The 175725-nt window shown below is 71.0% G+C and carries 156 protein-coding genes, 1 tRNA gene and 1 pseudogene; 115 read left to right on the forward strand and 43 right to left on the reverse strand.

The genetic code is table 11. The features are described 5' to 3' along the window. Nucleotides 1–631 (reverse strand): cytochrome c biogenesis protein CcsA (ccsA, locus tag APR04_RS19540; RefSeq protein WP_253873333.1); only part of this gene is annotated, 631 nt, incomplete at its 3' end. Nucleotides 632–907: 276 nt separating this feature from the next. After that, nucleotides 908–1324: a hypothetical protein gene (locus tag APR04_RS19545; protein WP_253873335.1), complete on the reverse strand. Its 417-nt coding sequence runs from the start codon at nucleotides 1322–1324 to the stop codon at nucleotides 908–910. 171 nt (nucleotides 1325–1495) lie between these two features. On the opposite strand from APR04_RS19545, the gene APR04_RS19550 reads away from it, so the two are divergent. From APR04_RS19550 to APR04_RS19570, 5 genes are all read left to right on the forward strand, one after another. After that, nucleotides 1496–1942 (forward strand): hypothetical protein, encoded by a 447-nt coding sequence (locus APR04_RS19550; RefSeq protein ID WP_253873337.1) that lies wholly within the window; start codon nucleotides 1496–1498, stop codon nucleotides 1940–1942. A 215-nt stretch (nucleotides 1943–2157) separates the two neighbouring features. After that, complete coding sequence (locus APR04_RS19555) at nucleotides 2158–2814, forward strand: C40 family peptidase (protein ID WP_372496141.1); 657 nt, start codon at nucleotides 2158–2160, stop codon at nucleotides 2812–2814. A gap of 128 nt (nucleotides 2815–2942) precedes the next feature. Continuing rightward, complete coding sequence (locus APR04_RS19560) at nucleotides 2943–3644, forward strand: copper resistance CopC family protein (RefSeq protein WP_253873341.1); 702 nt, start codon at nucleotides 2943–2945, stop codon at nucleotides 3642–3644. Nucleotides 3645–3682: 38 nt separating this feature from the next. Continuing rightward, nucleotides 3683–4663, forward strand: a complete 981-nt coding sequence (locus tag APR04_RS19565) for a cytochrome c oxidase assembly protein (RefSeq protein WP_253873343.1) — start codon at nucleotides 3683–3685, stop codon at nucleotides 4661–4663. 47 nt (nucleotides 4664–4710) lie between these two features. Then, nucleotides 4711–5361 carry a TlpA family protein disulfide reductase gene (locus tag APR04_RS19570; RefSeq protein ID WP_253873345.1) on the forward strand — a complete coding sequence of 217 codons (651 nt, stop codon included), beginning with the start codon at nucleotides 4711–4713 and terminating at the stop codon, nucleotides 5359–5361. A gap of 19 nt (nucleotides 5362–5380) precedes the next feature. Here the strand turns inward: APR04_RS19570 and APR04_RS19575 are convergent, their stop codons facing one another. After that, complete coding sequence (locus tag APR04_RS19575) at nucleotides 5381–6073, reverse strand: cation diffusion facilitator family transporter (RefSeq protein WP_308292373.1); 693 nt, start codon at nucleotides 6071–6073, stop codon at nucleotides 5381–5383. A 61-nt stretch (nucleotides 6074–6134) separates the two neighbouring features. Then, on the reverse strand, nucleotides 6135–6503 hold the full coding sequence (locus APR04_RS19580; protein ID WP_253873349.1) for an ArsR/SmtB family transcription factor: 369 nt from the start codon (nucleotides 6501–6503) through the stop codon (nucleotides 6135–6137). Between the two features lie 415 nt (nucleotides 6504–6918). Between APR04_RS19580 and APR04_RS19585 the strand changes: the two genes are divergently transcribed. The 4 genes from APR04_RS19585 to APR04_RS19600 all read left to right on the forward strand — a co-directional run bounded on the left by APR04_RS19585 (nucleotide 6919) and on the right by APR04_RS19600 (nucleotide 12305). Beyond that, a protein-coding gene (locus APR04_RS19585; RefSeq protein ID WP_253873351.1) for an IS5 family transposase occupies nucleotides 6919–7867 on the forward strand; the annotation gives its coding sequence in 2 pieces (ribosomal slippage) (nucleotides 6919–7287 and nucleotides 7289–7867; 948 coding nt in all). Nucleotides 7868–8282: 415 nt separating this feature from the next. Then, the gene (locus tag APR04_RS19590) at nucleotides 8283–9197 is read left to right on the forward strand and encodes a hypothetical protein (RefSeq protein ID WP_253873353.1); all 915 of its coding nucleotides are present in this window, start codon (nucleotides 8283–8285) and stop codon (nucleotides 9195–9197) included. Nucleotides 9198–9449: 252 nt separating this feature from the next. After that, nucleotides 9450–10877 (forward strand): recombinase family protein, encoded by a 1428-nt coding sequence (locus tag APR04_RS19595; RefSeq protein ID WP_301312737.1) that lies wholly within the window; start codon nucleotides 9450–9452, stop codon nucleotides 10875–10877. Nucleotides 10878–10970: 93 nt separating this feature from the next. Continuing rightward, nucleotides 10971–12305 (forward strand): recombinase family protein, encoded by a 1335-nt coding sequence (locus tag APR04_RS19600; protein WP_253873357.1) that lies wholly within the window; start codon nucleotides 10971–10973, stop codon nucleotides 12303–12305. A gap of 512 nt (nucleotides 12306–12817) precedes the next feature. On the opposite strand, the gene APR04_RS19605 is transcribed toward APR04_RS19600, so the two are convergent. From APR04_RS19605 to APR04_RS19620, 4 genes are all read right to left on the reverse strand, one after another. Continuing rightward, nucleotides 12818–13099, reverse strand: a complete 282-nt coding sequence (locus APR04_RS19605) for a hypothetical protein (RefSeq protein WP_253873359.1) — start codon at nucleotides 13097–13099, stop codon at nucleotides 12818–12820. Nucleotides 13100–13308: 209 nt separating this feature from the next. Further along, complete coding sequence (locus APR04_RS19610) at nucleotides 13309–13692, reverse strand: DUF6221 family protein (RefSeq protein WP_253873361.1); 384 nt, start codon at nucleotides 13690–13692, stop codon at nucleotides 13309–13311. A 169-nt stretch (nucleotides 13693–13861) separates the two neighbouring features. Then, the gene (locus APR04_RS19615) at nucleotides 13862–14158 is read right to left on the reverse strand and encodes a hypothetical protein (RefSeq protein WP_253873363.1); all 297 of its coding nucleotides are present in this window, start codon (nucleotides 14156–14158) and stop codon (nucleotides 13862–13864) included. A 160-nt stretch (nucleotides 14159–14318) separates the two neighbouring features. Then, a complete protein-coding gene (locus APR04_RS19620) occupies nucleotides 14319–14669 on the reverse strand; it encodes a hypothetical protein (RefSeq protein WP_253873365.1) in 351 nt (116 codons plus the stop codon). 323 nt (nucleotides 14670–14992) lie between these two features. Between APR04_RS19620 and APR04_RS19625 the strand changes: the two are divergent. From APR04_RS19625 to APR04_RS19660, 8 genes and pseudogenes are all read left to right on the forward strand, one after another. Continuing rightward, a pseudogene (locus APR04_RS19625) lies at nucleotides 14993–15562 on the forward strand (ATPase, T2SS/T4P/T4SS family); the annotation flags it as partial. A gap of 20 nt (nucleotides 15563–15582) precedes the next feature. Next, on the forward strand, nucleotides 15583–16692 hold the full coding sequence (locus APR04_RS19630) for a type II secretion system F family protein (protein ID WP_253873367.1): 1110 nt from the start codon (nucleotides 15583–15585) through the stop codon (nucleotides 16690–16692). 158 nt (nucleotides 16693–16850) lie between these two features. Then, the gene (locus APR04_RS19635) at nucleotides 16851–17069 is read left to right on the forward strand and encodes a DUF4244 domain-containing protein (protein WP_253873369.1); all 219 of its coding nucleotides are present in this window, start codon (nucleotides 16851–16853) and stop codon (nucleotides 17067–17069) included. Nucleotides 17070–17072: 3 nt separating this feature from the next. Beyond that, on the forward strand, nucleotides 17073–17417 hold the full coding sequence (locus APR04_RS19640) for a TadE family type IV pilus minor pilin (RefSeq protein ID WP_253873371.1): 345 nt from the start codon (nucleotides 17073–17075) through the stop codon (nucleotides 17415–17417). Further along, nucleotides 17414–17842 (forward strand): Rv3654c family TadE-like protein, encoded by a 429-nt coding sequence (locus tag APR04_RS19645; protein ID WP_253873373.1) that lies wholly within the window; start codon nucleotides 17414–17416, stop codon nucleotides 17840–17842. Before APR04_RS19640 ends, APR04_RS19645 begins: the two co-directional genes overlap by 4 nt. 54 nt (nucleotides 17843–17896) lie before the next feature. Next, complete coding sequence (locus tag APR04_RS19650) at nucleotides 17897–18871, forward strand: ABC transporter ATP-binding protein (protein WP_253873375.1); 975 nt, start codon at nucleotides 17897–17899, stop codon at nucleotides 18869–18871. Next, entirely contained in the window at nucleotides 18868–19740 is an 873-nt protein-coding gene (locus tag APR04_RS19655; protein WP_253873377.1) for an ABC transporter permease, read from the forward strand. Before APR04_RS19650 ends, APR04_RS19655 begins: the two co-directional genes overlap by 4 nt. Nucleotides 19741–19743: 3 nt before the next feature. Then, the gene (locus tag APR04_RS19660; protein WP_253873379.1) at nucleotides 19744–19977 is read left to right on the forward strand and encodes a helix-turn-helix transcriptional regulator; all 234 of its coding nucleotides are present in this window, start codon (nucleotides 19744–19746) and stop codon (nucleotides 19975–19977) included. 72 nt (nucleotides 19978–20049) lie between these two features. On the opposite strand, the gene APR04_RS19665 is transcribed toward APR04_RS19660, so the two are convergent. From APR04_RS19665 to APR04_RS19700, 8 genes are all read right to left on the reverse strand, one after another. Next, nucleotides 20050–22089, reverse strand: coding sequence for a CocE/NonD family hydrolase (locus APR04_RS19665; protein WP_253873381.1), 2040 nt, complete (start codon nucleotides 22087–22089; stop codon nucleotides 20050–20052). Nucleotides 22090–22212: 123 nt separating this feature from the next. Beyond that, nucleotides 22213–24723 (reverse strand): DEAD/DEAH box helicase, encoded by a 2511-nt coding sequence (locus APR04_RS19670; RefSeq protein ID WP_253873383.1) that lies wholly within the window; start codon nucleotides 24721–24723, stop codon nucleotides 22213–22215. Between the two features lie 78 nt (nucleotides 24724–24801). Continuing rightward, nucleotides 24802–26364 (reverse strand): UDP-N-acetylglucosamine 1-carboxyvinyltransferase, encoded by a 1563-nt coding sequence (locus APR04_RS19675; RefSeq protein WP_253873385.1) that lies wholly within the window; start codon nucleotides 26362–26364, stop codon nucleotides 24802–24804. Nucleotides 26365–26415: 51 nt separating this feature from the next. Continuing rightward, on the reverse strand, nucleotides 26416–26964 hold the full coding sequence (locus APR04_RS19680; protein WP_253873387.1) for a methylated-DNA--[protein]-cysteine S-methyltransferase: 549 nt from the start codon (nucleotides 26962–26964) through the stop codon (nucleotides 26416–26418). Between the two features lie 49 nt (nucleotides 26965–27013). Beyond that, nucleotides 27014–28249, reverse strand: coding sequence for an ATP-binding protein (locus APR04_RS19685; protein WP_253873389.1), 1236 nt, complete (start codon nucleotides 28247–28249; stop codon nucleotides 27014–27016). Nucleotides 28250–28356: 107 nt separating this feature from the next. Next, complete coding sequence (locus tag APR04_RS19690) at nucleotides 28357–28617, reverse strand: DUF6457 domain-containing protein (RefSeq protein WP_253873391.1); 261 nt, start codon at nucleotides 28615–28617, stop codon at nucleotides 28357–28359. Then, entirely contained in the window at nucleotides 28614–29258 is a 645-nt protein-coding gene (gene mobA / locus APR04_RS19695; RefSeq protein WP_253873393.1) for a molybdenum cofactor guanylyltransferase, read from the reverse strand. Before mobA ends, APR04_RS19690 begins: the two co-directional genes overlap by 4 nt. Continuing rightward, on the reverse strand, nucleotides 29255–30565 hold the full coding sequence (locus APR04_RS19700) for a molybdopterin molybdotransferase MoeA (RefSeq protein WP_253873395.1): 1311 nt from the start codon (nucleotides 30563–30565) through the stop codon (nucleotides 29255–29257). The genes mobA and APR04_RS19700 overlap by 4 nt, the downstream gene beginning before the upstream one ends. Before the next feature lie 90 nt (nucleotides 30566–30655). Here APR04_RS19700 and APR04_RS19705 point away from each other — a divergent pair, with 90 nt between their 5' ends. Next, nucleotides 30656–31045: a VOC family protein gene (locus APR04_RS19705; RefSeq protein WP_253873397.1), complete on the forward strand. Its 390-nt coding sequence runs from the start codon at nucleotides 30656–30658 to the stop codon at nucleotides 31043–31045. 122 nt (nucleotides 31046–31167) lie between these two features. Here APR04_RS19705 and APR04_RS19710 read toward each other — a convergent pair whose 3' ends face one another. Further along, nucleotides 31168–31698 (reverse strand): antitoxin VbhA family protein, encoded by a 531-nt coding sequence (locus tag APR04_RS19710; RefSeq protein ID WP_253873399.1) that lies wholly within the window; start codon nucleotides 31696–31698, stop codon nucleotides 31168–31170. A gap of 344 nt (nucleotides 31699–32042) precedes the next feature. On the opposite strand from APR04_RS19710, the gene APR04_RS19715 reads away from it, so the two are divergent. The 4 genes from APR04_RS19715 to APR04_RS19730 all read left to right on the forward strand — a co-directional run bounded on the left by APR04_RS19715 (nucleotide 32043) and on the right by APR04_RS19730 (nucleotide 38693). Then, nucleotides 32043–33347 (forward strand): MFS transporter, encoded by a 1305-nt coding sequence (locus APR04_RS19715; RefSeq protein WP_253873648.1) that lies wholly within the window; start codon nucleotides 32043–32045, stop codon nucleotides 33345–33347. Nucleotides 33348–33349: 2 nt separating this feature from the next. Then, nucleotides 33350–35611 (forward strand): molybdopterin oxidoreductase family protein, encoded by a 2262-nt coding sequence (locus tag APR04_RS19720; RefSeq protein WP_253873401.1) that lies wholly within the window; start codon nucleotides 33350–33352, stop codon nucleotides 35609–35611. After that, a complete protein-coding gene (locus tag APR04_RS19725) occupies nucleotides 35608–37233 on the forward strand; it encodes an FAD-dependent oxidoreductase (RefSeq protein ID WP_253873403.1) in 1626 nt (541 codons plus the stop codon). Before APR04_RS19720 ends, APR04_RS19725 begins: the two co-directional genes overlap by 4 nt. A 200-nt stretch (nucleotides 37234–37433) precedes the next feature. Further along, on the forward strand, nucleotides 37434–38693 hold the full coding sequence (locus APR04_RS19730; protein WP_253873405.1) for an ATP-binding protein: 1260 nt from the start codon (nucleotides 37434–37436) through the stop codon (nucleotides 38691–38693). Nucleotides 38694–38802: 109 nt separating this feature from the next. On the opposite strand, the gene APR04_RS19735 is transcribed toward APR04_RS19730, so the two are convergent. Further along, nucleotides 38803–39480, reverse strand: a complete 678-nt coding sequence (locus APR04_RS19735) for a class I SAM-dependent methyltransferase (RefSeq protein WP_253873407.1) — start codon at nucleotides 39478–39480, stop codon at nucleotides 38803–38805. An 84-nt stretch (nucleotides 39481–39564) separates the two neighbouring features. Between APR04_RS19735 and APR04_RS19740 the strand changes: the two genes are divergently transcribed. The 11 genes from APR04_RS19740 (at nucleotide 39565) to APR04_RS19790 (ending at nucleotide 53884) form a co-directional block, all read left to right on the forward strand. Then, a complete protein-coding gene (locus APR04_RS19740) occupies nucleotides 39565–40770 on the forward strand; it encodes a Fic family protein (protein ID WP_253873409.1) in 1206 nt (401 codons plus the stop codon). Nucleotides 40771–40874: 104 nt separating this feature from the next. Then, nucleotides 40875–43469 (forward strand): nitrite reductase large subunit NirB, encoded by a 2595-nt coding sequence (gene nirB, locus APR04_RS19745; protein ID WP_301312739.1) that lies wholly within the window; start codon nucleotides 40875–40877, stop codon nucleotides 43467–43469. Beyond that, complete coding sequence (locus APR04_RS19750) at nucleotides 43466–43906, forward strand: nitrite reductase small subunit NirD (RefSeq protein WP_253873411.1); 441 nt, start codon at nucleotides 43466–43468, stop codon at nucleotides 43904–43906. Before nirB ends, APR04_RS19750 begins: the two co-directional genes overlap by 4 nt. After that, nucleotides 43903–44742: a uroporphyrinogen-III C-methyltransferase gene (gene cobA / locus APR04_RS19755; protein WP_308292374.1), complete on the forward strand. Its 840-nt coding sequence runs from the start codon at nucleotides 43903–43905 to the stop codon at nucleotides 44740–44742. The genes APR04_RS19750 and cobA overlap by 4 nt, the downstream gene beginning before the upstream one ends. Then, nucleotides 44711–45886, forward strand: a complete 1176-nt coding sequence (locus APR04_RS19760) for a uroporphyrinogen-III synthase (protein ID WP_253873413.1) — start codon at nucleotides 44711–44713, stop codon at nucleotides 45884–45886. Before cobA ends, APR04_RS19760 begins: the two co-directional genes overlap by 32 nt. A gap of 100 nt (nucleotides 45887–45986) precedes the next feature. Then, nucleotides 45987–47813 (forward strand): RNA polymerase sigma factor, encoded by a 1827-nt coding sequence (locus APR04_RS19765; protein WP_253873415.1) that lies wholly within the window; start codon nucleotides 45987–45989, stop codon nucleotides 47811–47813. Nucleotides 47814–47925: 112 nt separating this feature from the next. Beyond that, complete coding sequence (locus APR04_RS19770) at nucleotides 47926–49734, forward strand: RNA polymerase sigma factor (protein ID WP_253873417.1); 1809 nt, start codon at nucleotides 47926–47928, stop codon at nucleotides 49732–49734. A 99-nt stretch (nucleotides 49735–49833) separates the two neighbouring features. Then, nucleotides 49834–50412, forward strand: a complete 579-nt coding sequence (locus APR04_RS19775; RefSeq protein WP_253873419.1) for a sigma-70 family RNA polymerase sigma factor — start codon at nucleotides 49834–49836, stop codon at nucleotides 50410–50412. After that, a complete protein-coding gene (locus APR04_RS19780; RefSeq protein ID WP_253873421.1) occupies nucleotides 50409–52160 on the forward strand; it encodes a hypothetical protein in 1752 nt (583 codons plus the stop codon). The genes APR04_RS19775 and APR04_RS19780 overlap by 4 nt, the downstream gene beginning before the upstream one ends. A gap of 147 nt (nucleotides 52161–52307) precedes the next feature. Then, nucleotides 52308–52859: a sigma-70 family RNA polymerase sigma factor gene (locus APR04_RS19785; RefSeq protein WP_253873423.1), complete on the forward strand. Its 552-nt coding sequence runs from the start codon at nucleotides 52308–52310 to the stop codon at nucleotides 52857–52859. Further along, nucleotides 52856–53884, forward strand: coding sequence for a hypothetical protein (locus tag APR04_RS19790; RefSeq protein WP_253873425.1), 1029 nt, complete (start codon nucleotides 52856–52858; stop codon nucleotides 53882–53884). Before APR04_RS19785 ends, APR04_RS19790 begins: the two co-directional genes overlap by 4 nt. Before the next feature lie 4 nt (nucleotides 53885–53888). Here the strand turns inward: APR04_RS19790 and APR04_RS19795 are convergent, their stop codons facing one another. Continuing rightward, nucleotides 53889–55184, reverse strand: a complete 1296-nt coding sequence (locus APR04_RS19795) for an oxygenase MpaB family protein (RefSeq protein WP_253873427.1) — start codon at nucleotides 55182–55184, stop codon at nucleotides 53889–53891. A gap of 294 nt (nucleotides 55185–55478) precedes the next feature. On the opposite strand from APR04_RS19795, the gene APR04_RS19800 reads away from it, so the two are divergent. The 6 genes from APR04_RS19800 (at nucleotide 55479) to APR04_RS19825 (ending at nucleotide 64370) form a co-directional block, all read left to right on the forward strand. Then, nucleotides 55479–55901 carry a sigma-70 family RNA polymerase sigma factor gene (locus APR04_RS19800; RefSeq protein ID WP_253873429.1) on the forward strand — a complete coding sequence of 141 codons (423 nt, stop codon included), beginning with the start codon at nucleotides 55479–55481 and terminating at the stop codon, nucleotides 55899–55901. Next, the gene (locus APR04_RS19805; protein WP_253873431.1) at nucleotides 55898–57691 is read left to right on the forward strand and encodes a hypothetical protein; all 1794 of its coding nucleotides are present in this window, start codon (nucleotides 55898–55900) and stop codon (nucleotides 57689–57691) included. The genes APR04_RS19800 and APR04_RS19805 overlap by 4 nt, the downstream gene beginning before the upstream one ends. Before the next feature lie 101 nt (nucleotides 57692–57792). After that, the gene (locus APR04_RS19810) at nucleotides 57793–59217 is read left to right on the forward strand and encodes a M18 family aminopeptidase (protein ID WP_372496142.1); all 1425 of its coding nucleotides are present in this window, start codon (nucleotides 57793–57795) and stop codon (nucleotides 59215–59217) included. A 418-nt stretch (nucleotides 59218–59635) separates the two neighbouring features. After that, nucleotides 59636–61129, forward strand: coding sequence for an NsdA family TPR-like regulatory protein (locus tag APR04_RS19815; protein WP_253873433.1), 1494 nt, complete (start codon nucleotides 59636–59638; stop codon nucleotides 61127–61129). Continuing rightward, on the forward strand, nucleotides 61126–61878 hold the full coding sequence (locus tag APR04_RS19820) for an HAD family hydrolase (protein ID WP_253873434.1): 753 nt from the start codon (nucleotides 61126–61128) through the stop codon (nucleotides 61876–61878). Before APR04_RS19815 ends, APR04_RS19820 begins: the two co-directional genes overlap by 4 nt. A gap of 188 nt (nucleotides 61879–62066) precedes the next feature. Next, nucleotides 62067–64370: a sodium-translocating pyrophosphatase gene (locus APR04_RS19825; protein WP_253873436.1), complete on the forward strand. Its 2304-nt coding sequence runs from the start codon at nucleotides 62067–62069 to the stop codon at nucleotides 64368–64370. 52 nt (nucleotides 64371–64422) lie between these two features. Here APR04_RS19825 and APR04_RS19830 read toward each other — a convergent pair whose 3' ends face one another. Next, a complete protein-coding gene (locus APR04_RS19830) occupies nucleotides 64423–65001 on the reverse strand; it encodes a DinB family protein (RefSeq protein WP_253873438.1) in 579 nt (192 codons plus the stop codon). 159 nt (nucleotides 65002–65160) lie between these two features. On the opposite strand from APR04_RS19830, the gene APR04_RS19835 reads away from it, so the two are divergent. The 8 genes from APR04_RS19835 to APR04_RS19870 all read left to right on the forward strand — a co-directional run bounded on the left by APR04_RS19835 (nucleotide 65161) and on the right by APR04_RS19870 (nucleotide 77090). After that, nucleotides 65161–67824 carry a M14 family zinc carboxypeptidase gene (locus tag APR04_RS19835; RefSeq protein ID WP_253873440.1) on the forward strand — a complete coding sequence of 888 codons (2664 nt, stop codon included), beginning with the start codon at nucleotides 65161–65163 and terminating at the stop codon, nucleotides 67822–67824. A gap of 178 nt (nucleotides 67825–68002) precedes the next feature. Next, on the forward strand, nucleotides 68003–69739 hold the full coding sequence (locus APR04_RS31085) for a M20/M25/M40 family metallo-hydrolase (RefSeq protein WP_253873443.1): 1737 nt from the start codon (nucleotides 68003–68005) through the stop codon (nucleotides 69737–69739). Nucleotides 69740–69806: 67 nt separating this feature from the next. Continuing rightward, entirely contained in the window at nucleotides 69807–70151 is a 345-nt protein-coding gene (locus tag APR04_RS19845) for a CD225/dispanin family protein (RefSeq protein WP_253873445.1), read from the forward strand. 79 nt (nucleotides 70152–70230) lie between these two features. Further along, a complete protein-coding gene (locus tag APR04_RS19850; protein WP_253873447.1) occupies nucleotides 70231–71427 on the forward strand; it encodes a hypothetical protein in 1197 nt (398 codons plus the stop codon). Between the two features lie 43 nt (nucleotides 71428–71470). Then, entirely contained in the window at nucleotides 71471–73063 is a 1593-nt protein-coding gene (locus tag APR04_RS19855; protein WP_372496143.1) for a DUF7059 domain-containing protein, read from the forward strand. Between the two features lie 136 nt (nucleotides 73064–73199). Next, on the forward strand, nucleotides 73200–74141 hold the full coding sequence (locus APR04_RS19860) for a LysR family transcriptional regulator (protein ID WP_253873451.1): 942 nt from the start codon (nucleotides 73200–73202) through the stop codon (nucleotides 74139–74141). 158 nt (nucleotides 74142–74299) lie between these two features. Next, nucleotides 74300–75424: a S1 family peptidase gene (locus APR04_RS19865; RefSeq protein ID WP_253873453.1), complete on the forward strand. Its 1125-nt coding sequence runs from the start codon at nucleotides 74300–74302 to the stop codon at nucleotides 75422–75424. Between the two features lie 208 nt (nucleotides 75425–75632). Beyond that, a complete protein-coding gene (locus APR04_RS19870; RefSeq protein ID WP_253873455.1) occupies nucleotides 75633–77090 on the forward strand; it encodes a S1 family peptidase in 1458 nt (485 codons plus the stop codon). Nucleotides 77091–77178: 88 nt separating this feature from the next. On the opposite strand, the gene APR04_RS19875 is transcribed toward APR04_RS19870, so the two are convergent. After that, nucleotides 77179–78099 carry a phosphatase PAP2 family protein gene (locus APR04_RS19875; protein WP_253873457.1) on the reverse strand — a complete coding sequence of 307 codons (921 nt, stop codon included), beginning with the start codon at nucleotides 78097–78099 and terminating at the stop codon, nucleotides 77179–77181. Nucleotides 78100–78319: 220 nt separating this feature from the next. On the opposite strand from APR04_RS19875, the gene topA reads away from it, so the two are divergent. The 9 genes from topA to APR04_RS19920 all read left to right on the forward strand — a co-directional run bounded on the left by topA (nucleotide 78320) and on the right by APR04_RS19920 (nucleotide 88660). Then, nucleotides 78320–81139: a type I DNA topoisomerase gene (topA, locus tag APR04_RS19880; RefSeq protein WP_253873459.1), complete on the forward strand. Its 2820-nt coding sequence runs from the start codon at nucleotides 78320–78322 to the stop codon at nucleotides 81137–81139. 241 nt (nucleotides 81140–81380) lie between these two features. Continuing rightward, entirely contained in the window at nucleotides 81381–82091 is a 711-nt protein-coding gene (tmk, locus tag APR04_RS19885; protein ID WP_253873461.1) for a dTMP kinase, read from the forward strand. Continuing rightward, entirely contained in the window at nucleotides 82088–83224 is a 1137-nt protein-coding gene (locus APR04_RS19890) for a DNA polymerase III subunit delta' (RefSeq protein ID WP_253873463.1), read from the forward strand. The genes tmk and APR04_RS19890 overlap by 4 nt, the downstream gene beginning before the upstream one ends. A 153-nt stretch (nucleotides 83225–83377) precedes the next feature. Continuing rightward, nucleotides 83378–85048, forward strand: coding sequence for an enoyl-CoA hydratase-related protein (locus APR04_RS19895; protein WP_253873465.1), 1671 nt, complete (start codon nucleotides 83378–83380; stop codon nucleotides 85046–85048). Nucleotides 85049–85296: 248 nt separating this feature from the next. Further along, on the forward strand, nucleotides 85297–85971 hold the full coding sequence (locus APR04_RS19900) for a hypothetical protein (RefSeq protein WP_253873467.1): 675 nt from the start codon (nucleotides 85297–85299) through the stop codon (nucleotides 85969–85971). 63 nt (nucleotides 85972–86034) lie between these two features. Next, nucleotides 86035–87576: an alpha/beta hydrolase gene (locus APR04_RS19905; protein ID WP_253873470.1), complete on the forward strand. Its 1542-nt coding sequence runs from the start codon at nucleotides 86035–86037 to the stop codon at nucleotides 87574–87576. A gap of 125 nt (nucleotides 87577–87701) precedes the next feature. Next, nucleotides 87702–87777, forward strand: a tRNA-Thr gene (locus tag APR04_RS19910). A 350-nt stretch (nucleotides 87778–88127) separates the two neighbouring features. Beyond that, nucleotides 88128–88379, forward strand: a complete 252-nt coding sequence (locus APR04_RS19915; protein ID WP_253873472.1) for a hypothetical protein — start codon at nucleotides 88128–88130, stop codon at nucleotides 88377–88379. A 5-nt stretch (nucleotides 88380–88384) separates the two neighbouring features. Then, nucleotides 88385–88660 carry a ribbon-helix-helix protein, CopG family gene (locus tag APR04_RS19920; RefSeq protein ID WP_253873474.1) on the forward strand — a complete coding sequence of 92 codons (276 nt, stop codon included), beginning with the start codon at nucleotides 88385–88387 and terminating at the stop codon, nucleotides 88658–88660. Nucleotides 88661–88821: 161 nt separating this feature from the next. Here the strand turns inward: APR04_RS19920 and APR04_RS19925 are convergent, their stop codons facing one another. Both APR04_RS19925 and APR04_RS19930 read right to left on the reverse strand, forming a co-directional pair. After that, on the reverse strand, nucleotides 88822–89169 hold the full coding sequence (locus APR04_RS19925) for a hypothetical protein (RefSeq protein WP_253873476.1): 348 nt from the start codon (nucleotides 89167–89169) through the stop codon (nucleotides 88822–88824). 305 nt (nucleotides 89170–89474) lie between these two features. After that, the gene (locus APR04_RS19930) at nucleotides 89475–89663 is read right to left on the reverse strand and encodes a hypothetical protein (RefSeq protein ID WP_253873478.1); all 189 of its coding nucleotides are present in this window, start codon (nucleotides 89661–89663) and stop codon (nucleotides 89475–89477) included. A 299-nt stretch (nucleotides 89664–89962) separates the two neighbouring features. Between APR04_RS19930 and APR04_RS19935 the strand changes: the two genes are divergently transcribed. Together APR04_RS19935 and APR04_RS19940 are read left to right on the forward strand one after the other, a co-directional pair. Then, nucleotides 89963–90538, forward strand: a complete 576-nt coding sequence (locus APR04_RS19935; RefSeq protein WP_253873480.1) for a type IV toxin-antitoxin system AbiEi family antitoxin domain-containing protein — start codon at nucleotides 89963–89965, stop codon at nucleotides 90536–90538. Then, nucleotides 90535–91395 carry a nucleotidyl transferase AbiEii/AbiGii toxin family protein gene (locus tag APR04_RS19940; RefSeq protein ID WP_253873482.1) on the forward strand — a complete coding sequence of 287 codons (861 nt, stop codon included), beginning with the start codon at nucleotides 90535–90537 and terminating at the stop codon, nucleotides 91393–91395. The genes APR04_RS19935 and APR04_RS19940 overlap by 4 nt, the downstream gene beginning before the upstream one ends. Nucleotides 91396–91437: 42 nt before the next feature. Here the strand turns inward: APR04_RS19940 and APR04_RS19945 are convergent, their stop codons facing one another. Continuing rightward, nucleotides 91438–91824 carry a DoxX family protein gene (locus tag APR04_RS19945; protein ID WP_253873484.1) on the reverse strand — a complete coding sequence of 129 codons (387 nt, stop codon included), beginning with the start codon at nucleotides 91822–91824 and terminating at the stop codon, nucleotides 91438–91440. A gap of 150 nt (nucleotides 91825–91974) precedes the next feature. Beyond that, nucleotides 91975–92817: an SDR family NAD(P)-dependent oxidoreductase gene (locus APR04_RS19950; protein ID WP_253873486.1), complete on the reverse strand. Its 843-nt coding sequence runs from the start codon at nucleotides 92815–92817 to the stop codon at nucleotides 91975–91977. Between the two features lie 113 nt (nucleotides 92818–92930). On the opposite strand from APR04_RS19950, the gene APR04_RS19955 reads away from it, so the two are divergent. Further along, complete coding sequence (locus APR04_RS19955; protein WP_253873489.1) at nucleotides 92931–93533, forward strand: TetR/AcrR family transcriptional regulator; 603 nt, start codon at nucleotides 92931–92933, stop codon at nucleotides 93531–93533. Here APR04_RS19955 and APR04_RS19960 read toward each other — a convergent pair. Beyond that, on the reverse strand, nucleotides 93530–93967 hold the full coding sequence (locus APR04_RS19960; protein WP_253873491.1) for a ribosomal maturation YjgA family protein: 438 nt from the start codon (nucleotides 93965–93967) through the stop codon (nucleotides 93530–93532). The two genes, APR04_RS19955 and APR04_RS19960, sit on opposite strands and share 4 nt — an antisense overlap. Further along, complete coding sequence (gene zapE / locus APR04_RS19965) at nucleotides 93957–94805, reverse strand: cell division protein ZapE (protein ID WP_253873493.1); 849 nt, start codon at nucleotides 94803–94805, stop codon at nucleotides 93957–93959. The genes APR04_RS19960 and zapE overlap by 11 nt, the downstream gene beginning before the upstream one ends. 23 nt (nucleotides 94806–94828) lie before the next feature. On the opposite strand from zapE, the gene def reads away from it, so the two are divergent. Further along, the gene (def, locus tag APR04_RS19970; RefSeq protein WP_253873495.1) at nucleotides 94829–95518 is read left to right on the forward strand and encodes a peptide deformylase; all 690 of its coding nucleotides are present in this window, start codon (nucleotides 94829–94831) and stop codon (nucleotides 95516–95518) included. Nucleotides 95519–95580: 62 nt separating this feature from the next. Here def and APR04_RS19975 read toward each other — a convergent pair whose 3' ends face one another. Genes APR04_RS19975 through APR04_RS19985 form a run of 3 tightly spaced genes read right to left on the reverse strand, consistent with a single transcriptional unit; the run spans nucleotide 95581 to nucleotide 97744 of the window. Then, on the reverse strand, nucleotides 95581–96159 hold the full coding sequence (locus APR04_RS19975; RefSeq protein ID WP_253873498.1) for an alpha/beta hydrolase family protein: 579 nt from the start codon (nucleotides 96157–96159) through the stop codon (nucleotides 95581–95583). A 58-nt stretch (nucleotides 96160–96217) separates the two neighbouring features. Beyond that, nucleotides 96218–97090, reverse strand: a complete 873-nt coding sequence (locus APR04_RS19980; protein WP_253873500.1) for a hypothetical protein — start codon at nucleotides 97088–97090, stop codon at nucleotides 96218–96220. A 33-nt stretch (nucleotides 97091–97123) separates the two neighbouring features. Then, entirely contained in the window at nucleotides 97124–97744 is a 621-nt protein-coding gene (locus tag APR04_RS19985) for a hypothetical protein (RefSeq protein ID WP_253873502.1), read from the reverse strand. Between the two features lie 299 nt (nucleotides 97745–98043). Here APR04_RS19985 and APR04_RS19990 point away from each other — a divergent pair, with 299 nt between their 5' ends. From APR04_RS19990 to APR04_RS20035, 10 genes are all read left to right on the forward strand, one after another. Then, nucleotides 98044–100605, forward strand: a complete 2562-nt coding sequence (locus APR04_RS19990; protein WP_253873504.1) for an ATP-dependent Clp protease ATP-binding subunit — start codon at nucleotides 98044–98046, stop codon at nucleotides 100603–100605. A 303-nt stretch (nucleotides 100606–100908) separates the two neighbouring features. After that, nucleotides 100909–101955, forward strand: a complete 1047-nt coding sequence (locus APR04_RS19995) for a TRAP transporter substrate-binding protein (RefSeq protein ID WP_253873506.1) — start codon at nucleotides 100909–100911, stop codon at nucleotides 101953–101955. Between the two features lie 23 nt (nucleotides 101956–101978). Beyond that, nucleotides 101979–102482, forward strand: a complete 504-nt coding sequence (locus APR04_RS20000) for a TRAP transporter small permease (RefSeq protein WP_253873508.1) — start codon at nucleotides 101979–101981, stop codon at nucleotides 102480–102482. 13 nt (nucleotides 102483–102495) lie between these two features. After that, a complete protein-coding gene (locus tag APR04_RS20005) occupies nucleotides 102496–103800 on the forward strand; it encodes a TRAP transporter large permease (RefSeq protein ID WP_253873509.1) in 1305 nt (434 codons plus the stop codon). A gap of 28 nt (nucleotides 103801–103828) precedes the next feature. Continuing rightward, on the forward strand, nucleotides 103829–104668 hold the full coding sequence (gene kduI / locus APR04_RS20010) for a 5-dehydro-4-deoxy-D-glucuronate isomerase (RefSeq protein ID WP_253873511.1): 840 nt from the start codon (nucleotides 103829–103831) through the stop codon (nucleotides 104666–104668). A gap of 39 nt (nucleotides 104669–104707) precedes the next feature. Beyond that, a complete protein-coding gene (locus tag APR04_RS20015) occupies nucleotides 104708–105457 on the forward strand; it encodes an IclR family transcriptional regulator (RefSeq protein WP_253873513.1) in 750 nt (249 codons plus the stop codon). A 103-nt stretch (nucleotides 105458–105560) separates the two neighbouring features. Beyond that, on the forward strand, nucleotides 105561–106310 hold the full coding sequence (locus APR04_RS20020; protein WP_301312757.1) for an SDR family oxidoreductase: 750 nt from the start codon (nucleotides 105561–105563) through the stop codon (nucleotides 106308–106310). Continuing rightward, complete coding sequence (locus APR04_RS20025) at nucleotides 106307–107341, forward strand: C-terminal binding protein (protein ID WP_253873515.1); 1035 nt, start codon at nucleotides 106307–106309, stop codon at nucleotides 107339–107341. The genes APR04_RS20020 and APR04_RS20025 overlap by 4 nt, the downstream gene beginning before the upstream one ends. A 1-nt stretch (nucleotide 107342) precedes the next feature. Next, the gene (locus APR04_RS20030) at nucleotides 107343–108380 is read left to right on the forward strand and encodes a zinc-dependent alcohol dehydrogenase (protein WP_253873517.1); all 1038 of its coding nucleotides are present in this window, start codon (nucleotides 107343–107345) and stop codon (nucleotides 108378–108380) included. Next, on the forward strand, nucleotides 108377–109135 hold the full coding sequence (locus tag APR04_RS20035) for an SDR family oxidoreductase (protein ID WP_253873520.1): 759 nt from the start codon (nucleotides 108377–108379) through the stop codon (nucleotides 109133–109135). Before APR04_RS20030 ends, APR04_RS20035 begins: the two co-directional genes overlap by 4 nt. Before the next feature lie 39 nt (nucleotides 109136–109174). On the opposite strand, the gene APR04_RS20040 is transcribed toward APR04_RS20035, so the two are convergent. Then, nucleotides 109175–109921, reverse strand: a complete 747-nt coding sequence (locus APR04_RS20040) for an IclR family transcriptional regulator (protein ID WP_253873522.1) — start codon at nucleotides 109919–109921, stop codon at nucleotides 109175–109177. A gap of 81 nt (nucleotides 109922–110002) precedes the next feature. Between APR04_RS20040 and eda the strand changes: the two genes are divergently transcribed. From eda to APR04_RS20055, 3 genes are read left to right on the forward strand one after another with little or no spacing between them, the layout of a single operon-like run. After that, nucleotides 110003–110668 carry a bifunctional 4-hydroxy-2-oxoglutarate aldolase/2-dehydro-3-deoxy-phosphogluconate aldolase gene (eda, locus tag APR04_RS20045; RefSeq protein ID WP_253873524.1) on the forward strand — a complete coding sequence of 222 codons (666 nt, stop codon included), beginning with the start codon at nucleotides 110003–110005 and terminating at the stop codon, nucleotides 110666–110668. Next, nucleotides 110665–111765: a sugar kinase gene (locus APR04_RS20050; RefSeq protein WP_253873526.1), complete on the forward strand. Its 1101-nt coding sequence runs from the start codon at nucleotides 110665–110667 to the stop codon at nucleotides 111763–111765. The genes eda and APR04_RS20050 overlap by 4 nt, the downstream gene beginning before the upstream one ends. A gap of 50 nt (nucleotides 111766–111815) precedes the next feature. After that, nucleotides 111816–112805, forward strand: a complete 990-nt coding sequence (locus APR04_RS20055) for an NAD-dependent epimerase/dehydratase family protein (protein ID WP_253873528.1) — start codon at nucleotides 111816–111818, stop codon at nucleotides 112803–112805. Between the two features lie 24 nt (nucleotides 112806–112829). On the opposite strand, the gene APR04_RS20060 is transcribed toward APR04_RS20055, so the two are convergent. Further along, entirely contained in the window at nucleotides 112830–113846 is a 1017-nt protein-coding gene (locus APR04_RS20060; RefSeq protein WP_253873530.1) for a LacI family DNA-binding transcriptional regulator, read from the reverse strand. A gap of 184 nt (nucleotides 113847–114030) precedes the next feature. Here APR04_RS20060 and APR04_RS20065 point away from each other — a divergent pair, with 184 nt between their 5' ends. The 10 genes from APR04_RS20065 to APR04_RS20110 all read left to right on the forward strand — a co-directional run bounded on the left by APR04_RS20065 (nucleotide 114031) and on the right by APR04_RS20110 (nucleotide 125766). Further along, complete coding sequence (locus APR04_RS20065; RefSeq protein WP_253873532.1) at nucleotides 114031–114954, forward strand: ABC transporter permease; 924 nt, start codon at nucleotides 114031–114033, stop codon at nucleotides 114952–114954. Then, a complete protein-coding gene (locus APR04_RS20070) occupies nucleotides 114948–115910 on the forward strand; it encodes a carbohydrate ABC transporter permease (RefSeq protein WP_372496144.1) in 963 nt (320 codons plus the stop codon). Before APR04_RS20065 ends, APR04_RS20070 begins: the two co-directional genes overlap by 7 nt. Before the next feature lie 70 nt (nucleotides 115911–115980). After that, nucleotides 115981–117630, forward strand: a complete 1650-nt coding sequence (locus tag APR04_RS20075; protein ID WP_253873534.1) for an ABC transporter substrate-binding protein — start codon at nucleotides 115981–115983, stop codon at nucleotides 117628–117630. A gap of 89 nt (nucleotides 117631–117719) precedes the next feature. Continuing rightward, a complete protein-coding gene (locus APR04_RS20080) occupies nucleotides 117720–119390 on the forward strand; it encodes a GH39 family glycosyl hydrolase (RefSeq protein ID WP_253873536.1) in 1671 nt (556 codons plus the stop codon). Next, the gene (locus APR04_RS20085; protein ID WP_253873538.1) at nucleotides 119387–121462 is read left to right on the forward strand and encodes a beta-galactosidase; all 2076 of its coding nucleotides are present in this window, start codon (nucleotides 119387–119389) and stop codon (nucleotides 121460–121462) included. Before APR04_RS20080 ends, APR04_RS20085 begins: the two co-directional genes overlap by 4 nt. Next, nucleotides 121459–122163 (forward strand): DUF624 domain-containing protein, encoded by a 705-nt coding sequence (locus APR04_RS20090; RefSeq protein ID WP_253873541.1) that lies wholly within the window; start codon nucleotides 121459–121461, stop codon nucleotides 122161–122163. The genes APR04_RS20085 and APR04_RS20090 overlap by 4 nt, the downstream gene beginning before the upstream one ends. Before the next feature lie 105 nt (nucleotides 122164–122268). Then, a complete protein-coding gene (locus APR04_RS20095; protein WP_253873543.1) occupies nucleotides 122269–123945 on the forward strand; it encodes a metallophosphoesterase family protein in 1677 nt (558 codons plus the stop codon). A gap of 57 nt (nucleotides 123946–124002) precedes the next feature. Then, nucleotides 124003–124923: a hypothetical protein gene (locus tag APR04_RS20100; RefSeq protein ID WP_253873545.1), complete on the forward strand. Its 921-nt coding sequence runs from the start codon at nucleotides 124003–124005 to the stop codon at nucleotides 124921–124923. Between the two features lie 149 nt (nucleotides 124924–125072). Beyond that, a complete protein-coding gene (locus tag APR04_RS20105; RefSeq protein ID WP_253873547.1) occupies nucleotides 125073–125306 on the forward strand; it encodes a hypothetical protein in 234 nt (77 codons plus the stop codon). A 118-nt stretch (nucleotides 125307–125424) separates the two neighbouring features. Then, nucleotides 125425–125766: a YnfA family protein gene (locus APR04_RS20110; protein ID WP_253873549.1), complete on the forward strand. Its 342-nt coding sequence runs from the start codon at nucleotides 125425–125427 to the stop codon at nucleotides 125764–125766. A gap of 119 nt (nucleotides 125767–125885) precedes the next feature. Here APR04_RS20110 and APR04_RS20115 read toward each other — a convergent pair whose 3' ends face one another. After that, the gene (locus APR04_RS20115; protein WP_253873563.1) at nucleotides 125886–126293 is read right to left on the reverse strand and encodes a type II toxin-antitoxin system death-on-curing family toxin; all 408 of its coding nucleotides are present in this window, start codon (nucleotides 126291–126293) and stop codon (nucleotides 125886–125888) included. 8 nt (nucleotides 126294–126301) lie between these two features. Continuing rightward, complete coding sequence (locus APR04_RS20120) at nucleotides 126302–126487, reverse strand: YlcI/YnfO family protein (protein WP_253873565.1); 186 nt, start codon at nucleotides 126485–126487, stop codon at nucleotides 126302–126304. 281 nt (nucleotides 126488–126768) lie between these two features. Here APR04_RS20120 and APR04_RS20125 point away from each other — a divergent pair, with 281 nt between their 5' ends. Beyond that, on the forward strand, nucleotides 126769–127281 hold the full coding sequence (locus tag APR04_RS20125) for a pyridoxamine 5'-phosphate oxidase family protein (protein WP_253873567.1): 513 nt from the start codon (nucleotides 126769–126771) through the stop codon (nucleotides 127279–127281). Nucleotides 127282–127365: 84 nt separating this feature from the next. Here the strand turns inward: APR04_RS20125 and APR04_RS20130 are convergent, their stop codons facing one another. Together APR04_RS20130 and APR04_RS20135 are read right to left on the reverse strand one after the other, a co-directional pair. Then, the gene (locus APR04_RS20130; RefSeq protein WP_253873569.1) at nucleotides 127366–129486 is read right to left on the reverse strand and encodes an alpha-glucuronidase; all 2121 of its coding nucleotides are present in this window, start codon (nucleotides 129484–129486) and stop codon (nucleotides 127366–127368) included. Then, complete coding sequence (locus APR04_RS20135) at nucleotides 129476–129658, reverse strand: hypothetical protein (protein ID WP_253873571.1); 183 nt, start codon at nucleotides 129656–129658, stop codon at nucleotides 129476–129478. The genes APR04_RS20130 and APR04_RS20135 overlap by 11 nt, the downstream gene beginning before the upstream one ends. On the opposite strand from APR04_RS20135, the gene APR04_RS20140 reads away from it, so the two are divergent. Further along, nucleotides 129657–130838 (forward strand): SGNH/GDSL hydrolase family protein, encoded by a 1182-nt coding sequence (locus APR04_RS20140; RefSeq protein ID WP_253873573.1) that lies wholly within the window; start codon nucleotides 129657–129659, stop codon nucleotides 130836–130838. The genes APR04_RS20135 and APR04_RS20140 overlap by 2 nt on opposite strands. A gap of 82 nt (nucleotides 130839–130920) precedes the next feature. Here the strand turns inward: APR04_RS20140 and uxaC are convergent, their stop codons facing one another. Continuing rightward, the gene (uxaC, locus tag APR04_RS20145) at nucleotides 130921–132348 is read right to left on the reverse strand and encodes a glucuronate isomerase (RefSeq protein ID WP_253873575.1); all 1428 of its coding nucleotides are present in this window, start codon (nucleotides 132346–132348) and stop codon (nucleotides 130921–130923) included. A gap of 139 nt (nucleotides 132349–132487) precedes the next feature. On the opposite strand from uxaC, the gene APR04_RS20150 reads away from it, so the two are divergent. The 13 genes from APR04_RS20150 to APR04_RS20210 all read left to right on the forward strand — a co-directional run bounded on the left by APR04_RS20150 (nucleotide 132488) and on the right by APR04_RS20210 (nucleotide 147456). Further along, nucleotides 132488–133501: a LacI family DNA-binding transcriptional regulator gene (locus APR04_RS20150; protein ID WP_253873577.1), complete on the forward strand. Its 1014-nt coding sequence runs from the start codon at nucleotides 132488–132490 to the stop codon at nucleotides 133499–133501. Between the two features lie 55 nt (nucleotides 133502–133556). Further along, the gene (locus tag APR04_RS20155; RefSeq protein WP_253873579.1) at nucleotides 133557–134795 is read left to right on the forward strand and encodes an extracellular solute-binding protein; all 1239 of its coding nucleotides are present in this window, start codon (nucleotides 133557–133559) and stop codon (nucleotides 134793–134795) included. After that, on the forward strand, nucleotides 134792–135910 hold the full coding sequence (locus APR04_RS20160; protein ID WP_253873581.1) for an ABC transporter ATP-binding protein: 1119 nt from the start codon (nucleotides 134792–134794) through the stop codon (nucleotides 135908–135910). Before APR04_RS20155 ends, APR04_RS20160 begins: the two co-directional genes overlap by 4 nt. A gap of 37 nt (nucleotides 135911–135947) precedes the next feature. Further along, nucleotides 135948–136871: an ABC transporter permease gene (locus tag APR04_RS20165; RefSeq protein WP_253873583.1), complete on the forward strand. Its 924-nt coding sequence runs from the start codon at nucleotides 135948–135950 to the stop codon at nucleotides 136869–136871. Then, nucleotides 136871–137725, forward strand: coding sequence for an ABC transporter permease (locus APR04_RS20170; protein ID WP_253873585.1), 855 nt, complete (start codon nucleotides 136871–136873; stop codon nucleotides 137723–137725). Before APR04_RS20165 ends, APR04_RS20170 begins: the two co-directional genes overlap by 1 nt. Further along, nucleotides 137718–139211, forward strand: a complete 1494-nt coding sequence (locus APR04_RS20175) for a mannitol dehydrogenase family protein (RefSeq protein ID WP_253873587.1) — start codon at nucleotides 137718–137720, stop codon at nucleotides 139209–139211. Before APR04_RS20170 ends, APR04_RS20175 begins: the two co-directional genes overlap by 8 nt. Before the next feature lie 154 nt (nucleotides 139212–139365). Further along, on the forward strand, nucleotides 139366–140469 hold the full coding sequence (locus tag APR04_RS20180) for a Gfo/Idh/MocA family protein (RefSeq protein ID WP_253873589.1): 1104 nt from the start codon (nucleotides 139366–139368) through the stop codon (nucleotides 140467–140469). 190 nt (nucleotides 140470–140659) lie between these two features. After that, nucleotides 140660–141991 (forward strand): ABC transporter substrate-binding protein, encoded by a 1332-nt coding sequence (locus APR04_RS20185; RefSeq protein WP_253873591.1) that lies wholly within the window; start codon nucleotides 140660–140662, stop codon nucleotides 141989–141991. Between the two features lie 2 nt (nucleotides 141992–141993). Next, nucleotides 141994–142983 (forward strand): carbohydrate ABC transporter permease, encoded by a 990-nt coding sequence (locus APR04_RS20190; protein ID WP_301312743.1) that lies wholly within the window; start codon nucleotides 141994–141996, stop codon nucleotides 142981–142983. Next, a complete protein-coding gene (locus APR04_RS20195; RefSeq protein ID WP_253873595.1) occupies nucleotides 142980–143909 on the forward strand; it encodes a carbohydrate ABC transporter permease in 930 nt (309 codons plus the stop codon). Before APR04_RS20190 ends, APR04_RS20195 begins: the two co-directional genes overlap by 4 nt. Nucleotides 143910–143914: 5 nt before the next feature. Then, nucleotides 143915–144847: a hypothetical protein gene (locus APR04_RS20200; protein ID WP_253873597.1), complete on the forward strand. Its 933-nt coding sequence runs from the start codon at nucleotides 143915–143917 to the stop codon at nucleotides 144845–144847. Then, a complete protein-coding gene (locus APR04_RS20205; RefSeq protein ID WP_253873599.1) occupies nucleotides 144729–147074 on the forward strand; it encodes a rhamnogalacturonan lyase in 2346 nt (781 codons plus the stop codon). The genes APR04_RS20200 and APR04_RS20205 overlap by 119 nt, the downstream gene beginning before the upstream one ends. Nucleotides 147075–147204: 130 nt before the next feature. Further along, nucleotides 147205–147456, forward strand: a complete 252-nt coding sequence (locus tag APR04_RS20210) for a hypothetical protein (protein ID WP_253873601.1) — start codon at nucleotides 147205–147207, stop codon at nucleotides 147454–147456. 86 nt (nucleotides 147457–147542) lie between these two features. On the opposite strand, the gene APR04_RS20215 is transcribed toward APR04_RS20210, so the two are convergent. After that, the gene (locus APR04_RS20215) at nucleotides 147543–148568 is read right to left on the reverse strand and encodes a LacI family DNA-binding transcriptional regulator (protein ID WP_253873603.1); all 1026 of its coding nucleotides are present in this window, start codon (nucleotides 148566–148568) and stop codon (nucleotides 147543–147545) included. A 62-nt stretch (nucleotides 148569–148630) separates the two neighbouring features. On the opposite strand from APR04_RS20215, the gene APR04_RS20220 reads away from it, so the two are divergent. Then, nucleotides 148631–148993, forward strand: coding sequence for an L-rhamnose mutarotase (locus APR04_RS20220; protein WP_253873605.1), 363 nt, complete (start codon nucleotides 148631–148633; stop codon nucleotides 148991–148993). A gap of 166 nt (nucleotides 148994–149159) precedes the next feature. Here the strand turns inward: APR04_RS20220 and APR04_RS20225 are convergent, their stop codons facing one another. Then, nucleotides 149160–150599 (reverse strand): APC family permease, encoded by a 1440-nt coding sequence (locus APR04_RS20225; protein WP_253873607.1) that lies wholly within the window; start codon nucleotides 150597–150599, stop codon nucleotides 149160–149162. Between the two features lie 241 nt (nucleotides 150600–150840). On the opposite strand from APR04_RS20225, the gene APR04_RS20230 reads away from it, so the two are divergent. The 8 genes from APR04_RS20230 (at nucleotide 150841) to APR04_RS31090 (ending at nucleotide 161273) form a co-directional block, all read left to right on the forward strand. Beyond that, on the forward strand, nucleotides 150841–152370 hold the full coding sequence (locus APR04_RS20230) for a sugar ABC transporter ATP-binding protein (RefSeq protein WP_253873609.1): 1530 nt from the start codon (nucleotides 150841–150843) through the stop codon (nucleotides 152368–152370). Further along, the gene (locus APR04_RS20235; protein WP_253873611.1) at nucleotides 152367–153440 is read left to right on the forward strand and encodes an ABC transporter permease; all 1074 of its coding nucleotides are present in this window, start codon (nucleotides 152367–152369) and stop codon (nucleotides 153438–153440) included. Before APR04_RS20230 ends, APR04_RS20235 begins: the two co-directional genes overlap by 4 nt. Continuing rightward, a complete protein-coding gene (locus APR04_RS20240; RefSeq protein WP_253873613.1) occupies nucleotides 153437–154432 on the forward strand; it encodes an ABC transporter permease in 996 nt (331 codons plus the stop codon). The genes APR04_RS20235 and APR04_RS20240 overlap by 4 nt, the downstream gene beginning before the upstream one ends. Nucleotides 154433–154443: 11 nt before the next feature. Further along, nucleotides 154444–155460 carry a rhamnose ABC transporter substrate-binding protein gene (gene rhaS, locus APR04_RS20245; protein ID WP_253873616.1) on the forward strand — a complete coding sequence of 339 codons (1017 nt, stop codon included), beginning with the start codon at nucleotides 154444–154446 and terminating at the stop codon, nucleotides 155458–155460. 167 nt (nucleotides 155461–155627) lie between these two features. Beyond that, complete coding sequence (gene rhaI, locus APR04_RS20250) at nucleotides 155628–156803, forward strand: L-rhamnose isomerase (RefSeq protein WP_253873618.1); 1176 nt, start codon at nucleotides 155628–155630, stop codon at nucleotides 156801–156803. After that, entirely contained in the window at nucleotides 156800–157699 is a 900-nt protein-coding gene (locus APR04_RS20255; RefSeq protein ID WP_253873620.1) for an alpha/beta hydrolase, read from the forward strand. Before rhaI ends, APR04_RS20255 begins: the two co-directional genes overlap by 4 nt. Next, nucleotides 157696–159792, forward strand: a complete 2097-nt coding sequence (locus tag APR04_RS20260; protein WP_253873622.1) for a bifunctional aldolase/short-chain dehydrogenase — start codon at nucleotides 157696–157698, stop codon at nucleotides 159790–159792. Before APR04_RS20255 ends, APR04_RS20260 begins: the two co-directional genes overlap by 4 nt. Then, nucleotides 159789–161273, forward strand: coding sequence for a rhamnulokinase (locus APR04_RS31090; RefSeq protein WP_253873624.1), 1485 nt, complete (start codon nucleotides 159789–159791; stop codon nucleotides 161271–161273). The genes APR04_RS20260 and APR04_RS31090 overlap by 4 nt, the downstream gene beginning before the upstream one ends. A gap of 57 nt (nucleotides 161274–161330) precedes the next feature. Here APR04_RS31090 and APR04_RS20270 read toward each other — a convergent pair whose 3' ends face one another. Next, nucleotides 161331–162491: a substrate-binding domain-containing protein gene (locus tag APR04_RS20270; protein ID WP_253873626.1), complete on the reverse strand. Its 1161-nt coding sequence runs from the start codon at nucleotides 162489–162491 to the stop codon at nucleotides 161331–161333. Continuing rightward, nucleotides 162488–164530: a heparinase II/III family protein gene (locus APR04_RS20275; RefSeq protein WP_253873628.1), complete on the reverse strand. Its 2043-nt coding sequence runs from the start codon at nucleotides 164528–164530 to the stop codon at nucleotides 162488–162490. The genes APR04_RS20270 and APR04_RS20275 overlap by 4 nt, the downstream gene beginning before the upstream one ends. Nucleotides 164531–164703: 173 nt before the next feature. Between APR04_RS20275 and APR04_RS20280 the strand changes: the two genes are divergently transcribed. From APR04_RS20280 to APR04_RS20315, 8 genes are all read left to right on the forward strand, one after another. Then, entirely contained in the window at nucleotides 164704–165726 is a 1023-nt protein-coding gene (locus APR04_RS20280) for a hydroxyacid dehydrogenase (RefSeq protein ID WP_253873630.1), read from the forward strand. After that, the gene (locus APR04_RS20285; RefSeq protein WP_253873632.1) at nucleotides 165723–167600 is read left to right on the forward strand and encodes a DUF2264 domain-containing protein; all 1878 of its coding nucleotides are present in this window, start codon (nucleotides 165723–165725) and stop codon (nucleotides 167598–167600) included. The genes APR04_RS20280 and APR04_RS20285 overlap by 4 nt, the downstream gene beginning before the upstream one ends. A 68-nt stretch (nucleotides 167601–167668) precedes the next feature. After that, nucleotides 167669–168964 carry an ABC transporter substrate-binding protein gene (locus tag APR04_RS20290; protein WP_253873634.1) on the forward strand — a complete coding sequence of 432 codons (1296 nt, stop codon included), beginning with the start codon at nucleotides 167669–167671 and terminating at the stop codon, nucleotides 168962–168964. Nucleotides 168965–169094: 130 nt separating this feature from the next. Next, nucleotides 169095–170048, forward strand: coding sequence for a carbohydrate ABC transporter permease (locus APR04_RS20295; RefSeq protein ID WP_253873636.1), 954 nt, complete (start codon nucleotides 169095–169097; stop codon nucleotides 170046–170048). After that, the gene (locus tag APR04_RS20300) at nucleotides 170048–170887 is read left to right on the forward strand and encodes a carbohydrate ABC transporter permease (RefSeq protein WP_253873638.1); all 840 of its coding nucleotides are present in this window, start codon (nucleotides 170048–170050) and stop codon (nucleotides 170885–170887) included. Before APR04_RS20295 ends, APR04_RS20300 begins: the two co-directional genes overlap by 1 nt. Beyond that, on the forward strand, nucleotides 170884–171573 hold the full coding sequence (locus APR04_RS20305; RefSeq protein WP_253873640.1) for a DUF624 domain-containing protein: 690 nt from the start codon (nucleotides 170884–170886) through the stop codon (nucleotides 171571–171573). The genes APR04_RS20300 and APR04_RS20305 overlap by 4 nt, the downstream gene beginning before the upstream one ends. Before the next feature lie 109 nt (nucleotides 171574–171682). Further along, nucleotides 171683–172315 (forward strand): RNA polymerase sigma factor, encoded by a 633-nt coding sequence (locus tag APR04_RS20310; protein WP_253873642.1) that lies wholly within the window; start codon nucleotides 171683–171685, stop codon nucleotides 172313–172315. After that, entirely contained in the window at nucleotides 172312–173427 is a 1116-nt protein-coding gene (locus APR04_RS20315; RefSeq protein WP_253873644.1) for a CU044_5270 family protein, read from the forward strand. Before APR04_RS20310 ends, APR04_RS20315 begins: the two co-directional genes overlap by 4 nt. Nucleotides 173428–173528: 101 nt before the next feature. Here APR04_RS20315 and APR04_RS20320 read toward each other — a convergent pair whose 3' ends face one another. Continuing rightward, nucleotides 173529–174389, reverse strand: a complete 861-nt coding sequence (locus APR04_RS20320) for a sugar phosphate isomerase/epimerase family protein (RefSeq protein WP_253873646.1) — start codon at nucleotides 174387–174389, stop codon at nucleotides 173529–173531. Next, nucleotides 174386–175615 carry a dihydrodipicolinate synthase family protein gene (locus APR04_RS20325; protein WP_372496145.1) on the reverse strand — a complete coding sequence of 410 codons (1230 nt, stop codon included), beginning with the start codon at nucleotides 175613–175615 and terminating at the stop codon, nucleotides 174386–174388. Before APR04_RS20325 ends, APR04_RS20320 begins: the two co-directional genes overlap by 4 nt. Nucleotides 175616–175725 lie beyond the last annotated feature (110 nt).

A 175725-nucleotide genomic window follows, 5' to 3' on the forward strand; every position in this document is an offset into this window, starting at 1 on the left:
TGAGCCGGAAAGACAGCGCCTCCAGCGCGCCGGCGGTGGGGAGGTTGTCCAGCCAGCGCCACCCGGGGCGTCCCACGATCGCCCCACCGCTGTCACGCGAGTCGCGCAGGAGCTGCAGCGAGGAGGTCAGGAAGCTGACGGTGAAGATCCCGGCGGCGCCGACGGCGACGCCGACATGGATGACCAGCCAGTAGGACTGCAGGGCGGGGAACAGGCCGGTGGCCGGGGTGTAGAACGCGTTGACGGCCAGCACCAGGAACAGCGTCGCGATGCCGGTGACGAAGGTTCCCAGGAAGCGCGCGTCTCGGCGCAGGTTGAGCAGGACGAACGCGAGCAGTGACGCACAGGTACCCACGAGCGTGAACTCGTACATGTTCGACCATGGTGTGCGGCCGGCCGCGACGCCGCGTAGCACGATGGCCGCGATGAGCAGGCTCGTGGCCAGCCACGTCGTGGACACGCCAACGGCCGCGGCGCGCCGGGGCGCGACCACCGCTGACGCGCCGGTGAAGGCGGGTGCTGCGCGGTGCTCGGCTTGCCGCGAAAGGTCGATCGCGAACGCGATCAGCGCCACCACCAGAACGGTGGCCGCCGACCAGACAAGGAGCACGCTCAGAGCAGAGATCTCCATCGAGGGGGTCCCTTCCAAAGATCAGCCATGTCCGACGCCGGAGGTGGGACAGGCGATGTAGTCATCAACGGCGCGCCGACCGGCAGGGGTGAGTTGTCGCAGGGGCGCGCAGAGGGCTTGCGACGGCATGCCGACGTTCGGGGAATCAGGCAGAGATGAGCCACGATTCCGGCCTCACGCCGACGATGCGGTCGCGGCCAAGCCGCCACGGGGTGCGGGAGCGGCTACGGGGTCAGCGATGTGGGAGAGCGTTCACCATCGAACGGCTCGCCGTGTCTACCGTCGACACACACCCCACGACAACGGGTTCGTCGACGTGAACGGAGCGACATCACGCATCACCCAGGTCGGCCACGCGGACGCAGGGACGCGTCGGTGCAGCCGGTGCAGCGGCGCACCCCGCCCGGCAGCGAGGAGGACTCCGGCAACCACAAGCGCGCACAGGCACAGCAGGCTGATCGTGTCGTGGGCATGCGTCCCGGCGCCCGGAGCCGGATCATGGGCCGAGACGGCGCTGTCGCCGCCGAGCCACGCCACCGGTTCCGCGCCCAGCTCAGCCGTCATCGTTGCTGCCGTTGGGGCGGAAGACTCTCCCGCCGTCGCACCGAGCACACCGGTCAGCGCCAGCAGCACGATCACGAGCACGCGCTGCACGGCGCTCGAGCCTGCTCGACGTCGGACCGGGACACTCATAGTGGGAGCATCCTAAAGGCACAGCCTTGACGCTCCGACCGAGGCGCGAGATCCCAGCACCTATGGGGTTGCGCGCTGTCATACGCCCCGGCCAGGTCGTCATGGGCGGAAGGTCGCATCACCGCGCCGTGTTGCCAGGCACCGTGTCCGCTCCGTTACTGTTGGCTCGCCATGAGCCTGACACGTCACCTCCGTTCGCTGCTCGCCGATCCCCGGCGAGAGACTGCGAGCGTCCTGACCGTCATGTTCCTGGTGCTCGCGGTCGTCAGCGTGCATGTCCTGTGCAACGTGCACCTGGACGAACCAGCTCAGAGCACGGGGCACTCGCACCAGGCCCCCGTGCCGGACGCAGAGCAGGAGTCGGCGTCCGCGCCGACGTCCCTCATCGAGGCAGCTCCCGCACCGCTGGGTGGCGGATCGCACGGCTGCTCCGATCACCACTCGGCGATCGCACAGTGCGACCCGGTCACCCCGACCTCGCCGGGGCCCGCCGTGGCGCCGGCTTCCAGCGTGCAATGGCTGGTCTCGGATCTGGCGCACTCGGAGCGCGCGGCCCGGCACATCGGCACGCTCGCGGCTGCGCCGTCGTTGACTGCGCTGGGGATCTCCCGGACGTAGACCACCACACCCCGTCGGCATCACCCCCTTTGGGTGTCGACCGGATTCGCACGCCCTGATCCGGGGCTGCACGTGTGGTTCTACTCCGATCCGAAAGGTCCCCCGCTTTCATGGAGCCCAGCTTCAACCTCACCTCGCCCACTTCCGGTCGTGGTCGTCATCGGGCGGTCCGCCGTCCCGTCCTGGCCACGGTGGCCCAAGCAGCATCCGAGCACGTGAGCGCGTTCGCCGGTCGCACCGCCGTGGTTGCCGCGGCCGGTTCCGGCGTGCTGCTGTCCCTGGTGGCCGCGCCCTCCGCGCAGGCCGCACCGGCCACGGAGCTGAGCACCTCGCTGGCCGGCAAGCCCGTCCAGGGCACACTCGACTCGGCAAGCCTCGACGCCCTGACCTCGCAGGCCCGCCAAGCGGTCGCCGCGGCCCCTGTCGTGACCGTCGCTCCCGATGCGGACCTTAAGGTCGAGAAGACTGCCGTCTCGGTAACTTCCGCTGCGGAGAACGAGGAGTACCGGGCACAGGTCGCTGCCGAGGAGAGCGCCGAACGGGGTTCGGCGGTGGTGTCGATCGGGATGCGGTATCTCGGGGTGCCGTACCTGTGGGGTGGTTCAACCCCGGCGGGGATGGACTGCTCCGGGTTCACCTCGTACGTGTACGCACAGGTCGGGATCAACCTGCCACGGACCTCGTCCGAGCAGCGCTACGCCGGACCCGAGGTGCCCGCCTCCCAGGCACGGCCCGGTGACCTGATCTGGTCGCCCGGACACATCGCGATCTACGCCGGAGACGGCATGCAGATCGAGGCCCCGGTCCCGGGCCAGACCGTGCGATACACCAGCATCTGGCAGTCCAACCCGACGTTCATCCGCGTCGGCTGACCTGGCCACCGGTGAGGGGCCCCAAGGCCCCTCACCGGTCGCACGGCCTTGCTTCCTGGACGCGATCCAGACGGTTGGCGCCCCGTCGGGCGCGGACCCGTCATGCCCACATCCTTGTGAAAGACACCATGCACATCCACCACACGGCACTGATCCCATCTCACCGGCCACGAACCGGGCTCCGGCAGTACACCCGGCGTGCCGGGGCAGCCGCGCTCTTCGTGATCGGTCTGCTCCTGCTCACCGCGCCACCTGCGACAGCCCACGACCGACTGCTCTCCTCGGCCCCGGCGGACGGCACCACGGTCACCGCCCTGCCGCCCGAGATCGTCCTGACGTTGTCCGAGGCCCCGTTGGCTACCGGCGCGCAGGTCGCGGTCACCGCGACGGACGGATCCATGCTCTCCACCGGCCCGGTCAGCGTCGAAGAGGCAACCGTGACCGTCCCGGTGACCGGGCAAGGACCAGCGGGCACGTACACCGTTGCCTGGCACGTCGTCTCCTCCGACGGGCACCCGATCGAGGGCGCGGTGGAGTTCGCCCTCGAACCCGCCACGCAGGCGTCACCGTCGCCAACCGCCGACCAAACCGAGCAGAGCGAGTCCGCCGCCGCCGGCCCGGAAACGGCCAGCGACGAGTCAGCGCCTTCAGCCACGCAAGGGCTCGCGGCCCCGGTCGACTCGCACGACAACGGCAGGACGACCGACCCGCTCGTCGTGGTGGCGGTCGGCATCGCCCTCGCTGTGGTGATCCTGATCGTGATCACCTTCGTCACCCGACGACGCGACGACGCACCCGAGTCCGGCCGCAGCACCGACACGCTGGAATGATCCCAGCCAGTGCCCCAGCCGGGACGATGGCTCAGGCGATGACCGGACAAGTCGCCGCTGTCGCGGCCCACATTGACGGTCCGGTCTGGATTCCCACTGATCCGCCCTCGTGGGAGACGTATCTGGCGCCCACCATCCAGCCGATCCCGGTGATCCCGATCATCGGGCTCGCCCTGGCTGCTCTCTATCTGGCCGGAGCCGTCCGGGTCTGGACCACCGGTAGGCGCTGGTCGCCGTGGGCGACGCTGTCGTTCCTGACCGGGTGCGCGGTGCTGGTGGTCGTCATGGGCGCCGGGGTGGAGGGCTACGGGCTCGAGATGTTCTCCGTGTTCATGTTCCAGCAGCTGACCCTGATGATGGCCATCCCGCCCCTGCTCGTGCTCGGCCGGCCCGGCACGCTCCTGCTGCGCGCCGTGCCCCACCACGGCTTCGGCAGGACGGTGCTAGTCGCAGCGCGGTGGGGGCTGCGTTCCGGAGTCGGGCGGGTGCTCCTGCACCCGGCACTGATGATCCCGGTGTTCCTGCTGTGCTTCTACGCGCTCTACTTCAGCTCGCTGGCCGGGCGCCTGCTCAGCACCTGGACCGGCCACCTCAGCCTGGAGCTGCTGTTCCTGATCGCGGGAATCCTGTTCACCGTTCCGGTCCTGTCCAGGGACCCTCTGCCCAACCCGCAGGGGCACCTCGGTCGAGCGGCCGACATGTTCATCGAGATGCCGACCCACGCCTTCTTCGGCGTCATCGTGATGATGTCCACCACCCCGATGGTCAGCGCCTTCACTCACCCGCCGCAGTCCTGGGGAATCGACGTCCTGGCCGACCAGGTCACCGCCGGGGGCCTGGCCTGGTCCTACGGCGAACTGCCCGCCCTGATCGTGCTGCTGATCATCTTCGTGCGCTGGCGCAAGGACGAGTCCCGGCAGACCGCCGCCGCCGACCAGCACACCCTGCACGGAGACCCGGAGCTGGACGCCTACAACGCGTATCTCCAGCAGCTGGCGGAACGTGACCGGCGATCATGACCACCGGCGATATGCGAACCAGTCGAACCTCCAGGAGGGGCACACCTATGAGCATCGTGGATAACCCGCCGCGTGGGGCGAAGACACCGGGGAACCTTCGACATGGTCCTGCGGTGGTCGCGTTCTGCGCGGGCCTGATCCTGCTGCTTGCCGGGTGTGCGACGGCGGCGCAGTCGGGTGCGGGCCAGGTCGCCGACCAGGGCTTCGTGTCCGGCGACGGTTCGGTGCGAACCTGGGACCTCGGTGACCGCGACGGTCCCGTCCGCGTGACCGGGACCGCGTTCGACGGTCAGGAGATCGACACGGACGACTGGGATACCGACGTTCTCATACTGAACACCTGGTACGCCGCGTGCCCGCCGTGTCGCGCGGAGGCACCGGACCTGGTGGCTGTTGCCGAGCAGTTCGAGCCGGACGGCGTGCGGTTCCTAGGGATCAACACCGAGGACGAGGTGCCGACCGCCGAGGCCTTCGAGCGGACCTTCGCCGTCCCCTACCCGAGCATCGGGGACCGCAGCGGCCGGGTCGTCGCCGAGCTCAACGGCGTCGTCCCGCTGCAGGCGGTCCCGACCACGGTCGTGGTCGACAAGGACGGGATGGTGGCCGCACGCGTCATCGGCCAGATCGAGCGGTCCACCCTGGAGAGTCTGGTCGAGGATGTGCTGGCCGAGGACGAGCCCACCGGCGCTGGTTCGTGAGAACCCGTCGATGACGTCGCTAGTCCCGGTTCGTCGGCGTGCAGCATCCATCGGCGCAACCCTCGGACGCACCGGCTCCCGAGGTTACGGCCCCGGGCGTAATGGCCTCGGTCGTGCTGGTACCGGTGGTGACCAGGGCGCTGACGGGGCTGCAGCAGGCATCGCCTCGCCAGGCCTCGATGCCTTCCTTGACGGCGACTCCCGCGATGACCAGCGCTGCCAGGGGATCGGCCCAGGTCCACCCGAGGGTGGAGTTGAGCAGCAGACCGACCAGGAGCACCGCGGACAGGTAGGTGCACAGCATCGTCTGCTTCGAGTCCGCGACCGCGGACGCCGAGCCGAGCTCGCGCCCGGTGCTGCGCTCGAACCAGGACAGGAACGGCATGACCACCAGGCTCACCGCCGCCAGCACGATCCCAACCGTGGAGTGATCGGGCTCGGCCCCACCCAGGAGGGTGCGTGCGGCGTCAACCGTGACGAAGAGTGCCAGGCCGAAGAACGACAGCGCGATGACCCGCATGGCAACGCGCTCACGACGGTGCGGATCGGGGGCGGCGAACTGCCACGCGACTGCGGCGGCCGACAGTACCTCGACGATGGAGTCCAGGCCGAAGCCGACCAGCGCGGCCGATGATGCCATCCGTCCGGCCGTGATGGCGACGACTGCTTCGATGACGTTGTAGGTGATCGTCGCGGCGACGATCCACCGCACCCGGCGCTCCAGCACCGATCGGCGGGCGGCTCTCAATGGGCGGGGCCAATACTGATGGTGGTCATGAGCAGGTGCATCCCTCGGGTGAGCAGCAGGTCGGGTCGACGGTCACGACCAGCTTGAGCAGGCCGTCCAGCGCCGGGGCCAGGTGCGGATCGGCGAGGCGGTACCAGGTGCGCCGCCCTTCCGGAATGGCCTCCACCAGCCCGCAACCGCGCAGGCATGCGAGCTGGTTGGACATCACCTGCCGCGAGACCCCCAACGCAGTGGCCAGATCCGACGGGAACGCCGGCGCCTCACGCAAGGTCAGCATGATTCGCGCTCGCGTCTCGTCCGACAGCGCGTGTCCCAGCCTCGCCAACGCCGCGGTGTGCGTCAGCGTCACCGTCTCGCCGGTCGCCAGCCCCATCGGGGCACCGCTCTTCTCCATGCCGCCAGACAGTACACGATCTCGTGTACTGTCTGGCGGCATAGGTAACCACGAGCAGAGCTCCCGGGCCGTCGGGAGAACGCCAGCCGGGCGGTTGCCGGCTGATCCGGACCGAGACGATTCCTGACACGGTTCGTGACACGGTTGCCGTCGTGACACGCGAGCTGACACGGGTGTTGCGCCTATGAACGCCCGCGCTTGCCGATGATTGCCCACCCATGTGAGGCTGGGCCTACGTCGCTCAGAAACGGCGAGATTCCGCCGTCTATGACGCCCATCAGGGCGAACGCGACCGCCACATCAGTCGGCTCTGCGGACGTCGAAGAGTTTCGCTTCACCGAGAAGAGGTCGGGGGTCGAATCCCCCTAGGGCGTGTCTCCCATATGTATGGTGAGGTGCGCGGCAGACTCGGGACGTGACGTCTTCGCGGTACCAGTTGCTGACCGATGAGCAGTGGGAACTGATCGAGCCCCTGCTCCCGTCGAACACGGGCCGGCGCGGACACCCGTTCTGGAACAACCGGCGCGTGGTCGAAGGGATCGTCTACCGGTACCGGACCGGGATCCCGTGGCGGGACCTGCCGGTCGAGCACTTCGGATCCTGGCGCACGGTCTGGAAACGACACCGCCGGTATGCCGGAGACGGCACCTGGGACAACGTGCTGTCCCGGCTGCTTGCTCAGGCCGACACGGACGGGAAGATCGACTGGACCGTGTCGGTGGACGCCACGGTCAACCGGGCCCACCAGCACGGCACGAACACCACGCGCCCCGAGCAGGACACAGGGGGCGGTCTCGAACTACACGAACCTCCCCACTGACTTCGTCCACAGCCCGCTGGGCGGAGACCGCGAACCGGCAGGTCACGGCATCGGTCGCTCCCGTGGCGGGCTGAGCACCAAGATCCACCACGCGGTCGACGGACGTGGCAGGCCGCTGGCCGCGGTGGTCACCGGCGGGCAACGTAACGACGGCGCGATGATGCTCGAGGTCCTGGCCGACATCCGCGTCCCACGCACCGGGCCAGGACGACCACGCACCCGCCCCGAAGCGGTACTCGCGGACCGGGCCTACGCCACCGGCCCGATCCGCAAGCACCTACGCGGGCGGGGCATCAAGACCGTGATCCCCGAGAAGAAGGACACGACCGCCGCCCGCAAACGCCGCGGCTCGGCCGGCGGGCGGCCACCGGCCCTGGACACCGAGCTCTACAAACAGCGCAACGTCGTGGAACGCTCCTTCGCCCTGACCAAGCAATGGCGCGGCCTGGCCACCCGCTACGACAAGCTCGCCACCACCTACCGCGCCGCGACCATCCTGTCCGCCTGCCTCATCTGGTCACGCCATATAGGAGACACGCCCTAGCTCCACCCGGTGAAGGCCGCTTAACTGCTCGAAAGAGCAGGTTAGCGGCCTTCGGCTTTCCTCGCGGGAGTGTCCTCGTGGTCGCGTTCGGTTCGACGACCCCTGACACTGGCTCTGTTTTGCGGGACACACCTGGGCTGACATGGGCAATGTCGGAGGGTCCTGCTAATTTTAGAGAGAGGTAAGGAGCTCGGGATCGGACCTGAGCCACCACCGGTTTCTTCTCTTCGCGGCATGGAGTGCGGGCCTGTACCTGCGCCACCGCCGAGCCTCCGATCTTGTCTGCTTGCGGGCGTACGCGTGCGCCCGCCGGAAGGATGTCTTTGCGATGACGATCTATTCTCAGCATGCCCATCGTGGGAAGGCCCAGGTCCTGGCCACCTATCGCGGTCCCGACGGTGTGGTGTCAGCGACGGTGACCAGCATCGAGTCGACCGAGCTGGCAGCGCCAGTCGTGGACGCGCTCAACCGGGTCTCGGCGGCCGCGACGGTGCCGGTGAGCGTGTACGACGAACGTGGTGAGACCAACGAGATGTACCCGATCGGGCATCTGGCCGCTCTGACCGATGTGGCAGCACGTGCGGACCTGCTCACCACGACTCACAGCACCTGGTACGCCATGGCGACGTGGTTGCTGCACAAGGCGCTGACTGACCTTGACCATGCCCTGCTGACCGTGCCGGCGCCTGTGCGTACGGCGCTGCAGGCCGAGCTGGAGACCGATGCCAAATGGCTGCGGTTGGCTTTGGCTGAGTACACGGAGGGCGACGATCTTCCGCAGGATGACGATCGTCGGGTGTGGGACTTTGGCGAGCAGTTCGTCGCACTGGTCGAGGACGGCCTGGCGGACCGTGATCGGGAGATGCTGGACCGAAATGAAGCGTCTGCCACGCCCCAGGAAGTGACGGAGGCTGCCCACGATTTGCGAGTGCTGCTGCAGGCGCGTGCCCGGTCGTCTGAGCCCGATGTGGAACTGGACCTGTTCGGACCGGTCGTCAGTGTCGACCCCACGTTCGCGATCGACGTGCCGGACGACGAGGAGCGGCTCGAGGTCTCGGTACACGTGCCGGTGCTCGACCCTCGGTGGCGGCGAGGGTGGGAGATATCGCTGCAGCGGTGGGTCGACGACGAGTTCGACGAGGACGGGTTCGCGACCGCGTCCCACACCGAAGAGGTGCTGTGCTGTGAACTCGAAGAGCGCCCTGAGCTTGCTGACGTCCTCCAGTTGCTCAACCAGGCTCGTACCTCGCTCACGGACTGGGCGGGCACCGCGATCGGCGAGGTTCTCCAAGGCACGCGCTTCGTCGTGACGCGGCGAGCGGAGAGCTAGCCGACCACGCCACAGCAGACACTGCCTGCTGGCCAGAAAAAACGAAGACCCCGGGCCTGGAATCGTCAGGGCCTGGGGTCCTCGTGTCCTGCCGTCGGGCGGCGACCGAGCTCAGGCCAGCGGCTTGGCGGACTGGCTGTCGGCGCGCGGTGTCGAGTCGGGTGTCCTGCGCGGCGCGATAGTCGGCCCCTCGCCGGTTGCGTGTTCGCACCGACCGCATAGCGTGGCCGCACCTTGGAGGACGGGATTCATATGGTGTCGGCGGCGGCGGTGTATGTGCGGATCTCGCAGGACCGCTCAGGTTTGCAGGCGGGTGTGCTGCGGCAGCAGGAGGACTGCCTGGACCTGGCGGCGCGGCTGGGTTTCGAGGACCCCGTCGTGCTCGCCGACAACGACATCTCGGCCTATGACGGCGGCAGGCGTCCCGGGTATGAGCTGTTGGTGGAGCAGATCCGTGCTGGGGTCACGACCGTGGTCGTGTGGCACGTTGATCGCCTGTACCGGCAACCGCGCGAGCTGGAGGACCTGATCGGGCTGGTCGAGCGGCATCCGGTCCGGATCGAGGCGGTCCGGGGTGGGGGCCTGGACCTGAACACGGCTGAGGGGCGGTTGATGGTGCGGCAGCTGGTCGCTGCGGCGGCGTACGAGTCGGGTCACAAGTCCGACCGGATCAAGCGCACAGCCCGCCGCGAGGCCGAGCAGGGTGCCTGGCACGGCTCAGCCCGGTACGGGTACGGTCCCGGCGGCGTGCTGATCCCCGAGGAAGCGGCCGTGGTCCGGCAAATGGCTGACCGGTTCCTGGCCGGCGAGTCGCTGCGTTCAATCGCCCGCTGGCTGAACACTTCCGGGATCGCACCCGGTCGGGCGGGGACCGGTACAGCTGGGATCTGGTACCCGTACACGGTCCGCAGCGTCCTGGCCTCGGCACGGATCTCCGGGCAGCGCGCCTACGCCCCCGGCCGACGCGCGGACCCTGTCGATGGTAGGGAGATCCTGGGGCCGGGTGACTGGGAGGCGATCATCACCCCGGAACAGACCGCCCGGATCCGAGCGATCGTGGCCGACCCGTCCCGCCGCCCAGCACGCCCCGCGGTGTTGTCACTCTTGGGCGGGATCGCCAGGTGCGGCAAGTGCGGCGCGGGGCTGACCATCGTGAAGCACACCCCGGCAGCGGGTGGGACCGCGACTCTGCGGTACGCCTGCCGATCAGATCTCTCCAGGCCCGAGCGTGGAGGAGTGACCATCGGCGCGGCCCACCTGGACGAGCACGTCACGGCCCGGGTGCTGCACCGGCTTGCGGCCCCGCGTACCTCGGCGCGTGCCGGCTCGACCACGGCAGTACTCGCACAGATCAGCACTCTGAACGCTCGCCTGGCGGAGATCGACCAGGACCGCCAGGACCGGCTGATTTCGGTCCGGGAGCACACCGCGGCTCGTACGGCCGCGCGAGAAGCCCTGGCTGCGGCCGGAAGGGCTCTGGCGGCCGTGACCGGCGGAGCGGTCGCGTTGCACGGTGCACCCATCGGCGACCGATCCGGACTGGAGGTGTGGTGGGAGTCGCTGGACGTGCCCGGTCGTCGTGCGGTGATCAAAGCCTTGACGAATCGAGTGATCGTGGGACCAGGCCAGCGCGGACGCGGGTTCGACTCCCGCCGGGTGCGAATTACCTACTCCCGCTGAGTCTCCGGGCGCCGGCGCCTGCCCGTCCATGCGCGGCAACTATGGCGTTCGGTCGGAACGACGTTCTGACCGGTGCGGCCTCTGATCTGGCATGTGACCCATTCAGAACCAGCCCTTCTCTATCTACGGATCTCGGTTAACCGGACTGCGGAGCACGCGTCTATCGACCAGCAGCGCGACGACTGCCTCAGGCTCGCAAAACGGCTGGGCCATACCCGCACGATCACGTTCATCGACGAGGCGGTCTCCGCATACCAGGAACGCGCCCGGCCCGCTTACCGCCGGCTCCTGGACCACCTGGCACGACGCGTGGGTACTGCGACTGTGATCGTGTGGCATCTGGATCGCCTGTACCGGAGACCGGCCGACCTAGAAGAGCTGCTGGACCTGCTTGACACACGAGCAGCGCGAGTGGAGACCGTTCAGGGTGGTGGCTTCGACCTCAACACCCACGAGGGCCGCCTGTTCGCCCGGCAGCTGGTCGCGTTCGCGAACTACGAATCCGCACACAAAGGAGCTCGTGTCGCCCGAGCCCAGCAGCAGCGCGCCGCCCAGGGGTTGCTGCACGGCGGGAGCCACTACGGCTACCGCGACGACGGCACCCTGCATCCCGTGCACCGCCCGGTCTTGCGACGGATCATCGAGGACTACCTGATCGGGGTCGGTGTCTCATCGATCGCCAGGGAGCTCACCCAAGCCGAGGTCCCAACCCCGACCGGAAACACCGTCTGGGGGTACACGACGGTGCGAGCGATCCTGGCCAGCGACCGGCTTCACCAACGATCCCGGTCCCATCCCGGGCGGTGGAGAAGCGTCGTTACCCCTATCGAGTCGGCGTTGATCCGGGCACAGCTGATCGCACCCCGCAGCGACGCGGCACGGTCCTCGAGCAGTCTCCTGGGTGGGATCGCCCGCTGCGCAGCATGCCGTACCCGAATGGTGACCGGTGTGAACAGGCACGCTCGGCGTCGGTACTTCTGTCCAAACGTGCGCACGTGTTCGGCTCGCGCCCGGATCGACGGCGACCAGCTCGATGCCATCGTTCACGAAGGCCTCCATGCTGAGCTCAGCAGCGGTCAGCAAGCGGTCGGTCTGCTCTGTGACACCGACGAACTGTTGAGCACCCTGGAGAACGCAACGGCAGACCTGAACGGCCTGGCTGAGCAGTACGGGACCGCGCGGTTGACCCGCGAGGAACTGCTTCAAGCGCGGACTGTGCCGTTGAACAGGATCGAAAGTTGCGTCGAGGAGCTGTTGCGTCATCGCCGAGCTCGGATACTCCAGTCCGATCCCGAGGTCCTGCTCGTGACTGGGCAGATACAGCTGTACCGGCAGCGAGCGCTCGTCGATGCGATCTTTGCTGAGCTGCTCGTGCATGCGCACAGTACCGGGGCCCGGACACGGCTCGATGTTGTATTGAGGATCTGACCTGCGGACTTGTCTGGCAAGCGAGCCGGGGTAGTGCTGTCAGATCCGACACGTGGTAACCCCGCAATTCCGGCACACTGACGTGTGCGCGGCAGCAAGCCAGGGGATATGGCTGGTGTCACCTGTCCGTGCAGCAGTCCCGACCAGCACGAGACGATGGTGCGTTGCGGAACATACCGCAGCTGCAGCTCGACGCCACAGAATCTCAATCGCCCTCGGTTCTGTTCCGTCTTCTAAGCGGGTTCCGGTGAAGGCTCGGGACTGAGCGTAGGCCGTCTCGACTTCGATCGGGACGGAGTGGTGGAGGGCTTGGTCCAAGCGCTGGTGATTCTTTCAGCGGACCCTGTCCATGGTCGCGTATTCGACCTCGGCTACCGAGGGCCAGGCGGGTCGGGCGTGGACCAGCTCGGTCTTGTAGGGGCCGTTGACGGTCTCCGGCCAGAGCGTTGTCGTAGCTCGTGCCACGATGCGGACCGAAGACCTGCCGCTGGAAGCACCCAAGCCGGTCCTGCTCACCACCGCTCGTTATCCGTCTGGCGGCCCTCGTGCCGGTCCAGGTTGTGGTCAGTCATCTCGGTGGTCGCTTCCCACTCGCTGGTGTGGTCGGGGCCGGTGAACCCGCATGCAGCACAGCGGACATGGTGCACGGTCGTGCCGTCTTCTAGATTGGTCGGAATGACACGTGCGGTCTCCAGGCGTTGACGCTCTGGCGGCCCGTGACGTGTGCCAGCCGCATTATGCTTGGCGCAGATGGGGCAGGCATCAGGATCTTCCCCGTCGAAGACTGCGGGCATGACGACGCGCACCTGCCTGCCGCATAGCGCGATGGCCGACGTCGCGGTTCCCTCGAGGTACACGGGCGCGGTAGGCCGCCTGAACCGAGGACTCGGCACGGCGTGGACAGGGCCCGGTTCGTCGGGAACTACCGGTTCTGGGGGCGCGCCCAACGCCAGTCGCTTCATGCCGTACCGGGCGTAGGCGGCGCGAACGAGCAGTTGCCTGTTCACGGCCGCCATTCCTCGTCGTAGTCCGGGTGGTTCGCGTACGTGAGAGCGAGGGCGCGTACGGCAATGCGCAGCCCGTCTTCGAGACCAGCACGTCGCTGCTCCGGAAGGTCGAGCTCCGCATCGTGCATGCCGATGATCGCCCGCTTCGCTTCGCACTCGGCGAGAGCTCGTCGCGGCGAGACGCCTACCATCCAGGTGCCCGTCGGGTGTAGAGCTGTTTCTCGTCGTTTCCACCACGCCGTGAGTTCAGCGTCACTGTGCCCCAGCTGGTCCTGGTGTGCAGCACGCAGCTCAGGGTCGCTCGGAGCCGACTGCTCAACCGCTTGTGCCGCTGCCTCATCCTCGGCGATGCGCGCCTCCAAGAACTCGATAAGAGTCATACGGCGCATCATGCCGCTTCTGTTCTGATCTCGCCGTAGGCGCACCGCGATCGCCGACGGCGGAGAATGTGGGACACAAGATGTTCGTCCGCTCACTCTTCAAGAGCGAGAACGCGAAAGGTACGAGCAGACGCAGAGTCGCGTGAACCCGCGCTAGCTAGGCGAACACTCATGGCTTGCGCTCGCCGAAGCGGGTGAGGGTGCCGTCGTCGATGCCTGCGCCAGTGTCGGGTTTGGGGCCTTGGAAATGGGGGCGGAGTGGTTCTATGCGGTGGTCGATCTGGTCGGCCGCCGCCCGCCGCACTACCCGAAGAAATTTCAGTGGTAAACCCTGCGCTTGCGGCACATTGGCTCCGGGGACAGGTGTGCAGGCCTGACGCTCAGAGAGTCCGAGCAGAAAATCGTCCTGTTCGGGTGGCACCGCGACGTCTGCGACGTCTGGCTGCAGCGCCTGGCTGGGCGTCACCCAGCGGCGCGCGGCCCGCGAGCACTACGCCGAGCGGTTGGAGGAGTTCCGGGAGCTCGCTCCGGACGTCGAGGCGCCGGACGTGCCGGAAGCGGGGGCGCAGCAGGGGAGCAGTGTGCGCCCGGTTCACCCGCTATGGGACATAGCGGCAGTATCGGCCTTACGCGTCGGAGTCCTTCTCTACGACGGCAAGCCGCCCGCCGGTATCCCCCTCGCTGTACCGCCACAGGGGCATCGGCAGGTTCGGGTCGCTGTGCGGGCCGCGCAGCATCCGGTAGCCGCCCTCGGCCCGCTTCCAGAGCCCCGCCTCGACGAGCCGGTCGATGTCTGCGGCCATCGCCTCCACGTTGACGCGCAGCTCGGCCAGCCCTTCGTCGGTCACGAAGCCTGTCTGGCCCGCCTTGGACGTCCACGAGCCTGCCCGGACGAACAGCCCGAACGCTGCCAGCCCGTCAGGACCGCGCAGCGGCTCAAGCTCGTTGATTTCGTGATGCCAGTCGAACGTACCCATGCACGTGATCCTGGCACACGCGGGCCCTCGAAGGTGCGCCCACAAGCTAGACGCCCGCTTGATCCAGGGGGGATGGAGACTGCTGCACGGATAGGTAACAACTGACTGGTGGTGCCGACCGGCATCGCTGGAAGGATGTTCAACCTGCCCGTACCCCACCCCACCCCAAAGAGTTCCGTGACGACGTCGTGGCGCGTGGCCATACTCCGACCAGCCAGATCGCGCAGGACTTCGGGATCAGCGAGTCCTGCTTTCTGCAGCAGCTGAAGACTGATCTCCCGCCTCACCAGCCCGGATACTGCTGTCACATCTGACACGTGGTAAAGACCACGCTGCTCGCCGCACTGCTCTCCCTGGTTCCCCACGACGAGCGTGTGGTGACCGTGGAAGAGGCGCGCGAGCTGCGGCCCGCGCACCCGCACGCTGTGCACCTCGCTGCCCGACGTGCCAACGTCGAGGGCGCCGGGGCGGTCGACCTCGCGGACCTCGTGCGGAACGCGCTGCGCATGCGGCCCGACCGGATAGTGCTCGGCGAGTGCCGGGGTGCCGAGGTGCGCGAGGTCCTCATGGCGATGAACACCGGGCACGACGGCGGGTTCGCGACCCTGCACGCCAACGCCGTCGCCGTCGTGCCGGCCCGGCTGGAGGCGCTCGCAGGGCTCGCCGGGATGACTCGTGAGGCGGTGGCCGCCCAGGCTGCCGGGGCGCTGGACGTCGTGCTGCACCTCCGGCGGTCGCACGGTGCTCGCTACCTGGCGGAGATCGGGCTGGTGGGGCGTACACCGGGCGGGGAGCTCGCGGTCCGGACAGTTGCACGGTGGGACGGCAGCGGCGGCTGCGAGGTCGAGCCGAACGGGTGGGCCGAGCTGGCGGGCAGGTACGGGCCGTGGTGAGGGCGACGGAGTCACTCGGGGTGGGGCTTCTGGTCGCGATCGGTGCCTGGCTGGTGCTGGCGCGCGGTGGGCGCCGCCTGCGGGACGTGCTCGATGCTCAAGGCCAGGGGCTCGGGGCAGACCGCGGAGCGCCGGCCGGTGCGGATCTGCGGTCTTACGGCTCGTCGACGGCACGGCAAGGTCGCAGGCTCCGCGCCGGACGCGGTCCTGGCAGCGACGTCCGGGTGGTCGTGATGCAGGTGGTCGCCCTGCTCAAGGCCGGCTCGTCGCCCGGACTCTCCTGGTCCCGCGCAGCAGGTGTCGGCGCTGATCTCATGGGCGTCCCGGACGTCGAGGGGCTCACCAGGGTGCTCGGGGCCCGGCACGCGGAGGCTGTGGTCGCGGCGACCCGGCTCGCGCTCGATGTCGGCGCCCCGCTCGGGCGGGTCCTGGAACAGGTCGCCGGAACGCTCGTCGCGGAGGCCGAGTCGAGGGCGGAGCGGGACGCGGCGCTCGCTGGTCCGCGGACGACCGGACGGCTGCTCATGTGGTTGCCGATCGCAGGCGGGTTCCTCGGGTGGGGGCTCGGCGCCGACCCGGTGGCCACGGCGACGGACGGCGGCGTCGGCACCGTGGCGGTGAGCCTGGGGCTGGTGCTGCTCGTGACCGGTCGGGTCTGGTCGGACCGGCTGGTGGTTGCTGCCCGAGGTGCCGATCAGCCCGGCGTGGACATCCAGGTCGTGCTGGAGCTCGTGGCTGCCGCCGTGCGCTCCGGAGCCGGCGTGCCGAGGGCGCTGGAGGCGACAGCTGCGGCGGTCGGCGGACCTGACGGTGCGGTGCTGACCCGGGTCGCCCACGCCCTCGTGCTCGGAGCGGCCTGGGAGCGTGCGTGGGCCGACACCCCGGCGGCGCTGGAGCCGATGGTCCGGGCGCTGCGCGGCGCCTGGCTGGACGGCGCAGCGCCGGGCGAGGCGCTCAGGGCTGCCGGCGAGGAGGTGCGGCATGAGCGGAGGGGCGCGGCCAGAACGGCTGCCGCTCGGCTCGGCGTGCGGCTCGTGCTCCCGCTGGGCATGTGCTACCTGCCCGCGTTCGTGCTGGTGGGCCTGGTCCCCGTGCTGCTGGCGCTGGGGATCGACCTGCTCGCCGGCTGAGTCCGCTGCGCTTGCCGCACCGCGCAGCACAGAGAACTTCGGCGTGCTGACGTACGCCGACGCCGTCCGCCGCCTGGCGGTCGGGGCCCGCTGGAGCGGGCCGTACACGGGCCCGCGTGCGGGCTGGGATGCCCGGAAACGGGCGGAGACGAGGAGACATGACGATGACGACGGCGGTGGCCTGCCCCGACCCGGAGGACCGGTCACAGGTGGAGGTCGACGAGCGCGAGTCGGAGAGAGGGCTGGCGACCGCCGAGTATGCGATCGCGACGCTCGCTGCCGCAGGGTTCGCCGGTGTGCTGCTGGCCATCCTGAAGGGCGGCGACGTGAAGGCGATGCTGACGTCGCTGGTTCAGTCGGCGCTCTCGATCGGCTGACTCATGGCGGAGCGTGAGTCGGAGCGGGGGACGGTCACGGCAGAGCTGGCCATCGGGCTGCCCGTCGTGATCCTCGTGCTCGCCGCCGTGCTCACCCTCGCGGCCGCGTCCACGGCACAGATGCGTGCCATGGACGCGGCCCGTGCGGGGGCACGGGCGGTAGCGATCGGAGAACAGGAGGCGGCGGTGAGCGCGGCAGTGCTGAGAGTCGGCGGCCCGGAGGCCGAGCTGGCGCTCACGCACGACGGTGAGTGGGTCCGGGTGACCGTCACGCGGCCGGTGGCGGGTGGCTGGCTGGCCGGGCCGCTGCGGGCTACGGGGACGGCGGCGGCATGGGTCGAGCCGTGAGCACCGGACGGCGTGCTTCCGAGGCTGTTTCCGAGCGTGCTTCTGAGCGTGCTTCCGAGCGTGGCGCCGGCACGGTCCTGGTCCTCGGGGTCGTCGCAGCGGTCCTGCTGCTCGCGGTCGGGATCGCGGCGCTCGGCGCCGCCCAGAACGCTCGCGGGACGGCGCAGGCCGCAGCCGACCTCGGCGCCCTGGCCGGCGCCACCGCACTGCGCGACGGGTTCGATCCGTGCGGCACGGCCGGTGGCACCGTGAGGCGCAACGGGGCCGAGATCGCGTCGTGCGAGGTGTTCGGCGGAGGCGTGGTGCGCGTCGTGGCGACGAGGGAGGTGAGCGGTCCAGGAGGGGCGCTGGGTGAGGCCAGGGCGTCCGCGCGGGCGGGGCCGCGGGACGGCGGACCACCGACACCGAGAGCAGAAAGGGGATGACATGCGTCCAGTATGGCTCGTAGTATTCCTGCTATGAAAAGTACGGAGGATGCAATGGGTGCACAGAAGGCGCCTCCGCCGTCGGGCGACGTAGCGCTCGACGTGCGTGACCTACGGATGCGATACGGGACGAAGGACGTGCTTACCGGGGTGTCGTTCACGGCGCACCGGGGCGAGGTGCTCGCCCTGCTCGGGCCCAACGGCGCGGGCAAGACCACGACCATCGAGATCCTCGAGGGCTTTCGCATGCGGTCGGCCGGCGAGATCTCGGTGCTCGGTGAAGACCCCGCGCATGCCGGCGAGGCCTGGCGGGCGCGGCTGGGCGTGGTGCTCCAGTCGTGGCGGGACCACAGCAGGTGGCGGGTGCGAGAGCTGCTCGGATACCTCGCCCGGTTCTACGCGCCCTACGCGACCGCCGACGTCGTGCGGCCGTGGGACGTCGACGAGCTGATGGACGTGGTGGGGCTCACGGAGCACGCGAGAGCCAAGGTGCAGACGCTGTCGGGCGGACAGCGCCGGCGTCTGGACGTGGCGATCGGGATCGTCGGGCGGCCGGAGCTCGTGTTCCTCGACGAGCCGACGGCGGGGTTCGACCCGCACGCCCGGCGGGAGTTCCACGACCTGGTGCACCGCCTGGCCGACTTCGAGAACACGACGGTCCTGCTCACCACGCACGACCTCGACGAGGCCGAGAAGCTGGCCGACCGGATCCTCGTGCTCGACGGGGGCACGATCGTCGCCAACGGGTCGGCCGACCAGCTCGCCCGCGAGCTGACCACCCAGGCGGAGGTGCGCTGGACGTCGGACGGACGCCGGCACGTCCACGCCGTGACGGAGGGCGACCCCACCCGGTTCGTCCGCGAGCTGGTGACGAACGACTTGGGCGTCACGGAGCTCGAGGTGAGGCGCGCAAGCCTCGAGGACACCTACATGTCGCTCGTCCACAGGGCCGAGGCGGATCAGCCGGATCGGAGCGCCGGCCCCGCGCTGACGGGCCCGTCCGAGCAGACCGAGGAGGTGCAGTCATGACCGCGACCACAACCACACGGACCGACGCACGATGGGCGGCCGTACGGGCGGGCCTCTCCCGCGGCTGGCTCGAGACCAAGTACTCGATCCAGGAGCCGGGCGACGTCGTCTGGATCGTGGCGTTCCCTGTCATCTACATGGTGGTCCTGCTGTTCATGCGGGGCAGCACAGTGCCCGGAACCGACTTCGCACTGGGTGCCATGGTGCTGCCTAGCCTGGTCGGCATGTCGATCGGGTTCGGCGGGCTGACCGGGCCCGCCAGCACCATCGCCGTCGACCGCGAGGACGGGACGCTGTTGCGTGCCAAGGCCACGCCCAACGGGATGGTCGGCTACCTCGTCGGCAAGATCCTCTTGTTCGCGCTGACCACCCTCGTGAGCCTCGTCGCGCTGGTGATCCCGGCCTTCACCGTAGCGGGAGACCTGCGGCTGGACGCCCGCACAGCGCTTCTGCTGGTGCTGATCTTCGTGGTCGGGATGGTCGCCACGGTACCGATCAGTGTCGCCCTCGGGTCGCTTTTCAAGACGGCATCCCAGACCGGGATGCTGTTTCTCGGGTCGATGCTCCTGATCGTCCCCTCGGGGATCTTCTATCCGATCACGGCACTTCCCGAGTGGCTGCAGTGGGTCGGGCAGGCGTTCCCGTACTACTGGCTCGGGCTCGGTGCCCGGTCGGCGATGCTCCCGGAGAACATGGTCACGGCCGAGATCGGCGAGTCGTGGCGCACGGCCGAGATGTTCGCGGTGCTCGGTGCCTGGGCGGTCGTAGGTATGGTGCTCGCGCCGATCGTGCTCCGCAGGATGGCCCGGCGGGAGTCGGGCTCCACGGTGGCAGCGGCGCGGGAGCGCTACATGAGCAAGGGGTACTGAGTGGTGGCAGAGCAGTCCGACGTCGTCCACAACCGCATAGCGATGCTGCGTGCCGAACGCGGCATCTCGCGGCGTGAGCTGGCGGAGGCGCTCGGGGTGCACTACCAGACCGTCGGGTACCTCGAACGAGGCGAGTACAGCCCGTCGCTGTACCTCGCGCTGCGGATCGCCGAGTACTTCGACGTCGCCGTCGAGGTGGTGTTCTCGACGAGCCCGTTCAAGCGGCTGGGCGAATAGTGGTTGTGGGCGCGATGGTTGCGCGTCTGTGTCCCTGACAGGCGCAATGATCGCGCCCACAACCAAGGTGGGTCAGCGCGGGACGATCACCGACCGTTCCGGGAGCAGCGACTCCCGGCTCACCTCGTTCACGGACGGCACCAGGCTGCGGGCCGGCGCGAAGCTCGCCATCGGCCCGGACACCGGCAGGCGCAGGCTGGTCCTGCGGAGGTCGATCGAGTACTGCGTCGCGGCGCGGTCCACGGTCACTGTGGCGCCCCGGTCAGTACCCATGATCACGAGCCCCAGCTGGTGCCCCGCAGGCACCACGACGTCGTTGGTCTGCATCTCGACGGTCAGGGTCTGGGTCCCCGCGCCGTCGAGCCGGGCCCAGCCGCGCCCGAGCACCTGCAGCTCGGTGGACCCGATGTTCCGGATGACGTCGCGGTAGCAGGCGTCGTCTATCCCGGCTGACTCCCCGTAGCACGACTCGGTATCGAGCGTGGTGGCCCCGTCGCCCGCTGCGAGCACCCGGTCCAGCACGCCGTAGTCGACGAGCCCCACGGTGATCTGCCCGGTCGGCGCCCCGTGGGTCACGGTGGTCGTCACCGCCGCAGCCCCCGACAGACGCAGGTCCGACGTCAAAGTCCCGGTGCGGAACAGCAGGCGGTTCGGGTTGGCCCCCGCGGTCAGGGCGGCATTGAAGTTCTGGCCAGGAGCGTTCACCCAGCCGACGTCGGCTGCCCGGCCGCGGGCGCCGAGCGCGAGGCTGCCGTCGGCGCCGGGCCGCAGCCGCGCCGTGCGGTCGGTGACCGGCCAGGTGTCCGAGGTGACCACCTCGTTCGGCGCCACCTCGACCCGTACGGCGGGCTCGTCGGTGATCCCGTTGTCCACGCCGAGCAGCTCGTGGTCGAACCAGCGGTGCAGCGTCTCCACCCACTCGGCGCGATCCGAGTCGAACGGGTCGACGTGCCCGAGCCGTGTGAGCCAGAGCTTGCGCTCCACGCCCTGCTCACCGAGCGCCGTCCACCAGCGGGAGAAGTTCGGTGTGTCCACGTTGGTGTCCTGTGCGCCGTGCACGACGAACACGCTGGCCGTCACCTGCGACGCGTCGAAGACCGGGCCGGAGCGGTAGTCGCGTTCGTCCCAGAAGGAGTTGTGCGCGCCGGACGCGTCGTCGGCCGCTGCGTTCAGCGCCTCCGTGATCGACGCGCAGTCCGTCGGGACGTGCCGGTTCCTGGCCACGTAGCTCATCAGGAAGCGCGGGTAGTTCGCCGAGAACGGCAGGCCCTGGGCGCGGTCGTAGTCGTACCAGGAGCTGATCGCACCGATCGGCACGATCGTCTCCAGCCCCTCTGCCCCGGTCGCGGCCACGCCGTTGGCGAGCGTCCCGTCGTAGGACTTGCCGAGCATTCCTGTCTTTCCGGTGGTCCAGTCAGCGACCACCGGCTCTCCGGTGGCCGGGTCGACGGCGCTCGCGTTCCCGTTCAGCCAGTCCACGACTGCCTTGACGGACAGCACGTCGGAGCGTCCGCCGTGGTCGGTGCAGCCCGTGGACCACCCGGTCCCGGCCATGTCGACCGCCACGTACGCGTACCCGCGGGGCACGAAGTAGTTGTCGTAGAAGAGCGGGAACAGCGTGGGGTCGCCCGTCTCGTCGTACTGCTTGAGCTCGCTCTCGTTGCCCCGGCCGCAGCAGGCGTAGTACGGGCTGGCGTCCATCACGACGGGCACCTCGGCGACGCCGTCGAGCTCGGCCGGGCGGATGATGTCGGCTCGGATCTCCTCGAGGTCGCCGTCGCCGTCGAGGTCCGGTGCGATCACGCTCACCGACTCGCGGATCGCCCCGGCGTAGTCGTAGACGGCCTCCGTAGCGCCGTCGTCGCCAAGGACATAGGCGTTCTCGCCGGCCTCGCCCTCCGACCCGGCCTCGCCCTCCGACCCGGCCTCGACAGCCGGGCCAGGCTCGACCGCCGCGACGCGCTCCGCCACGGCGGGCGGTACCGCGCCCGCAGTGGCATCAGTGGAGGGGGCAGCGCCGGCGGGGAGCGTCCCCGCCGTCAGTGCGAGCCCGGTGAGTGCGGAGACGACGAGTGCGGCGACCCGCTTCGCCCGGACGTGGTGGACTCGCATGGCGTGCTCCTTCGCGACGGACGGCCTGGCCACAGGCACCGTATCGACTGGATGCCGCCTGGGGAATACCGTCGCGTTACCTCCCGGTAAGAATTTCTTGCCCGATCGCCCGCCTCGCTGCGGTCAGCGGGCGTCGGTGAGTGCGACGGCCTGCGGGTCGTGGGACAGCACGGCGTCCAGGAGCCGCACCGCCGCCGCCTTGTCGAGCGGCGCGTTGTACGAGCCGCACTTCGGCGACTGCACGCACGCAGGGCACCCGTCGGCGCAGGGGCAGGCTGCAATCGCGTCGCGGGTGGCGCGGAGCCAGGTCGCGCCCAGGTCGTAGGCACGTTCCGCGAAGCCCGCACCGCCCGGATAGGCGTCGTAGACGAACACCGTGGCCTCGCCGGTGTCCGGGTGCAGCTCGGTCGACACCCCACCGAGGTCCCAGCGGTCGCACGTCGCGAGCAGCGGCAGCAGACCGATCGACGCGTGCTCGGCGGCGTGCAGCGCGCCGGGCGTCTGCTCGGGGGAGATGTCGGCGGCGCGTAGCACGAACTCGGGTACCGACCACCACACCGCGACGGTGCCGAGGGTGTGCTCTGGCAGCTCGAGCTGCTCCGTCCCCAGCACCTGCATGTCCGGGACGCGGCGCCGCTGAAAGCTCACCACCTGCGACGTCACCTCGACCGGGCCGAGACCCCACGTGACGGGCCCCCACTCCTGAGTGACCAGGTCGTGGCCGGGGCCGTCCCCGCCCTGCGCGTCGACGACGGCGCCGGACTCCTCGGCGTCCTCGCCCCACCCTTCGATGGCCACCGACATGACCGAACGTGACCAGGTGCCGTAGTCGAGCCTGCGCCGCTGCACGACGGCGGTGTGGTCGGTGAGATCGAGGTGTGCCACCACGTAGGTGGTGCCCTGGTGCACGTAGACGGCGCCGTCGTGGACCTGGCCGTCCGCCGACGCCGCGTCGACGGTGCCCAGCATGCGACCGGTGCCCTGCTCCACCACACGCACGGGGGAGCCGCCGGCTCCGCGCAGGTCGGTGAGGCCCGCGGCGGACTGGTGATGTGTCCAGTACCACCCGGACGTCCGACGCCGGAGCGCACCCCGGGCGACCAGCACCTGCAGGATCCCGCGCACGTGGGCGGGATCGCCGAACGCCGCGAGGTCCTCCGCGCGCAGCGGCGCCTCCTGGGCCGCCGCGCACAGGTGCGGTGCGAGCACGTGCGGGTTCGCGGGGTCGAACACCGTCGCTTCGAGCGGGGCGTCGAACACCGCCTCGGGGTGGGTCACGAGGTAGGTGTCCAGCGGGTCCTCGCGCGCGACGAACGCGACAAGGCCGTCCGCGCCCGCGCGCCCCGCCCGGCCTGCCTGCTGCCAGAGCGACATGCGCGTGCCCGGCCACCCGGCGATGAGCACCGCGTCCAGACCGGAGATGTCCACGCCGAGCTCGAGCGCGTTGGTCGTCGCCAGGCCGAGCAGGTCACCGCTGCGGAGCGCCTGCTCCAGCTCGCGGCGTTCCTCCGGGAGGTAGCCGCCCCGGTACGCGGCGATCCGGCGGGCGGCGTCGGGGGCGGCGTGCCGCAGGTGGTCGCGGGCCTGCTGTGCCACCGATTCCGCTCCGCGGCGGGACCGGGTGAACGCGAGGCTGCGGGCGCCGGCCGCGGACAGGTCGGCGAGCAGGTCGGCGACCTCCGCGGTGGCGGACCGGCGGGGATGCTCCGGCGGGGCCTCGGTGGCGACGGCCTCGGCCTCGGGGTCGGCGTCGGCCGGTGGGCGCCAGCTCGTGATCTCCGGGGGTTGCCACAGCACCACGGTGCGGCGTCCGGCAGGGGAGGCGTCCTCGGTGACCGCGGTGACGTCGTCGGGCGCTACGCCGATGAGGCGGGCCGCGCTGACCGCGGGCTCCGCCGTCGTCGCCGAGGCGACGACGAACGTGGGCGAGCCCTCCCCGTACCGCGCGGCGAGGCGCGCGAGCCGGCGCAGCACCAGGGAGACGTGCGCGCCGAAGACGCCGCGGTAGGCGTGCCCCTCGTCGACGACGACGTAACGCAGCCCCTTCAGGAGCCGCGACCAGCGGCGGTGGCTCGGCAGCAGCGAGTAGTGCAGAAAGTCCGGGTTGGTGAGGACGACGTCGGCGTGGTCCTGCACCCAGGAGCGCTCCTCGCGCGAGGTGTCGCCGTCGCACGTCGCGACGCGGACGTCCCGGGTTCCGGCAGCGTCGAGGACGCGTTCGAGCGCACCCAGCTGGTCGGCGGCCAGCGCCTTGGTGGGGCTGAGATAGATCGTCGTGGGGCGGACGTGCGCCGACTCGATGTTGCCTGGGTCGAGCGTGGCGGCCGCCGCTGCGGTCCGGACGGCGGACAGCGCCGGCAGCCAGAACGCCAGCGACTTGCCCGATCCCGTGGACGTCGCGAGCGCGGTGTGCCGGCCCTGGTGGACGAGGTCGGCGGCCACCGCCTGGTGCGTCCACGGCCGGTCGACGCCGAGCCGCCGGTACCCCTGCACCACCGTCGCGTCTGCCCAGCGCGGCCAGTCCACGTGCTGCGCCGTGCGCTCCGGGAACGTGCGGGACGCCGTCAGCCGCTCGGCGCGCGCGCCGCCCGCGAGGAGCACGTCGAGAAGCGGGTGGAGGGGGGCGTCGGACACGCTGGACAGTCTCGCACCCGGAGCCCCGGGACCGGAGCGACCGCACGGGTCGCTCCTGTCCCGGGAGTCCCTCCGAGGTCAGTCGCGGAAGGTCTCGATCCGCGCGCCGAGCTCGATGAGGCGCTCGGCCAGCTGCTCGTAGCCCCGGGCGATGATGTCGACGTCGCGCAGCACCGACGTCCCCGTGGAGGCGAGCATCCCGAGGAGGATGACGACGGCCGGGCGCAGGGCCGGGGGGCAGCTCACCTCGGCGCCGCGCCAGCGCGTCGGGCCGGTGACCTGGAGCCGGTGGGCGTCCATGAGCTGCACGTCCGCGCCGAGACGGGTGAGGTCGGTGAGGTGGATGGCGCGGTTCTCGTAGACCCAGTCGTGGATGAGCGTGCTGCCGGTGGCCCGCGCCGCGATAACGGCGAAGAACGGCAGGTTGTCGATGTTCAGACCGGGGAACGGCATGGAGTGGATCTTGTCGATCGGGGCGCGCAGCTCGCTCGGGTGCACCGTGACGTCGACCAGCCGGGTGCGGCCGTTGTGCGCCAGGTATTCCGGGGTGATCGTGTGCTTCTGGCCCATCTCGGCGAGAGTGGCGAGCTCGATCTCCATGAACTCGATCGGCACCCGCGACACGGTGATCTCGGACCCGGTCACGATCCCGGCGGTCAGCAGGCTCATCGCCTCGACCGGGTCCTCGGAGACCGTGTACTCGACGTCGGTCTCGAACCGGGTCCTCCCGTGCACGCGCAGCGTGGTGGTGCCGATGCCCTCGATGCGTACGCCCAGCAGCTCCAGGTAGAAGCACAGGTCCTGGACCATGTAGTTGGGGCTCGCGTTGCGGATGGTGGTCACGGCGTCGCGGCCGGCGGCAGCCATCAGCGCGTTCTCGGTGACGGTGTCGCCGCGTTCCGTGAGGACGATCGACAGGTCGCCGGTGCCGGGCGTGGCCGTCGCCTGGTAGTGCCCAGCGGTCGCGACGACGTCGAGCCCGAACGGGCGCAGCGCGATCATGTGCGGCTCGACGGTGCGCGTCCCGAGGTCGCAGCCCCCGGCGTACGGGAGCTCGAAATGCGGCTCGAGCCCGAGCAGCGGGCCGAAGAACATGATGATCGAACGGGTCCGGACCGCGGCGTCGACGTCGATGGCCGCCAGATCGAGCGACTCGGGGCGGACGATCTCGAGGTCGCGACCGTTCGGGGCCCACGTGGCGCGCACGCCGATGGAGCGCAGGACGTCGAGGATGCGGTCCACCTCGACGATCCGGGCGACGTTGCGCAGCACCGTGCGACCGTGGTTGAGGAGCGACGCGCACAGCAGCGCCACGGCGCCGTTCTTGGACGAGTTCACCTCGATCGTGCCCGAGAGCTGGTGCCCGCCCTCGATGCGAAGGTGGGTTCGCCTGGCGGCGCCGGCGGTGATGAGCTCTGAGTCGAGAGCGGCACTGATCCGGCCGATCATCTCAAGGCTGAGATTCTGTGCACCCTGCTCGATCCGGTGCACGGCGCTCTGGCTCGTGCTCAGCCTCTCGGCAAGCTGCGCCTGGGTGAGGCCACGGTGCTGACGCGCACCGCGAACCAAGGAACCTACCTGTGCGGCGTCCACCACGGGAATCGATCCGGTGAGTGGGCGGTCGGGGCTAGCGATAGTCACAAGGACGACTGTAACTCATATGTGAGATACGGCTATCCATGGTTGCCGACGTCACAGGTCGAAGAGCGTGGGCTGCTCCAGGTAGACGCCCTCCGTCGCCAGCATGCGCAGCTTGGTGCGCGGGCCACCGCGGGCCGAGAACCCGCCGACTCGGCGGCCGGCCGCCAGCACGCGGTGGCACGGCACGATCGGCGGGAACGGGTTGCGGCCCATCGCCTGCCCGACCGCCTGGGCTGCTCCGGGTGCACCGAGCTCGGTCGCCACCTCGCCGTACGTGCGGGTCTCGCCCGGCGGGATGGCGCGCACCACCTCGTACACGCGGCGGTCGAAGTCCGGGACGGCGCTCATGTCCAGGTGGATCTCGGCGAGGTCCCCGACGCCGTCGTCGAGCAGGCGGGTCAGGGCCGTGACCGCCGCGGCAACAGGTGCCGGCGACGCCTCGACGGAGCCCGGGTACCAGCCGCGCACGGCGCCACGGACCTGCTCGGCGCCGCCGTGGGGCAGTGCAGAGCCGACGATCTCCGCGTTCTCGTTCCAGACGAGCGCGCACTCACCGATCGCCGTCGGGATCACCGCGAACTCGAGCGTGTTGCGATCCATGCGCCACACCATAGGCCGCACCACTGACGTTGGTCCGGACGGTCGTCGCTCAGTGCCAGATCGAGGCGATCGGCATGGCCCAGATGCGGTCCCCCATGGGGTATGTCGTGTCGCCGGTGTGGAAGACGACTCCCCGCTTGAACGAGCTGCCGAGGGAATCTCGTAGCCATTCGAGATGGCGCGCGGCCTGGGGCTTCACCGCGTTCGCGGCCTTGATCTCGATACCGACGACAGTTCCCCCTCGGCCTTCGAGGAGGAGGTCGATCTCGTGACGCCCGTCTGAGTCCCTGAGATGGAAAGCGTCGACGCGGGGGTGGCTCAGGGCCACTAGCGGGAGAATCTGTGCTGCGACAAATGTGTCGATGGCTCGCCCAAGAAGGTCTCCGCTCGACAAGATGGTGCTCTTGTCGGCCCTGATCAGGCTTGTCGCGAGACCGGTGTCGGCGACGTAGAGCTTTGGAGTTCTGACGAGCCGCTTGAGACGGTTCGAACTCCATGCCGGGACTCGCTCGATGATGCGAAGGTCGTCGAGCAGGTCGAGATAGACGTTGACGGTCCGACCATCTATCCCGGCTGCTTCCGTCAAGGTCCTGTTCTGTGGGACACCGGCGGTTGACAGTGCGACGGCATGGAGCAACGCGGAGAGGCGATCTGGCGAACGCACGTCAGCGAGGGCCGCTACGTCTCGGTGCACCAGCTGGTCGACATATCCGGGGTACCAGGCGTCACGAGCGCGTTCGGTGAGACGGAACGCCTCGGGAAACCCGCCCTGGATCGCGTACGTGATGTAGTCGACGATCGTCGGCGCGGATCGAAGCGTGGCTGGTGACGGGTCCTCGTCGCCAAAGAGTCGCTGGAGAAAGTTCGCGGCGTTCGGCGAAGCTTCGATCTCGCCGCGGGCGAGACTGTGCATTCGAAATGGGATCACGCGCCCGGTCCCCGGCCAGACGGCTCCGGTCCGGCGAGCGCGCACGCTGCCGGTTATCAGGAACCGTCCGCCTCCAGAACCTGAGTCGACGGCCCGCTTGATTGCGGCGAGCGACTCCGGGACCTCCTGCCACTCGTCGATCAGGGTAGGTAGGTCCTGAGCAGCGAGCAGGGCATCCGGGGCTGCTGCGAACGCCCGAGCACGCTGCTCGTCGTCCAGGCGCAGGATCGATGACGCGCGGCGGGCGGCCGTCGTGGTCTTGCCGCACGCTCGGGGGCCGGTGAGCATCACTGCTGCCAGTTCGGGGAACACGTCATCGAGCAGCGAGTCGACATATCGTTCCACGTAGGCTGCCACAGGGCCCCTTGATGTAGTTCCTGCACGGGTACTAATGCAGTTCTAGCACGCCCCCTGATGTAGTTCTAGCGCAGCCTCCAATGCCGATCCGGCACAGCGTCCCCCGGTCAGCCGGCGGCCCAGCGGGCCGCGAGGCCGCTCGCCTTCTCCGTCGCGTCGGGACCGCTGCTCGCGGACGCCGCGAGGTCGCCGGCCGCGGCCAGGCCTGCCGCGAAACCCACGGCGTACGTGGTGACCGGCGCGGCGGGCCGGGCGACGGCGTGCGCGGCGTCGCGGGCCAGGTCGAGCACCGCCGGGACGTCGATGGTGCCAGGGGGAAGGTCCAGCTCGGCCTCCAGGGCTTCTACCCAGCTGTCGAGGTCTGTCATCTCGGGTCCTTTCGGTGGTCGTCGTCGGTCGTGGCGCCCAGCCGGGCCGCGTCGGCCGGGGTGTCGATGTCGTCGCTCCAGCCTGTCTGGTCCGGCACCTGCGTGCAGCGCAGTCCGGCGACCAGCCGCTTCATCGGGGCGCCGTCCGCCTCGATCCCACTGAGGGCGACGTCGAGTGTCGCGCGCCGGTACAGCCCGACCAGCCACTGGGGCCGGCCGTCGCGCACCAGGTAGGCGCCGTCGACGGGTTCACGTGAAACCGCCTGCTCCAGGAGCGCGACCGCCCCGGCGGCGTGCGGCACGTCCACCGCCAGGAGCAGCACCCAGGGCGTGCTCCGGGTAGGCAGGGCGCGCAGCCCTGCGGCCAGGCCCGCGACGGGCCCGCCGAACGGCGGATCCTCCTGCGTGAGCACGATCCGCGATCCGGCACCGCCCGTAGTGGCCCCCGGCAGCACCCCCGCGAGCTCGGGCGGGCCCACGGCCACGACCGTCCGGGCGCGCTCGCTCGCGGCGAGCGCCCGGTCGAGGAGCCGCGCGCCGTCGACGACGAGGCTCGCCTTGGACGCGCCGCCGAGGCGGGTGGCTCGGCCACCGGCCAGCACCACGGCGTCGTACTCGACCCGGGGTGGCGGTCCCGTCATCGCAGCATCAGCACCTGGACGGGGTCGCCGATGCGCACCTTCTCCACGTCGGGCGGGACGAGAGCAAGGCCGTCGGCGGCGGCGAGCGCGGACAGCGCGTGGCCGGAACCGGCGGGCACGACGCCGGCTGCGCTCGCCGTGGTGCTGTCGGCCGCACCGTCGTCGGGGAACGGGACGAGCCGGACCGGGACGACGCGTAACCGCCCGGGCGAGCCGGACCAGCTGGCGGCGGCGGTAAGGGTCGGGCGGCGGCGCCCCGAGCCCTGCTCGCCCCGGAGCCGGTCGATCGCCGGGTGCGCGAACAGCTCGAACGACGCGTACGCCCCCACCGGGTTGCCCGGCAGCGCCAGCCACGGCACACCGCGCCAGCGGGCCAGGGCCTGGGGCTTGCCGGGGGACATCGCGACGGTGGCGACGTCGACGTCGGACACGCCTGGGCCGCCCGCCGAACCCAAACCCGGCGCCGCCAGGGCCTCCCGCACCACGTCCGCCGCACCCGCGGAGACGCCGCCGGCCGTCACGATCAGGTCGGCTCCCGACCGCCCGGTACCGCCGGCCGAGCGCACGGCTTCGTCGAGCGCGGCCCGGAGCGCCGCCAGATCGTCGGGCACCGGCCCGAGCCGGACGACGTCGGCGCCGGACGCACGGGCCGCCGCCGCGAGCATCGGCCCGTTGGAGTCGGTGATCTGCCCCGGCCCGAGCGCTTGACCGGCCGGCACCAGCTCGGACCCGGTGGAAAGAACGACGACCAGCGGCCGGCGTCGGACCGGAACGCGCACCGCACCCGACGCCGCCAGGGCGCTCACGAGCGCTGCCGTCACCTCCGTCCCGGCGTGCGCGAGAAGGTCCCCCTCGCGTACGTCCTCACCCCTGCACCGGATGTGCGCCCGGGGCCGCCGGGCGAGCGTCACCGACGACTCCGCCCGGGGCACGCCCGCGACGAACCGGCCGGTCGAGGTGTGCTCAACGGGCACCACAGCGTCCGCACCGGACGGGAGCGGGGCACCGGTCATGATCCGCACGGCCTGCCCCGGCCCGACCGCGGCCAGGCCGCTCCCGCCTGCCGTCACGTCGCCCGTCACCTCGAGGGTGACCGGGCTGCCGTCGTGCGGCAGGTCCGCCAGCCGCACGGCATACCCGTCCATCGCCGCGCCGTCGAAGGGCGGGACGGAGGTCGCGGCGTACTGGTCCTCGGCAAGGACCGAGCCGAGTGCGCTCTCGAGGTCCGTCTCCACCGCCGGCAGCGGCGTGACCAGGGCGAGCGCGTGCTCGACATGCTCGGTGACGCTGCGCGCCTGCGGCTCCATGGGTCCGACCATAGGACAGTGGGAGGCGGCAGTCGTCCCCGAGCCCGCACAGCCTGCCGTCGCGCACGGTGAGCAGCGATAATCTCGCGCATGCGCCTCCACCACGTCCAGGTCGCCTGCCCGCGCGACGGCGAGGACCTCGCCCGCCGCTTCTACGGGGACGGCCTCGGCCTGACCGAGGTCCCCAAGCCCGAGGCGCTCGCCGGTCGCGGCGGCTGCTGGTTCCGGGACTTCGACGAGGACGGCCGCACGATCGCCGAGATTCACGTCGGCGTGGAGGAGCCGTTCGCACCCGCCCGCAAGGCACACCCGGCCCTCGTGGCCGACGACGTAGCGCACCTCGAGTCCGTCGGCGCCCGCCTCGTGGGCCTCGGGTTCGAGGTCACGTGGAAGGACCGCCACACCTTCGACGGCTACGAGCGCTTCCACGCGTTCGACGGTGCGGGCAACCGCGTGGAGGTCCTCACGCCGGTCGGGTGACGCTCAAGGCAGCGCGTGCGAAGGTGAGGTCCGACTCGGCGGCGTTCAGGCCACTCGGAGACGTGGCGCCGACGAGGTTGCGTAGGATCCCGGTGGGCTGGTCGACGTAGGGATCGTGGAACTCACTCAATGCCGTAGCGCGCCCGTGTGATGCGGACGAGCTCGTCCTCGTCGATCTTGCCGCTCACGAAGGCGACGGCGTCCGAGCGCGCAGCGTCTGTGACCGGGAGACCCTCCATTTTGTTGCTGTGCATCGCCTCTTCGACGATCCGCAACCGTTCAGCTCGTTGCATGGTTCGAAAAGCGATGACGTCGATCATCGCCACGCGTCGGTACGAGTTGACCTTCGTGAACGGGATCTGACCGGACTCAAGCAATTTGACGAGTGTCGGGCGGGAAACCCCAAGTATGTCCGCGGCTTCCTGGGTGGAGAGCATGCGTGCGTGATCCATGAGCGTGACCGAACTGCCAGTCCGCAGGGACCTGGTCGCGGAGTCGAGCAGCCTGCGCAGCTGTTCCGGAAGATCGACGGCCTCGCCGCTCTCCGTGTGGAGCGATAGGTGGCCAGGCTCGGAGAGGAGCTCGCCGATCTGGGTCAGTGCCTCCAGATCATCCACGGACGGCGTGATCGTGTTCTCATCGATCGTCGACATGACACCACCGTAAGTCGAAAAAGTCGAAACTGCTAGACGTGGCAAGTCCTCGGCTGGGTGGCGGGGCAACCTCTCACACCGCGAAGTGGCGCCCTGTGCGTTCTTCCTTACGGTCGATTAACTGCTCTTTGTCAGGCGATGAAACACCGCCTCCCTAGGTTCATGGCGTCGGTCCGACGTCGGGCCGGTCCCGGACACGGCACCTGTCGTTCCGGGCGCGCCCGGCGTCGTCGGGCATACGCCCATGCAGGGAGGACGACGTGTCCACTCCGACAGCACGCGACGACCAGGCCAAGGCCGCGAGCGAGCCCGCCGGCTCGACCGCCACCGGCACCACGGCCGGCATCCCGGAGACGGCATCAAGATCGGCCGTCCAGCGGTACACCGGACGCTGGATCGATCACTGGGATCCCGAGGACAAGACCCTGTGGGAGGACGGCGGACGCCGGACCGCCCGCCGTAACCTCGTGCTCTCGATCTTCGCGGAGTTCCTCGGGTTCGGCACCTGGGCCCTGTGGTCGATCGTCGTGCCGCAGCTGCCCGCTGCGGGCTTCGACCTCACCGTCGACCAGATGTTCTGGCTCATCTCGGTGCCCGCCCTCGTCGGCGCCACGCTGCGCATCCCCTACACGTTCGCGGTCCCCGTGTTCGGCGGCCGTAACTGGACGATCGTCTCGGCGCTGCTCCTGCTGCTGCCGATCGGCGCGCTGATCTTCACGGTCAGCGATCCGACCACCCCGTTCCCCGTGCTGCTCGGTGCGGCGGCGCTCGCGGGCCTGGGCGGCGGCAACTTCGCGTCCTCGATGGCGAACATCTCGTTCTTCTTCCCCGAGAAGGAGAAGGGCGCTGCCCTCGGCTGGAACGCCGCCGGCGGCAACATCGGCACGGCGGCCGTCCAGCTCGCGGTCCCGCTCGTCATCGTGACCGGCGCGGGCGTCGCGCTCGATCGGGCCGGGCTCATCTTCATCCCGTTCATCCTGCTCGCCGCGTTCCTCGCCTGGCGCTGGATGGACAACCTCAGCACCGCCAAGGCGGACCCACGCTCGTTCGGCGTGGCGGTCCACGACAAGCACACGTGGATCATCAGCTTCATCTACATCGGCACGTTCGGTTCGTTCATCGGGTACGCGGGAGCCTTCCCGACACTGCTCAAGGGCGAGTTCCCCGACGTCGCGCTGCCGCTCGCCTTCATGGGCGCGCTCGTCGGGTCGATCGCCCGCCCGCTCGGCGGCATCCTCGCCGACCGGGTCGGCGGCATGATCATGACCATCGCCTCGTTCGGCGTGATGGTGCTCGGCGCCGTGGGCGCCATCTGGGCGCTGGGGTCCGGCAGCTTTCCCGTGTTCTTCGGGTCCTTCCTCATCCTGTTCATCGCAACGGGCGTCGGCAACGGCTCGGTCTACCGGATGATCCCCGCGGTCTTCCGGGTGAGCGGCGGGACGGCGAAGGCCGCCGCCGGGTGCATCGGCATCGCCGGCGCGATCGGCGCGTTCGGCGGGTTCCTCATCCCCCGCGGGTTCGCGCTGTCCACCTCGGTGGCCGGGTCGCTCGTGCCGGCGCTGTGGCTGTTCATCGGGGTGTACGCCGTGATGGCCTTCGTGTGCTGGTTCGTCTACGGACGCGGCGCCATGGCAGAGGCTCGGGTCTGACCATGCTCGCTTCCCCCGGAACCACCGTCGACTCGCACTGCCCCTACTGCGCCCTGCAGTGCGGGATGTCGCTGACGCGGCTCCGAGCGGACGTAGCGGGCGCACCCGAGGTGCAGCCCCGCGACTTCCCCACCAACCGGGGCGGGCTGTGCCAGAAGGGGTGGACGTCGTCGGCGGTGCTCGGGGCGTCCGACCGGCTCACCACCCCGCTGGTCCGGGCCGAGTCCGGCGAGCTGGAGCCGGCGAGCTGGGACGTGGCGCTCGACCTGGTCGCGTCCCGGCTTGCCGCCCTGGCCGCCGAGCACGGACCAGAGTCGGTGGCGGTGTTCGGCGGGGGCGGGCTGACCAACGAGAAGGCCTACGCACTCGGCAAGTTCGCGCGCACCGTGCTGCGCACCCCGAACATCGACTACAACGGCCGGTTCTGCATGGCCTCCGCTGCGGCCGGGATGAACAGGTCCTTCGGCGTCGACCGCGGGCTGCCGTTCCCGCTGGCCGACGTCGGGGGCGCGCAGGCGGTGCTGCTCCTCGGCTCGAACCTCGCCGAGACCATGCCACCGGCCGTGCAGCACCTCGCGGGGGCGCGGGCGGCGGGCGGGCTCGTCGTCGTCGACCCGCGGCGGTCCGCGACGGCGCGGCTTGCGAGCGATCCTTCGTCGGAACAGCCGGCAGAGGGCGTGCACCTCGCGCCCGTGCCCGGCACGGACCTCGCGGTGCTGCTCGGGCTCCTGCACGTGGTGCTCGCGGAAGGTCTCGCCGACCGGGAGTACCTCGCGGAGCGCACCACCGGGTTCGACGACGTCGCCCGGTCCGTCGCGGGCTGGTGGCCCGAGCGCGTCGAGACCGTGTCGGGCGTCCCCGCCGACGACCTCCGGCGCGTGGCTCGGCTGCTGGCCGCCGCCGCCCTGGTGCACAGCGGCACCGGCGCCTACGTGCTGACCGGCCGCGGCGTCGAGCAGTCCACGCAGGGCACCGCGACCGTCACGGCGTCGATCAATCTCGCGCTCGCCCTGGGCCTGCCTGGCCGCGTCGGGTCCGGGTACGGCGCGATCACGGGGCAGGGCAACGGGCAGGGCGGCCGGGAGCACGGCCAGAAAGCCGACCAGCTTCCCGGCTACCGCAAGATCGACGACCCGGCGGCGCGCGAGCACGTCGCCGCCGTCTGGGGCGTCGACCCGGAGACTCTGCCAGGGCCCGGCCTCCCGGCGGTGCAGCTGCTCAGGTCCCTCGGAACGCCGACGGGTCCGCGCGCGCTGCTCGTGCACGGCTCCAACCTCGTCGTCAGTGCCCCCAACGCGAACCGCGTCGTCGACCGCCTCAAGAGCCTCGACCTCCTGGTGGTGTGCGACTTCGTCCCCAGTGAGACGGCGCTGCTCGCCGACGTGGTGCTCCCCGTGACCCAGTGGGCCGAGGAGGAGGGCACCATGACGTCGCTCGAGGGGCGGGTCATCCGCCGCCGGGCCGTCGTGGCGCCGCCGGGCGAGGCACGGTCTGAGCTGTGGATCCTCGCCGGTCTGGCGCGCCGCCTCGGCGCGCCCGAGGCCCTGGCCTTCCCGACCGACCCCGCGGCGGTGTTCGACGAGCTGGCCCGCGCCTCCGCCGGCGGCGTGGCCGACTACTCCGGGCTCTCCCACGCCCGGCTCGACGCCGACGAGGCGTCCGGCGGCCCTGGCCTGTTCTGGCCGGTCCCGGCCCGCCCTGCCGACATGTCGGACCCGCAGGTCACCGGAGTGAAGCGTACGTCCGACACGAACGGGCATCCCGGGACACCTCGGATGTTCCTCGAACGGTTCGGCACGCCGGACGGACGGGCGCGCATGGTCGCCGTCGACCACGTGGGGCCGAGCGACGACGTACGGCCCGGCGCCCCGTTCTACCTTGTCACCGGCCGGGTGCTGCAGCACTACCAGTCCGGCGCGCAGACGCACCGCGTCGCGGAGCTGGAGCGCCTCGTGCCCGAGCCGTACGTCGAGCTGCACCCGGTGCTGGGTTCCCGGATCGGTGTGCCCGACGGCGCCCGCGTGCGCCTGACCAGCTCGCGGGGCAGGGTCGAGGCGACGGCCCGCTGGACCGACGCCGTCCGCCCCGACACCGTCTTCATGCCGTTCCACTGGAGCGGTACCGGATCCGTCAACCAGGTCACGACCGACGCCACCGACCCGATCTCCGGGATGCCGGAGTTCAAGGTCTGCGCCGTGGACGTCTCGGTGGTCGAGCCCGCCGAGAGCCCGGCGTCCGCACTACAGAAGGAGCTCTCGACATGAACCTGCGTGTCCCCGTGAAGGTCGTCGTGGTGGGCTTCGGGATGGTCGGCTCGCGGCTGGTGGACGAGCTGCTGCGTCGTGAGCCGGAGGCGTTCGACATCACGGTGCTCGGCGCCGAGCCCTACGAGCCGTACAACCGGGTGCTGCTGAGCGACGTCGTGGCCGGGCGCACCGACATCGCCACCATCACGATGCCGCTGCCCGACGGCGCCCGGGTCACCGTGCACCGCGGCGTCACCGCGACGTCGATCGACCGTGGATCGCGCGTGGTGACCGCCGACGACGGCACGACGCACCCGTACGACCACGTGGTGCTCGCGACCGGCGCGGCGGCCCGCATCCCGCCGATCCCGGGCCTGCGCACGGCCGACGGCGGCCTGCCCGCCGGCGTCCACGCGCTACGGAACCTCGACGACGCCCGCGAGATCGTGGCCGCTACCGTGAACTCGCCGCGTGCCGTGGTCGTGGGAGGCGGAGTGCTGGGACTGGAGGCCGCCGTCGGCCTCGCCGGCCGCGGCCTGAGCGTGACGCTGGTCCACAGCACGCGGTCCCTCATGGAGCGCCAGCTGGCTCCGGAGGCGGCCGACGTGGTCCGGGCCGGCCTCGAGGAGCAGGGCGTCACCGTGCTGCAGCGCTGTCGGTCCAGGGAGGTGCTCGTGGCGGGCGGGCGCGCCGTGGGCGTCCGGGTCGAGCGCGGCTCGGGACAGCGCGACGAGGTGGTCGACGAGGTGGTCGCCGCCCGACTGATCGTCCTCTCCATCGGCACGGTCCCGGAGACCGGCCTCGCCGCGGCGGCGGGGCTGACGACCGAGCGCGGCATCGTCGTCGGTCACGACCTCGCCAGCCCCGACGACCCGCGCGTCCACGCGATCGGCGACTGCGCGCAGCCGCCGAGCGGATCGCGCGGGCTGGTCGCCGAGGGCTGGGACCAGGCGCGCCGCCTGGCTGAGCTGCTGGTCTCGCAGGTCGAGCCGGTCACCCCGCCTACCGCGTCCCACCACCTCCGCCTGCCGCGCACCGGCGCCCGGCCCAGCATGGCCGTGCGCCTTGGCGCCCTGCTGGCGGGAGGTGCCACCACCCGCGCGCAGTCGGACCGGGGGATCGAGACGCGGGGCACCGACGTCGTGAAGGTCAAGGGCGGTGCGCTCAGCGTCACCACGATGGGGGTCTGCGGGCCGTCGCGCCCGGACGGTGCCACCCAGCGCGCGGTGCGCCTGGCCGACCCTGCGGCCGGCCGGTACGTGGAGGTGGTGGTGGCGGACGGCATGCTCGTTGGCGCGACCTGCGTGGGCGATCCGCGGGTAGCCGCCGACCTCACGGCCGCCTACACCCGCCGTACGCCTGTCCCGCTCGACCCCGCGTTCCTGCTGCTGACAGCGGTGATGTCGGCGGCGGCTCCGGCGTCGTCCCCCGAGCACATGCCGGAGGACGCGGTGGTGTGCCGCTGCAACGGCGTGACCAAGGGCGACATCGCCGAGTCGTGCGGGGCGGGCGCGCACACGGTCGAGGAGGTCGCGCGCGACACCCGGGCGACGACGGGCTGCGGGTCCTGCACGGACGCGGTGTGCGGGCTGGTCGACTGGCTGGGCGAGAGCAAGGAGGCGATCCCGGAGCCGGCGTGACCAAGCGTCGCCTACCCAGCGATCGGGTCCATAAGCTGCAACAGAAGTGGGCCGGATCGCTGGGTAGGCGAGCAGGCGCCACCTGCCGCGTCCCCTCGTGCATGTCTCGCCGGAGACGGTAACATCGATGTTAGTAACTTCAATGTTACTAACATCGATGTTAGTGAGATGGCGGATGTCGGGGTACCGGGGCGCCCAGCGTGTTCTTCACGGCGTCCGGCCGGTCGATCAGGGACGACCTCGCGGCGTTTGCTGAGGACGTCGCGACATCCACGCTGCCCGGCGCGGAACTGTTTGCCGGGGATCCGCCGTCGAGCTGGGACAATGCCTTCCGTCTGCTCGCAGCAGCGCTACCGGCGGACGGGCCATCGATCGTGGTTCTGGACGAGCTGCCCTACGTGACGTCCGCAGACCGGGGCTTCGAAGGAGTGCTGCAACGGCACTTTGACCGTGAGTTCAGCAGGCGGCCTGTGCTCCTGATCGGGATCGGCTCCGACCTGGCAATGATGGAGGCGCTCAACGACTACGACCGGCCCTTCCACCAGAGGGCGACCGAGATGGTGGTGCCGCCGCTGTCGCCTTCCGAGGTTGGACGGATGCTCTCCCTCGAAGCCGGTGACGCTCTGGACGCCTATCTCGTGACTGGTGGCTTCCCGTTGATCTGTCGTGACTGGGGGCAGGGCAACGACCTGTGGTCATTTCTCGAGTCAGCCCTCACACACGCGACGTCGTCGCTCCTGGTCAGTGCTGAGCGTTCGCTGGCTGCCGAGTTTCCGGGTGATGTTCAGGCCCGTCGTGTGCTGGAAGCGATCGGACAGGGCCAGAGACGCTTCAGCGATATCGGCTCGAAGGCCGGGGAGATCAAGGGCACGCCTCTCACCAGATCATTGGAGCTGTTGAGGGCAAAACGTGTAGTCACGGCAGAACGCCCGCTCTCGCTCAAGACTTCGGCCGATACGAGATATCGGATCGATGATCCGTATCTCCTGTTCTGGCTTCGATTCCTGGGGCCGCACCTCGCCGAGATCGAACGAGGCCGCGGTGACAGGGTGCTCCAGCGGATCCGTGACGAATGGACACGATGGCGTGGGCGTGCGATCGAGCAGGTCGTCCGGGAGTCGATCGCACGAATGTCCCACGAGGGCTTGCAGGTACCCGCTGACGCTGCGATGGCGGTCGGAGGTTTCTGGAATCGCACCAACACCGTCGAGGTCGACCTCGTTCTGGCCGACAAGGAACCGGTCGCGAAGAGCATCTTCGGCGTCGGCTCGGTCAAGTGGACTACCAAGCCCTTCGGTGTCAAGGAACTAGAAGATCTGCTCGCGCATCGCACCCAGGTGCCTGGCGCAACCGGCAGCACTGGCCTCGTCGTTGTCAGCCGTACCGGCGTCGACGACCGGGTCCGTGCGTCCGGGGCTGTGGTGCTCGGCCCTGACGATCTGCTTGCCCAATGGGCATAGCCGCTGCGGGTGCACCATTCTTCCGACCGACAGGTTGAACCATGTCTGACCGACAGAATGTTCCCGCTTTGATCGCCATGTTGCCGGGCCGGGCCTGCCGCTGCAACGGTCACACCGGCCGGGTCCACTCCAGCGTGTAGCGGAAGAACAGCCGGCGCCGGAGCCGCGCTCCCGGCGGCACCCGGCGCACCGCCCGAGAGATGTCCGCGAACGTCTCAGCGGGGTCGCGCATCGGCAGCGGCGGGCCGCCGTCGTCCACAGGTGCCGTGACCGGCCGCGGATGCCTGACCATCCCGACCAGCGGGTTGAGCAGCGAGGACGGCAGGTCCCAGGCGAGGTCGGTCAGCGTTTCCGCCCGCGCCAGGCCGACGACGAGCAGCCGGCCGCCGGGCTCCAGCAGCTCGGCCGCGTGCCGCAGCGAGGCCTCCAGCGGCAGGTGATGCAGGACCGCGACCATGGTGATCGTGTCGAACGTGCCGTCGACCTTCTCGAACCGCGCGTGGCGCACGCTCACCACCGGGTCGCCGGCGAACCGCTCGGTCGCGACGCCGGCCATGGCGGCGTCGGCCTCCACGCCCAGGGCCTCGTCGAAGCGTCCTCGTAGCCGGCTCAGCAGCAGGCCGGCGCCGCAGCCGACGTCGAGCGCCCGCCGCCGTCGGGTTGGGAGCCGCCGCAGGATCCAGCCGTGGAAGTGGTCGTTGTGGCTCCACGGGTGCCTGTCGTTGACCCGGCGAAGCCACCGACCGCCGGCTCGGACGATCGGGTTGGGCACGGTCCGGATGTCCATGTGGTCACCGTAGCGGCGCGAAACTTGGAGTAAGGCGGCCTCGTTAATCCAAGTTTCGCCGAAACTTGGATTAGCGTGGGGTGCATGCTCCAAGTTCCTGTGTTGCAGCACGAGGACGAGTACTGGGTGGCCGAGTCCGACGGCATGACGAGTCGTGCGCGGATGGCGCAGGCTTCCGGACCGTCTCGCTCGACGGTCCCGCCTCAGATCGCGGACTGGGCGCCCGATGTCGCAGCCGACCTCGCCGCCGACACTGAGGAAGCGGCTGCCGCACTGAGCAGGTTCGACGACTACGCCCGCGCGGTGCTCGGGGAGTCGAGCCCGTCGCTCGGGCCGATGAGCTCCATCCTGCTCCGGACCGAGTCCACGTCGTCCTCGCAGATCGAGGATCTGACGGTGGGCGCAAGGCAGCTCGCACTGGCGGAGATCGACCAGTCGACGTCGGACAACGCACGGACCGTGGTCGCGAACGTCCGCGCCATGGAGGCGGCGCTCGATCTGGCAGACAGCCTCGACACCGCCGCCGTGCTGGAGATGCACCGCGCACTGTTGTCGGGCCAGCGAGGTTGGGAGGAGCACGCCGGCCAGTGGCGCGACCAGCTCGTCTGGATCGGGACGAGTCCCGTGAGTTCTCGCGGCGCGTCCCATGTCGCGCCCCAGGCAGAGCTTGTGCCCGGGGCCATGAACGAGCTGATGAGGTTCGTCCGCCGGGACGACCTTCCCGTCGTCGTGCAGGCCGCCGTGGCACACGCGCAGTTCGAGAACATCCACCCCTTCACGGACGGGAACGGCAGGACAGGCCGCGCGCTCGTGCACGCGATGTTGCGCGCCAGGCGGTTGGTGACGAGCACGACGGCACCTGTCTCGGCGGGCCTGTTGAAGGACACCGACAGGTATTTTCAGGCGCTCTCGGCCTACCGCGACGGGGATGCGCGACCGATCGTCGAGCAGTTCTCCGCCGCTTCGCGGTTCGCCGCGACGGCAGGCGCCCGACTGATCGACGACCTCGCGGCACAGCTCGAGCAGTCTCGTGACCAGATGTCCGGACTCCGTCCGCAGGCCTCGGCGTGGAAGGTCCTTCCACACCTGCTCTCCCACCCTGTGCTCAATGCGAGCTACCTGTCCGCCCAGGTCGGCATGGGGGCCCAGAGCGCGCAGAACGCGCTCGGCCAGCTGGTCGATGCCGGCGTGCTGGAGGAACAGACGGGTTTGCGCCGCAATCGGGTCTGGCAGCACCCGGGCATCCTTGGAGTGCTCGACCACTTCGCGCAGAGCCTGATCCGCGCCTGACCCGAGCACGCTCACCAGCCCACGCTCGGCCCTGTGAGGAAGATGTTCGGCCCGGGTAACGACCGGCGCACCAGCGCGAAAAACCCGCGCCCTACGGTCAAGACATGGTCAATTCCGGCATATCTCAGCACCTTGTCGTGATCGGCGGTGGCATGGTCGCGCAGCGGCTCGTCGAGGCGCTGCGCGCCCGGGACGACGCCGGTCGCTACCACGTCACGGTCTTCGCGGAAGAGCCCCGCGCGCCCTACGACCGGGTCGGCCTGACCCGCTGGTTCGAGGAGGGGCCAGAGGGCATCGCCCTGGGCGACCAGGCGCTCTGGGCCGACCCGCACGTCACCCTGCACACCGACCGGAAGATCGACTCGATCGACCGCGAGGCGAAGACCGTAACGGACCGCCTGGGCCACGTGCACGCCTACGACGAGCTGGTGCTCGCCACCGGTTCCAGCGCCGCGATGCCGCCCATCCCGGGCAACGACCTGCCGGGCGTCTTCGTGTACCGCACCATCGACGACGTCGCGGCCCTGCGCGGCTGGGTGGAGGAGAAGCGCAGGAGCTACCCGGAGGGCAAGCCGGTGCGCGGGGCCGTGATCGGCGGCGGCCTGCTCGGCCTGGAGGCCGCCGGGGCGCTGACCGCACTGGACGCGCAGGCCACCGTCATCGAGTTCGGCACCCACCTCATGGGCGTGCAGGTCGACCTCGGCGGCGGCCAGGCGCTCAAGCGCCTGATCAACGGCAAGGGCATCGGCGTCCGCGCCGAGACCGCGACCAGCCAGCTGAAGCCGCACCGTCGCACCGGGCACGTGGGCCGGCTGGACTTCGCCGACGGCGGCCGGCTCGACGTCGACGTCGTCGTGGTGGCCACCGGCGTCCGGCCTCGCGACGAGCTGGCCCGCGCGGCCGGCCTGCCGGTCGGCGAGCGCGGCGGCGCCGTCGTCGACCTGTCGTGCCGGACCGAGGACCCGCACGTCTGGGCCGTTGGCGAGGTGGCCTGCATCGAGGGCCGCTGCATCGGCCTGGTCGCGCCCGGCAACACGATGGCCGAGGTGGTCGTGGACCGGCTGCTCGGCGGCCTCGCCGAGTTCCCCGGTGCCGACACCGCCACCAAGCTCAAGCTCTCCGGCGTCGACGTCGCCTCGTTCGGCGACGCGCACGCCCGCACCGAGGACGCCGTCGAGGTGGTCTGGGCCGACCCGGTGGCCGGCGTCTACAAGAAGCTCGTCCTGTCCGACGACGCCCGCACCCTCCTGGGCGGCGTCTTCGTTGGCGACGCCGGACCGTACGCGAGCCTGCGCCCGATGCTCGGCGCCGAGCTGCCCGGCGACGACCCGAGCGCGTTCCTCCTCCCCGAGGGTGGCGGCGCTCCGAACCTGGAGCTGCCGGACGAGGCGAACGTCTGCTCGTGCAACAACGTCTCCGCAGGGGCGATCCGCGGCGCCGTAACCCAGCACCAGTGCACCGACGTCCCGGGCGTGAAGGCCTGCACCCGGGCCGGCACCACCTGCGGCGCGTGCCTGCCGCTGGTGAAGAAGCTCGTCGACACCGAGCTGGAGCGCGCGGGCATCGAGGTCAGCACCGCGCTGTGCGAGCACTTCGACCTGTCCCGCGCCCAGCTGTTCGACGCCGTCCGGGTCGCCGACCTGCACTCGTTCAGCGACATCGTGGCCCGGTTCGGGACCGGCACGGGCAGCCGCGGCTGCGACATCTGCAAGCCGGTGGCCGCTTCCATCCTCGCCTCGCTGGGCAACGGCCACATCCTGTCCGGCGAGCAGTCCACGCTGCAGGACACCAACGACCACATGCTCGCCAACCTGCAGAAGGACGGCACGTACTCGGTGGTCCCGCGGATGCCCGGTGGCGAGGTGACCCCCGAGGGCCTCATCACGGTGGGCCAGGTCGCCAAGGACTTCGGGCTGTACACGAAGATCACGGGCGGCCAGCGCATCGACATGTTCGGCGCACGCGTGGAGCAGCTGCCGGACATCTGGCGGCGGCTGGTCGACGCAGGCTTCGAGTCCGGGCACGCGTACGGGAAGTCGCTGCGCACCGTGAAGTCGTGCGTCGGGTCCACGTGGTGCCGCTACGGCGTCCAGGACTCCGTTGGCATGGCCGTCGAGCTGGAGCTGCGCTACCGCGGCCTGCGCTCGCCGCACAAGCTCAAGATGGGCGTGTCCGGCTGCGCCAGGGAGTGCGCGGAGGCGCGCGGCAAGGACGTGGGCGTGATCGCCACGGACAAGGGCTGGAACGTCTACGTGGGCGGCAACGGCGGGCAGACGCCGCGGCACGCGAAGCTCCTCGCCGAGGACCTGACGTCCGAGGAGCTCCTGCGCACCATCGACCGGTTCCTCATGTACTACGTCCGCACCGCCGACCGGCTGCAGCGCACGGCGCCGTGGATCGAGGAGGTCGACGGTGGCCTGGACGGCGTGCGCGAGGTCGTCATGGAGGACTCGCTCGGCATCTGCGCCGACCTGGACGCCGCCATGGCCCGTCACGTCGAGAACTACGAGGACGAGTGGAAGGCAGTGCTGGAGGACCCGGAGAAGCTGCGCCGGTTCTCGTCGTTCGTCAACGCCCCGAAGGGCGCCGACCCGTCCCTCGCCTACGTCGAGGAGCGCGGCCAGCGCCGCCCCGCGACGTCGGAGGAGCGCGCGACCGGCGTCGTCATCGCGGGCCCCAGGCTGGAGGTACGAGCATGACCGCCAACGACGTGTCAGAGGTACAGGCCACCGGAGTGACCTGGGGTTCTGACGGCTCGGCGGTGGCCAGGTGGGAGCGCGCGTGCTTCCTCACGGACCTGTTCCCCGAGCGGGGTGCGGCGGCGCTGTTCGGCAACGTACAGGTGGCGCTCTTCCGGCTGCCGGAGGACCCGCTGGACCCCGCCGACGGCGGACCGGTCTACGCGGTCCAGAACCTCGACCCGTTCTCCGGGGCGTACGTGATGTCCCGCGGGATCGTCGGTACGCGCGCCGGTGTGCCCACGGTGGCCGCTCCTGTCTACAAGCAGGTGTTCTCCCTCGTCACCGGCGAGTGCCTGGTGGCAGCGGACAAGGCCCCCCAGGGCGACCTTCCGCCGGACCTCAGGACCTACGAGGTGGAGATCCGGGACGGCGTGATCCACGTAGGCCTGCCGTGACGCCCTCGACGACGGGGCGGGTGACGCTCGTCGGGGGTGGGCCCGGGGCATCCGACCTGCTGACCCTGCGGGGGTGGCGGGCGCTGCAGGCGGCCGACGTCGTCGTCGCCGACCGGCTGGGGCCCGTCGAGGTCCTCGCCGAGCTGCCGCCGCACGTCCGCGTGGTCGACGTCGGCAAGGAGCCCGGCCGGCACCCCGTGCCCCAGGAGCGCATCAACGAGCTGCTCGTCGAGCACGCTCTGGCGGGTGCCCACGTGGTCCGGCTCAAGGGTGGCGACCCGTTCGTGCTCGGCCGCGGCGGCGAGGAGGTCATCGCGTGCGCGGCCGCCGGCGTGCCCGTCGAGGTGGTGCCGGGCGTGACCTCCGCCGTCGCCGTGCCGGGCCTGGCCGGGATCCCGCTCACCCACCGCGGTGTCACCACGGGCTTCCACGTGGTCTCGGGCCACTGCGCACCCGACGTGTCAGACCCCCAGGCCACCGGAGCGACCCGCACGTCGGACACGTCGGGGCCGCTCGACGACGCCGCCGTCACCTGTGTGCGGGACGCCACGGCTACTCTTGTCGTATTGATGGGGGTGCGGTCCCTCGGCGCGATCGTGGCGCAGTCCCTGGCCGCCGGCGCCGATCCCGGAACCCCTGTGGCGATCGTGGAGAACGGTTCCACGTCGGAGCAGCGCGTCACACGGGCGCGTCTCGAAGAGGCGGCCGATGTGGCAGCGGCCCGTGGTGTGCGGTCACCCGCGGTCGTCGTCATCGGCCGCGTGGCAGCGGCGGGACTCCTGGTCGAAACGGTGGAGGGTACGAGTGAGCGACGTCTGGCAGGTGCCGGTGTCTGAGGTCGCAGCGCCCGCGCACGCCCGGGCGACGCACCCGACGCTGGGTCAGGTCATGGCCGGCGCGACAGTTCTCGTCACGGCGGAGCGCCGGGCCGCCGAGCTCGCGGCGGCCCTGGAGCGGCGCGGTGCCACGATCCGGCACGCGCCGGCGCTGAGCATGATCCCGCACGTCGACGACGAGACCCTGATCGCGGCGACGCGGGCGATCGTCTCGGCCCCGCCCGACGTCGTCGTGGTCACCACCGGGATCGGCTTCCGCGCCTGGATCGAGGCCGCCGACGCGCACGGCATCGCGGAGCCGCTCCTCGGCCTGCTCGCCGGGACCCGGATCGTCGCGCGCGGCCCGAAGGCCCGCGGCGCGATCCAGGCCGCCGGGCTGCACGCGGACTGGGTCGCCGAGTCCGAGACCTCCGCGGAGGTGGCGGAGGTGCTGCTGAGCGAGGGTGTACAAGGACTCCGCATCGCCATCCAGCACCACGGAGCGGGCGCCGACGGCCTGGACGAGGTGTTCGAGAAGGCCGGCGCGCAGGTCGCGAGCCTCGTCGTCTACCGGTGGGGTCCGGCGCCCAACCCGGCGGCGGTCCGCGACTCGGTGCACGCGGTGGCCGACGGCGAGATCGACGCCGTGGTCTTCACCTCCGCCCCTGGTGCCGAGGCGTGGCTGCGGGTCGTCGAGGGGGAGCGGCTGCTCGACCGGGTCCGCGCGCGGTTCGTCGACGGCGGGATGGTCGCGGCCGCCGTCGGGCCCATGACGGCGAAGCCCTTGGAGCAGCGGGGGATCGTGCCGCTGCAGCCCGAGCGCGGGCGCCTCGGGGCGCTGGTCCGCGCGCTGGTCGGGCACTACGAGCACATCGACTCGGTGGCGCTGGGCACGGTCGCCGGGTCACTGGTGATCCGCGCACGCGTCGCGGTGCTGGACGGACAGGTGCTGCCCCTGTCGCCGACCGGGGTCGCGGTGCTGCGGCTGCTCGCCGCCGCCGAGGGCGACGTCGTGTCGCGCGAAGAGGTGCTGGCCGCGCTGCCGGGCGACTCACAGGACACGCACGCCGCCGAGGTCGCCGTCGCGCGGCTGCGCGAGGCTGCCGGACGCCGCGACCTCATCCGCACGGTGGTGAAGCGGGGCTACCGCATCGAGCTGGCGTGACGCTCCGCTCGCGACCTTCGCGAGCTTTCTCGCTGCCGACAGCATCGTTCTCTCGTTCCCGCTCGTCAGGGAGCATGAACAGGGAGAGGGGACGTCCTCGATGACGCAGTGGGAGGTCGAGCTCACCGAGCTCGCGACGAGACGTGGCGGGGCGCTCGTCGGGTACGCGTACTCGTTGTGCCAGGACCGGGCACAGGCCGAGGACCTGGTGCAGGACGCGCTGGTGAAGGTGTTCTCGCGCCTGCGCCGCCCGACCGGGTCGGGCGACGGCGGGCAGGACGTCGTGCACCTGGATCAGCCGCAGCGCACGAACACGGAGGGGTATGTTCGCCGGGCGATCCTGACGATCTATCTCGACGGTTACCGGCGGCAGAAGAACTGGTCCGGCTTCAAGCACCTCCTGGCCGACGACGACCGGTCGCCGGCCGCGGACCGGGTCGCCACCGCGCGGGTCGACGTCGGCGTGGCCCTGGCCCAGCTCTCCCCACGGCAGCGTGAGGCCGTGGTGCTGCGCTTCTTCGAGGACCTGACCGTGCCCCAGATCGCGGCGGCCCTCGGGACGAGGCCGGGCACCATCAAGCGGTATCTGTCGGACGCGATGGAGCTGTTGCGCGCCTCGCTCGCAGAGGTCGTGGCGCCCGAGACGGACAGCTCGCTGGACGAGCGGCTCGACGTGGTGGCCGGCGCGGTGCGGCGCCGTCGGGCAACGAAGGTGGGCGCTGTGGCGGGCGTGTCGATGGTCCTGGCCGTGGCGCTCGTCTGGGGTGCGTGGGCGGTCGAGCCGTGGATCCGGTCGGAGCCGCTGCCGGCGGACGACAAGGTCGAGTACACGCCGGGTTACGTGCCGGGCAACTGGTCCGACGATGCCGGCGTGTACTGCGGGATGCCGGTCGAGGAGCTCGAGGCGTTGGACGCTGGCACCTTCGAGGTGGAGGTCACCGGGGGTCTTGCTCCGCGAGCGGATGGCACCTCCACCTCCTGGGAGGTTCCGGTGACGGTCACCGGGACCGTTCCCGACGACATGGCCGACGACGAGCGCGGGTACTTCATGACCTCACCGCTGATCGTGTGGGCCCAGGACGGCCGGGTCGTCGACCTCGGCACCGGGTGGCGCGAGATGGACTCGGAGGTCTCGTCGGCACTGTCGGAGGAGGGCGCCTGGAGCGGGCCGGCGACGGCGGGCAACTCGACGACGTGCCTGGAAGACACCCTCGTGGAAGGCGGCGTCGGTGACGAGTACGACAACGAGCGCCCCGGGGCGAGCTACGAGCTACGCGTGGTCATGACCGACAGCTCCGCCTCCGGACAGGCTGATGGGCAGCCCGATCTCCTGGTCAGCGATCCGGCCACCGTGGACCTGGACAGCGGTGTCGCGTCGGCGCCGACCTTCGGGGCGCCGTCGGGCGACTGCAGCGGGGCCGCCTACGCGGGCCGGGGCCTGAGGGCGCAGGATCTCCCGGAGCGGACGAGAGCCGCCACCGCCGAGCTCCTCGCAGCGGTCATCACCTGCGACGAGAGAAAGGTCGCCGAGCTCGGCGGTGCGCTGGACACGGCGCCCCTCTCGCAGTCGGTGTCGCCGTCGGTCAACGAAGTGTTCGCGCTGCCCGAGGCCGACGGCCAGGTCCCGTACGCGACCGTCGCGCGACTCCTGACCGAGACCCGCCCAGCCGTCGACGCGTCGGGACTGGCCTGGCCCTGGCCCCGGGTGTCCAGGTCGGTCGACGACGACGCGGCGTGGCAGGAGGCGATCGACGCCGGCGCCATCACCGAGGAGCAGGCCGCGACCGACCGCGCGAAGGGCGTCTACACGGGATGGCGGCTGGAGGTCGACGACAACGGCGAGCCGAGCCCGGTGACCTGGCGGGGCTTCTACGAGGGCGACGACAGCTGGTGCTCCAGGCCGGACGCCGAACCGGGGTGCAGCTAGCCTCCGGCGTCCCCGCAGTCGGTACGGGCTCGACGGTTTTTCTCGTCACCCGCATCATCGTTCTCCTCTCCCCACCCGTCAGGGAGCATGAGAGGGAGAGGGGGCGTCCGACATGGCGCAGTGGGAGACGGAGCTCGAGGAGCTCATGGCGCGGCGCAGCCGCGCGCTGGTCGGCTATGCGTTCACGCTGACGCGCGACGTGCCGCGGGCCGAGGACCTGGTGCAGGACGCGCTGGTCAAGGTGTTCTCGCGCCTGCGCCGTCCGGCCGAGACCGGCGGCGGCGGCGGAAAGAGCATGCACCTGGACCAGGACGAGCCCCGGCTGACCAACGTGGAGGGCTACGTGCGCCGGGCGATCCTGACCATCTACCTGGACGGCTACCGGCGGCAGAGCAGCTGGACGGGCATCAAGCACCTGCTCGCCGACGACGCCTTCGCGCCCGCGGCGGAGCGCGCCGCGACGGCAAGGGTCGACGTCGGTGTGGCGCTCGCGCGCCTGTCCCCGCGGCAGCGCGAGTCGGTGGTGCTGCGGTTCTTCGAGGACATGACGGTGCCCCAGATCGCGCAGACGCTCGGGACGAGCCCGGGCACCATCAAGCGGCACCTGTCCAACGCGATGGAGCTGCTGCGCACGTCGCTCGCCGAGATGAACGTGCCGGAGATGGAGACCTCCTTCGAGGACCGGCTCGGCGCCGTATCGGGTTCGGTCCGTCGCCGTCGGGCCGTGAAGGTCGGTGCCCTCGGCGGGGCCACGCTGGTGGTGGCGGGTCTGCTGGCCGTCGCCGCGCTGTGGGGGCCAGACCGCCTCCTGTCGGAGCCGGTGCCGCCGGCCACCCCGAGCCCCGGGGTGTCGAACGGGGCGGTCGGCGCCGGCTGGGCGCCCAGCGGCTGGCGCGCGAAGGGCCCGCAGTTCTACTGCGGCATGGAGGTGACGGAGCTGGTGTCGTCGTCCGACACGGTGCGATTGGAGCTCACTGGTGACGCCGAGCTCGTGGAAGGTGTGGAAGATGGCACGGGGCCCCCGGACGACCATCTGGCCGCGCCCATCCGGATCACCCGGACCGGGGCCGATGGCCTGTCCCTCGACGGCCAGTTCCCCCAGCTGGTCTTCGCGCAGGACGGTCTGGTGGTCGACATCAGCGGGGGCTGGAACGAGGGCGGCGGGTACGTCCTGCCCGACGCCGGTGAGTCCGCGGAGGCCGTCGCCGAGGCGAGCGCTACCACCGCATGCGGACAATGGACGACGAACAGCGCGCTGCCCTTCGAGACGTACCTGGACGCGCGCCCGGCGGGCACCTACGACGTCTACGCGGTGCTGCCGTGGAGCGAGTACTCGGGCCCGAGCGACTTGACCGGTACAAGCCGCTTTGCCGTCAGCGGGCCGGTCACCATGGCGGTTCCGGCACTCGAGGTGCCGGAAGAGGAGCCGCTGACCGTGGACATCCGCGACGGCTACCAGCCGCCGTGGCTCGAGGGGACGAACCTGGCCTGTGGGGCCTATGCGTCCGGAATCCCGGGAGACTGGCAGGTGCCCTGGGCGGGATCGATCCTGGAGCTGAGGGCCGAGGACCAGCTGGAGGGCGCCCCCCAGGACAGGGTGACGGTCACGTTCACCGAGACGGAGGGAGAGGCCGTCGACACGACTCGTACGCCGTTCACGACGGTCTGGCTCAGTGACGGGCGTGTGGTGGGTGTCGGCCGCGACGTCTGGTCCGATCCGGTGGAGCCCCTTGGCGTCGACGCGAAGGGCGAGACGTCCGTCGTCGTGTCGATCGAGCCCGACCGGACGTGTCTCAAGAACCCGGACGCCGAGCTGCCCGCCGGGGGCTACGACGTGTACGCCCTCGCGGAGCTCGATCCGGGCGCGGGGGGCGAGCGGGAGCTCATGCTGACGAACGCCGTCTACTACGCCGTGGACTGATCGGGCAGGCAGCGAAGCCGCAGACCAACGAAACCTCCCGGCGGCGCGTCATGGTGCATGTGGAGACGATGACAGCACACACGCACCCGGGAGGTGGCCATGGCGGGATGGGAGAGCGAGCTCGATGAGCTCATGCGAGTGCGCGGCAGCGCGCTCGTCCGCTACGCCTACATGCTCTCGGGCGACCGCGCGCTCGCCGAGGACCTGGTCCAGGACGCGCTGGTCAAGGTCTACTCGCGGCTGCGCGGCCGGCCCGCCGTCTCCGGGGCGGTGGGCGTGCCCGAGGGCAGCCGGGCGCACGACCTCGACTCCCCGTTCACGAACGCCGAGGGCTACGTGCGACGGGCGGTGCTCACCATCTACCTGGACGGCTACCGCAAGCGGCAGCGCTGGACCGGGATCAAGCATCTCCTGGCAGACGACCTCAGCAGCCGTGGTGCTGACCATGCCGCCTCGGCGCGGATCGACGTGATGGCGGCGCTCGCGCGGCTCGGCGCTCGCGAGCGGGCCTGCGTCGTGCTCCGCTACTTCGAGGACATGACGGTGCCGCAGATCGCGGAGGTCCTGGGTACCGCCCAGGGAACTGTCAAGCGGTACCTGTCTGATGCCACCAAGAACATGCAGGAGTTCCTGCGCCCCGACGACTTCCGACCTGCCGAAGGGAGGGCTGCCCGATGAACATCGACCGTAACGACAGCTGGAACGACGACGACTTCCTGAGCGGCGCGCTCCGTGGCGCCGCCGACAACATTCCCGGTGGGGAGGTGGACGACCTGCACATCTCGTTCGGAGTGGTGCGTGACCGCGTGCGGCGCCGTCGCGCCGCCAAGATCGGCAGCCTCGCGGGCGTCAGCCTCGTGCTGGTGGGCGGGATCGCCTTCGGCGCTACCAAGACGCCGCTGCTGGACAGCGATGCGCCGGTGCTTCCCGGCGAGTCCCAGAGCGCGTTCATGACACCGGGACCGGACGACTCCGCGAGCGATACCGCGACCCAGGCGCCGGAGCCGGTCCCGAGTGGGCCGCCCGCCCGGGACATCATCCAGTTCGACTACACGCCCCCGTGGCTCACGGAGATCGACAGTGGGCGCCTGACGTGCGGCATGCCCGTGGACGAGCTCGAGTCGACGGCGGCCGGTTGGTCGGTCACAGCGGCCGGTGACATCTACTCCAAGGTCGAGAACTACTCGGGCGTCTCGTCACCAGCCTTGGGCATGGCGGCGACGTTCCAAGGAGGGGATGGCTCGCTCGACGTGGCTCCGACTCTCGTGTGGAGCCAGGACGGCGTGGTGGTGGACCTGGGCTTGAACGTCTTCGAAGGGGCCGGCCCGCAGACCGAGCCGCTGCTCGGATCCGGGGGCGGAGCCGTCGAGGCCCAAGGCCGTTCGGCGTCATCGTGCATACCGACCGGGACGAGCGACGTCTTCGAGACATCGCTCCCGGACGGCGACTACGAGGTGCGCGTGGTCGCCTTCCCGGAGGTCGTCTCAGGCCAGTGGGGGACGGCGGTGAGCGAGCCGGTAGAGGTCCGCTTCGACGGCACCGGCGTGCACAGCCCGACCGGGACACGCGGCGGCACGGCGACCATCGAGCCCCTGGCGCCCAACGAGGACGAGCTGACCCGGTTCGTGCTCGACCGCAGCACCGACTGGGTCCTGGCGCAGCAGGAGCAGAGCAACTACAGCTCGACCGATCCCACGCGGGTCACCGCTCAGTGCGAGAGCGTGAGCACCGGAGACTCGGTGCCGTTCGAGATAGTGGTGCCGTCGACCCAGGATGTGGTCGGCTCCGGCTCCATCGATTGCGACGCCACCGAGCAGGTCACCGACGTCGAGGTGCCGGACGTCGGCGGGGAGGTCCTCGACATCCGGCTGGGTGATGTACCCGACGGCGTCGTGCGGCTCGAGGCCGTCCTCGCCCCGAGCGGCGGTGACGGGGGTGACGCCGCAGCTGACTGCTCGGCCAGCGGCCTGACCATGGAGTACGACCCGAGCCGTTCGCCGAGCGAGGGCGCGAGCACGACCGCGCGGGCCATCGTGACGGCGGCCCAGGACTGCGACGTCGACCGGATGGTCGAGCTGGCCACGCAGCACCCCACGGAGCTGATGGTCACCGCCGAACCCGCTGAGGAGGTCTTCGCCCTGCCGGAGGGCGACGAGCAGCACTACCGCACCCTGGTCGCCCTGCTGGCCGGCACCGGTGGCGCGTTCGACGGCGCGGACACCGCCAACCGGAACGTGGTGTGGCCGCGGGTCGCCACCGAAGAGTTCCGCGACTCCGACGAGGCGTGGCGGGAGGTTGTGACCGCGGGCCTGCTCACCGAGGAGCAGGCTGACGCCCAGCGGGCCGACGAGCTGTTCGGCTACACAGGGATGGAGGTCGCCATCGATGAGGCGGGGGCCTGGAGGATCTACGCCGCCACCCCTTGATGTGATCGCTTGAACCGGACGGCTGGATCGTGTCCCAACGCTTTCTGTGCCCCGCTCGTATCAGTGTGTGAGCGGGGCACAGGGGCCCGCCGCGGCGAATGGGACGAACATGACCGGTGAGGCCTTCAGACAGCGGGCGGGGGCATCATGAGCACCCGCTGGGACGAGGAGCTCACGGACCTCGTCACGAGCAGAGGGCGCGCCCTCGTCGGGTACGGGTACGCGCTGACGGGTGACGTCCGGCGGGCAGAGGACCTGGTCCAGGATGCTCTGGTGCGCGTCTTCCGGCGGTTCCGCCGTCCCGAGGCCGCGGGCACGTCCGGTCGCACCGAGTTTCCCCTGAACGACGACGGAAACCACGCGGGCATCGAGGCCTACGTGCGCCGGACGATGCTCAACCTCTACATCGACGAGAGCCGCCGGTTCGCGCTGTGGCGCAAGGCCGAGCCCAAGCTGGCGGGGCCGGACCGGATCAAGGCGCCGGCGTCGGACATCACTGCCCGCGCGGACGTGACGGCAGCGTTGCGGGGGCTGAGCCCGCGCCAGCGTGCGTGCGTGGTGCTCCGGTTCTACGACGACCTGACCGTGCCCCAGATCGCCACGACCCTCGGCATCTCGCAGGGCACCATCAAGCGATACCTGGCCGACGGGATCCACGCGCTGCGTGGGGTGCTGGTGCCGGAAGGAGAGCTCACATGAGCGGGCACGACGATCTTGGGTTCGACGCCGACCTCGGCCACGGCCGCGACGTCCTGAAGCAGACCATCGGTGCGCTGGTCGACGGGGCCGCACCCTCCGGCGTGCCCAGTACCCCGGAGGAGAACCTCGGCCTCCTGCGTCGCCGGGTGCGTACCTGGCGTATCGCCAAGGCGGGGGCGGTAGGGCTGACCAGCGCCGTCGTGGTGGGTGTGCTCGCCTTCAGCACCGCACAGGCCTCGACCTGGACCCGGTCGGAACCGCTGCCCGGCCGGCCCACCGTGCAGAGCACCGAACGGGGGCCGGCGCCGTCGGAGATCCCGACGACGCGCATGTCGCCCAGCCCGACGGCGTCCGCGAGCCCGTCGCCATCGCCGTCGCCGTCCAGCACGCCCGAGGCGACGCCGTCGGGAGCCGCTTCCGTCGATCCGACACCGGAGGTGAGTGCGTCGCCTGCGGAGACCGAGGAGCCTGTGGACCTGATCACCGCGCCGTTCGACGACGGGTACCAGCCATGGGGGGACGCGTATCCCGTGTGGTGCGGCATGCAGGACGAGGATCTGGTGTCGACGAGCCCGTCGGTGTCGATCGAGATCGTCGGCGACCTGACCTACGAGGGTGGGGAAGACGGACCCAGAAGCGTCCCGGTCCGGCTCACGGGGGAGATGCCGGGGTACGTCGAACCCGGAAGCGAAGGCGCCACCGAGACCATCGGGAACGAGGCGCTGCTGATCTGGTCGCAGGGCGGTCGGGTGGTTGACCTCGGCCAGTCGTGGAGGGAGGGCAACTACGAGATCCCGCCCGCGCTCAACGACACGGGGGAGTGGACCGGTGAGGCCTACGCGTCGTCCTACAGCACCTGCGTCGAAGCGGACAGCTCGGGGGACGGCATGTTCTACGACAACGTGCGCGCGGCTGGGACCTACCAGGTCCGCGCCGTTCAGGTGCACAACATCGGCGACCCCGGCGCCAGTACCAACGAGGAGTACCTGGTGATCAGTGACCCCGTCACGGTCACCGTCCCCTGACGTGTCAGACGCCCGGGTCACCAGCGTGACCTGGGCGCCCGACATGTCGGGGAGGTTCTGACAGGTAGCTCGCCAGGATCGCGTCGCTGCGGCGTCGGCCCCACCGGTCGAGGCGCTCGCGGCCCCACCGAGAGCGTCCGAGCAGGTGGTAGCGCCACACGTTGAGCGGCAGCAGGTAGGCGTGCGCCCATGGTGGGCGCAGCGGCAGGCCGAGCTCGCGCATGCTGCGCACCCCGAGGAACGCCGTGAGCATCGACAGCAGGCGCTCGCGCTCGAACCGGGCGCGCCACGGCTGCCACCAGGACGGGCCGGGGTAGGTCCGGTCGGCCTGCGCTGCGACCACCGCCCGGGCCAGCCGCGGCCCGGCGTCCGAGATCCCCGCCTGCGCGAGCAGCACGTGATAGTTCATGCGGTGTCGCGCCCACTCGTCGTCGACCAGGAAGTCGGCGTGCACGCCCAGCAGGTGCCCCACCCACTTCCACAGGTGCATCAGCGCCCGGCTGTCCGACGGCGGGATGCGCACCCCGAGCGCCCGGCACCCGACTATCAGGGCACCGTCGAACAGTCCGAGGGTCGCCGCCTGGTCGGCCTGGTTGATCGGCAGGCCCCAGCGCGCGGTGTCCCAGCGGTCCGGCCCGGTGCGGTCAGCGAAGGAGGCGCCGACCAGCGCGTGCATCGCCCGGACCTGCACGGTGGCTCGCCAGGCGGGGCCGTAGGGCCGGAGCGCTCCGGGCTCGGACAGCCCGACCGTCCACTCCTGCGTCTCCGCGAGCCGACGCAGTGTGCCGCCGGTCAGCGCGCCCGTCGCCACGAGCAGGTCAGTGGGACCGCCGAACCGGTACCCGCCCACGAGCGAGAGCTGGAGCAGCACGTCGCCCGCGTTCTGCCCGAGCCGTCGCTGCACGGCGGCGCCGGCCTCGACGAGATCCCAGTCCACCCAGTCCGGCACGGTGGTGGCCTCGTCGAGAAAGTGGCGCAGCGCCTCTGGTACGTCCACGCTGAGACCGATCTCATCGTCGGCGCTGTGCGAACGGCCGGTCAGCGCCGCCCGGAGTCGCGCGTGGGTCACCCGGCCCGGTGCTCCGGCCGGCAGGCGCATGGCGGTGGCGAGGGCCGCCCCGACGTCGTCCTCCTCGAAGAACGCGCGGCCGATCCGGTCCAGCAGAGCCTCGTCCACGCTGCGTACGTGCCCGAGCACGCGCAGCGGGTGGCCGATCCGTGTCCCGCGCGCCTCTGCGGAGCGGAACCGGAGCGGGTACGCCGCGGTGGGCCGCCCGGCGTCGTCCGTGCTGCTGACCATCTCCCTATCCTGGCCTGCCTGCTCGCGTACCCACAGGAATCCGATGCCGAGCTGCCCCAACCTCGGGGCGAGCTGGTTCGTCGATACGGTCAGGACAGCAGGAAGGAGCCGGCAATGGGCTGGCACGAAGACCTGGAGACGCTTGCAGCGCAGCGCGGCAGCGTGCTCGTCGGGTACGCGTACACGTTGTGCGGCGACGTCCGGCAGGCCGAGGACCTGGTGTAGGAGGCGTTGGTCAAGTACTGCTCCCGCCTCGTGCGGCCGGATGGTCGGCGAGACGCCACCGCGTCGGGCATGCGGACGGTTCCGCTGGACGGGCCGGAGCGCCGGCCCGAGAGGCAGGCCGTGGAGTTCGCCGAGGCGTACGTGCGTCGCATGGTGCTGAACCTCTACCTGGACGGCTGGCGCCGCCGGAAGAGGTGGGCAGTCATCGAGCCGCGGATCGCCACCGACGACCGGGTGCGGTTTCCCGACTCGGGCATCACCGCCCGGGCCGACGTGGTGCAGGCGCTCTCGCGGCTCTCGCCCCGGCAGCGGGCGTGCGTGGTGCTGCGCTACTTCGAGGACATGACGATCGAGCAGGTGGCGCAGACGCTCGGGAACGCCCCGGGCACCGTCAAGCGCCACCTCCATGACGCGCTGCACGTCCTGCGGGACGTGCTGGAACCGGCTGGATCGGCCGCTGGATCGGCCACGGCAGAGGGAGCATTGCGATGAACCAGCACGACGACGGCCGGGGCCAGGACCACGGCTGGGTGGATCCGGCGGAGGCCGGTCTCCTGAAGCAGACGTTCGGCGCGATGGCGGGCGGGGTGGACCCGGCTTCCCCCACGGGCCCCGCCGCGACGATGTCGGTGATGAGCAAGCGGGTGCGACGGCGTCGGACGGTGAAGCTGGGCGGGCTCGGCGGTGGCGCTCTCGCGCTGGTGGGCGCGCTGGTGCTCGGGGCGGGGCAGCTGGCGCCCGCCTCACCGGACCGGTCCGAGCTGCTGCCGGGGTCGCCCTCGTCCTCCTCCACGCCGACGTCCTCGCCTGTGCAGGCGGACACGCCGGACTTCAAGGTCAAGGACGGCTACCAGCCGCCCTGGCTGGAATGGAGCGACCTGACGTGCGGCATGCCGGTGGCCGACTTGAAGTCCACGGCCTCGGGCTGGTCGGTGGCGCCGGCCGGTGACATCTACGCCCGGACGACGGATCTCGGGGACGCCCCTTCGACGTCGTGGCGAATGGCGGCGGCGATCGAGGAGGGACCGGGCGTGCTGGACTCCTCCCTCGCCCTGGTGTGGAGCCAGGACGGCAAGGTGGTGGACCTCGGGCCCGATGTGTTCGGCGCTGCTGGCCGACCGGACCCCGTGCCACTGATCAGTTCCGACCCGGCGGCCTACCTCGAGGCTCACGGCGCTGGGGCTTCGACCTGCGCTCCGACTGGGACCGGCGTCGATCCGGTCTACGAGGCGCGTCTGCCCGAGGGCGACTACGACGTGCGGGTGGTCGCCTTCCCGCACGACGGCTCCGGGCAGGACGGCTCCGGCACGTTGGGTGCCACGGTGGTGAGCGAGCCGGTCGCGGTCCACATCGACGCCGTCGGAGCGCACAGCCGCACCGGGACCAGGGGCGGCGAGTCGACCATCGAGCCTCCGGAGCCGGTACCCGGTGAGATCTCGCGGTTCGAGCTGGACCGTTCCACCGACTGGGTCACGGCGAGCATGACGTACCGGCGCCATCTGCCGGCGCCCGCGGTGTCCGTCACCGCTCGGTGCGAGAGCACCAACCCGGCAGACACCGTGCCGTTCGAGGTGGTGCTGGAGTCGACCGGCCAGGCGTACAGGTCCGGTGAGGTCGTCTGCGACGGTACGGAGACCGTGCTGCCCTTCGGCGCTCTCGGCATCAGCGGCGGCGCGATCGACCTCCGGGTGCCGCACGGGCAGACCGTGCCCGACGGGGTGGCCCGGTTCTCGGCGGTGCTCGCGCCCTCGGCCAGTGCCGATGGCACGGATCCGGCCGGAGACTGTTCGGCGAGCGGGCTCGACGTTGCCGACGACCCGCTGAGCTCGCCGAGCGACGCGGCGACGGACACTGCCGATGCCATCCTGGACGCCGCTCTCGCCTGCGACTCCGGGGAGCTGATCGAGCTGGCGGCGGCATCCGGCGCCGAGCTGATGGTCCCACGGGAGGCACCGGAGGACACCTTCGCGCTTCCCGAGACCGCTGCGCTGCCGTACCGCACGTTGGCCGCCTTGCTGGGCGGCACCAGCGGTGCGCTCCGCACTGGTCAGAGGGACGACGGAGAGCCGGAGCCCGTCGTGTGGCCGCGGGTCGCGGTGGAGGAGTTCGCAGACTCCGACGAAGCCTGGCAGGAGGTCGTGGACGCCGGTCTGCTCACGGCCGAGGACGCGGCCGCCCAGCGCGCCAACACGACGCACGGGTACCAGGGAATGGTCGTGAGCATCAACGAGGACGGCACCTGGCGGAGCTACTACGCCGTCGGGGCATTCCCCCGCCAGTAGCTCGTGATCGCATCGCACCGCCGGTCGAGCTCGTCGAGACCTGTCTCTCGACAAGCTCGACCTGCGGCGGGGCCTGATCAGCAGGGCGACATAATGGCTCGGTGACTGCCCAGACATCTCCCGCCCGGTCCGTCGACCCCATCCAGCCCTCCGTGGTCCCGGACGCAGCCCGCGAGCACGCAGCCGACCTCGGCGCCTTCGTGGCCGCGTCGCCGTCGTCCTACCACGCGGCCGAGGAGGTGGCCCGGCGCGCGGAGGCGGCGGGCTTCACCCGCCTCGCGGAGGACGCCGCCTGGCCCGTGGCTCAGGGCGGGCGCTACGTGGTGGTCCGCGACGGCTTGGTCATCGCCTTCACCGTGCCCGACGCCGCAGGCCCCACCACGGCGTTCACCATCGTGGGCGCCCACACCGACTCCCCGAGCTTCAAGCTGAAGCCCAAGCCGACCACCCACGGCGCCGGCGGCTGGTGGCAGGTAGGCGTCGAGGTGTACGGCGGCCCGCTGCTCAGCTCCTGGCTCGACCGCGAGCTGGAGCTGGCCGGGCGGATCGTCACCCACGACGGCACCGAGCACCTCGTGCGCACCGGCCCGATGCTGCGCATCCCGCAGCTCGCGGTCCACCTGGACCGGGGCGTCAACGACAACGGGCTCACCCTGGACAAGCAGCGCCACACCCAGCCCGTCTGGGGTCTGGGGGACGCGGAGAGCGCCGACGTCCTCGGGGCGCTCGCGGCGGACGCCGGCGTCGACCCCGCGACGATCGGCGGGTACGACGTGGTGCTGGCCGACACACAGCCGCCGCGCGCGTTCGGCGCCGGGCAGGCCCTGTTCGCGTCGGGGCGGCTGGACAACCTGCTCTCGACCCACGCGGGGCTGACGGCGCTCCTGCGGGCCTCGGCACAGGAGCCTGGCGGGGTCTCGGCGGGCTCGACCGGCGGGGCGGGCTCGGCCGGCGGGGCGGGCTCGATCGGCGGGGCGGGCTCGACCGGCGGGGAAGGCTCGATCCAGATGTTCGCCGCGTTCGACCACGAGGAGATCGGCAGCGCGTCCCGCTCTGGCGCGGCGGGTCCGTTCCTCGAGGAGGTGCTGGTGCGCATCTCGACCGCTCTTGGCGCGACGGCGGAGGAGCGGGCGCGGGCGTTCGCCGCGTCGCTGCACGTGTCGTCCGACGTCGGCCACGCCGTGCACCCGAACTACGCCGAGCGGCACGACCCGGCCAACCATCCGGTGGCCGGCGGCGGCCCGATCCTCAAGATCAACGCGAACCAGCGCTACGCAACGGACGCGCACGGTGCGGCCGCGTGGAGCGTGGCCTGCGCGGCGGCGGGGGTGCCCACCCAGGAGTTCGTCTCCAACAACACGCTGCCGTGCGGTTCGACGATCGGACCGATCTCCGCGACCCGTCTGGGTATCCGCACTGTGGACGTCGGCGTGCCAATCTTGTCGATGCACTCGGCCCGCGAGCTCACCGCCGTCGTCGACCCGTGGTACCTGGCGCGCGCCATGGAGGCCGTTCTCGTCCGCTGAACCGTCGAATCCCCCTGTAACCGGGGGGAACACCTCTAATCGGAGTGACCTGCGGTTATGCATGTTCCGTTGGTTCTGTCCCGGTCTACAATTGGCGTAATTCGGGCGCTAGTTGGACGTTTGTCCAAAAAAGATCAGGGCTGACCTGCGAAAACGTACGCTCTAGGTTGACCATTGGTCTGGAAGAAAATACCTAGTACCGTCCGGATGCAGGGACCCCAGGGGGGTGATACCACTGTGGTCATCCGAGCCGTGAACTCGGCAAAAGAGAAATGCCGGACCCCAGGAGCCCCCGTTGCCTCGTGCCACCGTTCGCACTTGCGCCCGATGCGGTTGTGTACTCAGCCGTTACAACTCCGAAGCGCGTTGCGCCGCATGCCGGCGCACCGAGTCGGTTCCCGTAGTCTCCCTCCCCAGCGTGCCGACGCGGGTCTGGCAGGACGAAGCAGTCCGGTCCGCACTCGCCGACTGGGACTTCGGTCAGGTCAGCCGCATGGTGCGGCAGCTCGTCCCTCTGCGTCAGGAGGACGTCGCGGCCCTGACCGGGCTGAGCCAGTCCTACCTGTCGATGCTGGAGTGCGGCGACCGCCGTCTCACCGACGTCTCGCGCGTGGTCCAGTTCCTCACCGGCCTTGGCACGCCACCGGACCTCGTCCGGCTCCCGCTCCCGGGCATCAGCCCTCTGCCCGACGCCGCTCCCGCGTGCACCGCCGCGTCAGGCCAGCCGTCGGCGCCGGAGCCGGTCACGCCGACGGCGCCCGATCCGACGCTGCCGTGGACCGCGGACCGGATGCTCACCGCGCTCCGTCTGGCGCACGTCGCCGACAACACGGCCGACTGGCTGCCCACGGACGCCAACGGCCCCGTGTCGGCGACGGCGATGAGCGACGCGGCGGGTACGGACACCCCGCGTCCGGCGTCGGGCATCGCGCTGAACTCGATGATCCAGCGCTGGGACGCCGAGCAGGCCGAGCCGCTGCGCCGAGCCACGGCTGGCACCCGCGTCTCGCACGAGCTGTGCGGGCACCTCCAGGGCACGCTGGACGAGCTGCGGGTCATGGACAAGGGCTCGGGCAGCGGGGCGGTGGCCGACCTGGCCCGCGCCCACCTCGCCCTGGTGGTCCGCGTCCTGGAGCGCAGCACGTACGACGAGGTGACGGGCCGCCGGCTCACCGCCGTCGCCGCCGACACCGCCACGCAGGCAGGCTGGTTCGCGTTCGACGCGGGGCGTCCGGACGCGGCGCGCGCCTACATGCTCGCCGGTCTGCGGGCCGCGCACGCGGCGGCCGACGACCGGCTCGGCGCCGGTGCTCTCTCCTACCTGGCGATCCACGGCTACTCCAGCGGTGACCCGCGTGACGCGGTCCGCGCCGCCGAGGCGGGCCGACGCCGGATCGCCCGGCTCGACGCCCCGCACCTCTCGGCGACGCTGCTCACCCGGCAGGCGCGCGGCCACGCCGCCGCTGGCGAGGGCGAGGCCGCGCGGCGGGCGCTCGGCGAGGCCTCCGAGCTGTGCGCCCGTGGCCGCGGCGAGGACGACCCGCACTGGCTGTACTGGATGAACGAGGGAGAGATCCACGGGCAGTCCGGGTCGGCGCACCTCGCGCTCGGCAACACGGCGCGTGCCGTGGAGAGCTTCGGCCACGCCATCCAGGCGGAGCGTGCGGGTGAGCGCCGGACGCACGGGCTGTTCCTGAGCCGGGCGGCGCAGGCGCACGCCAGGGCGGGCGACCTCGACGCCGCGTGCGCGGCCGGCGACGAAGCGGTGAGCATCGCGGAGACCGTGCAGTCCGCACGGCTGCGCGAGCACCTGCGGGATCTCTCGGCCGACCTCCGGCGCGGCGGGCCGTCGAGGCGGTCCGGGATGGGTGCCCGGGTGCTGGCCGAGCGGATCGCGGCACTCGCGTCGTGATCGCACCGGTCACCTCCCGCGACGTGGCCAGGGCCCTCGTGCTCTGGGACATCGATCGGACGCTCGTCTACGTCGGGGAGGTGGACCGGACGGCATACCGGGAGGCGTTCGCAGAGGTCGTGGGTCGACCCGCCGAACGCCTCCCGGCGAAGGGCACCGGCGTGACCATGCCGCTGGCGATCCGCGGGCTGCTGGAGGACAACGGCGTCAGTGCGCGCGAGGCGGAAGAGCTGCTGCCGCACATGCTCGAGGTGGTACCGCTGCGCTTCGCCGCGCATACCGAGGACGTGCGACGCCTCGGCTTCGTGCTCCCTGGTGCCATGCAGGCGCTCAAGGCCGTCGCGGCCGAGCCAGGCCTGGTGCCGACGGTCGTGACGGGAAACCTCGAGGCGAACGCCCTGATCAAGCTCCGCGCCTTCGGCATGGACCGCTACGTGCACGCCGCGCTGGGCGGCTACTCGTCCGACGACGCGCACCGGCCGGCTCTCGTGGCGGTCGCCCAGCGCCGTGCGGGGGACCGGTACGGCAGCACCTTCTCCGCCGGCAACACCGTCATCGTCGGGGACTCCCTCGAGGACGTGCGCACGGGGCTCGAGGGGGGCGCGCACGTGATCGCCGTGGCATCGGGTACGACGTCGGCGGACCGGCTCGCGGAGGCGGGCGCCGACGTGGTGCTGCACGACCTCACCGACGCCGCCCGGCTACTCCAGGAGATCCGGGAGCTCACAACGGACGCGGGACCCCGCTGAGCGCAGGCAGGAACCGGGTGCGGGCACCCACGGCCCTGACATAGTGACTGCCGTCACATGTGGGTAGACTCTGGTCTCTTCCCGCCATCGACGTTGCCGGCGGGGGTGCATAGGCCTTGCACGGGTCAACCCCGTGCAGGGCAACACACTTTCTGGGGGAACTCCCCGGAGCTCGTCGAGGAGGACGAATGCTCGAAGACGGCATTGTTTTCGGCGCAGGCAGCTACACCACCGTGGCGGTGATCGCCGTCATCGCGGTTGCCGCACTCGGGTGTGCGTTCGTGCTGCGTCGCCAGGTGCTCGCCGCACCCGATGGAACCGCCAAGATGCAGGACATCGGCCGGGCCGTGCAGGAGGGGGCCTCTGCCTATCTGAAGCGACAGTTCCGCACGCTCATACTGTTCGCGGCTGTCGTGTTCGGGCTGCTCTTCCTGTTGCCGGGCGACAGCGGCGTACGGATCGGCCGCTCCATCGCGTTCGTGTTCGGCGCCGGCTTCTCCGCGGCGATCGGCTACCTCGGCATGTGGCTCGCGGTGCGCGCGAACGTCCGCGTCGCCGCGGCCGCCACGCGTCCCGGCGGCCGGGCCGAGGGCGCCCGGATCGCGTTCCGCACCGGCGGCGTCGTCGGCATGTCCGTGGTGGGCCTCGGTCTGCTCGGCGCCGCGCTCGTCGTGCTCGTGTACGACGTCGACGCGCCCGCCGTGCTCGAGGGCTTCGGCTTCGGCGCCGCACTGCTCGCCATGTTCATGCGGGTCGGCGGTGGCATCTTCACCAAGGCCGCCGACGTCGGCGCCGACCTGGTCGGCAAGGTCGAGCAGGGCATCCCTGAGGACGACCCCCGCAACGCAGCGACCATCGCCGACAACGTGGGCGACAACGTCGGCGACTGCGCAGGCATGGCCGCCGACCTCTTCGAGTCCTACGCGGTGACCCTCGTGGCCGCCCTCATCCTGGGCAAGGCCGCCATGGGCGAGCAGGGCCTCGTGTTCCCCCTGATCGTCACCGCGATCGGGGCGTTCGTCGCGCTGCTCGGCGTGTTCATCACCCGGATCCGCGGGAACGAGAGCGGCCTCGCCGCGATCAACCGCGGGTTCTACGTCTCCGCGGTCGTCGGTGCAGTGCTGGCCGGTATCGCTGCCTTCGCGTACCTGCCGTCCTCGTTCGACCAGGTGCCCGGTACCGCAGACCTCTCCGGAGTGACCGCCGACCCGCGCGTCGTGTCGGCGCTCGCCGTCCTCATCGGTGTGGTGCTCGCGGGCGTGATCCTCTGGGTGACCGGCTACTTCACCGGCACGGACAAGAAGCCGACGCTGCACGTGGCCGCGACCTCCCGGACGGGTGCGGCGACCGTCGTCCTCTCCGGTATCGGCGTGGGCTTCGAGTCCGCCGTGTACACGGCGGGCATCATCGCCGCCGCGATCTGCGGCGTCTTCCTGCTGGCCGGCGGGTCCGTCCCGCTCGCGCTGTTCCTCGTCGCCCTCGCGGGCTGCGGCCTGCTCACCACGGTCGGCGTCATCGTCGCCATGGACACGTTCGGCCCGGTCAGCGACAACGCCCAGGGCATCGCCGAGATGTCCGGCGACGTCGACGAGGAGGGCGCACAGATCCTCACCGACCTGGACGCCGTCGGCAACACCACCAAGGCCATCACCAAGGGCATCGCGATCGCCACGGCGGTGCTCGCGGCGACCGCGCTGTTCGGCTCGTACGCCGACGCGGTCTCCCACGCGCTCGCGCAGGTGAGCAACGTGGGCACCGGTCTGGTGACCTCGATGCTCAGCTACGAGATCATCTCGCCGGTCACGCTCGTGGGCGTGATCCTCGGTGGCGCAACGGTGTTCCTGTTCTCCGGGCTCGCCGTCGACGCCGTGACGCGTGCCGCCGGCGCCATCGTGTTCGAGGTGCGCCGCCAGTTCCGCGAGCACCCGGGCATCATGACGTACCAGGAGCGCCCCGACTACGCCAGGGTCGTCGACATCTGCACCCGGGACTCGCTCCGCGAGCTCATCACGCCGGGGCTGCTCGCGGCGTTCGCCCCCATCGCGGTGGGCTTCGGGCTCGGGGTCGGGCCGCTGGCAGGGTTCCTGGCCGGTGCCATCGGGACGGGCGTGCTCATGGCGATCTTCCTGGCCAACTCGGGCGGAGCCTGGGACAACGCGAAGAAGATCGTCGAGGACGGCAAGTACGGCGGCAAGGGCTCCGACGCGCACGCGGCGACGGTCATCGGCGACACCGTGGGTGACCCGTTCAAGGACACCGCAGGCCCGGCGATCAACCCGCTGATCAAGGTGATGAACCTGGTGGCGCTGCTCATCGCCCCGGCGGTGGTGGCGATGAGCGTCCCTGCGGACGCCAACCACACGCTCCGGATCGGCATCGCCCTCGTGGCGGCGGCCGTTGCGTTCGGCGCTGTCGTCTGGTCCCGCATGCGGGCGTCCCGCGTCGACGCGGAGCAGCAGGCGGAGCAGGACCGCGCGGAAGCGGTCGTGTGAGGTAGTCCCGCGCAGAGTCCGCCTCGCATGCTCGAGGCGGACTCTGCGCGGTTCACTGGCCCACTCGGCCGTCGATGCACTCCCGCAGCAGGTCGGCGTGGCCCACGTGGCGGGCGTACTCCTCGACCATGTGGACCAGGACGTCGCGGACCGGGATCTCGTCGCTGCCGCGCAGGACCGTTCGGCCCAGCTCCTCCTCGGGCAGCTCCGCCAGCCACTGGTCGGCCGCCGTGACCTCACGCCGCCAGGTCGCCCAGGCCGCCTCGACGACGGCGGGGTCGGCCACCGCGCCGTCGAAGTCCGCGTCGGGGTTCTCCTCCGACTTGCCGAACAGCTTGGGCGTGTCGGCCTGACCTCGCAGCACGCGCCGGAACCAGCTCTGCTCGACATGCGCGAGATGCCGCACCAGCCCGAGCAGCGACATGGTCGACGGCGGCACCGACCGCCGCGCGAGCTGCTCGGCGTCGAGCCCGTCGCACTTCATCTCCAGCGTGATCCGGTAGTGCCTGAGGTAGTTCCAGAGGGTTTCCTTCTCTCCGACGGGCTTCGCCAGCGCTTCGCGCGGGTCGTGGTCAGGGTCCGTCCACATGTCGGGGTAGACGGTGGCCGAGGTCCAGCGTTCGGTGGTCATACGCACAGTGCAACGCCTGGGAATCAGCCTGGTCAACGGCATTGCCCGCGGGTGTCGTCCGGCGGATCACCGGGGACCGGCCGTACAGTTTTCGGTTGGCCGTTCCCGTCTGCTCGGGCCTGGGCCAGAATTGGCCGACTTGCCCCCGTGGAGGCACCCTTGCTCGTCCGTACTCGTTCGCTCGCTGCCCTGACCGGCGCTGCGCTGACCGGCGTCGCGCTCGCCGCGGGCTCGCTGGCTGCGCCTGCCGTCGCGCAGCCCTCCGGTGCGCCCGTGGACGGGCGCACCGTCGCCGGGGTGGCGGCCGCCGACCTGGGACGGGGCGTCGAGGCCGACGTCCTGGCCGATCCGACGACAGGTGAACCGGACCACCCCGCCGACCCACCAGGGCCCCTGGCGCCGGGCGGGGGCACCGACCTGCACCTGCCGGCGTCGTATCCCCACCAGCCGGAGCTCCGTGTCTTCCCGCCGAACGACGCGGACGCCACCGAGCGGAACGGGACCATCAGCCATGCGGACCTGGCGCCGCGCCTGACGGAGCTGATGGAGCGGAGCGACCGGGTATCGACACAGGTGGTGGGGAAGTCGACAGAGGGGCGCGACCTGTACCTGGTCACCGTGACCGCGCCAGAGCGACGCTCGGAGACCGCCCGGCAGGCTGCGTGGCGCGAGGAGATCAAGGGCCACCCGGGCCGCGCCGCGCGCGACGACGACCTGCGGGCGGGTTACAAGGCGCCGATCTGGTTCAGCGCGAACATCCACGGCGACGAGTGGGAGGGCACCGACGCCGCCCTGCGGATCATCACGCACCTGGCGAGCGCGGACGACGACGCCACGAGGCACCTGCTGGAGCAGCACCGGATCGTGTTCAGCCTCACGCTCAACCCCGACGGCCGGACCCACGCGACCCGCTCGACGTCCCTCGGTCTGGACGCGAACCGCGACATGATCACGCTCGCCACGCCGGAGGCGCGCTCGTACGTGCGCACGGCGCGCGCGGTACAGCCGCTGTTCACGGCGGACTTCCACGGTTACACGGACGTGCTGCAGGTCGAGCCGGCCGGTCCGCCCCACGGCGAGAACTACGAGTACGACCTGTTCCTCCCGCACAGCTACGCGATCGCGCGGCAGGTGGAGGACGACGTCGTAGCGGCCGAGATCGACGGCAACACGTACTACGACCCGGACGGCGGTGGCGTGGTCGGGGAGAACACGGGGTTCATCAAGATCCCGTACCGGGACACACCGTCGGGCTGGGACGACTACCCGCCCGTCTTCACCGCCCAGTACGCGTCGCTCCACGGTGCGGTGACCAGCACGGTCGAGCTCCCGCTCGGCCCGACGGGCCGGACCACCACGCGGGCGGACGCCGCGGTCAACACCGAGGTCGCGGTCACGACGATGACGTCGATGATCGACTACGTCCACACCAGGTCGGACGCGATGCTCGCCGACCAGATCGAGCTGTTCCGCCGAGGTGCCGCCGGCGCGCCCAAGGTGGCGCTGACCACTGAGAACGTCGACCAGGTGCCCGGTCCTGACGAGTGGAAGCAGCTCTGGGACGCCGCCGACGACCAGGAAGCGGTGCGTCTTCCTCGTGCGTACGTGCTCCCGGTCGGCCCCGGTCAGCGGTCGGCGAGCGATGCCGAGGACCTGGTGGACGCGCTGCTGTTCCACGGCATCGAGGTGGAGCGGCTGGCGGCGCCCGCGCAGGCCGGTGGCACCAGCTACCCGGCAGGTTCCTACGTGGTCGACCTGCACCAGCCCCTGCGTGGGCTGGCGAGCTCGCTGCTCGCCCTCGGCTCGGACATCTCGGGGAAGGTCCCCGTCATGTACGACATCGCGGCGTGGTCGCCCGCCTACCTCTGGGGCGCGACGGTGGACCGGGTGGGCAGCACCACGGACGGCCCGATCGGCCGGACGTCCCCGGTGCGCGGTGCCGGTCCGCGCGGGAGCGTCCCGCCCGGGGCTCGGTACGCCGCCTTCGACGTGGCCGGCGTCAGGGACCACCGGGCTCTGAACGACCTCCTTGGGCAGGGCGTGGCGGTGCGGTTGACGGCGGACGGGCGTGCCGTCGTCGGGCCGCGCGGGCTGCGGGCGGCCCGCGAAGCGGCCGACAGGTACCGCCTCGTCTTCGCGACCGCCTCGCGCGCCGAGTACGTAGCTGCAGAGCGGGCCGAGGACCTGACCGTCGCGTACGCAGGCAACCAGGACGACCGGCTGTCGCTCCTGGAGCTCGGGTTCGACGACCTGCTACCTGTCTCCGCGGCGGGGATCGAAGAGGCCGCCGCCACCGGTGGCGCTACCGGACTGGACGACGCCGACGTGCTGTGGGTCGGCTCCTCCCTGGACCTGCCACCGGGCTCTGCGGGCCACGACCGCGTCCGGTCCTGGCTGCGCGACGGCGGCGCCATCGTCGGGAGCGGCGCCGGTGCGTTCGCGGCAGCTGCGGCGTACGGGCTGGTCAGCGGCAGTGCGGTGACGGGCGACCCGGCCGCCAACGGCATCATCGCCACCGGCACCCCGGGTGAGGTGCTGGACGACCACGCGCAGGACCACGGCTTCGTCTACCCGGCCGTCTGGTTCGCGGACCTGGGCGCTGGCACGGCCACCGAGCTGACCTACGGCAGCTTCCTGGCCGGTCACTGGCCCCGGCCGGGCGTCGCGGACGGGCAGCGCGCCGCCGTCGGGCAGGCTGCCGCCGTATCCGGCAGAAGAGGACAGGCGCGGGCGTTCGTGTTCGGCACCTCGGTGTTCTTCCGTACCCATCCTCGGGGTGGCCTGAGCCAGGCGGCGACGGCCATCCACTGGGCGGCACCCTGACCTTGGCGGAGGTCGCGAGGCTGCGTCGTCCAGCATCACCAGGGGTCTGTGGAAAACCGGGTGCGAGCGCTATCGTCTGCGGTGTTGTGCTCCCGAACACCCCGCGGTCCGCGGGCGCCGACGAGAGCCCCGACGCAGGAGCCCCCCTCGTGGGAGACCCGGAGCAGGAGAAGGTCCCGTGAGTGCCGACATCGACCCGACCGAGGCCATCCCTCAGGTCACGGCCGAGATGATCGCGAAGGCGCCGGCCCAGCCGGCGGCGCCGCGTGCCGCCGAACCAGCATCTGTGCCGACATCTGGGGTGCGCCGGCGGGAGGCCGGGTCCGCGGCGCCACCAGCCCCGCTTTCGGCGACGCGTCCGGACACGTCGGCCGCCGGGTCCGCGCAGTCCTTGTCCACACCGCCGACCGGGCGCGGGACGTCCGCCGGTCCGGAGGCGCAAGCCCCGGAGAAGGCAGGCCGCCAGGTCGCCGAGCAGCCTGCCGCGCCGGACGCCGTGCTCCGAGAACGGTCGGGTGCGTCGGCCTTTGCCCCGTCGGAGCCGTACGGTGAGCGGCATGCCGCTGCCGGGCGCATCGCTGCCGGGCACCTCTCCTCGCTCGTGCAGATCCCGACGGTGTCGTCGTGGGACCCGCAGCATCTCGACCACGAGGCGTTCGGAAGGCACCGGGCCGCGCTGGCGACGTTCTACCCCCGGGTGCACGCCCTGCAGAGCGAGCAGGCGGGCGATCACGGGCTGCTCTACCGGTGGCCGGGCCGGGGGCGGCAGGACGTGCTGCATCCCTTCCCTGTGGTCCTCATGGCGCACCAGGACGTGGCGCCGGTCCAGACAGCCGACTGGCCCGCCAACCCGTTCTCGGGTGAGATCCGGGACGGGGCGGTGCACGGTCGCGGCACGCTCGACGACAAGGGCGGGCTCGTCGCGGTGCTCGACGCCGTGGAGACGCTGCTCGGCGACGGCTTCGTGCCGGAGCGTGACATCTGGCTGTTCTTCGGCGCGGACGAGGAGGCGGCGGGCCAGTCCGCCACGATCGCCGTCCGGCGGCTGTACCAGCTGGGCGTGCGGCCCTGGCTCGTGATCGACGACGGCGGCGGCGTCGTGACCGACGCCTTTCCCGGCGTGGACCGCCAGACCGCCATGGTCGGCGTGGCAGAGAAGGGCCTGGTCGGGATCAACTTGCGCACCTCGGACGTCGGCGGCCATGCCGCGACGCCCGGCAGGCAGCCCGCCACCGTACGGCTCGCCCGCGCGGTGACGCGCGTGAGCCGACGTCGGTACGCGCCGCAGGTCAACGCGCCGACGGTCGACATGCTGCAGCGGGTCGCTCCGAGCGCGGTCGGCGCCAAGGGGCTGGGCCTCAGGGTGGCCGCACGGCTTGCCTCCGGCCCGTTGCGCAAGGTCGCCTTCTGGCTGGTGGCCACGGGCGGTCCGGAGGCCTCGGCACTGGTCCGTACCACCGTGGCGGTCACCGAGCTCGAGGGCAGTGCGGGGCCGAACGTCGCGGCGTCGTCGGCCCGTGCTCGCCTGGACGCCCGGGTGGCGCTCGGGGAGACGGTGGACCGGACCGTGGCGCGGCTGCGCCGCGTCATCCGGGACAAGCAGGTCGAGATCGAGGTGGTGGAGCGGAGCGAGCCCAGCGAGGTCTCACCGACGGACAGCCAGCAGTTCGCGCTGCTCAGCGAGGCGATCGGTGCGTCATACCCGGACGCGGTGGTGGTTCCGTACGTGCTCCTCGCGGCCACCGACGCGCGTACCTTCACCCCCATCAGCGACCACGTCTACCGGTTCAGCCCGTTTGCATTGTCGCGTGCGCAGCGGCAGTCGATTCACGGGGCCGGCGAGCAGCTGAGCGTCGATTCTCTGGGCCGCGGAGTGCATTTCTACCGTGAGGTGCTCCGCAAGATACCGGGCTGACCTGCGCATTCAACAAATTGCCGAAATTGGACTAAGTTCTCCCTTTACATAGGTGAGGGAGACGTCCATGAGCAGCTCCGCCGTGCCGCCGGCTGTGCCGCCGGCTGTCCCGGGTGGCTCGCGCGCGCCCGTGAGCGTCAACGTCCACACCTACCCGGCGCAGCTGCAGTATCCGCCGCGGTCGTATCTCCTCTTCGCCGTTCTGGTGACCATCTTCTGCTTCTGGCCCACCGGAATCGTCGCCCTCGTGAACGCGCTGCGTGTCAATCATCTGTGGAAGTCACAGGAGCACGACAAGGCCCGGAAAGCATCACGCCGCGCGCGCGACTGGGGACTGGTGTCGCTGGTCATCGGAATCGTCGTGGTCGTGATCGTGGTGTTCTGGGCGAGCATCACCTACCTGAACGGGTAGCAACTTCACCCCCTGTTCCCCACGTATCACACGACTGCCCCTCCTGCCCCGGTGGGACTTGCGGGTAAAGTTCGCGGCTATGAGTGCGACACGGCGCAAGGGCTCGCGGGACGGTCGCGCTGCGTCTCGCGCCGGAGGTCCCCCCGCAACCAATGCGCTCACTTGGGCGGAGAGCCTCGCGGCAGGGGAAGCCGCGCCGGGTGCCAGCGCTCTCGAGTGGGCCGAGGGCCTCACGGAGAACGAGCCGGCACCCAGTCCCTGGGGCAGCGGCGCGGCCGCAGCCCCCGCGGATCCCGCCCCGGCCGACGGGACGGGCGGCTCTCCCTGGGGAGCCGTGCCGGCGCCCGCCGTGCCGGACGGCGAGAGCGACGGCGACGCCAACCCGTGGGGCTCCGTGGCGGCCGCCGAGCCCGCCGTGACCCGTGGCCGCGGCAAGAACGCGGGCGGCAAGAGTGGCAAGGGCAGCAAGTCGAGGTCCAAGGGCAAGGGCGCCAAGGCCGCCGCGTCGGGCGTGCCGAAGAGCGAGCCCGCGCCGACACCGGCGGGCGGCTTTCCGCTCAACGCGGGTCCGGTGGCCGACGACGTCGACGTCCCACCCGCGCAGCTGCCCGCAGCCGTCCCGTCCGAGCCCGTGCCCGTGCCCATGCCGGACGACGCCTCGCTCGCCGTACCCGACGGGCCGGGCGGGCCGGACGGGTCCGCCCTGCCGAGCAAGTCCGAGTCCAGGAAGACTGGCAAGAAGCGCGGGAAGGGCCGTATCCCCGGTCCCAGCACCGCGCAGCAGAAGCGGATCAGGAAGACGCTCCGCCGGGGCCTGCCCAAGGTGCTCGACCAGCCGCTGGTACTCGTGCTGGCCGGCGTGACCGCTGCGGCGCTGGGCCTCGGTACGGGCTGGGGGACGACCTTCTTTCAGGGCGAGGACGTCATCTCGGACGCGGACGCCGCATCGTGCGCACAGACGCAGATGGCGTGGACGCAGGCCGCCAACGCGCAGTCGGCGATGGTCGAGGACCAGCCAGAGACGCTGCGCAAGGGGTTCATCAATGCCCGCAACGCGCTGGAGGGCGTGACGCCGCCCGAGGCCATCGCGAAGGACTGGGCAGTCGCCTTCACCTATTACTCGACGGTCGCCAACAACATCGAGAAGGTGAAGGCGAACGACGGCCCGGCGGTGAGCTCCGCCGTCGGCGGCGCACAGGAGGAGCTCGACACCGAGGCGATGGTCGAGTCCTCCCAGCGCGTGCAGGAGTACGTGGCGTCCAACTGCCGCAGCTAGCGCGCTCTGCTCGCGTGGTGGGGGCACGGGGTCTGCGTGCAGGATGGGGCCCGTGCAGCCTCTTGTGACCGATCCCGCCCTCGTCGCCTCGCTCCGAGCCGACCTGGTCTCCGCCGCCTACGACGTCGACGGCGTCGAGGACCTCCTGGGACCGCTCGCCGCGGCCGCGCTGCACAGGGAGCAGTCGCTGCCGGCCCGCCGGGCGGTCGCCGCGGCGGTGGGTGGCAAGCCGCCGTCGGACCAGGACCCGCTGGCCACCCTCGCCGGCCTCTTCCTGGTGGGCGCCGCGGTGCCGCGCGCCGCGCTGGACCGGGCGCTGCCCGCGGCGGGGACGGCGGGCGCCGAGCGGCTCGGTCTGGTCGCGGCCCAGGGCGCCGGGGACGACGACGAGGTGCGTGCCGTCGTGGACCTGCGCCCCTACTCCTCCGTCGACGCGGGCGGCGACGCCCGCTGGTGGCTCGCCTCCGACCTGGGCGAGCTCGCGACCGGCGGCCGCCTGGCCACCGACCACGTCCTCGGTGCTGGCGGTGCGTCTCTCACGCTGGCGCAGGTCACGGTGCGCAACCCGACCGGCCGGGTGCTCGACCTGGGCACCGGCTGCGGGATCCAGGCCCTGCACGCGGCGCGGCACGCGCAGCACGTGGTGGCGACGGACATCTCGCGGCGGGCGCTGTCCTTCGCGGGGTTCAACGTCGCGCTCAACACCGATGCCGGGACGTCGCTGGACCTCCGGTACGGGTCGATGCTGGAGCCGGTCGCGGGCGAGCGGTTCGACCTCGTGGTCTCCAACCCGCCGTTCGTCATCACACCGCACGCCGGGGCGGCGGGCCGGGCGGTCGCCGACGCGCTCGGCGCCTACGAGTACCGCGACGGCGGCCGAGCGGGCGACGACCTGGTGCGGGACCTGATCCTCGGCGTCGGCGACGTGCTGGCACCTGGCGGGACCGCCCAGCTCCTCGGCAACTGGGAGCACCGCAAGGGCGAGCCGTGGACCGAGCGGGTGGGTGCGTGGCTCGACGAGGCCGGCCTGGACGGCTGGATCATCCAGCGCGAGGTCCTCGACCCCGCCGAGTACGCGGAGACGTGGATCCGGGACGGCGGCACCACCATCGACCGCGAGCCGGACGCCTGGGCGGCGGCCTACGGCGCCTGGCTCGACGACTTCGAGTCCCGGGACGTCGAGGCGGTCGGCTTCGGCCTGGTGACCCTCCGACGCCCGGCATCCGGGCAGGCCACGCTGCGACGCCTCGAGGAGCACACCGGCTCGGTCCGGCAGCCGCTCGGCGCGCACATCGCCCGCAGCCTCGCCGGGCACGACTGGCTCGCGGCGCGGGACGACGCGGCACTCGCCGCGGCGCACCTCGTCACCGCCGCTGACGTCACGGAGGAGCGCTACCTGACACCGGGTGCGGCCGACCCGAACGTCGTGATCCTGCGGCAGGGGGACGGGCTGGGGCGCGGCGTGCAGGCGTCGAGCCCGCTCGCGGCCCTGGTCGGCGCGTGCGACGGGGAGCTGACGGTGGGGCAGATCGTCGGGGCGCTCGCCGCGCTGTTCGACGTCGCGGCGGCCGACCTGGCGGCCGAGCTGCTGCCGGCGGTCCGTGGCCTCGTCCGGGACGGTTTTCTGGCGGAGTGACCCGCGACCAGCAGCCCTCCTGGCGGCGCCCGTCCGTTTCGTGGGCGTAACGGTCGTTCGCGCGAACCGATAAATCTTGTTCAGAACAGAGACATCTGCGGCTATGACAGATATTTTCCACCGTGTGGAACTCGACATGCGGCACTTGAGGATGGTTGTCGCCGTTGCCGAGTCGGGCAGCGTCACGAAGGCGGCGGCTGCCCTCGGCATCGCGCAGCCGGCCCTGACCGCGCAGCTCAACCGCATCGACCGGTCGCTGGGCGGGAACGTGTTCGTCCGCGATCGCTTCGGTGCGCGCCCGACCGAGCTCGGTGACCTCATACTCCGGCACGCCCGCGTGCTGCTGCCGGCCATGGCGGCCCTTGCCGACGATGCCGAGCGGTTGGTGAACGGTGACGTCTCCCTTGGCGAGACGGTCCGGGTCGGCATCACCGGGACCGCGCTGGGCGGCCTGTTCGTCAACCAGCTGCACATCGCCATCCCCGGCGTACAGGTCACCACGACGATGCCCCACCTGGCGGACGACGTCGCGGCCCGGCTCGCCAGGGGGACCATCGACCTTGGCCTGGTCGGGATGTGCTCGGAGGCGTCGCCACCGGCCGCGGTGGAGGTCGCGTGGACCCGGGTCTGCGCCGACCCGATGTTCGTCCTCCTCGACGAGCACCACCCCTACGCGGGCAAGCCGGAGGTGTCGCTCGCCGAGCTGGCCGAGGAGCAGTGGCTCTGCGTCCCGTCGTACGGCTGCCTCGAGGAGTGCTTCGTGTCGGCGTGCGTACGTGCGGGGTTCACGCCCCGCGGCATGGGCGAGGCCGAGTGGACCACCGCCGTCGACCAGGTGCGGGCGGGGCGCGCCGTCGCGCTCGTGGAGCCAGGGCAGCTGGACCCGCCGGGGGTCGTGACGGTCCCTCTGGCGGGAGCACCCCTGCGACGCACCCACTACCTGGGCTGGCGGCACGACGCCGACCTGCGGGTGGACCTGGAGGCAGTCGAGGGCGCCGCCCACCGCGCCCACCGCGACGCCGTCCGGCGCAGCCCGCAGTACGAACACTGGCTGGCGATGTACGGCATGCTCGGCTGACTGACCACCGCTCCGTGTGGTTTGCCCTCCATAGGAAATATGTATGACCTGAGTGCGATGTGGGCGAGACGTCCAATTTCTCCTACTGTGGCGGCGCGGGTGAAAAATCGCCCGTGGGTGGAACTTCACCCGCTCTACGACACAAGGAGTCGCTGGAGATGAGACGCACTTCCCTCCGGGGCGTCGCCGTGGCAACCGCCACCGTGGGCCTCTTTGCCGGCACCATCAACGCCGTCGCCGCTGTTGGACAGTCCGACGTCGAGAACGCAGCAGCGGGCTATGCGCCGGGACTGGTCGCCGCGATGGAGCGCGACCTGAACCTGAGTGCGACCGAGGCCGTGGCCCAGATCGAGGCTCAGGAGGTCTTGGCCGGTACGCAGCGCAGTCTGGAGAAGTCGCTCGGCGCCTCCTACGCCGGCGCCTGGGTCGAGGGCGCGGACGCGCTGCACGTCGCCGTGACCGACGCCGCAGAGGCCGACGACGTCCGTGCGGCCGGGGCGACCCCCGTCACCGTCGACAACTCGCTCGCGACGCTCGACGCCTGGACCGCCGACCTGAACGGTGCGCTGTCCGGGTCCTCCGTCAACTCGTACCACGTGGACGTGGAGACCAACGAGATCGTCGTCTCCGTCGTCGACGGTGCCACGGCCGACGTCGAGGCCGCCGTGGCCGAGGCCGGGGTGCCTGCCTCCGTGGTGTCGCTGAACGAGGCCACCGAGCGCCCCCGGACCTTCGCCGACGTGATCGGCGGTGAGGCCTACTTCATCAACGGCAGCTCGCGCTGCTCGGTCGGCTTCGCCGTCACCGGCGGGTTCGTCTCGGCCGGCCACTGCGGTTCGGTGGGCTCCTCGGCGAGCGAGCCGTCCGGCACGTTCGAGGTCTCGGAGTTCCCGGGCAGCGACTACAGCTACGTCTCGGTCGACTCGGACACGCCGGTCGGTGTGGTGGACGACTACGCGGGCGGCACCGTGGCGGTCGAGGGCTCCTCGCCGGCCGCCGTCGGCGCTTCGGTCTGCCGCTCCGGCTCGACGACCGGCTGGCACTGCGGCACCATCGAGGCGCTCAATGCCACCGTGAACTACGCGGAGGGCAGCGTCTCCGGCCTCATCCAGACCGACGTCTGCGCCGAGCCGGGCGACTCGGGCGGCTCGCTGCTCGCCGGCTCGCAGGCTCAGGGCATGACCTCCGGTGGCTCGGGCAACTGCTCGTCCGGCGGTCAGACCTTCTTCCAGCCCGTCGGTGAGGCGCTGAGCGCCGCCGGGGTATCCCTCGTGACGAACTGACCGGTCCGTCCGGCCGGCACTGGCGTCGACCGGACGGCACATCGGCCGCATCGGCCGAGGGTGGGTAGGGGCGGCCCCTACCCACCCTCGGTATGCCCGCATATTGATGCGATATGTCCTAATCGGTATCTGGGAGTTACCTGAAAGCGACCCTACGCTTTGCCGCACTGGGTGAATCCATTGCCCCGACGACAAGGAGTCGCTGGACATGAGACGCACATCCTTCAGGGCGATCACGGTGGCCACAGCCGCTGCGACGCTCTTCGCCGCCAGCATCACCGCCGCTACCGCAGGCATTGCCGCCGGTTCCGACAGGCCCGAGGTGGCCGGCTACGCGCCGGGCATGGTCGCAGCACTGGAGCGCGACCTGGGCCTGACCACCTCCGAGGCAGTGGACCGCCTCAAGACCGACGAAGCACTGTCGGAGAAGCAGCTCACGATCGCCAAGACCCTGGACAAGGGCTACGCGGGCGCCTGGGTGGACGGCTCCGAGCTGTTCGTCGCGGTGACCGACAGGTCAGCGGCCGCCGAGGTCCGTGCCGCCGGTGCCAACGCCGTCACCGTCGACAGGTCCCTGAGCCAGCTCGACCGGCTGGCCACCAAGGCCTACCAGGCAGCTCCCGAGGCCAAGATCGCTGCCACCTACGTGGACGTCGAGTTCAACTCGGTGGTCATGGAGGTGGCCGAGGGCGCGAAGGGCGCTGTCGCGGCTGCCGTCAAGCAGGCCGGGATCTCGGCGGGCTCCGTCTCCGTCGTCGAGGTCGCCGAGCTGCCCCGCACCCTCATCAACGTGATCGGCGGCAACGCCTACTACATCGGTGGGTCTCGCTGCTCGGTCGGCTTCTCGGCCACCGGCGGCTTCGTCACCGCCGGACACTGCGGTTCGCGCGGCGCCACCACCAGCCAGCCGAGCGGCACCTTCCAGGTGTCCTCGTTCCCGGGCAACGACTACGGCTACGTGAGTGTCGGCTCGGACGACAACCCGGTCGGCGCGGTGAACAACTACAACGGCGGCACGGTCAACGTCGCGGGCTCGTCCCAGGCCGCCGTCGGCGCCACGGTCTGCCGGTCCGGGTCCACCACGGGCTGGCACTGCGGCACCATCCAGGCGTTCAACGCCACGGTGAACTACGCGCAGGGCAGCGTCCACGGCCTCATCCGTACCAACGTGTGCGCCGAGCCGGGCGACTCCGGCGGCTCGCTGCTCGCCGGTGCGCAGGCCCAGGGCCTGACCTCCGGTGGCAGCGGCAACTGCTCCTCCGGCGGCACCACCTACTTCCAGCCGGTGAACGAGGCTCTCAGCGCGGCGAACGTCTCGCTGATCACCGGTGGTGGCGGCAGCACGCCGCCGCCCACGGCCTGCGAGGACGAGCGGACGGCGTTCAGCGGCTCGCTGGGCTCCGGCGGTCAGGCCGCAGAGCCCGGCACGACCGGGTTCTCGGTGCTGTCCGGCACCATCACGGGCTGCCTCGACGGGCCCACCGGGACCGACTTCGACCTCTACCTGCAGAAGGTGAGCGGCGGTTCCTGGACCACGGTGGCCCAGGGGATCACCGCGGCTGCCGACGAGAGCGTCAGCTACAGGGGTACGTCCGGCACCTACCGCTGGGTCGTGGACGCGTACTCCGGCTCGGGTTCCTACACGGGCGGATACACGACCCCGTGACCGCCTGACGTGTCAGACGCCCAGGTCACTCGAGGTGACCTGGGCGTCTGTCGCGTGGGAGGGCTCGACCGCGTGGGGGACTACCGCGTCAGGGCCGCGCAGTGGACTGGCGCACGAGGAGCAGCAGCGCGAACGAGCCGAGGCTCACCGCGACCACCCCGAGCATCCCGCCCATGTAGGCGGTGAGGTCGCCACCCAGCGGCAGGCCCCAGCCGTCACCACGCACGCTGCCGAGCGCGCCGAGGGCGAGGACGCCCGCGCCGACCGTGCCGAGCAGGAGCAGTCCCGCCGCACCGGACGACCCGGGCTCCGGGCCGCCCCGCGGCGCGTCCAGGGACGAGGGCGAGCTCAGCGCGCAGACGCCCGCGCTCCAGGCGAGCACCACGAGGACGGCGGCGACGACGTCGGCTGGCCGGTGCCACTGCCCGATCAGGGTCGATACGCCGGTGGCCGCCGTATAGGCGGCGCCGGCCACCGCGACCACCGGTCGCCAGCGCCGCGGCACCGCGATGAGGAGGCCCGCCGCGACCGACGCCGCCACCGTCGTGTGACCGCTGGGCAGGGTGTTGATGTCGGCGCGTGCGACGTCCAGCAGCGCGGGCCGGTCGAGGACCACGTGCTTGAGCACCTGCGTGGTGAGGTTCGAGCCAACCACCAGGATCGCGACCTGTGCCACGAGCCACCAGCGGCCCCGGGTCAGCGCGAGCACGACGGCGACAGCCAGCCCCAGGCCGACGAATGAGTTGGACACCACACCGAGCACCGGCTCGGCGAGCTCCCAGAGCACGCCCTGCCCACGTGCGGCGCCCTCGAGCGCGAGCTGGTCGGCACGCTGGCCGCCGGCCGACCGGATGAAGGTGTCCCAGGTGGCCCACACGCCCAGCAGCGCGAGCACAGCGACGACACCTGCGGCGATGCGAGGCCGCAGGCGGGGCCGGTGCGCCGGCGTTCGTGCCGGGGGCGGGGTGCCCATCGCGTTCCCGGGTCGCGGGAGGGTGCGGTCGGTCATGGGCCCAACGGTAGGCGACCCGCCTGAAGAGACCGTGTGGCTGGTGTGATGCTGCGCTGTCCATCACCTCATGGGTGAAAATCACCACGGTCATGTGAGACCGCCGGGCAACCGGCTGTCGGCCCGGATAGGGTGCGATCCGTTGCGGCTGGCGTACCGTGAACTCTCCAACGCCGCTCGGCGCCCCACCCCAGACCCCGCAGGAAGCAGGCAGGACCGGATGTCCCAGGCACGCAAGCTCGTGATCGTGGAGTCGCCCACGAAGGCTCGCAAGATCCAGAGCTACCTCGGTGATGACTACGAGGTCGAAGCCAGCGTCGGGCATATCCGCGACCTCCCGCAGCCCAAGGACCTGCCGGTGGAGATGAAGAAGGGCCCCTACGGCAAGTTCTCGGTCGACGTCGACAACGGGTTCGACCCGTACTACGTCGTCCACGCGGACAAGAAGAAGAAGGTCAGCGAGCTCAAGAAGGCGCTGAAGGATGCCGACGAGCTCTTCCTCGCGACCGATGAGGACCGCGAGGGCGAGGCCATCGCCTGGCACCTGATCCAGGAGCTCAAGCCCAAGGTCCCGGTCAAGCGCATGGTGTTCCACGAGATCACCCGCGACGCGATCCTCCGTGCTCTCGAGAACACGCGGGAGCTGGACCAGGACCTCGTGGACGCCCAGGAGACCCGGCGCATCCTCGACCGCCTGTACGGCTACGAGGTCTCGCCGGTGCTGTGGCGCAAGGTGCGCCAGGGCCTGTCCGCGGGCCGCGTGCAGTCCGTGGCGACCCGCCTCGTGGTCGAGCGCGAGCGGGAGCGGATGGCGTTCGTCTCAGCGGACTACTGGGACGTGGCGGGCACCTTCGCGGTCACGGACGACGGCGCGGCCGCCTCCGGCCAGCCCTCCTTCCGCGCCCGGCTCACCCAGCTCGCGGGCGACAAGGTTGCCTCGGGCCGCGACTTCGACGACCGGGGGCGGCTCAAGGTCCGCACCGGCGTGGTGCAGCTCGACGAGGCCACGGCGAACGCCGTCGTCTCCGGGCTCGCGGCCGCCGACTTCTCCGTCCGCAGCCTGGAGACCAAGCCGTACACGCGCCGCCCTGCCGCGCCCTTCACCACCTCGACGATGCAGCAGGAGGCCGGCCGCAAGCTGCGGATGTCCGCGCGCCAGGCGATGCGGACCGCGCAGGGCCTGTACGAGAACGGCTACATCACCTACATGCGTACCGACAGCCCGTCGCTGTCGGCCGAGGCCACCAACGCCGCGCGCAACCAGGCCGCCGAGCTGTACGGCCCCGAGTACGTGCCGGGCGCGCCCCGGCTGTACCAGTCCAAGTCGAAGGGCGCCCAGGAGGCGCACGAGGCGATCCGCCCGGCGGGTGACTCGTTCCGCACCCCCGCGCAGGTCGCCGGCGAGCTGAGCGGCGACCAGTTCCGCCTGTACGAGCTGATCTGGAAGCGCACGGTGGCCTCGCAGATGGCCGACGCGAAGGGCTCGACGGCCTCCGTCCGGCTCGGTGCGGTCGTCGTGGGCGGCGACCAGGACGGCAACGAGGCGGTGTTCTCGGCGTCGGGCACGGTCATCTCGTTCCGCGGCTTCCTCGCGGCCTACGAGGAGAGCGCCGACGCCGACGCCGAGGCGGCCGAGAGTGCCGCGGCGGCGAAGGAGACGCGCCTGCCGACGATGGCGGAGGGCGACGCGCTGACCGGCAGCGACCTCGCCGCCGACGGTCACTCCACCTCCCCGCCCCCGCGCTACACGGAGGCGTCCCTGGTCAAGGCGCTGGAGGAGCGCGGCATCGGCCGGCCGTCCACGTACGCCGCGACGATCTCCACTGTCCAGGACCGCGGCTACGTGATCACGCGCGGCCAGGCGCTGGTGCCGACGTGGCTCGCGTTCGCGGTGATCCGCCTGCTGGAGGAACACTTCGACCGGCTGGTCGACTACGACTTCACGGCCACGATGGAGGCCGACCTCGACCAGATCGCCGCCGGGTCGCGGGAGCGGGTGGCGTGGCTCAAGGAGTTCTACTTCGGCGAGATCCCCGGCAACATCGGCACGTCCGACCCGCTCGGCGTGGACAGCGACGGCGGCGGCCTCCGTGCGCTCGTCGAGAACCTCGGGGAGATCGACGCCGCGGCCATCAACTCCGTGGAGATCGGCGAGGGCATCCGCGTGCGGGTGGGCCGGTACGGCCCGTACCTCGAGGACCTCGCCGCCGAGGTCGAGGAGGGCAAGACCCCGCCCCGCGCCTCGGTGCCCGACGACGTCGCGCCCGACGAGCTGACGGTCGCCAAGGCGCGCGAGCTGCTGGCGGCAGGGGCCGACGACGGCCGCGTGCTGGGTGTGCACCCCGAGACGGGCAACCCGATCGTGGCGAAGAACGGCCGCTACGGCCCGTACGTCACGGAGCAGCTGCCCGAGCCGGACCTGGACCCGGGCCTGTCGGCAGCGGCCAAGAAGCGCGCGCTGGCCGCCCTGCCCAAGCCCAAGACGGCGTCGCTGCTCAAGACGCAGGCGCTCGACTCGGTGACGCTGGAGGACGCGCTGCAGCTCATGTCGCTGCCGCGCGTCGTGGGCGCCGACCCGGAGTCGGGCGACGAGATCACCGCGCAGAACGGCCGGTACGGGCCCTACCTCAAGAAGGGCACGGACTCGCGCACCCTGCCGTCCGAGGAGGCCATGTTCACGGTCACCCTCGACGAGGCGATCGAGATCTACAAGCAGCCCAAGCGTGGGCGCGGGCGGACGGCGGCACCGCCGCTGCGCGAGCTCGGCGACGACCCCAACAGCGGCAAGCCGATCCACGTCAAGGACGGCCGCTTCGGCCCGTACGTGACCGACGGCGAGACCAACCGCACCCTGCCGCGCGACGTCACCCCGGAGTCGGTCACCGCGGAGCAGGCGATCGAGCTGCTCGCCGAGAAGCGCGCCCAGGCTCCGGCGAAGAAGCGCACGCCGGCGAAGAAGGCTCCGGCCAAGAAGGCTCCGGCCAAGAAGGCGCCCGCGAAGAAGGCTCCGGCGAAGAAGAGCACGACCACCAAGAAGTAGGGCAGGTCGCGCGGAGGCGCCCGTTACCTGGTTGCGCGGCATGCCATCTTCTGCGGGCCATGCCATGTTCTGCAGGTGAAGCGATTCACACCGAGAAGATGGCATGCCAAGCAGAGGATCACATGGCCGATACGTGGCGCGCTGTCCGGCTCCTCCTGATTGCGAGGCGTAGACCGCACGTCCGGCTGCGGGCGGCGGCGCCCGGCCGGTCGATGTGGGTGGGCGCGGATAGGGTTGCCGCGTGAACGCACCGGGCTTCTTCATCTCTTTCGAGGGCGGCGAGGGCGTCGGCAAGTCGACGCAGTCGCGTCTCCTCGGCGACTGGCTGGCCGACCTGACCGGCCGCGAGGTCGTGCTCACTTTCGAGCCCGGCGGCACGGCGCTCGGCAAGGAGCTGCGGGCAGCGGTCATGCACGGCCAGGACATGGGCCCACGGGCCGAGGCGCTGATCTATGCGGCTGACCGTGCCCACCACGTCGAGACCGTGGTGCGGCCCGCGCTGGAGCGCGGTGCCGTGGTGATCACCGACCGCTACCTCGACTCGTCCGTCGCCTACCAGTCGGGCGGTCGGGACCTGCCCGGCCACGAGGTGGAGCATCTCTCCCTGTGGGCGGCCAAGGGTCTGCGGCCGGACATCACCGTGCTGCTCGACCTCGAGCCAGGGGTCGCCGCGGCACGCCGCGCCACGGCCGACGGAAAGGGCGCGCTGGACCGCGTGGAGCGGGCCGGCCTCGAGTTCCACACCCGTGTCAGGGACACGTTCCTCCGGCGGGCTGCCGCCGATCCCGAACGCTGGGTAGTCATCGACGCGACCGCGCCGATCGGTGACATCCAGGCGCAGATCCGGGTGGACGTCTCGGCCCGGCTCGGCCTCACGCCGGTCGTCGCGGAGGCCAGCAGCCTGGCCGAGCCCGGCGGCGGTGCCGAGGCGGCGGGCGAGGGCCCGGCATGACGGTGTGGGACGACGTCGTCGGGCAGGAGTCCGCCGTCGCCGCGCTCCAAGGGGCCGTGGCGAACCCGGCGGCGATGACGCACGCGTGGCTGGTGACCGGTCCGCCAGGGTCCGGCCGGTCGGTGGCGGCCCGAGCCTTCGCGGCGGCGCTGCAGTGCCCGCAGGGCGGCTGTGGCGTGTGCCGGGCGTGCACCACCACCATGGCCGGCACTCATCCGGACGTGACGCTGCTGGCCACCGAGAAGGTGGTCATCGCCATCGACGAGGTGCGGGACCTGATCATGACGGCATCCCGGTCGCCGTCGGGCGGGCGGTGGCGCGTGATCGTGATCGAGGACGCGGACCGCATGGCGGAGCGCACCACGAACGTGCTGCTCAAGACCATCGAGGAGCCGCCGCCGCACACGGTGTGGGTGCTCTGCGCGCCGTCGGTCCAGGACGTGCTGCCGACCATCCGGTCACGCTGCCGCGTCGTGGTGCTGCGCGTGCCGCCACCGCAGGCGGTCGCCGACCTGCTGGTGCGGCGCGACGGCGTCGACCCGGCGGTGGCGCTGAGCGCGGCCCGCGCGGCGCAGAGCCATGTCGGCCTGGCGAAGCGGCTGGCGCGCGACGCCGGGGCGCGTGAGCGGCGTACCGCGGTGCTGAGCATCGCGCGCCGCATCCGCGGCGTCGGGGACGCGGTGCTGGCAGCGGGCGAGCTCGTGGACGTGGCGAAGGCGGAGGCGGTGTCGGCCACCCAGGAGCGGGATGCCGGCGAGAAGGCCGAGCTGATGCGTGCTCTGGGTGTGGCCGACGGCGAGACCTTGCCTCCGCGCCTGCGCTCCCAGCTCAGGCAGCTGGAGGACGACCAGAAGAGGCGTGCGACACGGCATCAGCGCGACGTGCTCGACCGCGCCATGGTGGACCTGCTCTCCCTGTACCGGGACGTGCTCGTGGTGCAGCTCGGGGCAGAGGTGGACCTGGTCAACGCGGAGCTCACCGAGACGGTGCGCTCGCTGGCCGCCGACTCCACCCCGGAGCAGACGGTGCGGCGGATGGACTCGATCGGGGTGGCTCGCACCCGCCTGGGCGGTAACGTGGCGCCGTTGCTGGCGCTCGAAGCGATGGCCATAGCCCTGCGTCCGCAAGGCTGACCGCCGCCGGGTGACAGCCCTGTCCGGTCGGCCCCTGTGAAGATTTCGCACGGGTGAAGCCGAACCATCAAGGCAGATTGTCCCGATTGGCGTCCGTGGTTAGGCTGCGGACGCCCCCAGAGCTTTTCCGTGCGACAAGGAGTCCACCGCCCGATGAGGATTCTCCTGCTGGTCTCAGCCTTCAACGGTCTCACCCAGCGGGTCTGGTGTTCCTTGAGGGAACAGGGGCACGACGTAGGAATCGAGCTTGCCCCGACGTTCGAGTCGGGCGCCGCGATGACGCGGGCCGTCGAGCGTGCGGACCCCGACCTGATCCTGTGCCCGTTCCTCAAGCACCGCGTACCGGACACGATCTACGAACGCTGGCCGACCGTCATCGTCCACCCCGGGCCGGTGGGCGACCGCGGCCCGTCCTCGCTCGACCACGCGATCCGCGACGGCCGGGAGCGCTGGGGCGTCACGGCGCTGTCCGCCGTCGAGGAGCTGGACGCCGGCCCCGTCTGGGCCACCGCGGTGTTCGACATGCCGGACCAGCCGATCGCCAAGAGCGCGCTGTACAACAGCCGCGTCGCGGACGCCGCGATGGCCTGTATCGGCGAGGTGGTCCGCAAGGTGGCCGACGGCGAACGGCCGATCCCGGCGGAGGCCTGCCTGCGGATCGTGCCCGTCGACGGCGAGCTGCCGCTGCTGCGCCGCGAGGACTTCCGCATCGACTGGAGCCGTCCCGCGAACGAGCTGGAGCGGCTCGTCGCGGCGGCCGACGGCGCCCCCGGCGCCCCCGCAGGCGTGAACGGCCGGTCGGTCTGCGTGTTCGACGCGGTCGCCTCGCCGGAACACACGGGTGCGGCACCCGGCACCGTGGTGGGCCGCAACGTCGACGCGGTGGCGATCGCCTGTGGCGTCGGCACGCTCTGGGTCGGCTACGCCGCGGAGCTCAGCGGCCGACGCGGCGCCAAGCTCCCGGCCGCCCAGGTGATCGACGCGAGCGGCGCCCCGTTCCGCCGGGTCCCGGACGCCCTGGCGGAGACCACCTACGTGCGCGACGGCGCCGTCGGGTACCTGACGATCCGCTCGTACAGCGGTGCGATGTACACCGAGCAGTGCCGCCGCCTGACCAGCGCCGTCGAGAAGGCTCTCACCGAGGACACCCGGGTGCTCGTCATCAAGGGCACGGAGCACGCGTTCTCCAACGGGATCCACCTGGGCACCATCGACGCGTCACCGGACCCGGCGGCCGAGGCCTGGGACAACATCTGCGCCATCGACGAGCTGTGCCTCGCCATAGCGACCGCCGAGCAGCTCACCGTCGTCGCGTTCACCGCGAGTGCCGGCGCGGGCGGCGTGATGGCCGGGCTCTGTGCTGACGTGACCCTCGCCCGTGAGGGCGTGGTCCTCAACCCGTACTACGACATGGGGATCTACGGTTCCGAGCTGCACTCCTGGAGCGTCCCGGCACGCGTCGGAGAGCACCGCGCGTCGCTGCTCCTGAACCGCAAGCTGCCGATCTCGGTGGCTGAGGCGGCACGCATCGGGCTGATCAGCGCCGTCGGGCCGCGGGAGTGGGGCGAGTTCACCACCTGGCTGTCCTCGGCCGCTCAGGGGTACGAGGAGCCCGCCACGCTTGGCTGGATGCTCGCAGCACGCGCGGAGCGCCGCGCGACGGACCGGCCGCTGTCGTACTACCAGACCATCGAGCTGGCCGAGATGGCGCGCGACTTCTTCGACGACCGCAACGCCTTCTCGGTGCACCGCAGGGCCTTCCTGCGCAAGACCGCAGCGGACGCCACCCCGGAGAAGCTGCGCTTCTCCACGGCGCGCGTCTGACCCACGTGATCCGCCGACGCGCGTGATCCGCCGTCGACGCGCGTGATCCGCCGCGAGCACGGATGATCGGCACATGGTCAGGTGACCGATAGCTCGGACTATCGGTCACCTCGCCGTCTATCGATGTGCCGGGGGCGTGCAAGACCAGTGGCGCCCGCCACATGACAAGGGTGAAGGCGTCGCAAACCTGCGACAACCACCCGGTGGTGTCAGGCGAGTGGAAGGAGCTGGGCATGAAGGAGCTGGGCATGAGGATCAGGCGGACGGGCCGATCGGGTGCGACGGCACGGTCCCTCGACCGTGCAGGTGCGGCAGTGCTGGGCCTCGGCGTCACGGCGGCGCTCGCGCTGTCCGGGTGCGCGCAGTCCGACGTCGGCGGGTCCGAGGCGGGGGAGTCGACCGCCGCCACGTCAACGGTGCCGGAGGAGAGCGAGACGGCCAGCCCCAGCCCTTCCGACAGCGTCAGCCCTTCCGACGGCAAGGACAAGGACGAGAGGCTGCCGCAGGCCGCCGACATGGAGCTCGAGGCCGGCAGCTCCGGGCGCGGCCTGCCGCAGGGCATCGAGGGCAGCACGGAATCGACGGTCGGGGTCGCGTGGGCGCCCGCGGAGGGTCTGCTGTACGTGGTGACCAACGGGTCCAGCTCATGTCCCACGTTCGCGGAGCCGGAGGCGACCATCGGCTCGGGCAGCAAGTCGCGCGGCGTCTCCGCAGCCGACGGCGTGCTCGCGGTGCAGCTCATACCACCGAGCGACGGCATCTGCACCATGGACTTCGTGCCCACCACCACGGTGGTCAAGGTGCCGGCGGAGTCGGACACCGGCCAGCCGGTCCCGGTCATGCTGGGTGACAAGGGCAAGGTCGAGCTCCAGGCCCGCACCGTGGAGGGCGAGCCAGGGCCGGTGACCTGGCTCGACTCGTGAGGGTCGCGTGTCGGTTCGCCTGTGGGTAAGAAATCTACCCAGCACAACCGATAGGTTGTGCGGGTGATTCGCCCCGCCCGCCGTCGTCAGCCTGCGGCCGTCGTCGCCACGCTGCTCACCACTGTTCTCCTCCTCGCCGCCTGCGGTGCACCGCCCAAGGTGCAGACCGCGCTGGAGGACGTGGGTAAGTCGGACGGCTCGGCGACGGAGGGCGCCCCCAAGGGGTTCGAGGACTTCTACGGCCAGTCCCTGGAGTGGACCGACTGCGGCGAGGGCTTCCAGTGCGCCACGGCCGCCGCGCCACTCTCCTGGCACGACGCGGGGTCCGGCAGCATCGAGATCGCGCTCAAGCGGATCCCCGCCTCGGGGCAGAAGGTGGGATCGCTGCTGGTCAACCCGGGCGGCCCGGGCGGGTCCGGGGTGGACTTCGTCGGCGACCCGGCGCGGTTCGGGCAGTCGCTGCGCTCGTCGTTCGACATCGTGGGCTTCGACCCGCGCGGCGTGGGGCAGTCGACGCCGGTGAAGTGCTTCGACGACGCGGGCAAGGACGAGTTCCTCAGCACCGACTACCCGTACACGCCGGGCGGCCTGGCGGACCGGCAGGACGCGGTTCGGGAGTGGGGGCAGGCGTGCGCCGAGAACACGGGGCCGCTGCTCGGGAACGTGGACACGCAGTCCGCCGCCCGGGACATGGACATGCTCCGGGGCGCGCTCGGCGACGACAAGCTCAACTTCCTCGGCTTCTCCTACGGCACCCAGCTCGGCGCCACCTACGCGGGCCTGTTCCCGAAGCGGACGGGGCGTCTGGTGCTCGACGGAGCGCTCGACACCACGCTGGCTTCGGACGAGGTGGCGCTGCAGCAGGCAGAGGGCTTCGAGAGCGCCCTGCGCGCCTACGTGACGGACTGCCAGACGAGCAGCGACTGCCCGCTCACCGGTGACGTCACCAGCGGCCTCCAGCAGATCCAGGCCATGGTCGAGGACGCGGAACCCAACCCGATCCAGACGTCGTCCGAGCGGGCAGTGACGAAGAAGCTCGCGTTCTACGGCGTGGCCGTGACGATGTACGACGAGGGGTCCTGGTCGTTCCTCACGCAGGCCCTGCAGGAGGTCTTCTGGGAGGGCACGGGCGACGACCTGCTCTACCTGGCCGACGTCTACAACGACCGCAACGAGGACGGCACCTTCAAGTCCAACAGCGAGGAGGCGTTCCGCGCGATCAACTGCGCCGACGGCCGCGCCGAGGAGGACATGACGAAGATGCGGACGCTGGCCACAGAGATCCAGGAAGCGGCACCCACCCTGGGCGAGTCGTTCGGGTACTCCGGCATCGAGTGCACGGACTGGCCCTACCCGCCGGCGGAGCAGGAGTTCGACCAGGCTGCCAAGGGTGCGCCGCCGATCGTCGTCGTCGGTACCACCAACGACCCTGCCACCCCGTACCGCTGGGCCGAGTCGCTCGCGGAGACGCTCTCGTCGGGCACCCTGGTCACGTACGAGGGCGAGGGGCACACGGCGTACGGCAGGTCGAACACCTGCGTCAGCACGGCCGTGGAGGACTATCTGGTGGAGGGAACCGTCCCGGAGGACGGCCTCACCTGCTGACGCAGGTGAGCCCGATTTCGCGAGGTTGAGGACGTCACACGGTTTCGCTTTGAAACCTGGGCCTCTCATTGGGTACAGTGAGGGCCGCTCACCGATCCGGGTTCGTACCGGCTCGTGGTGTGCACGCCGCCTTAGCTCAGTCGGTAGAGCGTCTCACTCGTAATGAGAAGGTCATCAGTTCGATTCTGATAGGCGGCTCCACCAAGAAGACCCCGTTCGACCAGGCCATACGCGCCAGGATCGGTCGGGGTTTCTTGCGTCCCACGCCCCGCTGAGAGCACCCCCCGCGCTCCCCGGGCCGCGTGCATCGGCTACGCCAAGACGTCGCGCCGGGGAAGCGAACCACAAGTCGCCGGTGCAGACGCTGTTGCCGCCGACATCGGAGACCTCGCCGTCCCACAAGGGCCTGATGCGCGAAGATGTCGGCACGGCCAGGGCTCCGGGAGGGCTTTCTCGGAGCCTTACTTCATGCCCGCAGCCCGCCGCGCACGCCGTCGAGTATCGCTCCCATACCCGCTTGACTCCTCGGGTATCGCCGCCATACTGAGGAAGTGGAATACGTGGTGGGGCGGACGGCGCGGAAACGGTCCAAGGGCTTCGACTGGTCACTCGTGGAGGCGGTCATGAGCCAGCACGACCCGATCCGGTTCGAGGAAGACGGCCGGACCTGGCTCGGTTGGCTCGGTGACGACGGAGAAGGCGGCCAATGGGAAGTCATCGGGCACCTCGCCGACGACGAGCCAGACCTACTTGTCATCACCCGCGCCCAGCGCTTCCAGCAGACGTTCACCGAGGAAGGATGAACACGATGACCAAGTACACGCGCAGGCCCGAGGAGCCCGGCAAGGACTACTCCGCCGGGATGAGCGACGAGCAGATCGAAGCCACCACCGAGCGCGTCTCACAGCGGCTCCGGAACCTCCACAGAGGCGGCTACTCCCTCAGCGGCGAAGAAGAGCACTCACCGAAGGTATCGGTCACCCTGCCCCGCGACGTCCGCGACAAGGTCGCCGCACGAGCCGCAGCCGAAGGTGTGTCCGTCTCGAAGTACCTCCGGCGCATCATTACCGAACACGCCGCCTGACACGCGCGGCGCGGGGCTCGTGAGGACTTTCTTTACTGTCTCAAGGCGCCGCTCCGCGGCGTAGGGCCCCGCCGTCGGCGGGGCCCCGAACATGACGAAGACGGTCCCGACTCAGTGGTCGAGACCGTCTCTCGTTGTGCAGCTCGCGCCCGACTGCCTGACTACTGGGCGTCCACCGGCTCCATCGGGTCGTGCCAACGCCTGAAATAGCGCTCGATCGCCTCCGGGCGAGCGAGGTCCAGTTCCAGCCACTCGGCAGAAGCCATCCTCAACCGGTCCTCGCAGAGCGCACGGTCGCCGCCGATCCGTGGATCGTCCTTGATATCGGTCAGGTTCGCCCACAGGAGGTACGCCGCCCCGCCGTGCTCGGCATCGAACATGACTTCGTCAGCGGCAATCTCGTCCATGCCGTCGATGCCGACCCAGTACGGATCGCTCGAAGCCAGGACCTGATGTGCCGTGCTGGTCATGATGGCGTAGAGCTGGGAGTCAGCGTCATTGGATGCCATGGCCGAACTGTAGACACGGTGCCAGCACGACTCACCGCCGCGCCCAGGGCCCGTCCGCGACGCACCCACCAAGTGCCTCCGGCGGGCACCTGTCGGAATCAAGAGGATCGAGGGAACCGCGGTGCTCCTGCCCCTCCGTCATCCATTGGCTTGACCGGACCTTGACACCGAACCTGTTGCACTACCGGCAGGACCGATGTCCGAGACGTGCCCCGCGCCAACGGATGACGGAGGATCAGGGGTTCCGAGCCGGGAGTACGACGGGGTCACAAGCCCGCAGGGGCAGACGGGCCCGATCGCTGTGCCTATTCGTAGGGCCCCTCGACCGCCAGCGGGAAGCGCGGCTGTAGCGCTGCAACCAGGCAGGCGTGGTGAGCCCCGATGGTCTGGGAGGTCACAATGTGGTCCCACGACACGTTAAGGCGGACGTACCTCGGATCGTCGTCGGTCGGTTCGCCGCAGAAGCCGCAGAGGAATCGGTCGTGGTTGCTCACTGGTTGATGATCCCGCCCGTAGAGCGCCTGGTTTCGCGCACCCCCGACTCGCGACCGCGTGGTTCGAGCGCACCAGATGCCTGCGAAATCCGGCGGAGGATCCGGCCCGTAGGCATCCGGGACGTTCTCGTAATGAGAAGGTCATCAGTTCGATTCTGATAGGCGGCTCAGTACGCCAAAGGCCCGGAACCTCCACGGTTCCGGGCCTCTGTCTTAGTCCGGCATGGGGCTGCGGATCAAACTCTCTACACCTAGGATTATCTGTAGAGAGTTTGATCCGACCGTTCCCGGAGGTGCCAGTGCACGATCTCCTTGCTCGACGTGCCCCGTTCCGCACCGCCGAAGCGCGCGCCCAAGGCGTCAACGCGCGGATGCTCCGTGCCTGGGTCGACTCCGGCCTTGTTACTCAGCTCGCGCGGGGAATCTACGAGCCGGCGGATGCCGACGCGGGGGATCCGGACTTGATCGAGATCGTTATCAGGTCCCCGCGGGCGACGATCTGTCTCACGACCGCACTCGCTCAGTACGACCTCGTTGATGACATTCCTGTGGCGTACGACCTCGCACTGCCACGTGGAGCGCACAGGCCTCTGCTGGCGGCGCGGGTAGCTTGGCGATGGTTTGATGCCGAGACGTTCTGCATCGAGCGCAGGACGGAGCAGATCAGTGGCGTCGTCGTCCCGATCTATTCGCCCGCCCGGAGCGTCGTCGACGCCTTCCGCATGCGGGGTTATGAGGGGTACGAGACGGCGACCACCGCATTGCGCCGTTGGCTTGTCAGGCGCGGAAACCACCCCTCAGAACTGCTACGCATTGCTCGCCTGCTGCCTCGTGCCGAGAGGCCGCTCCGTACCGCTCTGGAGATCCTGACATGACCGAGATCGCGACGGCGACCACTGCGGGACAGGCCAGGGAGGCGTATCTCGCGCTGCGCAACGTCGCCAGGCGGGACGGCGTCAACTTCGCTGAGACGCTCGTCCTCTACAAGCTTGAGCGCACGCTTCACAGGCTTACGCGGACCGACTACCGACACAAGTCCGTCCTCAAGGGCGGCTTCCTCTTGGCGGCGTATGCCGACCGTCGGCCAACCAAGGACATCGACGCGATGTTGAGCGATCTGAGCCTGGACGAGGCCACCGTTCGTCAAGTCTGTCGCGCTGTCATCGCAGTGGACGAGCCGGACCGCCTGACGTACGACGTCGAGACCTTGAACGTTACCGAGATACGCGAGAACGACGACTACGCCGGCTTCCGCGCCGCCATGACCTGCAACCTGCACACGGACAGGCAAAAGATTGCCTTCGACTTCTCGACCGGGGACCCTGTCGCGCCGCCCGCGATCGACGTCGTGTTGCCGGGGTTGCTCGGTCAGGACGTGACCGTGCGTGGCTATGTGCCCGCGATGATCGTGGCCGAGAAGTACGTCACCGCGCTGGCACGTGGCGAGACGAACACCCGCTGGCGCGACTTCGTGGACCTGTACACGATTGGCCGAACCGTTCCTGTCGACCCAAGCGAACTCCTGACGTCGTTGCGCGCGGTCGCCAACCATCGCGGCGTACCACTGGTTCCGCTTGCCGAGGCGGTCGACCTGACGAAGTTCGCTGAGGTTGCGCAGACTCGATATGTCGCTTGGCGACGCAAGCATGGGCTATCCAGACTCGCACCCGAACGGTTCGCGGACCTCCTCGCGGCCGTCGGGGCGTTGATCGACCCGGTACTGGCCAGGTGAGCGAGGGGATGCGATAGATCGCGGTCGACATTCATGATCGTGTCAGCCCACGAACGCCTCCGGTCCGAAGCGGCCCCAGACCACGAAGCCGATCAGGGCCAGGTAGGTCAGATCCACCAGCGCGAGCTTGTACTCGCCTCGGCTGATGCGGGTGACCGCGGCGCCGACCATGATCATCGCCAGGCCCAGGGCCGACAGCGGCACCAGGTCCGGCGCGATGCCGAGCGCGGCGGGCAGGACCAGGCCGAGGCCACCCAGCACCTCGAGGACTCCGATGGCCTTGATGCTGCGAGGCTTGAAGTCTTCGACCCAGCCCGCAGCGGCCCCTGTCGCAGCGATCCTCTCCTTGCTCGCGATGACCTTGAGCCCACCGCTGCCCACGTAGACGATCGAGAGCAGCCCGGCAGCTATCCACAGGGCGATGTTCATAAGGTTCTCCTCGAAGCCGGGGGCACTCTCTGTACCGCCGACGACAGACGGGGCCGATGTGTGACGGCGAGGCCGATCGTGAGGTCGAGGCGCGCGAGCTGTGATGTCCAGGGAGGCCGTTCCTGTTCGCTGCAGCCGGGGCGGGTCGGGCTATCCCTGCGGCGAGGGAACGGCCTCCTCCGCGGAGCGGCTCACGGCTTCCCACTCCTTCCAGGTGCGGCGCCGCTCGTCGGTGACCTCGAACGCGATGTCGTACGCGGTGCCGCCGAGAAGGAGTCGACGCGGAGGACGGGCGCTGGCGGTCAGCTCCAGGATCGCCTCGGCGGCTCGCTCCGGGTCGCTGTCGACGCTGTTCTCCGCGAACTGGGCCGCCAGCCGGTCCCGCAGGCCGTCGTAGTCCGGAAGGGGTGCTGCGGTGTCCATGGCGGTGTACAGGTCGGTCCAGTAACCGCCCGGCTGCACGATGGTGACGTCGACGCCGAAGTCGGCGAGCTCGTGCGCCACCGCCTCGCTCAGGCCCTCCAGCGCGAACTTGCTCGCGCTGTACAGACCGGTGCCTGCGAAGCCGGCCAGACCGCCGATGCTGGAGATCTGGATGAGGTGGCCGGAGCGTTGCCGACGGAGTACCGGCGCGACGGCCTGGGTCACCCACACGGCGCCGAAGAAGTTGGTCTCCAGCTGAGCACGCACCTGCGCCTCGGTGAACTCCTCGACGAACCCGTACGACATCGTCCCGGCGTTGTTGATCACGATGTCGAGCCGGCCGAAGGCCTCGACGGCCTGCTCGACGGCGGACCGCACGGAAGCCGGGTCGCGCACGTCCGCGACGATCTGGAGCAGGCCGGCTCGTGTCTCGTCCGCCCTTGTCGTGCGGGACACCGCGGCGACCTGATCGCCCGCGTCGAGGGCGGCGTCGGCGAAGGCGCGGCCCAGGCCACGGCTCGCGCCGGTGATGAACCAGGTTCGGGGCTGATTGGTGGGCCGTTCGGTCATGGTGCTTCCCCGTTCTACGATTTGTCGAGACGAAACGTCTCGACAACAACTGTGACGGGACTATGTGGCTTTGTCAATACGCAACGTCTCGTCTTTGCGGCTAGGCTCCTCGTATGCCGACCGTTCCCCAGCCCTCCACCGGGCGTCGCCGCAACCCCGCCACCCGCGTGGCGATCCTCGCCACCACCTTCGACGTCGTCGCCGAGCTCGGCTACGCGCGGCTGACCATCGAGAAGGTGGCCGCCCGAGCCGGCGTCGGCAAGCAGACGATCTACCGGTGGTGGCCGAACAAGGGCGCCCTGGTGCTCGACGCCGTCCTCGAGCGCTCGCTGGGACCGGGGGAGCCGGTCGAGCTGCCTGACACCGGTGACCTCGAGGAAGACCTGACCGCCGTGCTGGTCGCCACGGTCGAGGAGTTCGCCGACCCAGCGTTCGACCGCGCTCTGCGCGGGCTCACCGCGGCGATCATCGAGGACGCGGAGCTCAGCCAGGCCTACCGCGAGCGGCTGGACGAGCCGATGCGTGAGCTCAAGAAGCGGCGACTCCGCCGGGCGCAGGAGGCCGGCCTGCTCGACCCGGACGTCGACCTCGACCTGGCCGTCGACCTGATCTTCGCACCGGTCACCCGGCGCTGGACGGAGCGGTCCGGTGATCTGACCCCGGACGGCGTGCGCGCGATCGTCCGGTACGCCCTGCGTGGACTGGCGAGCGCCTAGCGGGGATGACGCGCGGGCGGGCGCCGTCGTCGGCCTTCCCGTACCGCCCGCACGATCCGGTGCAGAGCCCAGCCCGATGCCGCGCCCACAGCGTAGAACGGCAGGTCGGGCGCGTTGAAGGTGGTGCCGAGCACGAGCCGCGCGAGCGCGCTGTGGGCACCCAGCTCGGCGGGGACGCCGGTGAGCTGGAAGAGCTCGACCGCCGCGCTCACCCCGAACGCCACGATCGTGGCTATCCACGCGCGAGTGCGTGGCGCCACCACGAGCACGAGCCAGAAGATCAGCAGCGCGTAGAGCGCGTCGCCCGCGTACTTCGCGAGGTCGCCGCCCAGCACCGACCGCACGGACAGTCCGGCCGCCACGGTCACCACGGCCGCGGCGGCAGGGGCCGCCCGGCTCCGGAGCCGAGCCCGGACCGTCGTCTCACCGCTCATGCGCGTCACTCATGTGCGCAGTCTGCCGGAGCTGCCGCAGGCGGCTCGTCGCACGGGCCAGATCGGGCGGCGCCGGGCGGCCGGCGGGCACCGAGAACAGCTCGTCGAGCGGTCGTGGCGCGGTCAGCACCAGCGAGAGATCCCGGTCGTAGAGCACGTCGACAAGGCTCACGAACCGCTGCTGCGTGTTCACATGGCAGTCGGCGAACGGCACGACGTCGGACACCACCCAGCGGCCGTAGCGGTCCGCGAGGGACAGCAGGTCCAGCGCGGACACGGGTGCGGTGCAGAGACCGGCGAAGTCGAACCACACGGCGCCGTCCGACGCCCGGAGGGCCCGCACGCTCCGGCCCCCGCTGAGGGTGACGTCCGCCGCTTCGTGCGGGGCGGGCGGAACGAGGCCTACGGCCGCCTGCTGGTGCGGGGTGCCGGGCACCAGGGCCGATCCCGCCCGCCAGCCCCGGGCGGCAGGGGCCGACGGCGCGGCGTCGGACCGGTCGAGCTCCCGGTAGTCCACGGGACCGTCGACCCGCAGCACGTCGAGCCTCGACTCCAGGAGGTCGATGAGGGGTTCGGCGAGCTCGTGGAACAGCGGGTCGGGCAGGAGCCCCTTCGGCGGGTAGTTCGAGGTGGCGACGAGCATCACTCCGCGGCCCAGCAGGGCGCCCAGGGCCCTGGAGAGCAGTGTGGCGTCGCCGGCGTCGTCGGGGCCGCCACGTCGTCGGCGGACGGCCACCCTGCCCAGCAGGTCCTCGAGGTGCTCCGCCGCGGCCAGCTGTGCGTCGTCGAGCAGGTATCCCGCCGTGCTCGCGGCGTCGCGGATCGGCGTGGACGGCATCCGTCGAAGGTACTCTCTGTCCCATGGCATGGACCCGCCCCCGACGGCGCAAGCCCGTCACCTACGTGCTCGGAGAGCCGGTCGAGGAGTACCCCGCGACGGCCCCTGAGGTGGACCGCGGCCGAGTGCTGCGCATCACCGAGATCGGCGAGCCGGTGCTGCACACCCCGGCCCGGGCCGTCGAGGAGTTCTCGACCCCGGAGCTCGCCCGGCTGATCGACGACCTGTTCGCCACCATGGAGTCCGCGCAGGGCGTCGGCCTCGCGGCTCCGCAGGTGGGCGTCGACCTCCGGGTGTTCGTGTACGACCTCACGGACTCGGCGGGCGACCGGCACGTCGGGCACGTGGTCAACCCGATCCTCGAGATGGACCTCGACGCGGAGCCGGAGACCGAGGAGGAGGGCTGCCTCTCCGTGGTCGGCGCGTACGAGCCGCTGGAACGCCCCGGCGCGGCCACGGTGCGCGGCGTCGACCAGCACGGCGGGCCGATGCAGCTGTCGGGCACCGGCTACCTGGCGCGCTGCCTCGTCCACGAGTCGCAGCACCTCGACGGCGTCCTGTACTGGGACCACCTGAGCGCCGACCTGCAGGCGGACGCGCTGGAGCAGCGCGACGAGGAGCGCGACGACATCATCGCGGAACGTCGCGAGATCGCCATCGAGCTGGACAAGACCCCGCCGACCTATCCGGCGAAGCCGGCAGGCGGCCGCTGACCCCCTTCGTCGTGAGCGCGGTCGTTGAGCCTGGGACGGTCACGTAGCCGCAACCGTCGCGCTCACAACGAAGCGGTCCAGGACGCTACCGCCTGGGCCACGGCCTTCTCCCGGGCTGCGCCGCGCATGTCGTGCGCTCCGGGCAGCGTCACGGTCGTGACAGGGCCGGGGACCGCCGCGACGTGCTCCGCGAGCTCGTCGGGGGTGCCGAACTGGTCCTTGTCCCCGGACACGAACAGCGTGGGCACCTCGATCTGCCCGAAATGCTCCACCCGGAGCTTCTCCGGTCGCCCCGGCGGGTGCAGCGGGTAGCTGAGCAGCACCAGGCCGGCGGCGGGCAGACCCTCCGCGACGGCCATCGAGCACATCCGCCCGCCGTACGACCGTCCGCCGAGGAGCAGCCGGTCCGTCGGCACTCCGAGCTCGGCCGCCCACGCGGCGGCCTCGCTCCGCAGGTGCGCGACGGCGACCGGCGCCCGGTCCGGCATCCGCCGCCCCGCGAGGCGGTACGGGAAGTCGGCGCGGCGCACGGGTACCGGCGGTGCGACGTCGGCCAGGGCGTGCTCCACGGCGACGAGCGCCGGGCTGTCGCGGTTCGCGCCCGCGCCGGGCGTCAGCAGGAGGCCTGCGGGTCTGGTCACCCACCAAGTCTGCCCCGGGCGCCTAGTTCGGGCCCGGGCGGCGCACCGCCGTCCCTGGTCAGGTGAGACGACGCCAGAGCAGCAGCAGACCGCCGGTGGCGAGCAGGGCGCCGCTGCCGAGCACGGTCACCCACCCGAGCGGGGAGATGACCTCGCCGTCCCCGGCCGGGACCGCCTGGGCCTCGTTGCCCTGCTGCTCGACCATGCCCTGCATGAGCGCCACGTCGGGCGACGTGCGGGAGGGCGACGGGCTGGGTGTGCTCGAGCCGGACGGCGACGGGGTCGCGCTGGGCGTCGGGGTCGGCGTTGGGGTCGGTGTCGGGGACGGAGTGGGTGCCGGTGCGGCGGAGGGTGTCGACGCGGGGGCCGCGGCCTGCGGCTGTTCGGCCTCCGGGGTCGGCCGCGGTCTCGGCCGCGGCGTCGCGACCGGGACCGGCGCGGGCTTGTCGGCCTTCGTGGCGGCCGGTGTCGGCGTGGGGGTCGACGGCGGGGTCCGCCGGCTGGCCGTGCACGCGGTGCTGCCTTCCGACGCGTGCCAGCTGCTCGCGTCCTCGACCTCCACCCACACCACGCAGTAGCCGTCCGGGTAGGCCCGCTTGGCCTCCCAGAACGTGGTCCAGCCGTGGTTCTGCTCGTCCCGCGTGAGGTCGCGGGAGTAAGCCTGCCCGCCGCGGCGCGCTCCGGCGGGCCGGACCACGTAGACGACCTCGTCGCTCGCGCTGCCCCGCTGGAAGGCGACACCGTCGGCGTTGACCCAGATGTCGTCGTACGAGCGCTCGGCGGCGGCAGCGCGCTGCCCGACGGCGGTGGTACCCGTCAGGGCGAGCACCGTCAGCAGGGCCAGGAGCAGGACCCGCTGGAACGGGCGTCGTGCTGGGGCGTTGCGTACCGTCGGCCGCGGCGTCGCGGCGGAGGCAGTGGCGCTTGTCACGGCCGCGATCCTACCGCCGAGCGTGCGGAACCGTCAGAACCGCGGGCCCTCCTCGCCGTGGAGGAGGTTACGGATGGGTCGGGTGATGACGTCCACCCGGTCCACCAGGTCGGCCGGTCCGGTCACGACCACGGCCCGGTCGGCGGCCGGGGAGTACACGGCGGTCACCTCGCGCACCGTGACCCGCATGCAGCGTCTGCTCGTGCCGTCGACCCGGAACTGACGGGTCTCGCACGGCACGTCGTCGACCTCTGCGACGATCGCCCGCATCGCGCTGCGGTAGTCCTGGTAGGACTCGGCCAGCTCGGTGACGGAGGCGCTCCCCGGCGGCTCGGCCGGGTCGACGTCGGCGTGCAGAGGTGCGACGAGCGCGCCGCTGCAGGCGGCGCGGACGATGTCCTCGACCTGCGCCGGCGTCGCGGGCACGCGGAGGGTCTCGACCTCGACTGTCTCGCCGGAGAACGTGCGATAGGACCGCAGGAAGCGTTCCTCGGTGGGGTCCGTGCTGTCGGAGACGCCGGTGACCTCTTCCTCGATCAGGTCGAGTCCCCAGGTCAGCGGGTCGTGCACCTCGCCGACGACGCCCGAGAACCGCGCGAACCGCGCGACGATCTGTTCCCAGGACTCGGGGGTCGGGCTCGGGTCGTCCGCCATGTGGCCTCCCGGCGCGGGTGCGGGTCTGACAACGAGACTGCCGGGTGCGGGGGGAGGCGTCAACGACCTACGCCCGAATCGGCCTCCAAACAGCCGGGACTCGCCGCCGAGAGCCCGTGCCCGGGCGTGTCGTCCCGGGCGAGGACGCCCCCCACCCCTCTGGACCCCCGACATCGTCACGCCCCTGGCGAACATGGGCATCAACCGGCCCATGGGCGCGTTGTGAGCGCATAGAGTCGTTGCGGTCAGGCCTGGTACCGCCGGTGGCAGGTGCCCGCCGCCCGCGTGAGGAGCAGCACATGTTCGAGAGATTTACGGATCGCGCCCGTCGGGTCGTCGTCCTCGCCCAAGAAGAGGCGCGGATGCTCAACCACAACTACATCGGCACGGAGCACATCCTGCTCGGCCTCATCCACGAGGGTGAAGGCGTTGCCGCCAAGGCGCTCGAGTCGCTGGGGATCTCGCTCGACGGCGTCCGCACCCAGGTCACCGAGATCATCGGTGAGGGGCAGCAGGCGCCGAGCGGGCACATCCCGTTCACGCCGCGCGCCAAGAAGGTGCTTGAGCTGTCGCTCCGCGAGGCGCTGCAGCTCGGCCACAACTACATCGGCACGGAGCACATCCTGCTCGGCCTCATCCGCGAGGGCGAGGGCGTCGCAGCACAGGTGCTCACCAAGATGGGTGCCGACCTGAACAAGGTGCGCCAGCAGGTCATCCAGCTGCTGAGCGGCTACCAGGGTAAGGAGCCGGTCTCGGCGGGCGGCCCCCAGGAGGGGCAGCCAGCCGGCTCGGCCGTGCTCGACCAGTTCGGCCGCAACCTCACCCAGGCCGCGCGCGAGGGCAAGCTGGACCCGGTCATCGGTCGTACGCAGGAGATCGAGCGGGTCATGCAGGTCCTGTCCCGCCGCACCAAGAACAACCCGGTGCTGATCGGCGAGCCGGGCGTCGGCAAGACGGCCGTCGTCGAGGGCCTGGCGCAGGACATCGTCAAGGGCGATGTCCCGGAGACGCTCAAGGACAAGCAGCTGTACACGCTGGACCTCGGCGCGCTGGTCGCCGGGTCGCGCTACCGCGGTGACTTCGAGGAGCGCCTCAAGAAGGTGCTCAAGGAGATCCGTACGCGCGGCGACATCATCCTGTTCATCGACGAGATCCACACCCTGGTGGGTGCGGGTGCCGCCGAGGGTGCTATCGACGCCGCCTCGATCCTGAAGCCCATGCTGGCCCGCGGTGAGCTCCAGACCATCGGTGCCACCACGCTCGACGAGTACCGCAAGTACGTCGAGAAGGACCCGGCCCTGGAGCGTCGCTTCCAGCCGATCCAGGTGTCCGAGCCGTCGCTCGAGCACGCCATCGAGATCCTCAAGGGCCTGCGCGACCGCTACGAGGCGCACCACCGCGTGTCCATCACGGACTCCGCGCTGGTCTCGGCCGCCACGCTCGCCGACCGGTACATCAACGACCGGTTCCTTCCGGACAAGGCGATCGACCTGATCGACGAGGCCGGCGCACGGCTCCGCATCCGTCGTATGACGGCTCCGCCGGAGCTCAAGGAGCTCGACGAGAACATCGCCGAGGCGCGCCGCGAGAAGGAGTCGGCGATCGACGAGCAGGACTTCGAGAAGGCCGCCGGGCTGCGGGACAAGGAGAAGCAGCTCACGCAGGTCCGCGCGGACAAGGAGAAGGCCTGGAAGTCGGGTGACTTGGACACGGTCGCAGAGGTCGACGACGAGCTGATCGCCGAGGTGCTGGCGATGTCCACGGGCATCCCGGTCGTCAAGCTCACCGAGGAGGAGTCCAGCCGCCTGCTCAACATGGAGGCGGAGATCCACAAGCGGGTCGTCGGCCAGGAGGCGGCCATCAAGGCGCTGTCGCAGGCCATCCGCCGTACGCGTGCAGGGCTCAAGGACCCGAAGCGCCCCGGTGGCTCGTTCATCTTCGCCGGCCCCACCGGTGTCGGTAAGACCGAGCTCGCCAAGGCGCTCGCCGAGTTCCTGTTCGGTGACGACGACGCCCTCATCCAGCTCGACATGTCCGAGTTCTCGGAGAAGCACACGGTCTCGCGACTGTTCGGCTCCCCGCCCGGATACGTCGGTTACGACGAGGGTGGCCAGCTCACCGAGAAGGTGCGGCGCAAGCCGTTCTCCGTGGTCCTGTTCGACGAGGTGGAGAAGGCGCACGCCGACATCTTCAACTCGCTGCTGCAGGTGCTCGAGGACGGTCGGCTCACCGACTCGCAGGGTCGAGTGGTCGACTTCAAGAACACCGTCATCATCATGACCACGAACCTCGGCACGCGGGACATCGCCAAGGGCGTCCAGACCGGCTTCAACGCCGGCGGCGACCTGGTGACCTCCTACGAGCGCATGAAGGCGAAGGTCAACGAGGAGCTCAAGCAGCACTTCCGGCCGGAGTTCCTCAACCGCGTCGACGACACGATCGTGTTCCCGCAGCTCTCCCAGGACGAGATCATCGAGATCGTCGACCTGGAGATCGCGAAGCTCGACCGTCGTATGCGCGACCGGGACATGGGCCTCGAGCTCACCCCCGCCGCCAAGCACCTGCTGGCGGAGAAGGGCTACGACCCGGTGCTCGGCGCCCGTCCGCTCAAGCGGGCGATCCAGCGGGAGATCGAGGACACCCTGTCCGAGAAGATCCTGTTCGGCGAGCTCACGGCCGGTCAGCTGGTGATCATCGACGGCGAGGGCGAGGGCATCCTCGGCGAGTTCACGTTCCGCGGTGTGGAGCGCGACGAGCGTCGTCGTCCGACCCCGGCCGAGCCGCAGTCGGTGCCCGCGGGCGCCGGGCTGGTGCCGCGCGACCTGCCGCCGTCGGGCCAGATGGCTGCCGGCGGGGCGTAACCGCCCGGTAAGGCTCCCGGACCGTAACGAAGGCCCGGTCACCCCGAACAGGGGTGGCCGGGCCTTCGTGCGTGGTCGGCAGGACGTCAAGCGTTCGGCAAAACGTCAGGTGGTCGGCAGCCCGAGCTGCCGACCACCTGACGTATTGCCGACCGCACGTGCCACAGGCCGCACGTGCCACGTACCGCGCGGAGTTTGACATGTTCCCCGTCAAGATGGTTCCGTACGACAGAACTCAGTTCCGCTAGGCGGATCAAAGCACCGGATGAACGTCCCGCTCGATGTTGAGCAGAAGGAGAAGCGATGAGGCTCAAGAAGATGGCCGCCGTAGGCACGGCGGCGCTCGTGGCCGTGGCACTCACGGCCTGTGGCGGTGGGTTCGAGGCTCCCGCCGAGGGGAGCGCCGAGACCACCGGCGGTGCCGGGGCCCCCGAGGCGGAGACGGTCTTCAAGGTCGCCTTCAACCAGAACGCGGACCAGCCCGAGGCGGTCGCCATGACCCACCTCGGTGAGCGCCTCGCGGAGCGGACCGACGGGCGGTACTCGCTCGAGGTCTTCCCGAACGAGACGCTGGGCGCCCAGAAGGACACGGTGGAGCTGGTCCAGGCCGGGACCGTGGACTTCGCGCTCGTGGCCGGGTCGCTGCTGGAGAACTTCAACCCCGACTTCGTCGCGCTGAACCTGCCGTACGTGTACGACTCGCAGGAGCACCAGGAAGCGGTGCTCAACGACCCGGAGATCACCGGTGACCTGTACACCTCGATCGAGGACCAGAACATCCGGGTGCTCGGCGGCTTCTCCGCCGGAACCCGCAGCGTGTACAACTCGTCGCACCCGATCGAGACGCCCGAGGACCTCGCCGGTCTCAAGATCCGGGTCATGGAGTCGGACACCAACACGCGGATGCTCGAGCTCATGGGCGGCACCGGTACGCCGATGGGGCAGGGCGAGGTCTACACCGCGATCCAGTCGGGTGTGCTCGACGGCGCCGAGAACAACGAGTCGATCTACGCGAACCTCAAGCACGACGAGGTGGCGCCGTACTACTCGTACACCAAGCACCTCATGATCCCGGACCTCCTCATCACGAGCCCCGAGGCCTTCGACTCGATGTCCGAGGAGGACCGCGCGGTGTTCCTCGAGGAGCTCCAGGTGGCGTTCGAGGAGTCCAGCGAGCTCACGGCGAAGGTCATGACCGAGAGCCAGGCCGCTGCCGAGGAGGCCGGCGCCGAGTTCAACGAGCCGGACGTCGCGCCCTTCCGGGACGCCGTCAAGCCCCTCCTGGACGAGAAGCTGACCACCGACACCGCCAAGGACCTGCACGACAGCGTCCGCGCGGCCGCCGAGTGACCCGGTACTGAGGATCTCGAGCGATGACATACGCCAAACGAGGTCTTGATGTCGCACTGCGCTGGTTGTGCATCGGGCTGTTCGCGGCCCTGGTGCTGATCGTCGTGTGGCAGGTCTTCTCCCGACAGGTGCTGAACGCACCGAGCACCTGGTCAGAGGAGCTCGCCAAGTACGTCTTCATCTGGCTCGGGCTCTTCGGCGCCGCGCTCGTCTTCGGCGAGCGGGGACACATCGCCGTCGACGCGCTGGTCCGCAAGCTGCCCGGGCGCGTGCAGCGCTGGAACGCCGTGCTGGGCCAGATAGTGATCGCGGCCTTCGCCGTCCTGGTGCTCGTCTACGGCGGCTGGCAGGTCTCGGAGCTCGCCTGGAACCAGAGCATGCCCGGGCTGCCGCTGAAGGTCGGCTGGCTGTACCTTGCGCTCCCGCTGTCGGGGGTCCTGGTGCTCTTCTACACCGTCTACCACCTGGTGGCCGTCGTGCGTGGCGTGGAGAACGCCACCGCCGACGGCGAGCCGGACGCCATCTGAGGAGGCTGTACACATGGAGGTGGCTGCACTCGCCGGGCTCGTCCTGGTGGTAGGTATCGTCGTTCTTCTCGTCCTGGGGATCCCGGTCTCCGTGGCGGTGGGCATGTCCGCCGCCGCCGCGGCGATCACGGCCCTGGGCTTCGAGGACGGGCTGCTGACGTCTGCACAGCAGATGTTCCGCGGCATCAACAACTTCTCGCTGCTGGCGATCCCGTTCTTCGTGCTCGCGGGCGTGATCATGAACAACGGCGGGATAGCGCTGCGGCTCGTCAACTTCGCCAAGATGCTGGTCGGACGCGCCCCCGGCTCGCTCGCCCAGACCAACGTCGCGGCGAACGCGATGTTCGGCGCGGTCTCCGGCTCGGCGGTGGCGTCCGTCGCCGCCGTGGGTTCCACGATGGGTCCCCTGCAGGCCAAGGAGGGCTACCCGAAGGACTTCGCGGCCGCGACCAACATTGCGTCGGCCCCGGCGGGGATGATCATCCCGCCGAGCAACCTGATGATCGTCTACTCGCTGGTGTCGAGCACGTCGATCGCCGCGCTCTTCATGGCCGGCTACATCCCCGGCCTGCTCTGGGCAGCCGTCTGCATGGTGATCGTGCACCTGTACGCCCGCAAGCGGCCCGAGCTGCGGATCTCGGTGCGACTGTCGTTCCCGGCCGCTATGCGGGTGGCCGTCGAGGCGATCCCGGCCCTGCTGCTCATCGTCGTCGTGATCGGCGGCATCCTGGCGGGCTTCTTCACCCCGACGGAGGCGTCCTGCATCGCGGTGGTCTACTCCCTGGTGCTCGCGTTCGTCTACCGGGCGATCAAGGTCCGCGACCTCGGGGAGATCCTGCTCGAGTCGGCTCGCACCACCTCGATCGTGATGTTCCTGGTCGGCGTCTCCGCCGCGATGTCCTGGGTGATGTCGTTCGCGCAGATCCCTCAGCTCGTCACCGACGGGCTGCTGTCCGTGACCAGCAACCCGTACCTGCTGATCATCCTGATCGTGGTGCTGCTGCTGGCCATCGGATGCTTCATGGACCCGACGCCGGCCGTCCTGATCTTCGCGCCCATCTTCCTGCCCGTGGTCACGGCGTTCGGGATGGACCCCGTGCACTTCGGCATCTTCATGGTGATGGCGCTGTCGATCGGCACCATCACGCCGCCCGTCGGACCGGTCCTGTTCGTCGGCGCCCGGGTCTCCGGCATGTCGATCGAGAGCGTCATGCGTCGCATGGTCCCGTTCTTCGTCGCGCTGGTGCTGCTGCTCGTCGTCGTCGCGATGACCCCCGCGCTGTCGATGTGGCTGCCCACTCTTCTCGGGCTCGTCTAGCCCGTCACTCTGCCAAGGAGGCATTCAGTTGGAACAGCGTTACGCCACCGCACCCGACCAGGTACCCGGGATGACCACGGAGGACCTCCGCGGTCGCTACCTCGTCCCCGAGCTCTTCGTCGACGACGAGATCCGCACCGTCTACACCCATCACGACCGGGTGGTCCTCGGCGGGATCAGCCCCGTCTCCGCTCCGCTGACCCTGCCGGGCTACCCGGAGATCCGCTCGGAGCAGTTCTTCGAGCACCGTGAGGCGGGCATCGTCAACGTGGGTGGCACCGGCACCATCACGGTGGACGGGACGGAGCACCGGCTGGAGCACGGCGCCTGCCTCTACGTGGGACGGGGAGCCGTCGACGTCGTGCTCGCCTCGGAGGAGCCGACGGCGGAGGCGGGGCCCGCGCGGTTCTACCTGTTCTCCGCGCCTGCGCACACCGCGTACCCGACCACGCTCGTGCCGCCCGGGCAGGGCACGGTGCGCGAGCTGGGCGACCCGCTCACCTCGAACCGCCGCACGCTCAACCAGTACATCCACGAGAACGGCGTGCGGTCGTGCCAGGTGGTCATGGGGGTCACCACCCTGTACCCCGGTTCCATGTGGAACACGATGCCGGCGCACACCCACGACCGGCGTACCGAGTGCTACCTCTACTTCGACCTGCCGGCCGAGGCGCGCGTCATCCACATCCTGGGGGAGCCCACCGAGACCCGGCACCTCGTCATCGGCAACCGGGAGGCCGTGATCTCACCCAGCTGGTCCGTGCACTCGGGGGTCGGTACCGCCTCATACTCCTTCGTGTGGGCCATGGCCGGTGAGAACCAGGCGTTCGACGACATGGACGGTTTCTCCGTCTCCACGATGCGGTGACGATCACGATCACGATGCGGTGACGACCAGGAGGCAGTGATGAGCGAGGCGACGACGGCCAGCGAGAAGACGCTGATGGTGCTCGAGGCGGCGATGACGCACGAGCGGTTCAGCGAGATCGTGACCGCGGTACACCTGCCCAAGGCGACGGTGCACCGGATCCTCACCACGCTCGTCGAGCGGGACTTCATCCAGGTGGCCGACGGCGGTGCGCACGTGCCGGGTCCCAAGATCCTGTCGCTCGCCGGCATCGCCTACGACCGGGTGGACATCTCGACGATCGTCCAGCCGTACATCGACGACCTCGTGCGCCGCGTGCAGTGCACCGTGCACGTCGGGGTGCGCAGCGGCGACGAGATCATCTACCTGGTCCGCACCGACTCCGACAAGCCGTACCGGATGCCGTCCCGGGTCGGCGCCGCGATCCCGATGCACACCTCGGCGATCGGCAAGGCGATCCTGGCCCGGCTCGACGACGACGCGATCGAAAGCTTCGTCAACCGGGCCGGGCTCCCGCGCCGGACCGCCCGGAGCCTCACGACCATCGAGGACCTCCGCGCCGAGCTCGCCGACATCCGCAACGACGGCTACGGGTTCGACCGCGAGGAGAACGTGCCGGGCGTCGTGTGCATCGGCATGGCCGTCCGCGACCACACGGGGCACTCCAACTACGGGCTGTCGATCTCCTCGCTCGCGCTCGAGCACACGGAGGGACAGCTCGCCGCGATGTCCGGCGACCTGCGCAAGACAGCCGCCGACATCACCCACGCACTCGGGGGCGACCGGTAGGGCACCACGTGCCCGGCCGGGACACCCCGGACCCTGACGAAAGAAACCAAACGTGAGCACTACGAGCACCATCGGACCCGATACCGACCCGGTACTGGCCCGGATGTTCAGCCTGGCCGGCCGCACCGCCGTCGTGACGGGAGCGAGCAAGGGCATCGGCCTGGGCATCGCGACCCTCCTCGCGCAGGCGGGGGCCGACGTCGTCGGCGTCAGCACGACCATGTCGGACGGCGACACCGACGCCCGCAGGGCCGTCGAAGCGGCAGGCCGCCGCTTCACGCCGATCGCCACCGACCTCTCGGACCGGGCGGCCGTCGCCGAGCTGGGCGGGCGCCTGGCAGGGCTCGAGGTGGACGTGCTCGTCAACAACGGCGGGACGATCCGCCGGGCTCCGGCCGCCGAGCACCCGGACGCCGACTTCGACCACGTGATCGAGGTGAACCTGCGGTCCGCCTGGACGCTGTCCCGCGAGGTCGGCCGGTCCATGCTCGCGAGGGGCCACGGCAAGATCGTCAACACCGCCTCGATGCTGAGCTTCCAGGGCGGCGTCAACGTGCCCGGGTACACCTCGTCGAAGTCGGCGCTCGCCGGCCTGACCAAGGCTCTCGCGAACGAGTGGGCCGGCCGCGGCGTGAACGTCAACGCGGTGGCCCCCGGTTACGTGGCCACGGACAACACGGAGGCGCTGCGCGGCGACGCCGGGCGCAACGCCGAGATCCTCGGACGGATCCCGGCCGGTCGCTGGGCCACGCCGGAGGACATCGCCGGCGCTGTGCTCTACCTCGCCGCGCCCGCCTCGAACTACGTCCACGGCGCCATCCTCCCCGTCGACGGCGGATGGCTCGCCCGATGACGGCCTCGACGACGACCCAGGGGCCCGCCCCGACGATGGTCGTCACGGAGTGCGACCACGATGCGTTCCTCCAGGAGGAGGACGTCGCCCGCACGGCCGGGGTGACGTTCCGCGTCGAGCAGGCGGGCGACCGCGCCGCGCTGGAGCACGCCTGCGCCGACGCCGACGGGATCCTCGTGCAGTACGCGACGATCGACGGCCCGCTCATGGATGCTCTCCCGCGCCTTCGCGTCATCGGCCGCTACGGCGTCGGCGTGGACTCGGTGGACGTCCAGGCGGCGACCGAGCGCGGCATCGCGGTCTGCAACGTGCCGGACTACGGCACCGAGGCGGTCTCGGACCACGCGATCGGTCTGGCGCTCGCGGTGGCGCGCGGCATCCCGCTGCTCGACCGCGGCGTGCGCGCCGGCCGGGTCGACCTGCCGAAGGTGCGGCCGCTGCACCAGATCGCCGGACGCACCTTCGGCGTCGTCGGGCTCGGCCGGATCGGACAGGCTACGGCGCGCAAGGCGGCAGGCCTGGGTTACGACGTCGTGGGCTTCGACGTGCTCGCGACCCCCGGTACCGACTACCGCGGCGTCCGGGCCGTCACGCTCGAGGAGCTGTGCGCGACCGCCGACGTCGTGTCCGTGCACGTGCCGCTGCACGAGGGCACCCGGGGCATGATCGGCACCGAACAGCTCGCGCTGATGCGCCCGACGGCCGTCGTCGTGAACACCGCGCGCGGCGGCGTCGTGGACACCGACGCGCTCGTCGCGGCCCTCGACCGGGACGCGCTCGGCGGGGCGGCGATCGACACGCACGACGTCGAGCCGCTGCCGACCGACCACCCGCTGACTCGGTTCGACAACGTGGTGCTCACGCCCCACCTCGCCTGGTACACGGAGGAGTCCTACCGCGAGCTGAAGCGGCGCACGGCGCAGAACGTCGTCGACGTGCTGGCGGGCAGCCCGCCGCGCGAGGTCGTGAACCCCGGGGCCTGGGGGCGCGGACGCACCGCCCATCTGGCCACCCAGCCGATCGGAGCCTGACATGACCACCCCGACCACGATGACCGCCGCGGTGTGGACCGCGGCGGACACCATGAGCGTGCGCGAGCTGCCCGTCCCGCAGGTGCCGCCGGGCTGGGCGCTGGTGCGGGTGCTGTTCAACGGCATCTGCGGCACCGACCTGGCGATCGTGCACGGTGCCCACCCCCGGGCCGTCGCAGGTCTCGTGCCGGGGCACGAGATCGTGGGGACCGTGGTCGCGCCCGGTGACGGCGGCCCGGAGGCCGGCGCGACGGTGGTCGTCGAGCCGCTGATCTCGTGCGGGAACTGCCGCGCCTGCTTGTCGGGCGCCACGCACGTGTGCCGAGACCTCGAGCTCTACGGCATCGACGCGCCAGGCGGTCTGGCGGAGTACGTCGCGCTGCCCCCGTCGGTGCTGCACCGCCTGCCCGACGGCGTGGACCCGCGCGTGGGCGCCCTGGTCGAGCCGCTCGCGGTCGCCGTCCACGCGGTCAGCACCGCGCGGGTCGGCGCCGGCGACGTCGTGGCGGTGGCCGGTGGCGGGCCGATCGGCGTTCTCACGGCGCTGGTGGCCCGGCACGCCGGCGCGGCCCAGGTCATCGTGAGCGAGCCGTCGGCCTGGCGCCGCAGCGTGCTCGCGGACCTCGGGCTCACCGTCGTCCCCGCAGACCGGACCCTGACGGACGTGGTGCTCGAGCACACCGCCGGAGAGGGCGCCGACATCACGTTCGACGCGGCAGGGCACCCGGCGGTGACGCCGGAGCTCACCGCGGCTACCCGGGTGCTCGGCTCCGTCGTGGTCGTGGGTGTGCACAAGAAGCCCGCACCCGTCGACCTGCAGGCGGTCTGCTTCAAGGAGCTGTCCGTGCGCGGCGTGCGCGTCTACACCCGGGCCGACGTCGTGCGCGCGATCGAGCTGGTCGCCGCCGACGCGCTGGGCCTGGACCGCGTGCCCGTCCAGGTCTTCCCGCTGGCGGAGGTCTCGGCGGCGGTCGCCGCCGCGGCCGACGGGGGAGCCGCGCTCAAGGTGCTGGTCGCCCCGGCGGGGGCGAGGGCATGACGGGCGCACCGTTCTCCCTGGAGGGCTCGACGGCCGTCGTCACTGGCGGCGCACGGGGGCTCGGCGAGGGCATCACGCGGTCCCTGCTCGACGCCGGCGCCGACGTCGTGGTCATGGCGCGGTCCGCCCCGGGGGCGGAGCTCACCGAGCACGCCGCCGCGGGCGGGCGCAACCTACGATTCGTGCCGGTCGACCTGGCCGACCTGGCGTCGGTCGAGGCCGCCGCTGCCCAGGTGCTCGCGGACGGTGAGGTGGACATCCTCGTCAACAACGCGGGCACGCAGGACCGGTACCCGGCGGTGGACTTCCCTGTCGACGCCTGGGACGCAGTGCTCCAGGTCAACCTGCGCGCGGTGTTCCGGCTGTGCCAGCTCTTCGGGCGACCGATGCTCGAGCGCGGGCGCGGCAAGGTCGTCAACGTGGCCTCGCTGCTCAGCTTCCAGGGTGGGGTCACCGTGCCCGCCTACGCGGCGAGCAAGGGCGCGGTGGCTCAGCTCACGAAGGCGCTCTGCAACGAGTGGGCGGGCCAGGGCGTCAACGTCAACGCCGTCGCCCCTGGGTACATGGACACGGAGATGAACGAAGCCCTGTTGCGGGACCCGGTGCGGTCCGAGCAGATCTCGGCACGGATCCCGGCCGGACGCTGGGGTACGGCGCAGGACATGGGTGGCGCCGTCGTGTTCCTTGCGTCGTCAGCGGCGGCCTACGTGCACGGCCAGATCCTGGCGGTGGACGGCGGCTGGCTGGCCCGCTGAGCAGGCCTGCGGTCCCGCCGTCGGTGCGGGGCGGGGGTGTCAGGCGGCGCGGGGCACCGTCAGACCCGCCGGGAGCAGGGCCGGCAGCACGTCTCGCAGCGCGGCGATCCGGTCGTCGCGCGCCGCGCCCGTGAGCCGCTCGACCGGCGCGGTGATGCTGACGGCCGCGACGGCCCGCCCCGCCCGCAGCAGCGGCACGGCGATGCAGGCGATACCCGCCTCGTTCTCCTCGGTCTCGCCGGCGATCCCGCTCGCCCGGGCGCCGTCCAGCGCGCCCCTGAGCTGCTGAGTGCTCGTGTCGGTGCCGGCGAACCGGGTGAGCGCGGCCTCGTCGAGGTCCTGGACCGACAGCAGCGCACGGCCCAGGGCGGTCGTCGCGGCCGCGCGCCGCCGTCCGACAGCGGACCACACGCGCACCGCACGCTGTGGCTCGACCTTGTCGAGATAGACCACCTCGCGCCCGGCGAGCACCCCGAGGTGCACCAGCTCGTCGGTCTTCTCGCTGAGCGCGGTCAGGGCAGGGTGCAGGAGCGCTGGCAGGTTCTCCTCGGCCAGGTAGGTGCTTCCGAGGGATACCGCGGCGGGGCCGAGCCGGTACGCGCCGCCCGGCGTCTGCTCGGCGTACCCACGGTGCCGCAGCGCGGAGAGCGTGCGGTGCAGGGTGGGCTTGCTGACGCCCACGGCTCGGGCCAGCACCGCGAGCGGCGCCCCGGCGGCGCCGAAGCCGGCGAGCGTGTCGAGCGCCAGCAGCGCCTTGTCGACGCTGCCGAGCGGACTGGCATCCATGGGGCTCCCTCACGTAGCATGCGTTCCGTAGTGAACAATCGGCGTTCACCATAGCGAAACCCTAGTTCATCAAGGAGTCCCATGTCATCCCCGGACAGCACTGTCCTCGAGACCCTCGCCGCCCACCGGCTGGTGCCAGTCGTCGTGGTCGACGGCGCCGAGGAGGGCGCCCGCCTGGCCGACGCGCTCGTCGCGGGCGGCCTGCCCGTCGCCGAGATCACGCTGCGCCTCGCGGGCGGCGTCGACGCCATCCGTGCGGTCGCGAAGAACCAGCCCGACGTCGTCGTGGGCGCAGGCACCGTGACCACGGCGCAGCAGGTCGACGACGTCGTGGACGCGGGCGCGCGCTACATCGTGTCCCCGGGGCTGTCGGCCGCCGTCGTGCGCCGCGCCCAGGAGCACGGCATCCCCGTGCTGCCCGGCGTGGCCACGCCGTCGGAGATCATGGCTGCGCTCGACCTCGGCCTCGACGTCGTCAAGCTGTTCCCTGCGTCCGTCGTCGGTGGGCCTGCCGCCATCAAGGCGTTCTCCGCGCCGTTCCCGGGCCTGCGGTTCGTGCCGACGGGTGGTGTCAGCGCCGCCAACCTCGCCGAGTACCTGACCCTGAAGCCGGTGCTCGCCGTCGGCGGCTCGTGGATGGTCGACCGCAAGCTCGTCACCGCAGGCGACTGGGACCAGATCACCACCCGCACCCGCGACGCCGTGGCGCTCGCCGCACAGATCGACTCCGAGGAGAAGAGCCGATGACCTCGCTCAACGTCCGTCCCGCCGCCGAGAGCGCGTACGACGCCGTCGCCCTCGGCGAGGTGATGCTCCGCCTCGACCCGGGCAACCGGCGCGTGCGCACCGCCCGCAGCTTCGACGTGTGGGAGGGCGGCGGCGAGTACAACGTGGCGCGCGGCCTGCGCCGCTGCTTCGGCCTGCGCGGCGCGATCGTGACGGCGCTCGCCGACAACGAGATCGGCCGGCTGGTCGAGGACTTCATGCTGACCGGCGGCCTCGACACCCAGTACGTGCAGTGGGTGCCGTACGACGGCATCGGCCGCCAGGTACGCAACGGCCTCAACTTCACCGAGCGCGGCTTCGGCGCACGCGGCGCCGTCGGTGTGAGCGACCGCGGCAACACCGCCATCTCGCAGATGAAGCCGGACGACGTCGACTGGGACGCGCTGTTCTCCCGCGGCGTGCGCTGGCTGCACACGGGCGGCATCTTCGCCGCGCTCTCCGAGAGCAGCGCCGACGTGGCCGAGGCCGCGATGGCCGCCGCCCGCCGGCACGGGACCATCGTGTCCTACGACCTGAACTACCGGCCCTCGCTGTGGAAGGGCATCGGCGGCGAGGAGCGCGCCCGCGAGGTCAACCGGCGCCTCGCCCAGCACGTGGACGTCATGATCGGCAACGAGGAGGACTTCACGGCCTCGCTCGGCTTCGAGGTCGAGGGCGTCGACGAGAACCTCACCGACCTGGACACCGGCGCGTTCCGGGCCATGATCGAGACGGCGTCGGAGGCCTACCCGAACTTCCAGGTCATCGCGACGACCCTGCGCGGGGTGCGGTCGGCGTCGCGCAACGACTGGGGCGCCATCGCCTGGTCGCGCAAGGAGGGCTTCGCGGAGGCCACCCACCGGTCGGACCTGGAGATCTTCGACCGGGTCGGCGGCGGCGACTCGTTCGCCTCCGGCCTGGCGTACGGGCTCATGGAGCTCGGCACGCTGCAGGAGGCCGTCGAGTACGGCGCCGCGCACGGTGCGCTGGCGATGACCACTCCCGGCGACACCACCATGGTGACGCTCGCCGAGGTGGCCAAGCTCGCAGGTGGCGGGAGCGCACGGGTCCAGCGCTGATTGCGCCGCCGACCAGCGTAGATGGCGCCGTCGGTGCAAGGATTGGGACCATGTCCCAGAGCATCCTGTTCATCGGTGGAAGCGGAATCATCAGCCATGCCTCGGTGGCCCGGGCCGCAAGGCTCGGGCACCGGGTGACGGTGCTCAACCGTGGCCGGTCCTCGACCCGTTCGCTCCCGGAGGTGGAGACCCTCGTCGCCGACGCGAACGACGCCGGGTCTGTCGCCGCGGCGCTGGGCGGGCGGGAGTTCGACGTCGTCGCGCAGTTCCGGGCGTTCAGCCCTGAGCACGTGGCGCGCGACGTCGCGCAGTTCGCCGGGCGGACCGGGCAGTACGTGTTCATCTCGTCGGCGTCGGCGTACCAGACGCCGCCGTCGCGGCTGCCGGTCCGGGAGTCCACTCCGCTGCGCAACCCGTTCTGGCAGTACTCCCGCGACAAGATCGCGTGCGAGGACCTGCTGGTTCGGGAGTACCGGGACAACGGGTTCCCCGCGACGATCGTGCGGCCGTCGCACACGTACGACCGCACGCTGCTGCCGACGTCGGGCGGCTGGACCGATGTCGCCCGCATGCGCACGGGAAAGCCGGTGGTGGTCCACGGTGACGGCACCTCGCTGTGGACGTTGACGCACACCGAGGACTTCGCCGTCGGGTTCGTGGGGCTGCTCGGTCATCCGCTCGCCGTGGGCGACACCTTCCACATCACCGGCACGCACGCGCCCACCTGGGACCAGATCTACACCTGGCTGGCCGAGGCGGCTGGCGTGCCGAACCCGGACCTGGTGCACGTGGCGTCCGAGACGATCGCGCGGGTGCTCCCCGAGATGGGCGCAGGTCTGGTCGGCGACAAGGCGCACTCGATGGTCTTCGACATCTCGAAGGTGCGCACGCTCGTGCCGGAGTTCGGCACGACCATCACCTACGACATCGGTGCGGTGGAGCAGATGTCCTGGTTCGACGCGCACCCGGAGGCCCAGGTGGTCGACGTCAGCCTGGACGCGGCCTTCGACCGCCTGGCGACTCACGCCCGCTCCGTCTGAGCCGCCCACGACAAAGAGAAGGGGTTAGTGGAGGGCGGCCGTCGAGTCTCGGACCACCAGCTCCGTCGAGAGGTTCAGGCGGCGCACCTTCGGGGACCGGCCGCGTGCGATGTCGATCAGGATCTGGGTGGCGGCCGCTCCCATCTCGGCGAGCGGCTGCCGCACGGTGGTGAGCGGCGGCCCGACCCACGACGCGAGCGGAAGGTCGTCGTAGCCCACCACGGACAGGTCCTCCGGCACGCGCAGGCCGAGCTGGTGCGCGGCGCGGAGCAGCCCGAGGGCCTGCATGTCGGAACCGGCGAACACCGCCGTCGGGCGGTCCGGCAGGGACAGCAGCTCGACGCCCAGGTCGAACCCCGCCTCGACGTAGAAGTTCCCCTCGCGCACCAGCGCGGGGTCGACGGCGACGCCGCGTTCCTCGTGCGCCGAACGGAACCCGTCGACGCGGGCGCGGCTGCACAGCATGTCCCAGGGTCCCGTGATCATCGCGATCCGGCGGTGCCCCAGCGCGAGCAGGTGCCGCGTGGCCTGCAGCCCGCCGTTCCAGTTGTCCGAGCCCACCGAGGCGACGTCGGCCGGCGGCTCGCCGTCGGTGTCGATCACCACGTAGGGGATGCCGCGCCGGTCGAGCTGCTGGTGCTGGGCCTCAGAGAGGTTCGCCGCGACGAGCAGCACGCCGAGGGGCGGCCGCGCGATGGTCGTGTCGAGCCACCTGGCCGGCGGGCGGTGCTCACCGCCCAGCTCGGACAGGATCACGCTGGTCCGGGACTCGGCGGCCGCCGCCTCGACGCCGCGGATGATCTCCATGGACCAGCCCGAGCCGAGCCGGTGGAAGACGAGGTCGATCAGGCCGGTGCCCGCTGGCGCCGTCGCCGGCCGCCGTCGACGGTACTGGTGCTTCTCCAGGGCCGCCTCGACGCGGTCCCGGGTGGCGGGCGCGACGTCGGACCGGCCGTTGAGCACCTTGGAGACGGTGGGTACCGACAGGCCGAGCTCGGTCGCGATCGACGCGATGGTAGGGCCCGGGCGTACGCCGGTCATGGCCCCCGCCTTTCGATATTGTTCGCGGAACTTTCGAACCGAAGGTACACCGTTTCTAGATCGTGACCGACGCGGAGTTGGGACCATCTTGACGATGTGACACCTGCCACCCTACTGTCCCAGACGACAAGCGCTATCGGTGAAGACGCCGATAGTTTCGAAAACGTTCCACAACGAGGTGGGGATGGCAACGGAGCTGCGTGGCAACGAGACGTGGGGCCTGGCCCTGCGCAAGCACTGGCGGCTTTACACCTTCGCGATCCTGCCGATCGCGTGGTTCCTGGTGTTCCGCTACCTGCCGATGGCCGGCAACGTCATCGCCTTCCGCCGGTTCCGGCCCGGTGGCTCGATCTTCGGCGAGGAGTGGGTAGGGCTCTACTACATCGAGCGGTTCATCCAGGACCAGGCGTTCTGGCAGGCGTTCCAGAACACGGTGATCATCGGCGGTCTGACGCTCCTGATCGTTTTCCCGCTGCCGATCATCCTGGCGCTCCTGCTCAACGAGCTCCGTTCGCGGCTGTTCAAGCGGTTCGTGCAGACGGTCAGCTACCTGCCGCACTTCATGTCCATCGTGATCGTGGCCGGCTTCGTGTTCGAGCTGACGGCGCTGGACGGCACGGTGAACCGGCTCGTCGAGCTGTTCGGCGGGGACCCGATCTCGTTCATGCAGCAGGCGGACTGGTTCCGCACCATCTACATCTCGTCCGAGGTCTGGCAGACGGTCGGCTGGGGCACCATCCTCTACCTGGCCACGCTGACCACCATCGACTCGCAGCTCTACGAGGCCGCCCGGATCGACGGCGCCAACCGCTGGCAGCAGACGTGGCACGTCACGCTGCCCGGCATCCGGCCGACGATGGTGGTGCTGCTCATCCTCAACATCGGCCAGTTCATGCAGGTCGGCTTCGAGAAGATCTTCCTTCTCTACAACACGCTGACCCAGCCGACGGCGGACGTGCTCTCCACGTACATCTACCGCGTCGGCCTGACCTCTGGGCAGCTGAGCTACGCCACGGCGATCGGCCTGTTCGAGGCAGTGATCGGCCTGGTCCTCGTCTTCTCCGCCAACGCGATCTCGCGCCGAGTAACCGGGAGCTCCCTGTGGTGAACCCCGCCCCCGTCGTCGACCCCGCCGACCCCGCCGTCAACCCGGCGCCGAAGACCCCGGACCTGTCCCGCCCGCTACCGCAGACGACCACCATCAAGGACACACCCGGCTACACGGTGTTCCGCTGGGTCAACGGAGTCGTGCTGGTGCTGGTCGCCGCCGTCACGCTGTACCCGTTCCTCAACCTGGCTGCGCGGGCGTTCAGCTCCGAGGCCGCGATCAGCAGCGGCAACGTCACGGTGTGGCCCATCGGCTTCAACACGACGACGCTCATGTCGGTGCTGACCCAGGAGCTGTTCTGGCGCAACTACCTGAACACCGTGGTCTACACGGTGGTCGGCACCGTCATCGCCATGGCGCTGACCACGACGTTCGCGTACGTGCTGTCAAAGAAGTACCTGAAGGGCCGGATGCTGCTGATCGGCTTCGCGGTCTTCACCATGTTCTTCACCGGCGGCCTCATCCCGAACTACATCCTGGTCAGCGAGCTCGGATTCAAGAACACGATCTGGGCCATCGTGGTCCCGCAGGCGATCAACGTCTTCAACCTGCTCGTCATGAAGTCGTTCTTCGAGAACTTCCCGACCGAGCTCGAGGAGGCCGCCGCCATCGACGGCCTCACCACCTACGGGATCTTCTTCCGGGTGGTGCTGCCGCTGAGCAAGGCGGTGCTCGCGACGATGGTCCTGTTCTACGCGGTCTGGTTCTGGAACTCCTGGTTCCCCGCGTTCCTGTACATGGACGACCCGCACCTGTACCCCGTGACCGTGTTCCTGCGGAACATCATCGCCGGCGCCACCGGCACGGGCGAGGGCCTCAGCGACATCGCCGTGCAGGTCGGCGCCAACGTCAAGGCAGTGACGATGCTGCTCACCGCGCTGCCCATCGTGTGCCTCTACCCGTTCGTGCAGAAGTACTTCGTGTCCGGCGTGATGCTCGGCTCCGTGAAGGGCTGAGCAGCACGCGGGCGCCCGTCGAGCTTGTCCACCGTCGAACGACGACGTTCACACCCCGGAGGAAAGAATCATGAGGATCACCCGTAGAAGGGCTGTCGCGGCGACCGCGGCGGCCACCCTCGGACTCACGCTCACCGCGTGCTCGTCCGACAGCGGAGATGACGACGGCGGCCCCGTCGACATGGCCGACAAGATGGTCGGCGCCATGGAGGACTACGGCGTCGGCACCAGCTTCAAGGCGACCGCGCCGATCGAGCTCGGCCTGATGTACCGCGACCACCCGAACTACCCGCTCCAGGACGACTGGTCGATCCTCGAGCACTTCGAGGAGGACCGGAACGTCACCTTCGACATCCAGTCGGTGCCGCTCTCCGACTGGCAGCAGAAGCGGTCGCTCCTGATCAGCTCGGGCGACGCGGCCGACCTCATCCCGTCGACCTACGCGGCCGACGTCGAGACGCTCACCTCCGGCGGCGCCGTGCTGCCGGTCTCCGACTACCTCGACTACCTGCCGAACTTCATGGACAAGGTCGAGAAGTGGGGGCTGCAGGAGGACCTGGACCGCCTGCGGCAGGCCGACGGAAAATTCTACGTGCTGCCCGGCCTGCACGAGAACCCGAAGCCCTCGTACTCGGTAGCCATCCGCGGGGACTGGTGGGAGGACGCAGGCCTGGAGGACCCCAAGACCTGGGACGAGTTCGCCGACCAGCTCGAGGTGATCAAGGAGGAGCACCCGGAGATCGACTACCCGTACACCGAGCGCTGGTCCATCAACGGACCGATGGAGGCCACCCTCCAGGCCGCCGCAGGCGGGTTCGGCACCGAGGCCGGCTGGGGCTTCGGCGACGGCGTGACCTGGAACGGCTCCGAGTACGAGTACACGGGCGCCTCAGCGGGCTACAAGGACCTGATCACCTACTTCGCCGACCTCGTCGAGCGCGGCCTGCTGGACCCCGAGGGGATCACGCAGGACGACGACTCGGCCAAGGCGAAGTTCACCACCGGCAAGGCGGCCGCCCTCGGGTCGAACGACCAGGAGGCGGTCGTCTACCGCACGGGCTTCGAGGAGGCGGGCGACAAGGACGCCGAGGTGAAGCACATCGTGGTCCCGGCCGGTCCGGCGGGGAACCTCATGGACGCCACCACCGGTGGCCAGTTCGAGTCCGGCATCGCCCTCTCGTCGAGCGCCGCCGAGCGGGACGACTTCGTCGCGCTGCTCCAGTTCGTCGACTGGCTGTACTACTCCGACGAGGGCCTCGAGTTCGCCAAGTGGGGCGTCGAGGGCGAGACCTACACCACGGAGTCCGACGGCACCCGCACCCTGGCCGACGACGTCGACTGGGGCGGCCTGAACCCGGACGGCACGAAGCAGCTGAACACCGACTTCGGCTACTACAACGGTGTGTGGTCGCTCGCCCATGGATCCACCGAGGACCTGGTGAAGTCGACGCTCGCGCCCGAGGTGCAGGACTTCCTCGACGAGATGAACCAGAAGGAGGTCGCGGAGAACGGCCCCGGGATCGCCATGGACGAGATGCAGCGCGAGGAGGCGTCCCTGCTGCAGACCAACCTGCAGGACCTCGTCATGACCGCCAGCTCCCAGTTCATCCTGGGTGATCGGCCGATCGAGGAGTGGGACGCGTACGTCGCAGAGCTCGAGGCGGCGGGCATGCCCACCTACGTGGACACGGTCAACCAGGCAGCGGGCGTCACCGAATAACCCTCGTTGGTCGTGGGCGTGACCGTTGCGTCTGAAACGGACGCGAAGTCGCGACGGTCGCGCCCACGACCAAGGACAGAAGGAGATCTGTGGAGCGCATCACCGTTTCCGCCCAGCCCGTCGGGGTGCTGGGGGACGCCTGGCGTACGTGCGTCGGCACCGGGCGGTTCAACCTCGCGCTGCGCCAGGACTACCAGGACTCCCTTGCCCTGGTGCAGCGCGAGATCGGCTTCCGGTACATCCGCGGCCACGGCCTGCTGCACGACGACGTCGGCGTCCACCGCCCGTACGACGTCGGCGGGCACCGTGGCACCGCCTACGTGTTCACCTACGTGGACCAGGTGGTGGACACGTACCTGAGGCTCGGGATCAAGCCGTTCCTCGAGCTCGGGTTCATGCCCAGCGGCCTCGCGTCCGGCGACCAGACGGTGTTCTGGTGGCTCGGCAACGTCACTCCGCCCCGCGACCACGCCGAGTGGGCGAGGCTCGTGCGGGCCCTGCTCCGGCACCTCATCGACCGGTACGGCCTCGACGAGGTGCGCACCTGGCCCGTCGAGGTCTGGAACGAGCCCAACCTCACCCACTTCTGGAAGGACGCCGACCAGGACGCGTACTTCCGCCTCTACGAGGCGTCGGCCCTGGCCGTGAAGGACGTCGACGCCGCGCTCCAGGTGGGCGGCCCTGCCATCTCCCCGGGGGCGGACGACTGGTGGGAGCCCTTCGCGGAGCTCGTCACCACGCGCGGCCTCCCCGCCGACTTCCTGTCCGTGCACGCCTACAGCTCCGGCCCCGCGCAGCACGTGCCGTTCGGCGTCTACCAGACCCTTCAGCGGCCCCAGCACCTGCTCGACCAGTTCGCGGGCCCCCGCAAGCTCCTCGCCGGGACGGCGCTCGCGGACCGGCCGCTGCACATCACGGAGTTCAACACGAGCTACCGGCCCGACAACCCCGTCCACGACACGGCGTACAACGCCGCCTACCTCGCGCCGGTCCTCGCGGAGGGTGGCGAGCACGCGGACTCCTTCGCGTACTGGACGTTCAGCGACGTCTTCGAGGAGGAGGGCGTGCCTGCGGCGTTCTTCCACGGCGGGTTCGGGATGCTGGCCCACCGGCAGGTGCGCAAGCCGACCTTCCACCTGTACGCGTTCATGGCGCGGATGGGACAGGACGTGCTGGCCCGCGGCGTCGACCACCTGGTCACGCGCCATCCGGCGACCGGTCAGGTCACGGTGCTCGCGTGGCAGCCGGTAGGCGGTACGGACGATCCGGCCGAGCCGGACCGGCACGAGGTGCGGCTGAGCCTCCCGGTCGCCCACCCCCGCGTGCCGGACCCAGAGGTCACCGGAGCGGCCTCGACGTCCGACACGTCGCGGGTGTTCGTCCTGCGGCACGACGTCGACGAGTCCGCGGGCAACGCCTGGGCGGCCTGGGGCGAGATGGGGCGGCCCGCGTCGCCGTCGGGCAGGCAGCTGGACGCGCTGCACGAGGCGAGCGAGCCCGCCCGGCGTGCGTACTCGCTGCCCGTGGTCCCGACCGGCTCGGCCGGCGAGGGGCGGGTCGACCTCGACCTGACGATCGGGCGGCACGGCATCACGCTCGTCACGCTCGACCCCGTGCGGGACGAGACGCCGCCGTGGCTGGACGACGCGCGGATCGTCGGCCGGCCCGTGAGCCACGACGGCCGCACAGCGACCGACCCGACCGACCCGACCCCGACCGACCCGACCGACCCGACCCCGACCGACAAGGACCACGCGTGACCGACTCCAAGATCCTGTACGGCGGCGACTACAACCCCGAGCAGTGGCCGCGTGCGGTCTGGGAGGAGGACTACGCGGCCTTCGACCTCGCGTCGATCGACACGGTCACCTTGAACGTCTTCTCCTGGGCGACCGTGCAGCCGGACGAGGACACCTACGACTTCGCGCAGCTCGACGAGATCGTGGCGCGTGCGGTCGCGGGCGGCCGCGGCATGGTGCTGGCCACGTCGACCGGCGCGCTGCCGCCGTGGCTGGCGCACCGGCACCCGGAGGTCGAACGCACGGACTTCCAGGGTCGGCGGCACGTGTACGGGCAGCGGCACAATGCCTGCCCCAGCTCCCCGGTGTACCGGCGGCTCTCGGCGGAGCTCGCGGGCCGGATCGCCGAGCGGTACGCGGGCACGCCCGGTCTCGTCGCCTGGCACGTCGGTAACGAGTACGGCGGGTTCGACGGCGGCTGCTGGTGCGACCTGTGCGCGGCAGGGTTCCGGGACTGGCTGCGCGAGCGCTACGGCTTGCTCGACCGCCTCAACGAGGCGTGGAACGCGACCTTCTGGTCGCACACCTTCTCGGACTGGGAGCAGATCGTCCCGCCGAACATGCTCAGCGAGCACTGGCGCGGGCCTGACCACACCGCCTTCCAGGGCATCACCCTGGACTACCGGCGGTTCATGTCGGACGCGATGCTGGCCAACTACCGCGACGAGAAGGCGCGGATCCGCGAGCACTCCGCTGCGACCCCGGTGACGACCAACTTCATGGGCATGTTCCGGCCGATCGACTACCACCGCTGGGCCGACGACCTCGACCTCGCGTCCTGGGACAACTACCCGCCCGGCCCGCGCGAGCACGCCCGCATGGCCCTGGCGCACGACCTGATGCGCGGCCTCAAGGACGGCGCGCCGTTCTGGGTCATGGAGCAGACGCCGACCATCACCGCCTCCAGGGACGTGAACCCCGTGAAGCGGCCGGGCGTGCTGCGGCTGTGGTCGTGGCAGGCCGTCGCGCACGGCGCGGACGCCGTCCTCTACTTCCAGATGCGGCAGTCCAAGGGGGCGAGCGAGAAGTACCACGGCGCCGTCCTGGACCACGCCGGGCGTACGGACACCCGCTCCTTCCGCGAGATCGCGGGCCTGGGCGCGGAGTTCGCCGCCCTTGGCGACGCCGTGCTCGGCGCGCGGACGCCGGCGCGGGTGGCGCTGCTGTTCGACTGGGACTCCTGGTGGGCGGCCGAGATGACCGACGGCCTCAACCGGCACGTGAAGTACCCGGCAGTGGTGCTGGCCTACTACCGCGCGCTGTGGTCGGCGGGCACGCAGGTCGACGTCGTGCCGGTGACGGCGGACCTGTCGCGGTACGACGTCGTCGTCGCGCCGCTGCTGCACCTGCTCAAGGACGACGTCGCGGAGCGGCTCGAGGCAGTGGTGGAGCGCGGCGGCTCGTTGCTGACCACGTTCTGGTCGGGCCGCGCGGACGAGGACGCCAACGCCTACCTCATGGACGCACCCGGGCCGCTCGGCCGGGTGCTGGGCGTGCGCGTCGAGGAGACGGACTCGGCGGAACCGGGCGTCGTGAACCCGGTGACGCTGCGGGTCCCGGGACCCGACCGGCTCGACCAGCGAGGTGAGCTCGTCTCCGGCGCCACCCTCGTCTTCGAGGTCCTGGTGCCCGAGGGCGCCGAGGTGGTCGGCACCTACGGCGCCGAGTTCTACGCGGGAACGCCGGCGGTGACCCGTCACCAGCCTGGCGGCCCCGACGGCGGTGCGGCCTGGTACGTCGCGACCGGCCTGGACGACGGCGGCGTGGACTGGGTCGTGCGACACGTGCTCGACCGGCACGGGCTCGTGGGTCCGTACGCCGACACTCCGGACGTCGAGCTCGCGGTACGGTCCAAGGACGGGGTGCGGTTCGCGTTCGTGCTGTCGCACGCCACCGAGCCGGTCGAGGTGACGGTGCACGCCTCCGGCGTCGACCTGCTGACCGGACGAGTCGTACGACAAGGAGAGACCCTCTTGCTCAACCCGACGGACGTGGTCCTGCTGCGCGAGGACGCACCGGAAGACCCGGCGTGAGCCTCGCGGGAGGGCCCCGGGAGGGTGAACGGCGCGAGTTCGGCGAGGGAGTTCTCGGCCGGGCGACCTCCGTCGTCTACTGGTACCTGATCATCGAGGTGCTCCTCGTGGTCGCCGTCCTGCCCGGGGCGCTGGGGTCGCTCTTCCTGGAGCGCACGCCCGGCAACGCGCCGCTGTTCGCGCTGTGCCTGGTGCCAGTGGGTCCGGCGGTGTCGGCGGCGCTGTTCGCGCTCCGCGACCGGACCAAGGCCGATGGGCTCACCCCCGCGTCGTCGTTCTGGCGGGGGTACCGGCTGAACTGGGCGGACGCGCTGAAGATCTGGGTGCCCGGGCTGGTCGTGGGCGTCGTGATCCTGCTGGGGCTGGTGAACGTCGGCGCGGGTGGGGTGCCCGGCTGGTTCGCGGGCGCGCTGGTCGTGGTCGGGGCGGGCCTGGCCCTGTGGCTGGTCAACGCGCTGGTGATCGTGTCGTTCTTCGCTTTCCGGACCCAGGACGTCGTCCGGCTCGCCGCGCACTTCCTCGGGGCGCGGCCGCTCGTCACGCTGGGCTCGCTCTCGCTCCTGGTCCTCGCCACGGGGATCGTGGCTCTGACCACCGAGGCCCTGTTCGGGCTGCTCGCGGTGGTGTGGCTCGCCCTCGTGCTGCGTAACGCGCGGCCCCTGCTGGCCGACGTCGAGGACCGGTTCACGGGCGAGCCGTGAGCGACTCGTCGCCGTTCACCTGGGCGTCGACCGTGGGTCTGGCGTCGGACACCTCGCGGTCGTAGCGTCGGCGCCGGACGATCCAGGTCGACGAGAGGCCCCCGCATGACCTCCACTTTCCGCGCTCGGACGCGACGCACGGTCGCCGTGCTGCTGGGCACGAGCCTGCTCGCCGCAGGCACCGTCGGTACCGCCGTCGCGGGCCCCGGCCGGCCCGGGCAGCCCGACACCCGTGGCACCGACGACGTGCTCCACCGGGAGAGCTTCGACTCCCTCGCGGACGACCTGCTGCCCCGCGCCGAGGACCCGGGCATCGAGCCCGGTGTGGTCGGCTGGACGCACGAAGCACCCAAGGGCTGGTCGGTCGAGAACGGCCCCGCCCTGGCCGGCGGTGGCGTGGAGGAGTGGCGCGGCTGGTCGTTCACCACCCGTGACTTCTGGACCGACGCCGAGGACCAGATGCGCTACCGGTTCGCCCGCGCGCAGGACGTGGTCGCCGTGGCCGACTCGGACGAGTTCGCCGACGGAGCCGGTACGCCCGGCAGCTACGCGACGACGCTGGCCTCCGCACCGATCAAGGTCAAGGGCCGGGACGAGGTGGAGCTCACCTTCGACTCGCACTACCGCGGCTGGGCCGGCCAGACCGGCAGGGTCACCGTCGCGTTCGACGGCGGCGCGGAGACCGAGCTGGTCCGGTACGACAGCGAGACGGTGACCGACGACTACGACGGCGCGCTGCTGAACGCCACGGAGACCGTTCCGGTCGACGTGCCACGCGGCGCGAAGCGGGCCGTCTTCCGCTGGCACTTCACGGCTGACGCGAATTCCTGGTACTGGGCGATCGATTCCGTGGCGGTCCGCGCGCAGCTGCCCCGGACGAGCGGCGACCCGACGTCGGCGTGGGTGCTCAGCGACATCCAGGGTGACCCCGACGACCTCGGCCACGCACTGCGGGACCTCGACGGCGTCCGCCCGGACGCGGACGGGCTGCTCATGGTGGGCGACATCGTCGCCTCGGGCTCGCCCGACCAGTGGCAGGACGTCGACGACGTCATGACCGGCGCGGCCGACGTCCTGCCGGACCAGGTGGTGGCGGGGATCGGGAACCACGAGAGCTACACGGGCGAGCCGTGGGAGGTCCTGCGCGACCGGTTCCTCGACTTCGCCCAGCGCGACCGGGTGTGGGACGAGTACCTGCTGGAGGGCTCGGGCGGCAACGTGCCGGTCCTGGTCCTCGGCCAGGAGGAGGCTCGCCCGCCGGAGGTGCCGATGTCCCGCGAGCAGGTCGAGTGGCTGCGCGACCGGCTCGCGTACTGGTCCGACCGGGACAAGCAGGTGCTGGTCATGTCGCACTTCCCGCTCGGCGACACGGTCTCGGCGTCGTGGATCCCCTGGTACAGCGACAGCTACCAGTACAACGACGAGCTGACCGAGCTGCTCGGCGCGCACCCCAACGCGATCCTGTTCAGCGGGCACACGCACTACCCGTTCGAGCTCGGCGACTGGGCGGTGCAGCGCCGCACGGCGGGCGGGCACCCGGATGGCTTCTGGACCGTGAACACCGGTGCGGTCCAGGTCGAGTGGGACGCCCGCGGCGAGAGCACGTCCGGCATCGAGGAGGTCGTGACGCGCGACGTCAACCGCGGGCTCACGGTCGACGTGTTCGACGACCGGGTCGTCGTCGAGGCGCGGGACTTCGGCACGGTGGACGCCGAGACGCCGGACAACGACGTCAACGAGGTGGTCCGGTCCGTGACCATCCCCAACCCGCTGGCCGACTAGCCGGCGGTATGGCGGAGAGACGTTGTCCGAGCGGGAGCGTTGCGCCAGGGTGAGCGCATGGTGATCAAGCAGGGGGACCCGGTACGGCTGACCTACCGCTATCTGCGGCTGGCGATAGTGGCGGTGGTACTGGTGCTGTTCGTGTCGTTGGCGATGCAGGTCGCCACCGACCACGGGAGGCTCGGATCCGGCGAGGAGTGGTGGTACGCGTCGATCAGCGCGTACTTCTACTCGCCGGTCCAGAGCATCTTCGTTGGCACGCTGGTGGGCATCGGGACGTGCCTGATCGCGATCAAGGGCCGGCACGGGGCGGAGGAGGTCCTGCTCAACTTCGCGGGCATGTTCGCGTTCGTCGTGGCGCTGGTCCCGACGCCGCTCGACGCCGCGATGTGCACCGACGAGCCGTACTGCCTGGACGTGCCGGAGCGGGTGGGCAACAACGTGGGGACGCTGCTCCTCGTCGGTGGTCTGGTCCTGCTGCTGTCGACCTGGCCGCGGCGGCGCGACCTGGGCAGCGGCCAGGGGGTCGACCTGTGGCTGACCTGGCTGACGTGGGCCGCGACCGGCACGTGGCTGCTGGTGTGGCCGGCGAGCTTCCTGGCGTTCGCCCACTACGCCGCGGCGATCCTGCTGTTCGCGTGCCTCGTGGCCGTCGCCTGGATCAACGCCACCGACCACGCGGTCACCGCCCAGGCGTTCGAGCGGCTGCGGGGCATGTCGGCGGCCGCGTACCGGGTCTGGTACCGGTGGATCGCGGTGGTGATGGCTGTGGTGCTCGTGGTGGGCCTGACCACCATGGTCGTCCTCGACCGGTACCTCCCGGACCTGTTCCCACAGATGCTGTTTGTGGTCGAGACCGTGATGATGCTGGTCTTCGCGCTCTTCTGGCTGCTGCAGACCATCCAGTTCTGGGACATCGGCCTGCCGGCGCGGGCCCTCGTCGAGAGCCGGAAGGCTCCTGGCGACACCCCGCTGTAGGGGCGAAGCGATCTTCCGGGTGGGAGCGGGACTGGGTGCGACCGGACCTGGGTGCGAGCGTGGCGCCGCCGCCGTACGGTCGAGGTGCGGCGGCGTGCACGTCTCTCCACGGTCACTCCGTCGCACCATCCCATCGGGAGGAGCCCAGCATGAGCGAGAACGAGCGGATCGACCCCGTTCCGGGCCACGTGCCCAGTCCAGGGCCACCGGCGGTCCCCGGCCAGGACCGTGATGCCGCGAACCGAGCGGACACCGACGCCACGAAGACGCCGACGGAGAACCCGGGCCCGGCGGAGGAGGACGAGCGGTCGAAGGCGATCCCTGGCGAGGACCCGGAGGACAACCCGGACCTCGAGGGCGAGGAGCGGTTCGACGCCGGCTGAGCGCAGCGCTTGACCGTCGAGCCGGCTCGACGGTCTACCGTCGGCGCATGGACAGGACGAGGATCTCCGAGCAGACGCCGCTCGGCGGCCTGCTGCCCGCGACGGAGGTTTCCGCCCGATGAACGTGACCCGCTCGATCATCCTGTTCCTCGCCGCCGCCGTGTTCGAGATCGGCGGTGCCTGGCTCGTATGGCAGGGCGTCCGCGAGCACCGGGGCTGGCTGTGGATCGGTGCAGGGGTGATCGCGTTGGGCCTGTACGGGTTCTTCGCCACCCTCCAGCCCGACGCCAACTTCGGCCGGATCCTCGCGGCCTACGGGGGCGTCTTCGTGGCCGGGTCGCTCGTGTGGGGCATGGTCGTCGACGGCTTCCGCCCGGACCGCTGGGACGTGACCGGAGCGCTCGTCTGCCTGGTCGGTGTCGCGATCATCATGTACGCGCCGCGGGCGACAGCAGGCTAGGCGATCTGTTCGACCGCTGGACATGGCACTACTCGTCCATTGGACAACCCTCCACCCGACCAGCGGTCAGGCGGACGGGTTGGGCGGCCTGCCATCGCGGGTGGCGAGCGCGCAGAGAGTCACATGAGCGGGTTCTCGCCCGGCGCGAGCGGCGCACGCCAACTCGTGAGCACCTCGGCGATCTTCGCGACGTCACGCTGTGATCCGTCCGCCACGGCCATCACCAGTTCGTAGACGTCGTCGAGTGGTGGGTCGAAGTAGAAGCCGTTCACCTCGTAGAAGGTTGCGACGGCAATCAGACCGAGGCGCTTGTTCCCGTCGATCAGCGCATGGTTGTTGACAGTGGAATCGAGCAGCGCGGCAGCCTTGAGGTCGATCGTGGGGTAGGCCTCGACGCCCATCATTGAAGATGCTGGGCGGGTGACAGCGGAATCGAGCAGGCCAGGATCGCGGACTTCGACGGTACGGCCGAGGAACTGTTCCGCGATCCAGAGCAGCTCGGATGCGGTCAGATATCGGATCGTCATGCGCGGCGCTACTTGAGCCGGTCGAGGACCGGACCGAAGCGGTCGACGGCACGCTGCACGACGTCCTCGAAGTGTGCGCGCTCGTCGACGAAAACACGGATGGCCTCGCGGGCAGCCTCTTGCTTCGAGATCCCCAGCCGTTCGGCAGTGGCGGTGAGCGCGCGGTCCTCCTCTTCGGTGAGGCGAAGTGTCATGGCCATTAGTGTGACTCCTATGGAGTAATTGCGCGCTGGACCGACCCTAGCAGCCAAGGTATCACCCTGATACCAGACTGGGCGCCCGGGTTCGACGTCCCTGTGCGCATGGAATCGATGACATTTCGGCCCGCTCCCCGTCGGACCTTGCATGGCGAAGAACGCTGGGGCAGCCCACAGTCCCACGTCCAGGAGTCCGCTGATCGTCCCGTGGCCGACGGCGGTGAGGTCGACCGGCTCGTCGCCAGGCTTTCTGCCGCCCAACCCCGAGGAGCCCGACCATGAACGACCCCGTGACCACGATCGACAGCCGGTTCAGCGATCCCGCCGCGCGGCCGACCAGCTGGCAGGCCACCCAGGGGGTGCTCGAGAGCGCCCAGATCACCTGGCTGACCACCGTCCGCGTCGACGGGCGCCCGCACGTCACGCCGCTGGTCGCCGTCTGGCTCGACGGGGCGCTGCACTTCACCACCGGCCCGGAGGAGCAGAAGGCCGTCAACCTCGCGGCCAACCCGGACGTCGTCCTGACCACCGGCCGCGACACCTGGGACGAGGGCCTCGACGTCATGGTCGAGGGCGCGGCCCGCCGCGTCACCGACCGGGAGCTGCTGGAGCGGCTCGCGGCGGCCTGGCGCACCAAGTGGGACGGCCAGTGGGTGTACGAGGTGGGCGACGGCGTGTTCCGCAACGACGTCGGCGGGCCCGCGCTCGTGTTCGCCGTGGAGCCGGCCAAGGTGCTGGCCTTCGGCAAGGGCACGTTCAGCCACACGCGCCACGTGCCCCGGCGGCCCTGAGTGGTCGGCAGAACGTCAGGTGATCGGTAGTCCGAGCTGCCGATCACCTGACCTTCTGCCGACTACTCGGCCCTGCCTACCCGGTCAGTAGATGCGGCGGGAGTGGGCGTCCGGGATGCCTGACTTGCGCAGGAAGTAGGTGTTGAGCTGGTCGCGCCACTCCGTCGCGCTGCGGAGCTGCTCGGCGAACCGCTCCGACACCCGCTCGGAGAGGCGCGGGTCCACGAGCCGCGAGACCCCCGACCACGTGCGGATCATCGCCTCGACCCGTGCGACGCCCTCGAAGTGGGTGTCGTAGATGTGCTGGATCACGGTCTTCCCGCTGTGCAGCACGTGCGTGTACGGCACATGGTGGAAGAACAGCAGCAGCTCGTCGGGGCAGGTCGACAGCGACTCGTACGTCTCGCGCCACGGCGAGGGGTACTGCCCCGCGTACCCGGTGCCCGTGCGCACGGTCCGGTCCACACCGATCCCGTCCCGGTCCGCGAAGTGGTAGGTGCCCCAGGGGGTGTACTCGTAGCCGTCGACGTCGGGCCCGTAGTGGTGGCCCGGGCGCACCATGAAGCCGACGCCGAGGGGCGCCGTGTACTGCTCGTACGTCTCCCAGGACCGGTCGAGCACGGCGTGCACCGCCTGGCCGACGGCGTCCGGCGCACCCGGGAACGTGAGGCCGACCCACTCGTCGAGCACGGCGGCCGGGTCGAGCGTCGGGTCCCAGCACAGCCGCCCGTAGGCGTAGAGGTTGGCCTGCGCGAACGGGTGCCCCGTCCAGAACTCGTCGTCGCCGACGTTGGAGACGGCGGCGAACCCGCCAGCGGGCTTGCGCCACGTGCCGGTGCCCGGGTCCTCGGCGGCCTTGCCGCGGCCGGTCGCGAGGTCTGCCACGGTGGGGGAGCCGCCGTCGCGGCCGGCGGGCTCCCAGAAGCGGAACCCGAGGACCTGGTTCCACTGCGGTCCGAGGTAGACGGCGTGCTGCTGCTGGCCCGTGTACTCCTGGGTGACCTGCAGCTCCAGGGCGATCCGGGTGTGCGGAACGGCCGCGACGACCGGTGAGATCGGCTCGCGCACCTGGAAGTCGAGCGGGCCGTACTTGACCTGCACGATCACGTTGCCGGAGAACGCACCGTCGAGCGGCTGGAAGTGGTCGTAGGCGGCGCGGGCGCGGTCCGTCGACCGGTCGCGCCAGTCCTGGCGGTGGTCGTACACGAACGCGCGCCAGTGGATCAGGCCGCAGTACGGCTCGACGGCAGCGGCCAGCATGTTCGCACCGTCGGCGTGGGTGCGCCCATAGGCGAACGGACCCGGCTGGCCCTCGGAGTCGGCCTTGACGACGAACCCGCCGAAGTCGGGGATCGCCTCCCACACCCGCGCCGCCGCGCGGACCCACCAGTGCGCGACGCCCTGGTCGAGGGGATCCGACGTACCCAGGCCGCCGAGCGTGATCGGGGAGGCGAACGACACCGACAGGTGCACCCGGATGCCCCACCGCCGGAAGACGGCGGCGATCCGGACGACGTCGCCGAGGTCGTCCGTCAGCAGCCGCGCCTCGTGCGCGTGCACGTTGACGTTGTTGATGGCCACGCGGTTGATCCCGACCGCTGCCAGCAGTCGCGCGTACCGCTCGACGCGCGACAGGTCCGCGCGGACGAAACCGTTGTCGTAAAAGATGGAGCCGCCCGAGTATCCCCGTTCGATCTGACCCATCGCGGGGTGTGCGTCCACGTTGTCCCAGTGGTCGAGCATCCGGAGGTCCGTGGCCGGGGCGTGCGTCTCGTCGGCGTCGGGGCCCGCGAAGGCGGCCTCGCCAAGGCGCACCACGTGGAACAGACCGTGCAGCAGCCCCACATCGGTCCCCGCCTGCACGACGACGGCGCCAGACTCGCGCGTGAACCGGAAGCTCTCGTCGATGTCGATGTCGATGTCGATGTCGGCGTCGGCGTCGGCGGGCGAGGGTTCGGCCGCCGACTCGTCGGACGGCGCCAGCGTCAGCACCAGCTCGGCGTCGGCCACACCGTCACCCACCTCGAGGCGCGAGAATGCCCCACCGAACCGTGCGGTCGCAGCAGCCACCTCCTCCGCGACGGTTCCCGCGAGCGCGCCGTCACCCGCCACCACGACGCGGCGAGCGCCGAGCGCGGCGAACGCGTCGTCGGGCAGCCACGCCGGATGGGGAGCGGAGGTAGAGCGCGGAGAATCACCGGTCATAGGTCGTCGTCCCGTCCGTCTTGCGGTTGATGTGCATATATGTGGGGGTGTGCTTGAACTGTGCCGCAGCGAACGGGTCCAGGTCCACTCCCCGGTCGGGGTTCCTCAACCAGGATGCAACACCAGGCGGCGACCGGTCGGCCGGGGCGGCCGCCCCTACGCTGGTGCCCATGACCGCAGGGGACCACCAGATCACCACGCCCGTCACCGCCGACCTGCTGCGCGGTGCACCGGAGCTCGAGCAGACACCGACCGGCGTGCGCGTGCACCGGCTGCCGGCCTGGGCGCGCGCCCAGGCCGCTGACCCGCAGCTCGCGATGGCCGAGTCGCAGCCGTCCGGAGTCCGCCTCGCCTTCACGACCACCGCCACCAGCGTCGAGCTGCGGGCGCACGCGGTGCGGTTCGGCTTTCGCGGCGCCCCCGCCCGGCCGCTCGGTGTCTTCGACCTGGTCGTCGACGGCCGCCTGGCCGGACAGGCGAGCCTCGCCGAGGCCACCGTGGTGACCATCGACATGACCACCGGCGCGCGCGAGATCGAGCAGGGGGCTGTCGGCGGCGTCCGGTTCGGCGGGCTGCCCGACGGCGAGAAGTCCGTCGAGCTCTGGCTGCCCCACAACGAGACCGTCGAGCTCGTCGAGCTGCGCACGGACGCACCGGTGCATCCGTCGCCGGAGCGCCACCCGGTGTGGCTGCACCACGGCAGCTCCATCAGCCAGGGGTCCAACGCGGTGCGCCCCACGGGGATCTGGCCCGCGGTCGCCGCGTCGCGCGGCGGCGTGGACCTCGTCAACCTCGGGTTCGGGGGGAGCGCCCTGCTCGACCAGTTCACCGCACGCACCATGCGAGACACCACCGCCGACCTGATCAGCCTGAAGCTCGGCATCAACGTCGTGAACGCCGACCTCATGCGCCTGCGTGCCTTCGGTCCCGCCGTCCACGGCTTCCTCGACACCCTCCGTGACGGCCACCCGGACACGCCGCTGCTCGTGGTCTCGCCCATCCTCTGCCCGATCCACGAGGACACGCCAGGGCCCGGCGCGTTCGACGAGGACGCGCTGGCCGAGGGGCAGCTGCGGTTCCGGGCGACCGGCGATCCCGCCGAGCGCGCGGCCGGCAAGCTCACGCTCAGGGTCATCCGCGAGCAGCTCGTCCGTATCGTGCTGGAGCGCGCGGCCGACGACCCGAACCTGCACTACCTCGACGGTCTCGAGCTCTACGGCCACGCGGACGCCGCCGACCTGCCGCTGCCCGACCGGCTCCACCCGGACGCCACCACGCACCAGCGCATCGGCGAACGGTTCGCCGCGCTGGCCTTCGGCCCGGGCGGTCCGCTCGCCCCGAACCCGGCCTGACGCGGTCGGCCGCTCGCGTCGAGGTCGGCCCAGTGCTGGACCGACCTCGACGCAAGCTGCCGACCTCGGCGCGGTCGAGCCGTCACCGCGCCGCGTACGCCAGCTTCGGCAGGTGGTAGGCCAGGTCTGCAGCGGTATCCAGGGCCTCGTCCAGGTCGAGCCGGTGCTCCGCGACCAGCCGGGCGAGGTAGCCGGCGTCGACGCGGCGGGCCAGGTCGTGGCGGGCCGGGATCGAGCAGAACGCGCGGGTGTCGTCGACGAAGCCCGACATGTTCGAGAAGCCCGCCGTCTCCGTGGCCGACTCGCGGAACCGGCGCATCGCGTCCGGCGCGTCCAGGAACCACCAGGGTGCACCGAGCCGCAGCGCCGGGTACACGCCCGCCAGCGGCGCCAGCTCCCGTGAGTACACGTCCTCGTCCACCGTGAAGGCGATCATCCGGAAGCTCTCCGAGCTGCCGAACGCCTCGAGCACCGGCCGCAGCCCGTGCGCGAACTCGGTCACCACGGGGATGTCGTACCCCTTGTCGGGCCCGAACGTGGCGGCGACCGCCGGGTCGTGGTCGCGCAGCACACCGGGGTGGAACTGCATCACCAAGCCGTCGTCGGCGGCCATCGCCGCCATCTGGAACAGCATGTGCGCGGAGAACGCCGCCTCCTCCGCCGTGCTGATCCCTGCGCCGTCCGCGCTGCCCTGCAGCGCCTTCTCGAAGAGGGTGCGCGCGGCGTCGTCGGGCAGCGGGGTGGTGTCCGCGCTGAAGTGGCCGTGGTCCGTGGCCAGGCCACCCGCCGCGACGAACGCGGCGCGGCGCTCGCGGAGCGCCTCGAGGTAGCCCGCGTACGTGTCGGTGGCGATGCCAGACGCCGTCGCGAGCCGCTCCAGGTCGCCACGCCAGGTCGGCCGGGCCGGGTGCAGCAGCGGGTCCGGGCGGAAGGTCGGCAGCACCCGGCCGGGCAGGTCGGCGGCGAGGCGGGCGTGGTCCTCGAGCGTGCTCCACGCGGGGTCGGTGGTGCCGATGGTCTCGATGCCGAACCGGTCCAGGAGCGCGCGCGGCCGGAACGACGGGTCGGCGAGGCACTCGGCGATCTGGTCGTAGACCTGGTCAGCGGTCTCGGCGGAGGGCCGAACGGTCACGCCGAAGATCTCGACGAGCTCGTGCTCCATCCAGTACCGGGTGGGCGTGCCGCGGAAGTGCTTCCAGCCGGCGCAGAAGCGCCGGAAGATCTCGCGCGGGTCGGGCTCGAAGCCGGGTCCGTCGGCCGGGCCAACACCCAGCTCCGGGAGCTTCGCGCCCTGCGACACGAGCATCCGGGTGAGGTAGTGGTCGGGGACCACGAGCAGCTGGGCGGGGTCGGGGAACGGCTCGTCGTCCGCGAAGGCCGCGACGTCGACGTGGCCGTGCATCGACACGATCGGGAGGTCCTGCACCGCCTGGTAGATCTCGCGGGCGATCGGCCGCGTCACGGGGTCGGCAGGCAGCGCTCGGTCGGGGTGCAGGGTCCATGGGGTCATTCGGGTGTGCTCCTGGCGTCATTGCCGGGCCGGTGCGGTAGGCGGCCGGACGGAGGATGGATGACTGCGAACGTTTGCACTCTAACCTAGGGTAGGGTGCAAACGTTTGCAGAGTCGCAACAGGTCACGAGGAGGTGCCATGGTCACGGTGCATGACGTCGCACGCGCCGCCGGAGTCTCGATCTCCACGGTGTCGCGCGCGCTGGCCTCGCCAGAACGGGTGGCGGCCGATACGCGCGACCGGGTGACACGCGCGGCGGCAGAGCTCGGCTACCGGCCCAACCACGCGGCGAGCGGCCTGCGGATGGGGCGCACGCAGGCCGTCGGTCTGCTGGTACCCGACCTCGAGAACCCGTACTTCGCGACGGTGACCAAGGCCGTGCAGGCGCGGGCCCGCGCCGAGGGGTACGAGGTGTTCGTCGCCGACTCCGACGAGGACGCCGACATGGAGGCCGAGCTGATCGGCGCGCTCGCCGCCCGGACGGACGGCGTGCTGGTGGCCTCCCCGCGATCGGGCGAGGCAGAGCTCCGTGCGGCGCTGGCCGGCGTGACCGCCGTCCTCGCCAGCCGCGAGCTGCCCGCCACCCCGTCAGGCACCGGAGAGCCAGAGATCCCGTGCGTCTCCGTGGACGACGCCGACGGTGTCGCCCAGGCGCTCGGGCACCTGTCCGCGCTCGGGCACCGCACCGTGGGTGTCGCGGCGGGTCCTGCGTCGTCCTGGTCGAGCGAGCGCCGCGTCGCCGGGCTGATCGCCGCCGCCGAGCACCGGGACGTCCAGCTGGTGCAGCTCGGCACCTTCCAGCCGTACTTCGCCGGCGGCGTCCAGGTTGCAGACCATGCCCTGGCGAGCGGCGTCACCGCCGTCGTCGCGTTCAACGACCTGATGGCGCTCGGCATCCTGGACCGGCTGCGGCACCGCGGTGTCGACGTGCCGGGCGAGATGTCCGTCGTGGGGTTCGACGACGTCCAGCTCGCCACCCTCGTGTCGCCAGCCCTCACGACGGTGCACGCACCGCTCGCCCGGCTGGGTCGGCGCGCCGTCGACCTGCTGCTCGTCCGCCTGCGCGGCGGGACGGCGGCGAGCACCCAGCTCCCCGTGGAGCTCACGATTCGCGGGTCCACAGGACCTGTCCCCGCCGGGCCGGTCAACTGACGCTCGTCCCGGCAACCACCCCTGGGCGAAGGAGCCCAAGAGAGAGGAAGGCATCATGCGCACCTCGAAGAAGGCAGCGGCGCTCGTCGGCGTCGCCGCACTGACCCTGCTCACCGCCTGCGCACCGCCGGCACCGGAGGACGGTGGCGGGGGTGCCGGTGCCGCCGTCACCGACCCGGCCGACGTGCCCGACACGCCGTCGGAGCCCGTCACCCTGAACATCCTCGACGTCGCGGGCAACCAGCGGCTCACCGAGGGCATGGTCGACGAGTTCGTCGAGGAGAACCCCGACGTCATCGAGTCCGTCACCTGGGAGACGGGTGGGGCGCCCGACGTCACGGGCCTCGTCAAGCCCCAGGTGGACAGCGGCAACCTGTCCATCGACGTGGTGTTCACCGGCAACGACGGGCTGGCCGCCGGCATCAGCGAGGACCTGTGGCTGCCGGTGATGGACGACTACGGCGACCGCGTGTCGAACCAGGAGAACTACCTGGAGCCGGCAGCCAAGATGCAGGAGCTCGCCCAGGGCTACGGCGTCGTCACGACGTACTACCCGTCCGGGCCGCTGCTGCAGTACAACCCCGAGGTCGTCGACACGCCGCCGGCGAGCCCGGAGGAGCTGCTCGAGTGGGCGGAGGCCAACCCGGGCAAGTTCGGGTACGCCCGCCCCGCGAACTCCGGTCCGGGCCGCACGTTCCTCATGGGCCTGCCCTACGTCCTGGGCGACGAGGACCCGACCGACCCCGAGAACGGCTGGGACAAGACCTGGGCGTACCTCAAGGAGCTCGGCCAGTACGTCGACACCTACCCGACGGGCACCGGCCAGGTCATCACCAACCTGGCCGACGGCACCTGGGCGATGGTCCCGACGACCACCGGCTGGGAGATCGCGCCGCGCGCGGAGGGCCAGCTGCCCAACACGCTCGAGGCCGCGGCGTTCGACGACTTCACCTGGGTGACCGACGCGCACTACGCGGCCATCCCGAAGGGGCAGAGCGCGGACAAGATCAGCGCGATCATGCTGCTGCTGCAGGACATGCTCACCCCCGAGCAGAACGCCAAGGCCTATGACGCCGGCTACTTCTACCCCGGGCCGGCCGTCGAGGGCGCCACGCTGGACCTCGCGCCGCAGGAGTCGCAGGGCGTGATCGAGGAGTTCGGCCGGCCGATGTTCGACGAGCTCATCGAGTCGCAGGACTCCGTGGTGCCGCTCGACGCCGACGCGATGGTGACCGCGTTCGACATCTGGGACCGCGAGGTCGGGGCGGGCAAGACGGAGGAAGAGGCCGGATGAGCACCTTCGAGTCGTTGGAGCTGCGGGGCGTCGGTCGGCGGTTCGGCGGCGTGGACGCGCTGGCCGACCTCGACCTGACGATCAAGGCGGGCGAGTTCGTCGCCCTGCTCGGCCCGTCGGGCTGCGGCAAGTCGACGGCGCTGAACTGCCTGGCCGGCCTGCTTCCGCTCACGCACGGCGAGATCCTGCTGGACGGCAAGCGGATCGACACCCTGCCACCGGAACGACGCGGGTTCGGGATGGTGTTCCAGTCCTACGCGCTGTTCCCGCACCTGTCCGTCGAGAAGAACGTCGCCTTCGGCCTGCAGATGCAGGGCCTGCCGCGGGCCCAGATCGACGCGCGGGTGCGCAAGGCGATCGAGCTCGTCAAGCTCGACGAGCACGTCAAGAAGCTGCCGGGCCAGCTGTCGGGCGGACAGCAGCAGCGCGTCGCCATCGCGCGTGCGGTCGTGCTCGAGCCGTCGCTCGTGCTCATGGACGAGCCGCTGTCGAACCTGGACGCGAAGCTCCGCCTCGACATGCGCACCGAGATCCGGCGGCTCCACCAGTCGCTCGGGCTCACCACGATCTACGTGACGCACGACCAGGAGGAGGCGCTCTCCCTGGCCGACCGCCTGGTCGTGCTGCGCAACGGACGCGTGCAGCAGATCGGCACGCCCGACGAGCTCTACGAGAGCCCGACGAGCTGGTACGTCGCGGACTTCATGGGGTACCGCAACATCCTGCCCGCCACGGTCGTCTCGACGTCAGGGGACGAGGCGGTCGTCGCCCTCCCCGGCACGGCCGACGGCGGCGTCCGGCTCACCGGGCGTGCGGTCGGCGCCCTGAGCGCCGGGGACAGCGTGCGGGTGGCGATCAGGCCGGACGACTTCTCGGTGTCGAGCAGTGCCGCGGAGGGCCTGGGCGCCGGGGCGATCCCCGGCGCGGTGTCGGTGGTGGAGTACCAGGGCCGCGAGCTCGCCGTCGGGGTGCAGACCGGTGACACGATGCTGCACGCGCGCACGCCGACCGCACCCCAGGTGGGCGGCGCGGTCTGGCTGACGGCGCCGGTCGAGCGGGTGCTGGTGTTCCCGGAGTCGCTGGACGCCGCGGTGCCGGCGGAGGTGGCAGCATGAGCCGCCCCACCGCCACGGCTGGCTGGGGAGGGGCGCCGTGAGCGGCAGCCGGCAGCAGTCGCGGTCGACCGCGAGCCTGCGGCACCGCCTGGCCGAGCGGGGTGTCGACCCGGCGCTGCTGATGCTGCTGCCCGGGCTGGTGCTCGCGGTCGCGCTGTTCGTCTACCCGTTCTCGTACGGGATCGGCCTGACGGTGCAGCCGACCGCCGAGATGCAGGCGCAGTGGGGCGGCGGAGCCTTCGCGAACTACGTGGCGTTCTTCCGCGACCCGTTCGTGTTCGACTCGGTCTGGCTCACCATGCGGCTCGCGCTGCCCGCCGCCCTGTTCAACGTGCTGGCGTCGATCCCCGTTGCGATGGTGCTGCGGCACAAGTTCCGTGGCAAGCGGCTGCTGACCTCGCTGTTGGTGCTGCCCATCACGCTGGGCACGGTCCTCACCGCGCAGGGTCTGCTGATCTTCGCGGGGCGGCAGGGCTGGATCAACCGCACGCTGCTCGAGTTCGGCCTGATCGACGAGCCGCTGCGGCTGGTGAACAACTACCTGGGCGTCATGTTCTCCCTGGTGATCACTGGTTTCCCGTTCGCGTTCCTGCTCATCTCGTCGTACCTGTCGGGCATCGACCCGTCGCTGGAGCGGGCCGCCAAGACGCTCGGCGCCGGATGGTGGCAGCGGTTCCGGCGGATCATCCTGCCCCTGCTCGCACCGGGCCTCGCCACCACGTTCATCCTGACGTTCGTGCTCGCGTTCTCCGTCTTCCCGTCGGCGCGCCTGGTCGGTGACGCCATGGGCTCCACCCGGGTCATGTCGCTCATGGCGTTCCGGGCGTTCGGCGAACAGAACGACTACGCGATGGCATCCACGATCGCGCTGATGATGGGCGTGGTCGAGCTGCTCGTCGTGGCGGCGGTGCTGGGCCTGCGCTCGCTGTTGTACCGAGGGACCACAGGAGGGAAGGGCTGATGGCCGTATCAACGCTGGAGCGGCCGATCGCCGCCCGGCCGTCCACGTGGTTCGTGTGGGCGGGAATGACCGCGTTCGGGGTGTTCCTGCTCGGGATCATCATCGCGGTGGTCGTCGACTCGTTCGGCCGCCAGTGGTTCGACACCTGGCTGCCCGACGGCCTGACCACCAGCTGGTACGGCGAGGCCTGGGACCGGTTCTCGCTCGGCGAGGTCATCGGGGTCACCGTCGGCGTTGCGGCGCTCGTCGTCGTGATCTCCGTGCTGGTGGGGGTGCCCGCCGCCTACGTGCTGGCCCGTCGCGACTTCCCGGGCAAGCGCGCGGTGATGCTGCTGTTCCTGCTGCCGGTGCTCATGCCGCCCATCACGTACGGCATCCCGCTCGCGACGGTCATGTACTCCTTCGGGCTGGGGCGCACGCTGACCGCCGTCGTGCTGGTCAACCTCGTCCCGTCCGTGCCGTTCGTGATCCTGACGATGACGCCGTTCATCGAGCAGATCAACCCCGCCATCGAGTCCGCCGCCCGGATGTGCGGCGCGCGGACCCGGCAGGTCTTCACGCGGGTACTCGCGCCACTGCTCGTGCCGGGTATCCTCGCGGCGGCGATCCTGGTTCTGGTACGGACCGTCGGGCTGTTCGAGCTGACCTTCCTGGTGTCCGGTCCTGGATCGGACACGCTCGTCGTGGCGATCTACCGTGGTATGACGTCCGCGGGCGGAGGCGAGGCAAGACAGCTCATCTCGGCCATGTCGGTGATCTACACCGCGACCATGCTGGTCATGCTCGTGGTGGCGCTGCGGTTCGTGAATCCGACGCAGCTCGTGGCACAGGTGAAGGAGACACGCGATGACTGACGACCGCCTGCACCGGGACAACGTTCCCGTGGGCATCGACGCGCCCGTTACGCCGACGGCGGTGGGCATCGTCCACCTCGGCATCGGGGCGTTCCACCGGGCCCACCAGGCCGTCTACACGGAGCGCGCGGCGATCGCCACCGGTGACACCTCGTGGGGAATCCTCGGCGTGACCCAGCGGTCCGCGCGGGTCCGCGACCAGCTGCGCCCCCAGGGCGGGGTGTACGCGGTGCTGACGGCGGGCGAGCAGGAGTCGTCCGTCGAGCTCATCGGCTCGGTCGTCGACGTCGCCTATCCCGCTGAGGAGACCGAGCGGGTCCTTGCGGTGCTCGCGGCGCCGTCGACCCACGTGGTCACGCTGACGATCACGGAGAAGGGCTACGCCCGGAAGCCGGACGGGTCGCTGGACCTGGAGGCGGTGGCTGGGGACCTGGAGGCGCTCCGGGCGGATGCGCGTGGGAAGACGCCCGCGCGGCCGGCGAGCTCGGCGATCGGGCTCCTGGTGCGCGGTCTCGCGGCCCGTGCGGCTTCCGACATCCCCATCACGGTTCTCACCTGCGACAACATGGTGGACAACGGGCGCGTGCTCGAGCGTCTCGTGCGACAGGCCGCTGAGGCAGGGCTGCCCGGGACCGACGGCGACGCCCTGCGCGGGTTCCTCGACACGCGGGTCACGTTCCCGTGCTCCATGGTCGACCGGATAGTGCCCGCGACGACGCCGGAGCAGCGCGACCACGTCAGCCAGGTGCTCGGCGCGCGGGACGAAGGGCTCGTGGTCGGCGAGCCGTTCGCCCAGTGGGTGATCGAGGACCGGTTCGCTGGGCCGCGCCCCGCGTGGGAGGCAGCAGGCGCCACCCTGACCAAGGACGTGGCCCCGTTCGAGCAGGCCAAGCTGCGGCTGCTGAACGGGACCCACTCGCTGGTCGCGTACTCCGGGTGGCTCGCAGGGCACACGACGATCGCCGAGGCGGTGGCCGACCCGGCGATCGCCGAGCGCGCCCGCCAGTACCTGTTCGAGGACGCGCTGCCGACGCTCACTCCGCCCGACGGCCTCGACCTGCACCTGTACGGCGAGCAGATCCTGGCCCGGTTCGCCAACCCGCACACCGGGCACACCACGGCCCAGGTGGCGATGGACGGCACGCAGAAGATCCCGTTCCGGTGGGGCGGTGTCCTCGCGGACGCGCTGGCCGCCGGGCGGGAGCCGCAGGGCGTCGCGTTCGGTCTGGCCGCGTGGGCCGAGTTCGTCCGCCGCCGGACGCGCTCCGGCCAGGGCGTCGACGACCCGCGGGCAGAGGAGCTCGAGGGTGTCGTCAGCGCCTTCGAGGTGCCGGGCGGTGCCGACGGCCTTGGCGACGTCGAAGGGCTGGCCGGTACCGAGGAGGACGTCCGCGCCCTCATCGGTCTGCCGGGTCTCCTGCCGGAGAGCACGCCGGAGAGCTTCCTGGACGCGGTGGCGGCGGAGATCGGCGCCGTCGAGCGCTGACCGAGCGCTGCGCCTCCCGAGCCGTGCCGCGCCTGCGAGCTGTCGGGCGTACGGGCCACCACGGTGACCTGTACGCCGGGCAGCGCCTCCCGCAGTCTCTCGGAAAGCGCATTCTGAAACGATTCGATCACACGTCGACGAGGACGGAGAGAGAGTGAGAGTCACGATCCTGGGTACCGGTGCTATCGCCGGGGCCCACGCGGAAGCGATCACAGGGCTGTCGGCCTACGGGGTGGACGCCGTCCTGGCGCACGCCGTCGACATCGATCCGGCCCGGGCGGAGGAGTTCGCCCGGAAGCACGGCGTCGCCGCGCACGGGGCAGGGCTGGCCGACGTGCTCACCGAGACGGACGTGCTGCACGTGTGCACACCGCCGGGCGCCCACGTGGCCGCGACGGTGGCCGCGCTCGAGGCCGGCGTGCACGTGGTGGTGGAGAAGCCCGCCACCCTGTCCCTCGCGGAGCTCGACCGGATCGCGGAGGCCGATGCCGGTTCGACCGCGACGTTCACGCAGGTGGTGCAGCACCGGTTCGGGCACGGGCTGCGACAGCTGCGGCGGCTGCTCGACGACGGAGCACTGGGCCGCCCCCTCGTCGCGACCTGCGACACCCTCTGGTTCCGGGCCCCGGAGTACTTCGAGGTGCCGTGGCGCGGCCGGTGGGACACCGAGGGCGGCGGGCCAACGATGGGCCACGGCATCCACCAGTTCGACCTGCTGCTGGCGGTCCTCGGGCCGTGGTCAGAGGTGACGGCGATGGCGGGGCGCCTTGCCAGGCACGTGGACACCGAGGACGTCTCGATGGCGATCGTCCGCTTCGCCAACGGTGCGATGGCCACGATCACGAACTCCCTGCTGTCCCCGCGGGAGACCTCCGACCTGCGGTTCGACACCGAGGCGGCGACCGTGGAGCTGTCGCACCTGTACGGGTACTCCGACGCCGACTGGACGTTCACGCCCGCGAAGGGCCGGGACGACGTCGGGCAGCTGTGGCAGCCGGACCCGATGGCCCTGCCCTCCGGGCACCTCGCCCAGCTGGTGCCGACCTACCGAGCCTTCGCCGCGGGCGAGGCGCCCCCGGTCACGGTGCACGACGTACGCGGCACGCTCGAGCTGGTCGCCGCGATCTACCGGTCGGCGTTCACCGGAGCAGTGGTCCGGGCGGGCGAGATCGGGCCGGGGGACCCGTTCCACGAGTCCATGCGCGGTACCGGCCCCGGGTGGGCCCCCGTGAAGGACCTGGGAGCGGAACGGGGCTGAGCGGCGAGGGTCGGCCGGCCGGTGAATGGTCCGTCCGGCTGACCTTGTCTCGACCTCTATCGATGTAGATCGTTACTGATTCCTGACCCGCTGGCTATGGACAACGCTTCCCGGGCGAGTATTGTATCGATTCAGTCGGCCGTGCGGATGCAGCCGGCGTGCCAACAGCAGTACGAGCAAGGAGGCTCACGTGGTTCGCACACGCACCACCACAAGGAAGGCCGCCGTCCACGCCACGGCTATCGCAGCGGCATCGGCGCTCGCCCTCTCGGCGTGCGGGGGCGGTGGGACCGCCGCATCGGCCGACGCCGCGCCCGTCGCCACCGACCGGGACATCGAGCTGTCGCTCGTCTGGTGGGGAGACGACGACCGGGCCTCCCGCTACCAGGAAGCGGTGACGCTGTTCGAGGAGAAGTACCCGAACATCGACGTCCAGACCCAGTTCCAGGCCTGGGACGACTACTGGACCGCCCGCAGCACCGAGGCGGCCGGCCAGACCCTGCCCGACGTCTTCCAGATGGACCTCGCCTACATCCACCAGTACGCGTCGAACAACCGGCTGCTGGACCTGTCGACCCAGGTGGGCGTCAACCTGGAGACGGGCGAGTACGACGAGACCCTGCTCGGCTCCGGCTCGGTCGACGGCGGCCAGTACGGCATCCCGACCAGCACCAACACGCTCGGCATGATCCACCATGACGACCTGCTGGAGGAGCTCGGCGTTGAGGCGCCGGAGGCTGGGCTGACCTGGGACGAGTACGACGCCTGGATCCGCGAGGTCTCCGCGGCGGGTGCCGACCACGACCCGCAGGTCTACGGCGGTACCGACTACACCGGAACCCTCTGGCTGTTCATCCAGTGGCTGCTCCAGCAGGGCAAGGACGCGTTCGCAGAGGACGGCTCGCCGGCCTTCGAGAAGGCTGACCTCGTGGCCTGGGTCGAGCGCAGCCAGCCGATGCGCGACGACGGTGTGTTCTACCCGGTCGAGCGCGCCAAGCAGGTGGAGCCCCTCACCGGGCTGCAGGTGAACGAGGCGACCACCGAGCTCACCTGGGACAACATGATGGCGGGCTACGCGGCGAGCGCAGGCACCGACAACGTCGGCCTGCTGCCGGTGCCCACCGGCGCAGAGGGCTCGCAGCAGTTCTGGAAGCCGTCGATGCTGCTCTCGTCGTCGGCCACCACCGAGGAGCCGGACGCAGCGGCCAAGCTCATCGACTTCCTCGTGAACGACCCCGAGGTGGGCAAGATCTTCGGCACGTCCAAGGGCGTGCCCGCCGTGCCGGCCCAGAAGGACGCCATGGAGGTGGCGGAAGGCTCGGTGGACGACACGATCGTCTCGTACGAGGAAGAGGTGGCCGAGCGCGTCACCGCCGAGACGCCGATCCCCGTGGAGGGCTACGGCGTGGTCGAGGCCGAGTTCAAGCGACTCGGCGAGGAGCTCTCGTACGGCAACATCACGGCCGAGGAGTTCGCCGACCAGTGGTTCCAGAGCGCCGGATCGAACCTCGGCGGCGAGTGACCATGTCAGCTACCACTACCGAGCGCGGCCGCCGGGCCGGGGGCGGCAGCGTGCGGGCGGCGCCGCCGTCGTCGGCCCCCGCACGGGGCGGCGCGGGCAAGCCGTCGCGCAGCCGGGCCGACACGCGTGCCGGCTACGCGTTCCTGTCCCCGTGGCTGCTGGGGTTCGTGCTGCTGACAGCCGGCCCCATGCTGATGTCGCTGTACCTCGCGTTCACCGACTACGACCTGTTCCAGGCGCCGCAGTTCGTCGGGATCGACAACTTCACCACCCTGTTCGCCGACCCGCGCTTCCTCAAGTCGGCCCAGGTCACCGCGCTCTACGTGTTCGTGGGTGTGCCGGTGAAGCTGGCCGCGGCGCTCGCGGTGGCGATGCTGCTGAACGCCAAGCACCGCGGCCAGGGCGCGTACCGCTCGATGTTCTACGCGCCCTCGCTCATCGGGGCAAGCGTCTCCGTGGCGATCGTGTGGCGCGCCATGTTCATCGACGACGGCATCGCCGACCAGGCCCAGCAGTTCTTCGGGCTCCCGGGCGGCGGGTGGGTCGGTGATCCCGACATGACCATGCCGATGATGATCCTGCTGGCGGTGTGGCAGTTCGGCGCCCCGATGGTGATCTTCCTGGCCGGGCTCAAGCAGATCCCGGCGGAGCTGCTTGAGGCCGCCGCCGTCGACGGCGCGGGCCCGGTCCGGCGCTTCCTGTCGGTGACCGTCCCGATGCTGTCCCCCGTGCTGTTCTTCAACCTGCTGCTCGAGACCATCGGCGCGTTCCAGATCTTCAGCTCGGCCTTCATCATCTCGGGCGGTACGGGGGGTCCGGCCGACTCGACGCTGTTCTACACGTTCTACCTCTACATCAAGGGCTTCACGGAGTTCCGCATGGGGTACGCCTCGGCCATGGCCTGGGTGCTCGTGCTCGTCGTCGGGATCATCACCGCCATCCTGTTCCGCACCTCGCGTGCGTGGGTCCACTACACGGGAGACGTGCGATGAGCGAGACCAGCTACCCGAACCACACCGCGCTGGAGGCCGGGGCCACCTTGCTCGCCGAGCGGGGCGGGTCGCCGTCGAGCCAGGCCCGCCGCCGCCGCCGTACCAGCTCCGTCGTGTTCCACGTGCTCGTGCTCGCCGTCGCCGCGGTGATCCTGTACCCCGGCGTCTGGATGGTGATGAGCTCGTTCAAGCCGAGCGGCGACATCGTCGGCAACGTGAACCTGTGGCCGGAGACGTGGACGCTCGACAACTACGTCTCGGCGCTCGGCGGGATCGGCGGGGTCTCGTTCTGGACGTTCGTCCTCAACTCGCTGATCCTCGCGGTCGGCTCGGTGGTCGGCATCGTCCTGTCCGCCACGGTGTCCGCCTACGCGTTCGCGCGCATCAGCTTTCCCGGGCGCGGGGTGTACTTCGCGGTCATGATCGGCACGATGCTGCTGCCGTTCCACGTGGTGATCATCCCGCAGTACATCCTGTTCAACTCCATGGGCATGGTGAACACGTTCCTGCCGCTGCTGGCCCCGAAGTTCCTGGCCACCGAGGCGTTCTTCGTGTTCCTCATGGTGCAGTTCCTGCGGGGGCTACCGCGCGAGCTCGACGAGGCCGCGCGCATCGACGGGTGCGGGCACTGGGGGATCTTCCGGCTCGTGCTGCTCCCGCTGATGCGGCCCGCGGTGATCACCAGCTCCATCTTCGCCTTCATCTGGTCCTGGAACGACTTCCTCGGGCCGCTGCTGTACCTCAAGCAGCCCGACACGTACCCGCTGCCGATCGCGTTGCGGCTCTACGTGGACCAGACGTCGGTGTCCGACTACGGCGCGCAGATGGCCATGGCCGTCCTCGCGCTGGTGCCGGTGCTGCTGTTCTTCGTGCTGTTCCAGCGCTACCTCGTCGACGGTGTCGCCACGCAGGGCCTGAAGGGCTGAGCGGCATGAGCACCGAGGAGCCGACCGGCGAGCCCGGGACCCCGCGCGCCGGTGGCCGCAGGGCTCGCGGCGAAGGGTTCGCCCTGCTCGGCGAGACGCTCCTGACCGGGGTGCTCGTCCTCGCCGGGAGCATCCCGGTGGTAACCCTCCCGGCGGCGCTCGCCGCGGGGGCGGCCCACCTGCGCAGGCACGTCGGCGGGTACGACACGTCCGTCCGCGGCTACGCGCACGACTGGCTCGCGGCGGTGCGGAACCTCTGGGTGCTGGGCGTGCTGCTGCTGGGCGTGGTGGCCGTGGTCGTCGCCAACACGGGGCTGACGGCGTCGGGCGTGCTCCCGGGCGCCTCGGCGGTCCGGTGGGTGACGTGGCTGGCGGCGGCCTGCGCCGCGGTAGTGCTCGTCAGGGCCGCGACGGCGTGGTCCGACGACGAGGCGGGCGGCGCCGAGGCGACACCGGGTTCCGGATCGGCAGCGGGTTCCGGGGCCGCGACACCGGGCTCCGGGTCGGCACCGGGCTCCGGGGTGGCGGCGCGGGATGCCGCCGGGCCGCGGCAGGTGCTGGCTCGCGGAGCCGCACGGTCCCGCGACGACCTGACCGGTTCGGCGCTGCTGCTCGCGGCCCTGGTGATGTGCGTGGTGCTCGTCTGGATGTTGACGCCGCTCGTCGTGGTGACGGGCGGCCTGCTGAGCCTTGCGGCGGTCGCCGTCGAGACCCGGCGTCTGGAGCGCAGCGTCTGCCGATCTCACCTGCATTCGATGCTCGGCGGCAGTGCCGCCACCGAGCAACCGTCCAGAGCAGAATTCAGAGAGGAATTCGACCATGACCTTGAGGACAATCCGGGCGGGTGCTGTCCTGGCGACAGCGTTCTGCCTCGGTCTGAGCGGCGTCGCCTCAGCTGCGGCGCCCGCCAACACACCGGCGTCCGACCCAACGCCTGACCCGACCACCGCCCAGGGTGACCCGAGCGCCCGGGGCGGGCCGCCGACGTCGGGCACCGAACGGCTCGACCGCGGCCTCGTGGCGGCCGCGACCAGCGAGGGAGTGTTCCTGAGCTGGCGGCTCCTGGCCGCGGAGGTCACCGGGCACACCGAGGCGGGCCTCGAGGGCCCCGGCTTCGCCGTGTACCGCGACGGTCGGCGGGTCGCCACGGTGACGGACTCGACCAACTACCTCGACGTCGACGGGTCGGCGGACGCGCGGTACCGCGTGGTGCCGCTCAGCGGACCGAGCAGGGGCAGGGCGGCGTCGGCCGGAGTCTGGGGCGACGGGCACCTGGACATCCCGCTGAACAAGCCGGCCGACGGCAGCACGCCCGTCGGCGAGGCGTACACGTACCGGGCGAACGACGCGTCGGTCGCCGACCTCGACGGCGACGGGGACTACGAGATCGTCGTCAAGTGGGACCCGTCCAACTCGAAGGACGTGTCCCAGGTGGGGTACACGGGAAACGCCTACCTCGACGCCTACGAGCTCGACGGCACGCAGCTCTGGCGCGTCGACCTGGGCGTCAACCTCCGCGCGGGCGCGCACTACACGCAGTTCCCGGTCTACGACTACGACGGCGACGGCCGTGCCGAGCTGATGGTCAAGACCGCCCCCGGCACGAGCGTGACCAGGTACCACGACGGCAGGCCCGGCGCCGAGCGCTACATCAGGATCCCGCGGGACGACCGGAAGGCCGGCGTGACCAACGCCGACGACTACCGGATGTCGGCCGACGACTACTACGAGCACCTCGTGGACCTGTTCCGCGGCTGGTCGTCGCGGTCCGAGGTGACCAGCGGGCAGTGGCCCGCCACGCTGGAGGAGGCGTGGGGCACGGACGCGCAATGGACTTACCCGCTGTCCGACGCCGAGGCGCGTGCCGCCGCCGACCACTTCATCGACGTCTACGCGCCGTCCCGCTCGACGCGGAACCAGCTGCGCCAGTTCGAGGGCTTCGTGCTGAGCGGCCCGGAGTACCTCACCGTCTTCGACGGGCGCACCGGCCGGCCGATGGAGACCGTCGACTACGAGCCAGGGCGCACCGACGACGGGCTGCTCTGGGGCGACTACGCGATGTCGCGCATCGAGCCGGGCAACCGGGTGGACCGGTTCCTGTCGGGCGTGGCCTACCTCTCCGAGGGTCGGCCCAGCGCGATCTTCGCGCGCGGCTACTACACGCGCTCCACGATCGCCGCCTACGACTGGGACGGGCGGCACCTGACCAAGCGCTGGCTCGCCGACTCGGGCTGGACGCCGATGAGCAACCCGTTCAACGACAGCCCGCACGGCGTGCCTGGCACCTCGCCCGAGTGGGGCAGCCTCACGACGCAGGGGTTCCACTCCCTGTCCGCCGCCGACGTCGACGCGGACGGCAAGCAGGAGATCGTCTACGGCTCGGCGACGCTCGACGACGACGGGTCGCTGCTGTACTCGTCGTCCGACACGCTGCCGGAGGGCTCCGCGAACCCCGGGGCGAACGCGGGGCTAGGCCACGGGGACGCCATGCACGTGACCGACATCGACCAGGAGCGGCCCGGGCTCGAGATCTGGACCGCGCACGAGGGCGGCGCCTGGGCGCCGTACGGTTCCGCGCTGCGTTCGGCCGAGGACGGCGAGGTGTTGTTCGGGCAGTACTCCGGGCGGGACACCGGGCGGTCTATGATCGGCGACGTCCTGCCTGGCGTACCCGGGATCGAGGTGTGGGCGTCCATGCCGGACGGCACCCTCGGTTCGGGCACGCTGAGCGCCACGGGCGAGCGGGTGGCGCCGTCGACCATGGGGACCAACCAGTCCGTGCGCTGGGCCGGGGACGGAACCACGCAGGTCATCGAGGGCTCGGGCGACGCAGTGCCGACCATCCGGGACTGGTCGCGCGGTGTGGTCGCGACCCTCGACGGGACGCTGACGAACAACGGCACCAAGGGCAACCCGTCGCTCGTGGCCGACGTGCTCGGCGACTGGCGGGAGGAGGTGCTGGTGCGGACCACCGACTCGAGCGCGCTGCGCCTGTTCCTGTCGACCGAGCCGACCGACATTGCGATGTACACCCTCATGCAGGACCCGCAGTACCGCGTCGAGGTGGCGCGCCAGCAGACGGCGTACAACCAGCCGTCGTACCCGGGCTTCTACCTGGGCTCGGACACCGACTGGTCGACGGTGCCGATCCCCGGCCGCCCCTGAGCGTTCCCCGCATCGAGTGCTGGGTATTCGCGTCGTTCGGAGCGTCTGGAGCGCGAATACCCAGCGCTCAACGCGGGGCGGGTCGTCCAAGGTCGGTGGGGCTACGGATGGTTCTCTGAACGGGGCGCTGATGGTGAGCTCGACCGAACCCAGCGGGATCGATGTGTTCATCGGCCCGACGTACGACTACGTCTGGCTCGGTGTCGTCGCGGCGATCGCCGTCCTGACGTTCGCCGCGCTCGTGGTCTGGTTCCGAACGCGTTGGGACCGACCGTGGGAAGCCGGCCTGACGTTGCTCGCGATCGTCGTCGTACCGGTCCTCGGGCCTGCGGCTTTCCTGGTGTCCCGCGGCAGGCGCCCGGTGGGCGACGCCAGGTCGTAGCAGCCCGCAAAGCTGACCATGTAGCTGCTGCCAAGATCGGCGCGGAACTGGCAGCAGGTGCATGGTCAGCTCTGGCGCCCGGACGACTACGTCGCCGAGGACGAGCTCGAGCCACGGACCACCAGCGTCGGCTGGAACATCACGTGCTGTGCCGCGGCGTCGGTCCCGCTGAGCAGGAGGTCCGCGGCGCGCACGCCGAGCTCGTGCGTCGGCTGGCGCACCGACGTCAGGGGCGTGGCCAGCTCTGCGGCGAACGCGACGTCGTCGTACCCCACCACTGCCACGTCGGTGGGGACGGCGATGTTCTCCGTACGGAGAGTGCGCAGCACGCCCAGCGCCACCAGGTCGTTCACGCAGAAGACGGCGGTGGGTCGGTCGCCCGACTCCAGCAGCCCGCGGATCGCCGCCTCGCCGCCCTCGGCGTTGAGGCTGGTCACCGTGACCTCGAGGAGAGCTGACGCCGGATCCAGCCCAGCGGCCACGAGCGCCTTGAGCACGCCTGCGTGCCGGTCGGCGCACTGCCTGATCGTGTGGGGCCCGTTGAGGAACACGATGCGCGTGTGGCCCTCGTCCAGGAGGTGGCCGGCGGCGAGCTCGCCGCCGCGGACGTCGTCGACGGCCACCGACGAGATGCTCGGGTCGGACGACGGGCGGTCCAGCAGCACGACGCCGGTGCCGCGCCGTCGGACGGCGAGCAGGTGGTCGATGTCGTTCGTGGCCGGGACGACCATGACCCCCTGCACGCCGTGCTCCTCGAACAGGCGCAGGTAGCGCTGCTCGCGGTCGGGGTCGTCGTCGGACGACGCCACCATGAGCGTGAAGTCGTCCCGGTCCAGGCGCTCCTCGATGCCCCGTGCGACGTCGGTGAAGAACGGGTTGGCGATGTCAAGGACGATGGCGCCGATGGTCGTGATGGTCCCGGCACGCAGCTGCCGGGCGGACCCGTTGCGCACGAAGCTCAGGTCTTCGATGGCGGCCTCGACGCGCTCGCGGGTGCCGGGCAGCACGCGTTCGGGCCGGTTGAGCACGTTGGAGACCGTGCCGACGGAGACACGAGCGGCACGGGCGACGTCGGCTATGGATGCTCGTCGGTGAGCGGCCGGCTGGGTCATGGAGCGCCTCCTTGCTTCGGGCTACATTATGAACCGTTTCACGAGGAACCGGAGGACCGGACATGTCGAGCAGTACAGCTGGCGCACGCGTCTGCTTCACGTCCCGGGTGCGGGCAGACCGTATCCCGGAGTACCGGGCGGCACACGCCGCCGTCTGGCCCGAGATGCTGGAGGCCCTGCGGGACACGGGCTGGCGCGACTACCGCCTGTTCCTGCGCGAGGACGGCCTCCTCGTCGGGATCCTGGAGACGGACGACTACGCGGCGGCGCAGCGCGGGATGGCCGCAACGGAGGTCAACGCGCGCTGGCAGGCGGCGATGTCGGGGTTCTTCGTGGATGACGGCAACCCCGACGACGGGTTCGTGCTGCTGGACGAGGTGTTCCACCTGGAGGCGCAGCTGGCGGCGCTGGAGGACGTGGGCTGACCCGCCCCGGTCGTCCGCTCCCGGTCGCCCCCGGTCGCGACGTGAGTTCTTTTCGAGGCCAAGGTTGATTCGCTTTGGACGGTCTCAAAGCGAATCAACCTTGGCCTCGAAGTGAGGCGGGGTGAGGTGAGGCGGGGCGGGGTGAGGTCGGGTGAGGCGGGGCGGGTCAGTTGACGCCGCCCTCGCGTTCGCTGAGGGCGTTCGGATCCGTGATCTCCGTCGGGTCGGGTCGGTTGAACGCCCAGGTGACGAACCACAGGACCACGCCGATGAGCAGCAGCCAGCCCGCGATCTGGTACTGGAGCGGGTCGCGCCCGGTCCACGGCCCGACGAAGAACGCGCAGAGCAGCGCGCCGAGGATCGGCAGGGCGGTCGGGGCCACGAAATGCTTTCGGTCCACGATGTTGTTCCGCAGCTTGAGCACCGCGACGTTCACGATCGTGAACACCGCGAGCAGCAGGAGCGAGGTGGTGCCGCCGAGCGCGGCGATCACGCCGGACTCCTCCTGCAGCGTCACGAGCACGATGAGCCCCAGCGCGATGAAGGTGGTGAACACGATCGCAGCGGTCGGAGTCTGCCGCCGGGGTGAGACCCGTCCGAGGAACGGCGGCAGCACCTTCTGCTTGGCCATCCCGTACAGGAGGCGGGACGCCATCAGCATGTTGATCAGGGCCGAGTTCGCGACGGCGAAGATCGTGATGAACGGGAAGATGGAGCCGATGGGGAAGCCGGGCAGAGCCCGCTCGACCACCAGCGTGAGCGGGGTGTCGCTCGCACCGAGCTCGCCCACCGGCACGATCGCCACGGTGAAGATCGCGACCAGCACGTAGATGACGCCCGTGACGCCGATGCCGGTGATCATGATGCGCGGGAAGATCTTCACCGGGTCGTGCGTCTCCTCGGCCATGTTGACGGCGTCCTCGAACCCGACCATCGCGAAGAACGCCAGCGCCGTCGCGGCGGTCACGGCGAGGAAGGCGTTCTTGTCGCCGGGGCTCTCGAACACCATCACGCGGCTGAAGTCGGCCTTTCCGCCGATCGCCGCGAAGATCCCGACCAGGATGATGAACAGCAGGCCGGAGAGCTCGACGATCGTGAGCACGATGTTCGCCTTCACGGACTCGCCGACGCCGCGCAGGTTCACCGCCGCGACCAGGGCCATGAAGACCAGCGCGACGGCGACCACGGTCCAGGTGCTGGGCTCGTCGATACCCAGGCCGACGAGCAGGTTGGACCCGACGGCGCGGGCGGCGGTGGAGGCAGAGGTGATGCCGGAGCACATCACGGCGAAGCACACGATGAACGTGAGGAAGTGGATGCCGAACGCCTTGTGCGTGTACAGGGCGGCGCCGGCCGCCTGCGGGTACTTGGTCACCAGCTCCAGGTAGGAGAACGCGGTGATGAGGGCGATGAGGAACGCGACGATGAACGGCGCCCATGCCGCACCGCCGACCTCTGCCGCCACCTGCCCGGTGAGCGCGTACACGCCGGTACCGAGAATGTCGCCGACGATGAAGAGCAGGAGCAGCTTCGGCCCCATCACTCGCTTGAGCTCCGTGGGTTCCTCGCCGAGTGCCGCGCGTTCCTCGGCCGCTGGTCGGGTCATCTCCGGTCACCTCCGTCCGAGGCGGCACATCCTCGGGCCGCCTCCCAGTGCTGTGGGCAGTGATCACCCCTGATCGATCAAGAGTCGCGTAAGCGGCACGGCACGGCAACGGACTCGCCGTAAGTTCTTGACGCTCTGACCTGCTGGGTCTATCTTCCGAAGTATCGGTTTGAACGATTCAACCCGATGGCAGACAGCCCTGCGGTCACCGCCGACCGCCCGCACAGCTCGACGGAGAGATATGCCGAACGCCGCACCGACGCTGCGCCTCGAGGGGGTCACCAAGTCCTTCGGGCCGGTGGCCGCACTCCGCTCCGGCACCCTCGTGGTCCAGCCAGGCAGCATCCATGCCCTCGTCGGCGAGAACGGGGCGGGCAAGTCCACGCTGGTCAAGGTCGTCGGCGGCGTCCACCGCCGGGACGCCGGCGTCGTCGAGCTGGACGGTGAGCCCGTCGACTTCGCCGGACCCGCGGAGGCCAAGGCCGCCGGTGTCGCCGTCATCCACCAGGAGCCCGCCAGCTTCCCGGACCTGACCGTCACCGAGAACATCTTTCTCGGCCGTGAGCCGCTCGGCCGCTTCCGCAGGATCGACCGCCGCGCGATGCGTGACAAGGCCAGCGGCCTGTTCCGGAACCTCGGCGTCGACCTGGACCCGGACCGCCCCGCCGAGGGCCTGTCCATCGCGGACCAGCAGATCGTCGAGATCGCCAAGGCGATCTCCCTGGACGCCCGGCTCCTGGTCATGGACGAGCCGACGGCGGCGCTGAGTGCCGTCGAGGTGCGCCGGCTGTTCACCGTCGCCCGCGGGCTGCGTGACGCGGGCAAGGCCGTCGTCTTCATCTCGCACCGCCTCGACGAGGTGGCCGACCTCTGCGACACCGTCACCGTCATGCGCGACGGTGCGCACGTCTCGACGGACGCCGTCGCCGACGTCACGCCGGACGAGCTGGTGCGCCGCATGGTCGGCCGCGACGTTGCCGAGCTCTACCCCAAGGTCGCGAGCACGCCCGGCGAGGTGGTGCTGCGGGTCGAGGGGCTGGAGTCGACCGGCACCTTCCACGACGTCTCCTTCGAGGTGCGGGCGGGCGAGATCGTGGGTCTGGCGGGCCTCGTCGGGGCCGGGCGCAGCGAGATCGCGCGGGCGGTGTTCGGCGTCGACCGGTACGACGCCGGGCGCGTCACCGTCGGCGGGCGGCCCCTGCGGCCGGGCGACCCCGCGGCGGCCATCGCGGCGGGCCTCGCCCTGGTCCCGGAGGACCGGCGCCTGCAGGGTCTCGTCACCGAGTCGTCGGTGGTCCGGAACGTGAGCTCCGTCGCACGGAAGCGGCTGGCCCGCCTCGGCATCCTGCTGCCTGACGCCGAGGCGCGGCTCGCGCGCGACTGGTCCGGCCGCCTCGCTGTGAAGGCCGGGGCGCTGGACGCGCTGGCCACCACCATGAGCGGCGGCAACCAGCAGAAGGTGGTGCTGGCGAAGTGGCTGGCCACCGGGCCGAAGGTGCTCATGGTGGACGAGCCGACCCGCGGTATCGACGTCGGTACCAAGGCCGAGGTGCACCGGCTGCTGTCCACGCTGGCCGCCGAGGGTCTGGCCGTCCTGATGATCTCGTCCGAGCTGCCGGAGGTACTGGGTATGGCCGACCGGGTGCTCGTGGTGCGCGAGGGGCGCATCGCCACCGAGCTGAGCCGCGCGGAGGCGACACCGGAGGCGGTGATGCGCGCGGCGACGCCGGGCGCTTCCCGCAGCGATTCCCGGACGGAGGGGGCGGCATGAGAAGCGTGCTCCGCCGTCGCGAGGCCGGCATCGCCCTCGCCCTCCTGGTCGTGATCGGCGTGACGACCGCCGTGCAGCCCGGCTTCCTGCTCACCGCGAACGGCTGGCGCGACCTGCTGCTCACCCCCGCGATCCTCGTGGTGCTCGCCGTCGGCCAGGCGGTGGTGGTCATCACGCGCAACGTCGACCTGTCGGTCGGCTCGGTGCTCGGCCTCACGGCGTACCTCACGGGCCGGCTGTTCATCGCGGAGCCCGACCTGCCGATCGTCGTGGTGACCCTGGTCGCCGTCGCGGCCGGTGCGCTGCTCGGCCTGATCAACGGCTCCATCGTGGCGTTCGCCCGCGTGCCCGCCCTCGTCATCACGCTCGGCACCCTCTACGTCTACCGCGGCGTGACCCTGACCTGGGCGGGCAGCGACCGGATCGACGCAGCCGACATGCCGCACCCCTTCCTCGCCCTGGGTACGCAGCAGGTGCTCGGCGTGCCCGTGCTGACCGTCGTCGCCGCGATCGTGCTGGCGGCGGTCGCCTACTACCTGCACACCTCGCGCGGCGGCCGGCAGCTCTACGCCATCGGGTCCGACCCCGACGCCGCGGCGCTCCAGGGCCTGCCCGTCCGCCGTCGGCTGCTGGGGGCGTTCGCCCTTGGCGGCGCCCTCGCCGGCCTCGCCGGCGTCATGTTCGCGGCCCGGTACGGGACGGTGTCCTCGGGCGCGGGCCTCGGCATGGAGCTGCAGGTCGTCGGTGCCGTGGTGGTGGGCGGCGTGGCGATCTTCGGCGGCAGCGGCACCGTGGCGGGCGCCGCGCTCGGCGCGATGCTCCTGCTCACCATCAACCGGGCGCTGCCCGTCGTGGGCATCCCCGACTTCTGGCAGCGCGCCGTCGTCGGCGTGCTCATCATCGGCGCGATCGCGCTGGACCGCGTGCTCGCGAACCGCCGATCGCGCCGCCTGGCTGCCGAACGGGACGCCGACCCGCCTGCCACCTCGCCACCCGGCGGTGCGGCGCCACCCGGCGGTGCGGCGCCACCCGGCGCAGGCCCGAACGACCGCGAGGAGGCGACCACATGAGGACCCACGCCCGTCCGTGGTGGCAGCGTGCGCTGCTCACCCGCGAGATGCTGACCGTCCTGATCCTGGTCGTGGCCTGGATCGTCGCCGCCTCGGTGGTGCAGGGCTTCGACGGCCCGCTCACCATCACCTACCTGGTGCTCGACGTCGCACCCGTGCTGCTCATCGCGCTGCCCATGACGCTCATCATCGCGACGGGGGAGATCGACCTGTCGGTCGCGTCGGTGGTGGGGCTCTCGAGCGTGACCTTCGGGCTCCTGTACCAGGCAGGACTCGGCCTCTGGTCGGCCACGCTGGTGTCCGTGCTGATCGGCGCGGTGTGCGGCGCGGTCAACGGCGCGCTCGTCGCGTACGGAGGGCTGCCGTCCCTCGCGGTCACCATCGGCTCGCTCGCCCTGTACCGCGGCCTCGCCGTCGGGCTGCTCGGCACGACGGCGGTCACCGGCTTCCCCGAGGCCTGGACCGACGGCGCCACGGAGAACCTTGGCGAGTCGCCCTACCCGGTGATCACCCTCGGCCTCATCGCGCTGGCCGCCGTGTTCGCCGTCCTGCTGCACGCGACGCCGTTCGGCCGGAACGTGCTCGACATCGGCCGCAGCAAGGAGGCCGCCCGGTTCTCCGGCGTCGACGTCAAGCGGACCCTGCTGATCCTGTTCGTGCTGTCCGGGGCGGTGTCGGCGCTCGCGGGCGTCTACTACACGCTCCGCTACGGCAGCGCGCGCGGCGACAACGCGACCGGCATGGAGCTCCAGGTGGTCGCCGCCGTGCTGCTGGGCGGGGTCTCCATCTTCGGCGGGCGCGGCGCGATCCACGGCGTGGTCGCGGGCGTCCTGCTCATCGGTGTGCTCGGTAGTGCGCTCCGCCTGGAGAGCGTCACGGTCAACGTCATCAACATCGTGATCGGCACGGCACTGGTTGTTTCCGTGGTCGCCCCGCGCATCGCGGGCGGCCTGAGAGTCCGGCGGCGAGCTGCCGCCGGGCAGCGAACGTAGGGAGACGGACGATGAAGTTCACATCTGTGCTCGCGGCCGGCACGGCCGCCGTGCTGGCCCTCGGCCTGACCGCATGCGGCTCGGGCGGAGGCGGGGACGACGCCGGTGGTACTGACGCCGTGACGATCACCGTGCTGCCCAAGAACCTGGGCAACCCGTACTTCGAGGCGTCGACGACGGGTGCCGAGGAGGCGGGCGAGGAGCTGGGCGTCACCGTGGAGGAGGTCGGGCCGGACACCGCGTCGCCCGACGCCCAGGTGCCGTTCATCAATACCGCCGCGCAGCAGGGCGTCGGTGCGCTGGTGGTGTCGGCGAACGACCCGACGGCGATCGGTGACGCACTGGAGGAGGCGCGGTCGGCGGGCACCAAGGTGGTCACGTTCGACTCGGACACCGAGCCGCAGTTCCGCGACATCTTCGTCAACCAGGCCTCGCCGGAGGGCATCGCGGACAAGCAGCTCGAGCTGGTGGCCGAGCAGATCGGGGGCGAGGGCGAGATCGCGATCCTCTCGGCGTCGGCCAACGCGACGAACCAGAACGCCTGGATCGCGCTCATGGAGGAGAAGCTCGCCTCCGACTACCCGGACATCGAGCTGGTCGAGACCGTCTACGGCGACGACGACGACCAGACGTCGTTCGACAAGACGGCCGCGCTGCTGCAGTCGCACCCGGACCTCAAGGGGATCGTCTCGCCCACCACCGTCGGCATCGCGGCGGCGGCACGCTACGTGTCGACGTCGGAGTACAAGGGCAAGGTCGCCGTGACCGGTCTCGGCACGCCCAACCAGATGCGGGAGTACGTCGAGGACGGGACCGTCGAGGCGTTCGCGCTCTGGAACCCGACCGACCTGGGCTACCTGGCGACGCAGGCCGCTGCGGCCCTGGCAGCCGGCGACATCACGGGTGAGGAGGGCGACACCTTCGAGGCCGGCCGCCTGGGCGAGTTCACCGTCGGAGCGGACGGCGAGGTCCTCCTGGGCGACCCGTACGTCTACGACGAGGCCAACATCGGAGACTTCGACTTCTGAGGTAGCTCAGGGTGCGTGGTCGGTAGAACGTCAGGTGGTCGGCAACCCGGGTTGCCGACCACCTGACGTTTTACCGACCACGCACTTGACCACCCGCCGTCCCCGGAATAGGCTCACTGAATCGTTTCAAGGTGCGTACGAGGGTGTGCGCGGAGAGGGAGGACGCCATGGCGGCATCCGTACGGACCGAGGTGGCCAAAGCAGCGCTCCGGCAGCAGACGATCGAGCTGCCGTCGTGGGCCTTCGGGAACTCCGGCACGAGGTTCAAGGTCTTCGGCCAGCCCGGCGTGCCGCGTGACCCGTTCGAGAAGCTGTCCGACGCCGCCCAGGTGCACCGGTACACCGGCGTCGCACCGCGGGTCAGCCTGCACATCCCCTGGGACCTCGTCGACGACTTCTCCGGTCTCGCCCGGCACGCCGAGGACCTGGGCGTGCAGATCGGCATGATCAACTCGAACGTCTTCCAGGACGACGACTTCATGCTGGGCTCCCTCGCCCACCCCGACCCCCGGGTGCGGGCCAAGGCGGTGGACCACCACAAGCAGTGCGTCGACGTCATGCGGGCCACGGGTTCCAAGGACCTCAAGGTCTGGCTCTCCGACGGTCTCAACTACCCCGGCCAGGACTCGATCCGCGCCCGGCAGGACCGGATCGCCGAGTCTCTTGCCGAGATCTACGCCGCGCTCGACGACGACCAGCACATGGTGCTCGAGTACAAGTTCTTCGAGCCCGCGTTCTACATCACCGACGTCCCGGACTGGGGCACGTCCCTGCTGCACGTCATGGCCCTGGGCGACCGGGCGAAGGTCGTGCTGGACACCGGCCACCACGCCCCCGGCACCAACATCGAGTTCATCGTGGCGCAGCTGCTGCGCCAGGGCCGCCTCGGCGCCTTCGACTTCAACAGCCGCTTCTACGCCGACGACGACCTCATGGTCGGCGCAGCGGACCCGTTCCAGCTCTTCCGGATCATGCACGAGATCGTTTCAGCCGGCGCCCACGCGCCGGACAGCGGGGTCAACTTCATGCTCGACCAGTGCCACAACATCGAGCCGAAGATCCCCGCGCAGATCCGGTCGGTCATGAACGTCCAGGAGGCGACGGCGAAGGCGCTGCTCGTCGACGTCGAGACGCTCACGGCGGCCCAGCTGTCGGGTGACGTGCTCGGCGCGCACGCTGTTCTCATGGACGCGTACGACACCGACGTCCGGCCGCTGGTGGCCGAGCTGCGCGAGGAGATGGGCCTCGACCCGAACCCGACGGCTGCCTTCACGGCGTCGGGCTACGCGGAGAAGATCGCCGCAGAGCGTGTCGGAGGCGCCCAGGCCGGGTGGGGCGCGTGAGCGTCGCCGTCGGCGACCGGATGCTGCCGGGCCCGCACGGCGACCTGCGCGTGCGGGTCTACGAGCCCGCGGCGGACGCCGAGCGGGTGGCCGGCCTGGTGTGGGCGCACGGCGGTGCGTTCATGCGCGGTGACCTCGACATGCTGGAGGCCGACTGGGTCGCGCGGAGCCTCGCGGACGCGGGCGTCGTCGTGGTGAGTGTCGACTACCAGCTCGCGCCGCTGTCCGACCCGGTCGAGCCCTGGCCCGGGCCGGACCGACAACCGACCGGCGTGCGGTTCCCGGTGGCGTCCGAGGAGGTGTCGTTCGTGCACGGCTGGGCGCAGGACGCCGGGCTCGGCGTCGCCGCGGCGAGCTGGTCGCTGGGCGGGGCGAGCGCCGGCGGCAACCTGGCGGCAGGCGCGTCGTTGCGGCTCCGCGACGCGGGCGGACCTCCACCGCGCAGCGTCTTGCTCGCCTACCCCGTTGCGCACTTCCAGCTACCGCCACCGAGCGTCGAGCTGGCCGGAAAGATGACGCAGGACTGGCGCGACCCCGACGCGCTCGCGTCGATGAATGCCAACTACCTGGGGCACGACGGCCCGCCGACGTCGCCGTACGCCTTCCCGGGTGGGCAGGATCTCCGCGGGCTGCCGCCCACCTTCGTCCTCAACGCGGATCAGGACGCCCTGCGGTCCTCGGGTGAGGCGTATGCAGCGGAGCTCGCCGCCGCGGGGGTCGACGTGCTGCTCGTTCGCGAGGACGGCACCCTGCACGGCCATCTCAACCACCCCGAGACGCCGGGCGCGGTGCGGAGCATCGCGCGCATCATCACGTGGCTCACCGCCGAAGGCCTCGTCGGCACGTCCCACGAGGCGCCACAGGACCGAACCGAAACGGAAGCAGCAGCCCGATGACGAACCAGACTGCCGACGCGACAGACGACCTGACGGTCACCTCGCTCGTCGCCCGCTCGAACCGGCTGGGCGCCGACCCGAGGAACACGAACTACGCGGGCGGCAACACGTCCGCGAAGGGGACCGCCACCGACCCGGTGACGGGCGAGCCCGTCGAGCTGCTGTGGGTCAAGGGCTCCGGCGGGGACCTCGGCACGCTCCAGCCCCAGGGCCTTGCCGTGCTGCGGCTGGACCGGATGCGCGCCCTCGTCGACGTGTACCCGGGCCTGGACCGCGAGGACGAGATGGTCGCCGCGTTCGACTACTGCCTGCACGGCAAGGGTGGTGCGGCACCGTCGATCGACACCGCCATGCACGGCCTGGTCGACGCCGCCCACGTGGACCACCTGCACGCCGACTCGGGCATCGCCGTGGCTGCGGCGGCCGACGGCGAGGCGCTCACCCGGGAGATCTTCGGCTCCGATGTCGTGTGGGTGCCGTGGCGCCGGCCCGGCTTCCAGCTCGGCCTCGACATCGCGGCGATCAAGGCGGCGAACCCGCAGGCCATCGGCTGCATCCTTGGCGGTCACGGCATCACCTCCTGGGGCGACACCTCGGACGAGGCGGAGGAGCGGTCGCTCGGGATCATCCGGCGCGCCGAGGCGTTCATCGAGTCGCGCACGGCGGCCCTCGCCGCCGACGGTGGACACGCGTTCGGCGCCGTCCGCCCCGGCTACGAGTCCCTGCCCGACGTCGAGCGCCGGGCCCGCGCGGCAGCGCTCGCGCCGGCGATCCGCGGCATCGCGTCGGCGGACGCGCCGCAGGTCGGCCACTTCACCGACTCCGACGTCGTGCTGGACTTCCTGGCCCGCGAGCGGTCGCTGCCGCTCGCCGCGCTCGGCACCTCGTGCCCCGACCACTTCCTCCGCACCAAGGTGAAGCCGCTGGTCGTGGACGTGCCGACGTCGGCGACGGTGGAGGAGACCGTGACCGCCCTGCGCGCTGCGCACGCCGCCTACCGCGCTGACTACGCGGCCTACTACGAGCGGGGCGCCGAGGCGGCGCGGGCGCACGGCGAGGAGCCGCCCGCGATGCGCGGCGCCGACCCGGCGATCGTGCTGGTCCCGGGCGTGGGCATGTTCTCGTACGGGCGCAACAAGCAGACGGCGCGCGTGGCCGGTGAGTTCTACGTCAACGCGATCAACGTGATGCGCGGCGCGGAGACGATCTCCACGTACGCGCCCATCGCAGAGGACGAGAAGTTCCGCATCGAGTACTGGGCGCTCGAGGAGGCGAAGCTGCAGCGCATGCCCGCGCCGAAGCCGCTGGCGACGAGGGTCGCCCTGGTGACCGGGGCGGCGTCGGGCATCGGCAAGGCGATCGCGCAGCGGCTCGCCGCCGAGGGCGCCTGCGTGGTCGTGGCGGACCTGGACACCGCGAAGGCCACCGCTGCGGCGGCCGAGCTGGGTTCGGCGGACGTCGCCATCGGTGTGGCCATGGACGTGTCGTCCGAGGTGGCCGTGCAGGCGGGGATCCGCGAGGCGGTGCTGGCGTTCGGCGGCGTCGACCTCGTGGTGAACAACGCGGGCCTGTCCCTGTCGCGGTCCCTGTTCGACACCACGGAGGCCGACTGGGACCTGCAGCACAACGTCATGGCCAAGGGCTCGTTCCTGGTCTCCCGTGAAGCGGCGCGGGTGCTGGTGGACCAGGGACTTGGCGGCGACATCGTCTACATCTCCTCGAAGAACTCCGTGTTCGCGGGGCCGAACAACATCGCCTACTCCGCGACCAAGGCCGACCAGGCGCACCAGGTGCGGCTGCTCGCCGCCGAGCTGGGGGAGCACGGCATCCGGGTGAACGGCGTGAACCCGGACGGCGTCGTGCGCGGCTCGGGCATCTTCGCGTCCGGCTGGGGGGCAAACCGGGCGGCGGTCTACGGGGTGCCGGAGGAGAAGCTCGGCGAGTTCTACGCGCAGCGGACCCTGCTCAAGCGCGAGGTGCTGCCCGAGAACGTCGCCAGTGCGGTGTTCGCGCTGTGCACCTCCGACTTCTCCCACACGACCGGACTGCACGTGCCCGTCGACGCGGGCGTGGCAGCGGCGTTCCTGCGGTGAGCGCGCCGGGGTTCGTCGCGATCGACCTCGGAGCGACGTCGGGCCGGGTGATGCTCGGGGTGCTCGACGACGGGCGGGTCGAGCTGGTCGAGTGCGGCAGGTTCCCCAACGGCCCGGTGGACTCCGGCGACGGCCTGCGCTGGGACGTCGAGGCGCTGTGGGCGGGGATCCTCGACGGGCTGCGCTCCGCGGGCGCCCTGGCGGAGCGGACCGGGGTCGAGGTCCGCGGGATCGGGGTGGACTCGTGGGCGATCGACCACGGGCTCCTCGGTCCGGACGGTGGGCTCGTGGGCGACCCGTGGTGCTACCGGGACGCCCGGACGGCAGGGGTGGCGGACCGGGTCTACGAGCGAGTCTCCTTCGCCGGGCACTACGCGGTCAACGGCCTGCAGCACCTGCCGTTCACCACGGAGTTCCAGCTCGTGGCGGGAGCGGACGGCGGGCCGGGCTCGGCCGAGTGGGCCCGCGCCTCCCGGCTGCTGCTCGTGCCCGACCTGATCACCTACCGGCTGACCGGACGGCAGGTCGCTGAGGTGACGAACGCGTCCACGACAGGGTTGCTGGACGCGCGGACGCGGACCTGGGCCTCCGGACTCCTGGACCGGCTGGTCACCGAGTACCCAGGGCTGTCCGGGCTGGGTGATCGGCTCCCGGAGCTCGTGGAACCGGGAACGGTGGTCGGTCCCCTGACGGACGCCGTGCGCGAGGTGACCGGTCTCGGCCTGGTCCCCGTGTTCGCCGTGGCCTCCCACGACACCGCGTCCGCGGTGGTCGGGACGCCGCTGCCGGAGGACGGGGCCGCCGCCTACATCTCCTCCGGGACCTGGTCCCTGGTCGGGGTCGAGCTGCCCGCGCCCGTGCTCACCGACGCGAGCCGCGAGGCGAACTTCACGAACGAGCTCGGCGTCGACGGCACCGTCAGGTACCTGCGCAACGTCATGGGGCTGTGGATCCTGGACGAGTGCGTCCGGGAGTGGACGGCGGACGCCTCACGGGGCGAGGGCCCTCCGGTCGACCTCGGCGCGCTGCTCACCGAAGCGGCGGCCGAGCCGGGCGGCCGGTGCCTCCTGGTCGTGGACGGAGACGAGTTCCTGGCTCCTGGCGACATGCCCGCCCGGGTGCACGCCGCGGTCCGGCGCTCCGGCACCGAGGTGCCAGAGACCCGGGCGGCACTGGCACGGGTGGTGCTGGACAGCCTGGCGGACACCTATGCCCGGGTGGTCCGGCAGGCCGGCGAGCTGGCCGGGACCGAGATCCGGGCCGTGCACGTGGTGGGTGGGGGCTCGCGGAACGAGCTGCTCAACCGGCTCACGGCGGCGGCGACCGGGCTCCCCGTGGTCGCAGGCCCGGCCGAGGCGACCGCACTCGGCAACGTCCTGGTCCAGGCGCGCGCGTCCGGCGTCGGGCCGCAGACGCTCGCGGGCCTGCGGACCGTGGTCCGCGACAGCACGGACCTGCAGCTGGCTGGACCGCCGCCCTGACTCGGTGTACCGGGTACACCGAGTCAGGGCCGCAGTCCTGCCGGTCTTCTCCCTGGCTCAGGCGCGGGCCGCGCTCGACGCACGCACGACGAGGTGCGGGCTCAGCTCGATGCGGTGCACCGGACGGTCCGCGCCGGCCGCCGGGTCGCTGCCGGCACCGCCGTCGTCACGCGTGCTCTCGCCGTCCGCCCGCGTGATGCCCAGCCGGCGCGTGAGCAGCTCCACCGCGCCCGCGCCGATCGCCGCCCGGGGCGGCCGTACCGCGGTGAGCGGGGGGTCGGCCAGGGCTGCCACCTCGTCGTCGTAGGCGACCACCGCCAGGTCCGCGGGTACCCGCATGCCGCGCTCCTGGGCCTGCTCCACCAGTGAGATCGCCTCTCGGTCGGAGTGCACCAGGAGCGCGGTGGCCCCGGTCGCCGTGCACTTGTCGAGCACGGACGCGGCGTCACCGGCCCAGCCGGCGTCGGACAGCGGAACGGTCTGCAGGTCCAGCACGACGTCGAGGCCCAGCTCGTCCGCCACCGCGAAGAACCCGGACCGGATGGCGGTCGTGTGCGGGGTCCGCGAGGTCACGAGCCCCACCCGCCGGTGCCCACGCTCCGCGAGGTGCCGTGCCGCCGTCCCCGAACCGAGCGCGTGGTCGGTGGCCACCGACTCGAGCGGCTCGCGATACCGCCCCGCCGCCAGCCGGCGTTCCATCAGCACCACCGGCAGGTTCAGGCCGGCGAGCCACTCGCCGAGCTCGGTGGCGTCAGGACCCTCGACGGGTGGCGCGACGAGCAGGCCGTCGACCCCCGGGGCGCCGTCGTCCCCGACGAGGGCCGTGACCTGGCGTCGTACCTGGTCCACGTCGTAGGACGCGCCGCGCAGGATCAGCCGCGCCGCCCCGTGCGCTGCGCCACGGGCACCGCGGATCACCTCGGGCCAGTAGTAGTCGAGCGACGGCACGACCATGCCGATCGTCGGCAGCCCGCCGTCGCCCGACTCCTCCGGCTCGGCGGCCCCGGCGGAGCGCGCCGCGCCGGCCGGGATCCGGGCGCCGCCGTGCACCTTCTCCAGCGTGCCCTCGGCGACGAGCAGGGCGAGGTCACGCCGCACGGTCACCGGCGTGACGCCCAGCACGCGCGACAGGTCGCTCACGCGTGCCGACCCGGTCTCGCGTACCCGCGCGATGAGGCGCGCCCGACGTTCGCTCGGTAGCGGAGCTTCCTCCGTCATACAACCTCCTGCGATCCGGACCCGGTGGGTCTCATGGTTACCCGGAATGTGCCAGATGGCGCCTCTGTGCGCGCCGTCAGCCGCAACCTGGTGAGGTGTTCGCCCCAGACGGCGGTCAGCTCGGGGTCGTCCAGCTCGCGCACGTCGAGCTCCGCGTCGGCCGCCTCCGGGTCCCAGCTGATGGTGAGCGCGCGGGCCGACGTCGGGCCGTCGGCCGGGGTCGGGCCGCCGACCGCGGTGGAGCGGACCAGCACGCTGCCGGGCGCGAGCGTGACGTCCCCGGCGAGGAGCCAGTGCCACGCCGTCCGGCAGTCGGAGGTCGGGGCGCCGGCCAGGTCGTCGCCGGTCGTGGGGCTGGCGACCGCAGTGGATGCGGCCGAGAAGGACCAGGTGTCCTCGACGGTGACTGCCGACGCGGCCCGGTCCAGGACCACCTCGCGCCACCAGGACTCGAGCCCGTCCACGGGATAGGCCCCGCCGAGGTCGACCCGGGCCCGCCAGGCGCGCTCCCGCGTCTCGTCGTCGAACGTAGGGTCAGTCGCTCTCTGAGGGCTGAGAGTGCGACCAAGCCTACGTTCGACGTCGGCGCCGGCGTCGGGGGCGCCGGCGGCGTCCGACACCGCGAAGCCGCGGGCTGCGAACTGCTCGCCCGGCGCCTGCTCGACCCCGCGCACCCGCGGGACGTTGTGCCAGTCGCCACGGACCACCCACGACGCGTACCGGTCCGGTCCGAAGGTCCCGGCACGGTAGGTCGGTTTGCCGGCGTCGACCACCACGGGCACCCCGTCGAGCGCCACGATGACGGAGCCGACGTCGACGTGGTTGTGGTTCTCTCCGTTGTGCCCACCCTTCACCGAGACGGCGAGGCCGCGCGTCGTCCCGGCGCTGGAGCGTGCCACGGCCACGCCCGTCGACGGGAACACTGCGCTCGGCACCAGCGGCGGCGTCCCGGCCGGCGCGCCGGCCGGCGCGCCGGCCCAGGCCTGGTCCGACAGCATCCGGACCGCGCGCGGGAGCGACGCCCGCTCGTCGAACAGGCCGCCGGGCAGCCCGCGGTACGACGCCGCGTGGCGCGCTGCGGCGTCGTCCCCCACGCGCAGCGCCCACGCGTGCACGATGTTCCAGGGCCAGGTCGCGAGCGGGCGCGCGGCGCCGTCGGCCACGTTGACGTACCAGTCGCCGCCGAGGTGCATGGAGTGCGGGAAGGTGACGGTGGCGCGGATGCGGTCCAGCGCCGCCGGCTCCGGCTCGATCCCGGCGAACCCGAGCAGGTCCTGCGCCTCGAGCGCGCGGGCGGCGCCCTGCCACCAGTAGTGGTAGCCCTCGTCGACCCCGCCGTCGGCGGGCAGCGAGGACCAGTAGGCGGCGATGCCCTCCGCGACGAGCGCGGAGACGGCCCTGCGCCGGTCCGGGTCCTCCTCCAGCGCGAGGTTGGCGGCGAGCACGTTGCCCTGGATCCACGGGCTCCAGTTCATGATCGGGTGGTCGACGCCGAGCCACCACCAGTCGCGCCGCTCGGTGAACGGCCGCAGCACCCGGGTCTGGGTCTCCTGCCGGACCCGCCACCGGACGCCGGGTGCCCGCTCGTCGAGCGCCGGCCCGAGCAGGTGGTCGACCCACGCGAGCTGCGCGGCGACCTCGCCGGCTCCGAGGTCGAGGTACGGCTCGGTCACGGTGGGCGTGACCCGGCCGAACCGGTCGAACGTGTCGTCGTGCGCGGCCCAGCACCAGGTCGACTGCTCGCACAGCAGCAGCACGCCGTCGACCACCTCGTCGACGCGCTCGGTGCTGGGGTCGACCAGGGCAGCCAGCGTGGCACGGGTGAGGCGCGCGTGCCGGGCGGCGACGTGCGCCTCGTAGACCGTGCGGTCGCCGTCGCGGAAGAACCGGGCGTACTGCGAGGCGAGGGGCTGCGGCCAGGGGGCGCCGCGCTCGGCGTCGGCCGCCGCGAGCGTGGGGCCGCAGTCCGCTGTCACCTGGTCGGATGTCCAGAAGCTCCGGTCGGTGACATCGGGCGTTGGCAGCGACGCTGCTGTCATGTGCTGTCCTCCAGTGATCGAAAATGATCGTATAGGAAGTCTTTGAGAAGGTCCAGGGGCTTGCCAAGCGCGTGCGACGTGGGCTTCAATGGGCCATCGTCCGATCGTAGTTGATCGGAACTGTTCGTCTGGTGTTCCGGCGAACGTGACACTCGATGGGGAGGAGAGCGGTGGTGCGGCGACCTGAGGTCCTGCTCGTCATGGATGACCGAGCCCGGCGTATGCAGTTCGGTCCTGAGGAGGACACCCGGCTGCGTGAGCTCGCGCGGCTCGGCGAGCCGGTGCGCGTCACCGCCTATGACACGCCAGAGGCGAAGGAGCGGCTGGCCGACGTCGAGGTGCTCCTCACGTCGTGGGGCGCTCCCCGGGTCACCCAGGACGTGCTGGACCTCGCGCCGAACCTGCGTGCGGTGCTGCACTGCGCGGGAACGGTCCGGCCGCTCGTGTCCGACGCCGTGTGGGAGCGCGGGCTGCTCGTCACCAACGCCGTGGCGGAGAACGCGCTGCCGGTCGCGGAGTTCACGGTGGCCGCGATCTTCATGGCGGGCAAGAAGGCACCGTTCCTCGCGAACCTCGCGCGCACGCGGCGCGACGACTGGTCCTATCTCGGCGAGCACGGCGTGCTCTCGAACCGCGACCGGGTCGTCGGGATCGTCGGCTTCTCCCGGACCGGGCGCCAGGTGGTGGAACGGCTGACCGTGCCGGGCTCCGGCCCGGAGACCCGCGAGATCCTCGTCGCTGACCCGTTCGCGGACCCCGCCGCCGTGGCAGAGGCCGGTGCCCGGCTGGTGTCGCTCGACGAGCTGCTGGCGGCGTCCGACATCGTCTCCCTGCACGCTCCCGAGCTGCCCTCGACGCGCAAGCTGATCGGCGCACGCGAGCTGGCCCTCATGCCGGACGGCGCCACCCTCATCAACACCGCGCGAGGCGCCGTCGTGGACACCGCCGCGCTGGAGCTCGAGTGCGGAGGAGGCCGCATCTACGCGATGCTCGACGTCACCGAGCCGGAGCCGCTGCCGGCGTCGTCCGTGCTGTACGACCTGCCGAACGTCATGATCACGCCCCACATCGCGGGGTCGCTCGGGACGGAGACGCGGCGCATGACCGCCGCAGCGCTCGACGAGCTGGAGCGGTACGCGCGGGGCGACGCTCCGCGGAGTGCCGTGACCCGCGCCGACATGGAGTTCGTCGCATGAGCCGCCACGTCCCCGCCATGCAGACCGGGCCAGAGGCCCGCGCCTGGCTCGCAGGCTACGCCGACCGGCTCCTGGCCGGGGTCCGGCCGTACACCTCACCGAGCGGCTCGCTCATCACCCTGCCCGGCGCGCCCGGCGGGTACGGCACCGCCGTCGACGGCCTCGAGGGGTTCGCGCGCACCTTCCTGCTGGCCGGCTTCCGGCTCGCGGGGGAGGACGGCGCGGACCCGACGGGGCTCGCCGAGCGGTACGCGGCCGGGCTGGCCGCTGGGACCGACTCCGCCCACCCGGAGCGCTGGACGCGGCCAGAGGAGCACGGCCAGGCCAAGGTCGAGGCCGCCTCCCTCGCCCTGATCCTCGACCTGACGCGCCCCTGGATCTGGGACCGCCTCTCGCCCGACGTGCAGGAACGCACCGTCGAATACCTCGCGTCCGTGGTGGGCGACCCCGACTACCCGGACAACAACTGGGTCTGGTTCCGGATCGTGGTGGAGACCTTCCTGCGGTCGGTGGGTGGCCCGTTCTCGGCCGACGACGTCGTGCACGACCTCGCCGCGCACGACCGGTTCCGCCGCCCGGGCGGCTGGTTCGCCGACGGGCCCGAGCGGAGCTTCGACCACTACGCGGGCTGGGCGCTGCACCTGTACCCGGCCCTGTGGCCGCGGATGTCGGGCGCGGCCGAGGTCGCGGCGGCAGCGGGCGACGACCTTGCGGCCCGGTCCGCGAGCGACCGCGAGCACCTGGCGCGCTACCTCGACGACGCGCTGGCCCTCGTCGGGTCCGACGGCTCCCCGCTGATCCAGGGCCGCAGCCTCACCTACCGGTTCGCGGCCGCGGCGCCCTTCTGGGCCGGTGCCTTCGCGGGCGTCGGCAGGCCGGGCCAGCTCCGGGAGGCGGCGACGCGGATCGTGCGGCACTTCGCCGAGCACGAGGTGCCGGGGCCGGACGGGCTCCTCACCCTCGGCTGGCACCACCCGTGGCGCCCCATCGCGCAGCGCTACAGCGGCCCCGGCTCGCCCTACTGGGCGAGCAAGGGCCTGCTCGGCCTCGCGCTCCCGGCGTCGCACGAGGTGTGGACGGCCGCACCCGAGCCGCTCCCCGCCGACGTCGGCGACGTGCTCACCGTCGCCACCGCGCCCGGCTGGGCGATCAGCACCACGCGCGACGACGGGATCGCGCGCGTGATCAACCACGGCACCGACCACGCCGTGCCGGGAGCCGACGGCGGTGACTCGCCCCTGTACGCGCGGTTCGGCTACTCGACGGCGACCTCGCCGCTGCTGGACGCCGAGGCGTGGGCCTCGCCGCTCGACCAGTCGGTAGCGCTCCTGACCGCGACGGGCCAGGCGACCCACCGCACGGGCTTCGAGCCCGTGCAGGTCTCGGCCGTCGGCGCAGCGGCGGTCCTCGGGTCCGTCGCCGACGTGCACTGGGTCGAGGCCGATCTCTCCGTCCCGGACCACGGGTCCGGGCGACCCGGTGCCGCCACGGCGGCGGGGCGGATCACTACCGTCTCGATCGTCCGCGGTGCCTGGGAGGTGCGTCTGGCGCGAGTCTCGGAGAGCTCGGCCGACGCCGTCGCGCTGCGGATCGGCGGCTGGGCCGCCGGTCCGGGGCTCGTCTCGACCCTGGTACCGCTCCTTGGCGACGTCGCCCCGGTGTGCGGCGAGACGACGTCCGACGACGCCACGCCGCTGGCCGGCCCGACGACCACCCCCTGGTCGCGGTACGCGCCGGTCCCCGACGGCTGGACCGCCGTCGGCATCTGTCTGGCGCGCACGCCCGCCACCCGGCGACCGCGTCTCGAGCTCACCACCGGACAGGCCGTCGTGACCTGGCCGGACGGGGAACAGACCACGGCGACCCTGCCCTGACCAACCACGCGCACCCGATGGTCGCCATCGGGGCGTCGTAGAACGAGATCACTCGAAGGAGAGTAGAGATGAACCGAAAGATCATGAGCGCGGTCGGCGTTGCCGCCGCCACGTCGCTGGCCCTGACGGGGTGCGGCGGAGAGTCCGAGCCCGCGGCCGCCGAAGGCCCGGTCACCATCACCCTGGCCGGCTGGGACTTCGCGTCCACGCCGGAGTTCCAGACGCTCGCTGACGCCTACCACGAGGCCAACCCGGACGTCACCGTGGAGCTCAAGGAGTACCCGGCGGGCGACGACTACGACACGGCCCTCACCGCCGACCTGTCCGCCGGTGCCGCGCCGGACGTCTTCATCGTGAAGAACCTGAAGAACTACGTCACGTTCACCGAGGGCGGCACGCTGCTCGACATCTCGGACGTGGCGGCGGAGCTCGACCCGGAGACGGGCGGCCTGGAGTCGATGGCGGTCGACGGCGTGACCTACGCGGTGCCCTACCGCCAGGACTCGTGGCTGCTCTACTACAACAAGGCGCTGTTCGAGCAGGCCGGCGTCGACCTGCCCGACGGGTCCTGGACCTGGGACGACTACGCCGCTGCCGCGGAGGAGCTGACCACGGGCATCGACGAGAAGCAGGTCACCGGTACCTACCTGCACAGCTGGCAGTCCGCCGTGCAGGGCTTCGCGCTCGCGCAGACCGAGGGCGCCTCGATCGACGGCGGCGACTTCTCGTACCTCGCGCCGTACTACGAGCGTGAGCTCGCGACGCAGGAGGCCGGCGCGCAGCCCAGCTACGCGACGGTCACCACGAACGAGCTGACCTACCAGGCGCAGTTCGGCACCCAGAAGGCCGCGATGATGCCCATGGGCTCGTGGTACATCGGCACGCTGGTCGCGGAGCAGGAGTCGGGCGCGGCGGAGACGTTCGAGTGGGGCATCGCCCCGATGCCGCAGCTCGACGAGTCGACGACCGGCACCGAGAACACGCCGGTCACCTTCGGCGACCCGACGACGATGGGCATCAACGCAGGGATCGACGAGTCGAAGATCGCGACCGCCAAGGACTTCCTGCGGTTCGCCGCCGGCCCGGACGGCGCTGCCGCGCTCGCCGAGATCGGTATCACGCCCGCGCTGATCGACGACGCGGCGGCCGACGCGATCTTCTCGCTGGAGGGTGTGCCGCAGGACGACCTGTCCCGGTTCGCCTACACCACGCACGAGACGCTACCGGAGAACCCGGTAGGACCGACGACGGCGGGCATCCAGACCATCCTGGGCGAGATGCACTCGGCGGTCATGTCGGAGTCCACGCCGGTCGACGAGGCCATCACGGAGGCCGAGGAGCGCGTAGCCAACGAGGTCGGCTAACCACTCCTTCGGTTGTGGGCGCGATCGATGCGCCCAAGACGGACGCACAGTCGCAACGTTCGCGCCCACAACCAAGAGCCGGCCCGCGCGGGCCCCGGACCATCACGCACTCGACGAGGAGATATCCCCCATGACGACACCGGTCGTCGGCAGACAGCGGACCCTCGGGTTCTCGCAGCCCGCGCCCCCGCCGCCGCTCAGAACCCCACGTACGTCGCTCAAGCTGCGCAACGCGCTGATCGGCTGGACCTTCATCCTGCCGAACTTCCTCGGCTTCGCGGTGCTCACCCTCGTGCCGGTGTTCACGCTGTTCTACATGTCCCTGACGGACTGGAACATCTTCGGAACCGCCAAGTGGGTCGGCCTCGACAACTTCGCGCGGCTGGTGGGCGACAAGAGCTTCCACATCGCGCTCGGCAACACGTTCTACTACGCCGCGCTGCACATCCCGATCACCATCGTGGTGTCCCTCAGCCTCGCGCTGCTGCTCAACCAGAAGCTGCGCGGCGCCGCGTTCTTCCGCACCGTGGCGTTCTTCCCCTACATCACGTCGATCGTCGCGGTCGCCGTGGTGTGGAACATGCTGTTCAGCCCCGAGTTCGGGCCGATCAACCAGTTCCTGAGCCTGTTCACCGACGGCGACGTGCCCGGCTGGACGGTCTCCAAGGACTGGGCGATGCCCGCCGTGATCATCGTGGGCACCTGGAAGGACATGGGCTACTACATGCTCCTGTTCCTGGCCGGCCTGCAGACGGTGCCCGGCGAGCTGCAAGAGGCCGCCCGGCTCGACGGCGCCAACGCCTGGCAGCGGTTCCTGAACGTCACCCTGCCCTGCCTGCGACCCACGATGTTCTTCGTGACCGTCATGGTCACCATCCAGAGCCTGAAGGTGTTCGACCTGATCCTCGTCATGACCGACGGTGGCCCGGGGCAGGCGACCCTCGTGCTCAGCCAGTACATCTACCAGAAGGGCTTCGAGCAGTTCGATTTCGGGTACGCCTCGGCGATCGCCGTCGTCCTGTTCCTCATCTGCATCGTCGTGACTGTCGTGCAGTTCCTGTACAACAAGCGGAAGGAGGCGTGATGGCCGCCCGTCCGTCCGCGCTCCAGCGGTCCGGCCGCGTACTGCTCTACGTGGTGATGATCATCGCCGCGGCGGGCATCATGCTGCCGTTCGCCTGGATGGTGATCTCGTCACTGAAGCTCAACAACCAGGTGTTCACGGCACCGGTGCAGTGGATCCCGGATCCCGTGCAGTGGCGCAACTACTTCGACATCTGGGTCAAGGCCGACATGGTCACGTGGGTGCGCAACACCCTTGTCGTGTCCGTCGCCGTGACCTTTCTGCAGGTGCTGACCGGCAGCTTCGCCGCCTACGGCTTCGCCAAGATGCGCTTCCCCGGCCGGGACGCGCTGTTCCTGCTGTACATCGGGACCATCGCGGTGCCGTGGCAGTCCTACATGATCCCGCAGTTCCAGATGCTCTCGAGCTGGGGGCTCAACAACACCCTGTGGGCGATCATGCTGCTGCAGGCGTTCGGCGCCTTCGGCGTGTTCCTGATGAAGCAGTACTACGAGTCCATCCCCGACTCCCTGTCGGAGGCGGCACGCATCGACGGGCTCTCCGAGTACGGCATCTGGTGGCGCATCATCATGCCGCTGTCGGTGCCGGCTCTCGCGTCGCTGACGATCATCACGTTCGTCCAGACCTGGAACGACTACCTCGGTCCCCTCATCTATCTGCGTGACCGCGAGCTGTGGACCATCCAGCTCGGCCTGCAGTCGTTCATCGGGGAGTACAACGCCGAGCACGCGCTGGTCATGACGGGCTCCGTGCTGTCGGTGCTGCCGATCGCGCTCATCTTCCTCTTCGGCCAGCGCTACTTCATCCAGGGCATCGCGACGACGGGCGTCAAGGGATGAGTACGACGGAGGCCGCGGGGGCAGCGCAGCGGCGTCGGCCCCTGATCGCGCCCGAGACGTACGAGCTGGTGTTCGGCACCGTCTACACGGGGCTGATGACGAACCTGCTCCTTGCGGTCGCCTGCCTGCCCCTCGTGGTGCTGGTCGCGGCAACGGACCCCGCGGCGAGCTGGCCATACCTCGCCCTGGCGGCGCCGCTGCTCGGCCCGGCCGTCGCCGCGGCGTTCGCCGTGTTCGGCGCCTTCGGCTCCGACGGGTCGACGGCGGTGGTGCGCACCTTCGCCCAGGCCTGGCGCAGGCACCTGCGCCGGGGCCTGGCGATCGGGGCGCTCGCGACGGGGGCGGTCGTCGTCGCGGCCGTGGACGTGGCGTTCTTCTGGGGCCGCACCGTCGGCGCGGCAGCGATCCCGGTGCTGGTGACGCTCGCCGTCGTGGCGGTGCTGACGGCTGTGCTCGCCCTGGCCGCCGTGCCGGAGATGCCGGGGGCTCGCCTGCGCGAGGTGCTGCTCGCGGCCCTCGTGCTCGGGGTGCGGCGCTGGTACCTCTCGGCCGGGGCCCTGCTGGTGCTCGGCCTGCTGGTGTCGCTCCTGGCGGCCCGTCCGGTGGTGGGCCTGGGCTTCGCGGCGGCCCCGCTGCTGTACGCGGTCTGGGGCATCTTCCGGTTCGTGCTCCGTTCGGCACGATAGGGGCGAGTCTCCCGACCGGCGTGAACCGATTCCGTCCCCCACGCGGATACCTGGGTGACAGTGGTTCCGACGGGCAGGGAGACACGATGCGTACGAACGAGCACGAGACGTGGGACAGGGCGGCGCCATGACGGCGGCCGCCGAGCTGGTGGGCACCGACGTCGCACCCGAAGCCGGTCGGTCCGACGCCCAGCTCATCGCGTCGTCCCTGCACGAGCCGGAGGACTTCGCGGCGATCTATGGTCGGCACGCGAGGACGGTCCACCGGTACGCGTACCGCCGCGTGGGCGCGGAGCACGCCGAGGACGTGGTGGCCGAGACGTTCGTGGCGGCGTTCCGTCGCCGGGCCTCCTACGACCTGGACCGGCCCGACGCCCGGCCGTGGCTGCTCGGGATCGCGACCCGAGAGGTCGCCCAGCACCGCAGGGCGGAGGAGACCCGGTACCGCGCCATGGCGCGAGTGGGGACAGTGCTCCCCGAGGACGGTCTCGCCGACCTGGCGACCACGAACGTCGCTGCCCGAGCCGCCGGGAGCGCGCTCGGCGAGGCGCTCTGCGGCCTCCGGTCCGGCGACCGGGACGTGCTGCTGCTCTGGGCGTGGGGCGACCTCAGCTACGAGGAGATCGCCACGACCCTCGACATCAAGAAGGGCACGGTGCGGTCCCGGCTGCACCGGGCACGCAAGCTGGTCCGCGCGGCGCTTCCGGGTGGGCTCTGGGACGAAGCGGAGGACGCGCGATGAGCACGAGCACCAGGTGGACCGTGCAGGAGCCCGGCGGGAGCGAGCTGGAAGCGCTGCAGACGACGGGTGGGCTGCTGGACCCGTCGGAGGCCGAGGCCGAGGGAGCGTTCCGTTCGGCGCAGGCGCGGTTGACGGCGGAGCTGGGGTCATCCGTCGCCGTGACGGACGGGCAGTACCGGCACTCGGCCGGGACGGGCCGGCTCCGGGCCGTGCGGGCTCCGGGTGACCGGCGCGAGCCGGCTTACGGACGGCCGGGCAGCCGGCGTCGGACCGGAGGATCACGCAGGCCCGCGGTGCGTGCGGCCGTCGGACTGGGCCTCGCGGCTTCCGTCGCGGGGGGGCTGCTCTTCGCGCCGACGGCGACCCTCACGATGCCGTGGGACGACGACGGCGGCACGGTACCGCCCGGTTCGGCGTCGGCGTCGGAGATCCTGCAGGCCGCTGCCACCCGTACCGTCGCCGCCGCGGACGACTCCTGGGACGAGATCCGGGGCGACCAGTTCGTGTACTACCGCACCACGGGAACCAACCGGTACGAGGTGGTGGGAGAGGGCACCACGAAGATCTCGGAGGACTACGCGGGCTGGTTCTCGGTCGACGGGACCCAGGACGGCCGGGCCACGGCGACGTACTCCGTAGGGGATCCGCTCGACACGACGCTGTTCACCTGTGCGGATGGTGGGCGAGAGCGGGCTCTCACAGACGGCGGCGACTGCAGCTCGGAGCCCGAGCTCGACCTGGACGCGCCCACCGACGCCGACGCGATGTACGACTATCTGCTGCGCGACGGCGACGGCGACGGCTCGGCGAGGTCGATGTTCATCAGCGCAGGCAACGTGTTGCGCAGTCTCACGCCGGAGGCACAGGCAGCGGTCTTCGGAGCGCTGAGCCGGGTGGACGGGCTGATCGTGACGCCAGGTGTCAAGGACGCGGCGGGACGGCCGGGCATCGCCGTCGGCGTCGACATGGAGGGGGACTACCGGCAGGACCTGATCTTCGATCCGGAGACCAAGGACCTGCTCGGTGGTGCGAGCGCCTACGCCGACGGAATGGCTGACGGGTACGCGATCGTCGAACGGACCATCGTGGACGAGGTGGGCCAGAAGCCCTGACCGGCGGCTGACAAGGTCCGCTTCCAGCAAGCGGTTAGGCCCGGAAAGCCACTGAGATTCGGGCCCAACCGCTTGGTGGAAGCGGACTCTTGCACTCCCAGCTAGAGGTGCTGGGCCACGTGTCCCTCGTACCTGTCCAGCACTGTCGCCGCGGTCTCCTGCGCCGGGCGGGCCCAGATCTCCTCGTTGAAGATCTCCGTCTCGATGTCGCCGACGTACCCCGCGTCGCGCACCCAGCCGGTGATGGTCGCGAAGTCGATGTACCCGTCGCCCACGTGGCCGCGCGAGTTCAGGGGCTCCGCCGCGAGCGGCAGCACCCAGTCGCACACCTGGTACGACGCGATGCGGTCCTCCCGCCCGGCCCTGGCGATCGACTTCCGGAGCGAGGGGTCCCACCACACGTGGTACGTGTCGACCACGACCCCCACCTCCGACGCCGCGAACGGCGCCGCCAGGTCCAGCGCCTGCGCGAGCGTGGAGATCACCGCCCGGTCGGCGGCGAAGATCGGGTGCAGCGGCTCCAGCACGATCCGCACCCCGTGCTCGGCGGCGAACGGCACCAGGTCGGCGATCCGGTCGGCCACGCGGCCGCGTGTGGCCACCAGGTCCCGATCGGTGCCCGACGCCGGAGGCCCGCCCGGCGTCGAACCCACCAGCCCGCCGACGACGAAGACCAGCTCAGCGGTGCCGATCGTGGCCGCCTCCTCGATGGCCAGCTTGTTGTCGTCGAGCGCGGCGCGGATCCCGGCGTCGTCGGCCGCGGTGAGGAACCCGCCGCGGCACAGCGACGACGCGCGGAGCCCGGCGTCGGCGATGATGCGCGCAGCCTGCGCCGCACCGACGTCCTGCACCACGTTGCGCCACGGCCCGACGGCGCCGAAGCCCGCCATGGCCGCCGCCTCGCACGCCTCGGCGAGCGAGGCGTGCTTGACGGTGGCGGTGTTCAGGGAGGCCCTGCTCATGCCGTCACCCCGTTCGTCGTCAGGAAGGCGCGGAGGCGGGTGGCCGCGAGAGGCGGGTCGAGCAGCATGCCGCAGCCGTCGGCCAGCCGGGCCAGCTCGACCAGGTGGCGCAGCGATCGGCCGGACTGCAGGCCGCCCACCAGCGAGAACCCGGGCTGGAACCCGTTGAGCCAGGACAGGAACGCGATGCCGGTCTTGTAGTAGTACGTGGGCGCGGCGAAGATGTGCCGGCCCAGCGCCTCGGTCGAGGCCAGGATCTTGTGCCCGCCCGCGGCGTCCCCGGCGTCGAACGCCTGGAGCGCCGTGGAGGCGGCCGGGTAGATCGCGGCGAAGATGCCGAGCAGCGCGTCCGAGTGGCCCTGCTCGTCGCCCGCGATCAGCTCGGGGTAGTTGAAGTCGTCCCCGGTGTAGAGCCGGGGCCTCGTCCCCGCGTCCGACGGCGGCAGCGACGCGAGCGACCGGCGCAGGCCCACCTCGTGGGCGGCGTCGAGCAGCGACACCTTGACGCCGTCGATCCGCGGCTGGTGGGCCCGGACCAGGTCGAGGAACGTCGCCGTGGCGTCGTCGACGGAGTCCGAGCCCCAGTAGCCGGCCAGCGCCGGGTCGAACATGGTGCCCAGCCAGTGCAGGATCACCGGCTGCTCGGCGTCGGCCAGGACGGCGTCGTACACGCGGGCGTAGTCCTCGGGGCCGCGGGCGACCTTCGCCAGCGCACGCGAGGCCATGACGATGACCTGTGCCCCGGCCTCCTGCACCAGGTGCACCTGCTCGCGGTAGGCGTCCGCCACCGTGGCCAGGCCCGCGTCACCCGGCTCCAGCCCGGCGACGACGTCGGGCGCGAGCTGGTCGGTGCCCGCGCCGCAGGCGACGCGCGCGTTCACGGACGCGGCCTCGGCGGCGGAGCGCCGCACGAGCTCCTGCGTAGCCGCCCAGTCGAGCCCCATGCCGCGCTGGGCCGTGTCCATGGCGTCCGCGACACCGAGACCGTGCTCCCAGATCCGGTGCCGATAGGCGAGGGTCGAGTCCCAGTCGACGACGGCGGGCGCGCCCGGGACGTTCTCCGCGCCGACCTGCGGCACCACGTGCGCCGCGGCGAAGGCGACACGGGACTCGATGGGCCGCGCCGGTGTGGTCCAGGGTCCCGGGGCGTTCAGCTCGATGGCCTCGGACCCGGTGACCCGGCCGTCGGCGTCGAACAGGGGAAGCACGAGTGCGGTCCCGCGCACAGGCTGTCCTTTGGTGTGCTGTTCCTTGTGTTCCGCTTCGGGCGCGTGGCTCGTTCCTCGCCCCGCACCCTGCGCTGCACCCTTCGTCACAGCTGTGCCCTCCCGTGCTG

Origin of the sequence: Promicromonospora umidemergens (assembly GCF_024171995.1) — a bacterium.
In the GTDB taxonomy this organism is placed as follows: domain Bacteria; phylum Actinomycetota; class Actinomycetes; order Actinomycetales; family Cellulomonadaceae; genus Promicromonospora; species Promicromonospora umidemergens.

What these genes read in the sequence shown, in the direction of transcription:
- APR04_RS19650 (WP_253873375.1), top strand. Translation starts at nt 17,897, where the DNA reads ATGGGTGCACAGAAGGCGCCTCCGCCGTCGGGCGACGTAGCGCTCGAC.
- APR04_RS20215 (WP_253873603.1), bottom strand. Translation starts at nt 148,568, where the DNA reads ATGACCCAGCCGGCCGCTCACCGACGAGCATCCATAGCCGACGTCGCC.
- APR04_RS19990 (WP_253873504.1), top strand. Translation starts at nt 98,044, where the DNA reads ATGTTCGAGAGATTTACGGATCGCGCCCGTCGGGTCGTCGTCCTCGCC.
- APR04_RS20095 (WP_253873543.1), top strand. Translation starts at nt 122,269, where the DNA reads ATGACCTCCACTTTCCGCGCTCGGACGCGACGCACGGTCGCCGTGCTG.
- APR04_RS20305 (WP_253873640.1), top strand. Translation starts at nt 170,884, where the DNA reads ATGAGTACGACGGAGGCCGCGGGGGCAGCGCAGCGGCGTCGGCCCCTG.
- APR04_RS20110 (WP_253873549.1), top strand. Translation starts at nt 125,425, where the DNA reads ATGAACGTGACCCGCTCGATCATCCTGTTCCTCGCCGCCGCCGTGTTC.
- APR04_RS20295 (WP_253873636.1), top strand. Translation starts at nt 169,095, where the DNA reads ATGACGACACCGGTCGTCGGCAGACAGCGGACCCTCGGGTTCTCGCAG.
- APR04_RS19850 (WP_253873447.1), top strand. Translation starts at nt 70,231, where the DNA reads ATGAGTGCGACACGGCGCAAGGGCTCGCGGGACGGTCGCGCTGCGTCT.
- APR04_RS20270 (WP_253873626.1), bottom strand. Translation starts at nt 162,491, where the DNA reads ATGACGGAGGAAGCTCCGCTACCGAGCGAACGTCGGGCGCGCCTCATC.
- rhaI (WP_253873618.1), top strand. Translation starts at nt 155,628, where the DNA reads ATGGCGGCATCCGTACGGACCGAGGTGGCCAAAGCAGCGCTCCGGCAG.
- APR04_RS19545 (WP_253873335.1), bottom strand. Translation starts at nt 1,324, where the DNA reads ATGAGTGTCCCGGTCCGACGTCGAGCAGGCTCGAGCGCCGTGCAGCGC.
- APR04_RS20140 (WP_253873573.1), top strand. Translation starts at nt 129,657, where the DNA reads ATGACCGCAGGGGACCACCAGATCACCACGCCCGTCACCGCCGACCTG.
- APR04_RS20240 (WP_253873613.1), top strand. Translation starts at nt 153,437, where the DNA reads ATGAGGACCCACGCCCGTCCGTGGTGGCAGCGTGCGCTGCTCACCCGC.
- APR04_RS19960 (WP_253873491.1), bottom strand. Translation starts at nt 93,967, where the DNA reads ATGAGCGGTGAGACGACGGTCCGGGCTCGGCTCCGGAGCCGGGCGGCC.
- APR04_RS19895 (WP_253873465.1), top strand. Translation starts at nt 83,378, where the DNA reads ATGAGGATTCTCCTGCTGGTCTCAGCCTTCAACGGTCTCACCCAGCGG.
- eda (WP_253873524.1), top strand. Translation starts at nt 110,003, where the DNA reads ATGTCATCCCCGGACAGCACTGTCCTCGAGACCCTCGCCGCCCACCGG.
- APR04_RS19795 (WP_253873427.1), bottom strand. Translation starts at nt 55,184, where the DNA reads ATGGTCAGCAGCACGGACGACGCCGGGCGGCCCACCGCGGCGTACCCG.
- nirB (WP_301312739.1), top strand. Translation starts at nt 40,875, where the DNA reads ATGGTCAATTCCGGCATATCTCAGCACCTTGTCGTGATCGGCGGTGGC.
- APR04_RS20025 (WP_253873515.1), top strand. Translation starts at nt 106,307, where the DNA reads ATGACGGCCTCGACGACGACCCAGGGGCCCGCCCCGACGATGGTCGTC.
- APR04_RS20100 (WP_253873545.1), top strand. Translation starts at nt 124,003, where the DNA reads ATGGTGATCAAGCAGGGGGACCCGGTACGGCTGACCTACCGCTATCTG.
- APR04_RS20175 (WP_253873587.1), top strand. Translation starts at nt 137,718, where the DNA reads ATGACTGACGACCGCCTGCACCGGGACAACGTTCCCGTGGGCATCGAC.
- uxaC (WP_253873575.1), bottom strand. Translation starts at nt 132,348, where the DNA reads ATGACCCCATGGACCCTGCACCCCGACCGAGCGCTGCCTGCCGACCCC.
- APR04_RS20285 (WP_253873632.1), top strand. Translation starts at nt 165,723, where the DNA reads ATGAGCCGCCACGTCCCCGCCATGCAGACCGGGCCAGAGGCCCGCGCC.
- APR04_RS20020 (WP_301312757.1), top strand. Translation starts at nt 105,561, where the DNA reads ATGTTCAGCCTGGCCGGCCGCACCGCCGTCGTGACGGGAGCGAGCAAG.
- APR04_RS19765 (WP_253873415.1), top strand. Translation starts at nt 45,987, where the DNA reads ATGACGCAGTGGGAGGTCGAGCTCACCGAGCTCGCGACGAGACGTGGC.
- APR04_RS20200 (WP_253873597.1), top strand. Translation starts at nt 143,915, where the DNA reads ATGAGCACCGAGGAGCCGACCGGCGAGCCCGGGACCCCGCGCGCCGGT.
- APR04_RS20190 (WP_301312743.1), top strand. Translation starts at nt 141,994, where the DNA reads ATGTCAGCTACCACTACCGAGCGCGGCCGCCGGGCCGGGGGCGGCAGC.
- APR04_RS20205 (WP_253873599.1), top strand. Translation starts at nt 144,729, where the DNA reads ATGACCTTGAGGACAATCCGGGCGGGTGCTGTCCTGGCGACAGCGTTC.
- zapE (WP_253873493.1), bottom strand. Translation starts at nt 94,805, where the DNA reads ATGCCGTCCACGCCGATCCGCGACGCCGCGAGCACGGCGGGATACCTG.
- mobA (WP_253873393.1), bottom strand. Translation starts at nt 29,258, where the DNA reads ATGACGGGACCGCCACCCCGGGTCGAGTACGACGCCGTGGTGCTGGCC.
- APR04_RS20315 (WP_253873644.1), top strand. Translation starts at nt 172,312, where the DNA reads ATGAGCACGAGCACCAGGTGGACCGTGCAGGAGCCCGGCGGGAGCGAG.
- APR04_RS19790 (WP_253873425.1), top strand. Translation starts at nt 52,856, where the DNA reads ATGAGCGGGCACGACGATCTTGGGTTCGACGCCGACCTCGGCCACGGC.
- APR04_RS19985 (WP_253873502.1), bottom strand. Translation starts at nt 97,744, where the DNA reads ATGGCGGACGACCCGAGCCCGACCCCCGAGTCCTGGGAACAGATCGTC.
- APR04_RS20230 (WP_253873609.1), top strand. Translation starts at nt 150,841, where the DNA reads ATGCCGAACGCCGCACCGACGCTGCGCCTCGAGGGGGTCACCAAGTCC.
- APR04_RS19995 (WP_253873506.1), top strand. Translation starts at nt 100,909, where the DNA reads ATGAGGCTCAAGAAGATGGCCGCCGTAGGCACGGCGGCGCTCGTGGCC.
- APR04_RS19825 (WP_253873436.1), top strand. Translation starts at nt 62,067, where the DNA reads ATGCTCGAAGACGGCATTGTTTTCGGCGCAGGCAGCTACACCACCGTG.
- APR04_RS20225 (WP_253873607.1), bottom strand. Translation starts at nt 150,599, where the DNA reads ATGACCCGACCAGCGGCCGAGGAACGCGCGGCACTCGGCGAGGAACCC.
- APR04_RS19860 (WP_253873451.1), top strand. Translation starts at nt 73,200, where the DNA reads ATGCGGCACTTGAGGATGGTTGTCGCCGTTGCCGAGTCGGGCAGCGTC.
- APR04_RS20130 (WP_253873569.1), bottom strand. Translation starts at nt 129,486, where the DNA reads ATGACCGGTGATTCTCCGCGCTCTACCTCCGCTCCCCATCCGGCGTGG.
- APR04_RS20065 (WP_253873532.1), top strand. Translation starts at nt 114,031, where the DNA reads ATGGCAACGGAGCTGCGTGGCAACGAGACGTGGGGCCTGGCCCTGCGC.
- APR04_RS20210 (WP_253873601.1), top strand. Translation starts at nt 147,205, where the DNA reads ATGGTGAGCTCGACCGAACCCAGCGGGATCGATGTGTTCATCGGCCCG.
- APR04_RS19570 (WP_253873345.1), top strand. Translation starts at nt 4,711, where the DNA reads ATGAGCATCGTGGATAACCCGCCGCGTGGGGCGAAGACACCGGGGAAC.
- APR04_RS19955 (WP_253873489.1), top strand. Translation starts at nt 92,931, where the DNA reads ATGCCGACCGTTCCCCAGCCCTCCACCGGGCGTCGCCGCAACCCCGCC.
- APR04_RS19700 (WP_253873395.1), bottom strand. Translation starts at nt 30,565, where the DNA reads ATGGAGCCGCAGGCGCGCAGCGTCACCGAGCATGTCGAGCACGCGCTC.
- APR04_RS19785 (WP_253873423.1), top strand. Translation starts at nt 52,308, where the DNA reads ATGAGCACCCGCTGGGACGAGGAGCTCACGGACCTCGTCACGAGCAGA.
- APR04_RS20150 (WP_253873577.1), top strand. Translation starts at nt 132,488, where the DNA reads ATGGTCACGGTGCATGACGTCGCACGCGCCGCCGGAGTCTCGATCTCC.
- APR04_RS20115 (WP_253873563.1), bottom strand. Translation starts at nt 126,293, where the DNA reads ATGACGATCCGATATCTGACCGCATCCGAGCTGCTCTGGATCGCGGAA.
- APR04_RS20120 (WP_253873565.1), bottom strand. Translation starts at nt 126,487, where the DNA reads ATGACACTTCGCCTCACCGAAGAGGAGGACCGCGCGCTCACCGCCACT.
- APR04_RS20000 (WP_253873508.1), top strand. Translation starts at nt 101,979, where the DNA reads ATGACATACGCCAAACGAGGTCTTGATGTCGCACTGCGCTGGTTGTGC.
- APR04_RS20300 (WP_253873638.1), top strand. Translation starts at nt 170,048, where the DNA reads ATGGCCGCCCGTCCGTCCGCGCTCCAGCGGTCCGGCCGCGTACTGCTC.
- APR04_RS20105 (WP_253873547.1), top strand. Translation starts at nt 125,073, where the DNA reads ATGAGCGAGAACGAGCGGATCGACCCCGTTCCGGGCCACGTGCCCAGT.
- APR04_RS19665 (WP_253873381.1), bottom strand. Translation starts at nt 22,089, where the DNA reads ATGCGAGTCCACCACGTCCGGGCGAAGCGGGTCGCCGCACTCGTCGTC.
- APR04_RS19595 (WP_301312737.1), top strand. Translation starts at nt 9,450, where the DNA reads ATGGTGTCGGCGGCGGCGGTGTATGTGCGGATCTCGCAGGACCGCTCA.
- APR04_RS20015 (WP_253873513.1), top strand. Translation starts at nt 104,708, where the DNA reads ATGAGCGAGGCGACGACGGCCAGCGAGAAGACGCTGATGGTGCTCGAG.
- APR04_RS20160 (WP_253873581.1), top strand. Translation starts at nt 134,792, where the DNA reads ATGAGCACCTTCGAGTCGTTGGAGCTGCGGGGCGTCGGTCGGCGGTTC.
- APR04_RS19805 (WP_253873431.1), top strand. Translation starts at nt 55,898, where the DNA reads ATGAACCAGCACGACGACGGCCGGGGCCAGGACCACGGCTGGGTGGAT.
- APR04_RS19775 (WP_253873419.1), top strand. Translation starts at nt 49,834, where the DNA reads ATGGCGGGATGGGAGAGCGAGCTCGATGAGCTCATGCGAGTGCGCGGC.
- APR04_RS20155 (WP_253873579.1), top strand. Translation starts at nt 133,557, where the DNA reads ATGCGCACCTCGAAGAAGGCAGCGGCGCTCGTCGGCGTCGCCGCACTG.
- APR04_RS20035 (WP_253873520.1), top strand. Translation starts at nt 108,377, where the DNA reads ATGACGGGCGCACCGTTCTCCCTGGAGGGCTCGACGGCCGTCGTCACT.
- APR04_RS19725 (WP_253873403.1), top strand. Translation starts at nt 35,608, where the DNA reads ATGAACCTGCGTGTCCCCGTGAAGGTCGTCGTGGTGGGCTTCGGGATG.
- APR04_RS19875 (WP_253873457.1), bottom strand. Translation starts at nt 78,099, where the DNA reads ATGACCGACCGCACCCTCCCGCGACCCGGGAACGCGATGGGCACCCCG.
- APR04_RS20125 (WP_253873567.1), top strand. Translation starts at nt 126,769, where the DNA reads ATGAACGACCCCGTGACCACGATCGACAGCCGGTTCAGCGATCCCGCC.
- APR04_RS19690 (WP_253873391.1), bottom strand. Translation starts at nt 28,617, where the DNA reads ATGACAGACCTCGACAGCTGGGTAGAAGCCCTGGAGGCCGAGCTGGAC.
- APR04_RS20275 (WP_253873628.1), bottom strand. Translation starts at nt 164,530, where the DNA reads ATGACAGCAGCGTCGCTGCCAACGCCCGATGTCACCGACCGGAGCTTC.
- APR04_RS19870 (WP_253873455.1), top strand. Translation starts at nt 75,633, where the DNA reads ATGAGACGCACATCCTTCAGGGCGATCACGGTGGCCACAGCCGCTGCG.
- APR04_RS19940 (WP_253873482.1), top strand. Translation starts at nt 90,535, where the DNA reads ATGACCGAGATCGCGACGGCGACCACTGCGGGACAGGCCAGGGAGGCG.
- APR04_RS19565 (WP_253873343.1), top strand. Translation starts at nt 3,683, where the DNA reads ATGACCGGACAAGTCGCCGCTGTCGCGGCCCACATTGACGGTCCGGTC.
- APR04_RS19830 (WP_253873438.1), bottom strand. Translation starts at nt 65,001, where the DNA reads ATGACCACCGAACGCTGGACCTCGGCCACCGTCTACCCCGACATGTGG.
- APR04_RS20320 (WP_253873646.1), bottom strand. Translation starts at nt 174,389, where the DNA reads ATGAGCAGGGCCTCCCTGAACACCGCCACCGTCAAGCACGCCTCGCTC.
- topA (WP_253873459.1), top strand. Translation starts at nt 78,320, where the DNA reads ATGTCCCAGGCACGCAAGCTCGTGATCGTGGAGTCGCCCACGAAGGCT.
- APR04_RS19770 (WP_253873417.1), top strand. Translation starts at nt 47,926, where the DNA reads ATGGCGCAGTGGGAGACGGAGCTCGAGGAGCTCATGGCGCGGCGCAGC.
- APR04_RS20050 (WP_253873526.1), top strand. Translation starts at nt 110,665, where the DNA reads ATGACCTCGCTCAACGTCCGTCCCGCCGCCGAGAGCGCGTACGACGCC.
- APR04_RS20055 (WP_253873528.1), top strand. Translation starts at nt 111,816, where the DNA reads ATGTCCCAGAGCATCCTGTTCATCGGTGGAAGCGGAATCATCAGCCAT.
- APR04_RS19780 (WP_253873421.1), top strand. Translation starts at nt 50,409, where the DNA reads ATGAACATCGACCGTAACGACAGCTGGAACGACGACGACTTCCTGAGC.
- APR04_RS19750 (WP_253873411.1), top strand. Translation starts at nt 43,466, where the DNA reads ATGACCGCCAACGACGTGTCAGAGGTACAGGCCACCGGAGTGACCTGG.
- APR04_RS19945 (WP_253873484.1), bottom strand. Translation starts at nt 91,824, where the DNA reads ATGAACATCGCCCTGTGGATAGCTGCCGGGCTGCTCTCGATCGTCTAC.
- APR04_RS19680 (WP_253873387.1), bottom strand. Translation starts at nt 26,964, where the DNA reads ATGGATCGCAACACGCTCGAGTTCGCGGTGATCCCGACGGCGATCGGT.
- APR04_RS19640 (WP_253873371.1), top strand. Translation starts at nt 17,073, where the DNA reads ATGGCGGAGCGTGAGTCGGAGCGGGGGACGGTCACGGCAGAGCTGGCC.
- APR04_RS20060 (WP_253873530.1), bottom strand. Translation starts at nt 113,846, where the DNA reads ATGACCGGCGTACGCCCGGGCCCTACCATCGCGTCGATCGCGACCGAG.
- APR04_RS19560 (WP_253873341.1), top strand. Translation starts at nt 2,943, where the DNA reads ATGCACATCCACCACACGGCACTGATCCCATCTCACCGGCCACGAACC.
- APR04_RS19705 (WP_253873397.1), top strand. Translation starts at nt 30,656, where the DNA reads ATGCGCCTCCACCACGTCCAGGTCGCCTGCCCGCGCGACGGCGAGGAC.
- APR04_RS20290 (WP_253873634.1), top strand. Translation starts at nt 167,669, where the DNA reads ATGAACCGAAAGATCATGAGCGCGGTCGGCGTTGCCGCCGCCACGTCG.
- APR04_RS19900 (WP_253873467.1), top strand. Translation starts at nt 85,297, where the DNA reads ATGAGGATCAGGCGGACGGGCCGATCGGGTGCGACGGCACGGTCCCTC.
- APR04_RS20075 (WP_253873534.1), top strand. Translation starts at nt 115,981, where the DNA reads ATGAGGATCACCCGTAGAAGGGCTGTCGCGGCGACCGCGGCGGCCACC.
- APR04_RS19635 (WP_253873369.1), top strand. Translation starts at nt 16,851, where the DNA reads ATGACGATGACGACGGCGGTGGCCTGCCCCGACCCGGAGGACCGGTCA.
- APR04_RS19845 (WP_253873445.1), top strand. Translation starts at nt 69,807, where the DNA reads ATGAGCAGCTCCGCCGTGCCGCCGGCTGTGCCGCCGGCTGTCCCGGGT.
- APR04_RS20030 (WP_253873517.1), top strand. Translation starts at nt 107,343, where the DNA reads ATGACCACCCCGACCACGATGACCGCCGCGGTGTGGACCGCGGCGGAC.
- APR04_RS19920 (WP_253873474.1), top strand. Translation starts at nt 88,385, where the DNA reads ATGACCAAGTACACGCGCAGGCCCGAGGAGCCCGGCAAGGACTACTCC.
- def (WP_253873495.1), top strand. Translation starts at nt 94,829, where the DNA reads ATGGCATGGACCCGCCCCCGACGGCGCAAGCCCGTCACCTACGTGCTC.
- APR04_RS19605 (WP_253873359.1), bottom strand. Translation starts at nt 13,099, where the DNA reads ATGCCCGCAGTCTTCGACGGGGAAGATCCTGATGCCTGCCCCATCTGC.
- APR04_RS19610 (WP_253873361.1), bottom strand. Translation starts at nt 13,692, where the DNA reads ATGACTCTTATCGAGTTCTTGGAGGCGCGCATCGCCGAGGATGAGGCA.
- APR04_RS19655 (WP_253873377.1), top strand. Translation starts at nt 18,868, where the DNA reads ATGACCGCGACCACAACCACACGGACCGACGCACGATGGGCGGCCGTA.
- APR04_RS20220 (WP_253873605.1), top strand. Translation starts at nt 148,631, where the DNA reads ATGTCGAGCAGTACAGCTGGCGCACGCGTCTGCTTCACGTCCCGGGTG.
- APR04_RS19580 (WP_253873349.1), bottom strand. Translation starts at nt 6,503, where the DNA reads ATGGAGAAGAGCGGTGCCCCGATGGGGCTGGCGACCGGCGAGACGGTG.
- APR04_RS19620 (WP_253873365.1), bottom strand. Translation starts at nt 14,669, where the DNA reads ATGGGTACGTTCGACTGGCATCACGAAATCAACGAGCTTGAGCCGCTG.
- APR04_RS19865 (WP_253873453.1), top strand. Translation starts at nt 74,300, where the DNA reads ATGAGACGCACTTCCCTCCGGGGCGTCGCCGTGGCAACCGCCACCGTG.
- APR04_RS19735 (WP_253873407.1), bottom strand. Translation starts at nt 39,480, where the DNA reads ATGGACATCCGGACCGTGCCCAACCCGATCGTCCGAGCCGGCGGTCGG.
- APR04_RS19950 (WP_253873486.1), bottom strand. Translation starts at nt 92,817, where the DNA reads ATGACCGAACGGCCCACCAATCAGCCCCGAACCTGGTTCATCACCGGC.
- APR04_RS20170 (WP_253873585.1), top strand. Translation starts at nt 136,871, where the DNA reads ATGGCCGTATCAACGCTGGAGCGGCCGATCGCCGCCCGGCCGTCCACG.
- APR04_RS19740 (WP_253873409.1), top strand. Translation starts at nt 39,565, where the DNA reads ATGCTCCAAGTTCCTGTGTTGCAGCACGAGGACGAGTACTGGGTGGCC.
- APR04_RS20260 (WP_253873622.1), top strand. Translation starts at nt 157,696, where the DNA reads ATGACGAACCAGACTGCCGACGCGACAGACGACCTGACGGTCACCTCG.
- APR04_RS19890 (WP_253873463.1), top strand. Translation starts at nt 82,088, where the DNA reads ATGACGGTGTGGGACGACGTCGTCGGGCAGGAGTCCGCCGTCGCCGCG.
- APR04_RS19855 (WP_372496143.1), top strand. Translation starts at nt 71,471, where the DNA reads ATGGGGCCCGTGCAGCCTCTTGTGACCGATCCCGCCCTCGTCGCCTCG.
- APR04_RS19800 (WP_253873429.1), top strand. Translation starts at nt 55,479, where the DNA reads ATGCGGACGGTTCCGCTGGACGGGCCGGAGCGCCGGCCCGAGAGGCAG.
- APR04_RS19710 (WP_253873399.1), bottom strand. Translation starts at nt 31,698, where the DNA reads ATGTCGACGATCGATGAGAACACGATCACGCCGTCCGTGGATGATCTG.
- APR04_RS19925 (WP_253873476.1), bottom strand. Translation starts at nt 89,169, where the DNA reads ATGGCATCCAATGACGCTGACTCCCAGCTCTACGCCATCATGACCAGC.
- APR04_RS19720 (WP_253873401.1), top strand. Translation starts at nt 33,350, where the DNA reads ATGCTCGCTTCCCCCGGAACCACCGTCGACTCGCACTGCCCCTACTGC.
- APR04_RS20235 (WP_253873611.1), top strand. Translation starts at nt 152,367, where the DNA reads ATGAGAAGCGTGCTCCGCCGTCGCGAGGCCGGCATCGCCCTCGCCCTC.
- APR04_RS20040 (WP_253873522.1), bottom strand. Translation starts at nt 109,921, where the DNA reads ATGGATGCCAGTCCGCTCGGCAGCGTCGACAAGGCGCTGCTGGCGCTC.
- rhaS (WP_253873616.1), top strand. Translation starts at nt 154,444, where the DNA reads ATGAAGTTCACATCTGTGCTCGCGGCCGGCACGGCCGCCGTGCTGGCC.
- APR04_RS20005 (WP_253873509.1), top strand. Translation starts at nt 102,496, where the DNA reads ATGGAGGTGGCTGCACTCGCCGGGCTCGTCCTGGTGGTAGGTATCGTC.
- APR04_RS20135 (WP_253873571.1), bottom strand. Translation starts at nt 129,658, where the DNA reads ATGGGCACCAGCGTAGGGGCGGCCGCCCCGGCCGACCGGTCGCCGCCT.
- APR04_RS19550 (WP_253873337.1), top strand. Translation starts at nt 1,496, where the DNA reads ATGAGCCTGACACGTCACCTCCGTTCGCTGCTCGCCGATCCCCGGCGA.
- APR04_RS20195 (WP_253873595.1), top strand. Translation starts at nt 142,980, where the DNA reads ATGAGCGAGACCAGCTACCCGAACCACACCGCGCTGGAGGCCGGGGCC.